This window comes from Stappia stellulata DSM 5886 (assembly GCF_000423705.1).
Taxonomy (GTDB): Bacteria; Pseudomonadota; Alphaproteobacteria; order Rhizobiales; family Stappiaceae; genus Stappia; species Stappia stellulata.
Genome location: NZ_AUIM01000010.1, coordinates 285,604 through 470,000, shown reverse-complemented (window position 1 = coordinate 470,000; position 184,397 = coordinate 285,604). Strand labels below are relative to the sequence as shown.

Sequence of the window (184,397 nt, the reverse complement as noted above, 5' to 3'; positions counted from 1 at the left end):
GCCCGGACTTGCGGGGCGCCGTCTCGCCCTGTCCGGCGCGAGCGATCCAGCGGATCGCACTCGAAGCGTTCACCCCAAATCCCGCCGCAGCCTGCCGCGCGGAGGCTCCTTCCCGAGATGCTTGCAACACCCGATCCCGAAGATCGCAACTCAGTGCCCGACCCATCAAATCGCCCTCCACTGCGGGAAAGCGTGAATCAGACATCAAACGACATGTCACTTCACGTTCGATTCATCGATAAACGGATGCGCTCTAGGTCCATATTGGCCTGAGCCGCTGCGGCTTTGACGTGCGCAAGCGCGATAATCAGGTTGGGAAAGTGCGACAGAGGAGTTCCCGTGATCGAAAAATTTCCAACGCTCGCAAGGTGTGGACGCCGTACATCGCATCGGCAGGAACATTCCTCTCGCCGAGGTTGTCTTTTTCAACTCGGTAACCTTGAGGCCGGCACAGTGAAGCTGCCTTAGAAGGTTTGACTATTATAACGAAAGCGGTCGCCAGAGACGGCCGCTCCTAGGTTCATCGGTTGAATTTGATTGACGCCAAATTATTGTCGGCATCCCGCAGGATAACAGTCGAAAATTCGGGAGTTGCCGAATAGATTACCAGATGGCGACCGATAATGTAGGAATCGCTGTGGATTGCCCATGGCCCCATGTGAATGCCGAAACCATATGGAATGTGAAACGCAGACACGCGCTTTACGCCGTCATCGCCCTCTTTGCCGACGATCAGATACCCGCCGTTGTCTTTTTCGATAGGCATGTGAAAGTGCGGTCGGTCGTGTACTTCGAGATATGCGCCGCCTCCCAGATCCTCCCTGATCAGATAGTTTTCAGGGTAATCGTGGCCCACTGATGTCACCGTGACTGGCAGATTTGCCGTCGATTCAAAGCACACAAGATCGCCGGATTTGACAAGCCTACTACCATAATAGGCTAAATGTTCTGCGGTCGTTTCAGCCACGGGAATCGTGATCGTTCCCTTTCCGTCGGCAGGCACATAGCGCCCGTTGCCGCCCAGAATATTCGAATCGTCATTTATATAGTCGACTGTTTGGTCCCATTGACCGTCCAGAACCATATGAGGCGGTTGCACAGGCGACGCCTTTGGCGCAACTTCGCCGTCTGCGGGGACGAAGCCCTCTTCTAAGGATACACGGTAAGTTTTGCCGGGTTCGCAATGGCCAAGAAAATTCTCTGTTTTCATGTAAGCCGTCGGAGTGGTCCCAAGCCGGTTCACCATCAGAACGGGAATTGCATCGATCAGGTCAGCTGGCAGGGAGCGTGTGTACTCCAGTGCGTCAATCTCCAGCGGGGAAAAATTAGCATTCGTCATGGTATGATCCTTGAAGGATTGACCGGCCGATCGGCCGGTCAATTGTTTGGTCGAAAGTCGTGCCTTCAGGCTTGCTCTTGGGGTCCCCGATTTTCCATGTTGCGAAACAACCCGATCCCGAGGGATGCGAACAGCATTGCGACCAGAATGTTCATCCAGTTCAGCATCGCCCAAGGCGCGTATTCGATCACATCCACACCAAGTGTCGCCGCAAAAAACGCGCCGCCTGTTGTCCACGGAATAAGGGTCGTGGTTAGCGTTGCGCCTTCTTCAAGTGAGCGAGACAGAACACGTCGGTCGAGATCCGCTTCGTCGTAAGCGGGCCCGAACAACTGACCGCCAAGGATGATCGACATATAGGCCTCGCCCATCGTCATGTTGCCGGCCAGACAGGCGAAAATTGTTGAGGTAACAAGGCCGAAGGCCGATCTCACCCGCGAGATGAGTGTTGCGATCAGCACACGCAAGAAGCCAAAGCTGTGTAGAATGCCACCCAATGCCAGCGCCATCAACGCTAGTGCCAAGGTCCACATCATTGACGCAATCCCACCGCGACTCAGCAAATTGTCGAGCGTTTCGACGCCCGTGTCACCGGTTCCGCCCCCATAAAGCGCATTCAGGACGCCAATCGGGTCGGCCCCTTGCATGACAATCGCCAGCAACACAGCAATCGCAGTGGCAGCAATCATTGCGGGTTCCGGGGATACTTTCATCACGATCAGGGCGATCATCACCACAAAGGGCAGCAAACATATCAGATTGATTGAATATGCGGCATCAAGCGCATTCAATAGCGCGTTCAACTGTTCGACCGGCAACACGTTATCGGCATATTGCATGCTGATAACGGTCGAGATTATCAACACGACAATCAGGGTCGGAACGGTCGTGTAGGTCATGGATTTGATGTGCGAATACAGGTCGACCTTCGCCGACATCGCCGCAAGGTTCGTCGTGTCGGACACCGGTGACATCTTGTCACCAAAGGTAGCCCCCGAAACGATCGCGCCAGCCACGATAGGCAGTGGAATTCCCATCACGTCGCCGATCCCGATCAGAACGATCCCCGCGGTGCCGACTGTGCCCCAACTCGTGCCCGTTGCAACCGACATGAACACACACAGGATGATTCCCGCCGGAAGGAAAATCGCCGGAGATATGAATTGCAGTCCGTAGTAGATCAGTGTGCCTACTGATCCGGCCTGAATGAACGCCGCGATCAGAACGCCAATCAGGATGAAGATGTAAATCGCTCCGAAAGCGCCTGAAATGCCGCTGTTCATGGCATCCCGGATACGTCCAAAGCCGTCCTTGTTCAGAAACCACGCACTTGTTGCGGCGATCGTCAAGCATATAAGCATCAAACTGTGAAGGCTGGCGCCAAAGCCGAACAACCCTGTGCCAATAACGACGACAATAGCGCCGAATGTAATCGCCGATTGAGCAAACGACGGGTCTTTGTCCGTACGAATCATTTTAAATCCCTCCCTTTGTCGGGGTCATACCCCAAAAATCAATAATGAAATATTCACTTGAACTTATTGATCTATAAGCTACACGTTATGGGTGGCTTGATGTGGAGGATGCATGGCAGGGCAGCTGCTTCCGACGGAAAAAATGTTTCGCGTGTTCGAAGCCTGCGCTAGCAATGGAACCTTTACAGCTGCCGGGGGCGCAATGGGAATTTCCCAAAGCGCAGTAAGCCAGCAGATTAGGCAACTCGAACACCGTCTGGGGTTGGAGTTGTTCCAAAAGAATGGGCGGTCAATCGTTCTTACTCCAGCCGGCCGCAGTATACTCAAGGCTCAGAGGGATGCATTTTCAAGCCTGCGGCGTGCAATAGAAAATACTCAAAAACAGAAGGATAGTTTGAGAACAATAGTTCAGGTCCTTCCGGGTTTCTGTGCCCGCTGGCTGCTTCCTCGGCTATCAAGCTTCAACTGCCTTCGCCCAGATGTAGAGGTTGTGATAGTTAGCGATCATGATCAGGGTTTCTTGAACCCGACCGCAGATGTTACGATTTCTTATGAGATGGTCCAAGAAACAACATCATTGGCGCAGGAAGACCTTTTTCCAGTAGCCTCGCGGGCGTTCGTTTCCAAGCATAGTCTCGCGGAACTCTCGCCCAAAACATTGCTTTCCAAGTTGGCGGAACTTCCGTTACTTGGCGATACATCGATCTCTGGATACGATACATGGGACCGATGGGCATCTGAAATCGGCATCGATTTACCGCGACAGCACCGGCAAGTGTTTCCTCAGTCCAACATGAGCTTGCTTTTAGCCGAACATGGGCAGGGGATTGCCATGGGGCGCAGTTTTCTGGTGCTTGACGCCCTAGCAGCAGGCACGCTTGTCGAATTATCGGGACTTCGGGTTCCAGCATCCGTTAGATATGTGCTTCGATATAACCCCGACCGAATTATGAATGCGGGGTCGCGCGCGTTTGAAGAATGGATCGTAAGAAAGGCAGAAGAAGAGCTAGGGTGACCTAGGACCTGTCCCCATAAACGGGGTTTTGAACCGCGCCGGGATTGCCGGAGGCTGTTTGGTTTAAGTTATGCTGCCACGGCCGGTTGTTCCAGCGTGGCGTAATATTGTTCCTCCGCTTCAGCCGGAGGGATGTTACCTATGGGCTCCAGCAAACGCCGGTGATTGAACCAGTCGACCCATTCGAGTGTTGCGAACTCGACGGCTTCGAAGTTTCGCCACGGCCCGCGACGATGAATGACCTCGGCCTTGTAAAGGCCGTTGATCGTCTCGGCGAGAGCATTGTCATAAGAGTCACCGACACTTCCGACGGAGGGCTCAACGCCCGCTTCGGCCAATCGCTCCGAGTACCTGATCGACACGTATTGGACGCCCCTGTCCGAATGGTGCACGAGGCCACCGCCATGAATGGGACGCCGATCATGAAGTGCCTGCTCCAGAGCATCGAGAACGAAGGTCGCATGCGCCGTCCGGCTGACACGCCAGCCGACGATACGCCGGGCAAATGCGTCGATAACGAAGGCGACATAGACAAAACCCTGCCAGGTGGCCACGTACGTGAAATCCGAAACCCAGAGCCTGTTCGGCGCCGGTGCCTTGAACTGACGGTTTACGCGGTCGAGCGGGCTGGGTGCTGACTTGTCCGGAAAGGTCATTTTGACCGGTTTGCCACGGATGATCCCCTGAAGCCCCATGGACCTCATGAGCCGGGACACGGTGCAACGGGCGACATCGAAGCCCTCCCGCTGCAATTGCCGCCAGACCTTGCGCACGCCATAAACCCGGAAGTTCTCCTCAAAGACACGGCGTATCTCGATCTTCAGAACAGTATCGCGGCGGGCGCGAACTGAAAGCCTGTCCACGTCCTCACGCTTGGCGATGTTCTCGTAATAGGTCGATGGGGCAATCGGCAGCAGTCTGCAAATCGGCTCGACCCCAAACACCCTCCGGTGTTCTTCGATGAAGGAAATCATCGCTTCAATGGGCGGTCGAGCTCCGCCATCGCAAAATAAGCAGACGCCTTGCGCAGGATCTCGTTGGCCTGACGAAGCTCACGGTTCTCCCGCTCCAGGGCCTTCATCTTCTCGGCCATCTCCGTCGGGATGCCCGCCCGCGCACCACTATCAACCTCGGATCTCTTGACCCATTCGTTCAGCGTGTGCGCCGAGCAGCCGATCTTGGCTGCTATTGATACGATCGCTTGCCAGCGAGACCCGTGCTGGCCTTCATTCTCCAGCACAAGGCGTACCGCTCGTTCGCGTACTTCAGGGGAAAACTTGTTCGTCGTTTTGCTCATCGTGCTCCATCCTACTCAGGAGTTGGAGCCTCCGGCAAACCCGGCGCGGTTCAGTTCCCTGGCAAGACGCAGACCAGACAAAGGAGTATCCGCGACCAGCGCCAAGCATTCCCGCGTGAAGTCATCTGCGACGGTAAGAACACGGAACCTGCGCCCGTCGGTGCAAGCGAAGCTGACGAAATCGAGGCTCCAGCGTTCATTGGGACGTAACGGCAGCGCAAGTGGTCGTCCGGTCCCCAGAGGTCGCTTACGGCCATCACGTTTGCGAACGGTCCGTTTCTCTTCCCGGTAAAGCCGCCTGAGCTACCTCAGGTCCATTTCGATCCCTTGTCGTTCAAGCATGACGTGGATGCGCCGGTAGCCAAAGCGGCGGCGCTGAACGGTGACCGTCTTCATTGCTGCCCGGATATGGCTGTCGTCGGGCGGGATGCTGCGATATCGCATGCCCGACCGGTCGACCGATAGCACACGGCACGCCCGACGCTGGCTCAAGCCGTGCTGTCCGCACACATGAACCACCGCATCCCGCTTTCCATCGGCCGTCACCATTTTTTTGAAGCGAGATCCTTCAAAATGGCATTGTCCAAGCATGTGCTCCGCGAGCATCTTCGTGAGCTTCGCGTTCTCATCTTCCAAAGCTTTTGGCTTGCGGGCTTCGAAAACGTCCCTGCCGCCAGACCTGGCCTTGTGTTTGCAAAAGGTCGCCTCCGATACTCCATGCTTCCGGCAGACATCGGCAGTCTTCTGACCGGCTTCCTGCTCCTTCAGAATCCCGATGATCTGCTCTTCAGTGAACCGTGAACGCTTCATACCGTCCGTCTTCTCAAATGCGACGGTCTCTACCAAACTCTGGAGGGGTTTCAGGGTCTCAGCTCACTTTCGACCGCATGGCACCGGCTCCTGTGGCGATGGCCCAGACGCAGTGCCGATACTGTCACCAGGCGCCGCTATGGTCGTCGGGAGCGACCGGCTGACGGCTTGTTTCGATGCAACCGGACAGGGCCATGACGGTCCGCCGGACCTGCCTGAACGCGCGTTGCCGGATCCCAATGACGATAGATCCCTGTTTGGTTGAGAGCGCCAGGTGAAACAGGACCATCAAGCAATGGATCAAAGATCCGTTCTGTCTTGGGGTGGCGTTTTTCCTGTCGGCAGGGCCTGCTTGAGCGGGCTGTGGCGGCAAAGCACCCGGCATCTTGCTTGGTCGTGGCATCGGAAGGAAGCGGCCGTGGATCTGGTCGCGGCGACACCCCGCAGGTCCGGGCAATGACAGCGTAGAGCCATTTCGGAAAATCCAAACCATCTGGCGACCGGGAGACCGGGAGACCCGGTGACGCGTGGGCGCTGCCGGGTCTCGGAAATACGCAAGGGACCACGGTCCCCGGGCGCGGCGTGCCCGTGCCTTATTCCTCCTGGCCGGCCAGCGGTGTCATGCCAAGCACCGCCGCACTGCTGAGCATCAGGCGCATCAGTTCGGTCTGACGGCTGATGCCGCTCTTGGAAAAGATCGAGCGCAGATGCGTGCGGGCTGTGTTGCGGCTGATGTTCAGGGACTGCGCCGTCTCGTCGAGGGACAGACCGGAGGTGAGGCTGCAGGCAACTTCCGCTTCGGCTGCGGTCATGGCGAACAGGTTGCGCAGGATGGCGCGTTCCGGTGCGCCGCTGCGATCCGGATCGCGGATCATGACGACTGCGGCAAAACCGCCAGGTGCCTCCGGCTGGCAGCGCAGACTGTGAACGATGAGCCCCAACTCGCGCCCGCCGGAGGGGCGGGAGACCACCAGCGTCTGCGGTTTTTGCCGGGGAATGGCGTCGGATTGGCTCAATTTGCCGCGAATGGCTGATTGGAGTGCCCGATTGTCTGCCGCATCTGCCGCCGCGAGGCCGCCGCGCGTGAGCTGCAGGCCGTCGCGGCTGTCGATCAGGTCCTGGGCGACCCGCGTTGCATGGATAACCTTGCCCTGTACGTCGAGGAAGATGGCGCCGACGGCCAGTCGGTCGAGGGCGCTCGAATAGACGCTGCGTTCCTGGTTCGACCGGTCGATCTGGGCGGCGAGCCGATGGGCGCGGCGAATATGCCGAAGAAGATCCTGGGCAAGATCCTGACGGGATGCCGGGAAGGGCGTGCCATCATGGGTTGGCGTCAGATGCAGTCGATAGTGATCGTCATGCGCGGTGCCGCATTCGACGGTGATCCGGGCGCCGGCCGTCGCAAGCAGGACCGAACGGGCGTCCGGATCCTGCGCCCCATCGCCGGAAAACTCCGCAGCGCTGGAGGAGATGCAGCGATGGCGGACAGTTGCCCCGCGCGTCTCGATCTCGAGCGTCACCTCCATTGCCCCGGTGGCGCCGCGCACCAGGTCCAGGCACTGCTGCAGCGTGCCGCCCTCGGTCAGCGTGTCGTAGATGTGTTCAATGGTATCCGCTGTTTCGGCGTCGAGCCGGACCTTGTCGAGCATTTCGGTTCCTCCCGCGATGCAATGCCAGGCCAAGATTTCTGTCGCCCTTGCCGGCATTTTCACCACAATGCCGAATAATCAACGAAGTGTCAAATTATTGTCGTGCCGTCAAATTATCGGCATTGAGCGGTGTGCTCCGATCCCGGCCCTGCTCGTCTCCTTGGACGATGCGCGGTGACGTTTTGCAGAAGACAAAGGCGGGGAATCCTCCAGCCGCGCGGTTGTGCGCGGCGGCAAGCAGGGAGCTGTCATGCGGGAAGCAGTCATTGTCTCGGTGGCGAGAACGCCGATCGGGAAAGCCTACAAGGGCGCCTTTAACGATACGGAGGCGCCAGCCCTTTCGGGCCATGCCGCACGCGAGGCGCTGGCCCGTGCGGGGGTCGCGGGCGGAGAAGTCGACGATGTTGTCCTGGGGTGTTCGGCACAGCAGGGAACGCAAGGCTACAACATCGGGCGGTTGACCGCCGCGGCTGCCGGCCTGCCGGAAACCGTGCCGGGAATGACGGTCGACCGGATGTGTTCCTCGGGACTGATGGCGGTTGCTATCGGCAGCCGGCAGATCGCCCTCGACGGGATGGAGACGGTGATCGCCGGCGGCGTCGAATCGATCAGCCTCACGCAGAACGCCCACAAGAACACTTACCGAAACCAGTCGCGGGCGGTGACGTCACACTGGCCGCATATGTACATGCCGATGATCGAAACGGCGGAGGTCGTCGCCGAACGCTATGGCATCGCCCGCGCCGCGCAGGATGTTTTCTCGCTGCAAAGCCAGCAACGGACCGCCGCCGCACACGCCGCAGGCCGTTTCGATGCGGAGCTTGCGCCGATGACGTCCGTCATGCTGGTGAAGGACCGAGAAACCGGCGAAGTGCGGCATAAGGAGGTGCGTCTCGACCGGGATGAGGGCGTGCGCCCGGAAACGACGCTGGAGCGGTTGAGCGGGTTGGCTCCGGTTTATGCGGATGGGGCGCTGGTCGCCGCCGGCCGCTATGTGACGGCGGGCAATTCCTCGCAGCTCTCCGATGGTGCGGCGGCGCTGGTGTTGATGGAGGCGCGGCAGGCAGAGCGTCGCGGCCTGTCTCCGCTTGGCGCTCTGCGCGGCATCGCCGTGGCCGGTTGCGCGCCGGAGGAAATGGGTATTGGCCCGGTGCTTGCGGTTCCGAAGCTCTTGGAACGGCACGGCCTTGCGGTGAATGACATCGATCTGTGGGAGCTCAATGAGGCCTTTGCCAGTCAGGCGCTCTATTGCCGGGACCGGCTTGGCATCGATCCGGACAAGCTCAATGCAAATGGCGGGGCCATTGCCGTCGGACATCCGTTCGGCATGACCGGCGCGCGGCTGTCCGGCCATCTCCTGATCGAGGGCCGCCGCCAGGGCGCGCGCTACGGGGTGGTCACCATGTGCATCGGCGGCGGCATGGGGGCCGCTGGTCTTTTCGAGATCTTTTCGTGACGCGGCCGTGCGGGGAGCCCGGCCCGGTTCCGCTTGCGGGTCTGCCGGTGGTAGATATCCTGAAGCATGTTTCGAGGGCGACGGATCGTCAGGGAGAGCCGGAATGATAAACGGGGCCGAAAGCGAAGGCGAACGGGATCCGCCGCGGTCGCAGAAGGGTGAGCGGCGCGACACGAATCCGCGCAAGGAGCTGGTGCGCGAGCAGTTGCTCGATATCGCCGCGCGGATGTTCGACGAAAAGGGCTATGACCGCTGCAGCATGGCGGCGATTGCCAGTGAGGTCGGCCTCGGACGGTCGGCGATCTATCATTATTTCGGGTCGAAGGACGAGATCCTCGCTGCGCTGATCGATGCGGAGGCGTTCGAGCCGTCGAAACGCCTGCGGGATCTGGCCGGCGACAGGACGCACAGCCCCGGCGAGCGTCTGCGTGTGGCAATCGTCGACGGGGTGGTGCGGCGGCTGTCCAGCGGGGCGCGTTTCGTGCGGCTGGCGCGTCTCGAGGCGCAAATTCCAGACCATCTGCTTGCCGACTACAACACCTCGCGCCGGGCGATCTACGACTATTACGTCGATTGCATCGAACAGGGCATCGCCACGGGGGAGTTCCGGGAGGTGGATGCGCATATCGCTGCCTTCGCGGTGATCGGCATGGCCAACTGGACTTCGCGTTGGTACCAGCCCGAAGGCCGCCTCAGCGCCGAGGAAATCGGTGATGCGATGGCGGATCTGGCCTTGGCGGGTCTGCTTTCGAATGACCAGAACAAGCGCCGTCTGGAAGAGGCGCGCAGTCGCATGCGGGCCCTCAGCGACGATGTCGCGGCCATGGCCCAGCTTCTCGGATAGGATTGCAGTGCACCAATTTGAGGGAGGGGGTGCACAGGGCGCTCAAGCCGGCGGCGTCGTCCGATTGCATGATGCAGGCCCTGCCCTTTCCCGGCAAATTCCGATGACAAACGGTCACCGCCAACCAATGCGGGCATCGGCCGGCGAGTGATGCCTTAGGTCCCGGGAGTGGGCCATGCATCCTTCGGCCGGACAAACAGACAGGACCCTTCTGTAAAGAGGCCAGAAGGCTCTCTCGGGCGGAACGGGGTGTGGGGGGGAGGAACATGCTGAGCGAAATCGCCGTCATCGTCATACGGGGAGTGGCCATTGGGGCGCTGTTCTCCATCATCGCGATGAGTTTCAACATTGTGCACAACGCCACGCGCATCCTGAATTTTGCGCAAGGCCATATTTTCATCCTCGGGGGCTTTGCAGCCTATTTCCTGGCGGACAACGCGGGGCTTCCGACCTGGCTGCTGATGCTGGTTCTGATCACCCTGGTCATCGGCGTCCTGGTGGCGGCGCAGGGGTGGCTGACGCTGCTGCCGTTGCGGGGCAACACGTCCGAGCAGGACAGCTGGATGATCTCCACCGTGTCGGTCTCGGTCATCATCGCCGCGATCCTGATGCTGCTCTACGGCCCGTTCGCCTATTCGGTCAGCGGGCCGGTTCCGGCGTTTCGGATCTTCGGGGTCAAGACGCCGGGGGCCTTTGTGCTGGCGATCGCAGCCATGCTCGGCTGGTACTGTCTTCTGTCCTTTTTCTTGCGCCGCACCTTCACCGGACTGGCGATCAGCGCCTTGTCGCAGGATTTCGATGCGGCCCGCGCCGCCGGTCTCGGCGTTCGCCGGCTGCAGCTTCTCGCCTTTGGCATCAGCGGCATGATCGCCGGCTCTGCCGGTTTCATGGTGGCGCCGATCATCTCCGTCAGCCCCGATGCGGGAATGCGCTATGTGCTCAACGGCTTCATCGCCGCAGTGGTGGGCGGGATCGGCAATAACTCCGGCGCCGTGATCGGCGGCCCGCTGGTCGGGGTGATGGCGATGCTGATGGCCTACAAGGTCGGCGGTGCGTACCAGGACCTGGCCTCGCTGATCGTTCTGGTCGTGATCTTGATGTTCTGGCCGCAGGGTCTTTTCGGGCGCGCAGCCGCGCGGAGGGTCTGACGCGATGGCCAGTCACAACAACACACTTGCCGAAACCGCCGGGCCGGAGGTTTCCCTTCCCGCCAGGAAGGGGCATTTCAAGTCCGACGGGCTGCAACTCCGCCTTGGCATCCTGCTGATCCTGCTGACCGGCATCGGACCGAGCCTTTTGGGCAACTCCTACTGGGAGCACACGTTCCAGCTGGTGAACATCTACATCGCCGTTGCGGTGTTGCAGAATTTCCTGTTCGTCGATGCGGGTCAGAAAAGCTTCGGTCAGGGCGCGATCCTCGGCTTTGGCGCTTATGGGCTGGCGATCGCCAGCGGGATTCACGGGTTGCCGCTGGCGGTCGGCGTGCTGGCGGCGGTCGGAGCCGCCATGCTGGGTGGTCTTTTGTTCGCCTTGCCGGCCCTCAGGGTTCAAGGGTTCCATCTCGGTTTCGTGACCTTGAGCGCGGCCATCGTCTTTCCGCAGCTCCTGATCCAGTTCGATGACGTCACGCAAGGCATCAACGGAATCAGCCTCTATCTGCCGGCGCTGACGAAGCCGGTGGTGTTTGGCTTGAGCGGATTGACGCTGTTGGTCACGGCGGTGCCGATCGCCGCGCTGCTGATGCACTACGGCATTCGCAATGCGCGGTTGGGCAGGCGCATGCGCCTGGCGGCGGAAAGCGCGGAGGCGGCCCGCTCGCTGGGCGTGCGGCCGGGCTTGATGCGGGCGCTGGGCTTCATGATCGTCTCGGCCGGCACCGGCATTTGCGGCGCGCTCTATGTGCCGACGGTCGGCTTCATCAGCCCGCAAGGGTTTCTGGTCGAACTGTCCTTCACCCTGTTCTTTGTGGTGGTCGTCGGCGGGCGTGGGCAGCTGCTGGGGCCGATCATCGGCATCTGGGTGATCTACATCGTGCCCAACGTCCTGTTGGTGCAACTCGTCGAGTACCGGTTGCTGATCTACGGCTTCCTGACGCTCGCCGTGGTGATTGCCTTTCCCGACGGTCTTGTCGGCACGGTCGAGGCCCGGCGGCGCAAGCGCTTCCAGCGCGGGGGCGGGGAACAAGGCTTTCGTCTTGCGCCCTTCACCGAAACGCTGGAGAAGATCGCGCCGCGCCAGGTCCCGGCGGAGGCCGCGCCCATTCTCGAGGTACGCGGTGCGGTCAAACGCTTCGGCCAGGTGGTGGCGCTGGATGGTGTCGACCTTCAGGTGCGTCCTGGTGAGGTGCATGGTCTGGTCGGTGCCAACGGCTCCGGCAAGACCAGTCTGCTGAACGTCATTTCCGGCTTCAGCCAGATGGATGGCGGCAGCTACAGTTTCCGGGGACGCGACGTGACAAGGCAAAATGCTGCCAGCATCGCCCGCATGGGGCTGGGCCGCACCTTCCAGACACCACGGATCTTCACCGGCCTGTCGGTGTGGGACAACATCCAGCTCGGCCTCGATGCCCGCCCGACCCCGCTGGAGCCGGAGATGGCGGCGCTCGCCCATCGCTTCAAGGAGGCCTATGGCGAGGACAACCCCGGACTTCTGGCGCATGGCCAGCGACGTTTGCTCGAAGTCATTCGCGTGGTCTTCGCCGATCCGGGGCTGGTGCTGTTCGATGAGCCGGCGGCCGGGCTCTCGCCGGCCGAGCGGGCCGAATTTTCCCGGCTGTTGCGTCAACTGAGCAAGCGGCTGGGAGTGGCAGTGATCCTGGTGGAACACGATCTCGATCTGGTCTGGGACATTGCCGACCGCATCACCGTTCTGGAAACCGGCACCGTGGTGGCATCGGGACCGCCGCAGGCGCTGGCCCGGGATCCGGCGGTGCAGCATCTTTTCGTCGGAGGCGCGCATGCTTGAAGTTCGGGATCTGATGGCCGGATACGGGGACATCCCCGTTCTGCGCGGCATTTCATTGCATGCCAAACCGGGTGAAATCCTGCTGATCGGCGGGGAGAACGGGGCCGGGAAATCGACCCTGATGCGGGCGATTGCCGGCTTTATCAAACCTTCGCAGGGCACGGTTCTGCTCGATGGGCGGCCGCTTACCGGCCTGCCACCGGAAAAGGTGGCGCAGTCGGGACTGCGACTGGTGCTCGACGGACACCGGGTTTTCCCCGAGCTCACCGTCTATGACAACCTGCGCATGGGCGTTGCCGCCCGGCGCGGCGACCGCGCGGGGCTGGCAAAATCCCTGGAGGAGATTTATGCGGTCTTTCCCATCCTGAAGGAAAAGGCCAAGGCGCGGGCGCATGACCTGTCCGGCGGCCAGCAGCAGATCCTGGCGCTTGGACAGGCCTTTGTGGCCCAGCCGCGCGTGCTCCTGTGCGACGAACCCTCGCTTGGGGTGGCGCAGGCGCTGTTGCCGCCGATCCTGTCGTTCTTGCGGCGCTGGGCGGAAGGGGGCACTGCCGTCGTCATCGTCGATCAGCATGTCAAGATCAGCCTGCCGTATGCGGATCGGGCGATGATCGTCCAGCGCGGCGAGGTGGTGCTGGACTGCCCCGCCGGCGAACTCGACCAGCAGCTCGCGAACATGCACGAGGCGCGGCAGAGGACCTATGCCGAAAGCTGAACGCGGAGGCCCTTTCGCGGCTGCGCCTCTTCGTCCTGTCGGACTGTGCGTCTTGTCGTCCTATCGGACGATGAGGCGGCCGCGCCGGAGGGCTATCCCTTAGGGCATCAGACAGCGAACCCACAAGGAGCTCGCCATGCCGGACAGCGGATGCCCGCCTCCCACTTACGAAACCGACCAGCCCGTTCTTTACCGGGTCGAGGCGTCGGTCGCCTGGATCACCATGAACAGGCCCGCCTACAACAACGCGCAGAACTCGCAGATGACCTATGCGCTCGACGATGCCTTCAAGCGGGCGGTCGATGACGATGCGGTCCGGGTGATCGTGCTGGCCGGCGAGGGCAAGCATTTCTCCGCCGGCCACGATATCGGCACCCCGGGCCGGGATGTCGATTGCAGCTTCGAGCGCCGGTTGCTCATTCCCGATCACGTGGGCCGTTCCGGCGCGGAGTTCCTCTACACCCGCGAACACGAGGTCTATCTGGGCATGTGCCGGCGCTGGCGCGATTGCCCCAAGCCGACCATCGCGATGGTGCAAGGGGCCTGTGTCGCCGGCGGCCTCATGCTGGCCTGGGTCTGCGACCTGATCATCGCCTCGCAGGATGCCTTCTTCCAGGACCCGGTGGCGCGGATGGGCATTCCGGGCGTGGAGTATTTCGCCCACGCGTTCGAATTGCCGCCGCGCGTTGCCAAGGAGTTCCTGCTTCTGGGCGAGCGGATGAGTGCCGCACGGGCGGAAGGCTTCGGCATGGTCAACCAGGTGGTGCCGCGGGAGGAGCTGCGGGACACGGTGAGCGAGATCGCCGGCCGGCTGGCGGAACGGCCGCCGCTCGGCACATGGCTGATCAAGCAGGCTGTGAACCATGTGGAGGACCTGCGTGGCAAACGCACCGGCATGGATGCGGTCTATCACATGCATCATTTCGCTCATGCGCAGAACGAACTGGCGACCGGGCACAGGTTGGCCGGGCTCGACGGTGCTGCGATGTCCGCAGCGAACAAGGCGGAAAACGGAGGCTGACGGTGGACCTACACTATACGGATGAACAAAAGGCCTTCCGCGCCGAGGTGCGCGACTGGATGTCGGCCAATGTCCCGGCCGACCCGCTTCCCTCCTTCGACGGCGGCCGGGCGGGGTTCGAGGCTCACCGGGACTGGGAGGCCCGGCTCAACCAGGGCCGTTGGGGCATGGTCACCTGGCCGGAGGCCTATGGCGGGCGCGAGCTCGACCTGATCCGCTGGCTTATCTTCGAGGAAGAGTATTATGCCGCCGGCGCGCCCTTGCGGGTCAACCAGAACGGCATCTTCCTGCTCGGCCCCACCCTGATGGAATACGGCACACAGGAACAAAAGGCGCGCTTTCTGCCCCCGATGGCAACCGGCGAGGAGATCTGGGCGCAGGCCTGGTCCGAGCCTCAGGCCGGTTCCGATTTGGCGGCGGTGCGGGCGAAGGCGGTGCGCGACGGGGACAGCTATCTCTTGTCGGGACACAAGATCTGGTCCTCGCGGGCGGTGATGGCGGACTGGGCCTTCGGCCTGTTCCGCACCGATCCGGCCTCCGAGCGCCACAAAGGCCTGTCGCTGATCCTCTTTCCGCTCGATGCGGAAGGGGTGCGCCGGCAGGCGATTGCCCAGATCAACGGCGAGACCGGTTTTGCCGAGCTGTTCCTTGACGAGGTGAGGGTGCCGGTTGGCAACCGGGTGGGGGCGGACGGCGAGGGGTGGCGGATCTGCATGGCCACCGCCGGTTTCGAGCGCGGGTTGATGCTGCGCAGCCCGGCCAGGTTCCAGATGACCGCGCGGCGGCTCGTCGAACTCTACGAGGCCAACCGCGAGACCTGCACTGCCGCCCAACGGGATGCGGTGGCGGAGGCCTGGATGGCCGCCGAGGCCTATGCGCTGTCGATCTATGCGACCGCCTCGCGGCTGATCGCCGGCGGCAGCATCGGCGCGGAAGCCAGTCTCAACAAGATCTTCTGGTCGGAAATGGACATCCAGATGCATGAAACCGCGCTGGCGATCCTCGGCGCACGGGCGGAATTGCTGCCAACCGCGTCGGCCGCCGGCGATGTCGGGCGTTGGCTCGATGGCTATCTCTTTTCGCTGGCCGGGCCGATCTATGCCGGCACCAACGAGATCCAGCGCAACATCATCGCCGAGCGGCTGCTTGGCCTGCCGCGCGGCTAGGAAGGAAACGCCATGAATTTCGCCTTTAGCGAAGAGCAGACGATGATGGCGGATGTGGTCCGCGACTTGCTGGCCCGCGAATGCGGGTCGGCGGCGCTGCGCAGTCGGATGACCACCGCTTGCAGCTTTGACCGGGACCGGTGGCGCAAGCTGCTGGAGTTGGGGCTGGCCGGCGTGCTGGCTCCCGAAGACGCTGGCGGGCTGGGGCTGGGCGGCACGGATTTCGTGCAGATCGCCGAGGCTTGCGGCCACGCCTGTCTTCCCGAGCCGCTGGTGGACTATGCCGGAGTGGTGTTGCCCCTTCTGGCCGAGTGCGAAAGCGACGCGGCCCGGGAGATGCTGGCGCAAGGCCTTGAAACCGGAGCGCCGATCGCGCTGGCCCATCCGCAAACGCCCTGGATCGTTGCCGCCAACGCGGCAAGCGCCTTCGTGCTGCCCGGGCCTGATGGCCTGCGCTTGCTCGCGGGCGAGGAGGTCCGCCGCGTCCAGCAACCGGGGATCGATCCGTTGCGCCAGCTTTTCACGGTGAGCGCGGAAGAGGCGGCCGGGGCGCAGATCGCCGCGCATGAGGCAATGCCTGCACTGTTGGCGCGGGCCGCTGAACGCGGTGCCGTCTTCACTGCGGCAGAGCTTGTCGGCATCGCCCAGGCTTGCGTCGATCTTGCCGTTGCCTATGCGGGCGAGCGCCAACAATTCGGACGTGCGATTGGCGCCAATCAGGCAATCAAGCATCACCTGGCCAGCGCGCAGGTGAAGATCGAATTCGCCCGGCCCGTCGTTCATGCGGCCGCAGCCTGCATTCCCGCCGGTCCCGGATTTCCGCCGCAGAGCCTGGAAACGCGCGCGCGCATTTCCCACGCGATGCTGGCGGCGGGCGAGGCGGCCACGCTGGCGGCCCGGACTGCGCTTCAGGTGCATGGCGCCATGGGGTACTCGTGGGAGGTGGACGTCCATCTCTATCTGAAGCGGGCGCTGTCGCTCACCCATCGCTGGGGCGGTCCCGAGCATCACCGTCAGCGCATCGCCGAGCGGATCCTCACTGCACCGCTCGGGCCTGACCGGTTGTTTCCGCAAGTCGCGGAGGAGATAGAGACGACGCCAATGAAAAGGACGGCATGATGGGAGTTTGCAAGGATCGGGTGGTGATCGTGACGGGCGCCGGGCGGGGGCTCGGCCGGGCCTATGCGCTTGAGCTGGCGCGCCAGGGGGCGGCGGTCGTGGTCAATGATCTCGGCGTCGGCAACCACGGCGAAGCGGCGGAAGCGGGCCAGAGCCCGGCGGAGCAGGTGGTGGCGGAAATCACCGCCGCCGGCGGGCGCGCCGTTGCCAATGGCGAGGATGTCGCCGATTGGGAGGCTGGAAAACGCATCGTTGACGCCGCGCTTGACAGTTTCGGCGCGCTGCATGCGGTGGTCAACAACGCGGGTTTCGTGCGTGACAGGATGTTCGTGTCGGCAACGCCGGAGGAATGGGATGCGATGATGCGGGTGCATCTGCGCGGTCATTTCTGCACCTCGCGCCATGCGGTCGATCACTGGCGCGCCGAGGTCAAGGCCGGGCGGAGCGTCGATGCACGCATCGTCAACACCACCTCGGGCGCAGGCCTTCAGGGCTCCATCGGCCAGAGCGCCTATGCGGCCGCCAAGGCGGGGATCGCCGGCCTGACGCTGGTGCAGGCTGCGGAACTGGCGCGCTACGGCATCACCGCCAATGCGATCGCGCCGCAGGCCCGCACCCGCATGACCGAGGAGGCCTTCGGCGAGGCGATGTCGCGCAAGGACGGTGATTTCGACCTCTATGCGCCGGAAAACACCGCGCCGCTGATCGCATGGCTGTGTTCGGCCCAGTCCGGCAAGGTGACCGGCGAGGTGTTCGAACTCCTGGGAGGGCGCCTGTCGGTGGCGCTGGGCTGGAACGACGGTCCGGCGCGGGATCGGGGCGAACGATGGCCGGCAGAGGATATCGGCACGGCGGTCACGGCCCTCCTGGCGGATCGGCCTGCGGCCAAGCCGGTCTATGGCCAGTGAAACGATGAGCTGGCGAGGGCACGTTTGGCCGCGCCCTGAGTGTGACGACAAAGCCCTGTGAGGGGCGTCCTCCCGGGCACGCCGCACATGTGGCGAGCCGGGAGCGGCGCGGCACTGCCTTTCGGCTCCCCGATCCCGGGTCGCGCCAAGGTTTTCCCGGGAGGGCGCCGGGAGGTGTCGTTGCCCATCTTCAGCAGGACGAGGGCGCGTGTGATCGCGCCCTCGCGTGATGGCTTCCCGCAGTCGGTTCAGTTCGCGCCGAGCCGCTCGACCTGATCGAGAAACAGCGGCTTTTCCCCGCCGCCGTGGATCTCCAGCGTTGCCCCGGAGATATAGCGGGCCATCGGACTGCAGAGAAACAAGACGCCCTTGGCGATGTCCTCGGGCCGTCCCATCCGCCGTGCCGGCAGGGCGTTGGCAATGGCGGAACGCGCGGCCTCGGTGCCATAGGGCTGGGCCTCGCCCCCGGTTTCCACCAGCCCGACGACGATGGCGTTGACGCGGATATCCGGCCCCCATTCGGCGGCAAGGCTGCGGGTCAGACCGAGAAGCCCCGCCTTGGCGGCACCGTAAACGGCGGTGCCGGGCGAGGGCCGGGTTGCCGAGACGCTGGCGATGTTGACGATGGATCCGGCGTCCGCGCCTTCACGCATCCAGGCCGCCACCGCTTGCGAAAGATGGATCGGCGCCGTCAGGTTGAGTGCGAGGATCGCCTCGTGGAAGCGCGGCGAGACGGTGGCCGCATCCACTGCCGGAGACCCGCCTGCATTGTTGACGAGAATGTCGATGCGGCCGAACTCGCGGCCCACCGTCTCGACGAAACCGGCCACCTCCTCATGCTTGCGCACGTCACAGGGCCAGAAGCGGGCTGTTCGCCCATCGGCTTCCGGCAGCGTCTCCGCCGCGCTGCGGCCGCACACGGCAACTTCGGCGCCCGCGGCAAGAAGCTCCCGGGCAATGGTCGCGCCGATGCCGCGGGTGCCGCCGGTGACGATCGCCACACGTCCGTCTAGCCTGATGTCGGTATCTGGCAGGCCGGTTGCGGTCATGGGGTCAGCCTCCTCTCGTGATTTAAGCGGATGATGGTCATGGGACACGGTCAAAGCCGCTCGATGATGGTCACGTTGGCCTGGCCACCGCCCTCGCACATGGTCTGGAGGGCATAGCGACCCTTGCGGCGTTCCAGCTCGTTCAGCATCGAGGTCATCAGCCGCGCGCCGGTCGCGCCGAGCGGATGGCCAAGGGCGATGGCGCCGCCATTGACGTTGACCCGCTCATGAGGAACGCCGAGATCCTTCATCCAGGCCATCGGGATCGAGGCGAAGGCCTCGTTGCACTCGAACAGATCGAAATCGGCAATCTTCATGCCGGTCTTTTCCAGGGCGTATCGGGTGGCCGGAATCGGGGCGGTCAGCATCCAGACAGGGTCGGCGCCGCGCACGGAAAGGTGATGGATGCGCGCGCGCGGCGTCAGGCCATGATCCCTGACCGCCTGTTCCGAGGCGATCAGCAGTGCGGCGGAGGCATCGCTGTTCTGGCTGGCGACACCGGCATGAACCCGTCCTCCCTCGGTCAGCGGTTCGAGTCCGGCCATTTTCTCCAGCGAGGTGTCGCGGCGCGGTGTTTCATCCACCGCGAAACCGTCGAGCGGGGCGATTTCGTCACGGAACAGGCCGGCGTCAATCGCGGCGATGGCGCGCCGGTGACTTTCGAGCGCGAAGGCCTCCATCTCCGCGCGCGAGGAATTCCACTTCTCGGCGATCATCTCGGCGGCGCGGAACTGGCTTACCTCCTGGTCGCCATAGCGGGCAAGCCAGCCCGGCGAGGTGCGGAACGGGTCGGGATAGCCGAATTGCGCACCGACCGTCATGGCCGCGCCGATCGGGATGGTGTTGAGGCTCTGCACGCCGCCGGCGACGACCAGGTCCTGCGTGCCGCTCATCACCCCTTGCGCGGCGAAATGGATCGCCTGCTGCGAGGAGCCGCATTGCCGGTCGATGGTGACGCCGGGCACATGATCGGGCAGGCCCGCGACCAGCCAGCAGGTGCGGGCGATGTCTCCGGCCTGCGAGCCGATGGTTTCCGTGCAGCCGTAGATCACGTCGTCGATGGCGGCCGGGTCGATGCCGGTGCGCGCCATCAGCGCCTTGATCGGATGCGCGCCGAGATCGGCCGAGTGCAGGGTGGCCAGCGCCCCCTTCTTGCGTCCGATGGGGGTGCGCACGGCATCGACGATATAGGCTTCGGGCATTGTTCGAACCTCTCCAGAAAAGCACCAGTGGCCGGTAGGCTACGCAAGGCCCCGGCGCGGACAATCATCCGAAGAGACGAGCCGCCGACATTCGGGCGCACTCACCCGAACAGACGATGCGGCAGAAGGGGGGAAGGGCAATCCTGGCGTGCATTTTGCGCAAAGGGAGGGGTTCATGTCACGCTGCCTTACACTTCTTTCCGTGTTTTTCCTGGTCACATCCATGGTCACATTTCCGGCGACAGCATCCGAATGGCGCATTCTGGCGCAATTCGACGATGCGCCGGAAGGCCTTGTCCCCGATGGCGAGGGCGGGTTTTACGTCAGCCTGTTTCACTCCGGTCATGTCATGCAGGTGGCCAGCGATGGAACGGTCGAACAGATCGCCGATCTGCGGACGGTGATCGGATCGGCCAAGGGAAGCACCGTCGGAATCGACTGGGACGGTGCCGACAAACTTTATGTTGCGTTTTCCGAATACTCCAAACGCTTTCCCTGGCCGGCCAAGGCCGAGCTTTCGATCGAGGCCTGCGGGGATGCGACCGTGACCAGGTCGGGGCTCTACGCCGTGACCCTGTCCACCGGCGCCGTTGAACCGGTGGTGACCCGCGCGGACGGCTATCCGTTCTGCTTTCCCGACGACCCGGTGATTGCCTCCGATGGCAGCATCTACCTGTCCGACCTCAGCCTGCAGGCGATCTGGAAGATCGATCCGAAGGAAAAGACGGCCGTTCTGTGGTCGAAGGATCCGCTTTTCAGCCCCGGGGACAAAAGTTTGAGCGGCTATCCTGTGGGCGTCAATGGCATTGCGCTGGCTGCCGACGAGAGCGCGCTCTACGGGGTGACCGGCGGCATACCGATGCTGGTCAAGGTGCCGATCAAGGCCGATGGCAGCGCCGGAAAGGCCGAGATGCTGACCTTCGGCTATGACAACATGGACGGTCTGGAAATCGACTCGGAGGGAAATTTCTATCTGACGGAGACCCTGCGCAGCGAAGTCTGGAAGGTGAGCCCGGATGCGCGCAAGCGCGAGCAGCTCGGCAATCCGTTGCAGGCGCCGCTGGGCGCGCCGGCCAGCCTTGCCTTTGGCAAGGAGGACATTTGCGTCACCAATCTCAACTTCTTCAAGCACCTGCCGGAGGACAAGGCGAATTCGATTGCCTGCCGGAAGCTCGGCGCGCCGCTCTGGTAGGTGGCTTGCGCCCGTTTCCGATGGGCAGGTGCCCGGGGATCGCGGTTCACCCAAACAGACGATGCGGATTTCGAAACGGAAACTAGAATTCATTTCGTAGGTTCAGAAAAGAATATCAAAAATAAAGAAAATATTCGGTCCCGTTTTCTGGATTTGCGGATTTTGCAAATACATTCGCGCAGGAGATCGTGATGAAGCAGTATGAAACGGACGTTCTCGTCATTGGCGGCGGTCCGGCTGGGTCGACGGTGGCGACCATTCTGGCAAAGAACGGCATCAAGACCAACGTCCTGGAGCGGGATACCTTCCCACGATATCACATCGGCGAGTCCCTGCTCGCCTCCCTTATGCCGATGATCGATATCATCGGTGCGGGAGAAAAGCTCAAGAAGCACGGCTTTGTCGAAAAGCCCGGCGGCTACTTCAACTGGGGCAACGAAAAATGGTCGTTCCGGTTCGATGAGGTGGAAGGTGCGCCGACCCACTCCTATCAGGTGAAGCGGTCTGAGTTCGACGAAATCCTGCTCAATCACGCGGGCGAGACCGGCGCCAGCGTGCATCAGAATGTCAAGGTCACCAAGATCAATTTCGAGGATGGGCGGGCCGTCAGTGCCGATTTCCACGATCGGACCAAGGACAGCAAGGGCACGATCGGCTTCAAGTATCTGGTCGACTGCTCCGGGCGCAGCGGTCTTCTGGCCAATGAGCATACCAAGAGCCGGCAGTTCCACGAGGCCTTCAAGAACGTGGCGATCTGGTCCTACTGGACCGGCAGCCATCTTACCTACGACGACCTGCCGGAGGGCTCCACCCGGATCATCTCGATCGAGGCCGGCTGGATCTGGTTCATTCCTCTGCACGACGGAACGGTCAGTGTCGGGCTTGTCCTGACCCATGACCATCTGCGCAAGGAGCGGGCGGCCGGACGCAGCAACGAGGAGATCTACGACCGGACCTTGCAGGAAAATCCCGAGGCGAAGATCATCCTGGCGAAGGCCGAGCGCCGTGAAGTGCGGATGGAAACCGATTATTCCTACACATCGGATCGGTTCTCGGGACCCGGCTATTTCATGTGTGGGGACGCGGCCTGTTTCCTCGATCCGCTGCTGTCGAGCGGTGTCCATCTGGCTATGGTGTCCAGCCTGGTCGCCGGCGCCTGCATCGCCAGTATCCTGAAGGGAGAGGTGGCCGAGGACCGGGCCGTCAACTTCTTCGAGACCAGCTATCGTCAGGCCTATTTGCGCTTCCTGATGCTGGTGTCTTCCTTCTACGATCTGGGCCGGGGGCAGGACGGGTATTTCTGGGAAGCCCAGCGTCTCACGTCGAAGGATTACGCCGACGGCGACATGAAGAAGGCATTTGTCAGCATCGTGTCCGGCGGCGCCGACTTCGAGGAAGTGCGCGACGGGCAGTACGGCGAAGTGGTGGCAAAGAAAGTGGCCGAGAAGCTGCGCCAGGGGGTCGACATGCGTCGTGGCGCCGGTGCGTTCGGCGACGAAACGCGGGAGCAGAACATGCAGTTCATGGATGCGCTCAACGGTCTGAGCTTCCTGCAAAAGAATGCCGCCATCGACGGTCTCTACGTGGCGACGGCCCCAAGGGTCGTTCTGACGGAAACCGCCTGAGGCGTTCACGGGAGTTGATCCAAGCAATTTCAAGGCCGGCGGCGCCGAGGCCGCCGGCCCCGAACAGGTAGCCAGATGATTACTGAAGACGAAAACTGGAGCTTTTCGACGATCCCGGCCCTGTGTGCACGGGCCGCCGAAGTCTATGGCGAGCGGCGGGCGGTCGAGGACGGGGATCTCTGCCTTTCCTTCATTGAGCTTGATGCCCTGCGCCGGCGCATGGCCAAGGCGATGATCGCGGCAGGGGTCGAAAAGGGCGACCGGGTGATGATCTGGGCGCCGAACGGCTGGCGCTGGTTTGTAACCGCGCTCGGTCTTGTCAGCGCCGGCGCTGTGCTGGTGCCGGCGAGCACCCGCTTCAAGGGCGGGGAAATTGCCGATCTGGTGAAACGCAGCGGCACGTCCTTGTTGTTTTCGGTCGGGGACTTTCTCGACCGGTACTATCCCGACCAGCTGCATGGGGAAACGCGGGAGCAGCTGCGTCAGGTGGTCGTTTTCGAAGAGCCGCGCGGCGACGATCGCGACTGGGCGGATTTCCTTGCCGCAGGCGAAAGCATCGGCGATGCGGAGCTGGCCGCGCGTGAGGCCGAGGTCGGTCCGGATGACCTGTGCGACATGCTGTTCACCTCCGGGACCACGGGCTATCCCAAGGGGGTGATGTACGCGCATCGCCAGTGCCTGCGCGGCATCGATGGCTGGGCGACCCGGGTCGGGATCCGCGAACACGACCGGGTGCTGGTCATTCCGCCATTCTTCCATGCCTTCGGCTACCGGTGCGGTGCCATCGTGTCGATGATGCGCGGCGCGGTGCTGATCCCGCACCTGACCTATGACGCGGGCGAGATCCTGCAGCGGGTGCAGGACAGGGGCATCACCGTCATTCCCGGGCCCCCGGCGATCTTTCACGGCATGCTTCAGCATGCGCAGCGGTCGGATTTCGACACGCGCAGTCTGCGCCTCGGCGTCACCGGCGGCGCGGTGGTGCCGGAGGTTCTGGTTCGGCGCATGCGCGCGGATCTCGGCTTTGAGGGGGTGGTCAGCGGCTATGGCCTGACCGAGTGCGGCGGCTTTGGCACAATGTGTTCCTTCACCGACCCGGACACGGTGATCGCCGGCACTGCCGGCAAGGCGATGCCCGACACAGAGATGGGCATCATGGGAACGGATGGTGCGCTTCTGCCGAATGGGCAGTCGGGCGAGGTGGTGATCCGCGGCTACATGGTGATGAAGGGGTATTTTCAGGATCCGGCGGCCACCATGGAGACCATTGACGCGGATGGCTGGCTGCATACCGGGGATATCGGCGTTTTCGATGCGGACGGAAACCTGCGGATCGAGGACCGGTTGAAGGACATGTACATCACCGGTGGCTTCAACTGCTATCCGGCTGAAATCGAACGTATTCTCAGCGGCCATCCGGCGATTGGCGTCGTTTCGGTGATCGGGATTCCCGACGAGCGTCTTGGCGAGGTGGGGGTGGCCTTTGTCATCCTGCGTCCGGGCAAGACCGCCAGCGAGGAGGAGATCATCGCCTGGGCGCGGGCCAATATGGCGAATTTCAAATGCCCGCGTGCCGTGGAGATCCGGACCTCATTGCCGATGAGTGCGCAAGGCAAGGTGCAAAAGACGCTGCTGCGAAAGGAGATCGCGGGCGGGGCAATGACGGAAGCCTGAGCCCGGGAGACGACGATCAGAGCAAGAAAACCAGAAGGCCTGAAGGAGGAGGAAATCGATGGATCGGAACAGAAAGTGGCTGGGACTGTGCGCGGTGCTCGCGCTCGGTCTGGCATCGACGCAGGCGGGCTCTCAGGAGCCGCTGAAGCTTGGGGGGATGGTGTCGCTGACCGGCAACGGCGCCTCGATCGGCAAGGTGGCGGAAATCGGCTGGCGCATGGCGGTCGAGGACATCAACGCCGAGGGCGGTATCGCCGGCAGGCCGGTGGAGTTCATTCTGGCCGATACCCTGACGGATCCGACCCATGCGCTGGGCGAGGCCCGGCGGCTGATCGAAAATGAGCAGATCGAGGCGATGGTCGGCCCGGTGACGAGCCAGGAGGTGATCCCGGTGACCTCCGTGACGACGGCTGCGAACCTGCCGCAGATCACCGCTGCGTCCTCGGCAACGCTGACGCCCGCGGCGGCGCCCTACCATTTCTCGAACTCGCCGACCGGCCTTGCCCAGATGATTCCCAACATCGACTATGCGCTCGATGTGCTGGGGCTGACAAAGCTGGCCATCATCTCCGACAATGGCGGGATGTCGAAGGACGCGGTCGCGGAGATGATCGCCTATCTGAAGACCCGTGAGTTGGAGCCGGTCGAGGTGCAGGAATTCGCCTTCCGCACCGAGGACATGACCCCGCAGCTCTTCTCGCTGCGCTCAAGCGGCGCGGAAGCCGTGCTGATCATCAATTCGCTTGGCGACGATGCCCGCAAGTTCCTGCAGAACCGGGATGAGATTGGCTGGGACGTGCCGGTGCTCGGCAGTCTGACGATGACCAACTTCTCGGTCGGCAACGCCAAGATCCTCGGCAGGGAGGCGTTCGAAGGGGTGAACAGCGTGCAATTTGTCGGCATGACCTATTGCGATGGAGATCCGGTCGGGGCCTCCGCCTATGCCCGGTTCGACAAGCGCGCCAAGGAAAGGGTGAGCGATCTGGAGCGGCTCGGCGGCAGCTCCTCCATCATCCCCTATTACATCGAGCCGTTCATCGTGAAGGCGGCGATCGAGGGAGCCGGCTCGACCGATGGCGACAAGGTTGCCGCCTGGATCGAGGCGAACGCGGCAACGATGGACAACATGCTGGGGACTTTCACCGCCAGCAGCGAGACCCACTTCCTGCCCTCGGCGAAAACCCTGACGGTGGTGAAGAACGCCTTTGCCCCGCGCGAGGATGGCCTCACCGAACGGGCCACGTGCGACTGAGGCTCCTGCGGGCCGGAATCGAGACAAAGGGGCCGCCTCCGGGCGGTCCTTTTTGCGTCACGCATCGGCAAGAGCTGCGCGCACGGATTGTCGCGCCGGCGGATTGCGCGCGGTGTATCGAGCCTCCATCCTGCATATGGACGATGCGGCACCGCGTTCGGCGTGGCTGATGGACGGCAGTAGACAACAGAGCCGGGACGACCGATGGACGCGCTACCGACCGACGAACACCTGATGATCCGCGATGCGCTGGCACGCTTTCTGGAGCGTGCCGGCGGGCTGGATCCGGCCGCCCGGGTGTCGGACGGGGCGGAGGCCGGTCCGCTGTGGCGGGGGATCGCCGAGGAGTTGCAGTTCACCGCCATCGGCTTGCCGGAGGCTTGCGGTGGTCTCGGCGCGGACATGCGGGCGCTGGTTGCGGTCGGGCGTGAACTGGGGAAGGGTCTCGCGCCGGTCCCTTATGTGACCACAGTTGCGCTGGCCGGCCAGGTGCTGGCGGCGGCAACGCCCGGTTCCTCACGCGAGGGCTTGCTGTCGCGGATCGCGGGCGGAACGGCACGCGCCGTGCTCGCCCACGGCGGTTATACGGCCGGGGAGTGCTGGTGGACAACGACACCCTTCCGGGCCGAGCCGGAGGGGGAAGATTATGTGCTGGAGGGGCAAAGCGCTCCGCTTCCCGATCTGATGGGCGCGGATTTGGTGCTGGTGCCGGCGTTGTGTTCCGGAGAGCCGGTGCTGATCGCTTTGGAGGGCGAGACGATGTCGGAGCGGCGGCAGAGCTGCCCGCCGCTGGATGCAACACAGCCGACGGGACGGCTGAAGCTGGATGGCCTGCGTGTTTGTGCAAGCGCGGTGCTCGATCGGGGGGCGGATTTCGCCGCGCGTAGCCGCGATGCGACCGACCGCGCCGGACTGGCGCTTGCCGCCGAGATGGCCGGTGCGGCGCGCGGGGCCTTCGTGCTGACCCTTGAGTATGTTGCCGAACGCCGCCAGTTCGGCCGTACCATCGCCTCCTTTCAGGCGATCAAGCATCGGATGGCCGACCTTTACGTTCGGCTGAACCGGCTCGACGCGCAGATCGACGGGGCGGCGGCGGGGTTCGACCGCTCCGCAAACGCCCCGGGCGACGCGGCGCTTGCCGGGGCCGAGGCCCGCGCCGCAAAGGCGCTGGCCTGCGAGGAGCTGTTCGCCGTCAGTGCCGAGGCGATCCAGCTTCATGGCGGTGTCGGCATGACCTTTGAATACGCACCGCATCTCTTCTTCAAGCGCGCGACCGCCATGCGCGCGCTGTGCGAAGGCTCTGCGCCGGCCTTTCGGCGCATTGGCCAGGATCTGATCGAAGGGCGGCTTTCCGCGCTTCCGGCAAGATGTTCCGGCAGCGATGCAGAGACCGCGTTGCGCCGCACCGTGGCCGCTTGGATGGAGGAAAATCTTGGCGGAGACTTCGAACCGCTGCGCGGGCGCGGCGGGGCTGGCGACGGGGATGCCCTGCCGGAGTTGCGCAAGGCCTGGGAACGGCGTCTGTCCGAGGGCGGCTGGGTCGGTCTGGGGCTACCGGAAACCCTTGGCGGGCGCGGCCTGTCGGTCGACGATCAGGTGATCTTCAACGAGGAATATGCGCGCGCCGGCGGGCCGGGGCGAATGGGCCATATCGGCGAGGGACTGCTCGCTCCGACGCTCGCCGCTTTCGGGAGCGAGGACCAGAAGGCACGTTTCCTGCCGGGGATCCTGCAAGGCTCCACCTTCTGGGCGCAAGGGTACTCGGAACCGGGGGCGGGATCGGATCTGGCGGCTTTGCGCACCCGGGCGCGCCGCGATCCGGCAACCGGCGACTGGGTTGTCCACGGGCAGAAGACCTGGACCTCGCTTGCGCATCTGTCTGACTGGATCTTCGTGCTGGCACGGGCCGAGGAAGGGGCGACCGGCCGTGACGGGCTGATCCTTTTGTTGATGCCGCTCGACCAGCCTGGCATCGACATCCGGCCGATCCGGCAGATCAACGGCGCCTGCGAGTTCAACGAGGTCTTCTTCGACGGTGCGGTGGCAAAGGCGGAAGACGCGGTCGGGGCGCCCGGCGAAGGCTGGACCATCGCCATGGCCCTGCTCGGGTTCGAGCGCGGCATCTCGACCCTCGGCCAGCAGATGGGCTTTGCACGGGAGCTGGAGGCGGTCGTCGCGCTGGCGCGGCAGGCCCGCGAACCGATGGACCATGCCGAAGCGCTGGGGCGTGCCTGGGCCGGGCTGCGGGCGATGCGCCATGGCGCCTTGCGGGTGCTGGGGGCTGTCAACCGCGGCGAGGCGGGACCCGAGGCGCTCGGCTACAAATACGAATGGTCCAACTGGCACAGGGCGTTGGGCGAATTGGCCATGGACGTTCTGGGGCCGGACGCCGCCGTTCATGCGTCCGAGTCGGAGATCGCACGCTTGCAGCAGATGTATCTTTTCAGCCGGTCGGAGACGATCTACGGCGGCACCAACGAGATTCAGCTGAATATCATTTCAGAACAAGGCCTCAAGATGCCGCGCGAGCCACGCGGGCAGAGTGTGGGCGGCACGCGGTAACAGGTTTTCGTTTCGCGGCGGTGCGGCGGATCCCGGGGCATTGCGCGCCCGGCCGGGGCGTGCCGCCGCGCCAGAAATCAAAGGGAAGGACGTGACATGACGGGGAGTTTCAAGGGCAAGGTGGTCGCGGTCACCGGTGCGGCACATGGCATCGGCCGGTCGATCGTGCTCGGTTTTGCGGGGGAGGGAGCGGATCTGGCGATCCTCGACCGTGACGGCGAGGCGCTGGCGGCAACGGCAAAGGAGGCGCGGGCACACGGCGTGCGCGTGCTCGCCATTGAGGGCGATCTGCTCGACCGGGCGCATGTGACCGCCAGTTTTGCCCGCATCGAGGCGGAGTTCGGGCCGGTGCATACGCTGGTCAACAATCTCGGCCAGACGGCACGCGAGAAATACTCCGAGTTCTACCTGGCGGAAGGCGAAACGCTCGATTTCGTGATCGACATCTCCCTTGGCGCGACCTTGCATTGCTCGCGCCAGGTGGTGCCGGGGATGCGGGCGCGCAAACAGGGAAGGATCGTTTCGATCTCGTCGGACTCGGCCCTCAATGGCGACATCGGCACGGTCGATTACGCGGCCGCCAAATCCGGCGTGCTGGGCTTTACCCGGGCGCTCGCCCGGGAACTCGGTCCCCACAAGGTGACCGTCAATGCGATCTGCCCGGGGCCGACCAACACCCGGGCGATGCAGCGCATCCCCGCGGAGGCCTATGAGCGGGCACGCAATGCGATCCCGCTCGGCGAACTCTGCGAGCCGGAAGATATCGCCAACGCGGCCGTGTTCCTGGCGAGCGACAAGGCCCGCTGCATCACCGGCCAGACCCTGGTGGTGAATGGTGGCCGCGTCTTCAACTAGCCGGACGGCGCACGGCAAACGGCGACGGTAACGCATGGGGAACGAGGAAATGAGGCGGTGGAGATGACAGGCAACGGGCTTGAGACGCCCCTGACACGGGCACTCGGATGCCGCTATCCGGTGGTGCAGACGGCGATGGGCTGGGTGGCCGACCCGAAGCTCGTCGCGGCAACCACCAATGCCGGCGGGTTCGGCTTTCTTGCCGCCGCATCGATCCCCCCGGGGGGCATCGATGCGGCGATCGCGGCGGTCAAGGCGGCGACGGATGGCCCGTTCGGCGTCAACTTCCACATGTTCCAGCCCAACGCCGATGAGGTGATCGAAGCGATCCTTCTGCACCGGGTCCGGGCGGTGAGCTATGGACGCGGCCCGGATGCGGCAACCATCGGCCGGTTCCGCGAGGCCGGGATCGAGTGCATGCCGACCGTCGGGGCGGTGAAACACGCCGTGCGGGCGGTGGAACTCGGTGCCAGCATCATCACCGTCCAGGGCGGCGAAGGGGGCGGTCATACCGGATCGGTGCCAACCTCGCTGCTCTTGCCGCAGGTGCTCGATGCCGTCGATGTGCCGGTGGTGGCCGCCGGCGGGTTTTACGACGGGCGGGGGCTGGCCGCCGCCCTTGCCTGGGGTGCGGATGGCATCGCCATGGGCACGCGTTTCCTGTTGACCTCTGACAGTCCGGTGCACCCGGCAACGCTTGAGCGCTATCTGAAGAGCGGCGATCCGGCGACGATCCGGGTATCGAAGGCGGTCGACGGTTTGCCGCAGCGGTTCATCGACAACGACGAACTGCGCCGAATGGAGGGAATGAGCGGACCGGCGCGGTTTCTCGCCAGTCTGCGCCACAGCCTGACCTGGGGGCGCGCGCAAGGCATGAGCTATTCCGGCATGGTGCGGCTGGCTCTGCGCGCGTTGAAAGCCGATGAGGCAGGGTTTGCCGCCACCGTGATGGCGCCGAATCTGCCGCGCCTGGTCGAACAAGGGCTGGTGAGCGGCGACACCAGGGGCGGGCTTTTGCCCTCCGGTCAGGTGGCGGCGCTGATCGGCGAGCTGGAGGGATGCGACGCGCTGATCACCCGTATCGTTCGGGAGGCGGAAGAGCGGCTGGCCGCTTTGCGCCAATTGCGGGGCAGTAACTGCGAAACGGTGAAACAGGGAGCACAGGCATGAGCGCGCCATTTTCTGCCGATGTCAGCGATCATATCGGCGAAATCGTCCTGAACCATCCGCCGGTCAATGCCTTCGACAGCGCCGGCTGGGCCGCGCTGGCACGGGCGGTGGACGAGATGAACGCGGACCGGGAGGTTCGGGTTCTGATCATCCGCGCCGAGGGGCGCGGGTTTTGCGCCGGGGTCGACATCAAGGAGCTGCAGCGGCATCCGGAGCGGATCAATGAGGTCAACCGGGGCAATTACGATACCTTTCGCGCCATTCACCGTGGCCGGGTGCCGGTGATCGCCGCCGCGCATGGCTTCGTGCTCGGCGGCGGGATCGGCATCTGCGGCGGGGCGGATATCGTGCTCGCCTCCGACTGCGCAAGCTTTGGCGTGCCGGAGGTGGATCGCGGTGCGCTGGGCGGCGGCGCGCATCTGCAGCGCCTGTTTCCGCTGCAAAAGGTGCGGCAGATGTATTTTACCGGGGATCCGGTGGGCGCGAGGGAGGCCTTTCGCTTCGGCGGCATCGAGGCGGTGCTGCCCCGCGCGGAGCTTGCCGGGGCGGCGCGGGCGCTGGCGGCCAAGATCGCAGCCAAGAGCCCGGCGATGATTGCGCTTGCCAAGGAGGCGCTCAACGGCGTGGAGGCGGCAGACCTGGAGGTGCAGTACCGCTGGGAGCAGGGCTTTACCGCCCAGGCCTATCTGACGGCGGATTCCCAGGCGACGCGCGATGCCTTTGTTGCCGATGGCGGCACTGCGGATTTTTCCAAGAAGCCAGGGATGAGCTCAAATGGACGCTGACACAGTTTCCCAATGCCCGCCGTATGTGCCCGGACATGGGCTGCTCAAGGGGCGGTCGGTGCTGATCACCGCCGCCGCCGGGCAGGGTATCGGTTTTGCCACCGCCCGCCGTGCGGTGGAGGAAGGCGCGCGGGCGCTGGTGATTTCGGACATTCACCAGCGCCGCCTCGATGAGGCTGTTGCCGCGCTGAAGGAGATCGCACCGCAGACCCCGGTGACCGGGCATCTTGCCGATGTCACCAATGAGGATCAGGTGCAGGCGCTGGTCGGCGAGGCCGACGCGGCGATGGAGGGCATCGACGTTCTGGTCAACAACGCCGGGCTGGGCGGCGTCAAGCCGATCGTCGAAATGACCGACGAGGACTGGCTCAAGGTGCTCGACGTGACGCTGAACGGCACCTTCCGGATGACGCGGGCGGGGATGCGGGCGATGATGCCGCGCCGTCGTGGCACCATCGTCAACAATGCCTCGGTGCTGGGCTGGCGGGCGCAAAAGGGACAGGCGCATTACGCCGCCGCCAAGGCGGGGGTGATGGCACTGACCCGGTGCAGCGCCCTTGAGGCGGCCGATCACGGCATTCGCGTCAATGCGGTTTCACCGTCCATCGCCATGCACGACTTTCTGAAGCGCTCGGCGCCGGAAGAGGTTCTGAAGGAGCTTTCCGCCCGGGAGGCCTTCGGCCGGGCGGCCGAGGTCTGGGAGGTGGCCAATGTCATCATGTTCCTGGCCAGCGACTACGCCTCCTACATGGTCGGCGAGGTGCTATCCGTGTCCAGTCAACATGCGTGAGGGAGAAAAGGCCGCATGACATTCCGTTTCCGCTCCGCCGATGAAGTGATCGGCGAAATCGGCCGAACGCTCGGCCCCAGCGACTGGCTCATCATCGATCAGGAGCGCATCAACCTGTTTGCGCAGGCGACCGGCGATTTTCAGTGGCTGCATGTGGATCCGCAGCGCGCCGCAAAGGGGCCGTTCGGCAAGACCATCGCCCACGGGTTCTTGTCCTTGTCGCTGACGAACCTGTTTCTGCCGGACCTGTTCATGCCGGAAAATCTCGACTGGGGCGTGAACTATGGGCTTGACCGGGTGCGGTTTCCCGCGCCGGTGCCCGTGGGGGCACGCATTCGGGCCAGCGGCGAACTGCTCGATGCCAGACCCATCGGCGAGAACGGGGTTCAGACCACTGTGCGCATGGTGATCGAGGTGGAGGGAGGCGAAAAGCCGGGCTGCGTTGCCGATACACTCCAGCGCTATGCGTTTCTCTAGCGGATTTGCCGCCGGGGGTCGTCCTGTCGGACGATGAGCGATGCCGGCCGTCGCTCTAGGCTCTTCGCGAATAGGCGGAAATTCTTTCCGCCGATGGGCAACAGCGACTACGGGTTCATGACATGAACAAACAGAAAAGTCTTCGCGAGGCTGTCCGCAGTCTGCATGACGGGATGGTGATTGGCGTTGGCGGATGGGGCGCGCGGCGCAAGCCGATGGCATTGGTTCGGGAAATCCTGCGCTCGGATCTGAAGGATCTGACCCTGGTTGCCTATGGCGGACCGGAGGTCGGGATGCTTTGCGCTGCCGGCAAGGTGCGCAAGGTGATCTACGGCTTCGTCTCGCTCGACCGGATCCCGCTCGAACCCTATTTCCGCAAGGCGCGGGAGGCCGGGGCAATCGAGGTGATGGAGCTCGACGAGGGCATGTTCCTGCTTGGCCTGCGGGCGGCTGCCGAAGGCGTGCCCTTCGCACCGACCCGCCTCGGCATGGGCACCGATGTGCTGACTTACAATCCGGATCTGCGCCTGATCGCCTCCCCCTATGACGCGCAGGACGTGCTTGTGGCGATGCCGGCACTGAAGCCGGACATCTCGCTGATCCATGTCAGCCGCGCCGACCGGAGGGGCAATGTCCAGACCGACGGGCGCGATCCCTATTTCGACAATCTGATCGCCCGCGCCTCCGGCCGGGTGATCGTATCGGCGGAGGAGGTTCACGATCGGCTCGACCTCAGCCATTCCGACATGGCGCACAAAAGCCTGTTCGACCGCTCCGTGGTGGAAACGGTGGTGGCGGCGCCCCTCGGCGCTCATCCCACCACCGCCCATGATGCCTATGGCTGGGACATGGCGCATCTGAAGACCTATTGCGATGGCGCGCGCCAGGAAGGTGGCTGGGACGCCTACATGAGCGACTACGTTGGCGCTGATGAGCCGGCTTATCTCGAACGGGTGGGCGGAGCCGATGCGATCCGCAACCTGTCGATCCCCAATCTGTGAGGCGCTGCCATGATCCACACTGAGACATTCACCCTTGCCGAGTTGATGATCACTGCCGCCGCCCGGGCCTTTGCCGATGATGGAGAGGTAATGGCGAATGGCATCGGCACATTGCCCCGGATCGCGGCGGGGCTCGCCAAGCTTCGCTTGAACGACCGGCTGCTGTTGACCGATGGCGAGGCCTTCTCCGTCGAGGAGCCGATCCCGCTTGGCTGCGCGCCGGAGGAGCGGCCCGGACACGCCGGCTGGTTTCCCTACGGGCGGGTGTTCGAATGCCTCTGGTCCGGCCGCCGGCACGCCATGGTGACCCCTGTGCAGATCGACCGGTTCGCCCAGGCCAACATCTCCTGTCTCGGGGACTTCCGAAAGCCCAAGGTGCAGATGCTCGGCGTGCGCGGGTTTCCCGGCAACAGCATCTGCCACCGCAACTCCATGCTGGTGACGAGCCATGACCGGCGCACCTTCGTGCCGGGCGAGGTCGATGTGGTGTGCAGCGCGGGCTTTAACGACCGGCTCTGGCCGGACGGCGCGCGGCGACCGGAAATCCGGATCGGCCTCGTCGTCACGCCGTTGTGCGTGATGGACTTCGGCGGACCGGACCATGCACCGCAGGTGCGCTCGCTTCACCCTGGCGTGACTTTCGATGAGGTTGCCGCGGGTACCGGTTTTGAGCTGTTGCGGGCGCCGGACCTTCATGAGACGGCGATGCCGACGGCGGAGGATCTTGCGGTGATCCGCCGTCTCGATCCGGAGGATCAGCGGGCCGGTGCCGTGAAGGGCAATCCGCAGGGCATCCGGGAAAAGGCGGCCTGAAGCGAAGGCCAACGCGGGATCCGGGGCAGGCCGGACCGGTCTCGGGCCGGAGCGGTCGAGCCTTGGACGGCAGCGCGGCGGCGTCGGTTCGCAACCAGCACCTCCTGTCGCTGTTTGGGCAGGCAGTCGTTTCGGAGATCGCATCCCGGTTCGGCGGCTGCGCCGGGCTGACGAGACGGTTCCGGATCTTGAAATGAAAACAGCCTGCGCCCCGGTCGGGACGCAGGCTGTTTTCGTTGTTGCCGTTCCTGCAGCGGGAAAAGCGGTCAGTCCGCCTTTCGGGCGAACAGGGCGACGGCGATCAGCGCCGCCAGCGTGATGACGATCAGCAGCGAGGAGATCGCGGCGATGGTCGGTTCGATCTGGTCGCGCAACGACAGGAACATCCGCCGGGTCAGCACCGTGTTGTCGCCGCCGGCGATGAACAGGCCGATCACCACCTCGTCGAGGGAGGTGGTGAAGGCGAAGAACGCGCCGGAGACCATTGACAGGCGGATCTGCGGAAGGGTCACCGTGAAGAAGGCGACAGGCCAGGAGGCGCCAAGGCTGCGGGCAACCTTTTCCTGCGTCATGTCGAAGCTTTGAAGGCCTGCCAGTACCGTAACGACGACGAAGGGGGTCGCCAGAAGGGTGTGCGCAAGGACGATGCCAAGCATCGAGTTCACCAGGCCAAGCTGGATATAGACATAGAAAAGGCCGATGCCGATCAGGATCAGCGGCACCATCTGCGGCAGCAGCATCAGAACGTGCAGGGACCGGACCCAGCGGCTTTGCGCCCGGTGAATGGCATAGGCAGCGGCGGTGCCCAACGGGGTTGCGAACAGCACCGTCAAGGCGGCGGCGATGAACGACACCCGGGTCGCCGCCATCCATTGCGGATCGTTGAAATAGGCCGCGTACCAGCGCAAGGAAAACCCGCGCGGCGGGAATTCCAGGAATTCCGAATCCGAGAAGGAAATCGGAATGACGATGAAGATCGGCGCGACCAGGAAGAACAGGACGCCGGCGACAACCCCGTAGAGCCAGAGCCGGCGATAGGGGGCGATGGGAAGGGGACCGACACTCATGGCTTACCTCGCGAAGATCCGGTCAAGGCCGGCCAGACGGTGGACAAGATAGAAGATCGCAAAGACGATCAGCAGCAGGACCACGCCAAGAGCGCTGCCGGCACCCCAGTCGAAATAGGTCTGCACGTTCTGCTGGATCTTCATCGAGACCATGATGACGCGGCCGCCGCCGAGGATCTGCGGCGTGACGTAAAAGCCCAGGCACAGGATGAACACCAGGAGCGAACCGGCGATCAGCCCGGGCATCGACAGGGGCAGGAACACGTCACGGAAGGCGCGGGCGGGCGAGGCGCCCATGTTGTTGGCCGCGCGCATGAGGTCACCGTCGATGTTGCGGACCGTGGCATAGAGCGGCAACACCAGGAAGGGCAGCATCACATGGGTCATGCCGATGACCGTGCCGGTCAGATTGTGGGCAAGGCGCAAGGGTTCGTCGATCAGGCCGATGCCGATCAGCGCATCGTTGACGATGCCCTGCCGTTGCAGGATCACCAGCCAGGCGTAGGTGCGCACCAGGATCGAGGTCCAGAACGGAATGATGACGAAAGCGAGGCCGATGGTCGCCAGCCGGGGCGGCATCTGGCCAAGCAGATAGGCGACCGGATAGCCCAGAACGATGCACAGCAAGGTGACGAACAGGCTGATGAGAATGGTGGTGGAGAAGATCGAGAGATAAGCGCTGTACTCGATCATCCGTGTGTAGTTCGCCAGTCCGATCTCGCCATTGGAGACGAAGGACAGGGCGAACAGCCAGCCGACCGGGATCACCAGAAGGACGAGAATGATCGCCGCGGCGGGCAGGGAAAGCCCGAGGATCTGGCGCTTCTCGCGCCGCTCGTCCGCCGCCAGTTCCTTCCGGTTCAGCGCGTGGCCGCCTTGGGGGGCTGTCATGTCATGCATGGGCGGCCTCGTCGATCAGCACCGTGTCGTCGCGGTGCAGGCCAAGGCGGATCGGCTCGCCGACCCGGGGCATCTCGCTGAGGGCCTGCTGGCGGGTGCCGCGACGCAGGGCGATGGTCTCGCCGCTGGTGAGGGTCACATAGATCAGCATGGTCTCGCCCTGATAGACCAGCTCCTCAACCGTACCGTCGATCGGATTGTGTTCAGGGGCGGGAGTGGCGCCGAGAATGTCGAGTTTTTCCGGGCGCACCAGCAGCGCCTTGTTTCCGGAGCCGGCGCTCTGGCCCTCGGCCAGCTGCAAGGGGGCGCCGCCGAAGGTCGCCGCATCGCCGCGCATCTCCACGGGCAGGAAATTGGATTCGCCGACGAAATCGGCGACGAAACGGTCGCAGGGCCGCTCATAGATTTCGCGTGGCGGGGCCACCTGAAGAATATGGCCATGATTCATTACCGCCACCCGGTCGGACATGGTCAGCGCCTCGCGCTGGTCATGGGTGACATAGACGGTGGTCATGCCGAGCCGGTCGTGCAGATGCTTCAGTTCGATCTGCATCTGCTCGCGCAGCTTCTTGTCGAGGGCGGACAGGGGTTCGTCCATCAGCAGGATCTGCGGCTCGAAGACGATGGCGCGGGCGAGGGCCACGCGCTGGCGCTGACCGCCGGAAAGCTGGTTGATACGCCGGTCCATCAGGTGATCGAGCTGCACCAGCTTCAGCGCCTCGCGTGCGCGCTCGTATCGTTCGGCGGCGCCGACCTTGCGCAGCTTCAGCGGGTAGCCGACATTCTCGCCGACGGACATATGCGGAAACAGCGCGTAGTTTTGGAACACCATGCCGATATTGCGCAGATGCGGCGGCTTGCGCAGGATCTCGTCGCTGTCGACGGTGATGCTGCCGGCCTCGGGGCGAATGAAACCGGCGAGGATCATCAGCAGGGTGGTCTTGCCCGATCCGGACGGACCGAGCAGGGTCAGAAACTCTCCCGGAGCGATGTCGAGAGCGACACTGTCCAGGGCCACGAACTGGCCATAGGTCTTCCTGACATCGCGGATCGTGATGCTGCAGGCCATGTATTTCTTCCTGTGTTGCGGATCGGCGGTGCGGCCGGGCCAGCGGCCCGCCACGGGCGCGCCCGGGGCGCCTTGCGCCCGGACCCGGACGGGCGGCCGGGTCGGAAAACAGTGTCCGACCGGCGGCGATCGGTGCGCCGCCGGTCGGGGACGCGGGATCAGCGCTGGATCATGCTGTCCCAGCGTTCGCGCATCCGGTTGCCGTTTTCGCCCCACCATTCGGCGTCAACGACGATCTGCTTTTCCAGATTGGCCGGGAAGGTGTTGATCTTTCCCTGGGCCTCTTCCGGGATCAGGCCGGTCTCGAAGGCGCGCACGTTCACCGGACCGTAGGAGATGTGCTGCGTGAGAGTGGCCTGCTGCTCGGGCGAGACGAACTTGGCGATGGCCTTCATGGCCAGCTCCTTGTTCGGCGCGCCCTTCGGCACCGCGAGGCAGTCGGCGTTCAGCAGACCCTCGTTGTAGGTGAAGTCGATGGCCGCCTTGTCGGCGATGGCGGCGGAAAGCCGTCCGTCCCAGGCGGCGATCATGTCGATTTCGCCGTCCTTGGCAAGCTGGACGGACTGGGCGCCGGATTCCCACCAGGTGGCGATATCGGGCTTCAGCTCCTCGATCTTGGCAAAGGCGCGGTCGACGTCGAGCGGGTAGAGGTCCTTGGGCGCGACGCCATCGGCGAGCAGTGCCATTTCCAGCATCACCTGCGGGCGGTTGCGTAGCGAGCGGTCGCCGGGGAAATCCTTGACGTTCCAGAAATCGGCCCAGCTTTGCGGACCGTCCTTGACGGTCGCGGTGTTCCATGCCGGTACGGTCGAGTAGTAGATCACGCCGATCCAGTGATCCTTGACCATCTTGTCATCGATGCCCTGGGCGTCGATCACCGAATAATCGAGCTTTTCAAACAGCCCTTCGCGGGCGCCGATGGCGCAATCGGTGGCGCCGAGATCGACCACATCCCATTCGACCGCGCCGGAGCGCACCTGCAGGCGGATGTCGGCAAGCCCGCTCAAGGTCGCTTCCTTGACGGTGATGCCGAGCTCCTTGGCGGTCGGCTGGAACATCGCCTTGCTCTGGGCGTCCTGGTAGGAGCCGCCCCAGGAGGCCACGGTGACCTCCTGGGCCGTGGCGGCGGTGGTGAAGGCCAGCACCGCGCAGGCCGTGAGTTTGATCGGAAGGTGCATTTCGGTTCTCCTCTCCTGTCATATGCACGTGGGTCGCAAGGGCCGGCGAGAGACGTTCGTCCCTCCGGGGATATGTCCTTGCGCAAATTCTGTGTGACTTGGGGGGCTTATGACCGGTCGACCTGTCGGGCCTCCCGGTTGTCGCGCCAGCGGTAGTAGCGGATCAGCGTTTCGAGCACGGGCCGGTTGAGGCCGTGGAAACGCATGGGCTTGACGCCGGTGATCGGGAAGGCGGCGCTTTCGGCCGGATCGCCGGCAGCCAACCTCGCCAGTTGCCGACCCATCACCGTGCCAAGAGCGACGCCGCGCCCGTTGTAGCCGATGGCGGCAAACAGCCCGTCTTCGGGCACATGCAGATGCGGCAGGTGATCGACGGTCATGCCCACCCGGCCGCTCCAGACATAGTCGATCCCGATGCCGGCAAGCTGCGGGTAAAGATCGGCGATGGCTGCTTGAAGCGGCGGGGCGTCGCCCATGTCCGGCACTTCCTTGAACGGCGCACGGCCGCCCATCAAAAGCCGGCCGGTGCTGTCGAACCGGTAGTAGCGCAGCAACCGGCGGGTGTCGGAGGCGACATGACCTTCCGGCAGGATCGAGGCGCGCTCCTCCTGCGTCAGCGGGCGTGTGGCGATCTGGTAGCTGTAGATCGGCACGATGGTCCGTTCCAGCCCGGGCACCAGCGTGCCGGTGGTGTAGGCGTTGGTCGCAAGCACAACGGCGCGGGCCGTGATACGCCCGCGCGGCGTGTCGATGGTCCAGCGGCCGTTGGTGCGCGACAGCCGGTCGGCCCGGGTGTTGTCGAACAGCCTGACGCCAAGGCTTGCCGCAGCGTGACCAAGGCCCCTTGCGTAGCTGAGCGGCTGGAGACCGCCGCCGCGATGGTCGATGAGACCGCCCACATAGGCCTGTGTTCCCGTCAGCCGGGCCACCTCGTCCGCGTCGATGGTATGGATTTTGGCGCCGCGCGCGGCCCATTGCCGGGCGCGCCGGGTCACTGTCCCGACCGCGGAGGCGCAATGGGCGGGCTGGATCCAGCCGGCTCGTGCTGTCGGGCAGTCCATCGCGTAGCGGTCGATCAGTTCGAACGCCAGTTCCGGGCCGCCGCCAACCTCGCGAACGAGGCGCGGTCCAAGCTCGGGACCCATCATCTCTTCCAGGTCGTCAGGATCGAATTTCAGGCCGGGAATGGCCTGGCCCCCATTGCGGCCCGAGCCGCCATATCCCAGACTGCCGGCCTCGATGAGGACACTGTCCACGCCAATTTCACCTAGATGAACAGAGGTGGACAGTCCGGTGAACCCGCCGCCGATAATGGCGATGTCGGTAGTGATGTCACCGGACAATTCCGCCGAAGCCGAGGGAGGGGATGCGGTTGCAGCCCAGAGCGACGCAGGAGGATTCAATGTGGACATGGAAAAATGGGAGCCCATTTGCACTTCCATACTTGTGAAATTATATCTAAGGCAATTTCACGCTAATGAAATATGATGGGCCGGTCAACCATGACGGATCAGAATGAAGGCGGCAGCGCCGCGATGTTCGACACGGGCGGGAACTCCGACCGGGAGATGGGGGCGCGGCTGAGGGCCATTCGCAAGGCGCGGGGGCTCAGCCTCAAGGACGTGTCGGAGGGCTCGGGCTCCTCGCTCGGGGCGCTCAGCCAGATCGAGCGCGGTGTCTCCTCGCCCTCGATCAAGGCGCTCAGGTCGATTTGTACCGTGCTGGATGTGCCGGTCAGCTCGCTGTTTTCCGGCGAGGAGGGGCCGGGCGAGGAGCAGGGCATCATCGTGCGCAAATGGGCGCGCCGGCGGCTCGACTTCCATCACAAGGGAATGGCCAAGGAGCTTCTGACCTCCGGAGAAGAGGGCGGCATCCAGTTGATGGAGGTCATTCTCGACGTGGGCGCGGGATCGGGAGACCAGCCCTACAGTCATGCGGGGGAAGAGGTGGGGGTCGTCCTTGCCGGTCAGATGAGCCTTTGGATCGACGGTCGGCGCTACGACCTGGGCACGGGTGACGCGTTCCGCTTCGACAGCCCGCGTCCGCATCGTTTCGTCAACAATGGCAATACCGAAGCGCGTGTCCTGTGGATGGTGACCGAGGCGTTCTACTGATTGCGCACGAGGCCCGGCGTCAGCGTGCCGTGTCGTCGAGCGGAATTTCACGGCGGCCGATCTTCGGCCTCCGTGCGGCGATGCGCTTGGCCGTGTTTCGCGCTGTCGGCCCGTCGAGCGGGTGGGCGATGGCGGTGGAGAAATGGCCCTGCACGGCCAGTCTGGTGGCTCTGGCCGCCTCCGTCCGCGAGGCCGCCGGCATGGCCGGGAGAGGCGGCATGACCCGGTGCGATGCCTTCGGCCCGATGCCTGAGAATGCATCGGTCATGCCCGCGATGGCCTGCCGTTCCCATGTGCTGACCCGGTTCGGATGCGGCGGATGCGCCTCCCGTGCGCCCTTGTTCCCACGCAGTGCTTCCGGCGCAACCTCGGCCCTGGACGGGGCTGTCAACTTCCGGCGCCTTGCCTCTTTGGGCGCTGGCGATGCGACTTGGCTGACGGTCCGGTTTTGCGGGGTGGCTTGACGCCGGCGCGGCCCGGCCCGCTTCGCATTTCAGGCTCCGCTCGGTGCCATGGGTGCTGCCGGAAAGTGCTCTTCGGTCGCGCTTGAATACGTATGCAAAAAGTGTTTGCGAAACGGAATAATGTGTGCTTTGAGTCCTTGAATACGCATTCACGGCAGCGAAGCCGTGGGATTTTGAGGAGGAAAGCCCGTGAAATTCGCACCGCTTGTCACGCTCGGCGTGAGTCTTGCCATGGCCGGTCCGGCGCTGGCCGATACCACCATCCGCATCGGTCATGCCACGCCGGAAAGTTCGCCGATCCATCAGGCGCTCGCCTATTTCGAAAGCGAGCTGGAAGCCCGTTCGAAGGGCGGCATCGAGGTCGAGATTTATCCGGGCGGACAGCTTGGAAGCGTCAAGGAAATGACCGAGCTGGTGCAGTCCGGGAACATCACCATGACGACCGGTGCGTCGGTGCATCTGAGTGCGGCGGTCGATCAGCTGGCGGTGCTCGATCAGTTTCTTCTGTTTGAGGATGAGCAGGAGGCGCGCTCGCTTCTCGATGGCGATGCCGGGGCGGCAATTTCGGCCGCAATGGAAACGCGCGGCCTGAAGAACATGGGATTCATGGAGCTGGGGTTCCGCAGCTTCACCAACAGCCGGGCGCCGCTCGACAGCTTCGATGCCTTCCAGGGCTTGCGGATGCGTTCGGCGGACAATCCCATCGCCATCAAGGCCTGGCGGTCGGTCGGCGCGGTGCCGGTGCCGCTTGCCTGGGGGGAGATCTACTCCTCTCTGCAGCAGGGGTTGATCGACGGGCAGGAAAGTGCGCTCAGCTCGATGATCGTCGAGCGCTTCTTCGAGGTGCAGGATTATGTGTCGTTGACCGGGCATATCTACTGGCCGGAACTCTGGATGGCCAATCTCGATTGGTTCGAAAGCCTCGATGACGCCGACAGGCAACTTATTGAAGAGGTGGCGCGCGAAACGGTTTCCCGGCAGCGCGAACTGACGGCCGCAGCCAATGCGGCGACGCTGGAAAAGCTCAAGGAAGCCGGCCTCAAGGTCAATGAGCTGCCGGCCGCCGACAAGAAGCGCCTCGGTGAGGCCATGAACGGCGCCATCGAGGCGGATATCCGCGCCAAGGTCGGCGATGAGTTCTACGACACGTTCATGGCGGCGGTGACGAAGTAATCGCTCGTGCGGGCGGCGGTCCCCTGAAACGGGCGGCCGCCGCGCGAAAACCTGAGCTTGAAGGAGGGGGCGATGCGCGCGCTTGAAAAATGGTTCGAGCCGACGGTGATCGTTGGGATGCTGAGTGCGATCATCCTGCTTGTCTTTGCGGATGTGGTCGCCCGTTTCGCCTTCTCCACTTCGATCGCTGTGGCGAATGAGCTGGCCCGCTTCTGTTTCGTCTACATGATTTACTTCGGAGTGAGCTACGCCATTCGCGAGCGCCGGCACATGCGTGTCACGGTGCTTCTCGACATGATGCCGGCCATGGCGCGGCGTTGGGTCTTTGCGCTCTCCGAGTTGATTTTCCTGATCTATTCGGTGGTGGTGTGCTGGCTCGGGGTGGTCATCACGCAGAAGGCATTCGGCTGGGGCAAGATCCTGTCTTCGACGGAATGGCCGCTCGGTTTCCTTTACATGGCGATCGTGTTTTCAGGCGCGCTCAGCAGCCTGCGTCTGCTGCAGTCCCTGTGGCGGACGCTGGTTGATGGTGACACCCGGCTTGGGCCGCAGACGGATATCTGATGATGACCACCGTGATCCTGTTTGCCAGCTTCTTCCTGCTCCTGCTGATCGGCGTTCCCATCGGGATCGCGCTGGGAGCGGCCAGCCTGCTTGCGATTGCCTATATCCCGTTCCTGAATTTCGACATGTATGCCCTCGGGCTGGTGTCGGGAATCGACAGCTTCACCCTGATCGCGGTGGTGCTGTTTACCCTCGCCGGCAGCCTGATGGCGCAAGGGGGGATTTCGCGGCGGTTGATCGCCGTTGCAGACCGGGCCTTTGGCCGGGCGCCGGGCGATCTTGGGACAGTGACGATCATGTCGTGCCTGTTCTTTGCCGCGATCTCTGGCACGGGCAGCGCAACCGTTGCCGCCATTGGCCTGGCGCTGATCCCGGCGCTGGTGGAGCGTGGCTACGATCGCGCCTATGCGGGGGCCATGGTGGCGAGCGCCGGCGGGCTGGGCGTGATGATACCGCCTTCGGTGGTGATGATTGTCTATGCCGTCGCCGCCGGCGTGTCGGTTACCGCGCTGTTCATGGCGGGCGTTGTTCCAGGCATTGTCATCGCGCTTACCCTGATCGTCTACAACATCCTGCATCGTCGCCGCGCCCGGCATGAGGGGCAGGCGGAGCCGGCGAAACGTGGCAGCCTTCTGGTCGCGCTCAATGAGGCCAAACTGGCGCTCGCCATGCCGCTCGTTGTGCTGGGAGGGATCTATTCGGGCGTGGTTACGCCGACGGAAAGTTCGGCGGTGGCGGTCGTCTATGCGCTCATCGTGAGCTGTTTCGTCTATCGGGAGCTTCCGCTCAGAACCGTACCGAAAATCATGCTGGAGTCTGCGCTTCTGGTTTCGGCCGTGCTGGTCATCATCGGCGCATCGGTCGCCTTCGGTCGGATCATCGCGCTGGAAAAGATCCCCTCGGAGCTGGCGCAATTCGTTCTGTCGCTGACCGACAGCAAGTACCTGGTGTTGTTGGCGGCCCTGGTGTTGCTGCTCATCGTCGGCACCTTTCTGGAGACGCTTGCGGCCATCGTCATCCTGACGCCGGTCCTTCTTCCGATCATGCTGCAGCTGGGCGTCGATCCGGTGCATTTCGGCATCGTCATGATCGTCGCCCTGGCCATCGGTTTCGTGACGCCGCCGCTCGGCGCCAATCTCTTCATGGCCGCTCAGGTCGGGGGCATTCCCTTCGACAAGATCGCGCGGCGGATCCTCCCCTGGGTGGCGGCAATGTTCGTGGCCCTTCTCATCATCACCTATGTGCCGTGGCTGTCGCTGGTTCTTCCCGAGAACCTGCTTGGCTACGGGCGCTAAACCCCTGACCGCAGGCATGCGGCCGGTGCCGGTGCGGCATCGGCCGGAGACGAAAGGACACCCCCTCATGACGATCGAGTATCTCAAGCGCGGCAAGCCCGAGGCCGACCGGGCCGCGGATGATGCGAAAACCGCCGAGGTCGTGTCGGCAACGCTGCATGCCATCGAGATGCGCGGCGACGCAGCGGTGCGTGAACTGGCCAACAGGTTCGACAATTACGACCGGGAGAGCTATCGCCTCAGTCCGGACGAGATCGACGCCTTGATCGCCAAGGTCGGTCCGCAGGACATGGAAGACATCCGTTTCGCGCAGGAGCAGGTGAAGAAATTCGCGCAGGCACAGCGCGACTCCATGACCGATATCGAGGTGGAAACGCTTCCCGGGGTCGTTCTCGGTCACAAGAACATTCCGGTCCAATCGGTTGGTTGCTACGTGCCGGGCGGCAAATTCCCGATGGTGGCCAGCGCGCATATGTCGGTGGCGACCGCTGCTGTGGCCGGCGTGCCGCGCATCGTTGCCTGCACCCCGCCGTTCAACGGCGAGCCGAACCCGGCTGTGATCGCGGCCATGCATCTGGGCGGCGCGCACGAGATCTACGTGCTTGGCGGTATTCAGGCGGTGGGCGCCATGGCCATCGGAACGCAAAGCATCGCGCCGGTGCATTTGCTGGTCGGCCCCGGCAATGCCTTTGTGGCTGAAGCCAAGCGCCAGCTCTTCGGCCGCGTCGGCATCGATCTGTTCGCCGGCCCGACCGAGACGATGGTGATCGCCGACGAAACCGTGGACGCGGAAATGTGTGCGACCGACCTCTTGGGACAGGCCGAGCACGGTTACAATTCGCCGGCTGTGCTGCTCACCAACTCGCGCAAGCTGGCGGAAGGGACGCTGGCCGAGATCGAGCGGATCCTCGCCATTCTGCCGACGGCCGACACCGCGCGGGTGAGCTGGGCGGATTACGGCGAGGTCATTCTTTGCGACACCTATGAAGAGATGCTTCAGGTCGCCGACGACATTGCCTCCGAGCATGTCCAGGTGATGACCGACCGCGATGACTGGTTCCTGGAGAACATGACCTGTTACGGGGCATTGTTCCTGGGGCCGCGCACCAATGTCGCCAATGGCGACAAGGTCATCGGCACCAATCACACGCTGCCGACCAAAAAGGCGGGGCGCTACACCGGCGGACTGTGGGTCGGCAAGTTCCTGAAGACGCATTCCTATCAGAAGATCACAACCGACGCTGCGGCAGCTGAGATTGGCGCCTATGGCTCGCGGCTGTGCCTTCTGGAGGGGTTCGTCGGTCATGCGGAGCAGTGCAACCTGCGTGTCCGGCGCTACGGCGGCGAGAACGTGGATTACGGCGCGCCCGCGGCGGTGCGCGGCTAACAGGGATTGCGGGAACGGAATGGCGGAAAACCGGGTTACCTCCGTGGATGTGGCGCGTGCGGCGGGCGTCAGCCAGCCGACCGTCAGCCGCGTCTTCACGCCGGGCGCCCGGGTCTCGCCGGAATTGCGGGCGAGTGTGGAAAAGGCCGCCCGCAAGCTCGGTTATCGCCCGAACACGCTGGCGCGGGCGATGATCAAGGGTCAGTCCAACGTGATCGGCCTGGTTTTCGCCTATCTCGACAATCCCTTTTTTGCCGAGGCCGTCGAGCTTTTGTCCGGGGCGCTGAAGGGGCTGGGGTACCACATCATAATCTTCACCGCCTCGAACGATGAAGACAGTGTCGACTTGGCGGTGGAGGATCTGCTGGCTCATCAGGTCGACGGCATCATCCTGGCCTCCGTCAGTACGACGCTGAAGCTGACGCAGGAAATCAGAAATGCCGGCATTCCGCTGGTGCTGTTCAACCGCGGGCAGGACGATCCGGCCGTTCCTGCGGTGACGGCGACGAATTACGCGGGCGGACGCAGGGCTGCGGATTTCCTCGCGAGGCTCGGCCACCGGCGGATTGCGCATATCTCAGGATGGCAGAAATCGCTGACCGGCGTTGACCGGATGCGTGGCTTTCTCGACGGGCTGGCCGATCACGGTCTGGAGCCCGTGGCCTGCGTCGACGGCCGGTACAACCGCGAAACGGCAATGGCGGCAACGCGTGAGATTTTCGCCGGCCCGAACCGGCCCGAAGCGGTCTTTGTCGGCAACGACCACATGGCCTTTGCCGTGCTGGAGGCGCTTCAACACGACCTCGGTCTGCGGGTGCCGGAGGATGTGTCGGTTGTGGGATTCGACGATGTGAAAATGGCGGCATGGCGGGTGTTTGACCTGACGACCCTTCGGCAGCCGGCAAACGAGATGGTCGCGGCGGTGGTCGAAATGCTGATGCAGCTGATCGACGGCAAGCCGCTGGAGCGCAGCCGCGTCGAGATCGACAGCGTCCTGATCGAACGCGGAACCACACGTATGCAAAACCGGGACTGAGCGAGACATGAACAACAGCAGCACGATCACCCTTCCGGTCACTCCGGGATTTCGTCTCGACGGCAAACGGGCGCTGGTGGCGGGAGCGTCATCGGGCATCGGGCTGGCCTGCGCGGCGGCACTTGCCCAGGCCGGCGCGCAGACGATCGTGGCCGCACGGTCGGCGGACAAGCTGGCCGCACTTGTGGCAGCGCTCGAGGAGGCTGGCCATACCGCCGAGGCGATGGTCATCGATGTGGCCGATGTCGCGGCCACAGAGACGGCTGTGGCCAACGCCGCTCCGTTTGACGTTCTCGTCAATTCGGCGGGGCTGGCCCGGCACGGACCTGCCCTGGAGACGAGCGAAGCCGACTTCGACGCGGTGGCGGCGCTTAATTTCAAGGGGGCCTACTTCCTGACCCGCGCGGTGGCGCGTGGCCTGATGGACGCGGGGCGACCAGGGTCGCTCATCAATGTGTCCAGTCAGATGGCGCAGGTGGGGGGGATCGAGCGTGCCGTCTATGCGGCAACGAAACACGCGGTCGAGGGCTTCACCAAGTCGATGGCGATCGAGTGGGGCAAGGCCGGCATTCGCGTCAACACGATTTGCCCGACCTTCATCCGGACCGCCCTGACCCAATCGACCTTCGACCAGCCGGCGCGCCGGGCCTGGATCGAGGACAAGATCAAGCTGGGCCGGGTCGGGGAGGTCGAGGACATCATGGGGGCGGTGCAGTTTCTGGCCTCCGATGCGTCCGCGCTCGTCACCGGGACAGCGCTGATGATCGACGGCGGCTGGACCGCCGACTGACAATTTTTCCTCCCAGACAGTGAGAGACATCATGTCCGATATTGCTTCGCGCATCGTCCGCTATGGCGAGCTGCGCCCCTGCAAGACCGCCTTCATCGACGCCCATACGCCGGGCAGCGATCAGAAGGAGAATTTTACCATCATCGGTGGCGGCGTTTCGGAAAGCCCGGATCAGCACGTTCATATCCGCGAGACACCCGGTTTCAATATCGGGGCGGCCGGTCAGCCGCCGAACTGCCGCAACTCGCTGCACAGCCACACCACGGCGGAAGTGTTCTTCGTCCTCAAGGGGCGGTGGCGTTTCTTCTGGGGCCGTCACGGAACGGCTGGCGAGTTCATTGCCGAGGAAGGCGACATTTTCAACATCCCGACCGGGATTTTCCGCGGCTTCGAAAACGTGGGAACCGACTATGGAATGATCATGGCGATCCTCGGGGGCGACGATGCCGGCGGCGGCGTGACCTGGGCGCCGCAGGTGATTGAGGAAGCGCGCGCGCATGGCCTCGTTCTGGGCAACAACGGCGTGCTTTACGACAGCAAGAAGGGCGAGCCCCTGCCTGAAGGCGTCGCCCCGATGCCGGTCTTGAGCGAAGAAGAGCTGAAGGCCTTTCCGGAGGTGCCGGTGGAAAGTGTCGTGCGCGACTATGTGGCACGTTACCGCGACCTGATGGCGCTTGCCGCCGACAGGCCGGCGCGGGTGATCGGCCCCGATGCGCTTTTGAAGGACCGGCCGGGGTTCGAGGTCGAGTTCCTGACGCGCGGCTCGGTTGCCGACGAGATGGCGGCTCGCGACAAACATACGGTTCTGATGCCGGTTCGGGGGCATTGGAAGCTGCGACACGAAGGCGGCGAGACCGTGCTCAATCCCGGTGACACCTGCCTGCTCAATCCGGGGGAGGTTCATGCCATCGCGCCCTCGATGACGGGGGAGGCGAGCCTTTACCGTGTCACCGCCACGGATGATCCGGCCGGGCTGACCTGGGTCGGCTGACGGTCGTGTGATGGTCGTGTGCGCCACGCGGCGGCGGTATCGCCGCGTGGCCGCTGCCAGCTCCATGGAGGTTTCATGACGCCCCTCGTTCTGTTGCCCGGCATGATGTGCGACGCGCGTCTCTTCGCGCCGCAGATCGCCGCCTTGTGCGGACGTATCCCGGTGATGACCCTGCCCGTTGCCGGGCGCGAGACAATGACGGATCTGGCCGCCGGCATTCTGGCCTGTGCGCCGCCGCGATTTGCGCTGGCCGGCCTGTCCATGGGGGGCATTCTCGCCATGGAAGTCGTTCGTCAGGCGCCGGAGCGGGTCGCGCGGCTGGCGCTGCTCGACACAAATCCGCTGGCGGAGACGGAAGAGGTCAGGGCGCGGCGCGGACCCCAGATCGAGACAGTGCGGGCGGGAGGTCTCGACGCCGTCATGCACGATGTGATGATTCCGAACTATCTGCATGACGCCACCGATCCCAGAGGCATCGCCGCCCTGTGTCTGCAGATGGCGTGTGATCTCGGACCCGAGGTCTTCGTGGCCCAGTCGAAGGCGCTGCGCGACCGGCCCGACCAGACGGAGACCTTGCGTGCCTACTCCGGCCCGTCGCTGGTCCTGTGCGGGCGACACGACCGGCTGTGCCCGCTGTCCCGGCACAAGCTGATGCATGAATTGATGCCGCAGAGCACGCTTGAAATCATCGAGGAGGCGGGACATCTGCCCACCCTCGAACGCCCCGAACCGACGACAGCGGCCCTCGTCCGCTGGCTGGAGGATGCCGCATGACCAATTTGTCTTCTTCGCTTCTGGACGTGCTGCGGCGCGTCGATACGCCCACTGTCTGCAACGCCATCGAGGTGGCGCAGGGCAAGCGCGGTTTCAACGATTTCACACGCGGCACGATGCTGTCCTCCGCGCCGGATGCGCCGGCAATGGTCGGCTATGCGCGCACGGCCCGCATTGCGGCGCTGGCGCCCTCGCAAGAGCCTGCGCAGATCGTGCGCGAGCGTCGCATGGCCTACTACCGCTATATGGCGGAAGGCGCGATGCCAGCCATTGCCGTGATCGAGGATATGGATTTCCCCAATTGCATCGGTGCCTATTGGGGCGAGATCAATACCACGGTGCACAAGGGGTTCGGTCTTGCCGGTGCGCTGACAAACGGCGTGATGCGCGATCTGGGTGATCTGCCGAAAGGGTTTCCGGTTGTGGCCGGCTCCGTGGGGGTGAGCCATGGATTTGTGCATGTCACGGAGATCGATGTGCCGGTGACCGTTCACGGAATGACGGTCCGGCCCGGTGCGCTGATCCACGCCGACCGCCATGGGGCGGTTGCGATCCCCGAGGCGGTGATTCCCGGGCTTGAAGCGGCGGTCGACAAACTGCTCGCCACCGAACGGATCGTGCTCGATGCCGCGCGCGCGCCCGGTTTCGACTTCAAGCGGTTCGAAGCTGCCTGGAGCGCCTTCGAAAAAGCCAGAACCTGATCCCTGGAGAGGTTCTCGACAAGGCGGGTTCCAAGGACCCCGTAGGTCGCGCTCCTCGCGCGGTGCCTATCGCGCCTGCGCGACATCCGCAAGCAGCGTCCCCAGCCCGGTGACGGGCACAACCTCTCCGGCCGTGCGCCTGCCATGCCAGAGCGTCACCGCGTTGGCGCCGATCTGGCCATGGCGGGGCACTCCGGCCCGCGCCCCGACGGTGACCATCGGAAACACCGAGCCCCCGGGTGTCCGCGATCAGCGCATCGGTCATGGCGCGGGTGATGTCGCGGTCGCTGGCGCCCGGGCGGATGGCGGCAAGCGCGTTGACCCGCGGGCCGCGCGGCTTTGGCCTGACCGGCAAGCTCCAATGCCCGAAGCATCGCGCCTGGTGAGGAGGGCCTCTGGGCCAGCTCCGCTAGAGGGGGCGGTCAAACAAGGCCGAGGGCACGGTCCTGTTGCAGGTGGTGGCCCCCAACAAGCTTTGGCCACCGCCTCGCATCGATTATCTCCGCAATCATGACTGTTGCGGGCTCCGGCAAGCCGTGCGCGGCGCCGGGCTGCGGGTCGTCTGCCCAGGGTGGTGCGCCGAAAACGACAAGGCGACACGTGTCGTCCCGGATTGAAGGGCGTCGATCCCGGTCCGGTTCGCGTCGGAGATGAAACAGCCGCGCCGCTTGACAAAACAAATGAATTATTTTTAGGTAACTAGAACGAATGATCCAAAATCGATATTGGACCCGTCATGCGTATAGGCGTCGCCCGACTTTGGCACGAGGCAAACTCCTTCTCTGTCTGTGAAACGACCCTGGCGCAGTTTCAGGCGCGCGAATGGTGTCGAGGCGAGGCGGCGGCCGGGCTCTATCGCGGCACGGCCACCGAAGCGGGCGGCGCGTTGTCGTGGGCGGACGCGCGCGGCGATGTCGAACTGGTCTTTTCGCGCTGCGCGTCGGCTGCGCCGGCCGGCCCGGTCGATCAGGCGGTGCTGGATTGCATCACGCGGGAGATTGCGGAGGATCCGGCCCTTGAGGGGATCGACGGTCTCTATCTGTCGCTTCATGGCGCCTGCATCGGGACGGTCGATCCCGATCCCGAGACCACGCTTGTGGCTGCCCTGCGCGCCCGCTTTCCCGACCTGCCGATTGCGGCATCCTTCGACATGCATGCCTGTATCGCGCCGGAATTGGTCGAACGGCTCGACGCGGCGACGGTCTACCGCACCTATCCGCATGTCGACATGGCGGAAGCGGCGATCGACGCCCTCGACATGCTCGCCACCATCATCGATGGCAAACGCAAGACCCGCGTCCTTTTGCGGGTAATCGACAAGATCCTGCCGAGCTTCAACATGCGCACAGACGGCCCCGGTCCGATGCGCGACATCGAGACGGAAGCGCAGACAGGCGGCGTGGCGACATCAGCCGACGCGCCCATCCTGGCAGCCTATCCCTTTGCCAGCTTCGCGTACGCGGATGTGCCGCAGGCCAATGCGGGCGTTCTGGTTACCTGCGAGGACGAGAGCCGCGGCACAGCGCTCGCCGAGCATGTCGTCCGTGCGATGCAGGCCAACCAGGCGCGTTTCCAGCCGGATCTGCCGACGGCAGAGGCGCTTCTTGCAAGCCGGCCCTGGGCCGCCGGGGAAAGGGTCGCGATCCTCGAGCCTTCCGACAATCCGCTCTCCGGCGGCATTGGCGATACGCCGGGGCTGTTTGCAGCCGCACTCGAAGCGGAGCTTCCCGAAGGCTGCGTCTTCGCCTTTTTCTGCGATCCCGAAACGGTGGCCAAGGCCCATGAAGCAGGGGTCGGTGCGACGCTCGACCTCTCGCTTGGCGGGCGGCTCGATGCGTGGTTCGGGACGCCTCTTCGTGTCGAGGCCGAGGTGTTGTGCCTGACCGATGGCCGGTTCCGCAACGAAGACGCAATGGAGCGCGGCATGCCCGTCGATCTCGGTCGGACGGCGCTGCTGCGCGTCGCGCGACTGCGCGTGATCGTGACGACAGGCTGCCAGTCCCCCAACGACGCCGCCTATTTCCGCCTGCACGGCATCGACATCGATCACGTGCCGCTATTGCTCGCGAAAGCAAAAAACCACTTCCGTGCTGCCTTCGGCAGCCGGTTCGACGTCATCCGTTCCTGCGAAACGCTGGGGCCGGCCATGGCTGACGTCTCGCGACTGCCCTTCCGAGCCGTGTCTCGGGAGCGCTTCAACCTGAAAAACCAGAGGGACACATGAAAAGAACACTTAGCGCCGCCCTTGTCGGCCTCCTCGCAAGCTCTGTCAGCGCAACCGCGTTCGAGCTCACCGTCAGCTCGTGGGTTGCGCCGTCCCATCCCACTATTTTTGCCGGCTATGAAACTTACTTCCCCGCGGTGACCGAGGCTTCCGACGGCGAGGTGACCTTCAACCTTGTTTCCGGCGGTGCGCTTCTGGGTGGCAAGGAGACGCTGACCGGTCTCGGCGACGGTGTTGTCGACGCCTCGGTGCTGGCACTCACCTACAACCCCGCCCAGCTGCCGACCAGCCAGCTCGTTGCGGAGCTCGCGATGTTGAGCGGCAATTCGCTGGCGGTCGCGGCCGCGGTGACCGAGTTCACGCTTCTCGACTGCGCGCCCTGCATTGCCGAGTTCGCGAAGCAGAACGTCGTCTACACGGGAAGCTATGCGACCGCTCCCTATGCGCTGATCAGCAAAAGCGATGTTGTCGAAACGGCCGACGTGGCGGGCAAGCGCATCCGCTCGCCCGGCGGTGCCTGGGATCGCTGGATCACCGAGGCCGGCGGCACCGTGGTTCATACCTCCAGTTCCGAAATGTACGAGGCGCTCGACAAGGGCGTGATCGACATTGCCATGCAGCCTGCCGCGGCCTTGAAGACGCATTCCCTTTGGGATGTGGCGGGTTCGATCACGCTCGGCAGCTTCGGCGTCTACAATTCCGGCCCGCTGCTTGCCTTCAACAAGGATAGCTGGGCGGAATTGAGCGCGGAAAACCGGCGCGTCCTGCTCGACAAGATGGCTCCGGCCATTGTGGCGACCACCGAGGCCTATGTCACCCAGAACGAGGAGGCCAAGGCTGCTGCCGCCGATCAGGGCATGAAGGTGATGAACGAGCCGGAGAAGCTTGAAGCGGAAATCGCGACCTTCAACAGCCAGGATATCTCCGCCATCGTCGAAAAGGCCAGTGACGTCTACGGCGTCGAGAATGCGAAGGCGCTGATCGAGAGCTACCAGGCATCGCTTGCCAAGTGGGAAGAGATCACGGCCTCCGGCCTGTCGGGCGACGCGCTTGCCGAGCGGATGAAGTCCGAGATTTTCGACAAGCTTTCGGAAAACGACTACGGCCTCTAGGCCCGTTGCGGCGGCGCCTTCCCGGCGCCGCCTCCCGTCTCTGACCCGCCGGATACCCACATGCAACAAATCGATGTTTTTCTGGGCAGACTGGGCCGCCTTCTGGCGCTGGCCGCCAGCCTCTGCCTTGTCGTCATGATGCTCCAGATCTGTCTCGATGTTGGAGGGCGCTACCTGTTCGGCGCGCCGATGCCCTCGACCCTTGAGATCGTGTCTGACTGGTGGATGCCGGCGCTCATCTTCCTGCCGCTTCTGAATGTCGAATGGCGCAATGAAAACATCGCCGTGGACCTCTTCTATCAAACCCGGGGACCGCGCGGAAAAGCCCTTCTGGACGCGATTGCCCTTGCCTGCTTCGGCCTGTTCCTGGCGCTGGTTGCCTACGCAGGCTTCGAGCAGGCCCTGCGCGCCTTTCGCCAGGGCGAGTTCATTGTCGGCATGATCCCCGTCATCACGTGGCCGCCACGGTTCTTCTTGCCGGTGGCCGGTGGGCTGACCGCCCTTCTCTGTTTCGTGCGCGCCATCGGCGCGCTCGTTCGCGTTGCATCGGCGCATGCACCCACCCGCGACCACCAGGGGCCTCACCGTGGATAGCATTACACTCGTTTACTGGGCGCTTGCCGCGCTCATGGTCCTTCTCGCGCTGCGCGTTCCCGTTGCAGCCGCCCTTGGCCTCGTCGCCATTGTCGGCATGTATATTCTGGTGGGAGAGCGTGCGACCTGGGGCGTGCTGCGCTCGGTGCCGCACGCCTTTGCCGCGCATTGGAGCCTGAGCGCCATCCCCATGTTCCTGTTCATGGGCTATGTCTGTTTCGCCGCCGGACTGACCGACGGCCTGTTTCGTGTCGCGCGCGCCTGGCTCAATTTCCTGCCCGGCGGGCTTGCGATCTCGTCGGTCGGCGGTGCCGCGCTCTTTTCCTCGGTCACCGGATCTTCCGTCGCTTGCGCGGCTGCCATGGGCAAGATCGCCGTGCCGGCCATGCTCGATCGCGGCTATGACGCCAAACTGGCGGTCGGCACCATCGCGGCGGCCGGCACCATGGGCTCGCTGATCCCGCCGAGCACGATCCTGTTGCTCTACGCCGTTTTCGCCGAGGTGCCGGTCAGCCAGCTCTTCATCGGCGCGATCATCCCGGGCCTGCTGACGGCCCTGATGTACGGTGCGATGATCCTTCTGCGGGTGACGCACAATCCCGGACTTGCACCCCGCGAGGCGGAAGTTGACTGGCGCGAACGCTTCTTGTCGCTTGCGGACACCTGGCCGCTCTTTCTCTTGGTCGTAACGGTCTTTGGCGGGATCTTCGCCGGTCTGTTTTCCGCGACCGAGGCCGGCGCCATCGGCGCCCTGGCGTCGATTGTGATCGGCTTCGCCAAGCGGACCCTGTCCTGGACGGCGCTGAAGGAGGCCGCCTTCGAGACCATCCGCTCGACCTCCGCGATCTTCCTGATCGCTGTCGCGGCGGCGCTGCTGACGCGTCTTTTCGCCTTTGCCGGGTTCCCGGATTATGTCCAGGGCCTGATCGGCGAGGACATGTCGCCGCTGCTGATCATCATCGCCGTCTCGCTGATCTATCTCGTGCTCGGCATGTTCCTGGACCCGATCGGTGTGATGCTGCTCACGCTGCCGGTTCTGTTGCCGATCTTCGAGACGGCGGACATCAGCCTGATCTACGCGGGCGTGATGATCACCAAGTATCTTGAGATCGGTTTGATCACGCCTCCTGTCGGCCTCAATGTCTTTGTTATCAAGAACGTGGTCGCCGACCGGGTTTCGATCAGCGATGTCTTCCGGGGCGTGGGGTGGTTCCTGCTTGCCGATGTGGTGACCGTCGCCATACTCATTGCCTTCCCGGCGACCGTTCTCTGGTTGCCCAGCCTGATAAGCGGGTAACATCATGGCGAAGGCACCGTCCCCTGAAGCCCTGACCCAGCTGATGATCGGCCGGATCGACGCCCTGCCGCGCAGGCTGGCAGATGGCGCGCGTTATCTGGTCGATCATCCAGACGACGTGGTTCTTCTGTCGATGCGCGAGATCGCCAACCGCGCCGGCGTCGCGCCGGCGACGCTTGTGCGGCTCGCCCGCACGCTGGGATATGCCGACTGGTCGGAGCTCAGGGCGCTTTACGCCGACAGTTTCCGCACCGGTCCGGCCCGCTATGCCGACAAGGCGGTCGCGGCCGTGCAGCAGGACAAGGGCGCGGGGCTTCTGGGTGAAACGTTCCGGGCCCAGGAGGCGAGCCTCGCCTATGCGGTGGAAAGCAATACGCCGCAAGACATTGCAGCCGCGGCAAGGACCCTTGCGCATGCCGAGCGCATCTATGTGGCCGCGTTCATGAGCTGTCGCGGGCCGGGGCTCACCTTCACCTATCTGTGCAAGATGCTGCGGCCGAACGTGGAGCTGCTCGGGACCGAAGGCTCGTCTCTGGTCGCCGATCTTGCGATGCTGACGGAGCGCGACGCGGTGCTGTCGATCAACTTCCAGCCCTATGCGCGCGAGATCGACCTGATCGCCGAGGGGGTCCGTACCTCCGGGGCAAAGCTCATCAGCCTCAGCGACAGCCGCGCAACGCCGCTGCAACCGCATGCCGCAACAAGTCTGCTTTTCTCCGCCGAAAGTCCGTCCTTTTTCCCCTCCATCATTTCCGCGGTCGGCGTGGTCGAGGGGCTTGCCGCCGCCATGCTGACGGAGTTGCAGGACACGGCCATGGAGCGGATCGGCCGTATCGAAGAGCAGCTCTACGCCTCCGGTTCCTACCACGCGCACAAGCGCGCCCGATAACAGAGATCTTGTAAATGACCCATGTGTTTCATCGCTCTCCGAAGAGCGTCCTTCCCGTTGCGGTGCAGGGGAGTGGCGCCTACGTCACGGATGACAGCGGCAAGCGCTATATCGACGCCTGCGGCGGCGCGGCCGTCTCCTGTATCGGGCATGGCGACATGCGCGTCCAGGAAGCCATTCAGCGCCAGATGGCCGAGATCAGCTACGCGCATACGAGTTTTTTCACTTCGCACGCGGCCGAAGCCCTTGCCGATCACCTGTGCGATGCGACGCCGCTGCCGCTCGACAAGGTCTATTTCGTGGGAAGCGGCTCCGAGGCGATCGAGGCGGCGATCAAGATGGCGCGCCAGTATCATCTGGAGCGTGGCGAACCCTCGCGGAAGCTGGTGATCTCCCGGCATCAGAGCTACCACGGCAACACTTTGGGCGCGCTGTCGGTCGGTGGAAACCCGCCCCGGCGCAAGCCCTACGGGCCGTTTCTGCTCGATGAACCCAAGATCGAGCCGTGCTTTGCCTATCGCTACGCCCGGGACGGGGAAAGCGCGGAAGACTATGCGCTGCGCGCCGCAAACCTTCTGGAGGAAAAGGTCCTCGAGCTTGGCCCGCAGAACGTCGTCGCGTTCCTGGCCGAGACGGTCGTTGGCGCCACGGCTGGCGCCGTTACGGCCGAGGCCGGGTATTTCCGCCGTATCCGCGAGATTTGCGACCGCTACGGTATTCTTCTCATCCTGGATGAGGTGATGTGCGGCGCGGGGCGGACCGGGAGCTTTCTCGCCTGTGAACAGGAGGGTGTCGCGCCGGATATCCTCACGCTCGCCAAGGGGCTGGGCGGTGGCTACCAGCCGATCGCGGCCGTGATGTGCACGGACAATGTCTATCGGACCATCGTGGAGGGCAGCGGCAGTTTCGTGCATGGGCACACCTATTCCGCTCATCCGCTTGCCTGTGCGGCCGCGCTCGCGGTCCAGCAGGTGATCCGCGACGATGACCTGCTGGCGAATGTCGTTGCGCGTGGCGCACAGCTGCGCGACCGGCTCGAGGCGCGTTTCGGCAATCATCCCCATGTCGGCGATGTGCGGGGGCGCGGGCTTCTCCAGGCGATCGAGCTGGTCGAGCATCGCGACGACAAGACGCCCTTTGCATCCCAGCGGCGTATCGGCGCGCAGATCAAGCGGGAAGCCATGACGCTCGGGCTGATGGTGTACCCGGGCGCCGGCACCATCGACGGCGTGTCCGGCGATCACGTGCTTCTGGCGCCGCCTTATGGCGTGGACAGTGAGACGGTCGACCTCATTGTGGAGAGGCTGGGATACGCGGTGGATGCAGCCGTGGCGGGCTGAGCGCGCTTCGGCGCGTGCCGTCTCGGAGGTCCCGGCCGGGCGCGCTGAAAATGCGGTCAAATGCGTCGCTATAGAAAAATATCGTTTACATTGCCACATGTGCTGCATATTTTTCGGAAATGGATGCAATTGACACGAAAATCATCGATCTCCTTTCTGCCGACGCAAAGCGGTCGCTGGCCGATATCGGCGCGTCTGTCGGGCTGTCGCCGTCCAGTGTGAACGAGCGTGTGCGGCGTCTGACGGCCTCCGGGGTCATTCGCCGCTTCACCGTCGATCTGGATCCCGTCCAGACCGGCATGCAGACCCTGGTCTTCGTCTGGATCGCGCTTCGCGACGATGCGGACGAAGATGCGTTTCGCGCCTACGCGGCCGCGCATCCCCTCATTCTCGAGTGTCACCACGTCACCGGCGCCTGGTCCTACCTGATCAAGCTGCGCGTGGGCGACACGACGCGGATCGAGCCGTTTCTGGCCGACCTCAAGTCCCGCCGTTTCGTCGGCCGCAGCGAGACGGTCCTGGCCCTGTCGTCGCCTGTGCCCGGCGCCCTTGTCAGGAAAGACGACGCCTGATGGACGGGATACTGTTTTTCAAAAGCCTGTTTCTCGGGTTGGCGATTGCGGCGCCGCTTGGACCGATCGGCGCGCTTTGCATTAACCGCACGCTGGAAAGCGGCTTTGCCGCAGGCGCGGCCGGGGGGCTGGGAACGGCGCTGGCCGACGGCGTCTATGCCATTCTGGCGGCCGCCGGGTTTGCCGCCTTCGCCTCCGCGCTAACGGCGATCGACACGCCGCTTCGTCTGCTGGGCGGGGCCTTCATGCTCTGGCTCGGCTGGCAAGGTTTCGCGCCGAAAGTGCCGGGGGCGACGCCACGGGTCGCCTCCCGCGATCTGGTCGGGACGACGGCGACCACCTTTCTCCTGACGATCACGAACCCGATGACGGTGTTGTCCTTTGCCGCACTCTTTGCCGGATTGGGGCTTGCATCGACCGCCACTGCGGCCGACGCCGCGCTGGTCGTGGCCGGCGTGTTTTTCGGGTCGATGCTCTGGTGGAGCCTGCTGAGCGGTGGCGTCGCGCTTGCCCGTCATCGCCTTCCACCCGCCTTTGCGCAGTGGATCTCCCGTCTGTCCGGGATCGTGCTGATCGGTTTCGGCCTCTGGGCGGTGTCCTCGGCATTCATGTGACGCCAGCTCTGCTGCGGGAGCCGTCCTGCGCTTCCTGAAGCAGGTCGTATCTTCGTTTCAATTCATCGGATGTCTTTCCCACGGTCCCGCCGCGGCAGCGGATCGTGTCGTTGCCCATTGCAAATTTGTCTAAGTCAATTGTATAAAGCAATTGACTTTGCCGTCGTGAACGGCGTCGGACTGCAATGAGGGAGGGGACCATGATCAAGATGAACAGGCTCGCGGCGATGGCGGGGGCCGTATGGCTCGCCGGCACAGCGATGGCGAATGCGGAAACCCTGCGCTTTGCCTATGGGCACCCGCCGGGGTCTTACTTCGATATCGGCGCAAATGTGTTTGCCGAGACGGTCAAGGAAAACTCCGGCGGCGCGTTGAAGGTGCGCACCTTTCCGCTCTCCTTGCTCAATCTCATGGAGACGTCCGACGGGATTTCCTCGGGTCTGGCCGACATCGGCGCGCTGATGACCACGCTGTTTCCCAGGGAGTATCCCCACGCCAACCTGGCGATGGAAACCGCGATGATCCTGTTGCAGGAGGAGGACCTTTCGCAGGAGATGCAGGGTGTCCTCTATGGCGCCGCTATGACGGATTTCATCATCAACGACTGTCCGGAGTGCCACCGGGAGTTCGCCGCCCGGAACAATGTCTTCACGGTGGGAACGGCTTCAACGCCCTATTCGCTGAATTGCACGAAGCCGCATGTCGAGCTGTCGGACGTGAAAAACGCACGCATGCGCATCTCCGGGTCCTATTGGGCGCGCTGGTCGCAGGCCATGGAGGCGTCGCCGGTCACGGTGTCGGGCAACGAGATGCTGGAAGCCTTGAGTCAGGGCCTGATCGATTGCGTCGTCCTTTCGGTTCCCGATGTCTACAATTTCGGCATGGGCGATCTGGTGACCGACATCACCACCGGCGTTCCCGGTGGCATCTATGTCGCGTCCCTGGCGCAGGTGAACCGGAACACCTGGGCCGGTCTGAGCCTGGACAAGCGCGAGGCGCTGCTGCGCGGAGCGGCGACGGCGGCGGCAGAGATCTCGATGAAATACGAGAACGGCTTGCAGGAGTTGAAGGAAAAATCCCGCAACGGCGAGATCAAGGCCCGGTTTCATCAGGCCGCTCCCAGCCTGGTCGAGGCAACGCGCGGTTTTGTCGACACGGACATCGACACGCTCGTTGGCTACTACAGGGAGACCTTCGGCGTCAGCAACGGAGAGGAAACCGTCGCGGCGATGCGCGCGCGGGTTTCCGAATGGCGCGGTCATCTTGACGGCGTTTCGACTGCGGAGGAGCTCGCGCAGCTTTACTGGGACGAAATCCTGTCCGACGTCGATCTGGCGACCTACGGGCAGTAATCGATGTCCGGGGCCGCCTGCGTCGAGCCGGCGGCCTCCCCTTGATGGCGGCGGAGCAGAGAATGAAGATTGAACGACTGGACAGGGTCGCGCTCGGCGTGCGCGACATCGGGGAAGCTGCGGGGTTTTTCGAAGGGTTGCTGGGCATCCGCTTCGATGCGCCGCTGAGCGACGACAAACTCGGGATGGATGCCCGCTACTCGCGCGAGGGCCTGGAACTCGTGGCAGGCCACCCCGGATCCGTCGTCGAGAAATTCACAAGGACGCGCGGCGAGGGCGTCTTCTGCGTCGTCTTCAAGGTCTCCGACATGGACGCGGCCGTCAGCCACTTTCGCGACCACGGGCTGGAGCCGGTGAACGACGTGACCTTCGGCGCATTGCGGGAGGTCGCGTTTCATCCCGCCAAGGCGCATGGGCTGCAGATTGTGCTTGCTGCCTACCCGGAGCCCCATCCTGCGACGGCCGCGGCCCAGGAAGACTAACCTCGTACCCTCGGTTGGAAAAAAGCGATGACGACAGCCCTGGAAGGACTGCGTGTCCTCGACCTCGGACGGCTGGGCCCGTCGGCGATGGCCTCGATGTATCTGGCGGACTTCGGCGCGGAGGTGACGTCGATCTCCGCCGACACCGGCGTACGCCGGCCTGCGCCGGAGGATGATATCTGGAGTTTCGAGGCGCAGATGCACCTGATCTCGCGTGCGTTGAACCGCAACAAGCGCAGCCTGACGCTGAACCTGCGCGTTCCAAAACAGCGCGAGACCTTCCTGGCGCTCGTGGCCGAGGCCGACGTCGTGATCGAGGATTTCCGCCCCGGCACGGCGCAGCGCCTCGGGATTGCCTATGAAACGTTGTGCGCCGCCAACGAACGCCTGGTGTATTGCGCTTTGTCGGGTTACGGGCAACGCAGCCCCATGGGGGACCAGGGCGGTCATGACCTGAACTTCATCGCCAAGGCCGGACTGCTGGATCTGATCGGCTCAAGTGAAGCGGCGCCGCCGGTCATCCCGCTGTTTTTTCTGTCGGATTTCGGTGGGGCCGCGATGCACGCCGTCAGCGGGATCCTGCTTGCGCTCCTGGCGCGCGACAGGCTTGGCAAGGGTCAGTTCGTCGATATCTCCTTTCTCGATACGGCGATGGGCCTTGCCAATCCGCTGGCCTTTCACCTGTTGAACGGCGGCGCGGACTTGCGCCGCGGCGGGTTGCTCTATTCGGGCAGCTATCCGCATTACGCGCTTTACCGTGCCAGGGACGGTCGCTATGTCGCCGTCGCGTGTTTCGAGCCCTGGCTCTGGAAACGGTTCTGCGCCGCGATCGGCCTGCCCGGTCATGGCGAGGCGGATCTGCTGGATGCGGACACGGCCGAGCGCGTGAAGGCCGATGTCGCGGCCGTTCTGGCCACCGAACCCGCCGACCACTGGGAAGAAACGCTTGGTCCCCAAAGCGTGTGCGTGACCGCCGTGCAATCGCTGAACGCCATGCTCGGGAGCGGCCACGCAGCCGCGCGCGGCATGGTCGCGCAGACGACGCATGGCGTTTACGGGACCGAACGCCATCTGGCCAACCCGATTTCCTTGTCCGCCACGCCCGCCGCCGTTCGCCGCGCCGCGCCTGTGCCGGGCGAGGACGAACCCGATCCATCGCAGACTTCCGGGGAGGAGCCCGCCACATGATTGCATCCATCCTTGCACGCCAGAGCGACCGTTTCGCCGACAAGACAGCCATTCGATGCGGGCCGCTGGAGGTCACTTATGGCCAGCTGAACGCCCGGGTCGCGGCCACCGCCGAGCGCCTGGGCGCCTTGGGGGTCGGCGAGGGCGACAAGGTCGCGCATTTGAGCTTCAACGACATTTCCTTCTTCGAGCTGCTCTTTGCCTGTTCGCGATTGGGCGCGGTTCTGGTGCCGATCAATTTTCGCCTCGTTGCCGATGAAATTGTCTATCAGCTCGCGAACTCGGAAGCCGATGTCGTCGTTCATTCCGCCGATTTCGGCGAGATGGTCGAGGCGGTGAAGCCGCGCGCCGATGCCGTTCGCCACTGGGTGGAAAGCGGACCGCAGGGGCTGGCGCCCGATGCCGCGCCGCAAGCGCGGCAAGGGAACGAACGGCGGGCGCCGGACGCCTGCCTGCTGATGATCCACACCTCCGGCACGACCGGGCGCCCCAAGGCCGCGATGCTGTCGGAACGCAACCTTCTGGCGACGGCGCAGAACCAGATCGCGGACTTTCCGTTGACGCGAGACGACATCACGCTGACCTGCGCGCCGATCTTCCATGCCGGAGGGTCGCTGATCTGTACCTTGCCGCTGTTGCTGATCGGCGGAACCGTCATTCTCCAGAAGCACTTCGATCCGGGCGAGGTCGGCCGTCACCTTGTCGAGGACGGGGTTACCTGCATGTTTGCAGCACCCGCGATGTGGCAGGCGCTGATCGGCGAACTGGAGGAGCGCGGTGCCACCGCGCCGTCCTTGCGGCTTTGCCTGTCGGGCGGCGCGGCCGAGACGGAACGGTCGATGCGGCTGTTTCGGAAGATGTTCGGCGTTGCCCTCATGCAGGGGTATGGCCTGTCGGAATGCTCCTCGACATCGACCGTGCTGCGCGCCGAGGATGCCGAGGCGCGTCTGGGGTCGGTGGGCAAGCCCATGATGACCAACCGCCTGCGCATCGTGCATCCCGACGGTCGCGACATCGCGCCGGGCGAAGTCGGCGAAATCATCCAGAGCGACGACACCGTCATGCTGGGCTACTACAAGGACGAGTCCGCCACCCGGCAATCCATCCGCGACGGTTGGCTGCACACGGGCGATCTCGCAACGATCGATGAGGACGGGTTCGTCTATATCAAGGGCCGGCTGAAGGAGATGATCATCTCCGGTGGCGAGAACATCTATCCGGCTGAGATCGAACAGCTCCTGAACACGCATCCCGGGATCGCCGACAGCGCGGTCGTGGGCGTTCCCGACGCCCGGTGGGGCGAAACGCCGATGGCCTTCGTCGTGCCACGGCCGGGTGAGGATCTCGACCCGTCCGACGTCATCGGATTTTGCAAGGCGCACCTTGCGTCCTACAAGAAGCCGTCCCGCGTGCTCGTTGTCGACGCCTTGCCGCGCAACCCCTCCGGCAAGGTCAAGAAGTTCGAGCTGCGTGCCGGTATCGCGCCGCAGGATTGAAAAAACGCGCCCCGTTCGGGGCGCGTTTTTTCAGAGCGTGGGCGGAGCACCGGGACGCCGATTTCAGTTCATGTCGTCGAAATCGACGGTGACCTGGCTGCGCAGGTCTTTCTTCGAGATCTTGCCGGTGGCGGTCATGGGCAGGCTGTCCACGGTGATGACGGCATCGGGCATCTGCCATTTGGCAAGATGGCGTCCCATATGTGCCAGCAGATCGGCCTCGTCGATGCCCTTTTCCTTGTCGGCGGGAACGACGGCCAGAACCGGACGCTCGTCCCATTTGGGGTGCGGCACCGCGATGGCCGCCGCCTGGGCGACCGAGGGATGGGCGGTTGCCAGGTTTTCCAGGTCGAGCGAGGAAATCCATTCGCCGCCGGATTTGATCAGGTCCTTCGTCCGGTCGACGATCTGCAGGCGGCCGGCGCTGTCGATGCGCGCGACGTCCCCGGTGCGGAACCAGCCTTCGGCGTCGAAGGCAGCCTTGGAGGCGTCCGGCGCGTTGAAGTATCCGTTGACCACGGCCGGGCCCCGCACCAGCAATTCGCCCTGCGCCTTTCCGTCATGCGGTTGCGGCGTGCCGTCTTCGCCGACGATTTTCATGTCGAGGCCGAACAGGCGTTTGCCCTGGGGAACGGCATTGTCGATCCGCTCCTCCCGGCTTGCGCCGGCAACGGGGCGGGTGCAGGTGCCGATCGGACTCATCTCGGTCATGCCCCAGCCGTGGATCGTGTGGATGTCGAAGTCTTCCAACGCGGAGATCATTGCCGGCGGTACGGCGGAACCGCCGATCAGCAGCATCTCCAGGGTCTCCGGCTTGCGTCCGCGCTGCCTGATTTCCTCGATCAGGCCGGCCCAGACGGTGGGCACGCCCCATGCCCCGGTCGTGCCGGTTGTCTCCATCAGATCGAAGAGGCTTTTGCCGTCGAGATGCGGGCCGGGAAACACAAGGTCGGTCCCCGAAAGCGGGCAGGCATAGGGCAGGCCCCAGGCGTTGACGTGAAACAGCGGCACGACCGGCAGGATGCGCTTTCCGCTGCCGAACGCCTGCGGGATCCCGAGAATGGCCGACATCGCATGCAGCACGGTCGAGCGATGGGAGTAGAGCGCGCCTTTCGGATCGCCGGTCGTGCCGGATGTGTAGCACAGGCCGGCCGCCGCCGTTTCCGGAAGGTCCGGCCAGTCGATGCTGTCCAGGTATCCTTCGATCAGGCTTTCATAAGCCAGCACGTTCTCTGCACAGCTGACTGGCCGGTGCGCCTCGTCGGACAGGAAGACCCGCTGCATGCCGACCGGGAGGTGCTGCGCCAGCCCGTCGACCAGAGGCGCGAAGGTCAGATCGAAGAACAGTGCCCGGTCCTCGGCATGATTGACGATCCAGGCGATCTGCTCGGGGAACAGGCGCGGGTTGATCGTGTGGCAGACCGCGCCGATGCCCGCGATTGCGTAATAGAGCTCGAAGTGGCGGTATCCGTTCCAGGCCAGGGTCGCGACGCGGTCGCCAGGGCGAATACCCATGGCGCGCAACGCGTGGGCAAGGCGCGCGATGCGCTTCGATGCCTCGGGCAGGCTGTAGTCGTGCAGGCCGCCCTCGACGGTGGAGGAAACGATCCGCGCGCCGGCGTGAACGTCGGCCGCGTAGTCCATGATCGCCGGAATCGACAATGCGCCTTGCATCATCTGTCCGTCCAGCGGCGGCGTGTCTTGGAACGTCGTCATGGTCTGTTTTCCTTTTCGTTTCTGGAAGAAAGGGCAGGCCGGACCGCGGGTCAGCCGTCGATAAGCTTGAGGGGAAACAGGACGAGGTCCGGAAAGGCGATCAGGAGGCCGAGAACGAACAGGTCCATGAGGAGGAACCAGCCGATGCCGCGGAAGATCTGGCTGGTGGTCACGAGGGGGCCGACGACGCTCTTGATGACGAAGACGTTCATGCCGACGGGCGGTGTGACCATTCCGATTTCAAGAAGCTTCGTCAGGATGATGCCGAACCACACCAGGTCGAAATTCGCTTCCCCGATGATCGGCAGCACCAGGGGAAGCGTGAGCAGCATGGCGCCGACCGGCTCCAGGAACAGGCCCAGAAACAGATAGAGAACGACCAGGCCCAGCATGATGATCACGGGGTTGGAGGTCGTCGCGATGACGAGGTCGCTGAGGTAGTCGCCGGCACCGGAAAAGACCAGGAAGCGGGTCAGAACCGTGGCGCCGACGCCGATGATGATCATCGTCGAGGTCGTGAGAACGGTGTCGGATATCGCCATCAGGAAAACCCGCGGCGACAGGGTTCCCTTGGCAAGGGCCACGATGGTTGCCAGGAACGCGCCGATGGCGCCGGCTTCGGTCGCCGTGAAGGCCCCGCCGAACAACCCGGTGAAAACGCCCAGCATGATCAGGGCGATCGGCCAGCTGTCGCGCGTCATGACGATGCGCTCCCGGACCGGTAGACGCTCGCCGCTACGCGGGGCGAGCGCCGGGTTCAGCGCGACGCGGATCCAGATGACCGCAATATAGCCGAGCGCGGTCAGGAGACCGGCGGTGATGCCCGCGATGAACAGGTCCGTAACCGGAACCTGTGCGATCACGGCGAAGATCAGCATGATCACGGAGGGCGGGATCAGGGCGCCGATCGTGCCGGCGACCGCGACGGTTCCCGTGGCGAGCTCCGGATCGTAGCCGGCCTTGGTCATTTCCGGCACGGCGATGCGCCCCATCGTCGCCGAACAGGCGATGGACGAACCGGAGACCGCGGCAAAACCGGCGGAGCCGAGAACGGAGGCGATTGCGAGGCCGCCGGGCAGACCCTGCAACCACACCCGCGCCGCCCGGAACAGGCCCTCGGTCAGCTTGGCGTGATGGCACAGGAAACCGAGCAACAAAAACATCGGAACCGCGCTCAGAACCCAGCTTGCCGCGAAATTGAAGGGCAGCAGGCCAAGACTGCTCCAGGCGACGTTCCAGCCCGCCAGAAGATAGAGCCCACCGAAGGACACGCCGATCATCACCAGCCCGATCGGCAGGCGCATCGCGATCAACACGAACAGGAGCGCCAGTCCCCCGAGGCCGATTTGAATGTCCGTCATGTCACACGCCTCCCGCCTTGCGCGCCCCGGGGCGGGGGAGGCTGCCGGTCAGGAACTGGAGGAAGCGCAGCGCCACCAGAAGGGTCATCAGCCCCGCTCCCAGCGGGAGTGCGAAATGGGCCGGCCAGGTGTCGATCGATGTGGTGCCCTGGACCTGCGAGGCCCCGATCCGCATCTGGTTCACCGCTTCCTCGAAACCGCGCACCGTGAGCGCGCCGGTGACGAGGCCGGTGAACAAAAGCCCCCATCCGCCGATCTGCCGCGAGAGGCGCTGCGGCAACAGGTCGGTGACAAGCTCCATCTGGATATGCGCGCGCTGCAACTCGGCGAAAGCCAGCGGCACGAACGCCACGATCACCATGTAGTAGTAGCTCACGATGGTCAGTGTGCCCGGCAGTCCGGTGCCGGTCAGATATCTGAGAGCGACATCCGCCGTGACATGAAGCATCATCGCGACGATGGACAGGCCGGCGGCGATGGAGACCGCCTTGATTGTCCCGGCGAGAATCCTCTCGGCCCGGCTCCAGAAACCAGATGTTCCGGTGTGGGGGTCCGCGTCCGGCTCTTTGCGCATGTGTCGTCCTCCTGTGTCGGGCCGCGTCAGGGCCGGGACGGGCCGGCCGGAATGCAGCGGTAGGCGGCATCGATCAGCGTTTGCCCGCGCGGGTTCAGCAGGAAGCCGGGCCCCATCTGCGTCATGGTGTAGGCCATGGAAAGATCCGCCACGGGATCGCGAAATCCGAAGGATCCTCCCGCCCCGACATGTCCGAAAGCGTGCGGGGGAATGAGGAAGCTGTCGCCGCGTGAGGCGTGTCGTGGGCCGCCGCGGTTGTCCATCCGCAGCATGAAGCCCGGCCCAAACCGCGTCGGCTGCAACAGCATTCCGTCCCGGTGCGTGGCGGATGTGGCCTGCGCGAAGCTCGCGACCGTCTCGGCGTCCAGTCCCAGCACTCCGTCCGGCTGCATGGCCTCAAAGAGGGCAGCAAGGCTGCGTGCATTTGTGACGCCCGAGGCCGCACCGATCTCGGCGCTGCGGCCGGCCCGTGTGTTGACCCCTTTCGACATCCAGTCGCCGTGATTGAAGAAGAACAGGCTCTGGGGCGATCCGGGGTCGCGCAAGGCCTCGCCGAAGGGCGTCGAGCCACCGCCCTTTTGCGGGATGAAATGCCGGATCTGCGCGACCCGCTCCTCAACCGCGTCGGGCAGGCCGATCCAGAATTCCAGTCCGAGCGGGTCTGCGATCTCTTCCGCGAAGAACCGTCCCAGGCTGCGTCCGTCGATGCGTTGGAGCACCTCGGCGAGGATGAAGCCGCCGGTCACCGGATGATAGGCCGTGGCGCTTCCCGGCGCGAAGACGGGTGTCGCGGCAGCCAGCCTGTCGGCCATATAGGCGTGATCGCACAGGCAGTCCGGCTTGAGTGGTTCCGAGAGAACGGGAAGGCCGGCGCTGTGGTCGAGAACCATGCGCAGGGTGATCCGGTCCTTGCCCTGTGCCGCGAAAGCCGGCCAGATTTCGGCAACCGGCGCATCCAGGTCCACAAGGCCGCGAACGGCGAGAAGGTGCAGGCAAAGGGCTGTCGCCGGTTTGGTGGCGGAAAAGATCACGCATACCGTATCGTCGTGCCAGGGGCGGGGCCTCTTGTCGGTGGCGGAGGCAACACGACCGCCATGGAGGCTGACGACCTCGCGGCCGCGAACCTGCGCATGAACGGCGGCGCCGGCTTCGGCCCCGCCCGTGAAATTGTCGCAAAAGGCTTGCGCGACGGCTTCGAACCCCGGAACGAGCCGCCCCGATACCGACACGAGACCTTCCGCTGTTTCAACCGTGCGCGACCAGGGCGCGGCGTTTGTCGCCATCGCGTGTCCTCCTCCTCCCGTTTCAGCTCCAGCCGACTGTTTTGGTGTCGCGACCTGATTTCCCGAAAAGCGTGATCGGGCTGTTGCAATGCGCGAATGTTATCGTTAAGTCGTTTGCTTGAGCCAATTGACTTCATCGCATACCCAATGTGGGCTGCCCCGTCAATCGGGAAGGCAAGGAGAGATCAATGACAGGTCCGGATCTGACCCAGGTGCCCCAGCTGGATACCGCACTGTTGCGCGAGGGAATCCGGCAGGGAAACATTCCAACCCTGTTGTGCGTGCTCTACCAGATGACGGGCGAAGAACGCTGGCTGCAACCGCCCTACACGCCTGGCAGGTCCCGTGGTCTCGACGACAATGACGATGGCGGCCTTCCCGAGGACATTCAGCAGGAGATCCGCGATGCGGCGGAAAAGGCTGTCTTCGAGTGGATCGGCGGTGCCCCGCTCGCCGTTCCGCATCCGTCGAACGCCACGTTGGCGCGGATGCTTTCGGTCTCGATGAGTGAGCCGGTTCCCGAAAGCTATGGCGAGGTGATCGCGTCCGATCTCGGGCTGGCGGCCCACAGCAAGACGCCGGAAACGCCGTGGCGGTCGGACATGCGGGTTCTTGTCGTGGGGGCGGGCGTGTCGGGGATCTGCGTCAGCGCCAACCTGAAGAGGCTGGGCGTTGATTTCGAGATCATCGAGAAGAACGAGGAGTTCGGCGGCACCTGGTGGGAAAACCGGTATCCCGGCGCGGGCGTCGATACGCCCAACCACATTTATTCGTTTTCCTTCGCCCCGAACGACTGGTCGCGTTACTTCGCGCTGCAAGGCGAACTTCTGGGCTATTTCCGTGATGTCGCCGACCGGTTCGGCTTGCGGGAAAGAACGCGTTTCTCGACCCGGGTCGAGGAAGCGCGGTGGGACGAAAGCAGCCGGAAGTGGGTTCTGCGGGTGCGCGGCGCGGACGGCACGCTGACCACGGAACGCTGCGATATCCTGATGAGCGCGGTCGGTGTCCTGAACACGCCACAGATCCCGGATATCCCCGGCGCGGACACGTTCCCGGGCATCAGCACCCATACCGCTCAATGGCCGGAAGACCTGGATGTGACGGGCAAACATGTCGCACTGGTCGGCAATGGCGCCTCGGGGATGCAGGTGGCTCCCGCCATCGCGGACAAGGTCGCATCGCTGACCATCTTCGCCCGTTCGAAGCAATGGGCCGCGCCGTTCCCCCAGTTTCAAAAGAAAGTGCCCGATGCCGTCCGGCACCTTCTGATGGTCATTCCGCTGTATCAGCAGTGGTACCGGATCCGGCAGTTCTGGACCTTCAACGATCGCATCCACGAGTCCCTGCAGAAGGATCCGAGCTGGCCCGAGCCGGAAAAATCCCTCAACGCAACAAACGACCGGCATCGCAAAATTTTCACGAAATACGTCGAGTCCGAGCTTGGCGATCGCCAGGACCTGCTCGCGCATGTCCTGCCGGACTTCCCGCCTTACGGAAAGCGCATCCTGCTGGACAACGGCTGGTACAGGACCATCACGAAGCCGAATGTGGAGCTGGTTCCCGAACGGCTGTCGCGGATCGAGGGGCGGCAGCTGACGGCGGCGAACGGCGAGCGCTACGAGGCCGACGTTCTGATCTATGCGACGGGTTTCAAGGCGGCCGAAATGCAGTCGTCCTATGACATTGTCGGGCGCAACGGCCAGCGTCTCGCCGATGTCTGGGAAACCGACAATCCGCGCGCCTACATCGGCTCGACCGTTCCCGGCTTCCCGAACTTCTTCACCATTCTCGGGCCGAACGTCGGGCTGGGACACGGCGGCAGCATGATCAAGGCGATCGAGCTGCAGACCTCCTATATTCTCAGCGTCATCACCCGCATGGCCGAGAAGGGGACGTCCACCGTCGAGGTACGTCCCGAGGTCTATGAGGACTACAATCGGCGGATCGACGCCGCGCATGACCGTATGGTCTGGACCCATCAGGGAACGGAAAACTGGTACCGCAACCGGCTCGGCCGGGTGGTGGCGATTTCGCCCTGGCGCAATGACCAGTTCTGGCTTTTGACGCGCGACGCCGATCCGGGGGACTATGTCTTCGAAGGCTGAAACGCGGTCATGGGCCGCGCTTCCCCCATGAGAGCCGACGGAAATATGGCCGTGCCGCACATGTCGCTTTGACCTTTGGCCCGATGGTGCAGTATCGACACCCATAACGACAAAGGAAACGAGCATGGCGAACCGGACCGACGAAGACGACACCCGCCAGCGGATCAAGATTGCGGCCATCCAGCTGTTTTCCCGGCACGGGATCGAGGGTGTGTCGGTTCGCGCCATCCTGAATCAGGCGTCGGTCAAGAACTCGGCCGGAATCCACTATTACTTCCGCACCAAGGACGACCTGATCCGCGAACTGGTGCGCGACGCCCTGATGCGCACGCGGCGCGCGCGAAACGCGGCGCTGGATGCGCTGGAGGCCTCCGGCGCCCGGATCGGCGTGCGCGACATCGTCGAACTGATCGTGAAGGTCGAGACGGTTGGCACGGGCGATCCGGAGCAGCGCAGCGATCTTCCGATCGGCTTTGGCCACATGCGGTTCATTTCGGTAATGCAGCTGAACCACCGGGCGATGTTTGCCGCAGCGGTCGAGGCGGAGGGCGATGACAGCTTTCAGCGCTGCATCGACCATATCGCGGCGGCGCTTCCGGACGTGCCGCGCGCCGCGCTCAATCGAAAGCTGGTGTTCTTCTATCAGTTCGCGCAAGCGAGCCTGTCAGCGCGCGAGGCGGCTTTTGTTCTCAGCGAGGATGGCGGCCGTCTTTGGGGCGAGGCAAGCGCCCTGGACAGCCTGATCGACAGCCTCACCGCAAGCATCGTCGGCGCCCCGTCCCGCTGACGCGGCAAGGCGCGGCAACGCATGCGGCTGGCGCCGCCCCCGGGGGAACGGCGCCGGCGGTGTCGGGCCTACTTCGCAAGCTCCAGGATTTCCATCACATCCGCCGGCCCGCTGATCGGTCGCGGATTGGTCTTCCCCCAGATGTCGTCCATCGTGTATTCGGCGATTTGGGACATCTTGTCCGAGGGGACACCCACGGCGGCAAGGGAGCGCGGCATTCCCAGATCGGAGATGAACCGGTCCACGAGGTCTGCGGCGGGCACATCGGGTTTGCCGAATGCGGCGCGGATCGGCGCCTGGCGCTCGGCGTTTGCCGGTTCGTTCCATCGCAGAACGAAGGGCGACATCACGCAGGACGTGTGCCCATGCGGCACGTCGCACAGGCCGCCCAGCACATGACCGATCGAGTGGCTTGCGCCCATCGGCACTCCGGCAATGATGGGCAACATGGATTGCCAGACGCCGATCTGGCACTTCAGGCGCGCCTCGAGGTCGCCGGGATCGGCCTTGACCCGCGGCAGGCCGGCGATCAGCAGGTCGAGGGCGCTTTTCGCAAGTCCGTCGCAGAAGTCGTTGGACTGGAAGGATTGCAGGGTTTCGATTGCGTGATCCAGGGCCCGGACGCCGGTCGACAGCCAGAGCCATTCGGGCGTGTGAACCGTCAGCGCCGGGTCGAGGATCACCGCGACCGGGGCCATCATCCGCTCCAGATAGGCTTGCTTGTGTTTGCTGACCGGGTCTGTCGCGCCCGAAAGCGGATTGAAATCGCCGCCGGACAGGGTCGTGGGAATGCAGATCGTGCGGATGTCCTGGGGGGCAAAGGCCGGCACCACCATCGCACCGGCGTCGTCCACCGTGATATGATAGGGGTCCATTCCCTCCGCCGTGCTCACGTTGTGCTTGAGCATGACCGGGACGATCTTGGCGCAATCGGTGACGGATCCGCCGCCGATGGAAACGATCAGATCGGCGCGTGCCTCCCGGGCCACGGCGGTCGCGGCGATCACATTGTCGCGCGGCACATGCGGTTCCACGCCGGTGAACGTTGCTGCGTGGCTGGCGCCGAGGGTGGCTTCGATTTTCGCGATCTCATCGGTTCGATCGGCAAGGGACTTGCTGGCAATCAGGACGACGCGCCTGGCGCCGAGCATCTCGACCTCGGCCGCGAGCGCTGCGGCGGCGCCTTCACCGAAGCGAATGCGCTCGGTCGATGTCATCACCACCAGTCCGGCTGCTGAACCTGTCATTGTTTCCTCCCCGGAAAATGAACAAACAGAATTGCTTCCTGCTCCATTTCCGGTGCAGGGGCGTGCGCCTGGCGACCCGGAAGGTCAGGCAGGCGTGCGAAACCTTTCTCCCTTGATGGAAATGCCCTCGGCGTTGCGATCGCAGGTGTCCGGCGTCAGGCCTTCGCTGCGCAACTGGTGCTTCAACACCTTGGCCGTCGGCGTCTTGGGAAGGCTGTCCAGAATGCGCACGTAGCGCGGCACCATGAAGTAGGCCATGCGCTCCTGGAGAAACGCGATCAGTTCGGCCGGGTCGATCGTGCGTCCGGCGACCGGCGAGACGCAGATCATCACTTCGTCCTCGCTGTGTTCGCTGTCGACGGCCACGGCGGCGGCCTCGAACACGTCGGGGTGGGCCAGAACCTCGGATTCCACTTCGAAGGACGAAATGTTCTCGCCCCTGCGCCGGATGGCGTCCTTCACCCGGTCGGCGAAGAAGAAGTTCCCCTCCTCGTCGCGCACAAAGGCGTCGCCGGTGTGAAACCAGCCATTGCGCCAGGCTTTGGCGGTGGCCTCCGGCATCTTGTAGTATCCGCTGTTCATTGCCCACGGCCGGTCGGTGCGGACGATCATTTCCCCCATGGTGCCGACCGGGACTTCGCAGTCGTTCCCGTCGACCAGCCGGACCTCCACCCCAGGCCTCGGCTTTCCGCAGGTGCCCCGAACCTTCGGGTTGGGTTCGGACACGATCGGGCTGGACACCTCGGTCATGTTGAAGATCGTGTAGACATCGAGGCCGAAGCGGCTGGCGAAACTCTCCGCGTTCGACGCCAGGGGCACCATCAGGACAAGCCGCAAGGGGTTGTCCGCATCGTCCGGTTTCGCTGGCTGCTTTTCAAGAAAGCTGGCCATGACCCCCAGCAGGAAGGCGACCGTGCTGCCGGTGCGGCGCACCTGGTCCCAGTAGGTGGCGGTGTCGAAACGTTCCACGACCGCGATCGAGCCGCCGCGCGCCAACATGCAGAACATCGGTCCGGAGCCGCCGATATGGAACATCGGCGCATTGATCAGATAGCGGTCGTCAGCGGTGACGAAGGGCCAGGATTCCGGGCCCGCGTTCGAAAAGAGGTGGAGATAGGACATCAGCACCCCCTTCGACGGGCCGGTCGTGCCGGAGGTGAAGATGATGGTCATCGGGTCCCAGGGCTCGATGCTGCGCTGGAGCGGGGCCAGCGAGCCGCTTTCGGGCAGCAGTGCCTCCTGGTAGAGCGTTGCGGGAAGCGGGGCCGCGATCTCCTCTCCGTCCGTGCCGGCCGTGCCGGTGACGATCAGCCTCTCCAGGCGTCCGAGGTCCACACCTTCCATCCGCTCGACGAGGGTTGCCTCGACGATGGCGAGCGTGGCGTCCGAGATGTCGATGACATGTTCCAGAAGCCGGCCCTTGTAGGCGGTGTTGATCGGAACGTAGATCGCTCCGAGATAGTTGAGCGCGAAAAAGATCCGGATTTGTTCCCGGCAGTTCGGCATCCAGACGAGAACGTGATCGCCCTGCCGGACGCCCTGGTCCTGAAGGCCGACCGCCGTCTGCAGAACCAGGTCGCGAAGCGTCGCGTAGGTCCATTCCTCGCCGGTGTCGTCGAATTTTGCAAAAACCGTGTCGGGGCGGTCTCTGGCCTGCCGGTCGATCAGATGCCGGGTGACCACGTCCTGGCGCGCGGGGATCCGCGGATCGTTTGTTTCCTCAGACAGCATGCTGTCTTGTACGTCGAACATGTTTTCCTCCCGCACGAACCCGACTTGCTGGCTTGTCGCTGTTTTGCGCTTTCCGATACCTCCCCGGAAGAGCGGCCGCCAGAGCGTGTTTGTCGAGCATGGCGCGAACCCGAGATCTAAGTCAATAGTTTTGAGCAAATGACTTAAACGTATGGCGCCGGTCTTCTGACGGCGGTTGTCCGGACGCGTCGGCGCGCATTCCGGGGCCTCGCCGACGGTGGTCTTGTCGGGTCGGGCCGCGTCGAACGACAGGGTGAGCGTCGCTGGGAGGCGTTGGCGTCATCGACCGGGCGCGCCTCCGGGAGGGGGAGCGATACCATCGTGTCCGGTCGACCGGTATCTGGCGAGCGGCACAGGTAGGGTTTTTTGGACGGGCATCCAGATAGCGGTCGACATCTGCGGTGGAAGCCGCCTTCGTTGGCGCTTCGCAAGGCTGCGGGAAACGGTGCGCCGCCATTGTTTCTAAGCGTGTCCTTGCAAAAATCGCCACCTGAAATATCCTACCAGTCTAACACCACCGAGACTGGAGGTCCGCTGTGTCCCTGTCCGCCTCTCTTTCCGGGGTCGTTCCTGCCGACGCATCTTTGTCGTCCGCAGACGATGTCCTGGCGGCCGGACGGGCGTTGCAGGGTGTTCTGCGCATGCGGGCGGAGGCGGGGGACGAAGCCTGTTGCCTGAGCGCGGAAACGGTGGCGACCTTTCGCGAAAACGGGTTCTTTCGGGTGCTGCAGCCGCATGGGTTCGGCGGTCTCGAGCGTCCGGCGGTCACCCTCTTCCGTTTGCAGGGCCTTCTGGCGGAGGCGGACATGTCGGCCGGCTGGGTGCTGGCCAACATGGGGGTGGTTTCGTTTCATCTGGCGCTCTTCGATCCGCAGGCGCAGGCGGATGTGTGGGGCGCCTCTCCCGATGCGATCCTGTCGTCGAGCAACATGCCCGGCGGCCGCCTGGAGGCGGCAGCGGGCGGCGGGTACAGGCTGTCCGGACGCTGGCGCTTCTCCAGCGGGGTCGACCATGCCGACTGGCTGGTCCTCGGCGCCTTGCGGGAGGTGGATGGCGTGCCGCAGGCGGGTGCCTGCGTCGTGCCGCGCGCCGATGTCGGGATCGTATCGGACTGGGATGTCGCCGGCTTGCGCGGCACCGGTAGTCACGCAGTCACCGTCGCGCAGGCTTGCGTCCCCGCGCATCGCTTTCTTGCGCATGAGGATCGCTTTCACGCACGCACACCGGGCACGGCGATCAACGGCGGGCCGCTTTACCGCCTGCCTTTGCCGCAACTTCTGTTTCGGGCGATCTCGACCGCATCGCTCGGTGGCTTGCGCGGCATGCTCACCGCGTTCCTCGCGGCAAACGGCGAGCGCACGTCGATGATGGCGCAGCGCATTGCCGAGGACCCTCATGTTCAGGACCTTTGCGCCAGGGTCGACGCGGATCTCGCGGCGATGTGGCAGGTGCTGGAGGGGGATCTTGCCGAGATGACCGCGGCGGCGGAGCGCGTCGAGGAGGTGCCGCTTGCGCGAAGGCGCGTCTTCCGGCTGAACGCCACCCGTGTCGCGGACCGCTGTTTCGATCACGCCGCCGGCCTGCTGCGGGCGGCCGGGGCGTCCGCGCTCTATCGCGGCTCGCCTTTGCTTCGGTTTTTCAATGACATGCTTGCAGCGCGCCAGCATGCGGCCAACCAATACGAACTTCACGCCCGCAACGATGGCGCCGCGCTTTTCGGGCGGGCGGGAGAGGATATGCTGTTATGAGCAAGCCGGTTGCACAAGCTTTCGACACTGCCGCGGAACGCCCCGCGCACCTGCCGTTTTCCGTTGCCTTCGATGCGCGCGACGAGGAGGCGCTTCTGGCCGTCTGGCGCGATATCCTGCGCTCCAACCGCTGGAGCGACGGCGATCACACGCGCGCCTTCGAGGCAGCCTGGACCGCGCAAACGGGTCTGGAGGCCGTTGCCTTCAACAACTGGGCCGGCGGGGCATTGGCGGCACTCGATTTCGTCGGCGTCGCGGGCGAAAAGGTGCTGTCGCCCTCCAACACCTTTTTGGCGACCCCGCGTTCCGCGCAGACGTCCGGAGCCTCAATTGTCTTTTACGACTGCAACCGCGAGGACCTTTGCGGGTCTTTCGACGATTTCGTGGCAACGGCCGAACGGCATCGGCCGAAGGCGGCCTGGATCGTGCATGTCGGCGGACATATCGCCTTCGACATCGAGAGGATCGCCGCCTATTGCCGGGAAAAGGGCATCTGGCTGATCGAGGATTGCGCCCATGCCCATGGCGCCAACTGGAACGGTCGCGCGGCCGGGAGTTTCGGCGACGCCGGGATTTATTCCTTCTACCCCACCAAGACGATCTCCACGGGCGAAGGCGGCATGCTGGTCACCGCGAACCCGGATCTTGCCCGTCACGCCTGCTCGTACCGCGATTATGGCCGGGGATCCGGCTACCGCATCGAGGGCATGAACCACCGCATCGACGAGTTCACCGCGGCGATGGGCGTCATTCAGACGCGGCGGCTTGCCGATATCGTCGCCTGGAAGCAGGCCTATGCGCGCGACGTTCTCGACCCGGCCTATCCCAACCGGGTGCGTCTGCCCGAAGGGATGGAGAGCGGCTTTTACAAATACATCGTCTTCGATCCGGTCGAGGGCGGCGCCGGCAAGGTCTACGAATTGCCCTGCCACCGGATTTTCAAGCACTCGGTCGACCTTGCGAACACCGACTGGGTTGCGGAAAACCACTGGTGCGTGCCGATCCATTATCCGCGCGCAATGTCTTAATCTGGACTTGTAATGGTACTATAAAGGTATTGTCATACGGAAAATTGTATGATCAACTGAATGCGCTCGGCCAGGGGCATCCTGGCAGCAGGTGACCAGGGAGCTCGCATGACTGCTCACACTCCGCGCACCGAGAGTTCAGCCATCGACGGATCGCCCGTCTGGCTCTGGCTCGACCCCACCACCCGCTGCAATCTTGCCTGCCGGCTGTGTTACACCAAGCTCAGCCACGGCAAGGACGACATGACGCCGGAGGATCTCCGGCGCATGCTGAGCGACCTGCGCGACAGCGGTTCGGTCGATGTCCAGACCATTCATCTGAACTGGCGTGGCGAACCCTTGATGAACCCGCGCTTTGCCGAGCTGCTCGCAACCGTCGGCGACGTCATGCCGGATGTGCCGCTCCAGTGGCACACCAACGGCACCATGCTGACCGAGAAACGGGTGGAGGAGATCGTCTCCGTCGATTTCGACCACAAGATCTTCGTCTCGCTCGACGGCGGAAACCGCCTGTCCCACGACCTCAACCGGGGCGAGGGCAACTTCGAGAAATCGCTGCGCGGGCTGGAGGTGCTTCTCGACCGTGCGAAGGACCGGCCGGGCCTGCGCGTCGGCGTCTATCAGATCGATCTGGACGAACCGATTGAGGACTATGATCCGCGCTTTCTCAAGTTGCTGGAACGCGTCGACCAATACGAGAAGGTCAAGCCGCTCTTGCCCGGCGGCGCGGAACAGGCCATCGACAAGATCGAGAACCTGGAAAGCGACGGCACGCTCGACCGGATGCTGTCTGAGGAGGTCTTGCCGCATCTCCCCGTTCCGCAGCTTCCGTGCTTCTGGGCCGGGCATGTCTTTTGCGTTGCGCCGAACGGCGACGTTTCCATCTGCGTGATCAGTCATGGTCAGGCCGGGATCGTCGGCAACCTGTTGCGCGACGGCGTCGACCGGGTGCTGGCCGGCGCGCTCGCCTTCCGCTGCCGTCTCGCCGACCACGGGCGCGGTGCCGTCAGCCATTGCAAGGACTGCCGGAAGCCGGCGGGCCGCATTTTCCCGCAACACATCCAGGACAAACGCGCCGCCGCGGCCTGAGGCGGCGCAGAAGGAGCCAGACGACATGAAGCCTGCATGGGCAATCGGCCTGATGACCGGAACCGTTCTCGACGGTTACATCGACATCGCCATGATCAAGACCGACGGCGAGACGATCGATGCCTTCGGGCCGTGGGAGCTCGCGCCCTATCCGGTCGATATCCGCGACCTGCTCGGCCGCACCTTCGAGGCGGCGCTCAAGTGGCAGTTCGACGGCCCGGAGCCCGCGATTTTCCGGGAGGCGGAGGCCGCGCTCACCGAGGCGCAGTCGCTTGCGGTGAATGCCTTCCTCGAGAGGCACGGCTATTCGGCTGCCGACATTTCGGCCGTCGGCTTTCACGGACAGACCGTGCTGCACCGGGCGCCTGAGGGCGGGCGGCGCGGCTACACGCGGCAGTTGGGCGACGGTGCCATGATGGCGGACATCGTCGGCACGGATGTCGTCTATGATTTCCGCTCCGCCGACATGAAGGCCGGTGGACACGGCGCGCCGCTGTCGGCGATCTACCACAAGGCAGCACTGAGAAAAATCAACGCCGGCGGCGACACGGCGGTGCTCAATCTCGGCGGCGTGGCCAATCTGACCTGGTGCGACGGCGATCACATGGTTGCCTTCGACACGGGGCCGGCCAATGCGCCCGTCAACGACTGGATTTACGAGCACAATGGCGGCGACATGGATGAAGGCGGCGCGATTGCCGCAAGCGGCACCGTCGACGAGGACCGCCTGCGCAAGCTGCTGGAGCACCCCTTTCTCGCCGCGCCCTATCCCAAGTCGCTCGACAGGTTCGATTTCTCCGCCTCCATGGCGAAGGGCGAAAGCCTTGCAGATGGCGCGGCGCTTCTCACCGCCTTCACGGCCGGATCGGTCGGCAAGGCGCTCGACCTCCTGCCGACCCGCCCGCGCCGGATCGTGGTGTGCGGCGGCGGACGCAAGAACCCGGTGATGATGCGCGAGATCGCGAAACGCACCGGCGCGGAGGTCGTGCCGGCCGAAAGCGTCGGTTTTCGCGGCGATGCGGTGGAGGCGGAGTGTTTCGCCTTCCTGGCGATGCGCTCCAAGCGCGGCCTGCCGCTCAGCTTCCCGCTCACCACGGGCGTGAAGGAGCCGCTTGGCGGCGGTGTTTTGGCGCGGGCGCGCAAGGCGGCCTGATCACGGTCTCGAAGGCGGCGGCCCGGGGGGGGGAAGCCGCGCCGCGATCCAACGGAGCCTCAGGGATGACCTCGATCCAGAGTTACATGGAAGGTCTCGGAGGCCGGCTCGGCCCGGATGCGGGTTCGGGCGGGCCGGTGGTGGCGCTTTTGGAAATGGCGTCGGAGCTGCCGGAAATGGATCCGTCTCTCAAGACGGAGGAAAATCGTTTCCATGGTTGCCAGTCGCGGGTGTGGCTGGATCTGAGGGTCGACCCCGATGCGCAGCTGGTGCGCGTTGCCGCCGACTCCGACGCCCGCATCATGCGCGGCTTGCTGTCGATCGCGGTCGGCCTCTACGACGGGCGCACCGTGGAGGAGGTCGCCGCGACCCCGCCGGACCGCTTGCGCGAGGCCGGGATGATCGAGTTGCTGGCGCCAAGCCGCGCCAACGGCTTTTACCGGCTCTTGAAACACATCCACGGCTTCGGCGCGGGGCTGGCCGCTGAACGGGCGGGGCTGTCATGAGCGAACACGTGCTGACTGCCGGGGAACACGCCTACTACCAGCGCCAGATGGTGCTGCCCGAATGGGGCGAGGCGGGCCAGCTCCGTCTCAAGGCCGCGCGCGTGCTCGTCGTCGGCGCCGGAGGTCTCGGCGCGCCCGTCCTGCAATATCTGGGGGCCGCCGGTGTCGGTGTGATCGGGATTGCCGACGGCGATTTCGTCGAGGTCTCAAACCTGCACCGTCAGGTCATTCACACGATGGAAGATCTCGACACGCCGAAAACGACGAGCGCCGCGACGCGATTGCGGCGCGGCAATCCGCATGTCGAGGTGGTGGAGCATATGGTTCCCGTCACCGTTGCAAATGCGGCGGACCTCATCTCGGGTTATGACATTGTCGCCGATTGCACCGACAATTTCGCCACGCGCGACCTTCTGCACGCGACCTGCCACGCGCTGGGCCGGACGCTGGTCAGCGGTGCCGCGCAGATGACGGAAGGCACGGTCACCACCTTTGCTGCCTTTCGCGGCGGAGAAAACCCGTGCTTTCGCTGCCTCTATCCGACGCCGCTTCCGCCCGAGATGACCCCGTCCTGTTCGATGGTGGGGGTGGCTGGCCCCGTGTTGACGGTCATCGGTGGCCTGCAGGCGATGGAGGTCGTGAAGGAGATCCTCGGCATTGGAGAGGGCCTGTCCGGGCGGATCGTCATGTACGACGGCTTGTCCGCCGGGTTCAGCGAGATTCCGCTTGCCCGCCGCGCGGACTGCCCCTGCTGCGGCGGATCGGCAACCGCGCAGGGCGAGCGCGCAATGGCTCAGCCGCCGGTCACCGGCGGATAGATTTCGACGACCTGCGAGGGGGACAGCTCATGGTCCGCATCGACATAACGTCGGTCGATCACATAGCGCAGCGCCTGCGGCATCGCGAAGAGCGGGGCCGCCTCCGCGTGGCGCTCGCCAAGGAACGCGGTGAGATCCGCGATGGTGCGCACATGCGCAGGCGGATCGACCTCCTCCTCGGCGCAACCGGTCTTGGTCTTGAGCCAAGTATGGAATTTAACCTTCATTGCAAATCCTCCTGAATTGAGAGGAATTGTACTTGAGTGGCCGATGAAAGAAAACAGGGATATGCAAAATAAATCTCTAAAAAATATAAGAGTACTTGATCTTTCAAGATTTATAGCGGGGCCTTTCTGCGGGCAGGTCTTGGGGGATCTTGGCGCGGACGTGGTCAAGATTGAACGTGCCGACGGCGGCGAGGAAGGGCGACGGATCGGCGAGATGGTGGATGGCGAAACGCTGTTCTTCATGGGGGCAAACCGGAACAAGCGCAGTCTCACGCTTGATTTCCGCAATCCCGATGGCCAGGCGCTGCTGCGCCGGCTTGCGGCGGAAGCGGATATCCTTGTCGAGAATTTCCGACCCGGGACGCTGGAAAAGATGGGCTGCGGCTATGATGTCCTGTCGGCGGAAAACCCCGGTCTCATCCTGGTGCGTGTTTCCGGCTTCGGTCAGGACGGGCCGATGGCCTCTCATCCCTGTTTCGACGGCGCGGCCCAGGCGCACAGCGGGATCATGACGCTGACCGGTCAGGCGGATGGTCCGCCGACGATGGCGGGTGTCTTCGTCAGCGATTATTCCACCGCGCTCTATGCCAGCATCGCGGCGCTCGCGGCCCTGCAGGCGCGTCAGGAAACCGGCAAGGGCCAGGTCGTCGAGGCCACGCTGATGGACAGCGCCTTGTCGATGCTGACAACGGCCGTCGGGGAATCGAAGCTCCTCGGCGTCGAGCCGTCGCGTCTTGGCAACCGCGACCGCTATCTCTCGCCGTCGCATTGCTTCAAGAGCCGGGATGACAAATGGGTCTACGTCGTTGCCGGCAACGATCATCACTTCGTCCGCTTCTGCGAGGCGATGGGCATGCCCGAGCTGGCAAAGGACGAACGGTTTGTCACCTTCTTTGTCCGAAACGCGAATGCGGAAGCCCTGGAGGGGATCATCGATGCCTGGGGGCTGGAGCATGACGCGGAGGAAATCCTGACCGCGCTGCATGCGGTCGGCGTTCCTTGCGAGCCGGTGGCAAGCATCGCCGATGTCGTGGAAAATCCGCATCTCGCCCATCGCGGACAGATTGTCGATGTGCCGCATCCCGCTGGCGGCACCGTTCCCGTGCCGGCTTCCGCGATCAAGATGTCGGCGACGCCGCCGGGCGTGCATCGCGGTCCGCCGGCGTTGGGCGCTCATACGCGCGAGGTCCTGCGCGACTGGCTTGGCGTGGACGACGCCGAATACGAGGCAATCGACGCGACGGGATGCCTGTAGTCCGATCGCCGCGCAGGCTAGACTGATGAGCGTCTACCTGTCGAAGACGCCCAGTGCCGGAGACCCGCCCCCATGCCGCAATACGCGCTGAAAGCCGCCGTGATGGATGCGGCACAGCTTGCCGACCGGGCCAATGCGCTGACGGCCGCCGGACTGCCGGTCGCGCTCGAATTGCACACATTCGGCCCGCGCGATCTGGAGGATGCAGCGACGAGGCGCGTGTGTCTGGAAAATCTCGACGGGCTGCGTCAGACCCACGGGCCGCTCGATCTCACCGTGCATGTTCCCTTGCAAAAGGTTGCCAGGGTGACGGAGCGGGTTTTCGATGCCGACCAGGTCGAGGAGGCCCTGCGCTTCGCCGAAGAGGCTGGCGCCGGCCGGGTCGTGATTCATCGCTATTGGGGCCTTGTCTACGGGGGCGCGCCGCAGCGCACGAACCGGCAGGAGGCAACTGCGGGGTTCAACGCGGAAATCGCGCGTCTGGCGCGCCTTGCGCCCGACATCCTGCTCTTGGTGGAAAACGTCGGCCATTATTCGTTGCTGCCGCGCGACGGAACGTCCTATCTCGCCGGCCCGCTGGATCACTTCTTCCCCTGGGAGATCGCGGAGTTCCGCGCCTTCGTTGCCCGCGAGGGGCTGGCCAATGTCGCTCCCTTCGTCGACACAGCCCATGCGACGCTGTCGGCCAATCTGTTCAACTGGCGCCGCGCGCATGCCGCGGCCACGAAAGACGATCCGCGCTTTTGCGCCGTGCTTGAGGAGGATCTGGAGCGGGCCGAACGGCTGCATCCGTTCGATTTCGTCGATGGCGACATGCCGTGGCTTCATGTCAGCGACAGCGTCTTTTATCCCGATCCCGCCAATTGCCCGCCCGAAATTCCGCTCGATGCGTTGATCACGGAAGGCCTTGAGGTCGGCACCGGCAATCTGCCCTTCGAGATGTTTCCCGACGCGCTGGGGCGCGACGCGACGACCGGTCTTGTGCTGGAAGTGGAGCCCGGCGCCGGGGAGAGCCATCGCGCCAACCGGGCGCAGGCGCGCTCGCTTGCGTATCTGCGGGCATTCTTTGAGGCCGGCTGACGGAGCGCAGGCTCACAGGCGCTTCGCCGCTCCCCAATGCGAAGGAATGTCGAAGGGAAGCGCGCCCGCGTCGCCGAGCCCGCGTTCGTCCTGACAGGTGCAGGCCTCGTCCACCGGCTGCGGCCGGTCGGTCACGTCCAGACAGTCGGCGATGAGGTTCATCTGCATGCGCTCGAATGGCGGGTCGAACCGCCCGGTCAGCCAGCCGATGGCGTAGCCCGCCGCCAGAGTGCCGCTGGTGGTGGTGATATAGCCGACCGTGTCGATCTGCGGGACTTCATGCGCTTCCGGTGGCGGCGCCTGATCGCCGGCGGCATCGATCAGCGCCTGGCGTTCCTCAGGCGACATCAGCTCCTGGCGCATGCGCACATCGTCCACCATGCCGCGGCAACGCGGGCAGGGGTCGTGGGGGCGAAACAGCACGAGCTGGATGATCTGCCCGGTGACCAGTCCGTTCGCTCCTTCGATCAACCCGCCGCAATCGATGGCCGGCACCAGATAGCGCCGCGCCATGTCGCTGAGCACGAGCCGGCTGGTGTGCTGGTCGGTGCACCCCAGCAGCACATCCGCCTGCGCGACTTCCTCCACGATGGCGCGTTGCGGCAGGCGTCCGTCGAAGGCGATCACCTCGATGTCCGGATCGATGCTGCGCACATGGTCGCGCGCGAGCGTCGCCTTCAGCGTCGGCGTCTCGATGTGTTCTGGAAAACTGGCATGGGTGCGCTCCAGGTTCGACGGGCTGATCACATCGGAATCGACGATGACGATCTTGCCGACGCCCGCGCGCGCAAGCATTGGGATTGCCACGGAGCCGGTGCCCCCGGCCCCGATCACGACGGCGGTCGCGCGCCTCAGGCGCTGATAGGCCTCGACGCCGAAGGAACTGGTGAAGCGCGCGACCCGCTCGGGCGGCAGCGGGTCCGCCGCCGGCGGTGTGCCGTCGCTCCAAAGGCGCGAGCCGGGCTGGCCCTCGAGGAACATGCGGTCGATCTCGCACCAGCCGTCGGCCCTGCGCCAGCGCGCGGCGATCTCCGGCGGCCCCTGCGGCGCGATGCCGATGAGGAGGCGCACTTCAGGCCCTTCGCCGGCTTCGTCCGGCACCGGAGCATCGGCCCACTCGTCGAGGGCGGCGTGAAAGGCCGTTTCCCCGTCAATCGCCAGCGCCCTGATTTGGGCCCAAACGCCGCTCGCCCCCGCCGGCAGGGCGAGATGGAACGGGCGCACGGTCCACACGGTGGAGTCTGGCGTGTGCGTCACGGCAAGCGTTGCGGTCCAGTCTTGCGCAGGCGAGCCGGGCAACGCGTCGGCGCGCAGCATGTCGAATTCGGTTTTGCCAAGTCTCAGCAGGGTCTTTGCGATTTCGTCGCGCGCGTCCATCCGGGCCTCCTGTGCGGCTGCGGCAAGCGCGGGGCTAGCCGCCCATCACGAACTTGCGGGTCACGAGGAAATGCATGCCCGAGCGCATGGGAAGCGAGGCGTCCCGCGCCAGCGCCTCATAGGTGCGCGGCCCGGTTTCCCGCTCGACGATGGCGTTTTCCGCCGGAATGCCGGCCAGTGTTGCCAGGTCGTCGGCCGACATGGTCGGCGCGACGCCGGCGTCGCGGTCGAAGCGGCGGCGGTTGATGGTGATTTCCAGTCTGTCGTCCATCGCGGGCTCTCCCTCTTTGACCGCTCCGTCTGAGACTGGCGGGGCGGTGGCTTTGGGTCAGGACTGGCGCAGCCTCGGGTCGAGGTCGTCGCGCAGCGCATCGCCGAAGAGGTTCAGCGCGAAGGCGACGATCAGGATCGCCACGCCGGAAAAGATCGCAGCCCAGGGGGCAAGGAACAGGAAGTTGCGGCCCTCCGACAGCATCATGCCGAGCGAGGGCGTCGGCGGCTGGGTGCCAAGGCCCAGGAACGACAGCGAGGCCTCCACCAGGATCGCCGAGGACAGCAGCAGGCTGAACTGCACCAGAATGACGCTGACCAGGTTCGGCAGGATATGGTGCAGGATGATGCGCAGGTCCGATGCGCCGATGGAGCGCGCGCTCAGCACGTAGTCGCTCTCCGCGACGACGAGGGCCGGTCCGCGCAGCAGCCGGGCGAAGATCGGCGTGTAGACGATGGCGATTGCGGTTGCCGTCGGCACGGCGCCAGGCCCCATCATCGCGATGACGCCGATGGCGAGCAGCATCACCGGAAAGGCGAAGAGCACATCCATCAGCCGCATGATGATGCGCTCCGCCCAGCCCCGGTAATAGGCGGCGACGAGACCGAGCATGCTGCCGCCGAGAAAGGCGACAAAGACGGCGCTGACCGAGATCGCAAGCGAGGAGCGCAATCCGTAGATAATGCGCGAGAGAACATCGCGGCCCAGCTGGTCAGTGCCGAGCCAATGTGCGCCGGACGGCCCCTTCAGGCGTTGCAGGATGTCCTGGGCGAGCGGGTCGTAAGGCGCGATCAGCGGTGCGGCGAGCGCGGCAAGCACGAGCACCACGATCATCGTCAACGCCACGCAGTAGAGCGAAAGCGCGGGGCGACGGCGTTTTCGCACTGCTTTGGCAGTGGTGTCGGCGGCGGGGGCGCTCATTCCGAAATCCTCGGGTCGATGAGGGCGTAGACGATGTCGACGGCGAAATTGACGAAGACGAAGCTGCAGGTCACCAGCAGGATGGTCGCCTGGATCAGCGGATAGTTGCGTTCCGCGATGGCGCCGAGGATCAGCCGGCCGAGGCCGGGGATGGCGAAGACCTGCTCGATCACGATGGCGCCGCCGAGCAGGTAGCCGGCCATGATCCCGACGCTGGTGATGAAGGGGATGAGCGCGTTGCGCAGGGCATGGCGGTAAAGCACCCGGCGCGCCGGCACGCCCTTGGCCCGTGCGGTGCGGATGTAGTCCTGCTGCATCGCCTCCAGCAGCGTGGAGCGCAGCAGCCGGGCGAGATTGGCCATGATCGGCAGGCTGAGCGCGAAGGCGGGCAGGATCATTCGCGCCAGATTGCCGAGCGGGTCCTGGGAGAAGGGAACATAGCCGAGCATCTGCACGTTCGGCGCCAGCGCCGACAGCACGAGGATCATGATGATGCCGAGCCAGAAGGGCGGAACGGTGAGACCGATCACGGAGCCGGCCTGCACCAGAGCCTCGCCGCGGCGTCCGCGCAGCCGGGCCATCAGGATGCCGAGCGGAATGGCCAGGATCACGGCGGTGGCAAGCGCCAGCAGCGTGAGTTGCAGCGTTGGCCAGACGTGGGCGGCGATTTCGTCGATCACCGGCTTGCCGGTCCAGATCGAGACGCCGAAGTCGCCGCGCAGCACGTCGGACAGCCAGGTGAAGTACTGCTCGTGAACCGGCAGGTCGAGACCGAGACGGCTGCGCACCGCGGCGATGCGTTCCGGCGTCACCTCCGCGTTCGCGCCCAGCATGATCGCCACCGCGTCGCCCGGGATCATCCGGATGAAGCCGAAGACCAGCACCGAAACGCCGGCGATGACAAAGGCGAGATCGATGAGGCGTCCGCGAAGCCGTTTCAGGAAAAACATGGTCGGCCAATCCGTTCGGCCCGCAACCCCGGCCCCTCACCGGATACGGGCGTGGGGTCGGGGCATGGGGTGTTTCGCGTTCAGTTGTCGAGCGTGACGGACTTCAGCGATCCAAGCGAGCGGTTGGGGTAGATCGTGAAGCCGTCGACGGCTTCGCGCATTGCGGTGAAGAGCTGGCCGTAGGCGAGGAACAGCACCGGCCCGTCGCAGGCGAGCGTTTCCTGCACCTTGGCATAGATCTCGCGGCGGCCGTCGACGTCGGTTTCCTCGCGTCCCGCATCCAGCAGCGCGTCGAGTTCCGCGTTGGCGTATTTGAACACATTGGTCGAGCCGCCGGTGCGGAACGTCCGGTAGAAATAGTCGTCCGGCTCGATCGTTCCCGAATTCAGGGACACGAACATGTCGAACTCCGAGTTGCGCCAGTCCTGAACGAACTGGCCGATCTCGGGAATGTCCAGTGTCAGCTTGACGCCGATCGCGGCCAGCTGCTGCTGGATAACCTGGGCCATCGCCTTGGTGTCGTCGCGCGGCAGGACCAGAAGTTCAAGTTCGATCGGGGTGGTCACGCCGGCTTCGGCAATGAGCGCCTTGGCTTTTTCCGGATCGGGGGTGAAACAGGCAAGCTCGTCGGTCGGCGTCGCGAACCCCTTGAGCGCCGGCGACAGCGGACCGCCCGGCACGCCCGCGCCGAAAAGCGCCGCCTGTACCAGATCGTTGCGGTCGATTGCGTAGTTCAGGGCCTCGCGCACCTTCGGATTGTCGAGCGGCGGTCGTGTGACATTCAGCCCGGCAAGCGAATAGGCAAGCTCCAGCGTGTCCTGCAGCTTGATGTTCGGCTGTGCCCGCATCTGCAGGGCCGTCACCGCGTCGGTGTTGGGCAGCATGTGGTACTGCCCGCTGGTCAGGCCGACCTGCCGGGTCGCGGCTTCCGGCACGATGTTGAAATTGACGCCCTCGAGCTTGGGAAGGCCGTCCTGCCAGTAGCCGTCGTTCGCCTCCAGGCGAATGGCGACATTCGGCTGCCACTCGACGAACTTGAACGCACCGGTTCCGTCGGGCGCCCGTTGCAGCGTGTCCGTGTCGCCGGCGTACTTCGCCGGGACGACGGCAATTGTCGTCAGCGACGACAGCAGCGGCGCGGAGGGGGCCTTCAGCTTGACCACGACGGTGTTCTCGTCCGGCGTTTCGATGCTGTCGACCGCCGCGAGCCGGCTGGCGAGCGGCGAGCCGGTTGCTTCGTCCAGCACGCGCTTGAGGCTGGCGGCCACGTCGGCGGAGGTCATCTTGCCGCCGCTGTGGAACGTCACGCCCTCGCGCAGGGTGAAGGTATAGGTGGTCTTGTCTTCGGAAATCTCCCAGGCGCTGGCAAGGCCGGGAACGATGTTCAGATCCGCGTCGAGCGCGGTCAGTCCCTCGTAGATCGTTCCGTCGATGATCTGGAACGAGGAGAAGGCGGTGACGATATGCGGATCGAGACCCGAAGGGGAGCTGTCGACCGCCACCTCGAGCGGCGCCGCTTGGGCGGCAACGGAAAGGCCGAACGCGAGCGCGGCGCTGGATGCAATGAAGGATTTGCGCAGACTGTCCATGAACCCCAAACTCCCCTTTGGAAACAATTCTGACGTGCCCGCCTTGCCGGTGTCGAGCTTAGGCTGTTATGCTAGTCCACCTAAATACCATTTACAAGATGGTCGCGGTTTCAACGGTACCAGTAAAGGACGAGTCCGGCGTGGCGGCACACATGCGATCCCGATCCTATCAGACAAAATCGCGAGGCGTGATACTCTGGTTGCAGGGTCTTTTTTCGCCTGTTCTGGCTGTGGCGCAGGCGGGGTCGCCGGACCTCCGGTCCCGGGGAGCGCGTGCGTGCTGAGGATCGAGGATCTGTGTCTGGAGGCCGGCTCCGGCGTGCTGGTCGACGGCATCGACCTTGCGGTCGATGCAGGCGAGATGCTGGGCCTTGTCGGGGAATCGGGTTGCGGCAAGACGATCACCGCGCTGTCGGTTCTGGGGCTTTTGCCGCGCCAGGCCGTGCGCGTGACGCAGGGGCGGATCCTCTTCAACGGCCGCGATATCGCCAGCCTTGACGACGACGAGATGAATACGGTGCGCGGCAACGACATTTCGATGATCTTCCAGGAACCGATGACCTCGCTCAATCCCGTGATGACGCTTGCCGACCAGATCGGCGAGGGCCTTGCGCTTCACCGCGACCTGCACGGCGCGCGACAGGCGAGCGAGGTCGACCGGCTGCTGGCGCTGGTCGGCCTGCCGAACGGGCCGGAGCAGCGGCGCAGGTATCCGCATCAGCTCTCGGGCGGGCAACGGCAAAGGGTGATGATCGCCATGGCGCTCGCCTGCGAACCGGCGCTGCTGATTGCGGACGAACCGACGACCGCACTCGACGTGACGATCCAGGCACAGATCCTCGACCTGATCGGCGAGATGCGCGCGCGCTTCGGCATGGCCTGCATCCTGGTGACTCACGATCTCGGCGTCGTTGCGGAGACCTGCGACACGGTGGCGGTGATGTATGCCGGACGTATTGTCGAGCAGGGGCCGGTGGCGGATGTGTTCCGCACCCCGCGTCACCGCTATACTGAGGCGCTGCTGCGCACGATTCCAGCCGCCAACGCGCCGGGCGCGATGCTTCCGGCCATTTCCGGCACCGTGCCGCAACCCGGTGCGCGACCGCCCGGCTGTGCCTTTGCCGAGCGTTGTCACGAGGCGCTGCCGCAATGCGCCGGTCAAAGGCCGCCGCGCGACGGCACGAAAGAACATTTCGCCATGTGCTGGAACCCGGCCTCATGACCCCGTTGCTGTCCGTTGTCGACCTGGTCAAGCATTACCCCGCCGGCGGTGCCCGCAAGGTGCTTGCGCTCGACGGCATCAGCTTCGACCTTGCCGAGGGCGAGGTGCTTGGCGTTGTCGGGGAATCGGGCTGCGGCAAGAGCACGCTCGGGCGCACCATCATGCGCCTTGCGCGTCCGACGTCCGGCGAAATCCGCTTTCGCGGCACGGATCTCGCCGGCCTCAAGGGCAAGACGCTCAAGGCCGCGCGCGCCGAGATCCAGATGGTGTTCCAGGATCCCTTCGGCTCGCTCAACCCGCGCCACAGCGTGGCGACGATCGTCGGCGAGCCGTTGGTCGTGCACGGCCGTCCGGATCGCGCGGCGCGCGTTCGCGAGCTGCTCGATCTTGTCGGCCTGCCGCAGACGGCGGCCGCACGCCTGCCGCATGAATTCTCCGGCGGCCAGCGGCAGCGTATCGCCATCGCCCGCGCGCTCGCCCTGTCGCCGCGTATTCTCGTTGCCGACGAGGCGGTCTCCGCGCTCGACGTGTCGATCCAGTCGCAGATCATCAATCTCTTCGCGGAATTGCGCCGCGAGCTCGGCCTGTCGATGATCTTCATCAGTCACGACCTGTCGGTGGTGCGTCATGTCAGCGACCGCATTGCGGTGATGTATTTCGGAAAATTCGTCGAAACGGCCCCGGCCGAAGATCTCTTCCGCGCGCCGCTCCATCCCTACACCCGGGCGCTGATGTCGGCGATCCCGAAACTTCCCGGCAGCGCCGCCGCCTCCGGTTCGTCCCGGCGGATCGTGCTCAAGGGCGATGTGCCCAATCTCGCCTTCCGGCCCGATGGGTGCCTGTTTCACCCGCGCTGTTACGCGATGCGCGACAGGTGTCGCCACGAGGCGCCTGAGCTTGATCCCGCCCCGGGAGAGACGGGCGACGCGCGGCTTTGCGCCTGCCACTATGCCGGAGAGGATCTTTCCGACACGGGCGCCTCCGGATCGTAAATTGTTCGGGGGCGTCAGCGGGCCTGACGTTCCCCGCCGATCCACACCGACACAAGAGCGAGCTGCGCATCGAGGCCCAGAACGTCGGCGCGCGCGCCGGGACGCAAGTGCCCGCGATCGTGCAGGCCAAGCATCTGCGCGGGGGAGCGCGAGGCCATGCGCAGCACGTTTTCCAGCGGCGCGTTGCAGGCGGCGGCCATGATCTGCACGCCGGATATCATGTCGAGGTCGGACCCCGCGAGCGTCCCGTCGGCAATCGTCAGCCGTCCGTCCCTGCGTTCCACAGTGCGTCCGTTCAGCTCGAACCGGTCGTCCGGGTGGCCGACCAAGGACATCGCATCCGTGACGAGCGTGATCCGCCGGGGGCCGGCCGCGCGCAGGGCAAGGTCGAGCATCACCGGATGCACATGGTAGCCGTCCGGAATGAGCCCGCAGTAGACATGCGCGCTTGAAAGCGCGGCGCCGGCCAGACCGGGATCGCGATGATTCAGCCCGCTCATGGCATTGAAGAGATGCGTGACCGACCGGGCGCCGGCGCCGAAAGCAGCGTTTGCCGTCGCGAAATCGGCGTTGCTGTGCCCGAGGCTGACATGCACGCCCGCCCTGGAAAGGGTGCGGATGTCGTCGAGTGACGCGTTTTCCGGCGCGAGCGTGGCGACCACGGTGCCGAGGTCGGCGCGGGTCAGCAGGTCCCGGTCCGCGGGCGCCAGTGGCCGGATGAAGCGTGCGTCGTGCACGCCGCATTTCTCCAGGGAGATATGCGGTCCCTCGAAATGGACCCCGACGACCGCCGGGTCGCCGTCCGCGATCGCTTCGGCGACGGCGTGCGCGGCAGCGGCCGTGACCTCGGGCGCATCCGTGATCACGGTGGGCAGGAGGGTTGTCGTGCCGAAGCGGGCATGGGCGGCGGCGATCGCGCGAATGCCCTCCCGGGTCGGGGTTTCGTTGAACAGCACGCCGCCGCCTCCGTTGACTTGCCAGTCGACGAAGCCCGGACACAGCAGTGACGCGCCCGTCTCGACGTGCTGCGTGTCGTCGGGGATTTCCGAAACGGGAACGAGCGCGCGGACGCGCCCCTCCTCGATCAGCAACGCGCTGTCGGGGTGCATTCGGTCCCCGTCGAAAATCCTTTGCGCGATAAGCGCGATTGCCCCGGTCATGCTGCCCCCGTCATAGAGTCTCTGTCACCTTGTTCAAAAGTTGCGGCGCGTCCGGGTCGAAGCCGAGCGCCCCGGCGAGATGTTCGATGAAACGATAAAACGACGTGATCTGGCACAGCGGATCGAGCAGGGGGGCGGCGGCTGCGACGCAGGGCAGCGGCGTGATCGCCTGCCCCTGCTCCTCGCCAAGCGGGTCGGCGACGAAGACCTGCGCCCCGGATGCGGCCAGTCGGGCAGCCGCCTCCAAAAGACCGGCGCGCGCCTCGTCCCGGCTGAGAAAGACGAGCGCGACGAGGCCGTTGGCCGCCAGCTGGATCGGTCCGTGCATGACTTCGGCGGAACTGTAGCTTTCCGCGTGGATCTGGCAGGTTTCCTTGAACTTCAGCGCGGCTTCCTGGGCGATGGCGAAACCCGGGCCGCGGCCAATCACATAGAGCGAGCGTGCCGTAGAGGCGGCGGGAACCAGCGCCGACCAGTCGCACGACAGCGCCGCGCGCAACCTGTCCGGCGTATGCGCAAGCGCCGTTGTGAGCGCCTCGGACTGCGTCCAGGCACCGACAAGCCCGGCCATTGCCGACAGCGAGCAGACATAGGATTTGGAGGCGGCTACCGCATGTTCCGGCCCGGCGCCGATATCAATCGCCGTGTCCGCACCATTGGCAAGCGGAGACGGCGAGGTGTTCACAAGGGCGAGCGTCAGCGCCCTGGCGCGGCGGGCCATGTCCTGAAACGCGATGAGGTCGGGGCTCTTTCCCGACTGCGAGATGCTGATGCAGGCCGCGCCCGTAAGCTGCAGGTTCCGTGCATAGACCGAGGCGATCGACGGACCGACGGAGGCGACGGGACGCCCCGCCGTCATTTCGCACAGATACTTGAGATAGGTTGCCGCATGGTCGGAGGAGCCGCGCGCGACGGTGACCAGCATTTGCGGGTCGTGGCGTCGCAAGACGGCGCCGGCCTGCGCGAAGGCGTCCCGCCGGTCTGCGATCTGTGCGGCGACCCGGTCGGGGATCTCTCCGGTTTCCTGCCTGAGCTGCGTGGTGGCGCTGCCTGTCATCACATGTCCATTCGCGGTCTGGGAAGCGTCAGTTCGACGACGAAGTCATAGCGGTCGCCCTTGTAGTAGGAGCGGGTGAATTCCACCGTGCGGCCCGTTCCGGTGCGCGACAGGCGCTCGATGTAGAGCGCGGTCTCGCCCTCCTCGCCGCCGAGCAGTTCCGCCTCGAAGGCGGGCAAGGGGCAGGCGTGCATGCGCTGGAGCGCCTTCTCGGGAAGCGCGCCGGCACCGGCGAGCGCCTCGTAGAGCGAATCGCCGATCCGGTCGATCGAGGGCAACAGGCTCCCCGGAACCACGGCGAGTTCCACCGCCAGCGGCAGGTCGTCGGCGAGCCGCAACCGGTGCAGCCTCAGCACCTTCTCGCCCGGCGACAGGCCGAGCGTCATCGCCTCCTGGGTCGACGGCAGGGCGTAGCTGCGCTGCAGCCAGCGGGCGGACGGCACGTGACCGAGCGACACCATGTCCTCGCTGAAGCCGGTCAGGACGCCCAGCGACTGTTCGATGCGTCCCGGCTCCTCGCTGACGTAGGTTCCCGACCCATGGCGCTGGTGCAGCAACCCCTCGCCGACCAGCAGTTCCAGCGCCTTGCGGATGGTTACCCGCGACAGGCGCGTGGCGGCGACGATGGAGCGTTCCGACGGCAGCGCTTCGCCGGGTTTGAGCGAACCGTTGCGGATCATCTCGCGCAGCCGGTTGGCAAGCTGGATGTAGCGCGGCGTCGGATTTGCTGTGTCTATCGGCTCCTGATCGAGAAACAGGCTTTCGGTTGCGGTCATCTTCTTTTTTCCGTGTTTCCGGGGAGGCATGTCCCGCGCGGTGTCGGTGACGATGTGTTTGGCGCGGCGGGATGAGGGGTGGGCGGGGCCGGCTAGCAGCGCTGGATATCGAGCGGTCTTCGTCCCGCCAGGATGGCGGCGCCGTCCAGCGCGTCTCCGAGTGGCGGACTGAGTTTCTTGCGAAGGTCGGGCGCCAGCCAGCTTTCCATGACGCTGCCCAGGCCCCCGATGAGCGTCAGGCGCGGGGCGCCCCGGTCCAGCAGGGCGCGGCAGATGCCGTCGATCTTCGCCGCGGCGTCCTGCATGAGACGCCGTGCGGCGGTGTCGCCCTCGTCCGCGTGGCGCACCACGGCCGGTGCGAAGGTGGCGTAGTCGGTGGCCGTCGCCGTGTCCATCCAGGCCACGACATCGCGCGGATCGCGGTTGAAGTGCGTCAGGATTTCCTTGAGCAGCGCCGTCGGTTCGGCGCGCCCGTCATGGGCGAGCATGGCGAGGCGGATCGCCCTCAGGCCGAGATAGGCGCCGCTGCCCTCGTCGGAGATCGGAAAACCGTAGCCGCCGATCTTGATGTCGGCTCCGCCCGTTCGCGCGATCCCGCAGCTCCCGGTTCCGACGATCACGATGCCGCCGTCGCCGCCATTGTGCGCGCCAAGACAGGCGATGACCCCGTCGCTGGCGAGGGAGACCGAGGCAAAGGGGTGCGGCTTTGCCTCAAGCGCCTCCAGCGCGCCGGCGCGCGACAGGCCGGCGACGCCGATTCCCGCCTGGATGGGACGGGCATCGGAATCCGGAATGCCGGCCTCGGCGAAGGCGTTGGAAAAGGCGGTCTCGATGGCGGCCCAGGAGGCGTCGACGCCGAAGCGGGTCGCGGCCGGTCCGGCAAGCCCGCGTCCCAGGATCGTGCCGTCGGCCTGCTCCAGCCGGGCGCGGCAGCCGGTGCCGCCGCCGTCGACGGCCATGAAGAGCGCGTCCGGCGTCATTGCCGCACCCGTTCGATACGGGCGCCGCAGCGCGTCAGCTTTCCGTCGATATCCTCATAGCCGCGGTCCAGGTGATAGACCCGGTGCACCACCGTTTCGCCGTCCGCGACGAGGCCGGCGAGAACCAGCGACATGGAGGCCCGAAGGTCGGTCGCCATTACCTCCGCACCCTGCAGGCGACTGGTCCCGCGCACCGTGGCGGCCGCACCCGACAGGGTGATGTCTGCGCCCATGCGCTGCAACTCCGGCACATGCATGAAGCGCTGCTCGAAGATCCGCTCACGAACCACCGAGACCCCGTCGGCGAGGCACATCAGCGTCATGAACTGCGCCTGCAGGTCGGTCGGGAATCCGGGAAACGCCTCGGTCGCCATGTCGACGCTGTGCAGCGCGCCGCGCCGCTCCGCGATCAGCCCCCGATCGCTGGGGAAGATCGAGAGGCCCGCGGCTTCCAGCAGGTGGCAGGCCGCGCCCAGATGCTCCAGCCGGCCGCCGATGACCTCCAGCCGCCCGCCGGTCAGGCCGGCTGCGACGAGATAGCTTGCCGCCTCGATGCGGTCGGGCAGGATCGTGTGGTGCGCCGGTTTCCACGCCGTCGGTCCCTGCACCAGCATGCGATGGGTGCCCGCGCCCTCGATGGTCGCGCCCATGGCGGTCAGGAAGGCGGCGGTGTCGGCGATTTCCGGTTCGCGCGCGCAATTGACGATTTCGCTTTCCCCTTTGGCGCAGACCGCGGCCATGAGCGCGGTGTGGGTCGCACCGACCGAGGGCGTCGGGAAGACAATGCGCGCGCCGGCAAGCCCGCCGGGTGCGGTCACGTCGATGACGCCGCCTTCGGTGCGCACGTCGGCGCCGAGCAATCGCAGTGCCTCCAGATGCAAGTCGACCGGGCGCGTGCCGATGGCGCAGCCGCCGGGTCGCGAGATCCGCGCGTGACCGAACCGCCCGACGAGCGGGGCAAGCACCAGGAAGGAGGCCCGCATCCGCCGCACGATGTCGTAGGCGGTTTCGGAACTCGCCACGTCCTGCGTGGAAAGGGCGAGCCGGCCGTTGCGCAACGGGCCGACATTTGCGCCCAGGCCGCGCAAGAGCTCCAGCATGGAACCCACGTCGGACACATGCGGCACATTGGCGAGCGACACTTGCGTGCCGCCGAGAAGCGTGGCGGCGAGGATCGGCAGTGCGGCATTCTTCGCGCCGGCGATCTGAACCGAGCCCGAAAAGGGATAGCCGCCCTGGATTACGAGCTTGTCCATCGGCACGTCCGTCGTCTGTGTGGCGATTCTGGGCTCATGACAATAAAGCCAATTATCGTCCACTTTGCGTCTTCAAGGCAAGGTTTGCTCCGCCCTGCAGGGCGTCGGTTCGGCGTTTCGTTGCAATGGATGGTGGAAAGGCAAACTTGTCTCGCGTGGGTTCTTGAAAGACGGCTGTGAAGATTGGTAGTATTCTGGTCTGTATAGCAGACCGGGAATTCGGGAGTCCACGATCAATGGAAGCCTCTGGGGCACAGCGCCCGCAAACGGAAGCGCTTGGCGCTGCGTTCCGCAACACCGAGGAACTGGCGCTTGGCGATCTCGCCGGCGCGCTGATCGACAGCCAGGCCGGCGCGCTTGCCGCAACGCGCAAGGCCCTGCCGGACATCGAGCACGCGATTCGCGCTGCACTCGAGGTTCTGCGGGCGCCCGACAGCCGCCTGATCTACTGCGGCGCGGGAACGTCGGGGCGCGTGGCCCTGCTCGATGCGGTGGAGCTGCATCCCACCTTCAACTGGCCGAGCGAGCGGGTGCATGTCCTGCTGGCCGGCGGCGTTCAAAGCCTGGGCGAGGCGCAGGAAGGGGCGGAGGACGACGCCGATGCGGCCGCACGCGACCTCGCCGCGCTCCAGGTGAGTGCGCGCGATGTCGTGATCGGTCTCGCGGCGAGCGGGACCACTCCTTTCGTGCTGCAGGCGATGGCCACGGCGCGTGCCGCCGGCGCCACCACCGTCGGCATCGCCAACAATCCCGGTGCGCCCCTGCTTGAGGTCGTCGACTGCCCGATCCTTCTGGAAACCGGGCCGGAGGCGCTTGCCGGCTCGACCCGCCTCACCGCCGGCACGAGCCAGAAGATCTGCCTCAACACCTTTTCCACCGCGCTGATGATGCGGCTCGGGCGCGTCTATGGCGGGCATATGGTCGACATGCGCGCGACCAATGCCAAGCTGCGAAAGCGCGCGCGGGCGATTGTCGCCGATATCGCCGGTTGCGACGAAGCGACCGCGCGCCGGGCGCTCGAGGCCTGCGACCAGAACGTCAAGCAGGCGATCCTGGTCCTGAAGGGCGCGACCCCGGAAGACGCGGCGCGGTTGCTGAAGGATGCGTCCGGCGACCTTGGCGCGGCGGTGAAGGCCCATGAGGGCGCTTCGCCCGCCTGATCCCGGACGTCACGGCGTCCGCTGCCATGGACGCGGAGGGAAAACGGTCTTATCAAGGCGGCGTTCGAAACCGAGGATGCCCCATGACCATTCGCCTTCATCGCGGTGACCTTCCCGATCTCGCCTCGCCGGAGCTTGCCGCCTATCAGGCTGCGGACGCGGTTGCGATCGACACCGAAACCCTCGGCCTGAAGCCGCACCGCGACCGGCTGTGCGTCGTTCAGCTTTCGCCCGGCGACGGCACGGCCGACGTGGTCCAGATCGCCGCCGGCCAGCGCAGCGCACCGAACCTCGCCCGTCTTCTCGCCGATCCCTCGAAGCACAAGCTCTTCCATTTCGCCCGTTTCGATGTGGCCGTTCTGGAAAACGCGCTGGGCATTTCCTGTGCGCCGGTGTGGTGCACCAAGATCGCCTCGCGGCTGGTGCGCACCTATACCGACCGTCACGGCTTGAAGGATCTTCTGCGCGAAATGCTTGGCGTGGAGATCTCCAAGCAGCAGCAAAGCTCCGACTGGGCGGCCGAAACGCTGAGCGAGGCGCAGCTTGCCTATGCCGCATCCGATGTCCTGTATCTTCATGCGCTTCGCGAGAAGCTCCAGGACCGGCTCATTCGCGAGGACCGCACGGCACTGGCGGAAGCCTGTTTCGCGTTTCTGCCAACGCGCGCGCGTCTCGACCTTGCCGGCTGGGACGATACCGACATTTTCGCCCATAGCTAGGACGCCTCGGGTCGCGTTTGCGCGGCGTGACGGACGCGATGGGCAGACAAGCGGGGCTGAATTGCCTATATGGTGCGAGAGAGCTGCGTCTCAGTGAACGCAGCGGTTCCGAATTCGGGCTTGCATGGATCAAGAGGCTTTTTCGCATCGCTATCCGCAAGCCGGACCGGACCCGGATGGAACGGGTCAGGATCCCGGCGCGGACCGGACGACGGAGGCCGCGCGCCTTTCCGGCGTGCGCGAGGCTGCGCGCGCCTCCTCCCGGCGCCATTCGCGCCGTGTGCGCATCATGCGCATTCTGGTGCCGGCAAGCGGCGTGCTGTTGCTTCTGGTGATCGTCGGCATGATCGGTATCAGCAACTACCTGAGCGGACTGGGCCTCGGCACGGTCAGCTTTACCGCCGACGGACTTGTCATGGACAGCCCGGAGCTGTCGGGAAACGACGGCGAGCGCTCTTATCGGGTCTCGGCCGAACGCGCCATCCAGCGCATCAGCGATCCGCGCATCATCGATCTCGAGACGATCACGGCCGAACTTCGGATTTCCGCCGACCAAAGCCTCGACATCGTCGCGGCGCGCGGCACCTACAACAGTGCGGAAGAAACGCTTTTCTTGGCGGACGGGATCGATGTCGTCACCAACGACGGGGAAACGGCGGCCTTCGGAACCCTGCAGATCGCGCTTAAAACGGGCACAATTCGCAGCGATGATCCGGTCGAGCTGACGTCTTCCTTCGGCGCCCTGCGTGCCGGGCGCATGCAGTTCGACCAGGACAATGGGACCCTGACCTTCACGCAGGGAATTCAGATGACCATCCAGCCGCCTCAACCGGAGACGAGACAATGACAGACCTTCGGCCCGTGCACCGCCTTGCGGTCGTCTTTGTGGCCCTTTTGCTGGGCGCGGTTCATCCAGCCGCGGCGCAGACCTTTTCCGATGCCTTCGCCGGCTTCGGCTCCAACGACCGCGAGCCGATCCAGATCGAGGCGAAGGAACTCCAGGTTCAAGACAAGAGCCAGAGCGCCGTTTTCAGCGGGGATGTCGTGGTCACGCAGGGCGAGGCAGTCCTCAAGACGCAGCGCCTCGTCGTCTATTACGACGGGTCGGCGGCCGGCGGCGTCAACCAGCGCATCGCCCGGCTGGAGGCGAGCGGGCGCGTGCTGATCGCCTCGCAGGACCAGAAGGCGACCGGCCAGAACGCGTCCTTCGACATGAACCGGCAGATGATGGTGATGACCGGCCAGGAGGTCGTGCTGTCCCAGGGGCCGAATGTCGTCACGGGCAACCGGCTGACGGTCAATCTCAAGACCGGCCAGGCAGACCTCGAGGCGCCCAAGAACGGCCGCGTCCGGGTGCTGATCCAGCCCAACAGCATCAACAACACCGCGCCGCGGAACTGATCAAGTCTCGACAGCGACCCTGCCGCTGCGTATTTCTGACGGGCGGGGGCTGTCGGCCGCGCAATCGCGCTTGCGGGCGCATCGATTGCGGGGCGCGGTGGCGCATGTCGGTCCGTGTCGCCTTTCATCTGCGCGCAATGGGTATGTCGTGAAGCTCTTCTCCTTCTTCAATTCTCCTTCGGCCGCCGCCCCCTCCGCGGACAGCGGGCATGCGCCCGGCGCCGAGGACGGCCTGCTCGTGGTCGACGGCATCGGCAAGAGCTACAAGCGCCGCCAGGTGGTGCGCCATGTCGGCCTCACCGTGCAGCGCGGCGAGGCCGTGGGCCTGCTCGGGCCCAATGGTGCCGGCAAGACGACATGCTTTTACATGATCACGGGGCTGGTCCAGCCCGATCACGGCACGATCCGCCTCGATGGCTTCGACATCACGCGATTGCCGATGTATCGGCGGGCCCGGCTCGGTATCGGCTACCTTCCCCAGGAAGCCTCGATCTTCCGCGGCCTGTCGGTGGAGGACAACATTCGCGCCGTGCTGGAGGTGGTCGAGCCCGACCGTCGGCAGCGGGCGGAGGATCTGGAAGAGCTCCTCGATGAATTCGGTGTGACCCACCTGCGCAAGTCGCCAGCCATCGCCTTGTCGGGGGGAGAGCGGCGCCGGGTGGAAATCGCCCGGGCGCTGGCCAGCCGGCCGACCTTCATGCTGCTCGACGAGCCTTTCGCCGGCATCGACCCGATTGCCGTCGGCGACATCCAGCAGCTGGTCCGCCATCTGACCCAGCGCGGCATCGGCGTCCTGATCACCGACCACAATGTGCGCGAAACGCTCGGCCTGATCGACCGCGCCTACATCATTGCCGCCGGCGAAGTGCTGACCGAAGGCTCGCCCTACGAGATCGTCGCCAATCCCGATGTGCGCCGGCTCTACCTCGGTGAGCAGTTTACGCTTTGATGCGACTCCCTCAATAAGTTACAAAGCAAGAAGCGGACCAACCGGGAAGCCGACGCTTCCGGTCCCGGCCCTGCCCTGGCAGGGTGTTGTTCCTGTAACGGATACCGGGGATCTGAATGGCCCTGTCGCCGAAGCTTGAAATCCGTCAGGGTCAGTCCCTGATCATGACGCCGCAGCTGATGCAGGCGATCAAGCTTTTGCAGATGTCGAGTCTCGACCTGACGAGCTATGTCGAGGCCGAGATGGAGCGAAATCCCCTGCTGGAACGCGTCGAGGGAGAGGGGCAGCCTGGCGATCCGGCCGAACCGGGCGCCGGTGATCCCGCCACCACGGAGGCAGGGGGCGAGTCCGATGGCGAATGGATCCGCTCGGAACTCTCCGACAGCGCCCAGGAGATCGCCGGGCGTCTCGACACCGATCTTGCCAATGTCTACCCCGACGATCCCGGCACGCGCACGGCCCAGGAAAACGGCGGCGCGGCGGGCGAGGCCTTGCAGCGCGATCCCTTTCAGGGCGGCCTCGGAGCCTCGCGCGGCTCGGGCGGCGGCGGTGAGGACTATAACCTGGAGGCCTTTGTCGCCTCGGAGATGACGCTGCAGCAGCATCTGGCGGACCAGATGGTGCTCGTTCTCACCGACACGGTCGACCGGCTGATCGCGCGCACGCTGATCGACAATCTCGACGAGGCCGGATACCTGCGCCTCGAACTCGACGACACGGCGGCGCAGATGGGCATCGAGCGCGCCCGCCTGGACGGGATTCTGGCGGCGCTTCAAAAACTCGAACCCTCGGGTGTCTTCGCCACCTCGCTTGCCGAATGCCTCAAGCTGCAGCTGATCGACAGGAACCGCTACGACCCGGCGATGGCCCGGCTGATCGAGAACATCGACCTCCTGGCGCGCCACGACTATGCGGGCCTGCGCGCTGCCTGTGCGGTGGACGACGAGGATCTCGCCGAGATGATCGCCGAGCTTCGTGCGCTCGATCCCAAGCCCGGCAGTGCTTTTGGCGCGACGCTGATCCAGCCTGTCGTGCCGGATGTCCAGGTGCGGCCGGCCCGCGACGGCGGCTGGTCGGTGGAGCTCAACAGTGACACGCTGCCCCGGGTTCTGGTGAACCAGACCTACTATGCAACCGTCAGCCGCCAGGCGCGTGCCGAGGAGGAGAAGACCTTCCTGAGCGACTGCCTTCAGACCGCCAACTGGCTGGCCAAGAGCCTCGACCAGCGTGCGCGCACGATCCTCAAGGTGTCCAGCGAGATCGTGCGCCAGCAGGATGCGTTCCTGACGAAGGGGGTGGAGCATTTGCGGCCGCTGAACCTGCGCACCATCGCCGATGCGATCTCGATGCATGAATCGACCGTGAGTCGGGTAACCTCGAACAAATACATGGCGACGCCGCGCGGCATCTTCGAGCTGAAGTACTTCTTTTCCGCCTCGATTCCCGCCAGCGGCGGCGGCGACGCCCATTCGGCCGAGGCGGTGCGCCACAGGATCCGGGCCCTGATCGATGCGGAGGCGCCCGATGCGGTTCTGTCCGACGATACCATCGTCAAGGTGCTGCAGGGAGATGGTGTCGACATCGCCCGAAGAACGGTTGCAAAGTACCGGGAATCCCTGCGTATTCCGTCCTCGGTGCAGCGTCGGCGCGAAAAGCGGGCCAGAACGCCGTAGTGCCGGGCCGGCCGCGCAGCGTCGAAAGGGACGGGATGTGCGGCGGAGCGAACCGAACCCGATGACGGGCCTGCGGGTTTTGCATGATGGCGCGGCGATCGTGAACCCGCTAGACTGGAAGCAATGCGGATCCGGACAACGGCGTGGCAGTGCCGCGCTCAGGTGGGCGATCATGAAGGTGCTGCGCGAACAGGCGCTTCCAGAAATCCAGTCCCGCCGGTCGATGCACCGGTTTCCGCCTCATTTGACTTCGCAAAGCCGGGCGCTTATAGAGCCGCCCTCAGGGCGTGCGGCCGGCGCAAGGCCGGGCGTGGCACGTCCGGCGCATGCGGTGAACGGGCCCATGCCGGAACACGAGTGTTTCGGATGCGCGATGCCGGAAAGGTCGGCGTCAGATCAGAATTGTCCAGAACAAGAAGAGGTTCCCATGACACTGCGGGTATCCGGAAAGAATGTCGACGTCGGCGATGCGCTCAGGACGCATATCGAGGACCGTGTCGATGAGGCCGTGTCGAAGTATTTCGATGGCGGCTATACCGGGCACGTGACCGTCGGTCGCGAAGGCCCCGGGTTCCGGTCGGAGTGTTTGCTGCATCTCGATACCGGCATCGACCTTCAGGTCTCCGCCGACAGCCAGGATCCGCGTCAGAGTTTCGATGCCGCGGCCGAGCGCATCGAGAAGCGCTTGCGTCGCTACAAGCGCAAGCTGAAGGATCACCACGCCCATGCGGCCAACGGCCGCGAGAGCCTCGAGGCGACGTCCTATGTGCTGGCGTCCTACGAGGAAGAAGACGAGGTTCCGGCCGATTTCACGCCGCTGGTCGTCGCCGAGACCTCTGCCAAGGTGAAGACGATGACGGTCGGCATGGCCGTGATGCAGCTTGACCTGTCTGAGGCACCTGTGGTGGTGTTTCGCAACGCCGGCAACGGCACCGTGAATGTCGTCTATCGGCGCGCGGACGGAAATTACGGGTGGGTTGACCCGGAAAACGCCCCGAAATAGGTGGCGCCAGGCGGTTTCGCGCGCAGGTGCGCGCGAAACCCCGTGCCACGTCCCTATGCTCAAACCCACGGGTCGAATCATGGATCTTAGCGATCTCATTTCGCCGCGAGCGGTTGTTCCCAGTCTCAAGGCCAACAGTAAGAAACAGGCTCTGCAGGAGCTTGCGGCCAAGGCTGCGGCCGTTACCGGGCTGCCCGAACGCGACATCTTCGACACGCTGCTTCAGCGCGAGCGTCTCGGGTCGACCGGCGTCGGCAACGGCATTGCCATTCCGCACGGCAAGCTGGTCGCGCTGGATCGCCTCGTCGGCCTGTTCGCGCGTCTCGACAAGCCGATCGATTTCGATGCGCTCGACGACCAGCCGGTCGATCTTGTGTTCGTGCTTCTGGCGCCCGAGGGCGCCGGTGCCGATCATCTCAAGGCCCTGGCCCGCATTGCCCGGCGCATGCGCGATCCCGGTACCGTGGCAAAGCTCAGGGCAAGCGACGATGCATCCGCGCTCTATACGCTTCTGACCCAGCAGGTGGCCTCCAACGCGGCCTGACCGCTTTTCCTTTTCAACGGACATGAAAAAAGCGCCCGCCGTTGCCGGCAGGCGCTTTTTCATTTGGGCGTATCGAGAACGGCTGCGCCGGCGTTCAGTGAAGCGCGACCGTATGAAGTTCATGCTCGGCCGCATTGGCAAGCGCCACTTCCTTGCTGTCGCTCAGCATGATGGGCGTTCCGTCTGCGTTGAGCAAAACCCAGAGTTTCAGTCCCGGTTCCATGCTGGGGGCATCCGGAAACAGGTTCGAAAGGTCATCGGAGGTCATGGCCTTGACGTAGGCGATCTGGCCGGCGCCAAGGGCCTTGAACTCTCCAGGCTGCATATGCGTTTGATCGCTCATCGCGAAGCTCCTTACCAAAGTGGCCGGCCGGTGAGGGCCGCCGGTCCCTGGCCGCACGGCCGCGATCCGCACCGGCGAGGGCACGGGCGAGACCACATGCGGATGCGTCGTCAGTCTCGGGCGTCGATTTCGATGCGGCGCACGATACGTTCGGGTTCCGGGCGGGCGAGGTCGATCGAGAGCAGTCCGTCCTTGAGGTCCGCGCCGAGGATTTCGATTCCTTCGGCGAGCACGAAGGCACGCTGGAACTGACGCGCCGCGATCCCGCGATGCAGGAACTGGCGGGTCTTGTCGTCTTCCTGGCGACCCCGGATCACCAGCTGGCTTTCCTCGACGCTGACGTCGAGCTGGTCGCGGGTGAAGCCGGCCACCGCAAGCGTGATGCGGATGATCTCGCCGTGTTGTCCGTCCTTCGGCAGGCGCTCGATGTTGTAAGGCGGGTAGCCGTCATTGGCACCCTTGCTGACCCTGTCGAGAACCCGTTCGATGTCCTCGAAGCCAAGCAGAAGCGGACTGGAAAACGCAGACATGCGCGTCATGTTCATGAAGCCCTTTTTCAAAGCGGCCTGTTGCGATCCGACCCGCACGCCGGGTTGTGACGCGTCGGGACGTTCAAGCAAACCGGACCCGGTTGTGGCATCCGGCCGGGGCGCCATGCCCCTTTCATGCCTATATATGGCGGGTTGGGTCGCGCGTTTCAAGAAATGCCGCGCGCGGGCCCCGCGCATGGCCGACATGGCTTGATCGCGCCCAGCATGCCGGTAGGATGCAGCGACCCTCCAATGATCGGCCGCCAGTTGTGGACACCAGCCTCCTCTTCCTGACCTTCGGACTGCTCGTGCTGGCAGGCATCGGACTGGATGCCATCGGCCGGATGACACGGCTGCCGCGCATCACGCTTCTGGTTCTCTTCGGTATCCTGGTCGGACCGTCGGTCCTGGATCTGCTGCCCGTGGCCGCCAACGGCTGGCGTGACCCCACCGCCACCCTCACGCTGACAATGATCGCCTTCCTGCTTGGCGGGGAACTCTCGCGCCCGCGGTTGAAGGCGCATGGCCGCGCCATCCTGGCGGTGTCGCTCGCCGTTATCGCCGCATCTTTCGCGGTGATGACACTGGGACTGTCGCTCTTCGGCGTTCCAATCGCCCTTTCGCTGCTGCTTGCCGGGATCGCGCTCGCCACCGATCCGGCCGCGACGCGCGATGTCGTGCGCTCCGCGCGTGCCGACGGGCCGGTCACGCGTGTGCTCCTCGGCGTGGTCGCCATCGACGATGCCTGGGGCGTGATCGTCTTTTCCGTCGTGCTCGGCCTTGTGGGTATCGGGTCGGAGGGCGTTCTCGTCGCGCTGGGCGAGGGGATCGCGGATGTCGGCGGGGCGATTGCCGTCGGGCTTGTCATCGGGCTCCCGGCATCGCTGCTCACGGGGCGGATCCAGCCCGGCGAGCCGACGCTGGCCGAGGCGCTCGGCCTTGTTCTGGTCTGCGCCGGCGTGTCGATGTGGCTCGATGTCTCCGCGTTGCTCGCCGGCATGACCGCCGGCGTCGTCATCGTCAATCTCGCCAAGCATCACGACCGGCCCTTTCACGAGATCGAATATGTCAGCTGGCCGTTCCTGATCCTGTTCTTCGTGCTGGCCGGTGCGTCGGTCGATCTCGCGGCCGTGGTGGTCGCCGGTCCGCTGGGGCTCGCCTTCATCCTGTTTCGTGTCGCGGGCCGCTTCGCCGGCGGCTGGCTCGGCGGGCGGCTCGGCGGTCTGACCTCGGCGCAGGCGCGGCTCTTCGGCCTGTCTCTGCTGCCGCAGGCCGGCGTCGCGCTCGGCATGGCGCTCGTCGGCGCCAGCGCCCTTCCCGCGCATGCCGACGCGATCATCACCGTGACGGTGGCGACAACGGTGGTCTTCGAGCTCTTCGGCCCGCTGGTCACGGCCTTCGTCCTCACCCGCCTCGGCGAGGCCGGCGCGGCACCGCCGGAGGAGCGGGGCTAGCGGGTGTCCGCCTGCGGGCGGGCGTCCTCGCCCCCGGCGATCCAGATATCCTCCGGCGCCACGGCCACGGACTTGAGGATGGCATAACACGCAAGTCCCGGCGCGATGTCGAGCGCCTTCGCCGAGCGTCGGGTGATGCGCGCCAGAAGCCGCTCTCCGCCCGCGTCAAGTTGCACCACCATGCCGGGGCCCTCGCCGGCGCGCACCGCCGCGACCGTCACCTTCAATACGTTCAAGGCGGAGATGCCGGTCGGCGCCTCGCGTGCCAGGATCACGTCATGGGCGTGGATGCGCACGCGTATGCTTGTGCCTTCCGGCGCGGCGATGCGCGGCAACAGCAGCGTGCCGCCGGGTCCGTCCAGCTCGCTCAGGCCGTCGTCCGCGTGGCGAAGGATGACGGCGGAGACCATGGCGCCGGCATCGCGAATGCCAAGCGTCGGCACCGCCCGCGGATCGGCAAGAACCTCCGCCGGACTGCCGACGCGGGTGGTGCGCCCGTCGCTGAGCGAGACCACGGTGGTCGCAAGCCTCGCCACTTCGGTGACAGAATGGCTGACATAGAGAACCGGAATGTCGGTCTCGTCGCGCAGCCGTTCCAGATAGGGCAGGATCTCCGCCTTGCGGGCGTCGTCGAGGGCGGCGAGCGGCTCGTCCATCAACAGCAGGCGCGGCGCGCTCAACAGCGCCCGGCCGATTGCAACGCGCTGTTTTTCCCCGCCCGACAGCGTCGCGGGGCGGCGGTCGAGCAACGCACCAAGCCCCAGCATTTCGACAACGCGCCGGGTTTCCGCGCCCTTGACCGCGCCGCGCGGCGCGAACCAGCCGCCATAGGCGAGGTTGCCCGCCACGTTGAGATGGGGAAACAGCCGGCCTTCCTGAAAGACGTAGCCGATGCGGCGCTTGTGCGGCGGCACCCACACGCCGGCGGCGCTGTCGTGCAGAACGGTGCCGTTGACCGCGATGCGCGCCGTATCGGGCCGGATCAGGCCGGCGACCGCATTGACCAGCGTGGTCTTGCCCGAGCCCGACCGGCCGAAGAGCGCGGTGACGCCGGGCGGCGCGTCGAAGGCGACATCGAGCGAAAAGCCCGGAAACCCGTGGGTGACGGCGAGGGAGAGGCTCATGACCCGCGGATCCGTCTGGCGACGAGGCGGGCGACGCCTTCCGAGACGATCAGCGCGCTCATGGCAACGGCCACGGAAATCAGCACCAGCCGCAGCGCCGAGGCCTCGCCGCCGGGCACCTGCAGGAAGGCGTAGATCGCCGTCGGCAGGGTTTGCGTCTGGCCGGGAATGTTGGAGACGAAGGTGATCGTTGCGCCGAATTCGCCCATGGCTTTCGCGAAGGCGAGCACGGCCCCTGCAATGATGCCGGGCAGGATCAGCGGCAGGGTGACCGTGACAAAAACCAGCAGGCGCGACGCGCCGAGCGTGCCGGCGGCCTGCTCGAGCTTCGGATCGACCGCCTCGATCGCCAGCCGTATGGCGCGCACCATCAGCGGAAACGCCATGATCGCGGCCGCGAGCGCCGCCCCGGTCCAGCGGAACGCCAGCACGATGCCAAGCTGCTCTTCCAGAAAGCCGCCGACGGGGCCGCGCCGGCCGAAGGTGACAAGCAGGATGTAGCCCGTCACCACCGGCGGCAGGATCAGCGGCAGATGAACCAGTCCGTTGAGGATCTGTTTTCCCGGAAAATCGCCGCGTGCCAGCGCCAGCGCGACGAGAATGCCGACGGGCAGGCTTGCCAGCGTCGCCCAGACGGAGACCTGGAGCGAAAGCGCGACGGCGGTCCATTCGTCTGCGGAAAGGAACGGCATGCGGGTCTCGTCTCCCCGGGGTTGCAGGGTCAGGGCGCGGGCGAAAATCCGTGCCGTTCGAAGATTGCACGCGCGCCGGCGCTCTCCAGAAACGCCAGAAACGGGAGGGCATCCGGTGCGTCGCTGTCGGCCGTCACGGCCGCAGGATAAAGGATCGGCGGATGCGTGTCGGCTGGAAAGCGCGCGGCGACGCTCACGCGCGTTTCGGCCAATGCATCGGTCGCATAGACGATGCCGAAGGGGGCTTCGCCGATGGCGACGAGCGCAAGCGCGGCGCGCACATTGTCGGCCTGCGCCACTTTCGGCGCGACCTGCTCCCACAGCTCCAGCGTCTCCAGCGCCGCCTTGCCGTAGATCCCGGCCGGAACCGCGTCGACCAGCGCCATGGCGAGGCGGCCATCGCCGATGAGGCCGGAAAGGTCGAGGTCCGGCGACAGGGCGAGCGGGGTGGCGTCGCGCCCGTGGGCGATCAGGACGATGGAATTGGTGAGAAGATCGCGACGGCTTTCCGCACGCAAAAACCCGTCTGCTTCCAGCCGGTCCATCCAGCCGGGATTGGCGGAGATGAAGAGATCCGCCGGCGCGCCGGCCTCGATCTGGCGGGCCAGCGCGGAACTCCCGGCATAGGAAACCGCGATCTCCGTACCCGTCTCGCGCCGCCAGAGCCCGGCCACATCGTCGAGCGCGGTCTTCAGGCTTGCTGCGGCAAAGACCGTGAGCGCCTCCGCGTTTGCCGGGCGCGCGGTCGCGGATGCAAGCGCAAGTGCGAGAGCGAGGCAGAGGCATCGGACCGCGAGAGGCAGGCGTGACGGCATGGGAAACGAACTCCGGAGCGGCAGCGAGGCGATATGTCTGATGAAACATATCGCCCCCGGCGGCAATGCCTGTCAATCGGCTTTGCCATCCCGAGCCTCGGTCCGGAACAGGTCGCGCAGGATCCCGACATCGTCTCTTGCGGCATCGGCCGCCACGCGTTCGGCAGAACGATAGTGGGACAGGACCTGCTCACCCGTTTGCGTCAGCGAGGCTCCGCCGCCTTTCGCTCCGCCCCGGCTGCGCGTCACGAGCGGGGCGGCAAAGGCGGTGTTGAGGCTTTCCACAAGCGACCAGGCGCGCTTGTAGCTCATGCCCATGCGTCGGCCGGCCGCCGCGATCGAGCCGGTCTCGGCAATGCCTTCCAGCAGGTCCGCCTTGCCGGGGCCGAGCGCGAAGTCCGGGCTGAAGACAAGCCGCAACCGGACGCGGGCGGGGGAGGTGTCCTGTGTCATGCGATGAACCTAATGCAGGGTCGGAAAAAGCGGAAACGGCGATCAGTGTGGGGGTGTATCCGCCACGCCGTCTCCTTCCGGACGTGTCCGCCCTGCGGTCGCGTCCGTGTCGCCTTCCACCTCCCGAAGCAGCTCCGCGACCAGGGGATTGGGGAAGCGGCGTGCCTGCGTTACCGCGTAAAAGGTCTCGCCAAGGGCGGGAAGCCTCGCCGCCTCGCGCAGCCGGCCGCTTGCCAGTTCGTCCTGAACAACAATTGGCGGGACGACCGCAAGCCCCATGTCCTCGCGCGCAAGAAGGCGCATCATCGCCATGTCGTCGACTTCCGCCGCGATCCTCGGGCGCAGGCCGAGGCGGTCGACCAGAGCGTCGAAGCCCGTGCGCACGCTGCTTTCCAGCGGCGGCAGGATCAGCGGGTTGTCGGAAATCAACCGCATGAGGTCGCCGGCATGTGGTTCGGTGCGATGCGGTGTGCCCACCAGGCTGACCGGCTGTTCGGCGAGCCGGTGCGCAATCCAGGGCGTGGCCGCGTCGCGTGCCGGAGGCTGGTTGACGAGGATCACGTCGAGGCGCAGGGCTTCGAGTGCCGCGATCAATTCGCCGAGGCTTGCCGAGCGCAGCACCACCTCGACGTCCTGGCGCGACAAAAGCGGCTTCAGAAAAGCGACCTGAAAGTTGCGCGAGAGCGTCGACAGCGCGCCGACGCGAATGACCTGACGCGCCGGCGCGCCGCTTCCGGTCAGGGTCGCCACCAGCTCCGCGCCGGCTGCGAAGATCGCATCCGCATGGTCGAGCGCGATCCGCCCCGCCTCGGTAAGATGCAATTGCTTGCCGCGCCGCAGGAAGAGCGCATGACCGACCTGTGCCTCAAGCTTCTGGATCTGCGTCGACAGCGCCGATTGCGACACATTCAGCCGCTCGGCGGTGCGGGTCAGGTTGCCCTCATGCGCCACGGCCCAGAAATAGCGCAGGTGATTGTAGTTCAGCGCGGCCATTCAGTCGTTCCTTTTTTTGGAACGATAACATCCAGACAATGAATTTAATAGATCGTTTTGCCTCTGCTATCCCCTGCCGGACGGATCGTTCTGGAGGCTCACATGACCCCGATGGTTGCTTTTCTTCCCTTTCTCGCACCTGCCGCCCTGCTGGGTGCCGCCTATGTCGCACGCAAGGATCCGGGCATGCGCCCGCGCCGCGCGCTTGCATTCGCCGGCATCGCATCCCTTGTCGCGCTTGCCGCAGCCCTTGCCTGTGCCGTTGTGCTCGTGATCTTGGGGCCGCTCACCTCGCCGCTGGTCGGCGCGGGCGGGATCGGCCTGTCGGTGCGGCTCGACGCCCTCAGCGTCACCATGCTGGCGCTTGTCGCGACAGTGGGGGCGGTGGTGATCCGCTTCAGCACCACCTATCTCGACGGCGATGCCCGGCAGGGGGTCTTCATGGGCAGGCTCTGCCTGACGCTCGCCGCCGTGATGCTGCTGGTGACCAGCGGCAACACCGTGCAATTGGCCTTCGCCTGGATCGCGACCAGCCTCGCGCTCCATGGCCTTCTCGTCTTCTACGCGGACAGGCGGCGGGCGGTGATCGCGGCGCGCAAGAAGTTCATCGCCGCCCGGCTTGGCGACCTGCTTCTGATCGGCGCGCTGGTGCCGCTGACGCTGGCCTTCGCCACCACCGACATCGCGACGATCCTTGGCGAGGCCGCACGGATGGAGGCCGCGCCCGCCGGGGTCGGGGTCGCGGCGGTGCTGATCGCGCTTGCCGCCCTGGTCAAGTCGGCGGCTTTCCCCACCCACGGCTGGCTGCCGGAGGTGATGGACACGCCGACCCCGGTCTCCGCGCTGCTGCATGCCGGCATCATCAATGCCGGCGGGTTCCTGGCGATCCGCTTCGCCGATGTCCTGATGCTCTTCACGCCGTCGCTGCATCTGCTTGCGATTGTCGGTGGCTTTACCGCGCTCTTCGGCGCCGTGGTGATGCTGACCCAGACCAGCGTCAAGGTGTCGCTGGCCTGGTCCACGGTTGCGCAGATGGGTTTCATGCTGCTGCAATGCGGCCTCGGCCTCTTCGCGCTTGCCACCCTGCATCTGGTCGCCCATTCGCTCTACAAGGCCCATGCCTTCCTCTCCGCCGGCAGCGCCGCCGAGACGGTCGGCGAGACCCGGGCGCTGGCCAGGCTCTCGCCCGCGCCGGGCCGGATCGCTCTTGCCGGTGGGCTTGCGCTCACCGTCGCCGTCGCGCTCTCGCTCGCCTTCTCGGCGCTCCTCTTGGGGCTTTTTGCCGACACCGCCGCCGGCACTGCTGCCGCCTCGCCCCAGGCGATCGCGCTGGGCGCGATCCTGGTCTTCGGCCTCACCCTGATGCTGGTTCACGCCGGCCCGCAAGATGCGGAGGCTGCGACGGGCGACACGGCGGCCACGCCGCCGCTGCCGCTCGGCCGGCTGCTTGCGGTCTCCGCTGCGGTCACGCTCGCCTATCTCGCGCTGCATGCCCTGGCGCAAACGCTCTATGCCGGGGTGCTGCCGCCGCCGCCGGCTGCGGATGCCGCCGGGATCGCCGTCATGCTGCTGGCGGTCGTCTCCTTCGGTGTCGTGACGCTGTTCCAGATGGTTGAGCCGGCGCGCGCCGCCTCGCCGTCCTGGCGCGCCGCGCGTGTTCATCTCGCCAACGGCCTTTACGTCAACACGCTCTTCAACCGTCTCGCCGGCGCCTACACCGCCCCCGGCCACAGCAAAGCATGAGGATCGACCGATGACCGCTCAGACCAAAACCCTTGTCGCTGCTGAAGCCGCCTGCGCCCGTGTCGCTCCGGTGTGGCCATTGCAGTCCTTCGTCGCCGTCAATCCCTACCTCGGGATGGCCGATCTCTCCCTGCCGCAGGCAGCACTGCGGCTGTCCCGGGTCGCCGGGGCCAGGACCCTGCAGCCGCGCGGCGTCTATCTTGCCGCGCTCGAGGCCGGCGAGATCGCGCCGGAGGATCTTCTGGCCGCGCGCGCCGAGATGCCGGGCGGGGATTTGCCCGCCGACGCGACGTCGCTGATCGCGCTGGCTCACAGCCTGCCCGAGACCGACGCGACACCGCTGCCGACACTGGTTGAGCTTGCCGGCGAAGCCGGCGGGCGCACCTGGAACGATCTCGTCGTCGAGCGGATTTCCGCCTATGCGGCGACGGCCTTCGATACCGGACAGGCGGCCTGGGCACGGCCCGTCGACGGTCTTTACGCCGGCTGGCTGATGGATGCGCGGATCGACCGGACGCCGGATCTCGCCGGTCTCACCGGCCTTCGGGCGCAGTTCGCCACCCTGCCGGAGACGGCGGCGGCGCTCATCGAGCAGGCGGGCGCGGCGCTCGGTCTGGAGGGCGAGGCCCTTGAGCTGTATTTCCACCGGCTCCTGATGAGCGTCGGCGGCTGGGCGGCCGTCGCGCGGCATGCCGCCTGGCAGGCGGGGCTTGAGGGCAGGAGCGACGACACGCCCTTGCAGCTTCTCGCCATCCGGCTCGCCTGGGAACTCGCGCTGCTACGGGCGACCGCTGACACTCCGGCCGTGGTCGAGGGATGGAAGGTGGCGACTGCCGCCTATGCCGCGAGCGAACAGCCCGCGCGGGCGGTGCAGCTCGATTGCCTGTTGCAGACGGCGCTGGAGCGGGCGGACGCGCGCCGGCTGGCACGGGATCTGGAGGCCGGCAACACGGCAGCACCCGTCTCGGCGGACGCGCCGGCGCGGCCCGGCGTGCAGGCGGTCTTCTGCATCGATGTGCGCTCCGAGGTCTATCGGCGGTCGCTGGAAAGCGTCGCGCCGCAGATCGCGACGCTGGGCTTTGCCGGCTTCTTCGGCTTCGCCATTTCCTACAAGCGCAAGGGAGACGACACGGGCAGCGCACGTTGTCCCGTGCTTCTCGCGCCGCAGGCCTTCGTTTGCGAGGGGGGGGCGGCGGAGGGCGCTGCGACGCATTCCATCGAGCGGGTGGCGCTTGCAAAGCGGATGGCGTCTGCCTGGTCGGCGTTCAAGCTTGCCGCCGTCTCCTCCTTCGCCTTCGTCGAGACGGCGGGGCTTGCCTATCTCGGCAAGCTCGCGAGCGATGGTTTCGGTCGGAGAACGCGGCCGGACGCACGGCTCACCGACGCGCCGCCGGCGCTCGCGCCGTCGCATGCGGGCAGCCAGGCAACCGGCCTGCCGCTGGAGCAGCGCATCGCGGCGGCGGAAGGAGCCTTGCGGGGCATGTCGCTGACCGACGGCTTTGCCCGGATCGTCTTTCTCGTCGGTCACGGTGCGACCAGCCGCAACAATCCGCATGCCCACGGGCTCGACTGCGGCGCCTGCGGCGGCCAGTCGGGCGAGGCCAATGCCCGGGTCGCAGCCGCCGTCCTCAACGACCCGCAGGTGCGCAAAGCACTCGCCGAGCGCGGCATCGCGCTTCCCGAAGACACGGTCGCGGTCGCGGGCCTGCATGACACCACGACCGACAGGGTCGCGATCCTCGACGCCGAGACGGTCCCGGCCTCCCATGCCGACGATCTCGCCCGGCTTGGCCAGGCGCTGGAGGCCGCCGGCCAGCTGACGCGGGCGGAGCGGGCGCTGCGGATTGCCGGCGCGAGCGAAACCGACATCGCATCGCGCGCCGCCGACTGGGCGCAGGTGCGGCCCGAGTGGGGTCTGGCGGGCTGCTCCGCCTTCATTGCGGCGCCGCGCGCGCGCACCATGAATGTCGACCTCGGCGGCCGGGCCTTCCTGCACACCTACGACTGGAGAGCCGACGAGGGCTTCGGCGTGCTGGAGGTGGTGATGACCGCGCCGATGGTGGTCGCGAGCTGGATCAACCTCCAGTACTACGGCTCGAGCGTCGATCAGGAGGTCTTCGGCTCGGGCAACAAGGTGCTGCACAATGTCGTCGGCGGCATCGGCGTGCTGGAGGGCGGCGGCGGCGATCTGCGCGTCGGCCTGCCGTTCCAGTCGCTGCATGACGGCGAGATGCCGGCTCATGCCCCGCGGCGGCTGTCGGTGGTGATCGCGGCGCCGCAGGAGGCGATCCTCGGCGTGATTGCCCGCCAGGCGGGCGTCAGGCAGTTGCTCGACAGCGGCTGGGTCTCGCTCTTCGCGATGGACGACGCGGGCCGGATTTCGGCGCGCTACGCCGGCGATCTTGCCTTCGAGGACTGGACGAATGTCACCGCCCCGGCGCCCGCACTCCACGCGGATGAGGCGGCGTAACCCTAACGCATCCCGGAAAAAACGGGCGCGGGATAACGTCCCGCGCCCGTCAGGATACCGGCAAGGCTGGCGTTGCTCCGGGCGTCATACCGGGCAGGCGTCAGCGCGACCCGGTATCGGAGAGCCGAAAGCCTGTGTTTCTCAAGCCAAACGAAGCCGACAGGCCGTGCCCCTCCGATCCCGGCTCTCATTGCATTCGGCCGGGAAGACGCTCCTTCGGAGTTTGGTGCCACGCGTACGGGCGCGGGGAGATGTCCCCGCGCCCGTCATCATCTCTGGCTGAAAAGCGATCAGCCGGTGTGATGCACCTCCTGCAGCCCGTAGACGGGCGTGTCGATCCCTTCCATCCGCGCCTTGAGCTGCAGCGCCAGATAGAGCGAGTAATGCCGCGACTGATGCAGGTTGCCGCCGTGGAACCACAGCGATTGCACCTGTGTCGGCTTCCACATGTTGCGCTGCTCGCCTTCCCAGGGGCCGGGATCCTTCGGCGTGTCGGAGCCAAGGCCCCAGCACTTGCCGACCCTGTCCGCGACCTCCTGGCTGATGAGGTCGGCGGCCCAGCCGTTCATCGAGCCGTAGCCGGTGGCATAGACGATGAGATCGGCGGGAAGCTCCGTCCCGTCGTCGAGCTTCACGCCTGTTTCGGTGATCTCGCTCACCTGTCCGGCCTTGAGCTTGACCTCGCCGTCGATGATCAGCTGGCTGGCGCCGACGTCGATGTAATAGCCCGAACCGCGCCTGAGGTACTTCATGAAGAGACCCGAGCCGTCCGCGCCCCAGTCGAGCTGGAACCCGGCCTTTTCGAGGCCTTCGTAGAAATCCGCGTCGCGCTTCTTCATCTCCTCGTAGAGCGGGATCTGGAACTCATGCATGATCCGGTAGGGCAGCGAGGCGAAGATCATGTCCGCCTTTTGCGTGGTGACGCCATTGGCCACCGCCTGCTCCGAGTAAAGCCCGCCGAGCCCCACATCCATCAAGGTGTCCGATTTCACGATATGGGTGGAGGACCGCTGCACCATGGTGACGTCGCAATCGTGCTCCCATAGCGCGGCGCAGATGTCGTGGGCGGAATTGTTGGAGCCGATCACCACCGCCTTCTTGCCCCTGTAGGCATCCGGGCCGGGGTGCTTTGAGGAATGGTGCTGGTCGCCCTTGAAGCGGTCCATGCCGGGGAAGTCGGGGACATTCGCCTTGCCGGACATTCCGGTGGCGAGCACCAGTTCCTTCGGCCGCAGCACGATTTCCTTGCCGTCGCGTTCCACCGTCACGATCCACTCGCCCGCATCTTCGTCGTAGCGCGCGGATTTGGCCGTGGTGGAGGACCAGTAGTTCAGCTCCATGATGCGGGTGTACATCTCCAGCCAGTCGCCGATCTTGTCCTTGGGCGCGAAGACCGGCCAGTTGGGCGGGAACGGCAGATAGGGCAGGTGGTCGTACCAGACCGGATCGTGCAGGCAGAGCGACTTGTAGCGGTTGCGCCAGCTGTCGCCGGCGCGCGGGTTTTTCTCGATGATGATGGTCGGCACGCCAAGCTGGCGCAGCCGTGCGCCAAGCGCGATGCCGCCCTGTCCGCCGCCGACGATCACCGTATGCGGCTGTGTCTCGAAGCCGAGCGTGCGGGCTTCCTCCTCGCGCGCCTCCGCCCAGGATTTGGAGTTCTTCGCCGCGCCGTGGCGCGCGCCGAGCGGACGTTCGAAGCCGAGCGGCTCCTCGTGGCCCTTCAGTTCGGTCATCGAGGTCAAAAGCGTCCAGATCAGCCCGTTCTTCAGCCGCATCAGCCCGAAGCCGCGTGCGACAGATGTTTCAAACGTGATCCAGGCGGTGACCACGCCGTCGTCCTCGGTGGCGTCCTCGCCCTCGGCAAGTTGCCAGGACGACGGCTTTGCCGTTGCGAGCTGGGACGAGAGCATGTCCCGGATCTCGTCCTTTCCTTCCATCGTCTTGACGTTCCAGGTGAAGGTGACGAGGTCGCGCCAGTAGCAATCGTCCTGAAACAGCGCCACGGCCCGGTCGATGTCGCGGGCAGCAAGCGCCTCGTCGAGCGAGGACAGTGCCCCCTGGGCCTTGGCGTTCGGCGATGTATCGAGCATTCGGTTCCCTCCCATGGGATTTTCGACAGGTGTTGCGCGGACGTCTTGGCCCCTTCCGGCCCGCGTCCGCTGCGCGATGGATCGCAAGGCCCGTGCCACTTGCCCCGGCTCTCCGGCACGCGGGTGCCGTGACTGAAAGATCAGGGAAAATTCGCCCGCTCGCCGGCGACACTCCGGGCGAGCGCGTCACACGGCTGTTGCGTGCAACACTGTTGCATCGTTGCGCGCAACAGCAGCGCTGCAACAGCGGGACGCGCGCAGCCGCGTGGACGGGATCGTTGGCCGGGTGCCGCGCGTCAGTGCATCAGTCCGAGGCGGCGCATGCGGCGGTAGACCGTCGTGCGGTCCACACCGAGATACCGGGCCGTTTCGCTGATGTTGCCATTGCAGGCCGCCAGGATCTCGGCGAGGCCCGCTGCCGTCGTCGCCGCGCCGGTACGGCTGTCGGCACGCGGCCCCGGCGTGCGGGCGCGGACAGGCGAAAGGGCGGACGGCATTCCCGGCCCCTTGTCGGGCGTGCCGCGGTCCGAGGCGTCGTGCGGCAGGTCTTCAGGCGAGATCGTGGCGTCCTCGCACATTGCTGCCGCGACATTGAGAACGTTGACGAGTTCGCGAATGTTGCCCGGCCAGTCCCTGCGGATCAGCGCGAGCCGCGCGGCGGGGTCGAGACGCAGGCGCTGGCCGCGCTCGGTGCCGATTCCGGTCAGCAGCCGGTCGAGCAGCCATTCGAAGTCGGTGCGCGCCCGCAGCGGCGGCAGTGCCAGCGTCGCCGCCGCGATGCGATAGTAAAGGTCGTGGCGGAACCGCCCGGTCTCCAGCAGCATGGCGAGATCCTGGTTGGTCGCCGAAACCGTCTTGACCCTGACCGGACGCGCGCGCGCTTCGCCGAGCCGGGTGACCTCGCCTTCCGAAAGCACGCGCAACAGCCGCCCCTGCAGCGCAAGCGGCATGTCGCCGATCTCGTCCAGAAACAGCACGCCGCCGTCGGCTTCCTCGATCAGGCCGGGGCGGCCCTTCGACAGCGCGCCGGAAAAGGCGCCGGGCGCATGGCCGAACAATTCGCCTTCGATCAGCGCTTCCGGTATGGCGGCGCAATTCACCGCGACGAAGGGGCCGGGCCTGGTCCGGCTCCGGTGCAGGGCGCGGGCCAGCCGTTCCTTGCCGCTGCCGGTCTCGCCGGTGATCAGGATCGGCAATGGTTCGTCGGCAAGGCGGGCTGCCTTGAGTTGCAGGGATTTCATGTCGGCGTCATCGCCGCCGAGCCCCTTCAGCGCCGCCGGGATCGCTCTGGCAAACGGCCGGACTGCCTGGCGAAGTGTCGTCGGTGCAATGGCATGGCAGAAGATGGCCGAGCCGTCCTTGAGACGGGCAACGCGGTCCTCCGCCGCGCGGCCGCGCGTCAGCGCCGGCAGGTCGTCGATGCCGATGTCGAAGAAGTCGGACAGCGCTGCGCCGATATAGGCGGAAGGCGCGCGCAATCCCTTGCCGTCGGCCCGGCCCAGGATCGAGGCGGCGTCATGGGTAAGGCCGATGATGCGGCCGGAGGCGTCGAGCGCTACCGCCGCCTCCGGATCGACGTCGAGAAACTCCGGCGAATGCGCCAGCCGCAACACCCAGTCCCGGCGCATGGTCGCCATCAGGTTGGCCAGTTCGATGCGGCGCACGGAGGCCGTGACCAGATGCAGCGCCAGATGCTGGCTTGCCTTGGGTTGCGGCGAGCGCAACAGCGAAATGTCGAGCACGGCGGAGAGATTGCCTCCGGTGTCGAAGATCGGCGCGGCGGTGCAGCTGAGCGGCGTATGGGCGACGTCGAAATGGTCGCTTTGATGGATCGTCATCGGTTGGCCGGTGGCGATGCAGGCGCCGACGCCGCAGGTGCCGACGAGGTCTTCCGACCAGTCGGCGCCGAGATAAAGGCCCGCCCGGCGCAAGTCGTCCTCGAAGGCGGGATCGCCGAAATAATCGACCGTGATCCCGGCTCGGTCGGCAAGCAGCAGCACGTAGTTTTGTCCCGCGACCTGGCGAAACAGGTTCTCGATGCCGCTGCGGGCAATCGAGATCAGCCGTTCGGATTGTTCGCGATGGGCGCGCAACTGGCTGTCGGGCACGATATAAGCCGGTTGCGAGCGCGCTGGATCGAGCCCGTGCTCTCGCACGCAGCGTTTCCAGGATTCCACCACCACGTCGTCGCGCGTCGACATCTGTCCGTTGAGGACGCGCTCGATTTCGGTGATATGCGCCACCTGCGGCGATGCGGATCCAGACGCCATGACCGCCCTCCCTTCGCGGTTTATCGCGAAAGTAGAGCATGGGCGCGGGGCTCGCGTCCACAGCGCAACGCGCAAAGGCGGGAGAGGATTACGTTACGTAAGTAAATTGCGGGCTAGGGGACGCCGCAGGTGCGGGCCGCCTTGCCGTGGCGGAATCGGGGCAGCGAACGCACGGCCCGGAAATCAGGGATAGAGACGTTCGGTCGACCAGGTGCCGTCCGGCGTGTCGCGGCGGAAGACGTGCCGGTCGTGCAGGCGGAAGGGCTTGTCCATCCAGAACTCGATGTAGACCGGCTTGATCCGGTAGCCGGTCCAGTGCGGCGGGCGGGGCACCTCGCCGAGACCGAAGCGGGCGGCCTGCCGGGCCACGGCCTTTTCCAGCGCGAAGCGGCTTTCCAGCGGGCGCGATTGCTGGCTCGCCCAGGCGCCGATCCGGCTGTCGCGGGCCCGCGAGGCGAAATAGGCATCGGCCTCGCCATCAAAGACCTGCTCGACGGGACCGCGGAACCGCACCTGCCGGCGCAGCGATTTCCAGTGCAACACGCCGGCGGCCTGCATGTTCTGGGAAAGCTCCACGCCCTTTTGCGATTCCGTATTGGTGTAGAAGACGAAGCCGGCGGTGTCGAAGCCCTTCAGGAGAACCATGCGCACGTCCGGCAGGCCGTCGGAGCCCGAGGTGGCGAGCGCCATCGCGTTGGCATCGTTCGGCTCTTTCTTTTCCGCCAGAGCCAGCCATTCGCCGAACAACGTGAAGGGGTCGCCCTCGGCCACGCGGTTCTCAAGCTCCCTGGCGTCTTTTTCGGCGGTGTCGGCATCGCGCGTCATGGCGGGTCCTGGCCTTTTCTTCAAAGCGGGCGGATCTGTCTGGCGGGAAGCGGCCACGACACGTCGCGACCGCTCGTTGCCTATGTATAGCGCGTGTTCCGGCAACGGCCAGAGCGGAACCTGGCCTTCCGCAAGCGGGGAATGCGGAACCTGGCCTTCCGCAAGCGGGGATGCGGAACCGGGTCTTCCGCAAAAGTCAAAGCCCGGGATTTCGCTCAGCGGAAGAGCAGGATCGGCACCTTGCAGGAGCGGATCATTTCCGTCGTGGTCGAGCCGATGATCAGCGAGCGGATGCGCGAGTGGCCGTAGGCGCCCATGACCAGCAGGTCGATCTCTTCCGATTCCACCGTCGCGGCGATGGCGGCATCGGCCTGGCCCTGGACGATGCCGGCGCGCACCTCGTAGCCGCCGGCTTCCAGCGTCGCGGTGGCATTGTCCAGCTTGCGCCGGGTTTCGGGGGTGTCCGCGCCCACGGTCAGAAGCCGGCACTCCAGTCCCGAAAACACCTTGGAGCGGGCAATGTGATCGATGGCCTTCATGCTGCTCGTCCCGCCGTCATAGGCGACCAGAAACCGCTTGATCGGCTTGAAGGCGCGGGCCGCGACCAGCACCGGCTTTTTCGAGGAGCGCACGATACGCTCCAGGTTGGAGCCCAGATGCAGCTTGGCGAAATCGGCCGCCTCGCCGCGTTTGCCGATCACGACGAGGTCGGCGTCGGCTTCCACATCCGCCAGCGTCTCGACGATGTCTCCGGTGCGCAGCCGTGTCGTGACCTCGCCGACGCCGTCTTCCTCCAGGACGCGCTGGGCGTCGTCGAGGATGGCGCGCCCGCGCTTTTGCGAGAGTTTCGCCATTTGCGCGTCGAGGTCGGACAGTTCGTTGAGAAGCGTGGTGCGGGCCCCCAGCGCGATGTTGCCGGAAAGGTTCGCGGCGCCGCCTTCCGACTGCCGGCGGCCGAGCACGTGCAGCACCTCGACGGAGGAGCCGTTGCGCTTGGCGATCCAGGCGGCGTGGTCGCACACGCTGTGGGAATAGAGCGAGCCGTCCACCAGGGCGATCAGCTTAGACATGTTGCGGTCCTTTTCGGTGTCGGTTTCGCTCTCAGTGGCCCATCAGCCGTTCGAGCGCGCCCGGCTTGTCGTGCAGGGCGAGCTTGTCGACGATAGTCTCGCTCGCTTCGTTGATGCCGACGATTTCCACGTCTGCGCCCTCGCGGCGGAATTTCAACACCACCATGTCGAGCGCGGCAACTGCGGAGATGTCCCAGATGTGCGCACGGCTGACATCGATCGTGACCCGCTCCAGCACCTCCTTGAAGTCGAAGGCGGCGGTGAAGGCATCCGCCGAGGCGAAGAACACCTGGCCCTCCACGACATAGGTGCGTGCCCGCCCCTCATCCGACAGCGTCGAGGTGACGCGGAAGATCTGCGCGATCTTCCAGGCAAAGAAGATGCCCGACAGCAACACGCCGATCACCACGCCGATGGCGAGGTTGTGGGTGACCACCACGCCGGCCACGGTCGCCACCATGACGATGGAGGAGGAGCGCGGGTGATCGCGCAGGTTCTTGATCGACGACCAGCTGAACGTGCCGATCGACACCATGATCATGATCGCGACCAGCGCGGGCATGGGGATCTGTTTCACCCAGTCACCGAGCACGACGATCAGGAACAGCAGGATCACGCCGGCGGCGAAGGTCGACAGCCGGCCCCGGCCGCCCGACTTCACGTTGATCATCGACTGGCCGATCATCGCGCAGCCGGCCATGCCGCCGATGAAGCCGGTGGCGGTGTTGGCAACGCCCTGGCCGATGCACTCCTGGTTCTTGTCGCTGTTGGTGTCGGTGAGATCGTCGACGATGGAGGCCGTCATCAGGCTTTCCAGCAGGCCGACGGCGGCGACGCCGGCGGAATAGGGCAGGATGATCAGAAGCGTTTCCAGCGTCAGCGGGATCTGCGGCAGCAGAAAGATCGGCAGCGTGTCGGGCAGTTCGCCCATGTCGCCGACCGTGCGCACCTCGAAGCCGAAGAAGATTGCCGCCGCCGTCAAGACGAGAATGCACACGAGCGGCGAGGGGACCGCCGTGGTCACGCGCGGAAACAGGTAGATGATGGCCAGGCCGGCGGCGACCATCGCATAGGTCAGCCAGGTGACGCCGATCAGCTCCGGCAGCTGCGCCATGAAGATCAGGATCGCCAGCGCGTTGACGAAGCCGGTCATCACCGAGCGCGAGACGAAGCGCATCACGTCGCCGAGCCTGAGCAGGCCGGCGACGATCTGCAGCAATCCGGCCAGCACGGTGGCGGCAAGCAGATACTGCAGCCCGTGTTCCTTGACCAGCGTGACCATCAAGACGGCCGTTGCGGCGGTGGCGGCCGAGATCATCCCCGGCCGGCCGCCGACGATCGCGGTGATCACCGCAATGGAGAAGGAGGCATAGAGCCCGACCTTGGGGTCGACGCCCGCGATGATGGAAAAGGCGATGGCCTCGGGGATAAGGGCCAGCGCGACCACGAGCCCGGAAAGCAGATCGCGACGCACGTTGCCGGTCCACTGGTCGCGGTAGGCGAGGAGTGAGAACATGAAGCATCCAATTCTGTGCACGCCGCATCGGCAGCCGGTGCGTCTCGCTGTGGATCCGGGCCGTCGGGGCCGGAGGGCGTGCACCGGGGGCGGGCGCGCCGTCGTTTGGCGCCGGACCGGCCGGTGACCCGCACAGCCGTCGCCGGCGCGGCGGGTGTCGATCGGGCGACCCCGCGGTCGCGAGCGTTTTAGGGCGAAGCCTGCTGCATTGCAACAATGCGCCGCGCCCCCGCGTGCGCAGGGTCGCGGCGGGTTTCGCGCATGGCCGCTGCCGGCGATGTGGCGGTCAGGCGAAACGCGGGGCTTCGCCTGTGCCTTGCGGTGCGCCGAGCAGCCACTTATATAGCGGGCACGTCTTGCCTTCGGGCGCTTGCGCAACGCGACGCGGGAGTTCGCAGGACACATCACTACGCATTGACATAGGGACCGGCCCGACGCCGCAACGGGTCCGACCGGTCTGCTGACAAGGAGAATTGAAATGGCAAAGGTCATCGGTATCGACCTCGGCACGACCAACTCGTGCATCGCCGTCATGGACGGCAAGGCCCCCAAGGTTGTCGAAAACTCCGAAGGCGCGCGCACCACGCCTTCGATGGTGGCGTTTTCCGACGATGGCGAGCGTCTTGTCGGTCAGCCGGCCAAGCGCCAGGCCGTCACCAACCCGACCGGCACGCTCTTTGCGGTGAAGCGCCTGATCGGCCGCCGCTACGAAGACCCGACCGTTGCCAAGGACAAGGACCTTGTCCCCTATTCCATCGTCAAGGCCGACAATGGCGACGCATGGGTCGAGGCGGACGGCGAGAAATATTCGCCCTCGCAGGCCTCCGCCTTCATCCTGCAGAAGATGAAGGAAACGGCGGAAAGCTATCTTGGCGAGACGGTCAGCCAGGCCGTCATCACCGTCCCGGCCTATTTCAACGACGCGCAGCGCCAGGCGACCAAGGACGCCGGCAAGATCGCCGGCCTCGAGGTGCTTCGCATCATCAACGAGCCGACGGCGGCAGCGCTTGCCTACGGTCTCGACAAGACCGACGGCAAGACCATTGCGGTCTATGACCTCGGCGGCGGCACCTTCGACGTGTCGATCCTGGAGATCGGCGACGGCGTCTTCGAGGTGAAGTCGACCAACGGCGACACCTTCCTGGGCGGCGAAGACTTCGACATGCGCCTCGTCGACTACTTCGCCTCCGAGTTCAAGAAGGACCAGGGCATCGACCTGAAGGGCGACAAGCTTGCGCTGCAGCGCCTCAAGGAAGCCGCCGAAAAGGCGAAGATCGAGCTGTCGTCTTCCTCGCAGACCGAGATCAACCTGCCGTTCATCACGGCGGACGCCTCCGGTCCCAAGCACCTGACGATGAAGCTGACGCGCGCCAAGTTCGAATCGCTGGTGGACGATCTCGTCCAGCGCACGATCGAGCCGTGCAAGGCGGCCCTCAAGGATGCGGGCATCGCGGCCGGCCAGATCGACGAGGTCGTTCTCGTCGGCGGCATGACGCGCATGCCCAAGATCCAGGAAGTCGTCACCAACTTCTTCGGCAAGGAGCCGCACAAGGGCGTGAACCCGGATGAGGTCGTCGCCATGGGCGCGGCCATTCAGGCCGGCGTGCTGCAGGGCGACGTCAAGGACGTGCTGCTTCTCGACGTGACGCCGCTGTCGCTCGGCATCGAGACGCTGGGTGGCGTCTTCACCCGGCTGATCGACCGCAACACGACGATCCCGACGAAGAAGAGCCAGACCTTCTCCACCGCCGAGGACAACCAGACCGCAGTGACGATCCGGGTGTTCCAGGGCGAGCGCGAGATGGCCTCCGACAACAAGATGCTCGGCCAGTTCGATCTCGTCGGCATTCCGCCGGCGCCGCGGGGCGTGCCGCAGGTCGAGGTGACCTTCGACATCGACGCCAACGGCATCGTCAATGTTTCGGCCAAGGACAAGGGCACGGGCAAGGAACAGCAGATCCGGATCCAGGCATCCGGCGGTCTGTCGGATTCCGACATCGAGCAGATGGTCAAGGACGCCGAGGCCCACGCCGACGACGACAAGAAGCGCAAGGAGCTTGTCGAGGCCCGCAACCAGGGCGAGGCGCTCGCGCATTCGACCGAAAAGTCGCTGAAGGATTACGGCGACAAGGTTTCGGACGAGGACAAGAGCGCCATCGAGGCGGCCGTCACCGAGCTGAAGACCGCGCTCGAGGGTGAGGATCTGGAAGCGATCCAGGCCAAGACCCAGGCGCTGTCGGAGGTCTCCATGAAGCTGGGCGAGGCCATGTACAAGGCGGCCCAGGCGGAAGAGGAGGCCGGCGCTTCGGCTGACGGGGCGGAAGACGCACCCAAGGCGGAAGACGACGTCGTCGATGCGGACTTCGAGGAAGTCAGCGACGACGACGACAAGAACGACAAGAAGTCGGCCTGACCCGTAAAACGAACCGGCGCAGTCTTCCTTTCGAAGGCTGCGCCGTCTTCGTGTGCGGCCCGGCCGCGTTTTCGCGACACTTCAGACGGAACTGGGACCCGGGGGCATGACGCCGCGTTCGCTTGATCCTCCATTTGGTGCCTTTGCCTTTTCGGGGCCGCTGGAGGCCGTTCGCCGGACCGCGGCGCTGATGCCGAAGAACCGTCTCGGCCGGATGTGCGTGTCCGCGATCCGCCGTCTCGTCGTTCGCGGTCGCTCCGGCCCTTTCGATGTCGAGGTGTTCCCCTCCGTTCATGCCCGGCTTTATCCGGCGTCGAACCGCTGCGAGAAGCGGGCCGTCGCCGGCGTGCAGTTCTTCGATCTCGGCGAGCGCATGGCGCTGCGCGAGGCGTGTCTCTCCTCGTCGTCCGCGCCCTTCGTCTTTGTCGATCTCGGCGCCAATGTCGGCCTCTACAGCCTGTGGATGGTGTCGGTCGCCCGTCAGGCGCACCGTCCGTTCCAGGGGGTGGCCGTCGAACCCGATCCGGAAACCCGGGCCCGTCTTGAGGACAATCTTGCCGCATCCGGCGCGTCGGGAGATGTTTCGGTCGCGCCCGTTGCGGTCGGGGAGGCCGCCGGCCGGGGAACGATCGTTGCGCACGGCCAGAACCGGGGTGAGCATATGGTTCGTGCGGCCGAAGCCGCCGACGCAGACACCGTCGAGATCCTCACCGTGCAGGAGATCTGCGCGCGGCACGGGATTGCGCGGATCGACGCAATGAAAATTGATCTTGAAGGCCACGACGAGGGCGCGTTGCGCGGTCTGTTTGCCGGTGCGCCAGACGCGCTCTGGCCGCAGCTTGTCGTCGTGGAAGCCGGCAAGGGCGACGACCTGCCACCTGTGGTGCGCCTTTGCCTCGACAATGGATACCGGCTCGATCGCCGCACGCGGTTGAATGCGCTGCTGACACGCGCCTCCCGCCCAAGCTGATGGAACAACCGAATGGAAAAGCGTGACTATTACGAGGTCCTGGGGGTTTCCCGCGATGCCGACGGGACGGTGCTGAAGAGCGCCTACCGCAAGCTCGCGATGCAATACCATCCCGACCGAAACCCCGGAGACGCCGAGGCCGAAGGCCGCTTCAAGGAAGTGAGCGAGGCTTATGACACGCTGAAGGACAGCCAGAAGCGGGCGGCCTACGACCGTTTCGGCCATGCCGCCTTCGAGAATGGCGGCTTCGGCGCCCAGGGCGGCGGCCATCCCGGCGACTTCGCCTCCGCCATGTCCGATATTTTCGATGAGTTCTTCGGCATGGGCGGCGGCGGCCGCCGCGCCGGCGGGCGCGATCGTGGCGCGGACCTGCGCTACAATCTCGAGATCTCGCTGGAGGACGCTTTCACCGGCAAGTCGGTGGAGATCGAGGTGCCGACATCCGTGTCCTGCGAGGCCTGTTCCGGCTCGGGCGCCAAGCCCGGCAGCGCGCCGACCACCTGCCGCACCTGCGGCGGCGCGGGACGCGTGCGCGCCTCGCAAGGCTTCTTCACGCTGGAGCGCGCCTGCGCGGCCTGCCAGGGACGCGGCCAGGTGATCTCCGACCCTTGCGGCGAGTGCGGCGGTGCCGGACGCAAGACGGTCAACCGCAATCTCTCGGTCAGCATCCCCGCCGGCATCGAGGACGGGACCCGCATCCGCCTCGGCGGCGAGGGCGAGGCCGGTCTGCGCGGCGGGCCCTCCGGCGATCTCTACATCTTCCTGTCGATCCGCCCGCATGCCTTCTTCCAGCGCGACGGTGCGGATCTCTATTGCCGCGTACCGATCTCCATGACCACGGCGGCGCTCGGCGGGCAGTTCGAGGTGCCGACGCTCGGCGGCGAGATGACCCGCGTCAAGGTTCCCGAAGGCACCCAGGCCGGAAAGCAGTTCCGCCTGCGCGGCAAGGGGATGCCCGTCATGCGTTCGCAAAGCTTCGGCGATACCTACATCCAGGTCACGGTCGAGACGCCGACCAATCTCACCAAGCGCCAGCGTGAGCTTCTTGCCGAGTTCGAGGAGGAATCCTCCAACGCGACGCATCCCGAATCCCACGGGTTCTTCTCCAAGGTGAAGGATTTTCTGGACAATCTGGGAACCTGACGAGGGATCGCAATCCGGCGCGACGGCCGGTGCCTTGAATTTGCCATGAGGCTTGCGCATTCATGGCAAATTCGTTTTCACATGGGATTTCAGGATGCTCGAGGTTTCCGCTCGCAAGGTCAAAGGGTTTTCCGCAAAGCTCGCCGACGAAGTCCGCTTCATCCGCAGCTGGGCGGAGAACCCGCTGACGACCGGCGCGGTCAGCCCGTCCGGTCCCGACCTGACCCGGCGCATGGCCTCCTTCATCGAGACGGAGCGGCCCGGACAGGTGCTCGAGATCGGCCCCGGCACCGGGGTCGTCACGCATGCCATTCTGGAGCGCGGCATCTTGCCCTCGCGGGTCATCGCGCTGGAATACAACGATGGCTTTTGCGGGCTTCTGCGCCGCCGCTATCCCGACATGAATGTGGTGCAGGGCGATGCCTACAAGCTGCGCCAGACGCTGGCCGATGTGCCAGAAGGCACGCTCGCCAGCATCGTCTCCTCCATGCCGCTCTTCTCGCGGCCGAAGGAAGAGCGCCGTTCGCTGCTGATGCAGGCCTTCGAGCTGCTGCCGCCCGGCGCGCCCTTCATCCAGTTTTCCTACGCGCTGGTCCCGCCGATCGCGCCGGAGCCGGAGCTGTTCTCCGTCGAGCGCAGCGGCTGGATCCTGAAAAACCTTCCCCCCGCGCGCGTCTGGGTCTACCGCAAGACGGTGTGAGCGGACCGGGCGTCGTCGCCCGGCTCTTTGCTCTTCCTGCTTTCCTCAGATCGGGTTCGCCAGCCTGACGGGCCGTCCGGGCGCGAGCTCCGAGGCGGCGGCGACGATGGCGTCCGCGTCGATCCCGAAGTGGTGATGCAGGTCGGCGATCGTGCCGGTCTGGCCGAAGTGCTCCACGCCGAGCGCCGCCGTGCGGTGGCCGCAGACCGCGCCGAGCCAGGCGAGTGTCGCCGGATGGCCGTCGATCACCGTGATCATCGTGCAATGGGCGGGAAGCGGCGAAAGCAGGCGTTCGATGTGGCTCATCGCGCCCCGGCTGCCGCGCTTGCGCATGCGCATCGCCGCATGCCAGCCGGCGTTGAGCCGGTCGGCGGAGGTCACCGCCAGCACGCCGATGTCGCGCCGGTCGGTGCCGATGCGCCCCGCCGCCTCGATGGCCTCGGGCGCAACGACGCCTTGGTAGGCGATCACCACCTCGCAATTGGGTCCGGGCTCACGCAGCCAGTAGGCGCCGTCGATCACGCCCTGGCGGAAGGCGTCGTCCGTGCGCCGTGCCGGCTGCTCCAGCGCCTGGGTGGACAGCCTGAGATAGACCGAGCCGCCGGTCTCGTCGCGCAGCCAGGTGCGCTCGTTGGGATCGCCCTCGCCGTCGCGCTGCATGTAGTCGAAGCTCCAGTCCATCAGGATCGACAGCTCGTCGAGCCACGCCGGCTCGAAGGAGGCCAGCCCGTCCTGGCTCATGCCGATCAGCGGGGTGGCGACCGACTGGTGTGCGCCGCCCTCCGGCGCCAGCGTGACGCCCGACGGCGTGCCCACAACCAGGAAGCGGGCGTCCTGATAACAGGCGTAGTTGAGCGCATCGAGCCCGCGCGAGATGAAGGGATCGTAGAGGGTTCCCACCGGCAGCAGCCGCTCGCCGAAGAGCGAATGCGACAGGCCGGCCGCCCCCAGCAGCAGGAACAGGTTCATTTCCGCGATGCCGAGCTCGATGTGCTGGCCCTTGGGCGAGAAGCCCCATTTCTGGGTTGAGGGAATGCGCTCGTCGCGAAAGGTGTCGGCCATGTCCTCGCGCGAGAACAGCCCGCGCCGGTTGACCCAGGGGCCGAGGTTGGTGGAAACGGTCACATCCGGAGAGGTGGTGACCACCCGCTCGGCCAGCGGATCGTCCGATTTCGCCAGCGCGTCCAGGATCTTGCCGAAGCCGGCCTGGGTGGAGAGCGCCTTGTCGTCGAGGAAATGCGGCCCCGGTGTCGCGACATGCGGCGAGGCGTGTCGGCGCACGCCTTTTGCAAAAAACGGCGTCTTCTTGACGAAGGCGTCGAGCTCCGACGGCGTCATCTCGATCCCTTCCGCCGGGGCCCATTCATGCCCCTCGCGCACACCCATCGTCTGCCGGAAGCTCTCCATCTGCGCCGGCGTCATCAGGCCTGCGTGATTGTCCTTGTGCCCGGCGAGCGGCGTGTTCCAGCCCTTGATCGTATAGGCGAGGAAGGCGACCGGCCGGTCGTGCTTTGCCTGTTCGGCGAAGGTCTGCGAAAGGGTTTCGACGCAATGGCCGCCGAGGTTGGTCATGAGCTCCAGAAGCTCGGCGTCGGAGCGGCGTTCGATCAGCGCGGTGACTGGCCCCTGGTCGCCGATGTCGTCGAGAAGCCGCTTGCGCCAGGCCGCGCCGCCCTGGAAGGCCAGCGCGGAGTAGAGCTGGTTGGGGCAATTGTCGATCCACTCGCGCAACGCGTCACCGCCCTTTTCGGCGAAGGCTGCCTGCTGCAATGCGCCGTATTTCATCAGGACCACGTCCCAGCCGAAGGCGCCGAAGATCGCCTGGATACGGCCGGCGAGCCCCTCCCGCACCACGCCGTCGAGGCTCTGGCGGTTGTAATCGATGATCCACCAGGTGTTGCGCAGCCCGTGCTTCCAGCCCTCCTGCAACGCCTCGTAGACATTGCCCTCGTCAAGCTCCGCGTCGCCGACCAGCGCCACCATGCGCCCCTCGGGGCCGGGCGTTGCCCAGTCCTTGGCGCCGAGATAATCCTGCACCATCGAGGCGAAGGCCGTGATCGCGACGCCGAGGCCGACGGAGCCGGTGGAGAAATCCACGTCGTCGACGTCCTTCGTCCGGCTCGGATAGGATTGCGCGCCGCCATAGGCGCGAAAGGCCTCGAGCTTCTCGCGGGTCTGGCTGCCGGCGAGATACTGCATGGCGTGAAACAGCGGCGAGGCGTGCGGTTTCACCGCCACCCGGTCCTGCGGCCGGAGGCTGGTGAAATAGAGCGCGGTCATGATCGAGGCCATCGAGGCGCAGGACGCCTGATGCCCGCCCACCTTCAGCCCGTCCGGGCTTTTCTCGCGCAGGTGGTTGGCGTTGTGGATGGTCCAGCAGGCGAGCCACAGCAGCTTGCGTTCAATCTGCTTCAGCCGGGTCTTGGCGGGCGTCGTCATGAAAAGGTCCTCTCGTGCGTCGTGACCGGTGGCCGGCGGTCTCGCGCCGCGTTTCGTTGGTCCTGACGATAGGGCGGGATCTGCGCAATTTCAGGCCAATCTCGACAAGTTTTCGATCAATATCGTCAAATTCTGTTCCAGAAATTGGCAATATTGCAAAACATTTTCCCGAATTTGGCCGTGTTCGGCGGATCAGGCGGCCTGTGCGCAGGCCCGGTCAAGCGCTGTCGAAATATCGGCAAGGAGGTCGGCCTGCGTTTCCAGACCGGCGGACAGGCGGATCAGCCCGTCGGGGATATCGTGGGCGGTGCGTTCTTCCGCCGTATAGGTCGAATGCGTCATGCTGGCCGGATGCTGAACCAGCGTTTCCGCATCGCCCAGGCTGACGGCGCGGCGCGCCAGCGACAGTGCGTTCATGAAGCGAATGCCGGCCGTCGTTCCGCCGGTCAGCTCGAAGGCGACCATGCCGCCGAAGCCCGGCATTTGCCGTGCGGCGAGATCATGCTGGGGAAAGCCGGCAAGGCCCGGATAGTGCACGATGGCCACCGCCGGGTGATCCACCAGAAGCTCGGCGATGGCCTGTGCATTGGCGCAGTGGCGTTCCATCCTGAGTTCCAGCGTCTTCAGGCCGCGCAACACGAGGTGGGCTGTGAGCGGCGCCATCACCGCGCCGGTCATGTCCTTCAGCCCGACGAGCCGCACTTCCTGCATGTCTTCCGCCGATCCGGCGGCAAGCCCCGCGACCAGATCGCCGTGTCCGCCCAGATACTTGGTTGCGGAATGCACCACGATATCGGCGCCAAGCTCCAGCGGCCGGGTCAGCACCGGCGTCGCATAGGTGTTGTCGACGACGACGCGGGCGCCGGCGGCATGGGCGATCCCGGAGACGGCCTCGATGTCGACGAGCCGCATGTTCGGGTTGGCCGGGGTTTCGAAATAGACGATCCGGGTGCGATCCGAAATCGCGGCCTCGAGGTTTTGCGGGTCGCGCAGGTCGACATGGGTGACGGTGATGCCGAATTTCGCCAGTCCGTGCCGGAAGAAGGCGAAGGTGCAGCCGTAAAGCGTCTTGTCGACGATGATCTCGTCGCCCGGCGCGACGAAGCTCCACATCACGGCGGTGATCGCGCCCATGCCGGAGGCGAAGGCAACCCCGGCCGCGCCGCCTTCCAGATCGGCAATGCGCTCTTCCAAGAGCGCCAGCGTCGGGTTGGAGATCCGGCTGTAGACATGCCCCGCCCGCTCGCCGGCAAAGATCTCGCCGCCTTGTTCCGCCGTGTCGAAGGCGAAGGTCGAGGTGAAATGCACCGGCGGCGTCAGCGCGCCTTCGTGGTCAAGCGGATCGTAGCCGTGGTGAATGGCACGCGTGGCGAAACCGAGGGGAGCGTTCTTCAGCATGGGGCAGGTCCTCACCGCAAGAGATGGCCGCGCCGGATGGCGGGCGGGGTCTTTCGTGACGCTAGGGCTTGCCGGCTGCGCGGTTCTGGCGAATTATGCTTCTCTATGGGCTAATTTTGGCAGGTCCTGCCAATAAGGGGCGAGTTGATGGATGAAACCGACAAAAAGATCATTCGCGCCCTGCAGCGGAACGGGCGGTTGAGCAATCAGGACCTGTCGGAGAAGGTGAACCTGTCGCCGTCGCCCTGCCTGCGCCGGGTGCGCAATCTGGAAAAGGCCGGCGTGATCGACGGTTATGCGGCAATCGTCGATCAGGAGGCTTACGGCCTTCCGGTCACCGTGTTCCTGCAGGTGCGTCTGGAGCGTCATGGACAAGACAGCGTCGACACTTTCGAGGCGGCCGTCGCGCGCATTGACGAGATCATGGAATGTTACCTGATGGCGGGGGACAGGGATTATCTCCTGCGCGTCGTCGTTGCCTCGCTCGCCGACTATGAGGATTTCATCCGCAGGCGGATCCACAAGATCCCCGGCATCGCCTCGCTGGACTCCAGCTTCGCCTTCGGGGTCGTCAAGCGAAGCCAGGTGCTTCCGGGCTAGGCGTCGGTGCTCTTGGGATCGGGCAGGCCCAGTTCGGCGCGCTGCTTGCGGGTGAGTTTCGCCGCGACCAGCCTGTGCGCCTCGGTGATATAGGCGCGGATATCCTCGTCGCTCAGGGCCTCGTCGCTGCGAACCTGTACCCATTTCACGCGCGCCAGATAGGGGGCCGGCACCACGCCCTCGCGCTCGCACAGCATCTGGAACGCCAGATCGGAGCACTTGAAGGAAATGGCGCCCTCGCTCCCGGGACCCCAGTTCGAGCACAGGGCAAAGATCTTGCCGCCGACCTTCCAGACGGAGGCTCCACCCCATTGGACCACATGGGTGGTGCCTGTAAGTGCGCTGCAATACGCGTTGAACTGTGCCCGTGTCATCATGTCTGCCGCCCCGCTGTCGCACCCGCACTGGTCAAGATCCGTATGTTGTTTATATCAGGAGACTAGCTTCCGTCCGGCTTCGGCCGGACGCTCTTTGGATCCACTGTGAGGTATTTGATGAAAGACGTTCGCATTCTCGTGTTTTCCGGGTCGACCCGGTCCGGATCCTTCAACACGAAACTCGCCGACGTGGTCGCCAGACGCGTAGACGCCGCAGGCGCGCAGGCGACGCACCTCTCGCTCGCCGACTATCCGATGCCGATCTACAACGGCGACATGGAGGCGAACGAGGGTGTGCCCGAGGCTGCAAAGGCGCTGAAGGCGGTGATGCAGGAACACCACGGCGTGTTCATCGCAAGCCCGGAGTACAATACCTCGGTCTCCCCGCTCCTGAAGAACACGCTCGATTGGGTTTCGCGTTTGTCTGCCGATGGCGAGCCGGCGGCGGCGGCCTTCAAGAACCGGGTCTTCGCGCTTGGTGCTGCCTCTCCCGGCGCGCTGGGGGGCATTCGGGGACTGATGGGGCTGCGCACGATCATGGAAATCGGTTACGGCGCGCTTGTGATTCCCGACATGGCAACGGTGCCCGGGGCCGCCTCCGCCTTCGACGATCAGGGCGGGATGACGAACGAGCGCACGGCCGGCCTGCTCGACGCCATGGTGCAGCGTCTGATCGCGGAAGCGGCATTGAGGGCCTGAGTGCGGCCATTTTGCCGGATCGCGATGCCCGTTCAGGTGGGACGCGATCCGGCAATCCAACCGAAAGCATGCGCTTGTTGCTTGCATAAATGCAAAAAGCAATTTTGACGTCATGAATTGCGGTGTTGAAGAAGGCCTGCTCGCCGGCCGGTACGATGCCGGCGTCGTCTGCACCCGCTCCGCGCGCGACCAGTTCGACACGCTCGAGATGATGCGGGTGATCGGCGAGGTGGTGACCTCCTGGATCGCCTACGGACCGAAGGTGCGCTATCGCGGGAACTTCATTGGAAGCTTTTGTCCGGAGTTGCGGGCCGGGTGAGGCTGTGATCGTCTGGCCGACGGTAGCCGCGACACCTGAAAAGACGGACCGACATGAGCGGTAGCGGATCGAAGACGCCGGACGCAACCTCGCGCCAGACGGTGCTTCTGGCGGCGTTGGGCGTGGGCGCGGTCGCCATTGGAATGGACACCTTCGTGGTGATCGGCGTGCTCAACGAGATTGCCGCAAGCCTTGGCATTCCGGCGACGCGGGCCGGGCAGCTCGTGTCCGTCTATGCGTTCTCCTACGCGGTTTTCGCGCCGCTCAGCGCCTGGCTGCTGCGCGGGCTCGACCGGCGCCGGGTGATCCTTCTGGCCATCGGTCTTTTTCTCGTCGGCAATCTGGTCTGCGGAATGGCCACCGGGTTTTATCAGATCGTGGCGGGACGCATCGTGTCGGCGCTGGGGGCCGCGATCTTCACGCCGGTCGCGACCGCGCTCGCCTCCGATCTTGTGCCGCCGCAGCGCAAGGGCGCAGCACTTGCCGTGATCTTCGGCGGCATGACGGTCGCCCAGGCCGCCGGCATTCCGCTTGCGACCCTGATCGGCCAGATGCTCGACTGGCGCTATGCGTTTTACTTCGTCGTCGTGCTGGGCCTCGTCGCGCTGGCAATCCTGGCTCCGTTGCTGGGACGCCTGCCCGTCGTCACGGCGCCCCCCGACGCCGCGGCTGGCGGGGATGCCGGCCTCCGCGCGCTGACGCCGGCGACCGCGGGGCTGCTGCTGCTGACCTTCCTGATCGTCTTGTCGGAATTCGTCGTCTACACCTATGTGAGCGTGATCCTCGCCGGCACATTCTACGCCGGCGCGCCGATCCTCCCGGCGGTACTCCTGGCCTATGGCATCGGTGCGCTGGCCGGCAATTTCGCAACCGGGATCCTGACCGACCGTCTCGGCCCGCTGCAGGTCCTCATTGGCGCGGTCGCAGTCCAGACCGCGCTCCTCGTCGCGCTCGTCGTCTGGCGCGACGCGGCCCTTTCGACGGTGGCCGTCGGCTTCCTCTGGGGCATCGCCAGCTACATGTATCTGGTGCCGATCCAGCACCGCCTGCTCAGCCATGCCGGGGCGGGCGGCACCCTCATCCTGTCGCTGAACAGCGCGCTGATCTACATCGGTATCTCGGCCGGTGCCTGGCTCGGCGGAGAAGTTCTGGACCGCGCCGGCATTGCGCCGCTGGCGCCGGTCGCCGGGGTGCTCGGTGCGGTTGCGCTCGTCGCGGCAATGGTTTTCATGCGGCGACCGGTTTCCACGTGAAGATAGCCGGCTAAGTCTGTTTCTTGCCGGGCTGTGCCTCGCAGAGCCGGGTCATGTCGGCCACCGTCAGAACCTTGAAGGCATCGGCGGTGGGATCCGAAATGCCCGTGCGCTGCTGGCGGGCGGAAAGACCGATCAGACGCGTGTGATCGAAGAGCGCGGTGACCGCGATTCCGGTCCCCAACTCACGCTCCAGCACCTGTTGCGCCTTGGCCGGCAGCAGCGACGTGTCGCCAAGCTCCAAGAAGGTTCGCTTCCGGCTGCCGCCGGCAAAGGCCAGGCAGGTCGAGCAACCGGTCCTCGCCGCCGGCGGCCTGAAACGCCGTCGGCGCTGGCGCGCGGCCCTACGCAATGTCCGGCCGGCGCGATGGCCCGCTCAAGATCCTCCACCGTGTTGCAATAGCGGACGAAGCAGCGGGCGACGGCCTCGAGGTTGCGCGGATCCATGCCGAGGCGGGCTTGGCACGGCGGACGTAGACAATGCCGACCCCGCGCGGACCGCGCAGGAACTTGCGGGTCGTCGCTGCAAGCATGTCTGAGCCGAGCGCGTCGACATTGACGCCCATCAGTTTCGATGGCGCGACGGCTCTTGCCCGGATGCGCATCCGCTCAATCGGCTCTGTCGATCTGGACGGCTCTTCCGATGGCCGCTAGGGTCCGCCGATACCTATCACAGCGTGTGTTGCGAATAATTTTCGCCTTTCGATCAATTGTTTCCGGAGACCCCATGAGGCCAGCAACTCCCCTCATCGGCATTGGCCTGATGGCCGCCGCTTCGCTCGCCGTCCCCTTTGTCGACGGGATTGCCAAACATCTGAGCGCGGAGCATTCGCCGTTTCTGGTTGCCTGGTCGCGCTATTTCGGGTCCGCACTGATCGTGTCCGTGCTGTTTTTCGGCGCGGGCCGCGATTTGCGCGAGCTGTCGGCGGGCGCGCTCGCCAACACGATCCGCACTGTGTTCATCGTCGGTGCGATGACGACCTTTCTCTTTGCAATCGTTGAGATTCCGCTCGCCACCGGTCTTGGCGGCTACTTCGTCGGGCCGATCGTCGCGTCGGTGCTTTCGGTGGTCTTTCTCCGCGAGCACCTGACGCCAAACCGCATGATCGGCGGCGGGCTCGGCGTTCTGGGGGCATTGTTCATCATCAAGCCGGGGATCGAGGTGGAATTCGGCTCCTTGCTGGCGGTGATCAGCGGCCTGCTTTTCGGGGGCTATCTGATCGCGACGCGGGCGGCGGCGACGACCGCTCCGCCGCTTGTCGCGCTCTGTTTCCAGGTCTGCGTCGGAACCTTGCTGCTCACCCCTTTCGCGCTCGCCACATGGTCCTGGTTCTCCGGCGCCGATCTGCTGTTGATCGCGGTGATGGGCCTGGTCTCCACCGTCTGTCACTTCATGGTGATCGCAGCCTTCCGCCATGCGGAGGCCTCGGTGATCTCCCCGCTCGCCTATCTGGAACTGATCAGCGCGTTCTTTATCGGATACTTCGCCTTTTCCGAAATTCCAGGGAGCTTGGATGTAATCGGGATCTTCTGCATTCTTGCGTCGGGGCTTGTGATTTCCCTTTACTCTCGAAAACGATGAAAGATCTCATCGGGGACGTTTGCAAGCCGGACCCGGCGCCGGACCGGTTTGCAAACGCGCGCGCTGGGCTTACATAGGCGGATACGGCCCCGGACAGGCCCGGGAGGCAAGGACCAAGCTGAAGAGGCAAAGAATGCACGCGCAGGACGACCCCACGGGCTGGCATGGAACGACAATCGTGAGCGTGCGCAAGGGCGGGCGCGTTGTGATCGCAGGTGACGGCCAGGTCTCGCTCGGCCCCACGGTGATCAAGGGGACCGCGCGCAAGGTGCGCCCCCTGGCAAAGGGTGACGTGATCGCCGGGTTTGCCGGGGCGACGGCGGATGCCTTCACCCTGTTCGAGCGCCTCGAGGCCAAGCTCGAACAATATCCGGGGCAGTTGATGCGTGCCTGCGTCGAACTGGCCAAGGACTGGCGCACCGACCGCTATCTGCGCCGGCTGGAGGCGATGATGCTTGTCGCCGATTCGTCCATTTCCCTGGTGCTGACCGGAACGGGCGACGTGCTGGAGCCGGAAGGCGGGATCATGGGTATCGGGTCGGGCGGCAACTATGCGCTCGCGGCGGCACGCGCGCTCGCCGACAGCGATCTCGACGCGGAAGAGATTGCCCGCAAGGCGATGAAGGTTGCCGCCGAGATTTGCGTCTACACCAACGACAATGTGACGATCGAGACACTGGAGAGCACCGCGTGAGCCTGCCGCAGCACGCCATGGCGGCGGACGACGCGATCGAGGCACGGCTTCGCGCGGCCGAAGCGGCGGGCATCGTCTCCGCCGATCAGGTCCGCCGCATGCGCGACCTCTGGAATGCCGACGCGGACGGCGAAACGGATGCCCGGCCGAATGCGGGCTTTTTTGTCTCGCGCGCCGACGCGGAAGAGGTTCGCTTCGCCCGCGGGTTTCACGATGTCTTCTTGTCAATCGGTATCGTGATGGTGCTGTTCGGACTGGCCTACGGGCTGGGGGCGGTCTGGCCGGTGTCCGTGGTTTCAGGTGTCCTGGCGGCCACGGTCTGGGTGTTTTCCGAGATTTTCGCCCGCCGCATGCGGCTTGCGCTGCCATCGTTCCTCTTGTCGCTTGCCTTCGCTCCGGTGTTTCTCTTTGCAGGCCTTGAGGCGCTTGCCTCCGGACCGGTGTTCGACCGCGGCGGTCTGTGGCACGGCAGGACCGCCACGGCCATCGTTCCCGCGCTGATCGGCGTGACCGGTGCGCTCTTGCATTATTGGCGGTTCAGCGTGCCCGTGGGCGCGGCCGGCGTTGCGGGAACCCTGCTCTTTCTTGCCGCGATCCTGCTTGAAACGGCGCTTCCGGGCGTTCTGGAGGCGCATCTTGCCTGGTTTACGCTTGCCGCCGGCGCCGCGACCTTCATTGCGGCCATGCGGTTCGACTCCCGCGATGTCGCCCGGGTGACGGCCGCGAGCGACAAGGCCTTCTGGCTGCATCTGCTCGCCGCGCCGCTGCTGGTGCATTCCGTCCTCGCGCTGGTGACAAATTCGGCGGATGTGCAAAGCGGCAGCGATGCGGCAGCGGTCATCGCGCTTTTCGCGGCGCTGGCCCTGGTTGCCATCCTTGTCGACCGGCGGGCGTTGCTGGTGTCCGGACTTGGATATTTCGGTCTGGCCATTGCACGATTGATGGTCGAGGCCGATGTTTCGCAGGAGGCCACCCTGGCGCTGACCCTGGGCGTCCTCGGCTGTTTCATCCTGCTGCTCGGTTCCGCCTGGCGCAGCGTGCGCCGCGCGGTGGCGCGCCCCTTCCGTTCGACCCCGGCGATGCGTTTCGTGCCCGCCGTCGATTGACATTCCTGACGTGAGAGACCCCGCCATGACCACGCTTTCTCCCCGCGAGATCGTTTCCGAACTGGACCGGCACATCATCGGCCAGAAGGATGCCAAACGCGCCGTCGCCATCGCACTCAGGAACCGCTGGCGCCGCCAGCAGCTCGAGGAAGGGCTGCGCGAGGAGGTGATGCCGAAGAACATCTTGATGATCGGCCCGACCGGCGTCGGCAAGACCGAGATTTCCAGGCGGCTTGCGCGCCTCGCCAATGCGCCCTTCGTCAAGGTCGAGGCGACCAAGTTCACCGAGGTCGGCTACGTCGGTCGCGACGTCGAGCAGATCGTCCGCGATCTTGTCGAGGCCGGTATCGCGCTGGTGCGCACCGCCAAGCGCAAGTCGGTGGAGGCCAAGGCGCATCTTCAGGCCGAGGAGCGTGTGGTCGAGGCGCTGGTCGGCAAGAATGCCAGCCCAACCACCAAGGAGAGCTTCCGCAAGAAGCTCAGGGCCGGCGAACTGGACGACAAGGAAATCGATATCGAGGTGCGCGCCCAGCCGCAGGTGCCGGGGCTGGACATGCCCGGCATGCCCGGCGGCAGCATCGGCGTGATGAACCTTTCCGACATGCTCGGCAAGGCGCTGGGCGGTGCCACAAAGACGCGCCGGGTCAAGGTGAGCGAGAGCTACGATATTCTGCTCGAACAGGAAGCCGACAATCTGCTCGACGAGGAGAAGGTGGTCGAGGAGGCGATCGATCTGGTGGAAAACGCCGGCATCGTGTTCCTGGACGAGGTCGACAAGATCTGCGCCCGCAGCGAGCGCACCGGCGGCGATGTGTCGCGCGAGGGTGTGCAGCGCGACCTGCTGCCGCTGATCGAGGGCACGGTGGTTTCCACGAAGCATGGCCCGGTCAAGACCGACCATGTACTCTTCATCGCGTCCGGCGCCTTCCATGTGTCGAAGCCCTCCGACCTCCTGCCGGAACTGCAGGGTCGCCTGCCGATTCGGGTGGAGCTGAAGGCGCTGACCAAGGACGATTTCCGCGCCATCCTGACCGACACGGAGGCAAGCCTGATCAAGCAGTATGTGGCGCTTCTGGGCACGGAAGGGCTGACGCTGGAGTTCACCGACGATGCGATCGAGGAGATCGCCTCCATCGCGGTCGACCTCAATTCCACCATCGAGAACATCGGCGCGCGCCGGCTTCAGACCGTGATGGAGCGCGTGCTGGACGAAGTCTCCTACACCGCGCCCGACGCCGGCGACACGACGGTGGTGATCGATGCGGATTACGTGCGTGAAAACATCGGGGAGCTGGCCAAGAATGTCGATCTGTCGCGTTTCATTCTCTAGTCGGCAAAAGCGCCGCTTGCCGCGTGGCGTGGCCGATGGCAGCATGCGCCCATGGTAGCGATCCGGAAAAGTTTCGAGGAAGGTCACCGCCGCAAGTTTCTCGTCGTCGTCGACGAGACCGCGGAGGCCGACCGGGCGATTGTCTATGCCGCAAAGCGCGCGGAGCGCACCAGCGGCATTGCCACGCTGTTGTACGTCATTGCGCCCGGAGATTTTCAGCATTGGCTGGGTGTTGAGGACATCATGCGCGCCGAGGCGCGCGAGAATGCGGAAAACTGCCTGGCAAAGGCGGCCGACCGGGTGCGCTCCGTGGCCCGGACGGACCCGGAACTTGTCGTGCGCGAGGGCAACCGCTCCGACGAGATCCTGGCGCTGATCGAGGAAGACGCCGATATCGCGATCCTGGTGCTCGCCGCCGGCAGCGGGTCGGAAGGCCCCGGACCGCTGGTTTCGGCGATTGCGGGAAAGGGGGCTGCCAGTTTCCCGATCCCCGTTACCATCGTTCCGGCGACCCTCGACGACGAATCGATTGCCGCCCTTGCCTGAGACCCGGCGCGACATCGCCGACCCGGCCTCGTGCAATTTGCGGATGCCGGGCATCGGCCGCGCAGGGAGCCGACGATAAAAACGCCACTCTGGAACAATTCCAATCTGGAACTTGCGGCCATGGCCCTGTATACTGTCGCGGACAGTGCGCAGGATCGTCCCGCCGCAGGAGATGGGCTGAACGACGACAGGCGCGCAGCGTCAGCCGGGACCCGCGACACGGTCGCGCGCGGCGGGCGCCACCAGCGATAAAGGAAAGAGCATCATGTTCATTCAGACCGAGGCGACGCCGAATCCGGCAACACTCAAGTTCCTGCCGGGCCGTATCGTGCTGTCCCAGGGCACGATGGATTTCCGCAAGTCCGAGGACACGGGTGCGTCTCCGCTGGCGGAGAAGCTCTTCGAGGTCGAGGGCGTGGAGGGGATCTTCTTCGGCCATGACTTCATCTCGGTGACCAAGGGCGATGCCGAATGGCAGCACATCAAGCCGGCGGTGCTGGGCGCGATCATGGAGCACTTCATGTCAGGCGCGCCCGTGACCCGCGACGAGATGGGCGAGGAGAGCGACGAGGAGTTCTTCGAGGAAGGCGACGAGACGACGGTCGGCACCATCAAGGAACTGATCGAGACGCGCGTGCGTCCGGCGGTGGCCCAGGATGGCGGCGACATCACCTTCCGCGGCTTCCGCGACGGGGTGGTCTATCTGTCGATGCGCGGTGCCTGTTCGGGCTGTCCGTCTTCCACGGCGACGCTCAAGCATGGCATCCAGAACCTGCTGCGTCATTTCGTTCCCGAAGTCGAGGAAGTGCGCGCGATGTAAGAGCGCCGCTGGAAAGCGTTTCGGCGGCCCGGCCTTCGTGCCGGGCCGTTTTGCGTTGGGACACGGTTTTTCGTTGACGCCCCGGTGTGCAGGTTCCCTGGCACTCGCGGTTTCGGCAAAGACCAGCTAGCAAATGGTCGGGTCGACGGATCCTGCCTCAATGGGTTTACTCGTTTCATGCGCCTTCTTGCGATCGATACCGCGCTCGACGCCTGTTCCGTCGCGGTCCTTGACGGGGACCGCGAGACCGCGCGCCTGACCCGGGCAACCGAAATCCTCCAGCGTGGACATGCCGAACGCCTCATGGGCATGATCGGCGAGGTGACCGCGGAAGCGAGCATCGCCTTCAGCGAACTCGAGCGCGTCGTCGTCACCGTCGGACCGGGAAGTTTCACCGGCTTGCGCGTCGGACTGTCCGCCGCCCGCGGGATCGCACTGGTGGTGCATGTGCCGGCCGTCGGCGTTTCCACGCTCGCGGCACTTGCCGCACAGGCCCGGCGCGAGGCGGGTGCGGAACAGGCCGGATCGGCGATCTGGGCCACCATCGCCGGGCGTGGGGCCGATGTCTACATCCAGGGATTTTCCGCCGACGGCACGCCGTGTGAAGCCGCGCGCGCCGTTGCAGCCGCGGCGCCTGGCGACGAGCTTCCGCAGGGAGCCTGCCTCGCCGGGAGCGGGGCGGAGAAGATCGTCGCCGCGACGGGGCGGACGGATTTTGAAATCGCGCACACCCATGGCTGGCCGGATATCGGCGATGTCGCCCGTCTCGGCAGGGACGCGGTGCCGTCCTCCGCACCGCCTGAGCCGCTTTACCTGCGGCCGCCGGATGCCGCGCCCGCGCGCCGCGATGCGAGGCTGTTGGCATGACGTTTTGGTGGTTCTGGGCGCCGCCGCCGGTGATCGAGGACGCGCGCGCGGAGGATCTCGCCGCGTTGGCCGAGCTGCACGAGCGGTCGTTTCCCGTCGGATGGGGCGCCGACGAGATTGTTGCGTTGGCGCGTCAGCCGGGCGTCTTCATCCTGCAGGCGCGCCGGGCGAACGCGATGGGCAGCCGCGCCGCGCTTGGCTTCGTTATCGTGCGCGAGGCGGCGGACGAGGCGGAGATCCTGACGATTGCCGTCGATCCGCGCCAGCGGCGACGCGGTGCCGGCGCGCAATTGATGCGCGCCGCGATGTCCAGGCTCTACGCGGACAGGGTCAAGGCGCTGTTCCTGGAGGTCGATGCCGCCAATGCGGCCGCGGTCACGCTCTACCGGTCGCTGGGCTTTCGCACCGTCGGCACTCGAAAGGGCTATTATCAGGAAAGCGATGGCGACGGCGGTGCGCTTGTCATGCGCGTCGATCTGGCGTAATCGGCTGGGCATGGCGACCTCCGCTTGCGGCGGGTCGCGTCGACCGGAGCACGGCCGGCTTCGCAGGCCCTTCGGCCGGGACCGGCGACCAGGAAGAGGCAGGCGAGATGTCCGATCTCGGTAGTTCGCAGTCATTGGAGGACGTGTGCGTCGCCAAGGGCATGCGCATGACCGAACAGCGCCGGATCATTGCCCGCGTGATCGAGGATGCCAGCGACCATCCCGATGTCGAGGAGCTCTACCGTCGCGCCGTGCGCAACGATCCGCGCATCTCGATTTCCACCGTTTATCGCACGGTGAAGCTCTTCGAGGACGCCGGCATCATCGAACGTCATGACTTCCGCGACGGGCGCGCCCGCTACGAGACCGTTCCCGACGAGCACCACGACCACCTGATCGACCTGAAGAGCGGTCGGGTCATCGAGTTCCGCAACGAAGAAATCGAGCGCCTGCAGGAGGCGATTGCCGTGCGTCTGGGGTACCGGCTCGTCGATCACCGGCTCGAGCTCTACGGCATTCCGCTCGGCTCTTCGCCCGGGTCCGGCGAACGGGACTGAGGAGATGTCGAGGCTGCGCGCCGCTGCCGTCCTGACGGCTCTCACGGTGATCACGCTGCCGATGATCCCGGTGCAATGGGTGGCCATGCGCATGCCCGGCGAGCTGAAACGCCGGCTGCCGGTCGTGTGGCATCGCATGGCCTGCGCGCTCGTCGGCATTCGCGTCGAGGAGATCGGCCGGGCAGCCAGCGACCGGCCGCTGCTGATCGCGGCCAATCATGTTTCCTGGCTCGATATCACCGTGCTCGGCAGCCGCATGCCGCTCAGTTTCGTCGCCAAGTCGGAAGTGGCCTCCTGGCCGGTGTTCGGACTTTTCGCCAAGTTGCAGCGGTCCGTCTTCGTCGACCGCGAAAGGCGCAGCGCCACGGCGCGCACGGCCAGCGAGCTGGGCGCGCGTCTGTCCGATGGCGATGCCATGGTGCTTTTCGCCGAAGGCACCTCGAACAGCGGCAACGAGGTGCTGCCGTTTCGCTCCGCCCTGATCGGGGCGGCGCGCCATGCGGTGGCCGGAGAGGGCGGTGAGGTGTGGATCCAGCCGCTGGCGCTGGCCTACACCGGCCTGCACGGCGTTCCGATGGGCCGGCAGTTTCGGGCCCATGTCGCCTGGTACGGCGACATGGAGATGATCCCGCATTTCATGAATGTGGTGCGCAAGGGGGCCGTCGACGTGCGCGTTGTCTGGGGCGCGCCGCTGCGCGTCTCTCCGCGCGACGACCGCAAGGTGCTCACGCGCAGGCTCGAGGGAAGCGTGCGGCAGATGGCGGCCCAGGCGCGCGCGGGACACCCGCTGCCGCCCGACATGCGGGAATCGGCTTCCGGCACGGATGCTGCTATTCTCAAACCGTCAAAAAACGGGTAAAGCAGGCGCGATTTCACGCGTGCCACGACAAGCCACACCAGACGGCACCGGCCGCAAGGCCTGCCCGGGGACATGATGAGCGACGAACAAAACAGCGTCACCCAGCCCACCGAGACATCCATCGACGCCGCCGCGCCCGGCGCGCCGGACGGTCGCCGCGTCTTCGTCAAGACCTATGGCTGCCAGATGAACGTCTATGACAGCGAGCGGATGACCGATGCGCTCGTGCCGGACGGCTATACGCCGACCGAGACGCTCGACGAGGCGGACCTGATCATCCTCAACACCTGCCACATCCGCGAAAAGGCGGCGGAAAAGGTCTATTCCGAGCTCGGCCGGCTGCGCAAGCTGAAGCAGGCGCGCGCCGAGCGCGGCGTCGACACGATGATCGGTGTTGCCGGCTGCGTGGCGCAGGCGGAGGGCGAGGAGATCGCCCGGCGCGCGCCCGTGGTCGATCTCGTCTTCGGGCCGCAGACCTATCACCGCCTGCCGGACCTGGTGAAGCGGGCCGCGGGCGGCGAGAGCGTGGTCGAAACGGAGTTCGAGACCGACGACAAGTTCCGTCACCTGGCGGCACCTTCGGCGGCGCAGGCCGCCAAACGCACCGTGTCGGCCTTCCTGACGGTGCAGGAGGGCTGCGACAAGTTCTGCACCTTCTGCGTCGTGCCCTACACCCGCGGCGCGGAGGTGTCGCGTCCGGTCGAACAGATCGTCGGCGAGGCCGAGCGCCTGGCCGCGCGCGGCGTGCGCGAGGTCACGCTTCTGGGCCAGAACGTCAACGCCTGGCATGGCGCCGGCGCCGACGGCCGCAGCTGGGGGCTGGGCGAGTTGCTCTTCCGCCTGGCGGAGATCCCCGGTCTCGACCGGCTGCGCTACACCACGAGCCATCCGCGCGACATGGACGACGCGCTGATCGCAGCCCACCGCGACCTGCCGCAGCTGATGCCCTATCTGCACCTGCCGGTGCAGTCCGGCTCCGACCGCATCCTCAAGGCCATGAACCGCCGCCACACGCGCGACGACTATTTCCGGCTGATCGACCGGATCCGCGAGGCACGCCCCGATCTGGCGCTGTCGGGCGATTTCATCGTCGGCTTTCCCGGCGAGAGCGACGCGGATTTCCGCGACACGATGGATCTGGTCGAACGGGTCGGCTATGCGTCGGCCTTCTCCTTCAAGTACAGCCCGAGGCCCGGCACGCCGGGGGCGTCGCTGGACGAGCAGGTGCCCGATGCCGTGATGGGCGAAAGGCTTGCCGAGCTTCAGGCGCTGATCGCGGACCAGCAGCGTGCGTTCAACGTCGCGATGGTGGGTCGCAGCTGCGACGTGCTTCTGGAAAAGCGCGGTCGCAATCCCGGACAGCTCACGGGCCGCTCGCCCTGGCTTCAGCCGGTGCAGATCGACTTGCCGGAAACGCGCATCGGCGAGATCGTTGCGGTGGAAATCACGGACACGGGCACAAATTCCCTGTTCGCGCGCCCGTTGAACGGGCAGGATGTTCGCGTCGCATGAGCCGGCAGGACAGGTTCCGCGCCAGGCCACCAGGAGGCAGAATGCCAGGAGTAGCCGTTTGACCGGCGAGAGCCGGACCCAGAACCGGGGCAGCAGCCGCGCAGCGGTCTCCGCCTCGGACATGACGCATGTCGTTCTCGCCTTCGACGACAATCGCCTGGTTGGCGATCTGTTCGGCCAGTTCGACCAGAATCTTGCCCTCATCGAACAGCGTCTGGGCGTCGATGCCGTCGCGCGCGGCAATCAGGTGATCATCAAGGGACGCCATGCGGCCTGCGAGCAGGCGCGGCGCGCGCTCGAGGCGCTCTATGCCCGGCTTCAGCAGGGGCAGGAGCTGCATCCGGGCGACGTCGAGGGCGCGCTGCGCATGGCCATCGCCGAGGAGGCGCAACTGGACCTTCCCACCATCGAGCCGCGGTCGCATTTGTCGTTCGCGCAGATTTCCACCCGTCGCAAGACGGTGCTGGCGCGCACGCCGGCGCAGGACGCCTATATCCGGGCGATGGACCGTGCGGACCTGATCTTCGGCGTCGGCCCCGCCGGCACCGGCAAGACTTTCCTCGCGGTCGCCTATGCGGCGGCGCTCCTTGAGCGCGGCGACGTGGCCCGGCTGATCCTGTCCCGTCCGGCGGTGGAGGCCGGCGAGCGGCTCGGCTTCCTGCCCGGCGACATGAAGGAGAAGGTCGACCCCTATCTGCGTCCGCTCTACGACGCGCTTTACGAGATGATGCCGGCGGAAAAGGTCGAGCGCGGGCTTCAGTCCGGCATGATCGAGGTCGCGCCGCTGGCCTTCATGCGCGGGCGCACGCTGTCGAATGCGATTGTCATTCTGGATGAATCGCAGAATACGACGGCCATGCAGATGAAGATGTTCCTCACCCGGCTTGGCGAGAACTCGCGGATGATCGTCACCGGCGATCCGAGTCAGGTCGATCTGCCGCCAGGCCAGAAATCGGGCCTGCGCGACGCGCTGGCGCTGCTGACGGATGTCGAAGGCGTCGCCCGCGTCGATTTCACCGAGGTCGACGTGGTGCGCCACGAGCTGGTCGCGCGCATCGTGCGCGCCTATGACGAGGCCGGCCGGGAGGCCTCGCTTGCCGCCGAGGAGGCTGCGAAGACCGCTCCGAGGCTGCGGTCATGACCGCGTCTGGTCTGCCGTCGGTCGATCTCGCCGTCGAGGCGGACGGCTGGGGAAAGGAACCCGAGCTCGAGGCGCTCGTCGCCCGGGTCGTCGCCATGTGTTGCGCGCAGGCCCGCCTCGAGCTGGTGCCTGGCGCGGAATTGTCGGTTCTCCTGAGCGACGATGCCCGTGTGCGGGTGCTGAACCGGGAGTGGCGTGGAAAGGACACGCCGACCAATGTCCTGTCGTTTCCGGGCGGCGACGAGGACGAGCCGCCTTACGGGCCGCTGCTGGGCGATCTGGCGCTTGCGCGCGAGACGGTCGCGCGGGAAGCCGACGAGATGGGTATTTCATTTTCCGATCACCTTACCCATCTAGTGGCGCACGGATTTCTTCATCTTTTCGGCTATGATCACATCGATGATCGCGACGCCGAGGAAATGGAAAGCCTGGAACGGCGGATCCTGGCAGAGCTGGGAATGGCCGATCCTTATGGAGATGTCCCGGCGACACCCGCCAATATGGAGAGCGAGACGTCCCGTTGAGCGGGGCGCATAGATCACATGAATGATGCAGAGGCCCGAAGTACCGACAAGCCGGCGACGTCCGGAACCGAACCCGACTCCAGCCGGAGCGACGATGCCGCCGAACAACGCTGGTCGCTGTTTGCCTGGGGGGCCGAGCAGCTGAAGCGGCTTGCCGCGCTCAGGAATGCCGGAGCCGTCTCGTTGCGGCAGAATCTCCAGGACGAGCTCGCCCGCGATGCGGATTCTGGAACCAATTTCACCCCCGAGGAACGCATCCTTCTGTCCAACATCCTGCGGCTGCGCGAGGTCAGGGTCGACGACGTGATGATCCCGCGCGCCGACATCGATTCCGTGGAGGACAGTGTGCCGCTTGCGCGGCTGATGGAGATTTTTCGCGAATCCGGCCATTCGCGCATGCCCGTCTATCACGACGGCCTGGATGACCCGCGCGGCATGGTGCACATCAAGGACCTGATGGCCTATTTCGCCGCCCGCGCCACCGAGGCGGCGGACAACAGGGCGTCCTTGGCCGCCGATGACACGGCTCGACCCGACCCTGCCGAAGCGGGGGACGCAGACGCGGACGAGGGACCGACCGCCGGGGAACGCGATGGCGCAGCCGCGCTGGGCGAGGACGCCGGGTCTGCCCCCGCGACCTTGTCCTCATCGCATGACGCAGTGGACGACGGAGACGCCGCGGGGACGGTGCTTGCGGAAGCGGCGGACCAGGGCGACGCCCGGTCGAACCGCTCCGTCGGGTTCGATCTGTCCTCCGTCGACCTCTCCCTGCCGTTGAGCGACACCGGCCTCATTCGCCCGGTTCTCTTCGTGCCGCCGTCTATGCCGGCGACCGACCTGATGGCCAAGATGCAGGCGGATCGCGTGCAGATGGCGCTGGTGATCGACGAATACGGCGGCACCGACGGGCTCGTCTCGCTGGAGGACGTCGTCGAGACCGTCGTCGGCGACATCGAGGACGAGCACGACGAGGACGAGGACGCGATGATCGAGAAGGTCGCCGAGGGCGTCTGGGTCGCGGACCCGCGCGTGCCGGTCGAGGAAATGGAAGAGGCGATCGGCGCCGACTTCGAACTGGGGGATCTCGGCGAGGAAATCGACACGTTGGGCGGGCTTGTGTTCACGCTCGTCGGTCGGGTGCCGGTACGTGGCGAGCTGATCACCTCGCGGGAACTGCCGCGGCTGGAGTTCGAGGTGCTGGATGCCGATCCGCGCCGGATCAAGCGCCTGCGCATTCGCACCAAGCGGCCCGACCCCCGTCTGGTCGAAGCCCGTCGACGCTTGCGCCGTCCCGACACGGCGGCTTGATCCGCGAACGATTTTTCCGTCCCTGACGGCGCGGCCGCCAGCCGCGCAGGTCCCCCTTGACCGCGCGCCCGGCTGCGCGGATCGTCGAACGAAATCCGTGTGATTCGCCGGGGGTCCCGGTGCCGGGGTGCGTCCTGCGCCCTCCGGACAGGCAGGAGCGGTTGCGGTGCTGCGCTTGGCGCAAGTTTTTCTTCTCGCATTCGGCTGGCGACGTCTGGCCTTGGCCGGCGGCTGCGGTGCGCTGGCGGCGCTGGCCATGCCACCGTTCGGCGTCTTTCCCGTCCTCGCGATCTGCTTTCCCGGTCTTCTATGGCTGCTGGACGGTGCGATCGGCGAGGACCGGACCGCGCTTGCGCGCTTCCGCTCCGCGTTCGTGCTCGGCTGGAGCTTCGGCTTCGGGTTCTTCCTCGCCGGCCTGTGGTGGATCGGGCGTGCCTTCCTGGTGGAGGCCGATGTCTACGCCTGGATGATCCCCTTTGCGGTGCTGCTGCTGCCGGCAGGTCTGGCGCTCTTCACGGCGCTGGGGGTGGGGCTTGCCGGTCTGGTTTGGAACGACGGCTGGCAGCGCGCCGGTTATCTGGCGCTCGGGCTCGGCGGCGCCGATGTGGTGCGCGGCCATGTGCTGACCGGCTTTCCCTGGAACAGCTGGGGCTATGCGGTCTCGGGCATCCCCGAACTGGCGCAGGCCGCCTCGCTGGTCGGCGTCTACGGACTCGGCCTGCTGGTGGCGCTTGTCTTTTGCGGTCTGGCGGGCGTGGCCGACCAGACCGCTGGCGGACGCCGGCTGGCGCTCGGCTCCGTTCTGCTGTTCGCCGGCCTCGCGGGGTTCGGCATCGCGCGCGTGTCGCTTGCCGGCGATGTGGCCTTCGAGCCCGTCGCGCTCCGGATCGTCCAGCCTGCCGTCGCGCAGGAGGACAAGTGGATGCCTGAGAACCGTGCGCGCATCTTCGCCTCCTATCTGGAGATGAGCCGCCGCCCCTGGACGGGCGGCACCGCCGGTGGCGATGCGGACAGCGGCAATCTGCCGCGGGTCGTGATCTGGCCGGAGTCTGCCGTGCCGTTCCTGCTCACGGATGCGCCGGAGGCCCTGGCCGCAATCGCCGCCCTCCTCGGGCCGCGCGACACGCTGGTCACAGGCGCGGTGCGCGCCGACGCGGAGGGCGCCGAGCGGGTCTTCTACAATTCCGTCTATGTCATCGACGGCGACGGCGCGGTCCGCGATGCCTACGACAAGGTCCGTCTGGTGCCCTTCGGAGAATACCTGCCGTTCAAGTCGCTGCTCGAGCGGATCGGTCTGACCAAACTGGTGACCCTGCCCGGCGTTTTTCAAGCGGGTTTTCGCCACCGCACGCTCGAACCGTTTGCCGGACCTGCGTTTTTACCGCTCATCTGCTACGAGGCGATCTTCCCCGATGCCGCCACCACCCGCGATGCCCGCCCGGGCTGGCTCCTCAATGTGACCAATGATGCATGGTTCGGGGACACCCCCGGCCCCTGGCAGCATGTCGCCCAGGCACGCATGCGGGCGATCGAACAGGGGCTGCCGCTGGTGCGGGCGGCCAACACCGGGATTTCAGGCGTCGTGGACGCCTATGGCCGGGCAATCGTCCGCAGCGGTCTGGACACGGCCGCCGTGCTCGATACGCGTCTTCCCGTCGCCATCGGCCCGCCGCTTTATACCCGTCTGGGTTATTACGCGCCGTTCCTGCTATTTCTGGTAAGCCTTGGCGTCCTTTTCGTAACGGCCTACTTACGGAATGCGCGTAATGATTGACGGCGGGCACCTTCGCGCTGCATCATAACAACCATTCCCGTTTCCCTCGCCAAACGGGTTGTAATACGTAAAAATGACGAGGTGGCGGCTCCGGCGCCGGAGGTGCCTGAAGCGAAGTGCGAAGGCGTTGGCACCGCCGGATAACAAGTGAAAAACAAAGAAAAGCGGTCACAGCAACCGAACGAGCCAGAAAGAAGATCAAAAATGAACAGCAAGAAAGCACCGAATCCCATCGACGTGCATGTTGGCAGCCGGGTCCGGCTTCGCCGCATGATGCTTGGAATGAGTCAGGAAAAGCTGGGCGAGGCCCTCGGGATCACGTTCCAGCAGATCCAGAAATACGAAAAGGGCACGAACCGCATCGGGGCCAGCCGTCTGCAGCATATTGCGACCGTTCTCAAGGTGCCGGTTGCCTTTTTCTTCGAGGATGCGCCGGGCACGCCGGACGAAGCCAACGGCTTCGGCGAGGCAAAGCCCGCATCCTATGTCGTCGACTTCCTTTCGTCATCGGAAGGCCTGTCGTTGAACAAGGCCTTCGTTCGCATCGAGGATCCCAAGGTGCGCCGCCGCGTGGTGGATCTTGTCCGCGCGCTCGCGGGCGATGAAGTGTGACGGAGCTGCCGCGTTCGGCTTGACGAACGCTTGCGTCCGCTGGCATGTGTCTTCGGCGGTGGCGAGGTTCCTCGCCACCGCTTGTTGTACTCTTCCCAGAAGGACGGTTGATCGTGGCGCGTCAAGAATATCTCTTTACCTCCGAATCCGTTTCCGAAGGTCACCCCGACAAGGTGTGTGACCGCATTTCCGATACGGTCGTCGATGCATTTCTCGGCGAGATGCCGGAAGCTCGCGTTGCCTGCGAAACGCTGGCAACGACGAACAAGGTCGTGATCGCGGGCGAGACCCGTGGTCCGGCGACAATCACCAACGAATATATTGCCCATCTTGCTCGCATGGCGATCAAGGACATCGGCTACGAGCAGGACGGCTTTCATTGGGAGACCTGCGACGTCGACGTTCATCTGCACGCCCAGTCCCCCCATATCGCGCAAGGCGTGGACGCTGCTGAAAACAAGGACGAGGGCGCGGGCGACCAGGGCATCATGTTCGGGTATGCCTGCCGCGAGACGCCGGCCCTGATGCCGGCGCCGATCTTCTATTCGCACAAGATTCTCGAATTGCTGGCGGATGCCCGCAAGTCCGGCAAGGAGCCGGCGCTCGGGCCCGACGCCAAGAGCCAGGTTACCGTGCGTTACGAGAACGGCGTTCCGGTCGGCATCACCTCCGTCGTCCTGTCGACGCAGCATCTCGACCCGAAGCTCAGCTCGCACGACATCCGCTCCATCGTGGAGCCCTATATCGTCACGGCGGTTCCCGGCGGCTGGATCTCCAAGGACACCGTCTGGCACGTCAACCCGACCGGCGCCTTCGTGGTCGGCGGTCCCGACGGCGACTGCGGCCTGACCGGGCGCAAGATCATCGTCGACACCTATGGCGGCGCGGCCCCTCACGGCGGCGGCGCCTTCTCCGGCAAGGACCCGACCAAGGTCGACCGTTCGGCCGCCTATGCCGCGCGCTATCTGGCCAAGAACGTGGTGGCTGCGAACCTCGCCGACCGTTGTTCGATCCAGCTCTCCTACGCCATCGGCGTCGCCGAGCCGCTCTCGGTCTATGTCGACCTCTACGGCACCGGCAAGGTCGAGGAAGCGAAGCTGGAAAAGGCGATCCGCGAGGTCATGAACCTGACCCCGCGCGGCATTCGCCAGCACCTCGAGCTGAATCGTCCGATCTATGCGCGCACGGCGGCCTACGGGCACTTCGGACGCGATCCGGAAGAGGACGGCGGCTTTTCCTGGGAGAAGATCGACCTGGTCCATGCGCTGCGCGACGCGGCCGGCTGATCCGTCGGGATCATTTCATCGATGAAAGACGAGGCGCGCGCCCGGTTCCGACCGCGGCGCGCGCATTGCGGATACACATGATAGATCATACCAAGGGTTCCTTCTTCGGACGCCGCGTCGGCAAGCCGCTGCGCAAGGCGCGGCGCGAGATCTTCGAGGCCGGGCTCGCCCGCCTGCAACCCGATCTCTCCCGGCCCGCCCCGAGCGACTTGCGGACGCTGTTTCCCGCCGGCCTGTCGGAGATCTGGCTCGAAGTCGGTTTCGGCGGTGGCGAGCATCTCCTGCATGAGGCGCGGCGTCTGCCGGACACCGGCTTCATTGGCGTCGAGCCCTTCGTCAGCAGTCTTGCAAAGGCCGTGGCGGAGATCGAGGAAGAGGGGCTGGAAAATCTCCGCGTCTATGGCGACGACGCGATCAAGCTGCTCGACTGGCTGCCCGAGGCGTCGCTCGACGGTGCCTACCAGCTCTACCCCGATCCCTGGCCGAAGCGGCGGCACTGGAAGCGCCGGTTCATCAACCCGGTGAACCTCGACCGCTACGCCCGCGTGTTGAAACCGGGCGCGGTGCTGCGCTTTGCCAGCGATATCGAGACCTATGTCGAGTGGACGCTGGCGCATCTGCGCGACCATCCGGCGTTCACCTGGACGGCGGAAACGGCGGACGACTGGCGCAAGCCCTGGCAGCCCTGGTCCGGCACGCGCTATGAGCAAAAGGCGTTCCGCGAAGGTCGCCACGGGTGCTATCTGGAATTCCGCCGCATGTGAATTCGCTTGCTTTCGCCGCCGTCAGGCGTATTATAAGGATACTAAATTCTCTAGCGGCTCGCATGAGCAGTCTGAGAGTGGGCCCCGACAGGGACCCGCTCTTTTTGTTTTGGCCATGGCGCATCGGTGTCCGCCGCGCGCGGATGAAACGGCGCCAGCGGCCGACGATGCCGATTGCCGCTGATGCAACACCCTCGCCCAGACGCGACGGAAACGGAACGAGGCCCCGGTGCAGGACGAGGTTACTGTGCAAACCCAGGACACGGTACACAGCCAGGACACGGCGCAGGATTTACACGCGCCCCGGTTCGTCCGCGAGAACGGGCTGGAAGCGCGGATTTCCGCAATGGTCGAACCCGCGATCCTTGATCTCGGCTTCCGCCTGGTGCGCGTCAAGCTGTCCGGTCTCAACGGGTTGACCCTTCAGGTCATGGCCGAGCGTCCCGACGGCACCATGTCGGTCGAGGACTGCGAGCAGGTCAGCCGGGCGATCGCGCCGGTGCTCGATGTCGAGGATCCGATCAACCAGGAATACAATCTGGAGATCTCCTCGCCGGGTGTGGACCGTCCGCTGGTGCGGGCGGGAGATTTTGCCAATTGGGTCGGTCATCTGGTGAAGCTCGAACTGGCCGACCCGCTCGACGGGCGGCGCCGGTTCCGCGGCGAAATTCGCGGCGTCGATGGCGGGGACCTGATCCTGCGGCTGGAAGATCTTCCCGACGACGGCGTTCCCGACATCCGTCTTCCGCTCGCCAGCATGGGCGAGGCGCGGCTGGTCATGACCGACGCGCTGGTCGAGGCGGCGCTGAGGGCCGAAAAGGCCGCGCGCCGCAAGGCGGCAAAGGCGGCTGCGAAATCCGATTGAGCGACGGGCGGCCCCGGTAAGCCGGGGGGTTCGTCATATCCGACGTGTCTGCGAACGGCAGGCATGGTGAATGGAGACAACGCCGGAGTGAACCGGCGCGAGAGGAGTGGACTGAGATGGCAATCAGTGCGAACCGGCTTGAGCTGTTGCAGATCGCGGATGCGGTCGCGCGCGAAAAGTCGATCGACCGCGGCATCGTTATCGCCGCGATGGAAGATGCGATCCAGAAGGCGGCGCGCTCCCGCTATGGCTCCGAAACGGAAGTGCGCGCCGAGATCAACGGCCGCACCGGCGAGATCAAGCTTCAGCGCCTGCTGCTGGTGGTCGAGGAACTCGACAATCCGGCTACGGAGATCGCCCTTGAAGATGCGCTTCGCCGCAACCCGGCGGCCCAGGTCGGCGACTATATCGCCGAGCCGCTGCCGCCGCTCGACTTTGGCCGCATCGCGGCGCAGTCGGCCAAGCAGGTGATCGTTCAGAAGGTTCGCGAAGCCGAGCGCGATCATCAGTATGACGAATTCAAGGACCGCATCGGCGAAGTCATCAACGGCGTGGTCAAGCGGGTCGAATACGGCAATGTGGTTGTCGATCTCGGCCGCGGCGAGGCCGTCGTGCGTCGCGACGAATTGATCCCGCGCGAGTTGTTCCGCACCGGTGACCGGATCCGCGCCTACATCTACGACGTGCGCCGCGAGCAGCGCGGCCCGCAGGTGTTCCTGTCGCGCACCCATCCGCAATTCATGGCGAAGCTCTTCGCCCAGGAAGTGCCGGAGATCTACGACGGCGTCATCGAGATCAAGTCGGTCGCCCGCGACCCGGGATCGCGCGCCAAGATCTCGGTGATTTCCAAGGACAGCTCCATCGATCCGGTCGGCGCCTGCGTGGGCATGCGCGGCAGCCGCGTTCAGGCCGTCGTCGGCGAGTTGCAGGGCGAGAAGATCGACATCATTCCGTGGAACCCGGATGAGGCGACCTTCATCGTCAACGCGCTCCAGCCGGCGGAAGTGTCCAAGGTCGTGCTCGACGAGGACGCGCAGCGCATCGAGGTCGTCGTTCCGGATGAGCAGCTTTCGCTTGCCATCGGCCGGCGCGGCCAGAACGTGCGTCTCGCGTCGCAGCTCACGGGCTGGGCCATCGACATCATGACCGAGCATGACGAGTCGGAGCGGCGCCAGAAGGAGTTCGCCGATCGCACCCAGCTCTTCATGGATGCACTCAACGTCGACGAGGTCGTCGGGCAGTTGCTGGCATCGGAAGGGTTTGCCTCGGTCGAGGAAGTGGCGTATGTCGAGCGCGACGAGGTCGCGACAATCGAGGGTTTCGACGAGGAGACCGCCGACGAGATCCAGGCGCGTGCCCGCGAGTATCTGGAAGAGGTCGAGGCCAAGCTCGACGAAGAGCGCAAGACGCTGGGCGTTTCCGACGATCTGCGCGCGATCAACGGACTGACCACCGCGATGATGGTCGCGCTCGGCAAGGACGAGGTTCGCAACGTCGAGGACCTTGCCGGCTGTGCGACCGATGACCTGGTGGGCTGGACCGAGCGCGCCGACGGCGAGACGGTCCGCCACGACGGCGCCCTGAGCGGCTTCGAGGTATCGCGTGCCGAGGCCGAGGAAATGGTTATGGCCGCCCGTCTGGCTGCCGGCTGGATCACCGAAGACGACCTGCGTGTCGAAGACGAGGTGTCCGCGGACGCCGAGGACGAAGGCGAGACGGACGACGAGGCGGTGGCCAGTGTGGTCGCGACCGGGGTCGTTCACGAGGCTTGATAACGAGCGCATCCTTATGCGGTGCGCGAGCGGGAGACGGGAGTGCCGAGGCAAAACGAACCTTTGGAGCGATGCTGTGCGTTGACCCGTGAGGTTCGTCCCGTCTCGCAGCTGATCCGTTTTGTTGCGGGGCCGGACGGCACTGTCGTCGCCGACCTCCGGCGCAGGCTTCCCGGCCGGGGCGTCTGGATCACGGCGACGCGGGCATGCGTTGCCGAGGCGCAGAAGAAAAAGGCTTTCGCGCGCGGGTTCAAGGATGCATCCGTGCGCGTGGAGGGGGATCTGGCCGCCGAGGTCGATGCGCTGCTGGAACGCGCGGCACTGAATGCCGTGTCGCTGGCGCGCAAGGCCGGCGAGGTCGTTTCGGGCTTTTCCAAGGTCGAAGCGGCGCTGCGCGGCGGAGATGCCGTCATCGGGCTGATACAGGCCAGCGACGGCGGAGACGACGGAACAGGAAAGCTCGCGGCGATCGCGCGGGCGCGATTTGCCGACGCCGGCGGATGCCGGATTGTTCGGACTTTCGAGTCGACTCAATTGGATTTGGCATTGGGTCGGTCAAATGTGATACATGCTGCACTGCTTGCAGGCCGCGCAGCCAAGAACGCCCTGGATCGGATCGAGGATCTGGAGCGTTTTCGGGCCGGCCTAAATGAGGCTTCACATGGCGGTGTAAGCGATGCGGTGATCCAGGACTGAAGGCGATATGAGCGAAACGAAGAATCCCGGCGACAAGACGATTAGCGTGGAACGCAAGACCCTGGGCCTGAAGCGCTCCGGCGTGGAACAGGGGACCGTGCGTCAAAGCTTTTCCCATGGCCGTACGAAAGCGGTCGTGGTCGAGAAGAAGAAGCGTCGTGTCGTCCTGCCGGGGCAGGAAGGCAAGCCCGAGGCGGAGCAGGAGGTGCAGGACACGGCTGCTGCGGCACCGGCTGCCCCGCGTGCCGAGGTCGAGCGTCGTCCCGACATCGAGCGCGGTTCCGACAAGGCGGATGTCGCGGCTGCACGCCGTTCCGCATCCGGACAGCGTCCGCGCGGCGCGAACATTCTGCGCACGCTGACCAGCGACGAGGCTGCGGCCCGCCAGGCTGCCCTGCGCGAGGCGCAGGTGCGTGAGGTCGAGGACCGCAAGCGCCGCGAAGAGGAAGAAAAGCGCCGCGCCGAGGAAGACGCCCGCCGCAAGGCCGAGGCCGCCGAACGCGCCAAGCGCGAGGCGGAAGAGGAAAAGCTGCGTGCCGAAGAGGCGGCAAAGCGCGCCGCCGAGGAAGGCAAGGAAAAGGTCAGCGCGGCAGATGCCGCCGCCGCCATCGGTGCCGTGGCGCCGTCCGCGGACCTGTCCGCTCCCGCCGAGGAACCGGCACGCGCCGCCCGCAAGGCGCCCGCCGCCGCGCGCAGCGAGGACGATACCGAGGCCCGCAAGACGGTAAAGCCGGTCAAGCGTGCCAAGCCCGCACCGGTGCGCACGCCGAGCCGGGCCGGCGACGACCGTCGCAAGTCCAAGCTGACGATCACCTCCGCGACCGGAGACGGCGAAGGCCGCAACCGCTCGCTCGCCTCGCTGCGGCGTCGCCGCGAGAAAGAGAAGCGGGCCGGCCAGCAGGTCGTGCGCGAGAAGGTTTTGCGTGAAGTGATCCTGCCCGAGGCGATCACCATCCAGGACCTCGCCAACCGCATGGCGGAACGCGCGGTGGATGTGATCAAGCTGCTGATGAAGCAGGGGCAGATGCTCAAGATCAACGACGTGATCGACGCCGATACGGCGGAACTGATCGCCGAGGAGATGGGCCACACGGTCAAGCGCGTGTCGGAATCCGACGTCGAGGAGGGACTGTTCTCCGAGGCGGATGCCGACGACACGCTGGTGTCGCGTCCGCCGGTCGTGACCATCATGGGCCACGTCGACCACGGCAAGACCTCGCTGCTCGACGCGCTGCGTCGCTCCAAGGTCGTGCAGGGCGAGGCCGGTGGCATCACCCAGCATATCGGCGCCTATCAGGTCGAACTCGAAGGCAACAAGATCACCTTCATCGACACGCCGGGCCACGCCGCCTTCACGCAGATGCGTGCCCGTGGCGCCAAGGCGACCGACATCGTCATCCTGGTGGTGGCGGCGGACGACGGCGTCATGCCGCAGACCAAGGAAGCCATTGCCCACGCACGGGCGGCCAACGTGCCGATCATCGTTGCGATCAACAAGATGGACAAGCCGTCGGCGGACCCGCAGCGGGTGCGTACCGAACTGCTCCAGGACGAGATCGTCGTGGAATCCATGGGCGGCGACGTCATCGAGGTCGAGGTGTCCGCGCTTAAGGAAATGAATCTCGACAAGCTGCTGGAGATGATCCTGCTGCAGTCGGAGGTCCTGGAACTCAAGGCCAATCCCGACCGTACGGCGGAAGGCATTGTCGTCGAGGCGCAGCTCGACAAGGGCCGCGGTCCGGTCGCGACCGTTCTCGTCCAGAAGGGTACGCTCAAGGTCGGCGACATTCTCGTTGCCGGCGCCGAGTGGGGCCGCGTGCGCGCCATGCTCGACGAGGACAGCCAGCAGGTGAAGGAAGCCGGGCCGTCCAAGCCGGTCGAGGTCCTGGGCTTCCAGGGCACGCCGGAGGCCGGCGACATGGTCGCGGTCGTCGAGAACGAGGCCCGCGCCCGCGAGATCGTCGAATATCGTCAGCGCCAGAAGCGCGAGAAGGCTTCCGTCGTTGCGACCGGAACGCGCGGCTCGCTCGAGCAGATGATGAACCGCCTGCAGGAATCCGGCCACCAGGAGTTTCCGCTTCTGGTCAAGGGCGACGTGCAGGGCTCGGTCGAGGCAATCGCCGGTGCGCTGGACAAGCTCGGCACGGACGAGGTCAAGGCCCGCATCCTGCATGCCGGCGTCGGCGGCATCACCGAAAGCGACGTCACCCTTGCAGCTGCGTCGGGCGCCCCGATCATCGGCTTCAACGTGCGTGCCAACAAGCAGGCCCGCGACGCGGCCGAGCGCGAAGGCATCGAGATCCGCTATTACAACATCATCTACAACCTTGTTGATGACGTTAAGGCGGCCATGTCGGGACTTCTGTCGCCGGAACGCCGCGAAACCTTCCTGGGCAATGCGGAGATCCTGGAGATCTTCAACATCACCAAGGTCGGCAAGGTGGCCGGTTGCCGCGTGACCGAGGGCACCGTCGAACGTGGCGCGGAAGTCCGCCTCATTCGCGACGATGTCGTCATTCACGAGGGCAAGCTCGGAACGCTGAAGCGGTTCAAGGACGAGGTGAAGGTGGTGCAGTCCGGTCAGGAATGCGGCATGAACTTCGAGAACTATCAGGACATGCGCGCCGGCGACGTCATCGAATGTTACCGGGTCGAAGAGGTCGCCCGTACGCTGTAGGGCCGATCGAAGACACATGCGATCGCCGGCGGGTCCGCTCGCCGGCGCTTCGCGTTTCCGCTTCGGCGACGCGCACCCACGTTTGGACAAGATCATGGCATCATCAAACAGGACTCCGGCCGGAATGCCGTCGCAGCGCCAGTTGCGCGTCGGCGAACTCGTCCGCAAGGAGGTTTCCGACATCCTGACGCGCGGCACCATGGCCGATCCCGCCCTCGACGGAACGATCATTTCCGTTCCGGAGGTGCGCATGACACCGGATCTGCGTCTGGCGAGCTGTCTTGTCATGCCGCTTGGCGGACGCGATGCCGACAAGGTCGTGGAGGCGCTCAACCGGGGCGCCAAGACGATCCGCCGCGATCTCGCCCGGCGCATGACCATGAAATATCTGCCCGACCTCAGGTTCGTGCTCGACACCCGCTTCGACGACGACGACCGGATCACAAACCTGCTGAACAGCAGCGAGGTGCGCCGCGACCTCGATGCGGACGATGCCGATCCCGAGGACGACAGATAGCCGCATGTCGCGTCGCAAGAAGACCAACCGCAACCGCATCGACGGCTGGCTCGTGCTCGACAAGCCGGTCGGCCTGTCGTCGAACGACGCGCTGACGCGCCTCAAGCGGCTCCTGCATCCGCAAAAGGTCGGCCACGCGGGAACGCTCGATCCGCTTGCCTCCGGCTGCCTTCCGGTCGCCTTCGGCGAAGCGACCAAGACGGTCTCCTTCGCCATGGACGGGCGCAAGGTCTATCGCTTTACCGTGCGCTGGGGCATTTCCACGGAAACCGACGATACCGAGGGCGCCGTTTGCGAAACGAGCGATGCCCGCCCGAGCGCGGACGAGATCCTTGCCGTGCTGCCGGAGTTTACCGGCACGATTTCCCAGGTTCCGCCCGTCTATTCCGCGATCAAGGTCGATGGCGCACGCGCCTATGACCTTGCCCGCGACGGCGCCGAGGTGGAGCTTGCCGCGCGCGACATCACCGTCCACCGGCTCGACCTGGTGGAGTGTCCGGATGCCGATCACGCGATCTTCGAGGCGGAATGCGGCAAGGGCACCTATGTCCGGGCGCTGGCACGCGATCTCGGCCATCGGCTCGGCAGCTGCGGCCATGTGACCGCGTTGCGCCGTCTTCTCGTCGGGCCCTTCGGCGAGGACGACATGATTCCGCTGGAAACTCTCGAGGAGTTGGGGCAGTGTGCGCCCGGCGAAGGCCTCGACGAGGCCCATGCGTCTGTAATTCTGCCTGTAGCGACCGCGCTGGACGACATCCCGGCGCTGGCCGTCTCCCGACAGGATGCCGCCCGCCTCAGACGAGGGCAGGGCGTTTTGCTGCGCGGGCGTGACGCGCCGCTGTTCAAGGGCCTCGTGTCCGTCACTTCTCTTGGAGAACTGGTGGCCATCGGCGAGGTCGAACGGGGCGAGTTGCTGCCGAAGCGCGTTTTCAATCTCGCTGCGGAAGACCCCGCAGCGATCAGTCTCGAAAGGACCTGACCGATGTCGATTACCGCAGAACGCAAGGCGGAACTCATCAAGGAATATGCGATCAAGGACGGGGACACCGGATCTGCCGACGTGCAGGTCGCTGTCCTGACCGAGCGGATCGTGAACCTGACCGGCCACTTCAAGACCCACGGCAAGGACAATCATTCCCGCCGCGGTCTCCTGAAGATGGTCAGCAACCGCCGGTCGCTTCTGGATTACCTGAAGAAGACCGACGAGCCGCGTTACCAGGCGCTGATCAAGCGTCTCGGCCTGCGCCGCTAAGGATACGGATGACGCGGTGCCCCAAGGGGTGCCGCGTTTTCGTTGACGCAAGATGCGACGGTCATGGGGCAGGATAGCAAGAGGTTCGGGCGTGCGGATGATGCCCTCGCTCGAACCTCTTGCTGTCTTGCCCGTGACGCGTCCTGACGGAGACGCGGGGCATTGGGCTTCCGCGTTCCAACTGAAGACAGAACGTACCGTGTGCCGCCATGTGGGCGGTTCACGCGGGTGACCGAAAGCTAGGATAAATCATGTTTGATATTCATCGTGTGGAAGTCGAATGGGGCGGACGCCCGCTGACGCTGGAAACGGGCAAGGTCGCCCGCCAGGCAGACGGGGCCGTGCTTGCGACCTACGGCGAGACCAAGGTGCTTGCGACCGTCGTCGCCGCCAAGGAACCCCGCCCGGGCCAGGATTTCTTCCCGCTCACTGTGAACTACCAGGAAAAGACCTTCGCCGCGGGCAAGATCCCCGGTGGCTTTTTCAAGCGCGAAGGCCGTCCGTCGGAACATGAGACGCTGACCTCGCGCCTCATCGACCGTCCGATCCGTCCGCTCTTCGTCGACGGCTTCAAGTGCGACACGCAGGTCGTCCTGACGGTCCTGTCGCACGACATGGAAAACGCACCGGACATTCTTGCCATGGTTGCGGCCTCCGCTGCCCTGACGATTTCGGGCATTCCCTTCATGGGCCCGATCGGCGGCGCGCGCATCGGCTACATCAACGGCGAATACGTCCTCAATCCCTATATCGACGACATGCCGGAGTCGGAACTCGACCTGATCGTCGCCGGTACGGGCGATGCGGTGCTGATGGTCGAGTCGGAAGCCAAGGAGCTTTCCGAGGACCTGATGCTCGGCGCCGTGATGTTCGGCCACCGCAGCATGCAGACGGTGATCGACGCGATCATCAAGCTGGCGGAAACGGCCGCGCGCCAGCCGCGCGAGCTGAACCTGCCCGATCACAGCGACCTCGCTGCCCGGATCAAGGCAATGGCCTCCGACGATCTGGTCGCCGCCTATGCGATCCGCGAAAAGACGGCCCGAAAGAACGCCATCGACGCCGTCAAGGCGAAGGTGATGGAAACGCTGAGCGAGGAAGCTGGCGACGAAGGCATCGACAAGGTCGTTGTCGGCGGTCAGTTCAAGGGCCTGGAAGCCTCCATCGTGCGTGGCGCGATCCTGGAAAACGGCGAGCGCATCGACGGCCGCGACCTGAAGACGGTCCGCCCGATCGTTTCCGAGGCCGGCATCCTGCCGCGCACCCACGGTTCGGCGCTGTTCACCCGCGGCGAGACGCAGGCGCTGGTCGTCGCCACGCTTGGCACCAACGATGACGAGCAGTTCGTCGATGCGCTTGAGGGGACCTACAAGTCCACCTTCATGCTGCATTACAACTTCCCCCCCTATTCGGTCGGTGAAACGGGCCGCATGGGCTCGCCTGGCCGCCGCGAGATCGGTCACGGCAAGCTGGCGTGGCGCGCGGTTCGTCCCCTGCTTCCGCCGCACCACGAATTCCCCTACACGCTTCGCGTCGTGTCGGAAGTGACAGAGTCCAACGGCTCCTCGTCGATGGCCACCGTTTGCGGCACCTCGCTGGCGCTGATGGATGCCGGCGTGCCGCTCAAGGCTCCGGTTGCCGGCATTGCCATGGGGCTGATCAAGGAAGGCGACAAGTTTGCCGTCCTGTCCGACATTCTCGGCGACGAGGATCACCTCGGCGACATGGACTTCAAGGTGGCCGGCACCCAGCAGGGCGTCACGTCGCTGCAGATGGACATCAAGATCGAAGGCATCACCGAGGAGATCATGAAGGTGGCGCTGGACCAGGCCCGTGACGGCCGCGTCCACATTCTCGGCGAGATGGGCAGCGCGCTTTCCGAGGCACGTGCCGAGCTCGGCGAGCACGCTCCGCGCATCGAGGTCATGAAGATCCCGGTGGACAAGATCCGTGAAGTGATCGGGTCGGGCGGCAAGGTGATCCGCGAGATCGTGGAAAAGACCGGCGCCAAGGTCAACATCGAGGACGACGGCACCGTCAAGATCGCATCTGCCGACGGCAAGGCGATCAAGGCGGCGGTCAACTGGATCAACTCCATCGCGGCCGAGCCGGAAGTGGGCATGATCTACGAGGGCCGCGTCGTCAAGACCGTGGACTTCGGCGCCTTCGTCAACTTCTTCGGCGCCAAGGACGGCCTCGTCCACATTTCCCAGCTTGCACCGCAGAAGGTTGCCAAGACCACCGACGTGGTCAAGGAAGGCGACAAGGTCTGGGTCAAGCTCATGGGCTTCGACGAGCGCGGCAAGGTTCGCCTGTCGATGAAGGTTGTCGATCAGGACACCGGCAAGGAACTCGAAGCCGACGCGTAAGCCGGCTTTGCCCCGCCGCAGGCGTTGCGGCGGGGCAGTAAAACGGAAAAAGCCGGGCTCTCGAGCCCGGCTTTTTTCGTTTCGGCCTTTTAAAAAAGCCCCTGCGCTTTCGTCTCCCGGCCTGGAAATCAGGCGGTTCCGCCCACGCGCGCCCGGATTGCCGTTTCGTGGTCCAGATAGGCTTCGAATTCCTCGGCCGGCATCGGCCGGGCGATGTAATAGCCCTGGATGTCCGTGCAGCCAAGCGATTGCAGAAGGCGGCACTGGCCATCGGTTTCCGCGCCTTCGGCAATCACCTGTATGTCGAGGCGGGCGGCCATGACCACGATGGCCTCGATCAGCGCCCTGTCGTCGCTGTTGGTCTCCAGGTCGCGCACGAAGGTGCGGTCGATCTTCAGCGTGTCGATCGGGAAGCGCTTGAGGTTGCTCAGCGACGAGTAGCCCGTGCCGAAATCGTCGAGCGAAAGACGCACGCCGAGCGTCTTCATGGCGTGCAGTGTCTCGATCGGATCGGAGCCGGTTTCGTCGAACATCACGCTCTCGGTGATTTCCAGATGCAGATACTCCGCGGGCATTCCGGTTCGCGTGAGCGTATCGTGCACCAGCTCGACGAAGTTGTCGTCGCGGCACTGGCGCGGCGAGACGTTCACGCTGATCATCGGCAGGACCAGGCCGCGCGCCGCGCAGGCCTGGTGAAACCGGCAGGCCTCTTCCAGCACCCATGCGCCAAGGGGAACGATGAGACCCGTGTCTTCGGCAATGGGAATGAATTCGGCTGGCGAGTAGCTTCCCGTCTCGGGATCGTTCCAGCGCACCAGCGCCTCGCAGCCCAGGATTCTGTTCTGCGTCACGTCGACCACGGGCTGGTAGTGAAGGCTCAGGCCGTTTTTCTCGAGGGTCCGGCGCAGCGCGCCTTCGATCTGCATCGTGCGGGCGATGTGTTCGTTCATCTGGCCGGAGAAAAACCGCAGCTTGTTCCCGCCTTCCGCCTTGGCATGATACATGGCCGTATCCGCCTGGCGGAGCAGCGCTTCATCGGTGTCGCCGTCATTGGGCGACACGGTGACGCCGATGCTGGCGGTGGTGAAGACCTCCAGGCCGGCTCCCACGAGCACCGGCTTGGCGATGGCTTTCAGGATTCGCGCGGTCCGCAATTCTGCATCCCAAACGCTGCGCACCTCCGTCAGGATAATTCCGAACTCGTCTCCGCCGAGCCGTGCGACGGTGTCATTGTCGTCGAGCACGGCGGTGATGCGTGCGGCGGTCGCCTTGATCAGCTCGTCGCCGGCATTGTGGCCGAGACTGTCGTTCACGTTCTTGAAGCGGTCGAGATCGAGAAAGAGCAGGGCGACGAGTCCGCCGCCCCATTGCGCCCGGGCAACCGACTGGACCAGCCGGTCTCGAAACAGATTGCGGTTTGCAAGGCCGGTCAGGCTGTCGAAATTGGCTTGGCGAATGATCAGCTCTTCCTGGCGCTTGCGTTCGGAAATGTCGGCGATGGTGACATAGAAGGCAGCTTCGCCGTTCCAGCGGATCGGGCGCACATGCAGCTCGACCCACAGACGCTCGCCATCCTTGCACAGCCCGCGTGCTTCATAGACGGACGGCACCGAGACGCCCGAAAGCCGCGCCTTGTAATAGGCGAGAAGACGCTCATGTTCCTCCGGCGCGAAGAGACGGATTGCGGAGGCGCCGATGAGTTCGTGCCGGGCATCTTCGCTTTCGTATCCGAGGATGTCGAGAAGGGCGTCATTGACATAGAGGATCTTGCGGTTGGCATGGATGCTGACTCCATGCAGCGAGCCGTCGATCAATCCGCGAAACTGCGCGTCGGTTTCCTTGAGTTCTTGAAAGGCGTCCTGGAGAGCGATGCCGAGCTTGTTGAACTCTTTCACCTTTCCTGGATGGTAGGTCATGTCCGATGCGCCGCTGCGGACCAGGTTGGCATAGGAGAGAAGCCGTTGCAGCGCCGGGCTGGTGACGCGGTGCAGGGCATAGGCGGCAAACAGAGATCCCGCGATCACATAGAGCAGGAAGGGTGTGAAGAGATCCAGATATGTGGACTGGATGTTCTCGATGGTTTCGCCGCGGCGTCCGGTCACGACGAACGTCGGCGCGCCGGAGACGTCTTGCCGCAGCGTGCTGCGGATATAGAGGCGATCGCCGATCAGCGTGTGGTTCTGACTGGCAAGCGCGGTCCTGAGTTCACCGGGATCGACCGCCTGGCGGATGTCCCCGACGGCGGCGATGATCCGCTCTCGGGAGACGAGCGCGAGGCTCTCCGCCTCTAGCACGCGCGACAGCTCGCCAAGCAGCGAGATGCTGTCGTTGAGGACGAAACCGCCGATGATACGGCCGAGCACCCGACCGTCCCGGTCGTCCACGACCGGAATCGCTTCGGCCGCAATCAGGGTGAGCTGGCCGTTGAGACTGCCGGAATGCAGTTGCCAGATGCCGGTCGGCATCATCGCGCGCTGTTTCGGCGGCAGGATCGCGCTGATGTCGAAGAGGGAAAATCCGGCATCGATCCAGTCGACGCTGTTTTCGCGATCCAGGTACAGCAGCTCCAGCCGTGCACCGATCGGGTGAACGGCCGTCTCCTCCAGGAGCCGTTCAAGCGCGGTGTCGTCCGCCGCGCGCATGGCCTCCTGCAAGGTGCGGTTTTCCGCGAGCGAGTGCATGAAGGTGTCGAGGCGGTCCAGCGTCTGGTCGAAAACCAGATTTGCCAGCGTTTTTTCCTTTGCGGCAAAACGCTGCAATTCGCGGTCCGCAATCGAAAGACTGCCGATGTAGCTGATGGAAAACAGGGCAGCCGACGTCGTTAGCAAGGCCACGGCAAACAGGCCAAGCACGAACCGGTTGAAGCTGAATGCCCACCCCTTGATCATTGCGAATAGCGAAACGCGCGGTTCTTCAGGGACTGAATCCTTTCCGCGTCGTGGTTTTGCGTCACCAGGACGAAATCGCCGGAATACACCAGCGGCACCTCCTCCTGACGACCGAGCTGGTCGAGCGCGATTGCCTCCGCCATGGCAACGCCGTTGTCGTCATTCATGCGCATGACCGTGAAGGCGAGCCGGTCGCTGGCGATCTCCGCAAGTTCCTGACTGCCGCCGCCCCAGCCGTTGGTTCGCACCTTCCCGCGCAAGCCGAGAGCGTCGATCGCGTCGATTACGCCGAGCGCGATATCGGTTGAACAGGAGTAGATGAAGTCGACTTCCGGGTTGGTCTCCATGAGGGAGAGGGTCGCGGCGCGCGCGTTCTCCCGGTTGAAACCGACGTAGTAGGAGGCCACGAGCCGCTTGTCCGCTTGCTTGGCAAGGGCTGCGCGGAAACTGTCGCCGCGCGCGCTGCTGACGTAGCCCGGAGGGCCGTAAAGAATGGCGAAGTCGTTCATGTCGGGTCTGTCGTCCGCGAGAACGTGCTCGATCAGCAGCCGGGTCCCCTCCCTGTGATCGAAACCGACGTAAAAGAACGGCTGCGCCCGTTCCCAGCTGCGCAGCGGGGTCGTGATGTTTTGCAGGATGACCTTGGGCCGGCCCGCGGCGACGAGTTGTTCGACAATGATGCGGTGGCGAAAGGCATCGAGCGTGAAGACGAGATAATCGGGGTCGTGCGTCAGCGCTTGCGAGATCAGTCGTGTCTGCTCGCGGATCTCGGTTCCGGGGCGCGTGAAATGCGAATCGATTTCATGCGGGACGCCGATCTCGCGCAGCCGGGACTGAAGCGAAAGAACGCTTCGACGCCAGTAATCGGAGGTCTGCACACCGGGATAAACGACGACGATGCGCACCGGTCTTTCGAACGCGGCCGGTGCCGCTTCGGCGGGGTTGGCGACGCGTTTGGCGAAGCGCTTTGCGACGGAGGCTTCGTGCGGATCGCGGTCATGGAACTCGTGTAGCGTCCAGTAGTCGCCGGACACGCTGCCGGCTTCGACGGGCTGTGCAAACAGCGCGAGCGACAGGAGAAGCAGAGCCAGTAGTGTATGCTTTGGATCGCAAATATTTTTTGTTCTCACGTTGCAATTCCAAGCTTTGACTTATGTCAACAAGACTTTGAATGATCCCATGCATCGTTTCAAGTATCATTCGCTCATTGAGAAATTATAAACGAGTGAATTCGCTCATGGGTTGTGTATCTGACGTTTTTCGATCCGTTGCGCCCTGTAAGAATTGACGGTTGTTTGAGGCGTTTTTTCTTCTTTCTCTTGCTATTGGCGTTGGGACGGCGCGATGGCTCCCGTTGCGCCGACCGGTCAAGCTGATATACCGCCAGCGAACACTGACGGGAGTGACGGATCATGTCGACAATGCATCTTGCCGTGGTCGGGGCGGCGGGCCGGATGGGGGGCGCGCTGATCCGCGCGATCTCGGAACTGGACGGTGTCGAGCTGTGCGGTGCGGTCGAGCGTTCCGGTGCGTCGGCCCTGGGGCAGGACGCCGGCGTGGTGGCGGGCCTTCAGCCGCTTGGCGTTCCCGTCACCGACGACGCGCTCTCGGTGTTTGCCGCCGCCGACGGCGTTCTCGATTTCACGACACCGGCAGCCACCCGTGCCTTCGCGGAACTTGCCGCGCAGGCGCGCTGCGTCCATGTGATCGGCACGACCGGCATGAGCGAGGAGGACGTCGCCGCGATCCGGCCGGCGGCGCGTCATGCGCGTCTGGTCAAGTCCGGGAACATGAGCCTCGGGGTCAACCTGCTGGCGGCGCTGGTGCGCCGGGCCGCGGCCGCGCTCGACGAGGATTTCGACATCGAGGTTCTCGAAATGCACCACAGGCACAAGGTCGATGCGCCCTCGGGAACCGCGCTCCTGCTCGGCGAGGCGGCCGCCGAAGGGCGCGACATTGATCTCGGCGACCGTTCGGTGCGGACCCGCGACGGGATCACCGGAGAACGGCCGCGCGGCGACATCGGATTTGCGACCCTGCGCGGTGGATCGGTGATCGGCGACCACAGCGTGCTGTTCGCCGGCCCGCTCGAGACCGTGACCCTGTCGCATCATGCACAGGACCGACAGATCTTCGCCCGTGGTGCCATCAAGGCCGCCCTTTGGGCCCGGGACAAGGCGCCCGGCCTCTATTCGATGGACGACGTGCTCGGCCTGTCCGACTGATTTCTATCCGACCCACCTGTCTTGGAGACCGACCCATGGATCACCTACTCGTGCTCGTCCGTCACGGCCAGAGCGACTGGAACCTCAAGAACCTCTTCACCGGCTGGAAGGACCCCGACCTGACCGAAAAGGGGGTGGAGGAGGCCATTGCGGCCGGGCGCAAGCTCAAGGACATGAAGCTCGACTTCGACGTTGCCTACACGTCCGACCTGTCGCGCGCACAGCGCACCCTGACGCTGATTCTCAAGGAGCTCGCGCACGAGGACCTGGAAACGATCCGGGACCAAAGGCTCAATGAACGCGATTACGGCGACCTGACCGGCATGAACAAGGACGAGGCGCGCGAGCGCTTCGGCGAGGATCAGGTTCACATCTGGCGTCGTTCCTTCGACGTGCCGCCGCCGGGCGGGGAAAGCCTCAAGATGACGGCGGAACGGGTTTTGCCGTACTACCACAACGAGATCCTGCCGCAGGTCTTGTCCGGCAAGCGCGTGATCGTCGCGGCCCACGGCAATTCGTTGCGCGCCCTGGTGATGGAACTGGAAGGCCTGTCCCCGGACGAGATCCTGCAGCGCGAGCTGGCGACCGGCGCGCCGATCGTCTATCGGCTGACCGACGAAGGCACCGTCGCTTCCATCCAGGACCTTGCCGACTGAGGCCAGGTCCTCGTCCGAACGAAAAACCCCGGCACGGCGGATCTCGCCGTGCCGGGGTTTTTCGTTTCGCAGCCGGCGCCGGGCGCCTGGACGCGGTATCAGATGGCGAAGCCCTGCTGTTCCGCCACCTGGCGCAGCGACCGGTCGGGGCGCGCGCCGACGTGGCGGATCACCTCGGCCGCGCACAGGCAGCCGAGCTCCGCCGACATCCGGTGATCGTAATCGCGCGACAGGCCGAGCAGAAAGCCGGCGGCGAAAAGGTCGCCCGCACCCGTCAGGTCGACGACGTCGTCGATCTTTTCCGCGCCAACCTGAACGGTTTTCTCGCGGGCGATCGCCATGGCGCCCTTTTCGCCGAGCGTGAGCGCTGTCAGCGGGCAGTCTTCCCGCACGCTGGTGATCGCCGTGTCGAGGTCCGCGGTCTCGTAGAGCGCCTTGAGCTCGTGCTCGTTGGCGAAGAGGACATCGATCGTGCCGTCGCGCATCATCTGCAGGAACTCGCCGCGGTAGCGGTCGACGCAGAAGCTGTCCGACAGCGTGAGGCTCACCTTGCGGTGATTGGCGTGGGCGATTTCCGCCGCCTTGAGAAAGGCCTTCTTGGCGGCGGGCGGATCCCAGAGATAGCCTTCCATGTAGGTGATCGCCGAGGCCGCGACGGTCTCGGGCTCGATGTCGGCTTCCGACAGTTCCACGCAGGCGCCGAGATAGGTGTTCATCGTGCGCTCGCCGTCCGGCGTGATCAGGATCATGGAGCGCGCCGTGGGCGGCCCCTCGACGAGCGCGGGCGTGTCGAAATGCACGCCGGTGCCGCGCATGTCATGGCGATAGGCCGTGCCGAGTTCGTCGTCGTGGACCTTGCCGAAATAGGCCGTCTGGCCTCCCAGGGCCGCGATGCCGGCGGCCGTGTTGCCGGCGCTGCCGCCGGAGATCCGTGTCGTCTGCCCCATCTTGTCGTAGAGGCGAACGGCCTCCTCGGTGTCGATCAGGCGCATGGATCCCTTGATCAGCTCCTCCTGGACGAGGAAATCCTCCTCGACATGGGCGAAGACGTCGCAAATGGCGTTGCCGATGCACAGGGCGTCGTAGCTGCGGCGTGTCATGTGATGGCGTGTCCTTGCTATTCGTTCAGATTCCAGGTGTCGGGCGAAGCGCCCGGTTGGCTTCCGGTTCGCGAATCTTGTCGCGGAACGGGTCGGCGCGGTAGATGCCGAGCAGTTTCAGCTCGGCGCAGAAGAACTCCAGTTCCTCAAGCGCCAGCGACACGGATCGGTCGTCCGGGTGTCCTTCCACGTCGGCATAGAACATCGAGGCGAAGAACTGCCCCTCGAGCTGGTAGGATTCCAGCTTCGTCATGTTGACGCCGTTGGTCGCGAAGCCGCCAAGTGCCTTGTAGAGCGCGGCGGGAACATTGCGCACGCGGAACACGAAGGTGGTGATCACCGTCGGCCCGTTGTTCGCCGCGCGCAGTGGCTCGCGCGAGAGAATCAGGAAGCGGGTCGTGTTGTGGGCGGCGTCCTCGACGTCGCGGCGCAGGATCTCGAGCCCGTAGGCTTCCGCCGCCATTTCCGGGGCGAGTGCCGCCGCGGTGGGGTCCTTGCCCTGGGCGACGATACGCGCGGAGCCGGCCGTGTCCGCTCCGACGATGGCCTGCAGACCGAGCTCGCGGATGATGTTGCGGCACTGGCCGAGTGCCATGACGTGGCTCTGGACGCTTTTCAGATCCTCGATCCTGGTGCCTGGCTGGGCCATGAGCTGGAACCGGATCGGCAGGAAGTACTCGCCGATGATCTGGAGCGAGGATCGCGGCAGGAGATGGTGAATGTCCGCGACCCGTCCCGCCACCGAGTTTTCCACCGGGATCATGCCGAGTTCCGCCGCTCCGCTCTCGATTGCGGTGAAACAGTCCTCGAAGGTGGCGCAGGGGACCGGTTCGAAGTCGGGATAGACATTGCGGCAGGCCGTGTGCGAGTTGGCGCCGTGTTCGCCCTGAAAGACGATCTTCTTGTTTGCGGTCATGGGCGGTGAACCAGGGTCATGAGGAAAGGGAGCGCCGGTGGCGCAGAGCGGCGCGTACGGCCTCCAGGTCCTCCGGCGTGTTGACATCCATCGGGGCGCTGCCGATCAGGCTGACGTCGATGCGCATGCCCGCTTCAAGCGCGCGCAGCTGCTCCAGGCTTTCGCGTCGCTCCAGACAGGACGGCGGCAGCGCGACGAATCGGGCGAGTGCCGCCCGCCGGTAGGCATAGATCCCAAGGTGTTGATACAACGGCCCCGGTCCGCTTGGCGCCGTGGAACGCGTGAAATACAGCGCGCGAAGCCGCTCGTCCCCCACCGGCGTTCCCACCGTCTTGACGAAACCGGGATCGTCGCGCTTTGCCGCGTCGCGGATTTCGGTCGCGATCGTTCCGATGTCGACGGCGGGATCCTCGAGCGGGTCAAAGGCGGCGCGGATCGCGTCCGGCTCGATCATCGGAACGTCGCCCTGCAGGTTGAGAATGGTTTCGAAGGCGCCATCGGGATCCGCGGCCTCCGCAGCGGCATGAACCCGGTCGGAGCCGCTGGCCAGCGCCGGGTCCGTCAGGATCGCGCGTCCGCCGGCCGTCTCCACCGCGACCGCGATGCGCGCATCGTCGCAGGCGACAATGATCGGACCGATGTCGGCGGCGCGCGCCTGCTCCAGGACATGCACGATCATCGGCCGGCCGTCGATGTCGGCAAGCGGCTTGTCCGGCAGCCGGGTGGAGGCCATCCGGGCCGGGATGACGACGAGTGCACGGCCGCGTGCGTCCCGGGTCACGGACGCCTCGCGTGCCCGGTTCGGCACGGTGATTTGCGGGGAAGGGGCGATGCGATGTTTTGTATCATGGATTGCCCTTTTAAACCTATGGACACGAGCGTCAAAAACTTTGTAGTTTCCGGCGACTTTTTCACCACGCGCGGGGTTGCGCGGGGGGAGCCGCATGTGCGTCCCCTTGCCAGCCGATGGAGTTGGAGCCAGCGGGAATGAATTCTGCCAAGCTAAACACGATTGCCGGCGCCGTCCTGTTCGTCCTTCTCGTGACGATGGGCCTCGGCATTCTGTCCGATATCATTTTCGCCCCGTCCGAGCCGGACAAGCCCGGATATGAAATCGTCATCGCCGCAGCCGACGACGAGGCAGAAGCCGAGGTCATCGAGCCCGATGTCCCGCCGATCGGCGTTCGGCTGGCGAGCGCATCGGCAGAGGACGGCGAGAAGCTCATTCGCGCCTGCGCCTCCTGTCATGCCTTCGAGCAGGGCGGCCCCAACAAGGTCGGTCCCGTGCTCTGGAACGTCGTTGACCGGCAACCTGCCGGGGTCGACGGCTTCCGCTACTCCGGTGCGATGCAGGACTACGGCGACAGCACAGAAGCCTGGTCCTACGACAACCTCGACGCCTTTCTCGCAGCACCCAAGCAACTCGTCGCTGGTACGTCGATGGGATATGCGGGCATGCGCAAACCCGAGGATCGCGCCAACCTGATCGCCTATCTGCGGACCCTGTCGGACGAGCCGGTGCCGCTTCCCGACGCTGCCCAGTAAGACGGGCGCTCGTCTGTGGAAATTGGGGAATTGAAAAGGCCGGGTCTTCCCGGCCTTTTTTCATGAGTCGGTGCCTTTTCGACGGTCTGGACCTGCGGTGAGGCATGTTCGGTGGCCGGGGTCGCCTTTCATGCAACTTTGACGCAGAGGAAGAGATTGTAGATGCAAGGAGTTGTGCTCGTGTTGCGGGCAGTTATTGGCTTTGTTTACCATAGGTATCTGTCGTTTTAACGAAGGTGGACTGTGTTTTTTAACCAGTTTCGTCTATAAAGCTTGCCTTGGTTGGGGGTGCAGTGTGGGGGAAGGGTTATTCCAACGCATGAAATGTTTTTTTCTGTGATGCCGGCGGCATGGGGGCTTCATGCTCCGCATGCGCTACGGGCATGCCTGCGCGCGGCGCGCGCGTCTGATCGCGAGATCGCTCAAAGACCGGTCATTGACCGCTTGCTGCTCTGTCATCGGTCCCGGTCGGGGGAACGGGCGGCGAAGGCTTTCCCGTGACCCGGGGGGGCGAAATCCCGCAAAGCCGTGCCAGGGACCGGCTGATCGTGATCGGCGTCATCGTCCTCGTGTGTCTGCTTGGGCTGACCCTGACCCGCTATGTGACCGTCCTCCTGCAGCAGCGTGCCGGAGAACAGCAGAAATCCGAAACCCTTGGCCGTCTCTCCGAAGTCCGCGCCCGGCTCGAAGGCGCGGTCAGTGCCACGGTCTACATTACCCAGGGCCTGGTCAGCTACGCGGCGATCAACCAGGGGGTCACGCAATCGGAGTTCGATCGTTTCGCCCGCGAAATTGCTGCGTCCGATCCCGCAATCCGTATTCTGGCGCTCGCGCCGGCAAATGTGGTTCGCTACATCTATCCGCTGGAGGGAAACGAACGGGCGGTTGGTCTGGATTACACCAGGAACAAGGCCCAGTGGCCCGCCGTCAGGCGGGTGATGGAAGAACGCCGCACGCTCGTGGCCGGACCGGTGGATCTCGTTCAGGGCGGCCGCGGCCTTATCGCCCGGTCTCCGATCCTGCTGCCGGGAGACAACGACAGCGGACCGGCGGAGCGACGCTACTGGGGCGTCGCCTCGGTCGTGGTGGACACCGACTATCTGTTCGAACATGCGGGCATCCGGCCCGAGATCGGCGGTTACGCCTTTGCCTTGCGCGGCGTGGACGGTCGCGGCGCGTCCGGCGCCATGATCATGGGCGATCCCGCGCTTTTTCTGGGAGACGCGGTTACGCTGCCCGTCACCCTTCCCAATGGTGAATGGCAGATCACCGGACGCCCGATTGACGGATGGGTGAGCACCTCGGCCGAAAGCCGATTCGCCGGTTTGGCCGGCGTCGGGACAACGGCGCTCCTGGCGGTTCTGTCGGCGCTTCTGGTCTATGCGCAGCAGCGCGCCCGGGCGATGGCGCTGCATGACGATCTCACGGGCCTGCCCAATCGGCGGCTGCTCGTCGACCGGCTGGAGCAGCTGGCTTCGCTAAGCGAGCGGACCGGGATCGGCTTCCAGGTGTTCTTCATCGACCTGAACGGCTTCAAGCCGATCAACGACACCTTCGGGCATGCCGTGGGTGACATGGTCCTGCGGGCAATCGGCAACCGGCTGCGTGCGGAAACGCGCGAATCCGACACCATCGCCCGCATCGGCGGCGATGAGTTCGTGGTTGTGGTGCCGGGGCTCATCCTGCAGCGCAGCAGTGCGAATCTCGCCGACAGGCTGCGGCAGAGTTTCGACGATCCGGTGCGCGTTGGCGATCATGTGATTTCCATTCAGGTCAGCGTCGGCTGGGCAACCTATCCCGACGATGCGACCAGCATTTCCGACATACTGGCGCTCGCCGACAAGCGCATGTATCGCGACAAGGAAGCGGTGGCCTAGAAAATCGCAAGCGCGCCCCCCGCATCGCCGGTCGCTGCGCACCCCCGTCTTCGCGACGGCTCCAGCGCGGCTCCATGCCGCGCGTCAGGGGACGTGCTCCTGGCGGCGCCTCCGGCGCGATCCGATTAAACTTTGGTCATGAAGCGTTTCGCCGCTGTCGGGATGGCATCCGGTTCCCTAATATAGTCATCATGGACATTAAACCGTCACGCGCCGGTCCATCGTTTCGATGGGAGCAGGGCGCCAGCAAAGGGACCCGAGCGATCATCATGCAGACTCCTTGCTTGCGACAGATCCTGCCCGTGAAGATCCTTCCGCTGTTTCTGGGCCTTTTGGCCTTTGTGCTTGTGTCCGCCGGCGGCGATACGGCGCGGGCGCAGGAGGATCCCGCCTGGCGTCATGCCGGAGCGCTGACGGGCGATCCCGCGTATCCGGAAGACTTCAGGCATTTCGACTATGTCAATCCGGATGCGCCGAAGGGGGGCACCGTGCGCCTGTCGGACCCCTCCGGCTTCGATACCCTCAATCCGGTCCTGTCGCGGGGCAATCCCGCGCCGGGGCTCGGGCTGATGTATGATTCGCTGCTGGAACCGGCGCTCGACGAGATCGATATCAACGCGGAATACGGGCTGATTGCCGAAGCGTTCCGCTACCCCGAGGACTATGCCTGGGTGGAGTACCGGCTGAACCCGGAGGCGCGCTGGCACGACGGCACGCCGATTTCCGTCGACGACCTCCTGTGGACCTTCGAGAAACTGATCGAGGTCAATCCGAGCCAGGCGTTCTATTATCGTCACGTCGCCAAGGCCGAAGCCGTCGGCGAGCGTACGGTTCGCTTTACCTTCGATGCCCCCGGCAACCGTGAATTGCCCAAGATCGTCGGGCAGATGATCATTCTGCCCAAGCACTGGTGGACCGGCACGGGCGCGAACGGCCAGCCGCGCGACATCGCCTCGAGCACGCTTGAGCTTCCGCTGGGCTCCGGCCCCTATCGCCTCAAGGCAATGGAGCCCGGGCGTTTCGTGGTTTACGAACGGGTGAAGGACTATTGGGCGAAGGACCATCCGGCGCGGGTCGGCACCAACAATTTCGACAAGGTGCGCTACGACAGTTACCGTGACCAGACTGTGCTGCTTCAGGCGTTCAAGGCCGACCAGTATGATTTCCGGGCGGAGAACAGCGCCAAGAACTGGGCGACGGGCTATGATTTTCCGGCGGTGAAACAGGGCCGGGTGGTGCTTGAGACCTTCCCCGACAAGGCACGCGGCATGATGCAGGCCTTCGTCATGAACCTGAGGCGCGAGCCGTTCGATGACCTTCGCGTGCGCCAGGCGCTCAATCTCGTCTTCGATTTCGAGACCGCGAACAAGACGGTCTTCTTCGACCAGTACAAGCGCATCCCCTCCTTCTTCGCCGGCACGGAGCTGGCGTCCAGTGGCCTGCCGGAAGGCAAGGAGCTGGAGATCCTGGAAAGCGTGCGCGACCTGGTGCCCGAGCGCGTCTTCACCGAACCCTATGAAAACCCGGTCAACGGCGACCCCGCGCGGCTGCGCGCAAACATGCGCAAGGCCGTCGCGCTTCTGAAGGAAGCCGGCTATGAATTGCGCGGAAGGCAGATGGTCAACGTTGAGACGGGCGCGCCGCTCGAGATCGAGTTTGTCGACAACGATCCGAATTCGGAGCGCTATGTGCTGCCCTATGCGCGCAATCTGGAGCGCATCGGCATCAAGATGACCTTGCGCGTCGTCGACACGCCGCAATACGTCAACAGGATCCGCGAGCGCGATTTCGACATGACCACGCTCGGTTGGGCGCAGTCGCTGTCGCCTGGAAACGAGCAACGCGACTTCTGGGGCAGCGAGGCCGCCGACAGGGCGCAGTCGCGCAACTATGCCGGCATTCAGGACCCGGGCGTCGATGCGCTGATCGAAAAGGTGATCTTCGCTTCCGACCGCGAGGAGCTGGTGGCGGCAACGCGGGCGCTCGACCGGGTCTTGATGGCGCATTCCTATGTGGTGCCGCAGTGGTACATCGACGTCGATCGCACCGCGCGCTGGAACCGGTTCTCCCATCCGGAGAACCTGCCCGAATACAGCCACGGGTTCCCGTCGATCTGGTGGTGGGATGCCGAAAAGGCCGCCAAGGCCGGGAGGCCGGGATGAACGGTGATGCCAGCTTTGCATCGATCACGCGCCGTGGCCTGCTTGTTGGCTCGGCCTCGCTTGCCGCGGCTGCTGTGGGTCCCGTCGTGGGCGCCCGCGCCCAGGCGACGCAGGGCGCGCGGCACGGCCTGTCGGTGTTCGGCGACCTGAAATACGGCCCGTCTTTCCAGCATTTCGACTATGTCGATCCGGCGGCGCCGTCGGGCGGGCGGATGGCCTTCACCGCCCCGTCCTGGGCATTCAACCAGAATCCGCAGACGTTCAACACCTTCAACACCTTCATTTTGACCGGAGACGCGCCTCCGCGCATGGAGCTGTGTTTCGACACGCTGATGGTGCGCGCACTCGATGAGCCCGACGCGGTCTACGGGCTCGTCGCCGAAACGGTCGAGGTGTCCGCGGACGGCAACCTTTATGTCTTCGACCTTCGTCGCGACGCGCGGTTTCACAACGGGTCGCCCCTGACCGCGGAGGACGTGGCCTTTTCGCTGGCGACGCTGAAGGAAAAGGGCCATCCCGCAATCCGCCAGACCCTGACGGAAATGGCGGAAGCGCAGGTTCTCTCGCCACATCGCGTGGCTGTGCGTTTCACAGGGCGCCAGTCGCGCATGACGCCGCTTGCCGTGACCGGCATGCCGATCCTGTCGAAAGCCTATTATGCGCGCTACGATTTTGAAGGAACGACGCTGACCCCGCCGCTGTCGTCGGGGCCCTACAAGGTCGCGCGACACGAGATCGGCCGCTTCATCGAATACGACCGCGTCGCCGACTGGTGGGCGAAGGACCTTCCCGTCGCGCGCGGGCACTTCAACTTCAAGACGCTGCGACTTGAGTTCTACCGAAACCGCACGGCCGGGTTCGAGGCCTTCAAGAAGGGCACGACCACCTTTCGCGAGGAGTTCACCTCCAAGACCTGGGCGACGGAGTACAATTTTCCCGCCGTCGAGGAGGGGCGGGTGATTCGCGAGGAAATCCCCGACGGCCGCCCCTCGGGCGGGCAGGGCTGGTTCCTCAACACCCGTCGCCCGATTTTTTCCGATGTGCGCGTGCGCCAGGCGCTGGGCCTGGTGTTCGATTTCGAATGGACCAACAAGTCGCTGTTCTTCGGTGCCTATCAGCGCACGCATTCCTTTTTCCAGAATTCGCCGATGTTTGCCGAGGGCGAGCCGTCGGCCGAGGAACTGGCGTTGCTGGAGCCGTTTCGCGACGACCTGCCGGAGGCGGTTTTCGGGCCGGCGGTTCTGGCGCCCGTCTCCGACGGGTCCGGAAACGACCGCACGATGCTGCGCGAGGCCGACCGGCTGCTGCGCGCCGCCGGCTGCCGCCGGGACGGCGCCACGCTGCTCACCCCGGACGGGGCGCCCTTCCGGTTCGAGATCCTGTCGAACTCGCCGACTTTCGAGCGTGTGGTTCTTCCCTATGCCAAGGGGCTTGCGCGGCTCGGGATCGAGGCGCGGTTCCGGGTCGTCGATCCGGCGCAATACCAGTCGCGGGTCAACACCTACGACTTCGACGTTGTGTCGCGCCGTTTCCCGCTCTCGGCGACGCTCGGCGAGGAAATTCGCCAGCTCTGGGGATCGAGATCGGCGGAGACGCCGGGTGGCAACAACCTGTCCGGCATCCGCAGTCCGGCTGTGGATGCGCTGATCGACGCTGCGCTTTCGGCGACGTCGCGCGAACGCATGACCGTGGCCGCGCGCGCGCTCGACCGCGTGCTGCGCGCGGGCTACTACTGGGTGCCACACTGGAACAAACCGGTGCACACCGTGGCCATGTGGGATCTCTTTGGACGGCCGGGGGATCCGCCGGACTATGATTTCCGCCCGGAACTGCATTGGTGGGTCGATCCGCAAAAGGCGAAGCGCCTGGGCAAGGGCGGTTGACCGCGGCGCATGACATGTCACGCTGGCGCGGCTGAGCGCATCGTCACGAGACACATCGTTACGACAAACAAGGACAGCTGAAACGATGGGCGCCTATATCCTGCGGCGGCTTTTGCTGATCGTGCCGACGATCGTCGGCATCATGGCGATCAACTTCGTCATCATCCAGTTCGCGCCGGGCGGTCCCGTGGAGCGGGTGATCGCACAATTGCAGGGCACGGATGTGTCTGCCACGGCCCGGATTTCCGGGGGCGGCAGCGATTTTGCCGGCAGCGGCGCGGAAAGCTCCGGCGGCGACAGCTCCGCCGGCTCCAAGTACCGCGGCGCGCAAGGGCTCGATCCGGAGTTCATCAAGGACCTGGAGCGTCAGTTCGGCTTCGACAAGCCGCCGCTCGAGCGATTCGCCACGATGCTGTGGGACTATGCCCGCTTCGATTTCGGCGAAAGCTACTTCCGCGACATCGCGGTGATCGATCTCATCCTGGAAAAAATGCCGGTGTCGATCTCGCTCGGCCTGTGGATGACGCTGATATCCTATTCGATCTCGATCCCGCTCGGCATCCGCAAGGCCGTGCAGGACGGAACGCGCTTCGATGTCTGGACTTCTGCGGTGATCGTCGTCGGCTACGCGATCCCGGGCTTCCTCTTCGCCGTTCTTTTGATCGTGCTCTTCGCCGGCGGCTCGTTCTTCGACTGGTTCCCGTTGCGCGGGCTGACGTCGGAGAATTGGGACCAGCTCTCCTGGCCGGCGCGCATCGTCGACTATTTCTGGCATCTGGTGTTGCCGCTGACGGCGATGGTGCTTTCCGCCTTCGCCACGGTGACGCTCCTGACCAAGAATTCCTTTCTCGACGAGATCCGCAAGCAATACGTCCAGACCGCGCGCGCAAAGGGGCTGTCGGAACGCGAGGTGCTTTATGGTCACGTGTTCCGCAACGCCATGCTGATCGTGATCGCCGGCTTTCCCGGGGCCTTCATCTCGTCGTTTTTCGCCGGGTCGCTCCTGATTGAAACGATCTTCTCGCTCGACGGCCTGGGGCTGCTCGGCTTCGAGGCTGTGATCAACCGGGACTACGCGGTGGTTTTCGCGACGCTTTTCATCTTCTCGCTGATGGGCCTTCTGGTGAACCTGATTTCCGACCTGACTTATACCTGGATCGATCCGCGCATCGATTTCGAGAGCCGGGAGGTCTGAGGCGATGGATCAGCGTTCCACGCAGCAGCAGCCGGCCGCCGGCAAGGCCGACACCATCGGACGCCCGCGCGGGTTCCTCTCGCCGATCAACAGGCGCCGACTGACCAACTTCAAGGCCAACCGCCGGGGCTATTGGTCGTTCTGGATCTTTCTGGTGCTCTTCGGCCTGTCGCTGGTCGCCGAACTTCTCGTCTACGACCGGCCGATCGTGGTGGTCTACAAGGACGAGGTGCTGGCACCGATCTTCGTCGACTATCCGGAGGAGAAGTTCGGCGGGTTCCTGGCGATCACCGATTATCGCGATCCCTTCATCCAGGAAGAGATCAACGCCAACGGCTGGATGCTGTGGCCGCCGATCCGCTATTCCTACCGCACGGTGAACAACGAGATCCCGGTGCCGGCCCCAGCGCCGCCGTCCTGGATGCTCGACAAGGAAGAGCGCTGCAGCCGCTATCCGCTGGGTGCGGAAGACCCAAATTGCATCGTCGGCAACTGGAACTGGCTCGGCACGGATGACCAGGGCCGCGATGTCGTGGCGCGGCTGGTCTACGGCTTTCGCATTTCCGTGCTGTTCGGCCTGGCGCTGACGCTCGCCTCCTCGGTGATCGGCGTCGCGGCGGGGGCCGTGCAGGGCTATTACGGCGGCTGGCTCGACCTGCTGTTCCAGCGCTTCATCGAGGTGTGGACCGCGATCCCGACGCTCTATCTGATCCTGATCGTCTCGTCTGTGCTGATCCCGGGCTTCTGGACGCTCTTTACAATCCTCCTCGCCTTTTCCTGGGTGGCGCTGGTCGGCGTGGTCAGGGCGGAGTTCCTGCGGGCGCGCAACTTCGAATATGTCACGGCGGCGCGCGCGCTGGGCGTCGGCAACGCCAAGATCATGTGGCGGCACCTGCTGCCCAACGCCATGGTCGCGACGCTGACCTTCATGCCCTTCATCCTGAACGGATCGATCTCGACGCTGACGGCGCTCGACTTCCTCGGCTTCGGCCTGCCGCCGGGATCGGCCTCGCTCGGAGAGCTTCTGGCGCAGGGCAAGAACAATCTTCAGGCGCCCTGGCTCGGCATCACCGGCTTCATCGTGATTTCGCTTATGCTCAGCCTGTTGATCTTCATCGGCGAGGCGGTTCGCGACGCCTTCGACCCCCGCAAGAGCTTTACGTGATAGTCTTGCTGAGGAAACCATCGGGAAGTCGGCCATGAACAGGATCATAAAGAAGCACTACCCGGCGGAGAAGCTGCCTCTGGATCTGCGTGCGGGTCTTCCATCAGGTGCGTTCGTGAACATTACGATAGAGACAGAGAACGGGAAACGCGCCCCATCCACGGTCGAAACCCTGAAAGCCGATCTCGAGCGCGTGCGAAGCAACCTCAAGAAACAAGTCTCAATCGAAGAAGCGACAGAGCGCGTGCGGGCCCTGCGCGACGAATGGGATGACTAATGCCACCCATTCGGTCTCTTTATCCCGATACGAATATCTTCATCCTGCTCGCCGAATTGCTGGTTCGACCGTATCGGGACCGCAACGACGATCTGATCCAGCTTTATGACAATTGGATTGCCACGGACAATACCTGGTTGGATGTCGGGCCGGTCACTCGTGAAGTATTGTGGTTCGCCGCTGTTCTCCGCAATCAATATCCGTCCGTGAAGTTGCCGGATTCCATTCACCTTTCGACCGCGATCGGCCTCAAGTGTAGTCATGTGCTGACAACGGATGACAAGCTTCCAAGGGAAATCGAACTGACCCATTCGAGATGGGGATGGAGCCGGTCTGCTCCGTCACTTGGCCTTGTCTCCCCCACTGTTCAAACCCTTCGGGCAATTCTGGATCAACGCCAATGACTGACCTGCCGCTCCTCTCCGTGCGCGATCTCTCCGTCGCCTTCACCCAGAACGGGGCGACGAACCTGGCTGTCGACAGGATCTCCTTTGATATCGGCAAGGGCGAGACGGTCGCGCTTGTCGGCGAAAGCGGGTCGGGCAAATCCGTCTCCGCCCTTTCGGCCGTGCGTCTGCTGCCCTATCCGGCCGCGTCCCATCCAACCGGCGAAGTGCTCTTCAACGGCGAGGATGTGCTCAAGGCGGACGATGCCGGGCTCCGACGCATTCGCGGCAACGAGATCTCGATGATCTTCCAGGAGCCGATGACCTCGCTCAATCCGCTGCATCCGGTGGAAAAGCAGATCGCCGAAGTCCTGAAAATCCATCGGGGCATGAGCGACACGGCCGCGCGCGCCCGTGTGCTGCAACTGCTCGAACAGGTTGGCATCCAGAACCCCGAATCCCGGCTGAAGAGCTATCCGCATCAGCTTTCCGGTGGCCAGCGCCAGCGCGTGATGATCGCCATGGCGCTGGCCAACGAGCCGGATCTCCTGATCGCCGACGAGCCGACGACCGCGCTCGACGTGACCGTTCAGGCGCAGATCCTTCAGCTCCTGAAGGACATCCAGCGCGACACCGGCATGGCGATGCTGTTCATCACCCATGATCTCGGCATCGTGCGAAAAGTGGCCGACCGGGTCTGCGTGATGACGAAAGGCAAGATCGTGGAAAGCGGTGCGGTCGAGCGGATTTTCACCGCACCCGAACACCCCTACACGCAGCATCTTCTGGCAGCCGAACCCAAGGGCGACCCGCCGGTGACCGACGACCGCAAGCCCATCGTCGTCGCGGCGGAAAACGTCAAGGTCTGGTTCCCGGTGAAGCGGGGTTTCCTGCGCCGCACCGTCGATCACATCAAGGCGGTGGACGGGATCGATGTGACCGTGCGCGAGGGGCAGACGCTCGGCATCGTCGGCGAAAGCGGCTCGGGCAAGACCACGCTGGGACTGGCCCTGATGCGCATGATTTCCTCGACCGGCAAGATCCGGTTCGGGTCGCGCGAGATCGAGGGACTGAACTCCAAGGAAATGCGCCCGCTGAGGCGCGACATGCAGGTGGTGTTTCAGGACCCCTTCGGCTCGCTCAGCCCGCGCATGTCGGTTGCCGATATCGTCGGCGAGGGGCTGGAGGTGCATTTCCCGTCGATCTCTGCGGACGAGCGCGACGCCAAGGTCTCCGCCGCCCTTGTCGAGGTCGGTCTCGATGCCGATACGCGGTTTCGCTATCCGCACGAGTTTTCCGGCGGTCAGCGTCAGCGTATCTCGATTGCCCGCGCCATGGTGCTGGAGCCGAAATTCGTCATGCTGGACGAACCGACCTCCGCGCTCGACATGAGCGTCCAGGCACAGGTCGTCGACCTGCTCCGTGACCTGCAACGCCGGCACAATCTCGCGTATCTTTTCATATCACACGATCTGAAAGTCGTGCGTGCGCTTGCCAACGAGGTGGTCGTCATGCGCGCCGGCAAGGTGGTCGAGGCCGGGCCGGCCGCCGACATCTTCGACGCGCCGGAGACCGACTACACCAAGGCGCTGATGGCCGCCGCTTTCCGCCTGGAAACGGCGGGCGCGGGGATCGTCAGCGAGTAGGGAGAGGTGGAGGCAGGGACTTTTGGACGGTCCGTCACGTGCCACCAGCGCCGGCTTCAAATTCCGCCGTCATCCCGGCCCCCGAGCCGGGATCCATTCCACGTTGCCAAACGCACAGGCGAGTGCGGGGCTCATGGCGCTCCGCACCGCGCCCCACTCTTGCTGAGGGTGCCAATGGCCCCCGGGTCGCGGTTTCGCCTTGCCCGGGGTGACGGCCTACGGAAGCGGACAATCTGTCCGCCTCTCACTCCAGCCCGCACACGTCCCGCGGTCTCTCGCGCGGAAACGCCGTGGTCGTCGCGTGATTGTCTTGAACGAGACCCGCCGGCCCGGTACCTCTTGTAGGGTCAAGCTGGTGTAAGCATGCTCCAACCGGCTCCGGGGGAAATGCGTTGAGTGTCAAGCCGATACTGTTGATCGCATCGCTTGCGGTCATTGCCGCCATCGGCATCTGGGGCGTTGTCGACTCCCCCGGTCTCGTCGCAATCGCCTCCTGGATCGTGGACCAGTATTTCCGCAGCCGCGGCTGGTTCCTGATGGTGTCGGTCACGGGCATGCTGGTTTTCTGCGTCGCGCTGGCGTTTTCCCGCTTCGGCGCCATCCGGCTCGGCGCGGATGACGACCGCCCGGAGTTTTCCACCCCCTCCTGGATCGCAATGCTGTTTGCCGCCGGCATGGGCGTGGGCCTGCTGTTCTGGGCCGTTGCGGAACCGCTGACCCATTTCGGCTTCGCGCAAGACTACATGAGCGCGCCGGAAGCCGCCCAGCAGGCGCTGGTGACAACGATCTTCCACTGGGGCATTCACGCCTGGGCGATCTACGGGACCACGGCGCTGGTGATTGCCTATTTCGCCTTCCGGCGCGGCACCGCCATGCTTGTCAGCGCACCGATCGTCTATCTTTTTCCCGGGGAGCGCTGGGCGCGCGCGCTCGGGTGGCTGTCCGACTTCATGGCCATTGTCGCCATTGCCATCGGCGTTGGCGGATCGATTGCCATGGGCGTGTTCCAGGTGGCCGACGGCATCGACGTGCTGGTCGGCGGCGCGGGTGCCGGGCCCATGCTTGTCGGCGCCGTTTTCCTTGCCATGGTCGCCTTCTACCTGCCGGCGCTGATGACCGATCTCGGCAGCGGGATGGCGAAGCTCTCCAATCTGGCGATGCTTCTGGCAATCGCGCTCGTCATTTTCGTGGTGATCTTCGGTCCGACCGAGTTCCTGCTGAACTCGGTCGTGGGGAGTTTCGGCCAGTATCTGACAAGTGTCGTTCCGCGCGGTCTGCAAACCTTCACCTTCTTCGACAGCGAGGTGGCGGAGTGGTTCAAGAGCTGGACGCTGACCTACATGGTCTGGTGGATCGCCTGGGGCCCGTTTGTCGGCGTTTTCGTCGCCCGGATCTCGAAGGGGCGCACCATTCGCGAGTTCATCTTCGGCGTGCTGATCGGGCCAACGCTTTTTTCCATGGTCTGGTTCGGCGTCTTCGGCGGCATCGGCCTTTACGAAGCGCTGCAGGGCACCGGGGAGCTGGCCGCGATGGCCGCCGCCAACGCGGAGCGGGCAACCTTTGCCCTGCTGGAACGGATGCCCTTCGCCACCTTGACGACACTCGCAACCATCGTTGCCGCCTTCCTGTTCATCGTCACCAGCGTGGTGAGCGCGGCCTTCGTGCTGGGGACCTTTTCCACTGGCGGCGACCCCGATCCCAAGCCCGGCATCCGCCTGATCTGGGGCGTGTTGCTCGGGGTTCTCGGCTACGCCATGATCCTGTCGGGGTCGATGGATGCGATCAAGAAGCTGATCGCGCTCGGGGCCCTGCCCTTCGTCTTTATCACCATCTTGCTGATGGTGTGTTTCGTCAGGGCGCTCAGGGAGGAGGCAGTGCAATGATCAGCGGCGATCTGCTCGATACCATCCTCAATCTGGGAACCTTCGCCTTCATCGGGTTCGCCGGCTGGCTGCTCGTCCGCAAGCTGCCGGAGAGGGACGACAGCGGGTAAGATCAGACGCCCCTCACTCCAGCCAGCAGGTCGCTCTCCGCCCAGCCTTTTCCTGTACAGCGCCCAGGCTGCGGCGGGTCTTGAAGCCGATCAGGCCGTCGGCGCCGCCGACGTCGTGGCCTTTTGCCTCCAGTTCGAGCTGGATCTTGCGCACCGCGCCGCGCGAGCGGGTTCTGATCGGCGTCCAGTCCTGCACGAAGCCCCGATTGTTGCCGTAGCGGTCAGCGAGATGGCCGACGAAAAGCGCGTAGACATCGGACTCATTGTAGGATTTCAGCACATAGAAATTGTCGGTGGCGATGAACGCCGGACCGTAGCGTCCCGCCGGCATCAACAGGAAGCCCGGTTGCGGCACCTCATGGGCCGGGAAGGGGCGGTTCTTCACGCGCGTGACGCCATTGGCGATCCAGTCTGAAATCGGCCGCCCGCGATCCGGCCCCTCGTTGGTGCAGGAGACGGACGGCGGGATCACCGCCTCGTAACCCCAATCGCGCTTTGCCACCCAGCCGTACCATTTGAGATACTGCGCGATGGAGGCGAGCGTGTCGGGAACGGACGTCCAGATATCGCGTCGCCCGTCGCCGTCGTAGTCGACCGCATGGCGCAGGAAGCTTGAGGGCAGGAACTGGGGCTGGCCCATCGCCCCGCCCCAGGAGCTTTTCATCCGCGACCGCGAAATGTGGCCCTCTGCGAGGATCCGGAGGGCCGCGACGGTCTCCTTGCGAAAGAGATCGCGCCGCTGGCCCATGAAGGCGCGGGTCGCAAGCGTGCGCAGCGCGTCCTTGGGGATCTTCGCGCGGCCATAGCCCGACTCGCGCGCCCAGATCGCCAGGACGATGCGGCCCGGCACGCCGGTCTCGCGCTCGATCCGGGCAAGTGTGGTGGCATGTTGTTTCGCGAGCCGTCGCCCCTGCGCCACCAGCGCGTTGAACTGGCTGTCGCGGAAATAGCCGGCCGGGGCGCGAAACTCCGACTGATAGTTGACGGAGGGCGCAGTCTCCGGCGCATCAGGGCGACCGAGACCGGGCAGCGAGGAGTCGGGCGTCATGCCCGACAGTTCGCGGGTCACGACGGCGCGGGGAACGCCCGCAGCAATGGCGGCTGGCGCGATCTCGCGGTCGAGGAACTGGCGGAACTGCGCGTCAAAAGGGCCGGCAAGGGCCCTGGCGGGCAGGAACGCGAGGGCAAGGGCGGCGAGAAGACAGGGCAGGGCGAGGCGCGGCATCGGGATCTCCGGCGGAGGCGGAACGAC

General features: G+C 65.1%; 166 protein-coding genes, 3 pseudogenes and 1 other annotated feature (1 of these 170 running past the window's edge). Of the genes and pseudogenes, 114 read left to right on the top strand and 55 right to left on the bottom strand.

Going from position 1 to position 184,397, the window contains the following annotated elements; genetic code table 11:
• The 3 genes and pseudogenes from G572_RS25880 to nhaC form a co-directional block, all read right to left on the bottom strand.
• Positions 1-166 (bottom strand): annotated as a pseudogene (locus G572_RS25880) (IS630 family transposase) (it extends 751 nt beyond the left edge of the window).
• Between the two features lie 354 nt (positions 167-520).
• On the bottom strand, positions 521-1,339 hold the full coding sequence (locus tag G572_RS25875) for a hypothetical protein (protein ID WP_084649937.1): 819 nt from the start codon (positions 1,337-1,339) through the stop codon (positions 521-523).
• 65 nt (positions 1,340-1,404) lie between these two features.
• Entirely contained in the window at positions 1,405-2,814 is a 1,410-nt protein-coding gene (gene nhaC, locus G572_RS0107380; RefSeq protein ID WP_029057923.1) for a Na+/H+ antiporter NhaC, read from the bottom strand.
• Between the two features lie 112 nt (positions 2,815-2,926).
• Here nhaC and G572_RS25870 point away from each other — a divergent pair, with 112 nt between their 5' ends.
• A complete protein-coding gene (locus tag G572_RS25870) occupies positions 2,927-3,829 on the top strand; it encodes a LysR family transcriptional regulator (RefSeq protein ID WP_084649936.1) in 903 nt (300 codons plus the stop codon).
• 68 nt (positions 3,830-3,897) lie between these two features.
• Here the strand turns inward: G572_RS25870 and G572_RS0107375 are convergent.
• From G572_RS0107375 to G572_RS25395, 3 genes and pseudogenes are all read right to left on the bottom strand, one after another.
• A protein-coding gene (locus G572_RS0107375; RefSeq protein ID WP_156884501.1) for an IS3 family transposase occupies positions 3,898-5,126 on the bottom strand; the annotation gives its coding sequence in 2 pieces (ribosomal slippage) (positions 3,898-4,838 and positions 4,838-5,126; 1,230 coding nt in all).
• Positions 4,729-4,845, bottom strand: a sequence feature (AL1L pseudoknot). Its footprint overlaps the gene before it by 117 nt.
• Positions 5,127-5,174: 48 nt before the next feature.
• Positions 5,175-5,936: pseudogene (locus tag G572_RS25865) on the bottom strand (transposase); the annotation flags it as partial.
• 593 nt (positions 5,937-6,529) lie between these two features.
• Positions 6,530-7,585: a helix-turn-helix transcriptional regulator gene (locus G572_RS25395; protein ID WP_169391293.1), complete on the bottom strand. Its 1,056-nt coding sequence runs from the start codon at positions 7,583-7,585 to the stop codon at positions 6,530-6,532.
• A gap of 250 nt (positions 7,586-7,835) precedes the next feature.
• Between G572_RS25395 and G572_RS0107345 the strand changes: the two genes are divergently transcribed.
• The 9 genes from G572_RS0107345 (at position 7,836) to G572_RS0107305 (ending at position 17,778) form a co-directional block, all read left to right on the top strand.
• Positions 7,836-9,041, top strand: coding sequence for an acetyl-CoA C-acyltransferase (locus tag G572_RS0107345; protein ID WP_029057918.1), 1,206 nt, complete (start codon positions 7,836-7,838; stop codon positions 9,039-9,041).
• A 103-nt stretch (positions 9,042-9,144) separates the two neighbouring features.
• Complete coding sequence (locus tag G572_RS22960; protein ID WP_051241875.1) at positions 9,145-9,885, top strand: TetR/AcrR family transcriptional regulator; 741 nt, start codon at positions 9,145-9,147, stop codon at positions 9,883-9,885.
• A gap of 266 nt (positions 9,886-10,151) precedes the next feature.
• Positions 10,152-11,033 (top strand): branched-chain amino acid ABC transporter permease, encoded by an 882-nt coding sequence (locus G572_RS0107335; protein WP_029057917.1) that lies wholly within the window; start codon positions 10,152-10,154, stop codon positions 11,031-11,033.
• A gap of 4 nt (positions 11,034-11,037) precedes the next feature.
• Positions 11,038-12,849 (top strand): branched-chain amino acid ABC transporter ATP-binding protein/permease, encoded by a 1,812-nt coding sequence (locus G572_RS22955; protein ID WP_037546032.1) that lies wholly within the window; start codon positions 11,038-11,040, stop codon positions 12,847-12,849.
• Positions 12,842-13,564 carry an ABC transporter ATP-binding protein gene (locus G572_RS0107325; RefSeq protein ID WP_029057916.1) on the top strand — a complete coding sequence of 241 codons (723 nt, stop codon included), beginning with the start codon at positions 12,842-12,844 and terminating at the stop codon, positions 13,562-13,564. The genes G572_RS22955 and G572_RS0107325 overlap by 8 nt, the downstream gene beginning before the upstream one ends.
• 136 nt (positions 13,565-13,700) lie before the next feature.
• Complete coding sequence (locus tag G572_RS0107320; RefSeq protein WP_029057915.1) at positions 13,701-14,585, top strand: enoyl-CoA hydratase; 885 nt, start codon at positions 13,701-13,703, stop codon at positions 14,583-14,585.
• Between the two features lie 2 nt (positions 14,586-14,587).
• Positions 14,588-15,751, top strand: coding sequence for an acyl-CoA dehydrogenase family protein (locus tag G572_RS0107315; protein WP_029057914.1), 1,164 nt, complete (start codon positions 14,588-14,590; stop codon positions 15,749-15,751).
• A 12-nt stretch (positions 15,752-15,763) separates the two neighbouring features.
• Positions 15,764-16,870, top strand: coding sequence for an acyl-CoA dehydrogenase family protein (locus tag G572_RS0107310; RefSeq protein ID WP_029057913.1), 1,107 nt, complete (start codon positions 15,764-15,766; stop codon positions 16,868-16,870).
• Entirely contained in the window at positions 16,867-17,778 is a 912-nt protein-coding gene (locus tag G572_RS0107305; RefSeq protein ID WP_037546027.1) for an SDR family oxidoreductase, read from the top strand. The genes G572_RS0107310 and G572_RS0107305 overlap by 4 nt, the downstream gene beginning before the upstream one ends.
• A 248-nt stretch (positions 17,779-18,026) precedes the next feature.
• On the opposite strand, the gene G572_RS0107300 is transcribed toward G572_RS0107305, so the two are convergent.
• Positions 18,027-18,827 carry an SDR family oxidoreductase gene (locus tag G572_RS0107300; RefSeq protein ID WP_037546024.1) on the bottom strand — a complete coding sequence of 267 codons (801 nt, stop codon included), beginning with the start codon at positions 18,825-18,827 and terminating at the stop codon, positions 18,027-18,029.
• A gap of 50 nt (positions 18,828-18,877) precedes the next feature.
• Positions 18,878-20,029: an acetyl-CoA C-acetyltransferase gene (locus G572_RS0107295; RefSeq protein WP_029057910.1), complete on the bottom strand. Its 1,152-nt coding sequence runs from the start codon at positions 20,027-20,029 to the stop codon at positions 18,878-18,880.
• Positions 20,030-20,204: 175 nt separating this feature from the next.
• Here G572_RS0107295 and G572_RS0107290 point away from each other — a divergent pair, with 175 nt between their 5' ends.
• From G572_RS0107290 to G572_RS0107235, 12 genes are all read left to right on the top strand, one after another.
• On the top strand, positions 20,205-21,221 hold the full coding sequence (locus G572_RS0107290; protein ID WP_029057909.1) for an SMP-30/gluconolactonase/LRE family protein: 1,017 nt from the start codon (positions 20,205-20,207) through the stop codon (positions 21,219-21,221).
• Between the two features lie 191 nt (positions 21,222-21,412).
• A complete protein-coding gene (locus G572_RS0107285) occupies positions 21,413-22,846 on the top strand; it encodes an NAD(P)/FAD-dependent oxidoreductase (protein ID WP_029057908.1) in 1,434 nt (477 codons plus the stop codon).
• Positions 22,847-22,921: 75 nt separating this feature from the next.
• The gene (locus G572_RS0107280) at positions 22,922-24,520 is read left to right on the top strand and encodes an AMP-binding protein (RefSeq protein ID WP_029057907.1); all 1,599 of its coding nucleotides are present in this window, start codon (positions 22,922-22,924) and stop codon (positions 24,518-24,520) included.
• Positions 24,521-24,578: 58 nt separating this feature from the next.
• A complete protein-coding gene (locus G572_RS0107275) occupies positions 24,579-25,772 on the top strand; it encodes an ABC transporter substrate-binding protein (RefSeq protein ID WP_029057906.1) in 1,194 nt (397 codons plus the stop codon).
• A 204-nt stretch (positions 25,773-25,976) separates the two neighbouring features.
• Positions 25,977-28,334 (top strand): acyl-CoA dehydrogenase family protein, encoded by a 2,358-nt coding sequence (locus tag G572_RS25860; RefSeq protein ID WP_084649934.1) that lies wholly within the window; start codon positions 25,977-25,979, stop codon positions 28,332-28,334.
• 96 nt (positions 28,335-28,430) lie between these two features.
• Positions 28,431-29,189, top strand: coding sequence for an SDR family NAD(P)-dependent oxidoreductase (locus tag G572_RS0107265; RefSeq protein ID WP_029057904.1), 759 nt, complete (start codon positions 28,431-28,433; stop codon positions 29,187-29,189).
• A 63-nt stretch (positions 29,190-29,252) separates the two neighbouring features.
• Positions 29,253-30,359: an NAD(P)H-dependent flavin oxidoreductase gene (locus G572_RS0107260; RefSeq protein WP_029057903.1), complete on the top strand. Its 1,107-nt coding sequence runs from the start codon at positions 29,253-29,255 to the stop codon at positions 30,357-30,359.
• Positions 30,356-31,144, top strand: a complete 789-nt coding sequence (locus tag G572_RS0107255; RefSeq protein ID WP_029057902.1) for an enoyl-CoA hydratase family protein — start codon at positions 30,356-30,358, stop codon at positions 31,142-31,144. The genes G572_RS0107260 and G572_RS0107255 overlap by 4 nt, the downstream gene beginning before the upstream one ends.
• Complete coding sequence (locus G572_RS0107250) at positions 31,134-31,934, top strand: SDR family oxidoreductase (RefSeq protein WP_029057901.1); 801 nt, start codon at positions 31,134-31,136, stop codon at positions 31,932-31,934. The genes G572_RS0107255 and G572_RS0107250 overlap by 11 nt, the downstream gene beginning before the upstream one ends.
• A 15-nt stretch (positions 31,935-31,949) precedes the next feature.
• A complete protein-coding gene (locus G572_RS0107245) occupies positions 31,950-32,411 on the top strand; it encodes a MaoC family dehydratase (protein ID WP_029057900.1) in 462 nt (153 codons plus the stop codon).
• A 122-nt stretch (positions 32,412-32,533) separates the two neighbouring features.
• A complete protein-coding gene (locus G572_RS0107240; protein WP_029057899.1) occupies positions 32,534-33,412 on the top strand; it encodes a CoA transferase subunit A in 879 nt (292 codons plus the stop codon).
• Positions 33,413-33,421: 9 nt separating this feature from the next.
• Entirely contained in the window at positions 33,422-34,225 is an 804-nt protein-coding gene (locus G572_RS0107235; protein WP_029057898.1) for a CoA-transferase subunit beta, read from the top strand.
• A 266-nt stretch (positions 34,226-34,491) separates the two neighbouring features.
• Here the strand turns inward: G572_RS0107235 and G572_RS0107225 are convergent, their stop codons facing one another.
• The 5 genes from G572_RS0107225 to G572_RS0107205 all read right to left on the bottom strand — a co-directional run bounded on the left by G572_RS0107225 (position 34,492) and on the right by G572_RS0107205 (position 39,851).
• Positions 34,492-35,292, bottom strand: a complete 801-nt coding sequence (locus tag G572_RS0107225) for an ABC transporter permease (RefSeq protein WP_029057897.1) — start codon at positions 35,290-35,292, stop codon at positions 34,492-34,494.
• 3 nt (positions 35,293-35,295) lie between these two features.
• On the bottom strand, positions 35,296-36,192 hold the full coding sequence (locus G572_RS0107220; RefSeq protein WP_245566170.1) for an ABC transporter permease: 897 nt from the start codon (positions 36,190-36,192) through the stop codon (positions 35,296-35,298).
• Positions 36,185-37,261, bottom strand: a complete 1,077-nt coding sequence (locus G572_RS0107215; protein WP_029057895.1) for an ABC transporter ATP-binding protein — start codon at positions 37,259-37,261, stop codon at positions 36,185-36,187. The genes G572_RS0107220 and G572_RS0107215 overlap by 8 nt, the downstream gene beginning before the upstream one ends.
• Positions 37,262-37,419: 158 nt before the next feature.
• The gene (locus tag G572_RS0107210) at positions 37,420-38,439 is read right to left on the bottom strand and encodes an ABC transporter substrate-binding protein (protein WP_029057894.1); all 1,020 of its coding nucleotides are present in this window, start codon (positions 38,437-38,439) and stop codon (positions 37,420-37,422) included.
• Positions 38,440-38,546: 107 nt separating this feature from the next.
• Positions 38,547-39,851 carry an NAD(P)/FAD-dependent oxidoreductase gene (locus G572_RS0107205; protein ID WP_029057893.1) on the bottom strand — a complete coding sequence of 435 codons (1,305 nt, stop codon included), beginning with the start codon at positions 39,849-39,851 and terminating at the stop codon, positions 38,547-38,549.
• A 90-nt stretch (positions 39,852-39,941) separates the two neighbouring features.
• Here G572_RS0107205 and G572_RS0107200 point away from each other — a divergent pair, with 90 nt between their 5' ends.
• Positions 39,942-40,553 carry a cupin domain-containing protein gene (locus G572_RS0107200; RefSeq protein ID WP_208979054.1) on the top strand — a complete coding sequence of 204 codons (612 nt, stop codon included), beginning with the start codon at positions 39,942-39,944 and terminating at the stop codon, positions 40,551-40,553.
• A 19-nt stretch (positions 40,554-40,572) separates the two neighbouring features.
• Here the strand turns inward: G572_RS0107200 and G572_RS22950 are convergent, their stop codons facing one another.
• Entirely contained in the window at positions 40,573-40,821 is a 249-nt protein-coding gene (locus G572_RS22950) for a hypothetical protein (protein WP_156884499.1), read from the bottom strand.
• Positions 40,822-41,206: 385 nt separating this feature from the next.
• On the opposite strand from G572_RS22950, the gene G572_RS0107190 reads away from it, so the two are divergent.
• The 9 genes from G572_RS0107190 (at position 41,207) to G572_RS0107150 (ending at position 49,728) form a co-directional block, all read left to right on the top strand.
• Positions 41,207-42,190 carry a TRAP transporter substrate-binding protein gene (locus G572_RS0107190; protein WP_029057891.1) on the top strand — a complete coding sequence of 328 codons (984 nt, stop codon included), beginning with the start codon at positions 41,207-41,209 and terminating at the stop codon, positions 42,188-42,190.
• 72 nt (positions 42,191-42,262) lie between these two features.
• Complete coding sequence (locus tag G572_RS0107185) at positions 42,263-42,754, top strand: TRAP transporter small permease (RefSeq protein ID WP_029057890.1); 492 nt, start codon at positions 42,263-42,265, stop codon at positions 42,752-42,754.
• Positions 42,754-44,049 (top strand): TRAP transporter large permease, encoded by a 1,296-nt coding sequence (locus G572_RS0107180; RefSeq protein ID WP_208979053.1) that lies wholly within the window; start codon positions 42,754-42,756, stop codon positions 44,047-44,049. Before G572_RS0107185 ends, G572_RS0107180 begins: the two co-directional genes overlap by 1 nt.
• 67 nt (positions 44,050-44,116) lie before the next feature.
• Positions 44,117-45,436, top strand: a complete 1,320-nt coding sequence (gene hisD, locus G572_RS0107175; RefSeq protein ID WP_029057888.1) for a histidinol dehydrogenase — start codon at positions 44,117-44,119, stop codon at positions 45,434-45,436.
• Between the two features lie 19 nt (positions 45,437-45,455).
• Positions 45,456-46,472 carry a LacI family DNA-binding transcriptional regulator gene (locus tag G572_RS0107170; RefSeq protein WP_029057887.1) on the top strand — a complete coding sequence of 339 codons (1,017 nt, stop codon included), beginning with the start codon at positions 45,456-45,458 and terminating at the stop codon, positions 46,470-46,472.
• A gap of 7 nt (positions 46,473-46,479) precedes the next feature.
• The gene (locus G572_RS0107165; RefSeq protein ID WP_245566169.1) at positions 46,480-47,262 is read left to right on the top strand and encodes an SDR family NAD(P)-dependent oxidoreductase; all 783 of its coding nucleotides are present in this window, start codon (positions 46,480-46,482) and stop codon (positions 47,260-47,262) included.
• Between the two features lie 31 nt (positions 47,263-47,293).
• Positions 47,294-48,253, top strand: a complete 960-nt coding sequence (locus G572_RS0107160) for a cupin domain-containing protein (RefSeq protein ID WP_029057885.1) — start codon at positions 47,294-47,296, stop codon at positions 48,251-48,253.
• 75 nt (positions 48,254-48,328) lie between these two features.
• Positions 48,329-49,027: an alpha/beta fold hydrolase gene (locus G572_RS0107155; RefSeq protein WP_029057884.1), complete on the top strand. Its 699-nt coding sequence runs from the start codon at positions 48,329-48,331 to the stop codon at positions 49,025-49,027.
• Positions 49,024-49,728: an RraA family protein gene (locus tag G572_RS0107150; RefSeq protein ID WP_245566168.1), complete on the top strand. Its 705-nt coding sequence runs from the start codon at positions 49,024-49,026 to the stop codon at positions 49,726-49,728. The genes G572_RS0107155 and G572_RS0107150 overlap by 4 nt, the downstream gene beginning before the upstream one ends.
• A 66-nt stretch (positions 49,729-49,794) precedes the next feature.
• Here the strand turns inward: G572_RS0107150 and G572_RS26200 are convergent, their stop codons facing one another.
• Positions 49,795-49,947, bottom strand: coding sequence for a hypothetical protein (locus G572_RS26200; RefSeq protein WP_156884498.1), 153 nt, complete (start codon positions 49,945-49,947; stop codon positions 49,795-49,797).
• Between the two features lie 20 nt (positions 49,948-49,967).
• Between G572_RS26200 and G572_RS26195 the strand changes: the two genes are divergently transcribed.
• From G572_RS26195 to G572_RS0107080, 13 genes are all read left to right on the top strand, one after another.
• Entirely contained in the window at positions 49,968-50,114 is a 147-nt protein-coding gene (locus tag G572_RS26195; protein ID WP_156884497.1) for a hypothetical protein, read from the top strand.
• 350 nt (positions 50,115-50,464) lie between these two features.
• Complete coding sequence (locus G572_RS0107135) at positions 50,465-51,952, top strand: M81 family metallopeptidase (protein ID WP_029057882.1); 1,488 nt, start codon at positions 50,465-50,467, stop codon at positions 51,950-51,952.
• On the top strand, positions 51,949-53,064 hold the full coding sequence (locus G572_RS0107130; RefSeq protein ID WP_029057881.1) for a C4-dicarboxylate TRAP transporter substrate-binding protein: 1,116 nt from the start codon (positions 51,949-51,951) through the stop codon (positions 53,062-53,064). Before G572_RS0107135 ends, G572_RS0107130 begins: the two co-directional genes overlap by 4 nt.
• A 60-nt stretch (positions 53,065-53,124) precedes the next feature.
• Positions 53,125-53,658: a TRAP transporter small permease subunit gene (locus tag G572_RS0107125; protein WP_029057880.1), complete on the top strand. Its 534-nt coding sequence runs from the start codon at positions 53,125-53,127 to the stop codon at positions 53,656-53,658.
• Positions 53,651-54,955, top strand: a complete 1,305-nt coding sequence (locus G572_RS0107120; RefSeq protein ID WP_037546014.1) for a TRAP transporter large permease — start codon at positions 53,651-53,653, stop codon at positions 54,953-54,955. The genes G572_RS0107125 and G572_RS0107120 overlap by 8 nt, the downstream gene beginning before the upstream one ends.
• 4 nt (positions 54,956-54,959) lie before the next feature.
• Entirely contained in the window at positions 54,960-55,844 is an 885-nt protein-coding gene (locus tag G572_RS22945; protein WP_051241841.1) for a MurR/RpiR family transcriptional regulator, read from the top strand.
• Positions 55,845-55,858: 14 nt separating this feature from the next.
• A complete protein-coding gene (locus G572_RS0107110) occupies positions 55,859-57,184 on the top strand; it encodes an aspartate aminotransferase family protein (RefSeq protein WP_029057878.1) in 1,326 nt (441 codons plus the stop codon).
• Between the two features lie 119 nt (positions 57,185-57,303).
• On the top strand, positions 57,304-57,756 hold the full coding sequence (locus G572_RS0107105) for an Lrp/AsnC family transcriptional regulator (protein WP_029057877.1): 453 nt from the start codon (positions 57,304-57,306) through the stop codon (positions 57,754-57,756).
• Complete coding sequence (locus G572_RS0107100) at positions 57,756-58,370, top strand: LysE family translocator (protein WP_029057876.1); 615 nt, start codon at positions 57,756-57,758, stop codon at positions 58,368-58,370. The genes G572_RS0107105 and G572_RS0107100 overlap by 1 nt, the downstream gene beginning before the upstream one ends.
• Positions 58,371-58,570: 200 nt before the next feature.
• Positions 58,571-59,722, top strand: a complete 1,152-nt coding sequence (dctP, locus tag G572_RS0107095; protein WP_029057875.1) for a TRAP transporter substrate-binding protein DctP — start codon at positions 58,571-58,573, stop codon at positions 59,720-59,722.
• A 62-nt stretch (positions 59,723-59,784) separates the two neighbouring features.
• Complete coding sequence (locus G572_RS0107090) at positions 59,785-60,204, top strand: VOC family protein (protein WP_029057874.1); 420 nt, start codon at positions 59,785-59,787, stop codon at positions 60,202-60,204.
• A 27-nt stretch (positions 60,205-60,231) separates the two neighbouring features.
• Positions 60,232-61,392: a CaiB/BaiF CoA transferase family protein gene (locus G572_RS22940; RefSeq protein WP_051241829.1), complete on the top strand. Its 1,161-nt coding sequence runs from the start codon at positions 60,232-60,234 to the stop codon at positions 61,390-61,392.
• Positions 61,389-62,888: a class I adenylate-forming enzyme family protein gene (locus tag G572_RS0107080; protein WP_029057873.1), complete on the top strand. Its 1,500-nt coding sequence runs from the start codon at positions 61,389-61,391 to the stop codon at positions 62,886-62,888. The genes G572_RS22940 and G572_RS0107080 overlap by 4 nt, the downstream gene beginning before the upstream one ends.
• A 63-nt stretch (positions 62,889-62,951) precedes the next feature.
• Here G572_RS0107080 and G572_RS0107075 read toward each other — a convergent pair whose 3' ends face one another.
• The 4 genes from G572_RS0107075 to G572_RS0107060 are packed head-to-tail and all read right to left on the bottom strand — an operon-like array spanning position 62,952 to position 67,822.
• Entirely contained in the window at positions 62,952-64,604 is a 1,653-nt protein-coding gene (locus G572_RS0107075; protein WP_245566167.1) for a long-chain fatty acid--CoA ligase, read from the bottom strand.
• Between the two features lie 50 nt (positions 64,605-64,654).
• Complete coding sequence (locus tag G572_RS0107070; protein ID WP_029057871.1) at positions 64,655-65,965, bottom strand: TRAP transporter large permease; 1,311 nt, start codon at positions 65,963-65,965, stop codon at positions 64,655-64,657.
• Position 65,966: 1 nt separating this feature from the next.
• Complete coding sequence (locus G572_RS22935) at positions 65,967-66,539, bottom strand: TRAP transporter small permease (RefSeq protein WP_084649930.1); 573 nt, start codon at positions 66,537-66,539, stop codon at positions 65,967-65,969.
• Positions 66,540-66,565: 26 nt separating this feature from the next.
• Positions 66,566-67,822 (bottom strand): serine hydrolase domain-containing protein, encoded by a 1,257-nt coding sequence (locus G572_RS0107060; protein ID WP_029057870.1) that lies wholly within the window; start codon positions 67,820-67,822, stop codon positions 66,566-66,568.
• A gap of 188 nt (positions 67,823-68,010) precedes the next feature.
• Between G572_RS0107060 and G572_RS0107055 the strand changes: the two genes are divergently transcribed.
• Together G572_RS0107055 and G572_RS25390 are read left to right on the top strand one after the other, a co-directional pair.
• Complete coding sequence (locus tag G572_RS0107055; protein ID WP_029057869.1) at positions 68,011-69,927, top strand: flavin-containing monooxygenase; 1,917 nt, start codon at positions 68,011-68,013, stop codon at positions 69,925-69,927.
• 124 nt (positions 69,928-70,051) lie between these two features.
• Complete coding sequence (locus tag G572_RS25390) at positions 70,052-70,714, top strand: TetR/AcrR family transcriptional regulator (RefSeq protein ID WP_051241826.1); 663 nt, start codon at positions 70,052-70,054, stop codon at positions 70,712-70,714.
• A 68-nt stretch (positions 70,715-70,782) separates the two neighbouring features.
• Here G572_RS25390 and G572_RS0107045 read toward each other — a convergent pair whose 3' ends face one another.
• Together G572_RS0107045 and G572_RS0107040 are read right to left on the bottom strand one after the other, a co-directional pair.
• Positions 70,783-71,961 carry an iron-containing alcohol dehydrogenase gene (locus G572_RS0107045; RefSeq protein ID WP_029057867.1) on the bottom strand — a complete coding sequence of 393 codons (1,179 nt, stop codon included), beginning with the start codon at positions 71,959-71,961 and terminating at the stop codon, positions 70,783-70,785.
• Between the two features lie 84 nt (positions 71,962-72,045).
• Positions 72,046-73,713, bottom strand: a complete 1,668-nt coding sequence (locus G572_RS0107040) for an AMP-binding protein (protein WP_156884496.1) — start codon at positions 73,711-73,713, stop codon at positions 72,046-72,048.
• Between the two features lie 584 nt (positions 73,714-74,297).
• On the opposite strand from G572_RS0107040, the gene G572_RS0107035 reads away from it, so the two are divergent.
• The 6 genes from G572_RS0107035 (at position 74,298) to G572_RS22920 (ending at position 80,055) form a co-directional block, all read left to right on the top strand.
• Positions 74,298-75,461: an acyl-CoA dehydrogenase family protein gene (locus G572_RS0107035; RefSeq protein ID WP_051241823.1), complete on the top strand. Its 1,164-nt coding sequence runs from the start codon at positions 74,298-74,300 to the stop codon at positions 75,459-75,461.
• Complete coding sequence (locus G572_RS0107030) at positions 75,458-76,489, top strand: DegT/DnrJ/EryC1/StrS family aminotransferase (RefSeq protein ID WP_051241820.1); 1,032 nt, start codon at positions 75,458-75,460, stop codon at positions 76,487-76,489. The genes G572_RS0107035 and G572_RS0107030 overlap by 4 nt, the downstream gene beginning before the upstream one ends.
• A gap of 108 nt (positions 76,490-76,597) precedes the next feature.
• Entirely contained in the window at positions 76,598-77,578 is a 981-nt protein-coding gene (locus G572_RS0107025; RefSeq protein ID WP_029057863.1) for a radical SAM/SPASM domain-containing protein, read from the top strand.
• A gap of 25 nt (positions 77,579-77,603) precedes the next feature.
• Entirely contained in the window at positions 77,604-78,731 is a 1,128-nt protein-coding gene (locus G572_RS0107020; RefSeq protein ID WP_029057862.1) for an anhydro-N-acetylmuramic acid kinase, read from the top strand.
• 65 nt (positions 78,732-78,796) lie between these two features.
• The gene (locus tag G572_RS22925) at positions 78,797-79,237 is read left to right on the top strand and encodes a SufE family protein (protein ID WP_051241817.1); all 441 of its coding nucleotides are present in this window, start codon (positions 78,797-78,799) and stop codon (positions 79,235-79,237) included.
• Positions 79,234-80,055, top strand: coding sequence for a HesA/MoeB/ThiF family protein (locus G572_RS22920; RefSeq protein ID WP_051241814.1), 822 nt, complete (start codon positions 79,234-79,236; stop codon positions 80,053-80,055). Before G572_RS22925 ends, G572_RS22920 begins: the two co-directional genes overlap by 4 nt.
• Here G572_RS22920 and G572_RS0107005 read toward each other — a convergent pair.
• Positions 80,031-80,282 carry a MoaD/ThiS family protein gene (locus tag G572_RS0107005; RefSeq protein ID WP_029057861.1) on the bottom strand — a complete coding sequence of 84 codons (252 nt, stop codon included), beginning with the start codon at positions 80,280-80,282 and terminating at the stop codon, positions 80,031-80,033. The genes G572_RS22920 and G572_RS0107005 overlap by 25 nt on opposite strands.
• Here G572_RS0107005 and G572_RS0107000 point away from each other — a divergent pair.
• A complete protein-coding gene (locus G572_RS0107000; protein ID WP_084649928.1) occupies positions 80,197-81,537 on the top strand; it encodes a CoA transferase in 1,341 nt (446 codons plus the stop codon). The two genes, G572_RS0107005 and G572_RS0107000, sit on opposite strands and share 86 nt — an antisense overlap.
• 72 nt (positions 81,538-81,609) lie before the next feature.
• Positions 81,610-82,617 carry an apurinic/apyrimidinic endonuclease family protein gene (locus G572_RS0106995; RefSeq protein ID WP_029057859.1) on the top strand — a complete coding sequence of 336 codons (1,008 nt, stop codon included), beginning with the start codon at positions 81,610-81,612 and terminating at the stop codon, positions 82,615-82,617.
• A 12-nt stretch (positions 82,618-82,629) separates the two neighbouring features.
• On the opposite strand, the gene G572_RS0106990 is transcribed toward G572_RS0106995, so the two are convergent.
• From G572_RS0106990 to G572_RS0106970, 5 genes are all read right to left on the bottom strand, one after another.
• Entirely contained in the window at positions 82,630-83,994 is a 1,365-nt protein-coding gene (locus G572_RS0106990; RefSeq protein WP_029057858.1) for a HesA/MoeB/ThiF family protein, read from the bottom strand.
• A 34-nt stretch (positions 83,995-84,028) separates the two neighbouring features.
• Positions 84,029-84,265, bottom strand: coding sequence for a hypothetical protein (locus G572_RS0106985; RefSeq protein ID WP_029057857.1), 237 nt, complete (start codon positions 84,263-84,265; stop codon positions 84,029-84,031).
• 57 nt (positions 84,266-84,322) lie between these two features.
• Entirely contained in the window at positions 84,323-85,186 is an 864-nt protein-coding gene (locus tag G572_RS0106980) for an ABC transporter permease (RefSeq protein ID WP_029057856.1), read from the bottom strand.
• Positions 85,183-86,136, bottom strand: coding sequence for an ABC transporter permease (locus G572_RS0106975; RefSeq protein ID WP_037546012.1), 954 nt, complete (start codon positions 86,134-86,136; stop codon positions 85,183-85,185). The genes G572_RS0106980 and G572_RS0106975 overlap by 4 nt, the downstream gene beginning before the upstream one ends.
• 80 nt (positions 86,137-86,216) lie before the next feature.
• Entirely contained in the window at positions 86,217-87,725 is a 1,509-nt protein-coding gene (locus tag G572_RS0106970) for an ABC transporter substrate-binding protein (RefSeq protein WP_029057854.1), read from the bottom strand.
• 277 nt (positions 87,726-88,002) lie between these two features.
• Between G572_RS0106970 and G572_RS0106965 the strand changes: the two genes are divergently transcribed.
• Both G572_RS0106965 and G572_RS0106960 read left to right on the top strand, forming a co-directional pair.
• Complete coding sequence (locus tag G572_RS0106965) at positions 88,003-88,947, top strand: ABC transporter ATP-binding protein (protein WP_029057853.1); 945 nt, start codon at positions 88,003-88,005, stop codon at positions 88,945-88,947.
• Complete coding sequence (locus tag G572_RS0106960) at positions 88,944-89,939, top strand: ABC transporter ATP-binding protein (RefSeq protein ID WP_029057852.1); 996 nt, start codon at positions 88,944-88,946, stop codon at positions 89,937-89,939. The genes G572_RS0106965 and G572_RS0106960 overlap by 4 nt, the downstream gene beginning before the upstream one ends.
• A gap of 14 nt (positions 89,940-89,953) precedes the next feature.
• On the opposite strand, the gene nagA is transcribed toward G572_RS0106960, so the two are convergent.
• From nagA to murA, 5 genes are all read right to left on the bottom strand, one after another.
• Positions 89,954-91,099, bottom strand: a complete 1,146-nt coding sequence (gene nagA, locus G572_RS0106955) for an N-acetylglucosamine-6-phosphate deacetylase (RefSeq protein WP_029057851.1) — start codon at positions 91,097-91,099, stop codon at positions 89,954-89,956.
• A 10-nt stretch (positions 91,100-91,109) separates the two neighbouring features.
• Positions 91,110-92,156, bottom strand: coding sequence for an SIS domain-containing protein (locus tag G572_RS0106950; RefSeq protein ID WP_037546009.1), 1,047 nt, complete (start codon positions 92,154-92,156; stop codon positions 91,110-91,112).
• Positions 92,156-92,932: a GntR family transcriptional regulator gene (locus G572_RS0106945; RefSeq protein WP_037546006.1), complete on the bottom strand. Its 777-nt coding sequence runs from the start codon at positions 92,930-92,932 to the stop codon at positions 92,156-92,158. Before G572_RS0106945 ends, G572_RS0106950 begins: the two co-directional genes overlap by 1 nt.
• 92 nt (positions 92,933-93,024) lie before the next feature.
• Positions 93,025-93,912 carry a glucosamine kinase nucleotide-binding domain-containing protein gene (locus tag G572_RS0106940; RefSeq protein WP_029057848.1) on the bottom strand — a complete coding sequence of 296 codons (888 nt, stop codon included), beginning with the start codon at positions 93,910-93,912 and terminating at the stop codon, positions 93,025-93,027.
• Positions 93,909-95,168, bottom strand: coding sequence for a UDP-N-acetylglucosamine 1-carboxyvinyltransferase (murA, locus tag G572_RS0106935; RefSeq protein WP_029057847.1), 1,260 nt, complete (start codon positions 95,166-95,168; stop codon positions 93,909-93,911). Before murA ends, G572_RS0106940 begins: the two co-directional genes overlap by 4 nt.
• Positions 95,169-95,404: 236 nt before the next feature.
• On the opposite strand from murA, the gene G572_RS22915 reads away from it, so the two are divergent.
• From G572_RS22915 to ptsN, 8 genes are all read left to right on the top strand, one after another.
• The gene (locus G572_RS22915) at positions 95,405-96,328 is read left to right on the top strand and encodes an N-acetylmuramic acid 6-phosphate etherase (protein WP_037546003.1); all 924 of its coding nucleotides are present in this window, start codon (positions 95,405-95,407) and stop codon (positions 96,326-96,328) included.
• An 83-nt stretch (positions 96,329-96,411) separates the two neighbouring features.
• Positions 96,412-97,047, top strand: coding sequence for a ribonuclease D (locus G572_RS0106925; protein WP_029057846.1), 636 nt, complete (start codon positions 96,412-96,414; stop codon positions 97,045-97,047).
• Between the two features lie 124 nt (positions 97,048-97,171).
• The gene (gene lptC, locus G572_RS22910; RefSeq protein WP_208979052.1) at positions 97,172-97,894 is read left to right on the top strand and encodes an LPS export ABC transporter periplasmic protein LptC; all 723 of its coding nucleotides are present in this window, start codon (positions 97,172-97,174) and stop codon (positions 97,892-97,894) included.
• The gene (gene lptA / locus G572_RS22905; protein WP_037546001.1) at positions 97,891-98,448 is read left to right on the top strand and encodes a lipopolysaccharide transport periplasmic protein LptA; all 558 of its coding nucleotides are present in this window, start codon (positions 97,891-97,893) and stop codon (positions 98,446-98,448) included. Before lptC ends, lptA begins: the two co-directional genes overlap by 4 nt.
• A gap of 148 nt (positions 98,449-98,596) precedes the next feature.
• Complete coding sequence (gene lptB, locus G572_RS0106910; protein ID WP_029057845.1) at positions 98,597-99,397, top strand: LPS export ABC transporter ATP-binding protein; 801 nt, start codon at positions 98,597-98,599, stop codon at positions 99,395-99,397.
• Positions 99,398-99,513: 116 nt separating this feature from the next.
• A complete protein-coding gene (gene rpoN / locus G572_RS0106905) occupies positions 99,514-101,070 on the top strand; it encodes an RNA polymerase factor sigma-54 (RefSeq protein ID WP_029057844.1) in 1,557 nt (518 codons plus the stop codon).
• A gap of 427 nt (positions 101,071-101,497) precedes the next feature.
• Positions 101,498-102,073 carry a ribosome hibernation-promoting factor, HPF/YfiA family gene (gene hpf / locus G572_RS0106900; RefSeq protein WP_029057843.1) on the top strand — a complete coding sequence of 192 codons (576 nt, stop codon included), beginning with the start codon at positions 101,498-101,500 and terminating at the stop codon, positions 102,071-102,073.
• Between the two features lie 79 nt (positions 102,074-102,152).
• Entirely contained in the window at positions 102,153-102,617 is a 465-nt protein-coding gene (gene ptsN / locus G572_RS0106895) for a PTS IIA-like nitrogen regulatory protein PtsN (protein WP_029057842.1), read from the top strand.
• A 94-nt stretch (positions 102,618-102,711) separates the two neighbouring features.
• Here the strand turns inward: ptsN and G572_RS0106890 are convergent, their stop codons facing one another.
• Positions 102,712-102,960 (bottom strand): BQ00720 family protein, encoded by a 249-nt coding sequence (locus G572_RS0106890; protein WP_029057841.1) that lies wholly within the window; start codon positions 102,958-102,960, stop codon positions 102,712-102,714.
• 110 nt (positions 102,961-103,070) lie between these two features.
• Entirely contained in the window at positions 103,071-103,499 is a 429-nt protein-coding gene (locus G572_RS0106885; protein ID WP_029057840.1) for an Hsp20 family protein, read from the bottom strand.
• A gap of 260 nt (positions 103,500-103,759) precedes the next feature.
• Here G572_RS0106885 and G572_RS0106880 point away from each other — a divergent pair, with 260 nt between their 5' ends.
• The gene (locus G572_RS0106880; RefSeq protein ID WP_029057839.1) at positions 103,760-104,944 is read left to right on the top strand and encodes a cation:proton antiporter; all 1,185 of its coding nucleotides are present in this window, start codon (positions 103,760-103,762) and stop codon (positions 104,942-104,944) included.
• Here the strand turns inward: G572_RS0106880 and modC are convergent.
• The 5 genes from modC to G572_RS22900 all read right to left on the bottom strand — a co-directional run bounded on the left by modC (position 104,941) and on the right by G572_RS22900 (position 109,021).
• On the bottom strand, positions 104,941-106,068 hold the full coding sequence (gene modC / locus G572_RS0106875; RefSeq protein WP_029057838.1) for a molybdenum ABC transporter ATP-binding protein: 1,128 nt from the start codon (positions 106,066-106,068) through the stop codon (positions 104,941-104,943). The two genes, G572_RS0106880 and modC, sit on opposite strands and share 4 nt — an antisense overlap.
• Entirely contained in the window at positions 106,065-106,760 is a 696-nt protein-coding gene (modB, locus tag G572_RS0106870; protein ID WP_029057837.1) for a molybdate ABC transporter permease subunit, read from the bottom strand. The genes modC and modB overlap by 4 nt, the downstream gene beginning before the upstream one ends.
• Before the next feature lie 29 nt (positions 106,761-106,789).
• Positions 106,790-107,575, bottom strand: coding sequence for a molybdate ABC transporter substrate-binding protein (modA, locus tag G572_RS0106865; RefSeq protein WP_029057836.1), 786 nt, complete (start codon positions 107,573-107,575; stop codon positions 106,790-106,792).
• Positions 107,576-107,647: 72 nt separating this feature from the next.
• Complete coding sequence (locus tag G572_RS0106860; protein ID WP_029057835.1) at positions 107,648-108,028, bottom strand: winged helix-turn-helix domain-containing protein; 381 nt, start codon at positions 108,026-108,028, stop codon at positions 107,648-107,650.
• 42 nt (positions 108,029-108,070) lie between these two features.
• Positions 108,071-109,021: a LysR family transcriptional regulator gene (locus G572_RS22900; protein ID WP_084649927.1), complete on the bottom strand. Its 951-nt coding sequence runs from the start codon at positions 109,019-109,021 to the stop codon at positions 108,071-108,073.
• A 102-nt stretch (positions 109,022-109,123) separates the two neighbouring features.
• On the opposite strand from G572_RS22900, the gene G572_RS0106850 reads away from it, so the two are divergent.
• Both G572_RS0106850 and G572_RS0106845 read left to right on the top strand, forming a co-directional pair.
• The gene (locus G572_RS0106850; RefSeq protein ID WP_208979051.1) at positions 109,124-110,764 is read left to right on the top strand and encodes a proton-conducting transporter transmembrane domain-containing protein; all 1,641 of its coding nucleotides are present in this window, start codon (positions 109,124-109,126) and stop codon (positions 110,762-110,764) included.
• A gap of 10 nt (positions 110,765-110,774) precedes the next feature.
• Positions 110,775-113,234, top strand: coding sequence for a YbcC family protein (locus tag G572_RS0106845; RefSeq protein ID WP_029057833.1), 2,460 nt, complete (start codon positions 110,775-110,777; stop codon positions 113,232-113,234).
• A gap of 290 nt (positions 113,235-113,524) precedes the next feature.
• Here G572_RS0106845 and G572_RS0106840 read toward each other — a convergent pair whose 3' ends face one another.
• From G572_RS0106840 to G572_RS0106820, 5 genes are all read right to left on the bottom strand, one after another.
• Complete coding sequence (locus G572_RS0106840; RefSeq protein WP_029057832.1) at positions 113,525-115,324, bottom strand: NAD(P)/FAD-dependent oxidoreductase; 1,800 nt, start codon at positions 115,322-115,324, stop codon at positions 113,525-113,527.
• 296 nt (positions 115,325-115,620) lie between these two features.
• On the bottom strand, positions 115,621-117,594 hold the full coding sequence (locus G572_RS0106835; RefSeq protein ID WP_029057831.1) for a sigma-54-dependent Fis family transcriptional regulator: 1,974 nt from the start codon (positions 117,592-117,594) through the stop codon (positions 115,621-115,623).
• A gap of 183 nt (positions 117,595-117,777) precedes the next feature.
• Positions 117,778-118,419, bottom strand: a complete 642-nt coding sequence (pdxH, locus tag G572_RS0106830; RefSeq protein WP_084649926.1) for a pyridoxamine 5'-phosphate oxidase — start codon at positions 118,417-118,419, stop codon at positions 117,778-117,780.
• Positions 118,420-118,634: 215 nt separating this feature from the next.
• Positions 118,635-119,489, bottom strand: a complete 855-nt coding sequence (locus G572_RS0106825) for a universal stress protein (RefSeq protein ID WP_029057829.1) — start codon at positions 119,487-119,489, stop codon at positions 118,635-118,637.
• A 31-nt stretch (positions 119,490-119,520) separates the two neighbouring features.
• Positions 119,521-121,005, bottom strand: a complete 1,485-nt coding sequence (locus tag G572_RS0106820) for a SulP family inorganic anion transporter (RefSeq protein ID WP_029057828.1) — start codon at positions 121,003-121,005, stop codon at positions 119,521-119,523.
• A 478-nt stretch (positions 121,006-121,483) separates the two neighbouring features.
• Between G572_RS0106820 and dnaK the strand changes: the two genes are divergently transcribed.
• From dnaK to G572_RS0106800, 4 genes are all read left to right on the top strand, one after another.
• The gene (gene dnaK / locus G572_RS0106815; protein ID WP_029057827.1) at positions 121,484-123,418 is read left to right on the top strand and encodes a molecular chaperone DnaK; all 1,935 of its coding nucleotides are present in this window, start codon (positions 121,484-121,486) and stop codon (positions 123,416-123,418) included.
• Between the two features lie 106 nt (positions 123,419-123,524).
• On the top strand, positions 123,525-124,388 hold the full coding sequence (locus G572_RS0106810) for an FkbM family methyltransferase (RefSeq protein ID WP_029057826.1): 864 nt from the start codon (positions 123,525-123,527) through the stop codon (positions 124,386-124,388).
• Positions 124,389-124,400: 12 nt separating this feature from the next.
• Positions 124,401-125,531 (top strand): molecular chaperone DnaJ, encoded by a 1,131-nt coding sequence (gene dnaJ, locus G572_RS0106805; protein ID WP_029057825.1) that lies wholly within the window; start codon positions 124,401-124,403, stop codon positions 125,529-125,531.
• Positions 125,532-125,625: 94 nt separating this feature from the next.
• Complete coding sequence (locus G572_RS0106800; protein WP_029057824.1) at positions 125,626-126,231, top strand: class I SAM-dependent methyltransferase; 606 nt, start codon at positions 125,626-125,628, stop codon at positions 126,229-126,231.
• A gap of 45 nt (positions 126,232-126,276) precedes the next feature.
• Here the strand turns inward: G572_RS0106800 and G572_RS0106795 are convergent, their stop codons facing one another.
• Together G572_RS0106795 and G572_RS0106790 are read right to left on the bottom strand one after the other, a co-directional pair.
• Complete coding sequence (locus G572_RS0106795) at positions 126,277-128,670, bottom strand: transketolase (protein ID WP_029057823.1); 2,394 nt, start codon at positions 128,668-128,670, stop codon at positions 126,277-126,279.
• A gap of 192 nt (positions 128,671-128,862) precedes the next feature.
• Positions 128,863-130,068 carry a methionine gamma-lyase gene (locus tag G572_RS0106790; RefSeq protein WP_037545993.1) on the bottom strand — a complete coding sequence of 402 codons (1,206 nt, stop codon included), beginning with the start codon at positions 130,066-130,068 and terminating at the stop codon, positions 128,863-128,865.
• A 147-nt stretch (positions 130,069-130,215) separates the two neighbouring features.
• Between G572_RS0106790 and G572_RS0106785 the strand changes: the two genes are divergently transcribed.
• Positions 130,216-130,668 carry an Lrp/AsnC family transcriptional regulator gene (locus G572_RS0106785; protein WP_029057821.1) on the top strand — a complete coding sequence of 151 codons (453 nt, stop codon included), beginning with the start codon at positions 130,216-130,218 and terminating at the stop codon, positions 130,666-130,668.
• Here the strand turns inward: G572_RS0106785 and G572_RS0106780 are convergent.
• The gene (locus tag G572_RS0106780; RefSeq protein ID WP_342664762.1) at positions 130,665-131,045 is read right to left on the bottom strand and encodes an MmcQ/YjbR family DNA-binding protein; all 381 of its coding nucleotides are present in this window, start codon (positions 131,043-131,045) and stop codon (positions 130,665-130,667) included. The two genes, G572_RS0106785 and G572_RS0106780, sit on opposite strands and share 4 nt — an antisense overlap.
• Positions 131,046-131,162: 117 nt before the next feature.
• Here G572_RS0106780 and G572_RS0106775 point away from each other — a divergent pair, with 117 nt between their 5' ends.
• The 3 genes from G572_RS0106775 to G572_RS0106765 all read left to right on the top strand — a co-directional run bounded on the left by G572_RS0106775 (position 131,163) and on the right by G572_RS0106765 (position 133,316).
• The gene (locus tag G572_RS0106775) at positions 131,163-131,744 is read left to right on the top strand and encodes an NADPH-dependent FMN reductase (RefSeq protein WP_029057819.1); all 582 of its coding nucleotides are present in this window, start codon (positions 131,163-131,165) and stop codon (positions 131,742-131,744) included.
• 112 nt (positions 131,745-131,856) lie between these two features.
• On the top strand, positions 131,857-132,063 hold the full coding sequence (locus tag G572_RS0106770; RefSeq protein ID WP_029057818.1) for a hypothetical protein: 207 nt from the start codon (positions 131,857-131,859) through the stop codon (positions 132,061-132,063).
• A gap of 53 nt (positions 132,064-132,116) precedes the next feature.
• On the top strand, positions 132,117-133,316 hold the full coding sequence (locus G572_RS0106765; RefSeq protein WP_084649925.1) for an MFS transporter: 1,200 nt from the start codon (positions 132,117-132,119) through the stop codon (positions 133,314-133,316).
• Between the two features lie 10 nt (positions 133,317-133,326).
• Here the strand turns inward: G572_RS0106765 and G572_RS0106760 are convergent, their stop codons facing one another.
• The gene (locus G572_RS0106760) at positions 133,327-133,560 is read right to left on the bottom strand and encodes a hypothetical protein (protein ID WP_029057816.1); all 234 of its coding nucleotides are present in this window, start codon (positions 133,558-133,560) and stop codon (positions 133,327-133,329) included.
• A 217-nt stretch (positions 133,561-133,777) separates the two neighbouring features.
• A pseudogene (locus G572_RS26640) lies at positions 133,778-133,882 on the bottom strand (aminotransferase class V-fold PLP-dependent enzyme); the annotation flags it as partial.
• A gap of 161 nt (positions 133,883-134,043) precedes the next feature.
• Between G572_RS26640 and G572_RS0106750 the strand changes: the two are divergent.
• The 26 genes from G572_RS0106750 (at position 134,044) to pnp (ending at position 161,231) form a co-directional block, all read left to right on the top strand.
• A complete protein-coding gene (locus G572_RS0106750; protein ID WP_169391292.1) occupies positions 134,044-134,898 on the top strand; it encodes a DMT family transporter in 855 nt (284 codons plus the stop codon).
• Between the two features lie 133 nt (positions 134,899-135,031).
• Positions 135,032-135,592: an ATP-dependent protease subunit HslV gene (gene hslV / locus G572_RS0106745; protein ID WP_029057814.1), complete on the top strand. Its 561-nt coding sequence runs from the start codon at positions 135,032-135,034 to the stop codon at positions 135,590-135,592.
• A complete protein-coding gene (locus G572_RS22890; protein ID WP_051241812.1) occupies positions 135,589-136,698 on the top strand; it encodes a hypothetical protein in 1,110 nt (369 codons plus the stop codon). Before hslV ends, G572_RS22890 begins: the two co-directional genes overlap by 4 nt.
• Before the next feature lie 25 nt (positions 136,699-136,723).
• The gene (gene hslU, locus G572_RS0106735; protein ID WP_029057813.1) at positions 136,724-138,028 is read left to right on the top strand and encodes an ATP-dependent protease ATPase subunit HslU; all 1,305 of its coding nucleotides are present in this window, start codon (positions 136,724-136,726) and stop codon (positions 138,026-138,028) included.
• 51 nt (positions 138,029-138,079) lie between these two features.
• Positions 138,080-138,574, top strand: coding sequence for a universal stress protein (locus tag G572_RS0106730; protein WP_029057812.1), 495 nt, complete (start codon positions 138,080-138,082; stop codon positions 138,572-138,574).
• Between the two features lie 265 nt (positions 138,575-138,839).
• On the top strand, positions 138,840-139,394 hold the full coding sequence (locus G572_RS0106725; RefSeq protein WP_029057811.1) for a NifU family protein: 555 nt from the start codon (positions 138,840-138,842) through the stop codon (positions 139,392-139,394).
• Positions 139,395-139,571: 177 nt separating this feature from the next.
• Positions 139,572-140,261 (top strand): tRNA (adenosine(37)-N6)-threonylcarbamoyltransferase complex dimerization subunit type 1 TsaB, encoded by a 690-nt coding sequence (tsaB, locus tag G572_RS0106720; RefSeq protein WP_029057810.1) that lies wholly within the window; start codon positions 139,572-139,574, stop codon positions 140,259-140,261.
• Positions 140,258-140,746 (top strand): GNAT family N-acetyltransferase, encoded by a 489-nt coding sequence (locus G572_RS0106715; protein WP_029057809.1) that lies wholly within the window; start codon positions 140,258-140,260, stop codon positions 140,744-140,746. Before tsaB ends, G572_RS0106715 begins: the two co-directional genes overlap by 4 nt.
• 107 nt (positions 140,747-140,853) lie before the next feature.
• Complete coding sequence (locus G572_RS0106710) at positions 140,854-141,303, top strand: Fur family transcriptional regulator (RefSeq protein ID WP_029057808.1); 450 nt, start codon at positions 140,854-140,856, stop codon at positions 141,301-141,303.
• A gap of 4 nt (positions 141,304-141,307) precedes the next feature.
• Positions 141,308-142,162 (top strand): lyso-ornithine lipid O-acyltransferase, encoded by an 855-nt coding sequence (gene olsA / locus G572_RS22885; protein WP_208979050.1) that lies wholly within the window; start codon positions 141,308-141,310, stop codon positions 142,160-142,162.
• 75 nt (positions 142,163-142,237) lie between these two features.
• Positions 142,238-143,674, top strand: a complete 1,437-nt coding sequence (miaB, locus tag G572_RS0106700) for a tRNA (N6-isopentenyl adenosine(37)-C2)-methylthiotransferase MiaB (RefSeq protein ID WP_084649948.1) — start codon at positions 142,238-142,240, stop codon at positions 143,672-143,674.
• Positions 143,675-143,795: 121 nt separating this feature from the next.
• Complete coding sequence (locus G572_RS22880; RefSeq protein WP_037546168.1) at positions 143,796-144,815, top strand: PhoH family protein; 1,020 nt, start codon at positions 143,796-143,798, stop codon at positions 144,813-144,815.
• The gene (gene ybeY, locus G572_RS0106690) at positions 144,812-145,339 is read left to right on the top strand and encodes an rRNA maturation RNase YbeY (RefSeq protein WP_029057806.1); all 528 of its coding nucleotides are present in this window, start codon (positions 144,812-144,814) and stop codon (positions 145,337-145,339) included. Before G572_RS22880 ends, ybeY begins: the two co-directional genes overlap by 4 nt.
• Before the next feature lie 18 nt (positions 145,340-145,357).
• Positions 145,358-146,647 (top strand): transporter associated domain-containing protein, encoded by a 1,290-nt coding sequence (locus G572_RS0106685; protein WP_245566165.1) that lies wholly within the window; start codon positions 145,358-145,360, stop codon positions 146,645-146,647.
• 166 nt (positions 146,648-146,813) lie between these two features.
• Entirely contained in the window at positions 146,814-148,421 is a 1,608-nt protein-coding gene (gene lnt / locus G572_RS0106680) for an apolipoprotein N-acyltransferase (RefSeq protein ID WP_037545984.1), read from the top strand.
• Between the two features lie 204 nt (positions 148,422-148,625).
• Positions 148,626-149,033, top strand: coding sequence for a helix-turn-helix domain-containing protein (locus G572_RS0106675; RefSeq protein WP_029057803.1), 408 nt, complete (start codon positions 148,626-148,628; stop codon positions 149,031-149,033).
• A 113-nt stretch (positions 149,034-149,146) separates the two neighbouring features.
• On the top strand, positions 149,147-150,319 hold the full coding sequence (gene metK / locus G572_RS0106670; RefSeq protein ID WP_029057802.1) for a methionine adenosyltransferase: 1,173 nt from the start codon (positions 149,147-149,149) through the stop codon (positions 150,317-150,319).
• A 77-nt stretch (positions 150,320-150,396) separates the two neighbouring features.
• Positions 150,397-151,083, top strand: coding sequence for a tRNA (guanosine(46)-N7)-methyltransferase TrmB (trmB, locus tag G572_RS0106665; protein WP_029057801.1), 687 nt, complete (start codon positions 150,397-150,399; stop codon positions 151,081-151,083).
• Positions 151,084-151,312: 229 nt separating this feature from the next.
• The gene (gene rimP / locus G572_RS22875; RefSeq protein ID WP_342664761.1) at positions 151,313-151,948 is read left to right on the top strand and encodes a ribosome maturation factor RimP; all 636 of its coding nucleotides are present in this window, start codon (positions 151,313-151,315) and stop codon (positions 151,946-151,948) included.
• Between the two features lie 116 nt (positions 151,949-152,064).
• Positions 152,065-153,720: a transcription termination factor NusA gene (gene nusA, locus G572_RS22870; RefSeq protein WP_051241800.1), complete on the top strand. Its 1,656-nt coding sequence runs from the start codon at positions 152,065-152,067 to the stop codon at positions 153,718-153,720.
• 21 nt (positions 153,721-153,741) lie between these two features.
• Positions 153,742-154,416, top strand: coding sequence for an RNA-binding protein (locus G572_RS22865; protein ID WP_245566164.1), 675 nt, complete (start codon positions 153,742-153,744; stop codon positions 154,414-154,416).
• 7 nt (positions 154,417-154,423) lie between these two features.
• On the top strand, positions 154,424-157,093 hold the full coding sequence (gene infB, locus G572_RS0106645) for a translation initiation factor IF-2 (protein ID WP_029057800.1): 2,670 nt from the start codon (positions 154,424-154,426) through the stop codon (positions 157,091-157,093).
• A 94-nt stretch (positions 157,094-157,187) separates the two neighbouring features.
• On the top strand, positions 157,188-157,610 hold the full coding sequence (gene rbfA / locus G572_RS0106640; RefSeq protein WP_029057799.1) for a 30S ribosome-binding factor RbfA: 423 nt from the start codon (positions 157,188-157,190) through the stop codon (positions 157,608-157,610).
• Positions 157,576-158,589 carry a tRNA pseudouridine(55) synthase TruB gene (gene truB / locus G572_RS22860; protein ID WP_425423420.1) on the top strand — a complete coding sequence of 338 codons (1,014 nt, stop codon included), beginning with the start codon at positions 157,576-157,578 and terminating at the stop codon, positions 158,587-158,589. The genes rbfA and truB overlap by 35 nt, the downstream gene beginning before the upstream one ends.
• 3 nt (positions 158,590-158,592) lie before the next feature.
• Positions 158,593-158,862 (top strand): 30S ribosomal protein S15, encoded by a 270-nt coding sequence (rpsO, locus tag G572_RS0106630; RefSeq protein WP_029057798.1) that lies wholly within the window; start codon positions 158,593-158,595, stop codon positions 158,860-158,862.
• Positions 158,863-159,113: 251 nt separating this feature from the next.
• Positions 159,114-161,231 carry a polyribonucleotide nucleotidyltransferase gene (pnp, locus tag G572_RS0106625; protein WP_029057797.1) on the top strand — a complete coding sequence of 706 codons (2,118 nt, stop codon included), beginning with the start codon at positions 159,114-159,116 and terminating at the stop codon, positions 161,229-161,231.
• Between the two features lie 128 nt (positions 161,232-161,359).
• Here the strand turns inward: pnp and G572_RS25385 are convergent, their stop codons facing one another.
• Both G572_RS25385 and G572_RS0106615 read right to left on the bottom strand, forming a co-directional pair.
• Positions 161,360-164,119, bottom strand: coding sequence for an EAL domain-containing protein (locus G572_RS25385; protein WP_051241788.1), 2,760 nt, complete (start codon positions 164,117-164,119; stop codon positions 161,360-161,362).
• Positions 164,116-165,249, bottom strand: a complete 1,134-nt coding sequence (locus tag G572_RS0106615; RefSeq protein ID WP_051241786.1) for a substrate-binding domain-containing protein — start codon at positions 165,247-165,249, stop codon at positions 164,116-164,118. The genes G572_RS25385 and G572_RS0106615 overlap by 4 nt, the downstream gene beginning before the upstream one ends.
• 291 nt (positions 165,250-165,540) lie before the next feature.
• On the opposite strand from G572_RS0106615, the gene dapB reads away from it, so the two are divergent.
• Entirely contained in the window at positions 165,541-166,344 is an 804-nt protein-coding gene (gene dapB / locus G572_RS0106610) for a 4-hydroxy-tetrahydrodipicolinate reductase (RefSeq protein ID WP_029057795.1), read from the top strand.
• A gap of 35 nt (positions 166,345-166,379) precedes the next feature.
• On the top strand, positions 166,380-167,000 hold the full coding sequence (locus G572_RS0106605; RefSeq protein ID WP_029057794.1) for a 2,3-bisphosphoglycerate-dependent phosphoglycerate mutase: 621 nt from the start codon (positions 166,380-166,382) through the stop codon (positions 166,998-167,000).
• A gap of 98 nt (positions 167,001-167,098) precedes the next feature.
• Here the strand turns inward: G572_RS0106605 and G572_RS0106600 are convergent, their stop codons facing one another.
• Genes G572_RS0106600 through G572_RS22850 form a run of 3 tightly spaced genes read right to left on the bottom strand, consistent with a single transcriptional unit; the run spans position 167,099 to position 169,797 of the window.
• Positions 167,099-168,100: an adenosine kinase gene (locus G572_RS0106600; RefSeq protein WP_029057793.1), complete on the bottom strand. Its 1,002-nt coding sequence runs from the start codon at positions 168,098-168,100 to the stop codon at positions 167,099-167,101.
• A gap of 25 nt (positions 168,101-168,125) precedes the next feature.
• Positions 168,126-169,016 (bottom strand): prephenate dehydratase, encoded by an 891-nt coding sequence (locus G572_RS0106595; protein ID WP_029057792.1) that lies wholly within the window; start codon positions 169,014-169,016, stop codon positions 168,126-168,128.
• A 16-nt stretch (positions 169,017-169,032) separates the two neighbouring features.
• Positions 169,033-169,797, bottom strand: a complete 765-nt coding sequence (locus G572_RS22850; protein WP_037546153.1) for a 3-deoxy-manno-octulosonate cytidylyltransferase — start codon at positions 169,795-169,797, stop codon at positions 169,033-169,035.
• A 206-nt stretch (positions 169,798-170,003) separates the two neighbouring features.
• On the opposite strand from G572_RS22850, the gene G572_RS0106585 reads away from it, so the two are divergent.
• From G572_RS0106585 to G572_RS0106540, 10 genes are all read left to right on the top strand, one after another.
• The gene (locus tag G572_RS0106585; protein ID WP_029057791.1) at positions 170,004-170,561 is read left to right on the top strand and encodes a c-type cytochrome; all 558 of its coding nucleotides are present in this window, start codon (positions 170,004-170,006) and stop codon (positions 170,559-170,561) included.
• A 497-nt stretch (positions 170,562-171,058) separates the two neighbouring features.
• On the top strand, positions 171,059-172,438 hold the full coding sequence (locus G572_RS22845; RefSeq protein ID WP_051241783.1) for a diguanylate cyclase domain-containing protein: 1,380 nt from the start codon (positions 171,059-171,061) through the stop codon (positions 172,436-172,438).
• Between the two features lie 269 nt (positions 172,439-172,707).
• Positions 172,708-174,600, top strand: coding sequence for an extracellular solute-binding protein (locus G572_RS0106575; protein ID WP_051241779.1), 1,893 nt, complete (start codon positions 172,708-172,710; stop codon positions 174,598-174,600).
• Positions 174,597-176,483 carry an extracellular solute-binding protein gene (locus tag G572_RS0106570; protein ID WP_037545979.1) on the top strand — a complete coding sequence of 629 codons (1,887 nt, stop codon included), beginning with the start codon at positions 174,597-174,599 and terminating at the stop codon, positions 176,481-176,483. The genes G572_RS0106575 and G572_RS0106570 overlap by 4 nt, the downstream gene beginning before the upstream one ends.
• Positions 176,484-176,568: 85 nt before the next feature.
• Entirely contained in the window at positions 176,569-177,678 is a 1,110-nt protein-coding gene (locus G572_RS0106565; protein WP_029057788.1) for a microcin C ABC transporter permease YejB, read from the top strand.
• 4 nt (positions 177,679-177,682) lie between these two features.
• Positions 177,683-178,843, top strand: coding sequence for an ABC transporter permease (locus G572_RS0106560; RefSeq protein WP_029057787.1), 1,161 nt, complete (start codon positions 177,683-177,685; stop codon positions 178,841-178,843).
• A 34-nt stretch (positions 178,844-178,877) separates the two neighbouring features.
• The gene (locus tag G572_RS22840) at positions 178,878-179,120 is read left to right on the top strand and encodes a hypothetical protein (protein WP_037545975.1); all 243 of its coding nucleotides are present in this window, start codon (positions 178,878-178,880) and stop codon (positions 179,118-179,120) included.
• Entirely contained in the window at positions 179,120-179,524 is a 405-nt protein-coding gene (locus G572_RS25855; protein ID WP_084649921.1) for a hypothetical protein, read from the top strand. The genes G572_RS22840 and G572_RS25855 overlap by 1 nt, the downstream gene beginning before the upstream one ends.
• Positions 179,521-181,152 (top strand): ABC transporter ATP-binding protein, encoded by a 1,632-nt coding sequence (locus G572_RS0106545; protein ID WP_029057785.1) that lies wholly within the window; start codon positions 179,521-179,523, stop codon positions 181,150-181,152. The genes G572_RS25855 and G572_RS0106545 overlap by 4 nt, the downstream gene beginning before the upstream one ends.
• Positions 181,153-181,544: 392 nt before the next feature.
• Positions 181,545-183,035: a BCCT family transporter gene (locus G572_RS0106540; RefSeq protein WP_029057784.1), complete on the top strand. Its 1,491-nt coding sequence runs from the start codon at positions 181,545-181,547 to the stop codon at positions 183,033-183,035.
• A gap of 123 nt (positions 183,036-183,158) precedes the next feature.
• Here G572_RS0106540 and G572_RS0106530 read toward each other — a convergent pair whose 3' ends face one another.
• Positions 183,159-184,370, bottom strand: a complete 1,212-nt coding sequence (locus G572_RS0106530; protein WP_029057783.1) for a lytic murein transglycosylase — start codon at positions 184,368-184,370, stop codon at positions 183,159-183,161.
• Positions 184,371-184,397 lie beyond the last annotated feature (27 nt).

Excerpts from the sequence above, each read along its gene's own strand:
- G572_RS0107335 (WP_029057917.1), top strand. The coding sequence starts at position 10,152 with ATGCTGAGCGAAATCGCCGTCATCGTCATACGGGGAGTGGCCATTGGG.
- G572_RS0106575 (WP_051241779.1), top strand. The coding sequence starts at position 172,708 with ATGCAGACTCCTTGCTTGCGACAGATCCTGCCCGTGAAGATCCTTCCG.
- G572_RS0106785 (WP_029057821.1), top strand. The coding sequence starts at position 130,216 with ATGGATGAAACCGACAAAAAGATCATTCGCGCCCTGCAGCGGAACGGG.
- G572_RS0106605 (WP_029057794.1), top strand. The coding sequence starts at position 166,380 with ATGGATCACCTACTCGTGCTCGTCCGTCACGGCCAGAGCGACTGGAAC.
- G572_RS0107225 (WP_029057897.1), bottom strand. The coding sequence starts at position 35,292 with ATGAGTGTCGGTCCCCTTCCCATCGCCCCCTATCGCCGGCTCTGGCTC.
- murA (WP_029057847.1), bottom strand. The coding sequence starts at position 95,168 with ATGGACAAGCTCGTAATCCAGGGCGGCTATCCCTTTTCGGGCTCGGTT.
- G572_RS0107090 (WP_029057874.1), top strand. The coding sequence starts at position 59,785 with ATGAAGATTGAACGACTGGACAGGGTCGCGCTCGGCGTGCGCGACATC.
- G572_RS0106730 (WP_029057812.1), top strand. The coding sequence starts at position 138,080 with ATGGTAGCGATCCGGAAAAGTTTCGAGGAAGGTCACCGCCGCAAGTTT.
- G572_RS0106980 (WP_029057856.1), bottom strand. The coding sequence starts at position 85,186 with ATGAGCGCCCCCGCCGCCGACACCACTGCCAAAGCAGTGCGAAAACGC.
- pdxH (WP_084649926.1), bottom strand. The coding sequence starts at position 118,419 with ATGACGCGCGATGCCGACACCGCCGAAAAAGACGCCAGGGAGCTTGAG.
- G572_RS0106780 (WP_342664762.1), bottom strand. The coding sequence starts at position 131,045 with ATGATGACACGGGCACAGTTCAACGCGTATTGCAGCGCACTTACAGGC.
- G572_RS0106940 (WP_029057848.1), bottom strand. The coding sequence starts at position 93,912 with ATGACGCCGGACGCGCTCTTCATGGCCGTCGACGGCGGCGGCACCGGC.
- G572_RS0106710 (WP_029057808.1), top strand. The coding sequence starts at position 140,854 with ATGTCCGATCTCGGTAGTTCGCAGTCATTGGAGGACGTGTGCGTCGCC.
- G572_RS26200 (WP_156884498.1), bottom strand. The coding sequence starts at position 49,947 with ATGGTCACCGTCGGGGCGCGGGCCGGAGTGCCCCGCCATGGCCAGATC.
- G572_RS0106725 (WP_029057811.1), top strand. The coding sequence starts at position 138,840 with ATGTTCATTCAGACCGAGGCGACGCCGAATCCGGCAACACTCAAGTTC.
- olsA (WP_208979050.1), top strand. The coding sequence starts at position 141,308 with ATGTCGAGGCTGCGCGCCGCTGCCGTCCTGACGGCTCTCACGGTGATC.
- G572_RS25390 (WP_051241826.1), top strand. The coding sequence starts at position 70,052 with ATGGCGAACCGGACCGACGAAGACGACACCCGCCAGCGGATCAAGATT.
- G572_RS0106970 (WP_029057854.1), bottom strand. The coding sequence starts at position 87,725 with ATGGACAGTCTGCGCAAATCCTTCATTGCATCCAGCGCCGCGCTCGCG.
- G572_RS0107295 (WP_029057910.1), bottom strand. The coding sequence starts at position 20,029 with ATGCCCGAAGCCTATATCGTCGATGCCGTGCGCACCCCCATCGGACGC.
- G572_RS0106750 (WP_169391292.1), top strand. The coding sequence starts at position 134,044 with ATGAGGCCAGCAACTCCCCTCATCGGCATTGGCCTGATGGCCGCCGCT.
- G572_RS0107260 (WP_029057903.1), top strand. The coding sequence starts at position 29,253 with ATGACAGGCAACGGGCTTGAGACGCCCCTGACACGGGCACTCGGATGC.
- ybeY (WP_029057806.1), top strand. The coding sequence starts at position 144,812 with ATGACCGCGTCTGGTCTGCCGTCGGTCGATCTCGCCGTCGAGGCGGAC.
- G572_RS0106775 (WP_029057819.1), top strand. The coding sequence starts at position 131,163 with ATGAAAGACGTTCGCATTCTCGTGTTTTCCGGGTCGACCCGGTCCGGA.
- G572_RS0106565 (WP_029057788.1), top strand. The coding sequence starts at position 176,569 with ATGGGCGCCTATATCCTGCGGCGGCTTTTGCTGATCGTGCCGACGATC.
- G572_RS0106530 (WP_029057783.1), bottom strand. The coding sequence starts at position 184,370 with ATGCCGCGCCTCGCCCTGCCCTGTCTTCTCGCCGCCCTTGCCCTCGCG.
- G572_RS0107075 (WP_245566167.1), bottom strand. The coding sequence starts at position 64,604 with ATGACGACGTTCCAAGACACGCCGCCGCTGGACGGACAGATGATGCAA.
- G572_RS0107290 (WP_029057909.1), top strand. The coding sequence starts at position 20,205 with ATGTCACGCTGCCTTACACTTCTTTCCGTGTTTTTCCTGGTCACATCC.
- G572_RS22925 (WP_051241817.1), top strand. The coding sequence starts at position 78,797 with ATGACCTCGATCCAGAGTTACATGGAAGGTCTCGGAGGCCGGCTCGGC.
- G572_RS0107310 (WP_029057913.1), top strand. The coding sequence starts at position 15,764 with ATGAATTTCGCCTTTAGCGAAGAGCAGACGATGATGGCGGATGTGGTC.
- G572_RS0107020 (WP_029057862.1), top strand. The coding sequence starts at position 77,604 with ATGAAGCCTGCATGGGCAATCGGCCTGATGACCGGAACCGTTCTCGAC.
- G572_RS22935 (WP_084649930.1), bottom strand. The coding sequence starts at position 66,539 with ATGCGCAAAGAGCCGGACGCGGACCCCCACACCGGAACATCTGGTTTC.
- G572_RS0106685 (WP_245566165.1), top strand. The coding sequence starts at position 145,358 with ATGAATGATGCAGAGGCCCGAAGTACCGACAAGCCGGCGACGTCCGGA.
- G572_RS0107215 (WP_029057895.1), bottom strand. The coding sequence starts at position 37,261 with ATGGCCTGCAGCATCACGATCCGCGATGTCAGGAAGACCTATGGCCAG.
- lptC (WP_208979052.1), top strand. The coding sequence starts at position 97,172 with ATGGATCAAGAGGCTTTTTCGCATCGCTATCCGCAAGCCGGACCGGAC.
- G572_RS0107060 (WP_029057870.1), bottom strand. The coding sequence starts at position 67,822 with ATGGCGACAAACGCCGCGCCCTGGTCGCGCACGGTTGAAACAGCGGAA.
- G572_RS22920 (WP_051241814.1), top strand. The coding sequence starts at position 79,234 with ATGAGCGAACACGTGCTGACTGCCGGGGAACACGCCTACTACCAGCGC.
- G572_RS0106885 (WP_029057840.1), bottom strand. The coding sequence starts at position 103,499 with ATGACGCGCATGTCTGCGTTTTCCAGTCCGCTTCTGCTTGGCTTCGAG.
- G572_RS22900 (WP_084649927.1), bottom strand. The coding sequence starts at position 109,021 with ATGGCCGCGCTGAACTACAATCACCTGCGCTATTTCTGGGCCGTGGCG.
- G572_RS0107265 (WP_029057904.1), top strand. The coding sequence starts at position 28,431 with ATGACGGGGAGTTTCAAGGGCAAGGTGGTCGCGGTCACCGGTGCGGCA.
- G572_RS0107235 (WP_029057898.1), top strand. The coding sequence starts at position 33,422 with ATGATCCACACTGAGACATTCACCCTTGCCGAGTTGATGATCACTGCC.
- G572_RS22940 (WP_051241829.1), top strand. The coding sequence starts at position 60,232 with ATGACGACAGCCCTGGAAGGACTGCGTGTCCTCGACCTCGGACGGCTG.
- G572_RS0107300 (WP_037546024.1), bottom strand. The coding sequence starts at position 18,827 with ATGACCGCAACCGGCCTGCCAGATACCGACATCAGGCTAGACGGACGT.
- G572_RS0107155 (WP_029057884.1), top strand. The coding sequence starts at position 48,329 with ATGACGCCCCTCGTTCTGTTGCCCGGCATGATGTGCGACGCGCGTCTC.
- G572_RS0106600 (WP_029057793.1), bottom strand. The coding sequence starts at position 168,100 with ATGACACGCCGCAGCTACGACGCCCTGTGCATCGGCAACGCCATTTGC.
- G572_RS0107185 (WP_029057890.1), top strand. The coding sequence starts at position 42,263 with ATGCGCGCGCTTGAAAAATGGTTCGAGCCGACGGTGATCGTTGGGATG.
- G572_RS0106990 (WP_029057858.1), bottom strand. The coding sequence starts at position 83,994 with ATGGACGCGCGCGACGAAATCGCAAAGACCCTGCTGAGACTTGGCAAA.
- hslV (WP_029057814.1), top strand. The coding sequence starts at position 135,032 with ATGCACGCGCAGGACGACCCCACGGGCTGGCATGGAACGACAATCGTG.
- G572_RS0107125 (WP_029057880.1), top strand. The coding sequence starts at position 53,125 with ATGCAACAAATCGATGTTTTTCTGGGCAGACTGGGCCGCCTTCTGGCG.
- G572_RS0107165 (WP_245566169.1), top strand. The coding sequence starts at position 46,480 with ATGAACAACAGCAGCACGATCACCCTTCCGGTCACTCCGGGATTTCGT.
- G572_RS0107040 (WP_156884496.1), bottom strand. The coding sequence starts at position 73,713 with ATGTTCGACGTACAAGACAGCATGCTGTCTGAGGAAACAAACGATCCG.
- G572_RS0107130 (WP_029057881.1), top strand. The coding sequence starts at position 51,949 with ATGAAAAGAACACTTAGCGCCGCCCTTGTCGGCCTCCTCGCAAGCTCT.
- G572_RS0107045 (WP_029057867.1), bottom strand. The coding sequence starts at position 71,961 with ATGACAGGTTCAGCAGCCGGACTGGTGGTGATGACATCGACCGAGCGC.
- G572_RS0107275 (WP_029057906.1), top strand. The coding sequence starts at position 24,579 with ATGGATCGGAACAGAAAGTGGCTGGGACTGTGCGCGGTGCTCGCGCTC.
- G572_RS25385 (WP_051241788.1), bottom strand. The coding sequence starts at position 164,119 with ATGATCAAGGGGTGGGCATTCAGCTTCAACCGGTTCGTGCTTGGCCTG.
- rbfA (WP_029057799.1), top strand. The coding sequence starts at position 157,188 with ATGGCATCATCAAACAGGACTCCGGCCGGAATGCCGTCGCAGCGCCAG.
- G572_RS0107345 (WP_029057918.1), top strand. The coding sequence starts at position 7,836 with ATGCGGGAAGCAGTCATTGTCTCGGTGGCGAGAACGCCGATCGGGAAA.
- G572_RS0106825 (WP_029057829.1), bottom strand. The coding sequence starts at position 119,489 with ATGTCTAAGCTGATCGCCCTGGTGGACGGCTCGCTCTATTCCCACAGC.
- G572_RS0107160 (WP_029057885.1), top strand. The coding sequence starts at position 47,294 with ATGTCCGATATTGCTTCGCGCATCGTCCGCTATGGCGAGCTGCGCCCC.
- G572_RS22840 (WP_037545975.1), top strand. The coding sequence starts at position 178,878 with ATGAACAGGATCATAAAGAAGCACTACCCGGCGGAGAAGCTGCCTCTG.
- G572_RS22955 (WP_037546032.1), top strand. The coding sequence starts at position 11,038 with ATGGCCAGTCACAACAACACACTTGCCGAAACCGCCGGGCCGGAGGTT.
- G572_RS0106570 (WP_037545979.1), top strand. The coding sequence starts at position 174,597 with ATGAACGGTGATGCCAGCTTTGCATCGATCACGCGCCGTGGCCTGCTT.
- trmB (WP_029057801.1), top strand. The coding sequence starts at position 150,397 with ATGATAGATCATACCAAGGGTTCCTTCTTCGGACGCCGCGTCGGCAAG.
- hslU (WP_029057813.1), top strand. The coding sequence starts at position 136,724 with ATGACCACGCTTTCTCCCCGCGAGATCGTTTCCGAACTGGACCGGCAC.
- pnp (WP_029057797.1), top strand. The coding sequence starts at position 159,114 with ATGTTTGATATTCATCGTGTGGAAGTCGAATGGGGCGGACGCCCGCTG.
- G572_RS0107210 (WP_029057894.1), bottom strand. The coding sequence starts at position 38,439 with ATGCACCTTCCGATCAAACTCACGGCCTGCGCGGTGCTGGCCTTCACC.
- miaB (WP_084649948.1), top strand. The coding sequence starts at position 142,238 with ATGAGCGACGAACAAAACAGCGTCACCCAGCCCACCGAGACATCCATC.
- G572_RS0107250 (WP_029057901.1), top strand. The coding sequence starts at position 31,134 with ATGGACGCTGACACAGTTTCCCAATGCCCGCCGTATGTGCCCGGACAT.
- G572_RS0106845 (WP_029057833.1), top strand. The coding sequence starts at position 110,775 with ATGACCGCTCAGACCAAAACCCTTGTCGCTGCTGAAGCCGCCTGCGCC.
- G572_RS25875 (WP_084649937.1), bottom strand. The coding sequence starts at position 1,339 with ATGACGAATGCTAATTTTTCCCCGCTGGAGATTGACGCACTGGAGTAC.
- tsaB (WP_029057810.1), top strand. The coding sequence starts at position 139,572 with ATGCGCCTTCTTGCGATCGATACCGCGCTCGACGCCTGTTCCGTCGCG.
- G572_RS0106840 (WP_029057832.1), bottom strand. The coding sequence starts at position 115,324 with ATGCTCGATACATCGCCGAACGCCAAGGCCCAGGGGGCACTGTCCTCG.
- nagA (WP_029057851.1), bottom strand. The coding sequence starts at position 91,099 with ATGACCGGGGCAATCGCGCTTATCGCGCAAAGGATTTTCGACGGGGAC.
- G572_RS0107205 (WP_029057893.1), bottom strand. The coding sequence starts at position 39,851 with ATGTCCACATTGAATCCTCCTGCGTCGCTCTGGGCTGCAACCGCATCC.
- G572_RS0107150 (WP_245566168.1), top strand. The coding sequence starts at position 49,024 with ATGACCAATTTGTCTTCTTCGCTTCTGGACGTGCTGCGGCGCGTCGAT.
- G572_RS0106985 (WP_029057857.1), bottom strand. The coding sequence starts at position 84,265 with ATGGACGACAGACTGGAAATCACCATCAACCGCCGCCGCTTCGACCGC.
- G572_RS0107305 (WP_037546027.1), top strand. The coding sequence starts at position 16,867 with ATGATGGGAGTTTGCAAGGATCGGGTGGTGATCGTGACGGGCGCCGGG.
- G572_RS0106820 (WP_029057828.1), bottom strand. The coding sequence starts at position 121,005 with ATGTTCTCACTCCTCGCCTACCGCGACCAGTGGACCGGCAACGTGCGT.
- G572_RS0107030 (WP_051241820.1), top strand. The coding sequence starts at position 75,458 with ATGAGCAAGCCGGTTGCACAAGCTTTCGACACTGCCGCGGAACGCCCC.
- G572_RS0106960 (WP_029057852.1), top strand. The coding sequence starts at position 88,944 with ATGACCCCGTTGCTGTCCGTTGTCGACCTGGTCAAGCATTACCCCGCC.
- G572_RS0107200 (WP_208979054.1), top strand. The coding sequence starts at position 39,942 with ATGACGGATCAGAATGAAGGCGGCAGCGCCGCGATGTTCGACACGGGC.
- G572_RS25860 (WP_084649934.1), top strand. The coding sequence starts at position 25,977 with ATGGACGCGCTACCGACCGACGAACACCTGATGATCCGCGATGCGCTG.
- G572_RS0106925 (WP_029057846.1), top strand. The coding sequence starts at position 96,412 with ATGACCATTCGCCTTCATCGCGGTGACCTTCCCGATCTCGCCTCGCCG.
- G572_RS0107135 (WP_029057882.1), top strand. The coding sequence starts at position 50,465 with ATGCGTATAGGCGTCGCCCGACTTTGGCACGAGGCAAACTCCTTCTCT.
- G572_RS0107320 (WP_029057915.1), top strand. The coding sequence starts at position 13,701 with ATGCCGGACAGCGGATGCCCGCCTCCCACTTACGAAACCGACCAGCCC.
- modA (WP_029057836.1), bottom strand. The coding sequence starts at position 107,575 with ATGCCGTCACGCCTGCCTCTCGCGGTCCGATGCCTCTGCCTCGCTCTC.
- G572_RS0106850 (WP_208979051.1), top strand. The coding sequence starts at position 109,124 with ATGACCCCGATGGTTGCTTTTCTTCCCTTTCTCGCACCTGCCGCCCTG.
- nhaC (WP_029057923.1), bottom strand. The coding sequence starts at position 2,814 with ATGATTCGTACGGACAAAGACCCGTCGTTTGCTCAATCGGCGATTACA.
- rpsO (WP_029057798.1), top strand. The coding sequence starts at position 158,593 with ATGTCGATTACCGCAGAACGCAAGGCGGAACTCATCAAGGAATATGCG.
- G572_RS0107000 (WP_084649928.1), top strand. The coding sequence starts at position 80,197 with ATGGTGCGCACATGCGCAGGCGGATCGACCTCCTCCTCGGCGCAACCG.
- G572_RS0106860 (WP_029057835.1), bottom strand. The coding sequence starts at position 108,028 with ATGACACAGGACACCTCCCCCGCCCGCGTCCGGTTGCGGCTTGTCTTC.
- G572_RS0106975 (WP_037546012.1), bottom strand. The coding sequence starts at position 86,136 with ATGTTTTTCCTGAAACGGCTTCGCGGACGCCTCATCGATCTCGCCTTT.
- G572_RS0107170 (WP_029057887.1), top strand. The coding sequence starts at position 45,456 with ATGGCGGAAAACCGGGTTACCTCCGTGGATGTGGCGCGTGCGGCGGGC.
- G572_RS0106950 (WP_037546009.1), bottom strand. The coding sequence starts at position 92,156 with ATGACAGGCAGCGCCACCACGCAGCTCAGGCAGGAAACCGGAGAGATC.
- G572_RS0107080 (WP_029057873.1), top strand. The coding sequence starts at position 61,389 with ATGATTGCATCCATCCTTGCACGCCAGAGCGACCGTTTCGCCGACAAG.
- modB (WP_029057837.1), bottom strand. The coding sequence starts at position 106,760 with ATGCCGTTCCTTTCCGCAGACGAATGGACCGCCGTCGCGCTTTCGCTC.
- G572_RS0106810 (WP_029057826.1), top strand. The coding sequence starts at position 123,525 with ATGACGCCGCGTTCGCTTGATCCTCCATTTGGTGCCTTTGCCTTTTCG.
- dnaK (WP_029057827.1), top strand. The coding sequence starts at position 121,484 with ATGGCAAAGGTCATCGGTATCGACCTCGGCACGACCAACTCGTGCATC.
- hisD (WP_029057888.1), top strand. The coding sequence starts at position 44,117 with ATGACGATCGAGTATCTCAAGCGCGGCAAGCCCGAGGCCGACCGGGCC.
- G572_RS22960 (WP_051241875.1), top strand. The coding sequence starts at position 9,145 with ATGATAAACGGGGCCGAAAGCGAAGGCGAACGGGATCCGCCGCGGTCG.
- ptsN (WP_029057842.1), top strand. The coding sequence starts at position 102,153 with ATGGATCTTAGCGATCTCATTTCGCCGCGAGCGGTTGTTCCCAGTCTC.
- G572_RS0106585 (WP_029057791.1), top strand. The coding sequence starts at position 170,004 with ATGAATTCTGCCAAGCTAAACACGATTGCCGGCGCCGTCCTGTTCGTC.
- G572_RS0107245 (WP_029057900.1), top strand. The coding sequence starts at position 31,950 with ATGACATTCCGTTTCCGCTCCGCCGATGAAGTGATCGGCGAAATCGGC.
- G572_RS0107100 (WP_029057876.1), top strand. The coding sequence starts at position 57,756 with ATGGACGGGATACTGTTTTTCAAAAGCCTGTTTCTCGGGTTGGCGATT.
- G572_RS25395 (WP_169391293.1), bottom strand. The coding sequence starts at position 7,585 with ATGCTCGACAAGGTCCGGCTCGACGCCGAAACAGCGGATACCATTGAA.
- dctP (WP_029057875.1), top strand. The coding sequence starts at position 58,571 with ATGATCAAGATGAACAGGCTCGCGGCGATGGCGGGGGCCGTATGGCTC.
- rpoN (WP_029057844.1), top strand. The coding sequence starts at position 99,514 with ATGGCCCTGTCGCCGAAGCTTGAAATCCGTCAGGGTCAGTCCCTGATC.
- G572_RS0106795 (WP_029057823.1), bottom strand. The coding sequence starts at position 128,670 with ATGACGACGCCCGCCAAGACCCGGCTGAAGCAGATTGAACGCAAGCTG.
- G572_RS0107110 (WP_029057878.1), top strand. The coding sequence starts at position 55,859 with ATGACCCATGTGTTTCATCGCTCTCCGAAGAGCGTCCTTCCCGTTGCG.
- G572_RS0107280 (WP_029057907.1), top strand. The coding sequence starts at position 22,922 with ATGATTACTGAAGACGAAAACTGGAGCTTTTCGACGATCCCGGCCCTG.
- lptA (WP_037546001.1), top strand. The coding sequence starts at position 97,891 with ATGACAGACCTTCGGCCCGTGCACCGCCTTGCGGTCGTCTTTGTGGCC.
- G572_RS0107240 (WP_029057899.1), top strand. The coding sequence starts at position 32,534 with ATGAACAAACAGAAAAGTCTTCGCGAGGCTGTCCGCAGTCTGCATGAC.
- G572_RS0106770 (WP_029057818.1), top strand. The coding sequence starts at position 131,857 with ATGAATTGCGGTGTTGAAGAAGGCCTGCTCGCCGGCCGGTACGATGCC.
- G572_RS25855 (WP_084649921.1), top strand. The coding sequence starts at position 179,120 with ATGCCACCCATTCGGTCTCTTTATCCCGATACGAATATCTTCATCCTG.
- G572_RS0107005 (WP_029057861.1), bottom strand. The coding sequence starts at position 80,282 with ATGAAGGTTAAATTCCATACTTGGCTCAAGACCAAGACCGGTTGCGCC.
- G572_RS0106835 (WP_029057831.1), bottom strand. The coding sequence starts at position 117,594 with ATGGCGTCTGGATCCGCATCGCCGCAGGTGGCGCATATCACCGAAATC.
- G572_RS22880 (WP_037546168.1), top strand. The coding sequence starts at position 143,796 with ATGACGCATGTCGTTCTCGCCTTCGACGACAATCGCCTGGTTGGCGAT.
- G572_RS0107220 (WP_245566170.1), bottom strand. The coding sequence starts at position 36,192 with ATGCATGACATGACAGCCCCCCAAGGCGGCCACGCGCTGAACCGGAAG.
- G572_RS0107255 (WP_029057902.1), top strand. The coding sequence starts at position 30,356 with ATGAGCGCGCCATTTTCTGCCGATGTCAGCGATCATATCGGCGAAATC.
- G572_RS0107105 (WP_029057877.1), top strand. The coding sequence starts at position 57,304 with ATGGATGCAATTGACACGAAAATCATCGATCTCCTTTCTGCCGACGCA.
- infB (WP_029057800.1), top strand. The coding sequence starts at position 154,424 with ATGAGCGAAACGAAGAATCCCGGCGACAAGACGATTAGCGTGGAACGC.
- G572_RS0107285 (WP_029057908.1), top strand. The coding sequence starts at position 21,413 with ATGAAGCAGTATGAAACGGACGTTCTCGTCATTGGCGGCGGTCCGGCT.
- dnaJ (WP_029057825.1), top strand. The coding sequence starts at position 124,401 with ATGGAAAAGCGTGACTATTACGAGGTCCTGGGGGTTTCCCGCGATGCC.
- G572_RS22915 (WP_037546003.1), top strand. The coding sequence starts at position 95,405 with ATGGAAGCCTCTGGGGCACAGCGCCCGCAAACGGAAGCGCTTGGCGCT.
- G572_RS0107025 (WP_029057863.1), top strand. The coding sequence starts at position 76,598 with ATGACTGCTCACACTCCGCGCACCGAGAGTTCAGCCATCGACGGATCG.
- G572_RS22945 (WP_051241841.1), top strand. The coding sequence starts at position 54,960 with ATGGCGAAGGCACCGTCCCCTGAAGCCCTGACCCAGCTGATGATCGGC.
- G572_RS0106675 (WP_029057803.1), top strand. The coding sequence starts at position 148,626 with ATGAACAGCAAGAAAGCACCGAATCCCATCGACGTGCATGTTGGCAGC.
- G572_RS0106560 (WP_029057787.1), top strand. The coding sequence starts at position 177,683 with ATGGATCAGCGTTCCACGCAGCAGCAGCCGGCCGCCGGCAAGGCCGAC.
- G572_RS0106765 (WP_084649925.1), top strand. The coding sequence starts at position 132,117 with ATGAGCGGTAGCGGATCGAAGACGCCGGACGCAACCTCGCGCCAGACG.
- G572_RS0106995 (WP_029057859.1), top strand. The coding sequence starts at position 81,610 with ATGCCGCAATACGCGCTGAAAGCCGCCGTGATGGATGCGGCACAGCTT.
- G572_RS0106790 (WP_037545993.1), bottom strand. The coding sequence starts at position 130,068 with ATGCTGAAGAACGCTCCCCTCGGTTTCGCCACGCGTGCCATTCACCAC.
- G572_RS0106890 (WP_029057841.1), bottom strand. The coding sequence starts at position 102,960 with ATGAGCGATCAAACGCATATGCAGCCTGGAGAGTTCAAGGCCCTTGGC.
- G572_RS0107180 (WP_208979053.1), top strand. The coding sequence starts at position 42,754 with ATGATGACCACCGTGATCCTGTTTGCCAGCTTCTTCCTGCTCCTGCTG.
- nusA (WP_051241800.1), top strand. The coding sequence starts at position 152,065 with ATGGCAATCAGTGCGAACCGGCTTGAGCTGTTGCAGATCGCGGATGCG.
- dapB (WP_029057795.1), top strand. The coding sequence starts at position 165,541 with ATGCATCTTGCCGTGGTCGGGGCGGCGGGCCGGATGGGGGGCGCGCTG.
- hpf (WP_029057843.1), top strand. The coding sequence starts at position 101,498 with ATGACACTGCGGGTATCCGGAAAGAATGTCGACGTCGGCGATGCGCTC.
- G572_RS0106800 (WP_029057824.1), top strand. The coding sequence starts at position 125,626 with ATGCTCGAGGTTTCCGCTCGCAAGGTCAAAGGGTTTTCCGCAAAGCTC.
- G572_RS0107070 (WP_029057871.1), bottom strand. The coding sequence starts at position 65,965 with ATGACGGACATTCAAATCGGCCTCGGGGGACTGGCGCTCCTGTTCGTG.
- modC (WP_029057838.1), bottom strand. The coding sequence starts at position 106,068 with ATGAGCCTCTCCCTCGCCGTCACCCACGGGTTTCCGGGCTTTTCGCTC.
- G572_RS22950 (WP_156884499.1), bottom strand. The coding sequence starts at position 40,821 with ATGACCGATGCATTCTCAGGCATCGGGCCGAAGGCATCGCACCGGGTC.
- G572_RS0106545 (WP_029057785.1), top strand. The coding sequence starts at position 179,521 with ATGACTGACCTGCCGCTCCTCTCCGTGCGCGATCTCTCCGTCGCCTTC.
- G572_RS0106715 (WP_029057809.1), top strand. The coding sequence starts at position 140,258 with ATGACGTTTTGGTGGTTCTGGGCGCCGCCGCCGGTGATCGAGGACGCG.
- G572_RS25870 (WP_084649936.1), top strand. The coding sequence starts at position 2,927 with ATGGCAGGGCAGCTGCTTCCGACGGAAAAAATGTTTCGCGTGTTCGAA.
- G572_RS0106595 (WP_029057792.1), bottom strand. The coding sequence starts at position 169,016 with ATGACCGCAAACAAGAAGATCGTCTTTCAGGGCGAACACGGCGCCAAC.
- truB (WP_425423420.1), top strand. The coding sequence starts at position 157,576 with ATGCGGACGATGCCGATCCCGAGGACGACAGATAGCCGCATGTCGCGT.
- G572_RS0107325 (WP_029057916.1), top strand. The coding sequence starts at position 12,842 with ATGCTTGAAGTTCGGGATCTGATGGCCGGATACGGGGACATCCCCGTT.
- G572_RS0106945 (WP_037546006.1), bottom strand. The coding sequence starts at position 92,932 with ATGACCGCAACCGAAAGCCTGTTTCTCGATCAGGAGCCGATAGACACA.
- G572_RS0107055 (WP_029057869.1), top strand. The coding sequence starts at position 68,011 with ATGACAGGTCCGGATCTGACCCAGGTGCCCCAGCTGGATACCGCACTG.